Annotated in this window: 195 protein-coding genes, 2 pseudogenes, 2 riboswitches and 1 other annotated feature (2 of these 200 running past the window's edge); of the genes and pseudogenes, 93 read left to right on the top strand and 104 right to left on the bottom strand. The window is 50.3% G+C overall.

Going from position 1 to position 230,686, the window contains the following annotated elements; translation table 11 throughout:
* The 3 genes from ACS18Q_RS07775 to ACS18Q_RS07785 all read right to left on the bottom strand — a co-directional run.
* Positions 1-88: the start of a YcjX family protein gene (locus ACS18Q_RS07775; protein ID WP_441256881.1), read on the bottom strand. The gene continues 1,292 nt to the left of window position 1, outside the view; the window shows 88 of its 1,380 coding nt (coding positions 1-88); its start codon is at positions 86-88; the stop codon falls past the left edge of the window.
* A 130-nt stretch (positions 89-218) separates the two neighbouring features.
* Entirely contained in the window at positions 219-404 is a 186-nt protein-coding gene (locus ACS18Q_RS07780; RefSeq protein WP_004725736.1) for a hypothetical protein, read from the bottom strand.
* A 142-nt stretch (positions 405-546) separates the two neighbouring features.
* The gene (locus tag ACS18Q_RS07785) at positions 547-2,064 is read right to left on the bottom strand and encodes a fumarate hydratase (protein WP_004725734.1); all 1,518 of its coding nucleotides are present in this window, start codon (positions 2,062-2,064) and stop codon (positions 547-549) included.
* 198 nt (positions 2,065-2,262) lie between these two features.
* Between ACS18Q_RS07785 and pabB the strand changes: the two genes are divergently transcribed.
* Complete coding sequence (pabB, locus tag ACS18Q_RS07790) at positions 2,263-3,630, top strand: aminodeoxychorismate synthase component 1 (RefSeq protein ID WP_441256882.1); 1,368 nt, start codon at positions 2,263-2,265, stop codon at positions 3,628-3,630.
* Here the strand turns inward: pabB and ACS18Q_RS07795 are convergent.
* Together ACS18Q_RS07795 and ACS18Q_RS07800 are read right to left on the bottom strand one after the other, a co-directional pair.
* Positions 3,627-5,333, bottom strand: a complete 1,707-nt coding sequence (locus ACS18Q_RS07795) for an ATP-binding protein (RefSeq protein ID WP_238770345.1) — start codon at positions 5,331-5,333, stop codon at positions 3,627-3,629. The genes pabB and ACS18Q_RS07795 overlap by 4 nt on opposite strands.
* An 8-nt stretch (positions 5,334-5,341) precedes the next feature.
* A complete protein-coding gene (locus ACS18Q_RS07800) occupies positions 5,342-5,884 on the bottom strand; it encodes a heme NO-binding domain-containing protein (protein WP_014205013.1) in 543 nt (180 codons plus the stop codon).
* 84 nt (positions 5,885-5,968) lie between these two features.
* On the opposite strand from ACS18Q_RS07800, the gene ACS18Q_RS07805 reads away from it, so the two are divergent.
* From ACS18Q_RS07805 to ACS18Q_RS07835, 7 genes are all read left to right on the top strand, one after another.
* The gene (locus ACS18Q_RS07805) at positions 5,969-6,574 is read left to right on the top strand and encodes a CoA pyrophosphatase (RefSeq protein WP_206980262.1); all 606 of its coding nucleotides are present in this window, start codon (positions 5,969-5,971) and stop codon (positions 6,572-6,574) included.
* 296 nt (positions 6,575-6,870) lie between these two features.
* Entirely contained in the window at positions 6,871-8,124 is a 1,254-nt protein-coding gene (locus ACS18Q_RS07810; RefSeq protein ID WP_014205011.1) for an aromatic amino acid transport family protein, read from the top strand.
* A gap of 92 nt (positions 8,125-8,216) precedes the next feature.
* Positions 8,217-9,578, top strand: a complete 1,362-nt coding sequence (locus tag ACS18Q_RS07815; protein WP_038151083.1) for an L-serine ammonia-lyase — start codon at positions 8,217-8,219, stop codon at positions 9,576-9,578.
* Between the two features lie 167 nt (positions 9,579-9,745).
* Complete coding sequence (locus ACS18Q_RS07820) at positions 9,746-10,933, top strand: efflux RND transporter periplasmic adaptor subunit (RefSeq protein WP_014205010.1); 1,188 nt, start codon at positions 9,746-9,748, stop codon at positions 10,931-10,933.
* Positions 10,933-12,891, top strand: a complete 1,959-nt coding sequence (locus tag ACS18Q_RS07825) for a MacB family efflux pump subunit (protein ID WP_441256883.1) — start codon at positions 10,933-10,935, stop codon at positions 12,889-12,891. The genes ACS18Q_RS07820 and ACS18Q_RS07825 overlap by 1 nt, the downstream gene beginning before the upstream one ends.
* 6 nt (positions 12,892-12,897) lie before the next feature.
* The gene (locus tag ACS18Q_RS07830) at positions 12,898-14,268 is read left to right on the top strand and encodes an efflux transporter outer membrane subunit (protein ID WP_055466887.1); all 1,371 of its coding nucleotides are present in this window, start codon (positions 12,898-12,900) and stop codon (positions 14,266-14,268) included.
* Positions 14,269-14,682: 414 nt separating this feature from the next.
* Positions 14,683-18,084, top strand: a complete 3,402-nt coding sequence (locus tag ACS18Q_RS07835) for a thrombospondin type 3 repeat-containing protein (protein WP_441256884.1) — start codon at positions 14,683-14,685, stop codon at positions 18,082-18,084.
* A gap of 69 nt (positions 18,085-18,153) precedes the next feature.
* On the opposite strand, the gene ACS18Q_RS07840 is transcribed toward ACS18Q_RS07835, so the two are convergent.
* Positions 18,154-18,987 carry an alpha/beta fold hydrolase gene (locus tag ACS18Q_RS07840; protein ID WP_197278183.1) on the bottom strand — a complete coding sequence of 278 codons (834 nt, stop codon included), beginning with the start codon at positions 18,985-18,987 and terminating at the stop codon, positions 18,154-18,156.
* Positions 18,988-19,308: 321 nt separating this feature from the next.
* Entirely contained in the window at positions 19,309-19,674 is a 366-nt protein-coding gene (queD, locus tag ACS18Q_RS07845; protein ID WP_004725710.1) for a 6-carboxytetrahydropterin synthase QueD, read from the bottom strand.
* 282 nt (positions 19,675-19,956) lie between these two features.
* Here queD and ACS18Q_RS07850 point away from each other — a divergent pair, with 282 nt between their 5' ends.
* Positions 19,957-21,570, top strand: coding sequence for a methyl-accepting chemotaxis protein (locus ACS18Q_RS07850; RefSeq protein ID WP_441256885.1), 1,614 nt, complete (start codon positions 19,957-19,959; stop codon positions 21,568-21,570).
* 164 nt (positions 21,571-21,734) lie between these two features.
* A complete protein-coding gene (gene asnS / locus ACS18Q_RS07855; protein ID WP_014205004.1) occupies positions 21,735-23,135 on the top strand; it encodes an asparagine--tRNA ligase in 1,401 nt (466 codons plus the stop codon).
* 112 nt (positions 23,136-23,247) lie between these two features.
* On the opposite strand, the gene ACS18Q_RS07860 is transcribed toward asnS, so the two are convergent.
* Positions 23,248-23,457 carry a hypothetical protein gene (locus ACS18Q_RS07860; protein ID WP_004725704.1) on the bottom strand — a complete coding sequence of 70 codons (210 nt, stop codon included), beginning with the start codon at positions 23,455-23,457 and terminating at the stop codon, positions 23,248-23,250.
* 345 nt (positions 23,458-23,802) lie between these two features.
* Here ACS18Q_RS07860 and ACS18Q_RS07865 point away from each other — a divergent pair, with 345 nt between their 5' ends.
* Positions 23,803-24,102 carry a hypothetical protein gene (locus ACS18Q_RS07865; RefSeq protein WP_232657843.1) on the top strand — a complete coding sequence of 100 codons (300 nt, stop codon included), beginning with the start codon at positions 23,803-23,805 and terminating at the stop codon, positions 24,100-24,102.
* Positions 24,103-24,502: 400 nt separating this feature from the next.
* Positions 24,503-25,693 (top strand): amino acid aminotransferase, encoded by a 1,191-nt coding sequence (locus tag ACS18Q_RS07870; protein WP_014205002.1) that lies wholly within the window; start codon positions 24,503-24,505, stop codon positions 25,691-25,693.
* Positions 25,694-25,778: 85 nt separating this feature from the next.
* Here ACS18Q_RS07870 and ACS18Q_RS07875 read toward each other — a convergent pair whose 3' ends face one another.
* A complete protein-coding gene (locus ACS18Q_RS07875) occupies positions 25,779-26,396 on the bottom strand; it encodes an Ail and OmpX (RefSeq protein WP_412497955.1) in 618 nt (205 codons plus the stop codon).
* Between the two features lie 177 nt (positions 26,397-26,573).
* Between ACS18Q_RS07875 and ACS18Q_RS07880 the strand changes: the two genes are divergently transcribed.
* Together ACS18Q_RS07880 and ACS18Q_RS07885 are read left to right on the top strand one after the other, a co-directional pair.
* Positions 26,574-28,463 carry a DUF294 nucleotidyltransferase-like domain-containing protein gene (locus tag ACS18Q_RS07880; protein ID WP_441256886.1) on the top strand — a complete coding sequence of 630 codons (1,890 nt, stop codon included), beginning with the start codon at positions 26,574-26,576 and terminating at the stop codon, positions 28,461-28,463.
* 9 nt (positions 28,464-28,472) lie between these two features.
* A complete protein-coding gene (locus ACS18Q_RS07885) occupies positions 28,473-29,189 on the top strand; it encodes a 3'-5' exonuclease (protein WP_014204999.1) in 717 nt (238 codons plus the stop codon).
* Between the two features lie 117 nt (positions 29,190-29,306).
* On the opposite strand, the gene ACS18Q_RS07890 is transcribed toward ACS18Q_RS07885, so the two are convergent.
* Positions 29,307-31,190 (bottom strand): methyl-accepting chemotaxis protein, encoded by a 1,884-nt coding sequence (locus ACS18Q_RS07890; RefSeq protein ID WP_004725693.1) that lies wholly within the window; start codon positions 31,188-31,190, stop codon positions 29,307-29,309.
* Between the two features lie 202 nt (positions 31,191-31,392).
* Positions 31,393-32,970, bottom strand: coding sequence for a BCCT family transporter (locus ACS18Q_RS07895; RefSeq protein WP_004725692.1), 1,578 nt, complete (start codon positions 32,968-32,970; stop codon positions 31,393-31,395).
* A gap of 380 nt (positions 32,971-33,350) precedes the next feature.
* Between ACS18Q_RS07895 and ACS18Q_RS07900 the strand changes: the two genes are divergently transcribed.
* Positions 33,351-33,827 (top strand): MarR family winged helix-turn-helix transcriptional regulator, encoded by a 477-nt coding sequence (locus ACS18Q_RS07900; protein ID WP_014204998.1) that lies wholly within the window; start codon positions 33,351-33,353, stop codon positions 33,825-33,827.
* A 100-nt stretch (positions 33,828-33,927) separates the two neighbouring features.
* Here ACS18Q_RS07900 and ACS18Q_RS07905 read toward each other — a convergent pair whose 3' ends face one another.
* The 6 genes from ACS18Q_RS07905 to ACS18Q_RS07930 all read right to left on the bottom strand — a co-directional run bounded on the left by ACS18Q_RS07905 (position 33,928) and on the right by ACS18Q_RS07930 (position 39,811).
* On the bottom strand, positions 33,928-34,566 hold the full coding sequence (locus tag ACS18Q_RS07905; RefSeq protein WP_014204997.1) for a response regulator: 639 nt from the start codon (positions 34,564-34,566) through the stop codon (positions 33,928-33,930).
* A complete protein-coding gene (locus ACS18Q_RS07910; RefSeq protein WP_004725687.1) occupies positions 34,550-35,917 on the bottom strand; it encodes a cache domain-containing protein in 1,368 nt (455 codons plus the stop codon). Before ACS18Q_RS07910 ends, ACS18Q_RS07905 begins: the two co-directional genes overlap by 17 nt.
* Positions 35,918-36,020: 103 nt before the next feature.
* A complete protein-coding gene (locus ACS18Q_RS07915) occupies positions 36,021-37,304 on the bottom strand; it encodes a TRAP transporter large permease (protein WP_014204996.1) in 1,284 nt (427 codons plus the stop codon).
* 12 nt (positions 37,305-37,316) lie between these two features.
* A complete protein-coding gene (locus ACS18Q_RS07920; protein WP_038151068.1) occupies positions 37,317-37,856 on the bottom strand; it encodes a TRAP transporter small permease subunit in 540 nt (179 codons plus the stop codon).
* A 104-nt stretch (positions 37,857-37,960) separates the two neighbouring features.
* A complete protein-coding gene (locus ACS18Q_RS07925; protein ID WP_014204994.1) occupies positions 37,961-39,049 on the bottom strand; it encodes a TRAP transporter substrate-binding protein in 1,089 nt (362 codons plus the stop codon).
* A gap of 372 nt (positions 39,050-39,421) precedes the next feature.
* A complete protein-coding gene (locus ACS18Q_RS07930; protein WP_004725680.1) occupies positions 39,422-39,811 on the bottom strand; it encodes a hypothetical protein in 390 nt (129 codons plus the stop codon).
* Between the two features lie 221 nt (positions 39,812-40,032).
* On the opposite strand from ACS18Q_RS07930, the gene ACS18Q_RS07935 reads away from it, so the two are divergent.
* Positions 40,033-40,710: a DUF2982 domain-containing protein gene (locus ACS18Q_RS07935; RefSeq protein WP_172562263.1), complete on the top strand. Its 678-nt coding sequence runs from the start codon at positions 40,033-40,035 to the stop codon at positions 40,708-40,710.
* Here ACS18Q_RS07935 and ACS18Q_RS07940 read toward each other — a convergent pair.
* The 10 genes from ACS18Q_RS07940 to gyrA all read right to left on the bottom strand — a co-directional run bounded on the left by ACS18Q_RS07940 (position 40,704) and on the right by gyrA (position 52,981).
* On the bottom strand, positions 40,704-41,360 hold the full coding sequence (locus ACS18Q_RS07940) for an MBL fold metallo-hydrolase (protein ID WP_394624532.1): 657 nt from the start codon (positions 41,358-41,360) through the stop codon (positions 40,704-40,706). The two genes, ACS18Q_RS07935 and ACS18Q_RS07940, sit on opposite strands and share 7 nt — an antisense overlap.
* A gap of 63 nt (positions 41,361-41,423) precedes the next feature.
* Positions 41,424-41,972 (bottom strand): DUF882 domain-containing protein, encoded by a 549-nt coding sequence (locus ACS18Q_RS07945; protein ID WP_014204992.1) that lies wholly within the window; start codon positions 41,970-41,972, stop codon positions 41,424-41,426.
* Positions 41,973-42,150: 178 nt separating this feature from the next.
* Positions 42,151-43,704, bottom strand: a complete 1,554-nt coding sequence (locus ACS18Q_RS07950) for a L,D-transpeptidase family protein (protein ID WP_441256887.1) — start codon at positions 43,702-43,704, stop codon at positions 42,151-42,153.
* 114 nt (positions 43,705-43,818) lie between these two features.
* Positions 43,819-44,895 (bottom strand): DUF1513 domain-containing protein, encoded by a 1,077-nt coding sequence (locus ACS18Q_RS07955; protein ID WP_441256888.1) that lies wholly within the window; start codon positions 44,893-44,895, stop codon positions 43,819-43,821.
* Complete coding sequence (locus ACS18Q_RS07960; RefSeq protein ID WP_055466901.1) at positions 44,885-45,910, bottom strand: imelysin family protein; 1,026 nt, start codon at positions 45,908-45,910, stop codon at positions 44,885-44,887. The genes ACS18Q_RS07955 and ACS18Q_RS07960 overlap by 11 nt, the downstream gene beginning before the upstream one ends.
* An 8-nt stretch (positions 45,911-45,918) precedes the next feature.
* Positions 45,919-47,301, bottom strand: a complete 1,383-nt coding sequence (locus tag ACS18Q_RS07965) for a di-heme oxidoreductase family protein (protein ID WP_441256889.1) — start codon at positions 47,299-47,301, stop codon at positions 45,919-45,921.
* Between the two features lie 123 nt (positions 47,302-47,424).
* Entirely contained in the window at positions 47,425-48,684 is a 1,260-nt protein-coding gene (locus ACS18Q_RS07970; protein ID WP_441256890.1) for an imelysin family protein, read from the bottom strand.
* A 154-nt stretch (positions 48,685-48,838) separates the two neighbouring features.
* Positions 48,839-49,486 carry a GTP cyclohydrolase II gene (gene ribA, locus ACS18Q_RS07975; protein ID WP_004725665.1) on the bottom strand — a complete coding sequence of 216 codons (648 nt, stop codon included), beginning with the start codon at positions 49,484-49,486 and terminating at the stop codon, positions 48,839-48,841.
* A 171-nt stretch (positions 49,487-49,657) separates the two neighbouring features.
* Positions 49,658-49,837 carry a hypothetical protein gene (locus ACS18Q_RS07980; protein WP_004725663.1) on the bottom strand — a complete coding sequence of 60 codons (180 nt, stop codon included), beginning with the start codon at positions 49,835-49,837 and terminating at the stop codon, positions 49,658-49,660.
* A gap of 516 nt (positions 49,838-50,353) precedes the next feature.
* Complete coding sequence (gene gyrA, locus ACS18Q_RS07985; RefSeq protein WP_154181223.1) at positions 50,354-52,981, bottom strand: DNA topoisomerase (ATP-hydrolyzing) subunit A; 2,628 nt, start codon at positions 52,979-52,981, stop codon at positions 50,354-50,356.
* Between the two features lie 353 nt (positions 52,982-53,334).
* Here gyrA and ubiG point away from each other — a divergent pair, with 353 nt between their 5' ends.
* From ubiG to yfaE, 4 genes are all read left to right on the top strand, one after another.
* The gene (gene ubiG / locus ACS18Q_RS07990) at positions 53,335-54,042 is read left to right on the top strand and encodes a bifunctional 2-polyprenyl-6-hydroxyphenol methylase/3-demethylubiquinol 3-O-methyltransferase UbiG (RefSeq protein WP_004725659.1); all 708 of its coding nucleotides are present in this window, start codon (positions 53,335-53,337) and stop codon (positions 54,040-54,042) included.
* Positions 54,043-54,491: 449 nt separating this feature from the next.
* Entirely contained in the window at positions 54,492-56,774 is a 2,283-nt protein-coding gene (gene nrdA / locus ACS18Q_RS07995; protein ID WP_004725657.1) for a class 1a ribonucleoside-diphosphate reductase subunit alpha, read from the top strand.
* A gap of 72 nt (positions 56,775-56,846) precedes the next feature.
* Positions 56,847-57,980, top strand: a complete 1,134-nt coding sequence (nrdB, locus tag ACS18Q_RS08000) for a class Ia ribonucleoside-diphosphate reductase subunit beta (protein ID WP_004725656.1) — start codon at positions 56,847-56,849, stop codon at positions 57,978-57,980.
* Complete coding sequence (yfaE, locus tag ACS18Q_RS08005; RefSeq protein ID WP_004725654.1) at positions 57,980-58,258, top strand: class I ribonucleotide reductase maintenance protein YfaE; 279 nt, start codon at positions 57,980-57,982, stop codon at positions 58,256-58,258. Before nrdB ends, yfaE begins: the two co-directional genes overlap by 1 nt.
* 72 nt (positions 58,259-58,330) lie before the next feature.
* Here the strand turns inward: yfaE and ACS18Q_RS08010 are convergent, their stop codons facing one another.
* The gene (locus ACS18Q_RS08010; protein WP_004725650.1) at positions 58,331-58,579 is read right to left on the bottom strand and encodes a hypothetical protein; all 249 of its coding nucleotides are present in this window, start codon (positions 58,577-58,579) and stop codon (positions 58,331-58,333) included.
* A gap of 247 nt (positions 58,580-58,826) precedes the next feature.
* On the bottom strand, positions 58,827-60,068 hold the full coding sequence (locus ACS18Q_RS08015; protein ID WP_441256891.1) for a CinA family nicotinamide mononucleotide deamidase-related protein: 1,242 nt from the start codon (positions 60,066-60,068) through the stop codon (positions 58,827-58,829).
* A 136-nt stretch (positions 60,069-60,204) separates the two neighbouring features.
* Between ACS18Q_RS08015 and ACS18Q_RS08020 the strand changes: the two genes are divergently transcribed.
* Positions 60,205-61,143 (top strand): DUF3943 domain-containing protein, encoded by a 939-nt coding sequence (locus tag ACS18Q_RS08020; RefSeq protein ID WP_370447161.1) that lies wholly within the window; start codon positions 60,205-60,207, stop codon positions 61,141-61,143.
* Positions 61,144-61,306: 163 nt separating this feature from the next.
* Here ACS18Q_RS08020 and gndA read toward each other — a convergent pair whose 3' ends face one another.
* The 5 genes from gndA to ACS18Q_RS08045 all read right to left on the bottom strand — a co-directional run bounded on the left by gndA (position 61,307) and on the right by ACS18Q_RS08045 (position 66,296).
* Positions 61,307-62,794, bottom strand: a complete 1,488-nt coding sequence (gene gndA, locus ACS18Q_RS08025) for an NADP-dependent phosphogluconate dehydrogenase (protein WP_441256892.1) — start codon at positions 62,792-62,794, stop codon at positions 61,307-61,309.
* A complete protein-coding gene (locus tag ACS18Q_RS08030; RefSeq protein ID WP_154181225.1) occupies positions 62,791-63,288 on the bottom strand; it encodes a gluconokinase in 498 nt (165 codons plus the stop codon). The genes gndA and ACS18Q_RS08030 overlap by 4 nt, the downstream gene beginning before the upstream one ends.
* A gap of 61 nt (positions 63,289-63,349) precedes the next feature.
* Entirely contained in the window at positions 63,350-64,666 is a 1,317-nt protein-coding gene (locus ACS18Q_RS08035; RefSeq protein WP_014204981.1) for a TRAP transporter large permease, read from the bottom strand.
* Entirely contained in the window at positions 64,659-65,216 is a 558-nt protein-coding gene (locus ACS18Q_RS08040) for a TRAP transporter small permease subunit (RefSeq protein WP_441256893.1), read from the bottom strand. The genes ACS18Q_RS08035 and ACS18Q_RS08040 overlap by 8 nt, the downstream gene beginning before the upstream one ends.
* Positions 65,217-65,279: 63 nt before the next feature.
* Positions 65,280-66,296 carry a TRAP transporter substrate-binding protein gene (locus ACS18Q_RS08045; protein WP_004725636.1) on the bottom strand — a complete coding sequence of 339 codons (1,017 nt, stop codon included), beginning with the start codon at positions 66,294-66,296 and terminating at the stop codon, positions 65,280-65,282.
* Positions 66,297-66,629: 333 nt separating this feature from the next.
* Here ACS18Q_RS08045 and ACS18Q_RS08050 point away from each other — a divergent pair, with 333 nt between their 5' ends.
* Together ACS18Q_RS08050 and ACS18Q_RS08055 are read left to right on the top strand one after the other, a co-directional pair.
* Positions 66,630-67,142 (top strand): glycine cleavage system protein R, encoded by a 513-nt coding sequence (locus tag ACS18Q_RS08050; RefSeq protein ID WP_004725634.1) that lies wholly within the window; start codon positions 66,630-66,632, stop codon positions 67,140-67,142.
* 220 nt (positions 67,143-67,362) lie between these two features.
* Positions 67,363-68,970 (top strand): methyl-accepting chemotaxis protein, encoded by a 1,608-nt coding sequence (locus tag ACS18Q_RS08055; protein ID WP_441256894.1) that lies wholly within the window; start codon positions 67,363-67,365, stop codon positions 68,968-68,970.
* Between the two features lie 55 nt (positions 68,971-69,025).
* On the opposite strand, the gene nspC is transcribed toward ACS18Q_RS08055, so the two are convergent.
* The 4 genes from nspC to ACS18Q_RS08075 all read right to left on the bottom strand — a co-directional run bounded on the left by nspC (position 69,026) and on the right by ACS18Q_RS08075 (position 79,621).
* Complete coding sequence (gene nspC / locus ACS18Q_RS08060; protein ID WP_038151416.1) at positions 69,026-70,159, bottom strand: carboxynorspermidine decarboxylase; 1,134 nt, start codon at positions 70,157-70,159, stop codon at positions 69,026-69,028.
* Positions 70,160-70,289: 130 nt separating this feature from the next.
* A complete protein-coding gene (locus ACS18Q_RS08065; protein WP_004725628.1) occupies positions 70,290-71,534 on the bottom strand; it encodes a carboxynorspermidine synthase in 1,245 nt (414 codons plus the stop codon).
* Positions 71,535-71,549: 15 nt separating this feature from the next.
* A complete protein-coding gene (locus ACS18Q_RS08070; RefSeq protein WP_158140718.1) occupies positions 71,550-74,435 on the bottom strand; it encodes a pyridoxal phosphate-dependent class III aminotransferase in 2,886 nt (961 codons plus the stop codon).
* A 554-nt stretch (positions 74,436-74,989) separates the two neighbouring features.
* Entirely contained in the window at positions 74,990-79,621 is a 4,632-nt protein-coding gene (locus ACS18Q_RS08075; protein WP_441256895.1) for a cadherin repeat domain-containing protein, read from the bottom strand.
* Positions 79,622-79,984: 363 nt separating this feature from the next.
* On the opposite strand from ACS18Q_RS08075, the gene ACS18Q_RS08080 reads away from it, so the two are divergent.
* Together ACS18Q_RS08080 and ACS18Q_RS08085 are read left to right on the top strand one after the other, a co-directional pair.
* Positions 79,985-81,262: a TolC family outer membrane protein gene (locus ACS18Q_RS08080; protein WP_004725623.1), complete on the top strand. Its 1,278-nt coding sequence runs from the start codon at positions 79,985-79,987 to the stop codon at positions 81,260-81,262.
* Between the two features lies 1 nt (position 81,263).
* Positions 81,264-81,875, top strand: coding sequence for an OmpA family protein (locus ACS18Q_RS08085; RefSeq protein ID WP_038151059.1), 612 nt, complete (start codon positions 81,264-81,266; stop codon positions 81,873-81,875).
* Between the two features lie 82 nt (positions 81,876-81,957).
* Here ACS18Q_RS08085 and nhaA read toward each other — a convergent pair whose 3' ends face one another.
* The 5 genes from nhaA to ACS18Q_RS08110 all read right to left on the bottom strand — a co-directional run bounded on the left by nhaA (position 81,958) and on the right by ACS18Q_RS08110 (position 89,129).
* The gene (gene nhaA / locus ACS18Q_RS08090; protein WP_004725618.1) at positions 81,958-83,109 is read right to left on the bottom strand and encodes a Na+/H+ antiporter NhaA; all 1,152 of its coding nucleotides are present in this window, start codon (positions 83,107-83,109) and stop codon (positions 81,958-81,960) included.
* 284 nt (positions 83,110-83,393) lie between these two features.
* Complete coding sequence (locus ACS18Q_RS08095; RefSeq protein WP_441256896.1) at positions 83,394-84,524, bottom strand: lipocalin-like domain-containing protein; 1,131 nt, start codon at positions 84,522-84,524, stop codon at positions 83,394-83,396.
* On the bottom strand, positions 84,524-86,977 hold the full coding sequence (locus ACS18Q_RS08100; protein ID WP_154181228.1) for an ABC transporter permease: 2,454 nt from the start codon (positions 86,975-86,977) through the stop codon (positions 84,524-84,526). The genes ACS18Q_RS08095 and ACS18Q_RS08100 overlap by 1 nt, the downstream gene beginning before the upstream one ends.
* Positions 86,958-87,629: an ABC transporter ATP-binding protein gene (locus ACS18Q_RS08105; protein WP_004725612.1), complete on the bottom strand. Its 672-nt coding sequence runs from the start codon at positions 87,627-87,629 to the stop codon at positions 86,958-86,960. Before ACS18Q_RS08105 ends, ACS18Q_RS08100 begins: the two co-directional genes overlap by 20 nt.
* Positions 87,630-87,752: 123 nt before the next feature.
* On the bottom strand, positions 87,753-89,129 hold the full coding sequence (locus ACS18Q_RS08110) for an MATE family efflux transporter (protein WP_394624607.1): 1,377 nt from the start codon (positions 89,127-89,129) through the stop codon (positions 87,753-87,755).
* A 100-nt stretch (positions 89,130-89,229) separates the two neighbouring features.
* Here ACS18Q_RS08110 and ACS18Q_RS08115 point away from each other — a divergent pair, with 100 nt between their 5' ends.
* Positions 89,230-90,666 carry a DUF2867 domain-containing protein gene (locus ACS18Q_RS08115; RefSeq protein ID WP_441256897.1) on the top strand — a complete coding sequence of 479 codons (1,437 nt, stop codon included), beginning with the start codon at positions 89,230-89,232 and terminating at the stop codon, positions 90,664-90,666.
* Between the two features lie 135 nt (positions 90,667-90,801).
* Here ACS18Q_RS08115 and ACS18Q_RS08120 read toward each other — a convergent pair whose 3' ends face one another.
* The 3 genes from ACS18Q_RS08120 to rsuA all read right to left on the bottom strand — a co-directional run bounded on the left by ACS18Q_RS08120 (position 90,802) and on the right by rsuA (position 93,534).
* The gene (locus ACS18Q_RS08120) at positions 90,802-91,461 is read right to left on the bottom strand and encodes a DUF2913 family protein (RefSeq protein ID WP_206980287.1); all 660 of its coding nucleotides are present in this window, start codon (positions 91,459-91,461) and stop codon (positions 90,802-90,804) included.
* Positions 91,461-92,669: a Bcr/CflA family multidrug efflux MFS transporter gene (locus tag ACS18Q_RS08125; protein ID WP_004725604.1), complete on the bottom strand. Its 1,209-nt coding sequence runs from the start codon at positions 92,667-92,669 to the stop codon at positions 91,461-91,463. Before ACS18Q_RS08125 ends, ACS18Q_RS08120 begins: the two co-directional genes overlap by 1 nt.
* A gap of 163 nt (positions 92,670-92,832) precedes the next feature.
* Positions 92,833-93,534, bottom strand: a complete 702-nt coding sequence (gene rsuA, locus ACS18Q_RS08130) for a 16S rRNA pseudouridine(516) synthase RsuA (protein WP_441256898.1) — start codon at positions 93,532-93,534, stop codon at positions 92,833-92,835.
* Between the two features lie 86 nt (positions 93,535-93,620).
* Between rsuA and ACS18Q_RS08135 the strand changes: the two genes are divergently transcribed.
* The 5 genes from ACS18Q_RS08135 to rplY all read left to right on the top strand — a co-directional run bounded on the left by ACS18Q_RS08135 (position 93,621) and on the right by rplY (position 98,402).
* Positions 93,621-95,357: a DEAD/DEAH box helicase gene (locus ACS18Q_RS08135; protein WP_143678925.1), complete on the top strand. Its 1,737-nt coding sequence runs from the start codon at positions 93,621-93,623 to the stop codon at positions 95,355-95,357.
* Between the two features lie 80 nt (positions 95,358-95,437).
* On the top strand, positions 95,438-95,827 hold the full coding sequence (locus ACS18Q_RS08140) for a PepSY domain-containing protein (protein WP_004725598.1): 390 nt from the start codon (positions 95,438-95,440) through the stop codon (positions 95,825-95,827).
* 9 nt (positions 95,828-95,836) lie between these two features.
* Complete coding sequence (locus ACS18Q_RS08145) at positions 95,837-96,496, top strand: response regulator transcription factor (protein WP_014204965.1); 660 nt, start codon at positions 95,837-95,839, stop codon at positions 96,494-96,496.
* On the top strand, positions 96,486-97,832 hold the full coding sequence (locus ACS18Q_RS08150; protein WP_441256899.1) for an ATP-binding protein: 1,347 nt from the start codon (positions 96,486-96,488) through the stop codon (positions 97,830-97,832). The genes ACS18Q_RS08145 and ACS18Q_RS08150 overlap by 11 nt, the downstream gene beginning before the upstream one ends.
* Positions 97,833-98,123: 291 nt before the next feature.
* Entirely contained in the window at positions 98,124-98,402 is a 279-nt protein-coding gene (gene rplY / locus ACS18Q_RS08155) for a 50S ribosomal protein L25 (protein WP_004725590.1), read from the top strand.
* A 195-nt stretch (positions 98,403-98,597) separates the two neighbouring features.
* Here rplY and ACS18Q_RS08160 read toward each other — a convergent pair.
* Positions 98,598-98,753: pseudogene (locus tag ACS18Q_RS08160) on the bottom strand (helix-turn-helix domain-containing protein); the annotation flags it as partial.
* 108 nt (positions 98,754-98,861) lie between these two features.
* Between ACS18Q_RS08160 and ACS18Q_RS08165 the strand changes: the two are divergent.
* Together ACS18Q_RS08165 and ACS18Q_RS08170 are read left to right on the top strand one after the other, a co-directional pair.
* Positions 98,862-100,034, top strand: a complete 1,173-nt coding sequence (locus ACS18Q_RS08165; protein ID WP_206980290.1) for a MerR family transcriptional regulator — start codon at positions 98,862-98,864, stop codon at positions 100,032-100,034.
* A 2-nt stretch (positions 100,035-100,036) separates the two neighbouring features.
* Positions 100,037-100,546, top strand: coding sequence for a GNAT family N-acetyltransferase (locus ACS18Q_RS08170; protein ID WP_014204960.1), 510 nt, complete (start codon positions 100,037-100,039; stop codon positions 100,544-100,546).
* Between the two features lie 134 nt (positions 100,547-100,680).
* Here the strand turns inward: ACS18Q_RS08170 and ACS18Q_RS08175 are convergent, their stop codons facing one another.
* The 3 genes from ACS18Q_RS08175 to dcuC are packed head-to-tail and all read right to left on the bottom strand — an operon-like array spanning position 100,681 to position 105,089.
* Positions 100,681-102,360 (bottom strand): NAD-dependent malic enzyme, encoded by a 1,680-nt coding sequence (locus ACS18Q_RS08175; protein WP_206980291.1) that lies wholly within the window; start codon positions 102,358-102,360, stop codon positions 100,681-100,683.
* Positions 102,353-103,717, bottom strand: coding sequence for a class-II fumarase/aspartase family protein (locus ACS18Q_RS08180; protein ID WP_208549903.1), 1,365 nt, complete (start codon positions 103,715-103,717; stop codon positions 102,353-102,355). Before ACS18Q_RS08180 ends, ACS18Q_RS08175 begins: the two co-directional genes overlap by 8 nt.
* A gap of 10 nt (positions 103,718-103,727) precedes the next feature.
* Positions 103,728-105,089, bottom strand: coding sequence for a C4-dicarboxylate transporter DcuC (dcuC, locus tag ACS18Q_RS08185; RefSeq protein ID WP_441256900.1), 1,362 nt, complete (start codon positions 105,087-105,089; stop codon positions 103,728-103,730).
* 649 nt (positions 105,090-105,738) lie between these two features.
* Here dcuC and ACS18Q_RS08190 point away from each other — a divergent pair.
* The 3 genes from ACS18Q_RS08190 (at position 105,739) to ACS18Q_RS08200 (ending at position 108,668) form a co-directional block, all read left to right on the top strand.
* Entirely contained in the window at positions 105,739-106,782 is a 1,044-nt protein-coding gene (locus ACS18Q_RS08190) for a porin (RefSeq protein ID WP_208549905.1), read from the top strand.
* A 9-nt stretch (positions 106,783-106,791) separates the two neighbouring features.
* Positions 106,792-107,571: a DUF4886 domain-containing protein gene (locus tag ACS18Q_RS08195; protein ID WP_158107431.1), complete on the top strand. Its 780-nt coding sequence runs from the start codon at positions 106,792-106,794 to the stop codon at positions 107,569-107,571.
* 212 nt (positions 107,572-107,783) lie between these two features.
* The gene (locus tag ACS18Q_RS08200) at positions 107,784-108,668 is read left to right on the top strand and encodes a MurR/RpiR family transcriptional regulator (protein ID WP_014204954.1); all 885 of its coding nucleotides are present in this window, start codon (positions 107,784-107,786) and stop codon (positions 108,666-108,668) included.
* A 73-nt stretch (positions 108,669-108,741) separates the two neighbouring features.
* Here ACS18Q_RS08200 and ACS18Q_RS08205 read toward each other — a convergent pair whose 3' ends face one another.
* Positions 108,742-109,248, bottom strand: coding sequence for a hypothetical protein (locus tag ACS18Q_RS08205; protein ID WP_014204953.1), 507 nt, complete (start codon positions 109,246-109,248; stop codon positions 108,742-108,744).
* A gap of 192 nt (positions 109,249-109,440) precedes the next feature.
* Here ACS18Q_RS08205 and ACS18Q_RS08210 point away from each other — a divergent pair, with 192 nt between their 5' ends.
* From ACS18Q_RS08210 to ACS18Q_RS08235, 6 genes are all read left to right on the top strand, one after another.
* Entirely contained in the window at positions 109,441-110,373 is a 933-nt protein-coding gene (locus ACS18Q_RS08210; protein WP_441256901.1) for an NAD-dependent epimerase/dehydratase family protein, read from the top strand.
* Positions 110,374-110,437: 64 nt separating this feature from the next.
* Complete coding sequence (locus tag ACS18Q_RS08215) at positions 110,438-111,508, top strand: saccharopine dehydrogenase family protein (protein ID WP_441256902.1); 1,071 nt, start codon at positions 110,438-110,440, stop codon at positions 111,506-111,508.
* A 191-nt stretch (positions 111,509-111,699) separates the two neighbouring features.
* Positions 111,700-112,032 carry a hypothetical protein gene (locus tag ACS18Q_RS08220; RefSeq protein WP_125894547.1) on the top strand — a complete coding sequence of 111 codons (333 nt, stop codon included), beginning with the start codon at positions 111,700-111,702 and terminating at the stop codon, positions 112,030-112,032.
* A gap of 432 nt (positions 112,033-112,464) precedes the next feature.
* A complete protein-coding gene (gene cspE / locus ACS18Q_RS08225) occupies positions 112,465-112,677 on the top strand; it encodes a transcription antiterminator/RNA stability regulator CspE (protein WP_441256903.1) in 213 nt (70 codons plus the stop codon).
* Between the two features lie 459 nt (positions 112,678-113,136).
* Positions 113,137-113,277, top strand: a complete 141-nt coding sequence (locus tag ACS18Q_RS08230; RefSeq protein WP_004725570.1) for a hypothetical protein — start codon at positions 113,137-113,139, stop codon at positions 113,275-113,277.
* 977 nt (positions 113,278-114,254) lie between these two features.
* Positions 114,255-115,388 carry a 5-methyltetrahydropteroyltriglutamate--homocysteine S-methyltransferase gene (locus tag ACS18Q_RS08235; RefSeq protein ID WP_441256904.1) on the top strand — a complete coding sequence of 378 codons (1,134 nt, stop codon included), beginning with the start codon at positions 114,255-114,257 and terminating at the stop codon, positions 115,386-115,388.
* 54 nt (positions 115,389-115,442) lie between these two features.
* On the opposite strand, the gene ACS18Q_RS08240 is transcribed toward ACS18Q_RS08235, so the two are convergent.
* Complete coding sequence (locus ACS18Q_RS08240; protein WP_441256905.1) at positions 115,443-116,303, bottom strand: DMT family transporter; 861 nt, start codon at positions 116,301-116,303, stop codon at positions 115,443-115,445.
* A gap of 363 nt (positions 116,304-116,666) precedes the next feature.
* Between ACS18Q_RS08240 and ACS18Q_RS08245 the strand changes: the two genes are divergently transcribed.
* The 5 genes from ACS18Q_RS08245 (at position 116,667) to ACS18Q_RS08265 (ending at position 121,585) form a co-directional block, all read left to right on the top strand.
* On the top strand, positions 116,667-117,923 hold the full coding sequence (locus tag ACS18Q_RS08245; RefSeq protein WP_055466251.1) for an aromatic amino acid transport family protein: 1,257 nt from the start codon (positions 116,667-116,669) through the stop codon (positions 117,921-117,923).
* 262 nt (positions 117,924-118,185) lie between these two features.
* Positions 118,186-119,130 (top strand): HlyD family secretion protein, encoded by a 945-nt coding sequence (locus tag ACS18Q_RS08250; RefSeq protein ID WP_392440416.1) that lies wholly within the window; start codon positions 118,186-118,188, stop codon positions 119,128-119,130.
* A gap of 8 nt (positions 119,131-119,138) precedes the next feature.
* Positions 119,139-120,065, top strand: coding sequence for an ABC transporter ATP-binding protein (locus ACS18Q_RS08255; RefSeq protein WP_004725560.1), 927 nt, complete (start codon positions 119,139-119,141; stop codon positions 120,063-120,065).
* Positions 120,062-121,159: an ABC transporter permease gene (locus ACS18Q_RS08260; RefSeq protein WP_004725559.1), complete on the top strand. Its 1,098-nt coding sequence runs from the start codon at positions 120,062-120,064 to the stop codon at positions 121,157-121,159. The genes ACS18Q_RS08255 and ACS18Q_RS08260 overlap by 4 nt, the downstream gene beginning before the upstream one ends.
* A gap of 204 nt (positions 121,160-121,363) precedes the next feature.
* On the top strand, positions 121,364-121,585 hold the full coding sequence (locus tag ACS18Q_RS08265; RefSeq protein ID WP_038151051.1) for a hypothetical protein: 222 nt from the start codon (positions 121,364-121,366) through the stop codon (positions 121,583-121,585).
* Between the two features lie 51 nt (positions 121,586-121,636).
* On the opposite strand, the gene ACS18Q_RS08270 is transcribed toward ACS18Q_RS08265, so the two are convergent.
* Positions 121,637-121,885 (bottom strand): DUF1289 domain-containing protein, encoded by a 249-nt coding sequence (locus tag ACS18Q_RS08270; RefSeq protein WP_004725555.1) that lies wholly within the window; start codon positions 121,883-121,885, stop codon positions 121,637-121,639.
* A gap of 201 nt (positions 121,886-122,086) precedes the next feature.
* Between ACS18Q_RS08270 and ACS18Q_RS08275 the strand changes: the two genes are divergently transcribed.
* The 6 genes from ACS18Q_RS08275 (at position 122,087) to ACS18Q_RS08300 (ending at position 127,729) form a co-directional block, all read left to right on the top strand.
* A complete protein-coding gene (locus tag ACS18Q_RS08275) occupies positions 122,087-122,530 on the top strand; it encodes an META domain-containing protein (RefSeq protein ID WP_014204943.1) in 444 nt (147 codons plus the stop codon).
* 182 nt (positions 122,531-122,712) lie between these two features.
* Positions 122,713-123,858 (top strand): ABC transporter substrate-binding protein, encoded by a 1,146-nt coding sequence (locus tag ACS18Q_RS08280; RefSeq protein WP_441256906.1) that lies wholly within the window; start codon positions 122,713-122,715, stop codon positions 123,856-123,858.
* Positions 123,859-123,873: 15 nt separating this feature from the next.
* Positions 123,874-125,574, top strand: a complete 1,701-nt coding sequence (locus ACS18Q_RS08285; RefSeq protein ID WP_441256907.1) for an ABC transporter permease — start codon at positions 123,874-123,876, stop codon at positions 125,572-125,574.
* Positions 125,540-126,187, top strand: coding sequence for an ATP-binding cassette domain-containing protein (locus tag ACS18Q_RS08290; RefSeq protein WP_441256908.1), 648 nt, complete (start codon positions 125,540-125,542; stop codon positions 126,185-126,187). The genes ACS18Q_RS08285 and ACS18Q_RS08290 overlap by 35 nt, the downstream gene beginning before the upstream one ends.
* Positions 126,180-126,806, top strand: a complete 627-nt coding sequence (locus tag ACS18Q_RS08295) for a CDP-alcohol phosphatidyltransferase family protein (RefSeq protein ID WP_441256909.1) — start codon at positions 126,180-126,182, stop codon at positions 126,804-126,806. The genes ACS18Q_RS08290 and ACS18Q_RS08295 overlap by 8 nt, the downstream gene beginning before the upstream one ends.
* A gap of 29 nt (positions 126,807-126,835) precedes the next feature.
* Positions 126,836-127,729 (top strand): dihydrodipicolinate synthase family protein, encoded by an 894-nt coding sequence (locus tag ACS18Q_RS08300; RefSeq protein ID WP_441256910.1) that lies wholly within the window; start codon positions 126,836-126,838, stop codon positions 127,727-127,729.
* 103 nt (positions 127,730-127,832) lie between these two features.
* On the opposite strand, the gene ACS18Q_RS08305 is transcribed toward ACS18Q_RS08300, so the two are convergent.
* The 4 genes from ACS18Q_RS08305 to ACS18Q_RS08320 all read right to left on the bottom strand — a co-directional run bounded on the left by ACS18Q_RS08305 (position 127,833) and on the right by ACS18Q_RS08320 (position 132,642).
* The gene (locus ACS18Q_RS08305) at positions 127,833-128,765 is read right to left on the bottom strand and encodes a class I SAM-dependent methyltransferase (protein ID WP_154181256.1); all 933 of its coding nucleotides are present in this window, start codon (positions 128,763-128,765) and stop codon (positions 127,833-127,835) included.
* Positions 128,766-128,773: 8 nt separating this feature from the next.
* Positions 128,774-129,469: a TIGR01621 family pseudouridine synthase gene (locus ACS18Q_RS08310; protein ID WP_441256911.1), complete on the bottom strand. Its 696-nt coding sequence runs from the start codon at positions 129,467-129,469 to the stop codon at positions 128,774-128,776.
* Positions 129,470-129,719: 250 nt separating this feature from the next.
* Positions 129,720-131,105: a class II fumarate hydratase gene (locus tag ACS18Q_RS08315; RefSeq protein ID WP_441256912.1), complete on the bottom strand. Its 1,386-nt coding sequence runs from the start codon at positions 131,103-131,105 to the stop codon at positions 129,720-129,722.
* A 202-nt stretch (positions 131,106-131,307) separates the two neighbouring features.
* A complete protein-coding gene (locus ACS18Q_RS08320) occupies positions 131,308-132,642 on the bottom strand; it encodes a sodium-dependent transporter (protein WP_014204934.1) in 1,335 nt (444 codons plus the stop codon).
* A gap of 341 nt (positions 132,643-132,983) precedes the next feature.
* Between ACS18Q_RS08320 and cls the strand changes: the two genes are divergently transcribed.
* The gene (gene cls / locus ACS18Q_RS08325) at positions 132,984-134,438 is read left to right on the top strand and encodes a cardiolipin synthase (RefSeq protein ID WP_014204933.1); all 1,455 of its coding nucleotides are present in this window, start codon (positions 132,984-132,986) and stop codon (positions 134,436-134,438) included.
* Positions 134,439-134,519: 81 nt separating this feature from the next.
* Positions 134,520-135,725 (top strand): cystathionine beta-lyase, encoded by a 1,206-nt coding sequence (locus tag ACS18Q_RS08330; protein ID WP_154181258.1) that lies wholly within the window; start codon positions 134,520-134,522, stop codon positions 135,723-135,725.
* 102 nt (positions 135,726-135,827) lie between these two features.
* Here the strand turns inward: ACS18Q_RS08330 and ACS18Q_RS08335 are convergent, their stop codons facing one another.
* From ACS18Q_RS08335 to pspA, 7 genes are all read right to left on the bottom strand, one after another.
* On the bottom strand, positions 135,828-136,388 hold the full coding sequence (locus ACS18Q_RS08335) for a DNA-3-methyladenine glycosylase I (RefSeq protein ID WP_004725529.1): 561 nt from the start codon (positions 136,386-136,388) through the stop codon (positions 135,828-135,830).
* A 62-nt stretch (positions 136,389-136,450) separates the two neighbouring features.
* A complete protein-coding gene (locus ACS18Q_RS08340) occupies positions 136,451-139,549 on the bottom strand; it encodes an efflux RND transporter permease subunit (RefSeq protein WP_275722296.1) in 3,099 nt (1,032 codons plus the stop codon).
* Positions 139,542-140,618 carry an efflux RND transporter periplasmic adaptor subunit gene (locus tag ACS18Q_RS08345; protein WP_441256913.1) on the bottom strand — a complete coding sequence of 359 codons (1,077 nt, stop codon included), beginning with the start codon at positions 140,616-140,618 and terminating at the stop codon, positions 139,542-139,544. The genes ACS18Q_RS08340 and ACS18Q_RS08345 overlap by 8 nt, the downstream gene beginning before the upstream one ends.
* Position 140,619: 1 nt before the next feature.
* Entirely contained in the window at positions 140,620-141,660 is a 1,041-nt protein-coding gene (locus ACS18Q_RS08350; protein WP_038151046.1) for an efflux RND transporter periplasmic adaptor subunit, read from the bottom strand.
* A 126-nt stretch (positions 141,661-141,786) separates the two neighbouring features.
* The gene (gene pspC, locus ACS18Q_RS08355; protein WP_004725522.1) at positions 141,787-142,176 is read right to left on the bottom strand and encodes an envelope stress response membrane protein PspC; all 390 of its coding nucleotides are present in this window, start codon (positions 142,174-142,176) and stop codon (positions 141,787-141,789) included.
* A complete protein-coding gene (pspB, locus tag ACS18Q_RS08360; protein ID WP_004725520.1) occupies positions 142,169-142,402 on the bottom strand; it encodes an envelope stress response membrane protein PspB in 234 nt (77 codons plus the stop codon). Before pspB ends, pspC begins: the two co-directional genes overlap by 8 nt.
* 32 nt (positions 142,403-142,434) lie before the next feature.
* Positions 142,435-143,100: a phage shock protein PspA gene (pspA, locus tag ACS18Q_RS08365; protein WP_004725518.1), complete on the bottom strand. Its 666-nt coding sequence runs from the start codon at positions 143,098-143,100 to the stop codon at positions 142,435-142,437.
* A gap of 288 nt (positions 143,101-143,388) precedes the next feature.
* Between pspA and pspF the strand changes: the two genes are divergently transcribed.
* The 7 genes and pseudogenes from pspF (at position 143,389) to ACS18Q_RS08400 (ending at position 150,558) form a co-directional block, all read left to right on the top strand.
* Positions 143,389-144,417 (top strand): phage shock protein operon transcriptional activator, encoded by a 1,029-nt coding sequence (gene pspF, locus ACS18Q_RS08370; RefSeq protein ID WP_441256914.1) that lies wholly within the window; start codon positions 143,389-143,391, stop codon positions 144,415-144,417.
* Between the two features lie 136 nt (positions 144,418-144,553).
* Complete coding sequence (gene sapA / locus ACS18Q_RS08375; protein WP_014204927.1) at positions 144,554-146,176, top strand: ABC transporter substrate-binding protein SapA; 1,623 nt, start codon at positions 144,554-144,556, stop codon at positions 146,174-146,176.
* Positions 146,176-147,138 carry an ABC transporter permease gene (locus tag ACS18Q_RS08380; protein ID WP_004725511.1) on the top strand — a complete coding sequence of 321 codons (963 nt, stop codon included), beginning with the start codon at positions 146,176-146,178 and terminating at the stop codon, positions 147,136-147,138. Before sapA ends, ACS18Q_RS08380 begins: the two co-directional genes overlap by 1 nt.
* A complete protein-coding gene (locus tag ACS18Q_RS08385; protein WP_441256915.1) occupies positions 147,125-148,012 on the top strand; it encodes an ABC transporter permease subunit in 888 nt (295 codons plus the stop codon). The genes ACS18Q_RS08380 and ACS18Q_RS08385 overlap by 14 nt, the downstream gene beginning before the upstream one ends.
* A pseudogene (locus ACS18Q_RS08390) lies at positions 148,012-149,000 on the top strand (peptide ABC transporter ATP-binding protein). The gene ACS18Q_RS08385 and the pseudogene ACS18Q_RS08390 overlap by 1 nt, the downstream one beginning before the upstream one ends.
* A 2-nt stretch (positions 149,001-149,002) precedes the next feature.
* Positions 149,003-149,791: a peptide ABC transporter ATP-binding protein gene (locus tag ACS18Q_RS08395; protein WP_004725505.1), complete on the top strand. Its 789-nt coding sequence runs from the start codon at positions 149,003-149,005 to the stop codon at positions 149,789-149,791.
* Entirely contained in the window at positions 149,791-150,558 is a 768-nt protein-coding gene (locus ACS18Q_RS08400) for a DUF2927 domain-containing protein (RefSeq protein ID WP_441256916.1), read from the top strand. The genes ACS18Q_RS08395 and ACS18Q_RS08400 overlap by 1 nt, the downstream gene beginning before the upstream one ends.
* On the opposite strand, the gene ACS18Q_RS08405 is transcribed toward ACS18Q_RS08400, so the two are convergent.
* Complete coding sequence (locus ACS18Q_RS08405) at positions 150,559-150,948, bottom strand: DUF2750 domain-containing protein (protein ID WP_004725503.1); 390 nt, start codon at positions 150,946-150,948, stop codon at positions 150,559-150,561. It lies immediately after the preceding gene.
* An 88-nt stretch (positions 150,949-151,036) separates the two neighbouring features.
* Positions 151,037-151,942, bottom strand: a complete 906-nt coding sequence (locus ACS18Q_RS08410; RefSeq protein ID WP_004725500.1) for a manganese-dependent inorganic pyrophosphatase — start codon at positions 151,940-151,942, stop codon at positions 151,037-151,039.
* 182 nt (positions 151,943-152,124) lie between these two features.
* Between ACS18Q_RS08410 and ACS18Q_RS08415 the strand changes: the two genes are divergently transcribed.
* Positions 152,125-153,324: a putative manganese transporter gene (locus ACS18Q_RS08415; RefSeq protein ID WP_441256917.1), complete on the top strand. Its 1,200-nt coding sequence runs from the start codon at positions 152,125-152,127 to the stop codon at positions 153,322-153,324.
* A gap of 116 nt (positions 153,325-153,440) precedes the next feature.
* On the opposite strand, the gene ACS18Q_RS08420 is transcribed toward ACS18Q_RS08415, so the two are convergent.
* The gene (locus ACS18Q_RS08420) at positions 153,441-155,180 is read right to left on the bottom strand and encodes a glycoside hydrolase family 36 protein (protein ID WP_441256918.1); all 1,740 of its coding nucleotides are present in this window, start codon (positions 155,178-155,180) and stop codon (positions 153,441-153,443) included.
* Positions 155,181-155,387: 207 nt separating this feature from the next.
* Here ACS18Q_RS08420 and ACS18Q_RS08425 point away from each other — a divergent pair, with 207 nt between their 5' ends.
* Positions 155,388-156,152: a substrate-binding periplasmic protein gene (locus ACS18Q_RS08425; protein WP_441256919.1), complete on the top strand. Its 765-nt coding sequence runs from the start codon at positions 155,388-155,390 to the stop codon at positions 156,150-156,152.
* A 31-nt stretch (positions 156,153-156,183) separates the two neighbouring features.
* On the opposite strand, the gene torA is transcribed toward ACS18Q_RS08425, so the two are convergent.
* From torA to torE, 3 genes are read right to left on the bottom strand one after another with little or no spacing between them, the layout of a single operon-like run.
* Positions 156,184-158,646 carry a trimethylamine-N-oxide reductase TorA gene (gene torA, locus ACS18Q_RS08430; protein WP_441256920.1) on the bottom strand — a complete coding sequence of 821 codons (2,463 nt, stop codon included), beginning with the start codon at positions 158,644-158,646 and terminating at the stop codon, positions 156,184-156,186.
* A gap of 23 nt (positions 158,647-158,669) precedes the next feature.
* Positions 158,670-159,854 (bottom strand): pentaheme c-type cytochrome TorC, encoded by a 1,185-nt coding sequence (gene torC, locus ACS18Q_RS08435; protein WP_038151039.1) that lies wholly within the window; start codon positions 159,852-159,854, stop codon positions 158,670-158,672.
* A 49-nt stretch (positions 159,855-159,903) separates the two neighbouring features.
* On the bottom strand, positions 159,904-160,080 hold the full coding sequence (gene torE, locus ACS18Q_RS08440) for a trimethylamine N-oxide reductase system protein TorE (protein WP_004725488.1): 177 nt from the start codon (positions 160,078-160,080) through the stop codon (positions 159,904-159,906).
* A gap of 418 nt (positions 160,081-160,498) precedes the next feature.
* Between torE and ACS18Q_RS08445 the strand changes: the two genes are divergently transcribed.
* Entirely contained in the window at positions 160,499-161,299 is an 801-nt protein-coding gene (locus tag ACS18Q_RS08445) for an ABC transporter permease (protein ID WP_004725486.1), read from the top strand.
* Between the two features lie 212 nt (positions 161,300-161,511).
* Here ACS18Q_RS08445 and focA read toward each other — a convergent pair whose 3' ends face one another.
* Positions 161,512-162,354 carry a formate transporter FocA gene (gene focA / locus ACS18Q_RS08450; RefSeq protein ID WP_004725484.1) on the bottom strand — a complete coding sequence of 281 codons (843 nt, stop codon included), beginning with the start codon at positions 162,352-162,354 and terminating at the stop codon, positions 161,512-161,514.
* A 405-nt stretch (positions 162,355-162,759) separates the two neighbouring features.
* Between focA and ACS18Q_RS08455 the strand changes: the two genes are divergently transcribed.
* On the top strand, positions 162,760-162,993 hold the full coding sequence (locus ACS18Q_RS08455) for a TIGR02647 family protein (RefSeq protein ID WP_004725482.1): 234 nt from the start codon (positions 162,760-162,762) through the stop codon (positions 162,991-162,993).
* 58 nt (positions 162,994-163,051) lie between these two features.
* Here the strand turns inward: ACS18Q_RS08455 and ACS18Q_RS08460 are convergent, their stop codons facing one another.
* Positions 163,052-163,480: a PACE efflux transporter gene (locus tag ACS18Q_RS08460; protein ID WP_441256921.1), complete on the bottom strand. Its 429-nt coding sequence runs from the start codon at positions 163,478-163,480 to the stop codon at positions 163,052-163,054.
* Positions 163,481-163,565: 85 nt separating this feature from the next.
* On the opposite strand from ACS18Q_RS08460, the gene ACS18Q_RS08465 reads away from it, so the two are divergent.
* Genes ACS18Q_RS08465 through ACS18Q_RS08475 form a run of 3 tightly spaced genes read left to right on the top strand, consistent with a single transcriptional unit; the run spans position 163,566 to position 165,908 of the window.
* Complete coding sequence (locus tag ACS18Q_RS08465; RefSeq protein WP_055466194.1) at positions 163,566-164,456, top strand: LysR family transcriptional regulator; 891 nt, start codon at positions 163,566-163,568, stop codon at positions 164,454-164,456.
* Positions 164,453-165,283 (top strand): NAD(P)H-binding protein, encoded by an 831-nt coding sequence (locus ACS18Q_RS08470; protein ID WP_441256922.1) that lies wholly within the window; start codon positions 164,453-164,455, stop codon positions 165,281-165,283. Before ACS18Q_RS08465 ends, ACS18Q_RS08470 begins: the two co-directional genes overlap by 4 nt.
* Positions 165,276-165,908, top strand: coding sequence for a YdcF family protein (locus ACS18Q_RS08475; RefSeq protein ID WP_038151407.1), 633 nt, complete (start codon positions 165,276-165,278; stop codon positions 165,906-165,908). Before ACS18Q_RS08470 ends, ACS18Q_RS08475 begins: the two co-directional genes overlap by 8 nt.
* Positions 165,909-166,018: 110 nt before the next feature.
* Here ACS18Q_RS08475 and ACS18Q_RS08480 read toward each other — a convergent pair whose 3' ends face one another.
* Together ACS18Q_RS08480 and aspS are read right to left on the bottom strand one after the other, a co-directional pair.
* Entirely contained in the window at positions 166,019-166,597 is a 579-nt protein-coding gene (locus tag ACS18Q_RS08480) for a thymidine kinase (protein ID WP_004725473.1), read from the bottom strand.
* Positions 166,598-166,727: 130 nt separating this feature from the next.
* Positions 166,728-168,503, bottom strand: a complete 1,776-nt coding sequence (gene aspS, locus ACS18Q_RS08485; RefSeq protein ID WP_143678888.1) for an aspartate--tRNA ligase — start codon at positions 168,501-168,503, stop codon at positions 166,728-166,730.
* Positions 168,504-168,824: 321 nt separating this feature from the next.
* Here aspS and ACS18Q_RS08490 point away from each other — a divergent pair, with 321 nt between their 5' ends.
* The 6 genes from ACS18Q_RS08490 to ACS18Q_RS08515 all read left to right on the top strand — a co-directional run bounded on the left by ACS18Q_RS08490 (position 168,825) and on the right by ACS18Q_RS08515 (position 174,980).
* On the top strand, positions 168,825-169,691 hold the full coding sequence (locus ACS18Q_RS08490; protein WP_172561443.1) for a DUF72 domain-containing protein: 867 nt from the start codon (positions 168,825-168,827) through the stop codon (positions 169,689-169,691).
* 151 nt (positions 169,692-169,842) lie between these two features.
* The gene (cmoA, locus tag ACS18Q_RS08495; RefSeq protein ID WP_014204914.1) at positions 169,843-170,571 is read left to right on the top strand and encodes a carboxy-S-adenosyl-L-methionine synthase CmoA; all 729 of its coding nucleotides are present in this window, start codon (positions 169,843-169,845) and stop codon (positions 170,569-170,571) included.
* A 90-nt stretch (positions 170,572-170,661) separates the two neighbouring features.
* Positions 170,662-171,633, top strand: a complete 972-nt coding sequence (gene cmoB, locus ACS18Q_RS08500) for a tRNA 5-methoxyuridine(34)/uridine 5-oxyacetic acid(34) synthase CmoB (protein WP_014204913.1) — start codon at positions 170,662-170,664, stop codon at positions 171,631-171,633.
* A gap of 110 nt (positions 171,634-171,743) precedes the next feature.
* Complete coding sequence (locus ACS18Q_RS08505; RefSeq protein WP_014204912.1) at positions 171,744-172,487, top strand: ATP-dependent zinc protease family protein; 744 nt, start codon at positions 171,744-171,746, stop codon at positions 172,485-172,487.
* Positions 172,488-172,503: 16 nt separating this feature from the next.
* The gene (locus ACS18Q_RS08510; protein ID WP_014204911.1) at positions 172,504-174,012 is read left to right on the top strand and encodes an inactive transglutaminase family protein; all 1,509 of its coding nucleotides are present in this window, start codon (positions 172,504-172,506) and stop codon (positions 174,010-174,012) included.
* Positions 174,013-174,014: 2 nt separating this feature from the next.
* Complete coding sequence (locus tag ACS18Q_RS08515) at positions 174,015-174,980, top strand: alpha-L-glutamate ligase-like protein (protein ID WP_041942528.1); 966 nt, start codon at positions 174,015-174,017, stop codon at positions 174,978-174,980.
* Positions 174,981-175,331: 351 nt separating this feature from the next.
* Here ACS18Q_RS08515 and mukB read toward each other — a convergent pair whose 3' ends face one another.
* From mukB to cmoM, 4 genes are read right to left on the bottom strand one after another with little or no spacing between them, the layout of a single operon-like run.
* Entirely contained in the window at positions 175,332-179,792 is a 4,461-nt protein-coding gene (gene mukB, locus ACS18Q_RS08520; protein ID WP_441256923.1) for a chromosome partition protein MukB, read from the bottom strand.
* Positions 179,789-180,520: a chromosome partition protein MukE gene (gene mukE, locus ACS18Q_RS08525; protein ID WP_004725451.1), complete on the bottom strand. Its 732-nt coding sequence runs from the start codon at positions 180,518-180,520 to the stop codon at positions 179,789-179,791. The genes mukB and mukE overlap by 4 nt, the downstream gene beginning before the upstream one ends.
* Positions 180,501-181,838, bottom strand: a complete 1,338-nt coding sequence (mukF, locus tag ACS18Q_RS08530) for a chromosome partition protein MukF (protein WP_014204908.1) — start codon at positions 181,836-181,838, stop codon at positions 180,501-180,503. Before mukF ends, mukE begins: the two co-directional genes overlap by 20 nt.
* A gap of 2 nt (positions 181,839-181,840) precedes the next feature.
* Entirely contained in the window at positions 181,841-182,632 is a 792-nt protein-coding gene (gene cmoM, locus ACS18Q_RS08535; RefSeq protein WP_004725447.1) for a tRNA uridine 5-oxyacetic acid(34) methyltransferase CmoM, read from the bottom strand.
* 114 nt (positions 182,633-182,746) lie between these two features.
* Here cmoM and elyC point away from each other — a divergent pair, with 114 nt between their 5' ends.
* The gene (elyC, locus tag ACS18Q_RS08540; RefSeq protein ID WP_004725445.1) at positions 182,747-183,556 is read left to right on the top strand and encodes an envelope biogenesis factor ElyC; all 810 of its coding nucleotides are present in this window, start codon (positions 182,747-182,749) and stop codon (positions 183,554-183,556) included.
* Between the two features lie 97 nt (positions 183,557-183,653).
* Here elyC and torR read toward each other — a convergent pair whose 3' ends face one another.
* Positions 183,654-184,361 carry a two-component system response regulator TorR gene (torR, locus tag ACS18Q_RS08545; RefSeq protein ID WP_055466188.1) on the bottom strand — a complete coding sequence of 236 codons (708 nt, stop codon included), beginning with the start codon at positions 184,359-184,361 and terminating at the stop codon, positions 183,654-183,656.
* Positions 184,362-184,582: 221 nt separating this feature from the next.
* Between torR and torD the strand changes: the two genes are divergently transcribed.
* The 5 genes from torD (at position 184,583) to ACS18Q_RS08570 (ending at position 188,601) form a co-directional block, all read left to right on the top strand.
* On the top strand, positions 184,583-185,230 hold the full coding sequence (gene torD, locus ACS18Q_RS08550; RefSeq protein WP_441256924.1) for a molecular chaperone TorD: 648 nt from the start codon (positions 184,583-184,585) through the stop codon (positions 185,228-185,230).
* A gap of 273 nt (positions 185,231-185,503) precedes the next feature.
* Positions 185,504-186,514: an HTH-type transcriptional repressor PurR gene (gene purR / locus ACS18Q_RS08555; RefSeq protein WP_004725437.1), complete on the top strand. Its 1,011-nt coding sequence runs from the start codon at positions 185,504-185,506 to the stop codon at positions 186,512-186,514.
* A 159-nt stretch (positions 186,515-186,673) separates the two neighbouring features.
* Positions 186,674-186,759, top strand: a riboswitch (cyclic di-GMP riboswitch).
* A 117-nt stretch (positions 186,760-186,876) separates the two neighbouring features.
* Complete coding sequence (locus tag ACS18Q_RS08560; protein WP_004725436.1) at positions 186,877-187,467, top strand: TfoX/Sxy family DNA transformation protein; 591 nt, start codon at positions 186,877-186,879, stop codon at positions 187,465-187,467.
* A 122-nt stretch (positions 187,468-187,589) separates the two neighbouring features.
* Positions 187,590-188,276, top strand: coding sequence for a TVP38/TMEM64 family protein (locus ACS18Q_RS08565; protein WP_441256925.1), 687 nt, complete (start codon positions 187,590-187,592; stop codon positions 188,274-188,276).
* A 1-nt stretch (position 188,277) separates the two neighbouring features.
* Complete coding sequence (locus tag ACS18Q_RS08570) at positions 188,278-188,601, top strand: putative signal transducing protein (protein WP_004725431.1); 324 nt, start codon at positions 188,278-188,280, stop codon at positions 188,599-188,601.
* 41 nt (positions 188,602-188,642) lie between these two features.
* Here the strand turns inward: ACS18Q_RS08570 and ACS18Q_RS08575 are convergent, their stop codons facing one another.
* The 5 genes from ACS18Q_RS08575 to topA all read right to left on the bottom strand — a co-directional run bounded on the left by ACS18Q_RS08575 (position 188,643) and on the right by topA (position 197,096).
* On the bottom strand, positions 188,643-189,452 hold the full coding sequence (locus ACS18Q_RS08575) for an alpha/beta fold hydrolase (protein ID WP_014204903.1): 810 nt from the start codon (positions 189,450-189,452) through the stop codon (positions 188,643-188,645).
* A gap of 145 nt (positions 189,453-189,597) precedes the next feature.
* Positions 189,598-191,052, bottom strand: coding sequence for a glycogen synthase GlgA (gene glgA, locus ACS18Q_RS08580; protein WP_158141415.1), 1,455 nt, complete (start codon positions 191,050-191,052; stop codon positions 189,598-189,600).
* A gap of 1 nt (position 191,053) precedes the next feature.
* On the bottom strand, positions 191,054-192,271 hold the full coding sequence (gene glgC, locus ACS18Q_RS08585; protein ID WP_441256926.1) for a glucose-1-phosphate adenylyltransferase: 1,218 nt from the start codon (positions 192,269-192,271) through the stop codon (positions 191,054-191,056).
* A gap of 350 nt (positions 192,272-192,621) precedes the next feature.
* Complete coding sequence (locus ACS18Q_RS08590) at positions 192,622-194,289, bottom strand: GGDEF domain-containing protein (RefSeq protein ID WP_441256927.1); 1,668 nt, start codon at positions 194,287-194,289, stop codon at positions 192,622-192,624.
* A gap of 176 nt (positions 194,290-194,465) precedes the next feature.
* Complete coding sequence (gene topA / locus ACS18Q_RS08595) at positions 194,466-197,096, bottom strand: type I DNA topoisomerase (RefSeq protein ID WP_038151022.1); 2,631 nt, start codon at positions 197,094-197,096, stop codon at positions 194,466-194,468.
* A gap of 339 nt (positions 197,097-197,435) precedes the next feature.
* Between topA and ACS18Q_RS08600 the strand changes: the two genes are divergently transcribed.
* Positions 197,436-197,684, top strand: coding sequence for a YciN family protein (locus tag ACS18Q_RS08600; protein ID WP_154181277.1), 249 nt, complete (start codon positions 197,436-197,438; stop codon positions 197,682-197,684).
* A 36-nt stretch (positions 197,685-197,720) separates the two neighbouring features.
* Here ACS18Q_RS08600 and aroA read toward each other — a convergent pair whose 3' ends face one another.
* A complete protein-coding gene (gene aroA / locus ACS18Q_RS08605; RefSeq protein ID WP_441256928.1) occupies positions 197,721-199,001 on the bottom strand; it encodes a 3-phosphoshikimate 1-carboxyvinyltransferase in 1,281 nt (426 codons plus the stop codon).
* A 170-nt stretch (positions 199,002-199,171) separates the two neighbouring features.
* Positions 199,172-199,627, bottom strand: coding sequence for a glycine zipper 2TM domain-containing protein (locus ACS18Q_RS08610; RefSeq protein WP_004725417.1), 456 nt, complete (start codon positions 199,625-199,627; stop codon positions 199,172-199,174).
* Positions 199,628-199,693: 66 nt separating this feature from the next.
* Between ACS18Q_RS08610 and aat the strand changes: the two genes are divergently transcribed.
* The 3 genes from aat to infA all read left to right on the top strand — a co-directional run bounded on the left by aat (position 199,694) and on the right by infA (position 201,426).
* Positions 199,694-200,422: a leucyl/phenylalanyl-tRNA--protein transferase gene (gene aat, locus ACS18Q_RS08615; protein ID WP_441256929.1), complete on the top strand. Its 729-nt coding sequence runs from the start codon at positions 199,694-199,696 to the stop codon at positions 200,420-200,422.
* A 2-nt stretch (positions 200,423-200,424) separates the two neighbouring features.
* Entirely contained in the window at positions 200,425-201,126 is a 702-nt protein-coding gene (locus ACS18Q_RS08620) for an arginyltransferase (RefSeq protein WP_004725413.1), read from the top strand.
* Positions 201,127-201,207: 81 nt separating this feature from the next.
* Complete coding sequence (gene infA / locus ACS18Q_RS08625; protein ID WP_004725411.1) at positions 201,208-201,426, top strand: translation initiation factor IF-1; 219 nt, start codon at positions 201,208-201,210, stop codon at positions 201,424-201,426.
* Positions 201,427-201,571: 145 nt separating this feature from the next.
* Here infA and clpA read toward each other — a convergent pair whose 3' ends face one another.
* The gene (gene clpA / locus ACS18Q_RS08630; RefSeq protein ID WP_014204897.1) at positions 201,572-203,839 is read right to left on the bottom strand and encodes an ATP-dependent Clp protease ATP-binding subunit ClpA; all 2,268 of its coding nucleotides are present in this window, start codon (positions 203,837-203,839) and stop codon (positions 201,572-201,574) included.
* Positions 203,840-203,879: 40 nt separating this feature from the next.
* On the bottom strand, positions 203,880-204,200 hold the full coding sequence (gene clpS / locus ACS18Q_RS08635) for an ATP-dependent Clp protease adapter ClpS (RefSeq protein WP_038151016.1): 321 nt from the start codon (positions 204,198-204,200) through the stop codon (positions 203,880-203,882).
* Between the two features lie 531 nt (positions 204,201-204,731).
* Between clpS and cspD the strand changes: the two genes are divergently transcribed.
* Positions 204,732-204,953 (top strand): cold shock domain-containing protein CspD, encoded by a 222-nt coding sequence (gene cspD, locus ACS18Q_RS08640; RefSeq protein ID WP_004725408.1) that lies wholly within the window; start codon positions 204,732-204,734, stop codon positions 204,951-204,953.
* 137 nt (positions 204,954-205,090) lie between these two features.
* Here the strand turns inward: cspD and ACS18Q_RS08645 are convergent, their stop codons facing one another.
* Both ACS18Q_RS08645 and ACS18Q_RS08650 read right to left on the bottom strand, forming a co-directional pair.
* Complete coding sequence (locus tag ACS18Q_RS08645) at positions 205,091-207,037, bottom strand: FAD-dependent oxidoreductase (RefSeq protein ID WP_004725406.1); 1,947 nt, start codon at positions 207,035-207,037, stop codon at positions 205,091-205,093.
* Between the two features lie 13 nt (positions 207,038-207,050).
* Positions 207,051-208,325 carry an L-lactate MFS transporter gene (locus ACS18Q_RS08650; RefSeq protein ID WP_441256930.1) on the bottom strand — a complete coding sequence of 425 codons (1,275 nt, stop codon included), beginning with the start codon at positions 208,323-208,325 and terminating at the stop codon, positions 207,051-207,053.
* A 198-nt stretch (positions 208,326-208,523) separates the two neighbouring features.
* On the opposite strand from ACS18Q_RS08650, the gene ACS18Q_RS08655 reads away from it, so the two are divergent.
* Complete coding sequence (locus ACS18Q_RS08655; protein WP_154180139.1) at positions 208,524-209,090, top strand: PadR family transcriptional regulator; 567 nt, start codon at positions 208,524-208,526, stop codon at positions 209,088-209,090.
* A 153-nt stretch (positions 209,091-209,243) separates the two neighbouring features.
* Here the strand turns inward: ACS18Q_RS08655 and ACS18Q_RS08660 are convergent, their stop codons facing one another.
* Complete coding sequence (locus ACS18Q_RS08660; RefSeq protein WP_441256931.1) at positions 209,244-211,472, bottom strand: NADP-dependent isocitrate dehydrogenase; 2,229 nt, start codon at positions 211,470-211,472, stop codon at positions 209,244-209,246.
* Positions 211,473-211,780: 308 nt separating this feature from the next.
* Here ACS18Q_RS08660 and ACS18Q_RS08665 point away from each other — a divergent pair, with 308 nt between their 5' ends.
* Positions 211,781-212,473, top strand: a complete 693-nt coding sequence (locus ACS18Q_RS08665) for a pseudouridine synthase (protein WP_441256932.1) — start codon at positions 211,781-211,783, stop codon at positions 212,471-212,473.
* Between the two features lie 50 nt (positions 212,474-212,523).
* Here the strand turns inward: ACS18Q_RS08665 and hisIE are convergent, their stop codons facing one another.
* The 8 genes from hisIE to hisG are packed head-to-tail and all read right to left on the bottom strand — an operon-like array spanning position 212,524 to position 219,668.
* The gene (hisIE, locus tag ACS18Q_RS08670; protein WP_004725396.1) at positions 212,524-213,153 is read right to left on the bottom strand and encodes a bifunctional phosphoribosyl-AMP cyclohydrolase/phosphoribosyl-ATP diphosphatase HisIE; all 630 of its coding nucleotides are present in this window, start codon (positions 213,151-213,153) and stop codon (positions 212,524-212,526) included.
* Positions 213,150-213,923, bottom strand: coding sequence for an imidazole glycerol phosphate synthase subunit HisF (hisF, locus tag ACS18Q_RS08675; protein ID WP_004725394.1), 774 nt, complete (start codon positions 213,921-213,923; stop codon positions 213,150-213,152). The genes hisIE and hisF overlap by 4 nt, the downstream gene beginning before the upstream one ends.
* Positions 213,905-214,642: a 1-(5-phosphoribosyl)-5-[(5-phosphoribosylamino)methylideneamino]imidazole-4-carboxamide isomerase gene (gene hisA, locus ACS18Q_RS08680; protein ID WP_004725392.1), complete on the bottom strand. Its 738-nt coding sequence runs from the start codon at positions 214,640-214,642 to the stop codon at positions 213,905-213,907. The genes hisF and hisA overlap by 19 nt, the downstream gene beginning before the upstream one ends.
* A 48-nt stretch (positions 214,643-214,690) precedes the next feature.
* Complete coding sequence (gene hisH, locus ACS18Q_RS08685; protein ID WP_143678873.1) at positions 214,691-215,302, bottom strand: imidazole glycerol phosphate synthase subunit HisH; 612 nt, start codon at positions 215,300-215,302, stop codon at positions 214,691-214,693.
* Complete coding sequence (gene hisB, locus ACS18Q_RS08690) at positions 215,302-216,375, bottom strand: bifunctional histidinol-phosphatase/imidazoleglycerol-phosphate dehydratase HisB (protein WP_441256933.1); 1,074 nt, start codon at positions 216,373-216,375, stop codon at positions 215,302-215,304. The genes hisH and hisB overlap by 1 nt, the downstream gene beginning before the upstream one ends.
* A gap of 52 nt (positions 216,376-216,427) precedes the next feature.
* The gene (gene hisC, locus ACS18Q_RS08695; protein WP_004725387.1) at positions 216,428-217,468 is read right to left on the bottom strand and encodes a histidinol-phosphate transaminase; all 1,041 of its coding nucleotides are present in this window, start codon (positions 217,466-217,468) and stop codon (positions 216,428-216,430) included.
* A 5-nt stretch (positions 217,469-217,473) separates the two neighbouring features.
* Positions 217,474-218,766, bottom strand: a complete 1,293-nt coding sequence (hisD, locus tag ACS18Q_RS08700; protein WP_441256934.1) for a histidinol dehydrogenase — start codon at positions 218,764-218,766, stop codon at positions 217,474-217,476.
* Between the two features lie 5 nt (positions 218,767-218,771).
* Positions 218,772-219,668 carry an ATP phosphoribosyltransferase gene (hisG, locus tag ACS18Q_RS08705; RefSeq protein ID WP_004725383.1) on the bottom strand — a complete coding sequence of 299 codons (897 nt, stop codon included), beginning with the start codon at positions 219,666-219,668 and terminating at the stop codon, positions 218,772-218,774.
* A gap of 54 nt (positions 219,669-219,722) precedes the next feature.
* Positions 219,723-219,860, bottom strand: a sequence feature (His leader region).
* Positions 219,861-220,244: 384 nt separating this feature from the next.
* On the opposite strand from hisG, the gene ACS18Q_RS08710 reads away from it, so the two are divergent.
* Positions 220,245-221,186 carry a sigma-54 interaction domain-containing protein gene (locus ACS18Q_RS08710; RefSeq protein ID WP_441256935.1) on the top strand — a complete coding sequence of 314 codons (942 nt, stop codon included), beginning with the start codon at positions 220,245-220,247 and terminating at the stop codon, positions 221,184-221,186.
* Between the two features lie 43 nt (positions 221,187-221,229).
* Here ACS18Q_RS08710 and ACS18Q_RS08715 read toward each other — a convergent pair whose 3' ends face one another.
* On the bottom strand, positions 221,230-222,825 hold the full coding sequence (locus tag ACS18Q_RS08715) for a Na+/H+ antiporter NhaC family protein (RefSeq protein ID WP_038151011.1): 1,596 nt from the start codon (positions 222,823-222,825) through the stop codon (positions 221,230-221,232).
* A 111-nt stretch (positions 222,826-222,936) separates the two neighbouring features.
* Positions 222,937-223,119, bottom strand: a riboswitch (Lysine riboswitch).
* A gap of 410 nt (positions 223,120-223,529) precedes the next feature.
* Between ACS18Q_RS08715 and ACS18Q_RS08720 the strand changes: the two genes are divergently transcribed.
* Positions 223,530-223,934, top strand: coding sequence for an H-NS family histone-like protein (locus ACS18Q_RS08720; protein ID WP_004725377.1), 405 nt, complete (start codon positions 223,530-223,532; stop codon positions 223,932-223,934).
* A gap of 284 nt (positions 223,935-224,218) precedes the next feature.
* Here the strand turns inward: ACS18Q_RS08720 and ACS18Q_RS08725 are convergent, their stop codons facing one another.
* A complete protein-coding gene (locus ACS18Q_RS08725; RefSeq protein ID WP_004725375.1) occupies positions 224,219-225,523 on the bottom strand; it encodes an inosine/guanosine kinase in 1,305 nt (434 codons plus the stop codon).
* A gap of 384 nt (positions 225,524-225,907) precedes the next feature.
* Between ACS18Q_RS08725 and mnmA the strand changes: the two genes are divergently transcribed.
* The 3 genes from mnmA to purB all read left to right on the top strand — a co-directional run bounded on the left by mnmA (position 225,908) and on the right by purB (position 229,217).
* Complete coding sequence (gene mnmA / locus ACS18Q_RS08730; protein ID WP_014204884.1) at positions 225,908-227,026, top strand: tRNA 2-thiouridine(34) synthase MnmA; 1,119 nt, start codon at positions 225,908-225,910, stop codon at positions 227,024-227,026.
* 34 nt (positions 227,027-227,060) lie between these two features.
* Positions 227,061-227,678, top strand: coding sequence for a high frequency lysogenization protein HflD (gene hflD, locus ACS18Q_RS08735; protein ID WP_004725371.1), 618 nt, complete (start codon positions 227,061-227,063; stop codon positions 227,676-227,678).
* A gap of 168 nt (positions 227,679-227,846) precedes the next feature.
* Positions 227,847-229,217, top strand: coding sequence for an adenylosuccinate lyase (gene purB / locus ACS18Q_RS08740; RefSeq protein WP_014204882.1), 1,371 nt, complete (start codon positions 227,847-227,849; stop codon positions 229,215-229,217).
* Between the two features lie 136 nt (positions 229,218-229,353).
* On the opposite strand, the gene ACS18Q_RS08745 is transcribed toward purB, so the two are convergent.
* The 3 genes in view from ACS18Q_RS08745 to ACS18Q_RS08755 are tightly spaced (each overlapping or abutting the next) and all read right to left on the bottom strand, a layout consistent with a single transcriptional unit that may run on beyond the window.
* A complete protein-coding gene (locus tag ACS18Q_RS08745; RefSeq protein ID WP_441256936.1) occupies positions 229,354-229,881 on the bottom strand; it encodes a DUF3833 domain-containing protein in 528 nt (175 codons plus the stop codon).
* On the bottom strand, positions 229,878-230,438 hold the full coding sequence (locus ACS18Q_RS08750) for a chalcone isomerase family protein (RefSeq protein ID WP_195723471.1): 561 nt from the start codon (positions 230,436-230,438) through the stop codon (positions 229,878-229,880). Before ACS18Q_RS08750 ends, ACS18Q_RS08745 begins: the two co-directional genes overlap by 4 nt.
* Positions 230,371-230,686, bottom strand: the 3' portion of a protein-coding gene (locus ACS18Q_RS08755; protein ID WP_238825969.1) for a DUF2878 domain-containing protein. 230 nt of this gene lie beyond the right edge of the window; 316 of the gene's 546 nt are visible here — the last part of the coding sequence; the start codon falls outside the window, past its right edge; its stop codon occupies positions 230,371-230,373. The genes ACS18Q_RS08750 and ACS18Q_RS08755 overlap by 68 nt, the downstream gene beginning before the upstream one ends.

Raw genomic sequence — 230,686 nt, forward strand, 5'->3', positions numbered from 1 at the left:
CGCGAGATAGCCCCGTCACCGCCAAACGTACGTGAGAATCTAAACCGCGATGGATCAGGTCCGATACTTCTTGGCCAATTCGCTTCATTCAAGGTCTCCACTGGAATTCAATCACTGATATCGAGCATGGTAGCTGCTGTAATCTTAATACGAGATGAATAAAAAAGCCCCTGAATAAAATCAGAGGCTTAGTATTCGTTTGTTGCGATTGATTCGGACTAATCTTCTTCAATCAGCTTGTAGATCACAAACAACGAAATTTGCAGCAAGACAAACAGAACACAGGTGATCGTGACGTAGTTATTATCAAAGATGCTGATCCCGTGCAAAATCAGGTCGTAACCAAGAAAAGCTCCCACCACAACCGCAATCGCGATTTGCAGGATTCGAATAAAGCGAGGCATGTTGCTCTCCTGACGTTTTTAATAAGTGACTTAAGTATGATAGAGAAAGAGTATATAGAAAAAAGGTGCTGCGGACGCTGCACCTTTGTCATTTATTTGCTAAGAGTTGCATTACTCGGATCACAGACCCGAGCTGCAACGCTTATTTTGCTGCTTCAGCAATTTTGACTTTCCACGTATCTGGGCCCACTTGGTGTGCGTTGACCCCTTGCGAGTCGACCGCGACCGTCACAGGCATGTCTTCAACTTCAAATTCGTAAATCGCTTCCATCCCCAGATCTTCAAACGCAACCACGCGCGCTTTCTTGATGGCTTTCGACACGAGATACGCTGCGCCGCCCACGGCCATCAGGTAAACCGCTTTGTGGTTTTTGATGGATTCAACCGTTGCTGGGCCACGCTCTGCTTTACCAATCATGCCCATGATGCCGGTTTTATCGAGCATCATGTCAGTGAATTTATCCATACGAGTCGAGGTCGTTGGGCCAGCAGGACCCACCGCTTCGTCACCCACCGCGTCAACGGGGCCCACGTAGTAAATAAATTTACCTTTGAAGTCGACGCCTTCTGGCAAGCCTTCACCGTTATCGAGCATGGTTTGAATGCGTTTGTGCGCCGCATCGCGACCCGTCAGCAATTTACCAGACAGCAGCAACGTTTCGCCGGTCTTCCATTGTTGCGCTTCTTCAGCCGTTACCGTATCCAGGTTGACGCGGCGTGTGTTTGCGCCCGCTTCCCACGTAATTTGTGGCCACTCTTCCAGTTTGGGTGGCTGCAGATCCGCAGGACCCGTGCCGTCGAGCGTGAAGTGTACGTGACGCGTTGCCGCACAGTTCGGAATCAAGCACACCGGCTTCGATGCCGCGTGCGTTGGTGCGGTTTTGATCTTCACATCAACGACTGTCGTTAAGCCGCCCAGACCTTGCGCGCCGATACCCAGCTTGTTCACACGGTTGAAGATATCCAGACGCAGCTCTTCTTCTGCGTTTTGTGGACCGCGTTCAATCAGTTCTTGAATATCGATGTGTTCCATCAATGATTCTTTTGCCAGTACCGCCGCTTTCTCAGCCGTACCGCCGATACCAATACCCAACATGCCCGGCGGACACCAACCTGCGCCCATGGCTGGCAGCGTTTTCTCCACCCATTCAGCAATGTCATCAGACGGGTTCAACATCACCATCTTGGTTTTGTTTTCACTACCGCCGCCTTTCGCTGCGATCTGAATTTCCACGGTGTTGCCCGGTACCATGTTGATGTGTACCACGGCTGGTGTGTTGTCTTTGGTGTTGATGCGTTTGCCAGCAGGATCCATCAGTACCGATGCACGCAACGGGTTATCTGGATTGGTGTAAGCCTGACGAACCCCTTCATCCACCATCTGCTGAACCGTCATGTCGGTCGAGTCCCACTGAACACCCATACCGATGTTGACGAAACAGGTCACGATACCGGTATCCTGACAGATAGGACGATGGCCTTCTGCAGACATACGAGAGTTAATCAGAATTTGGGCAATCGCATCTTTCGCGGCCTGACTTTCTTCACGGTGGTAGGCTTTTTCAAGGGCTTGGACAAAGTCCAGAGGGTGGTAGTAAGAAATGTACTGAAGTGCATCAGCGACACTGCTGATCACATCCTGCTTGCGTATTACCGTCATTGCATGCCTCGTTATCATTATGCTTCCATGGGCTGAGGCTTGAGAGAATTGCGCGGCATGTCCGCGGAGCCAGAAGGCGAAATTCGACCGAACATGAGCACGTCTATCAAGTAGCAGCTTTTCGTTGGAGTTTTATGATACTCTTGCTTTCCTCAACACGCTACGCAGTGAACTGTCTCTTTGTCACAATTTACACAAATGAATAACAACGAAAAATCCCCGATTCAAGCCAAGCCGCTCACTTATCAACCGGATCTTGCCAATCAGCTGTTTTCTAAGGTCGAACATGAGCCTTGGGCGATGTTACTCCGTTCTGCATCCGAGACGCATATCGACAGTCGCTTCGACATTTTGGTCGCGCGCCCGCTCGTCACTCTGACCACATTTGGCGAAGAGACCGAAGTGCGTGAACCTAGTGGCGTGACATTGTCACAAGACGATCCGTTCGACCTCATCGCAACGCTGCAACAGCATTACTTGCCAGCACTCCCCTACGACGACGATCTGCCATTTATTGGCGGCGCATTAGGTTACTTTGCTTATGATTTAGGCCGTCGTGTTGAGCGCATTCCCACCTTGGCAGAGCACGATCTGACCGTGCCGGATATGGCCATCGGTTTGTATGAATGGGCGGTGGTCGTCGACCACCACACCCAAACCGCACGGGTGATTGGTCAAAACATTGCGAGCGCGGATGCGCTGCTTGAAGCCCCCACGCCAACCCAAGCCAATCCCTTTGCATTGACGTCACCGTGGCGCTCTAACATGACGCCGAATAGCTATCGAGAAAAATTCATTCAGGTGCAAGAGTATCTGCGCTCGGGTGACTGTTACCAAATCAACCTAGCGCAGCGTTTTCAAGCCCATTACCAAGGCAGCGAATGGCACGCCTATTTGAAGCTTGAACAGTTTAACTTGGCGCCATTTTCGGCCTTCATTCGTATCGAACAAGGCGCGATTTTAAGCGTGTCGCCAGAGCGCTTTCTTCAGGCGCACGAGCGCGCAATCGAAACCAAGCCAATCAAAGGCACTCGTCCACGCAGCGATGACCCCATCATCGACGCTGAGTATGCGAAAGCGCTGGCAGCGGCAGAAAAAGATCAGGCCGAAAACCTGATGATTGTCGATTTGCTACGCAATGACATTGGCCGCGTGGCCAAACCGGGGTCTGTGCATGTGCCAAAACTGTTCGACATCGAAACCTTCCCGGCGGTGCATCATTTGGTGAGCACCATTCGTGCCGAGCTGGACGCACAATACAATTACGCCGACCTGCTACGCGCAGGCTTTCCGGGTGGCTCCATCACCGGCGCCCCTAAAGTGCGAGCCATGGCCATCATTGAGGAATTAGAACCGCATCGCCGCAGCGCCTATTGCGGTTCGATTGGTTACATCAGCCGTCATGGCCGCATGGACACCAGCATCACCATTCGTACGCTGGTCGCGCAACAACAACAGTTATATGCATGGGCTGGCGGTGGCCTCGTCGCCGACAGCCAATGGGAAGCTGAATATCAGGAAACGCTGGATAAACTCAGCCGCATCCTTCCGGTATTGGCCGATTAACTTAACCATTTATCGAGAATGGCATCCAGCTCGGTCGCGGTATACGGCTTGGTCAGGATGTCATTCATGCCACACGCCATACAACGGGCGCGCTCTTCTAGTGTGGTGGCCGCCGTTAACGCGATGATGGGCATCGCAAAGCCGCTTTCCCTCAACCTTTCAGTGGCATCAAAACCATCCATCCCGGGCATACGACAATCCATAAAAATCAGATCGTACGGCTTGCTTTCCACCGCTTTGATTGCCTCAATGCCATTTTCGCAGTTGTCCGGTGTTAGATTCACCTTTTTGAGCATCTGATTAATCACCAACTGATTCATGCGGATATCATCGACCACCAAAATGGCGCGCTCAGGTAGCGGCGGCTTTTGCGAGCGCGATGGGCGGCCTTCGTATACCGGCACGCGAGCATCTTGCGTGCCGACTTGCAGTGGAATGGAGACAAAAAACTCGGTACCTTCCCCTTCGACGCTGGAAAAATCGATGCTCCCGTTCATCAGCTCTACCAGATTTTTGCAAATGGCCAGCCCCAATCCCGTACCTTCGTATTGACGGCTTGATGAACGATCAACTTGGGTAAACGGGTCAAACAAGGTGTCATGAGCCGCCAGCGGAATGCCAATGCCGGTATCGCTGATGCGCAGCAGCAGTCGCTCATCCACCCAGCGCGCTGCCACTGTCACCGCGCCTCGATGGGTAAACTTGATCGCATTACCGACCAGATTGACCAAAATCTGATTAATCCGTTCAACATCGCCAATCCAATAGGTTGGAAACTCACCACGCGTGTTGACCACAAACTCGATCTTTTTCTCACGCGCTTTGGGGGAAAAGATGCCGTTGAGGGTATGTTCCAAATCTTGCCAGCGAAACTGAGTTAGGATGAGTTGCATCATGCCAGCGTTCATTTTGCTGAAATCCAGCAAATCGTTGATGATGACGCGCAGCATGTCGCCCGAATGCTGAAGGTTGGTCAAATAGCTGAGTTGCTCTGGATCGAGCGGCGTATCCGATAGCAGCTCGGCGCTGCCAAGCAATCCGTTCAGTGGCGTGCGTAGCTCGTGGTTGATCATCGCGACAAACTCTTTGGTTGCCTTTTCAGACTCCTCCGCCCGTTTACGCGACTCATCTTGGCGTTTCATGATCAACTGGCGGCTCAATGCACTGCATAGCAACTCACCCACCAGCGACAACTGCTTCACAATGAAATCTCGCTCGATGTTGTCGGGATGAGTGGCAAACACCAAATGTCCCGCAGCAAGGCGTTCGACCATCAATGGCAGGCACAAATGATCGTGCTGCCAGTGCGGCACTTCCACATAAGGTTGAATGGTCGCAAGTTCCGAGACGCCCAATTGATTGCCCACTAAGCCATCGACTTGATCGGGAGACAACTGCAGGAACACATGCTCAATCACTGGGCTTTGCGTCAAGCGATCAAGCAACGTCGTCAACAGCGCGCTGTCTAACGTTCGTGACAAGAACGCCCGCCCAAAATAAATCAGCGTGGAGTCGATGTGCTCTTCAAACTCAAACTTATGCAAATCCTGCGATGTCTGTTTCTGCAACTGCTTCAGAGCCAGGTTCAACTGTTGGTTGGCGTGGTAGAGTTCATAACTCTTCTGTTCGAGCAACTTCTCAGCTTCTTTTCGCGCAGCAATTTCCCGTTTGAGTTTCCTTTCCATCGGAGACTCAGGACTCATGCGTTCACCTATTCCATTTGCGTGACCGTAAACCTGACACAGCGGTTGTCGTCGGTTTGGGGTTCCATCACCACATCGATTTTTTCACCGAAGTAATCCGCGCAGCCTTGCAAAAGCCCAAGGCAAACATGGGACATACACCGTGCGCTCTGGTAATCGAACGTCACTGCGGTGGATGATTCATCGATAAATTCAAACTTAGGTGGTTTGGCATCGGGGTAGAGCTTTTTCACTTCCACGTGTATGTAGTCCTCCACGTGGCGAATGAACGCAAAGCATCCGTTGACCTGGGACAGATTGGCCGACGCGGGTACCGTGCGATACAGCGACTGAAAAACACTGGCGCCGAACACGCGTTGCAGCTCATTGGCATCGATCCCCGTCACCTGACTGAGCTCAACAATGAGTTTCACTAACGCTTGATGATCGTAACTGCCTACCGACGTATACACACCCGAATCTTTTGCTTGTTCAAGAACTTGGTCTAATACCGCTAAGCCAAATTTATCTTCAACCAGCTCGAGAAACTCAGTAAAAATAATTCCTTTCATATTATTGAGCTATCCTTAAACTAGGCTCATAAAAGCATGATTCATAAAGTTTAGATTTTCAAATCACCGAGGGAGAGAATCATTTTGCGTCGTCTTAGCAAAGCCGAATTAATTCAGGGTTTCCAGTTGAAAACGCCTGTAGGTTATCACGCAGAATCGCTCCATCGCGTCGCTCACCTCGCCTCACGTTCCTTAAGAAAAGCATCCGTTCTGATTGGTTTTGTGGAACGTCCGACCGGGTTAAACGTCGTGCTGACCAAACGCGCCGCGCATTTGAAACATCACCCCGGTCAAATCAGTTTTCCCGGCGGGAAATATGAAGAAGGCGACGGCACGCTGTATCAAACCGCCATGCGCGAAGCGCGCGAAGAAATTGGCATTTCGGAAGATCAGATCCAGATTCTGGGGCAATTGCCTGAACTGGTCACCGTCAGTAAATTCGCTGTAACGCCGGTGTTAGCATTCATTTCGCCAGATTATAGAAGCCGCATCGATAAGAACGAAGTGGAAGAAGTATTCGAGGTACCGGCCGACTTCCTACTGGATCGTCGACAACTGTTCAGTAACACCTTTCAAATAAAAAACACCCCGCACAGGGTGTTCGCCATCCCATATAAACATCATTTTATATGGGGTATGACAGCACAAATCATCCAATCCCTACAAAAACATATAAATGGTGGTCAGTAACCCCAAACAACCTAGTGGTATTAGCCTTTTGCTAACAGGTTGCCTACATTTTGCACCCCTTGCGCAATCGTTTGCTCTGAGTTTTTCTCATCCTTCGACATACTCGGACAACTTTATCTAATCCATTCCGTTAACATTTTTTACATGTAGCACAGTTTTTTCGTGATCCACGATGTGTTTTTGACATATCATTCAATAAGCGCAGATAATTCATGATTTAGATCTATTTTTCGTAGGAGAAAATTCTGCAAAATTGCGCTCGACTTATTTCCTGTTCCCAAAATGAGTAAAACAACATGAATACAACAACTACGGTTTCGTCTACCACACAATCTGCTGGTAAATGGACCTATAAAGATTTCGTATGGTCTCTGTCGCTATTCGGCACCGCCGTTGGTGCAGGCGTGCTGTTCCTACCTATCAAAGCAGGTGCGGGCGGTTTTTGGCCATTAGTTATTTTAGCCCTTATCGCTGCTCCAATGACGTGGTTCGCTCACAAAAGCTTGGCCCGTTTTGTTTTGTCTGCGAAAAACCCTGAATCGGACATCACCGACACAGTAGAAGAGCACTTTGGTAAAACTGGCGCTAACCTTATTACCTTTGCTTACTTTTTTGCGATTTACCCTATCGTGCTGATCTACGGTGTTGGTATCACGAATACGGTGGATTCGTTCTTGGTTAACCAAATCGGCATGGAATCTATTCCACGCTGGCTACTGTCTGCTGCGCTGATTTCAGCCATGACAGCGGGCGTTGTGTTTGGTAAGGAATTGATGCTGAAAGCAACCTCTGCAATGGTTTACCCACTGGTATTCATCCTGTTGGCGCTGTCTGTCTTCCTGATCCCAGAATGGAACACATCCATGATGCAAGTGGCACCTGATTGGTCTGCTATGCCAGCAGTCATTTGGCTTGCGATTCCAATCATCGTGTTCTCATTCAACCACAGCCCAATCATCAGCCAGTTCACCAAAGAACAGCGCATGCAACATGGTGAAAATGCCGTTGTTAAAACGGACATGATCACTGGTGGCGCAGCGATGATGCTGATGGGTTTTGTGATGTTCTTCGTTTTCTCTGTGGTTCTGTCTCTGTCACCAGAAGAGCTAGCGATGGCACAAGCGCAAAACATCAGCGTTCTGTCTTACTTGGCCAACATCCACGCATCACCACTGATCTCTTACTTAGGTCCAATCGTGGCATTTGCGGCAATCACATCAAGCTACTTTGGTCACTTCTTGGGTGCACACGAAGGTCTGGTTGGTCTGGTGAAATCTCGCAGTGCAATGCCAATTAGCAAAATCGAGAAAATCTCTCTGGCATTCATCGTCGTCACCACTTGGATCGTCGCGATTGTTAACCCAAGTATCCTTGGCATGATTGAAACCATGGGCGCACCAATGATTGCTGCAATCTTGTTCCTACTGCCTGTATTCGCAATGCAAAAAGTGCCTGCGATGGCGAAGTACAAGACTTCAACACCAGTGCAAATTTTCACAGTTATTTGTGGTCTTGCTGCCATTACTTCTGTAATCTACGGCGCTCTTTAATCTCGGCCTCACGCATGAGTTTAAAGCACAGAATATAACGATAATAAAGAGCCTCCCTTTTCTAAGGGGGGCTTACTTTTGAGGTAATCAATATGATTAGTGTATTTGATATCTATAAAATCGGTGTCGGTCCTTCGAGCTCACATACAGTCGGACCGATGAAAGCGGGTAAGCAGTTTATTGATGACCTGCGTGCAATGGGAAAATTGCGCGACATCACTAAAATCACCGTGGACGTTTATGGATCATTATCACTGACAGGGAAAGGTCACCACACTGATATCGCAATCATCATGGGCCTGGCAGGCAACTCGCCAGAGAAAGTGGATATCGACGCAATTCCGGGCTTCATGGCTCGCGTTGAAGAAACTGAACGCCTTCCTGTTGGCATGCACTGTCATACGGTCTCCTTCCCTCGCGAAGGCGGCATGAATTTCCACAAATCGAATCTGTCACTGCACGAAAACGGCATGCAGATCCACGCGTGGATTGACGATGAAGTTGCTTACTCGAAAACTTACTACTCGATCGGTGGTGGTTTCATTGTTGACGAAGAGAACTTTGGTAAAGCGATTGAATCTCCGGTTCAAGTGCCTTACCCATTCAGTTCTGCTGAAGAACTGGTTCATCAGTGTAAAGAAAGTGGCCTGTCGATGAGTACACTGGTCATGGCAAACGAAAAAGCGCTACATTCGGATGAAGAAGTACGCACTTATTTTGCCAACATCTGGCGCACCATGCGTGAGTGTATGGAACGCGGCATGAGCACTGAAGGCATTCTGCCTGGGCCACTGCGCGTGCCTCGCCGTGCGGCAGCACTGCGTCAACAACTGCTGACGTCTGAAAAAATCACCAACGACCCAATGGCTGTGGTTGACTGGGTGAACATGTACGCTTTTGCCGTGAACGAAGAAAACGCTGCCGGTGGCCGCGTGGTGACAGCACCAACGAACGGCGCTTGTGGCATCATTCCTGCGGTTTTGGCGTACTACGACAAGTTCATCCAAACCGTAACCGAAAAAGATTACATCCGTTACTTTGCGGCTTCTGGCGCAATCGGTGGTCTGTACAAGCAAAACGCATCCATCTCTGGCGCAGAAGTGGGCTGTCAGGGTGAAGTGGGCGTTGCCTGTTCAATGGCGGCTGCGGGTCTGGCTGAACTACTGGGTGGTAGCCCTGAGCAAGTGTGTATGGCGGCTGAAATCGCGATGGAACACAACCTTGGCCTGACGTGTGACCCGGTTGCCGGTCAAGTGCAAGTGCCATGTATCGAACGTAACGGTATTGCAGCAGTGAAAGCAATCAACTCGACCCGTATGGCACTGCGTCGCTCTTCTGCGCCGCGCGTCTCTCTGGATAAAGTGATTGAGACCATGCTGGAAACCGGTAAAGACATGAACGCGAAGTACCGCGAAACGTCCACAGGCGGCCTAGCGGTGAAAGTGATTTGCTAATCACCCACCGGAACAAAATTAAGCCCGATGCCCTGTCATCGGGCTTTTTTGTGCCTGCTTGACGAATCTTTACTTAGTTTTACTCACTAACGACTTGTTTCAAATCGTGATCCGCTTATAAATAGTCATCATTATCACCATGCCAAAATGGGTTTGTTTTTAGTCTCATGTCAAAACGTCTTATGAAGAAAAAAGTCATTGCCATCGCGTTAGTTGGCCTTTTCGCAGCCGGAGCTGGCTACTATTTCTATCCAAAAGAAACGCCACCGAGTTTTGCAACCGAAACGGTCTATCGTGGCAAGATTGAAAATACTGTGCTGGCCACCGGGATGCTGCAAGCGTCCAAATTAGTTGCTGTGGGTGCGCAGGTCTCCGGTCAAATTGAGAAACTGGCCGTTTCGCTGGGCGATGAAGTCAAACAAGGCGATTTGGTGGCTCAAATTGACAGCCTGACCCAACAAAACTCGCTCAAAGAAGCCAATGCGTCGCTCAATAGCATCAACGCACAAATTCGCGCCAAACAGGCACAAATTCGCCAAGCGCAAGCCGAATACAATCGTCAAAAAGGCATGTTGGCAGACAAAGCCAGCTCCAAAGCCGACTATGAATCCGCGGAAGCATCGCTTGAAGTTTACAAAGCAGAGCTGGAACAACTAAAAGCCAATTTGGAGCAAGCCAAAATTACCGTGGACAGCGCCAAAGTGGATTTGGGTTACACCACCATTCAAGCGCCGTTTAATGGCACCGTGGTTTACAGCGCCGTCGAAGAAGGCCAAACCGTGAACGCCAATCAAACCACCCCCACCATCATCGAACTGGCTCAGCTCGACAAGATGACCATCAAGGCGCAAATTTCAGAAGCCGACGTGGTCAATGTGAAGCCGGGTCTGCCCGTCTATTTCACCATTTTGGGGAAACCGAATAAGCGTTATCACGGCACATTACGCGCCATTGAACCGGGGCCAACCCTGATGGATGGGGATGATAAAGATCTATCCGTGAGTGATTCAGAAGCAATTTACTACCACGGCCTGTTTGAAGTGGATAACCCAGATCGCGTGCTGCGTATTGGCATGACGGCGCAAGTCTCCGTGATTTTAGATAAAGCCGATGACGCGCTCTTGGTCCCTGCGCAAGTCTTGATTCGTCAACCGGGGCGTGAACAGAGCTATCAAGTACCCGTGCTAGTCAATGGCAAGGAAGAGATACGTGATGTGACCGTTGGCATTAATAACAAGGTCAACGCCGAAATCACGTCTGGCTTGAATGAAGGCGATCAAATCATTTTGGGCATGCCGGGTCAAAATGCCACCTCATCAAATCGTCGCATGGGCCCACCGGGGATGCGTTTCTGATGACACAAGCGTTACTTCAAATTAATCACGTTCACCGCCACTTTGCGGCAGGCGACGAGACGCTGACCGTACTCAAAGACGTCAACTTGACGATTGAGCGCGGTGAGATGGTCGCGATCGTCGGCGCATCCGGCTCCGGTAAATCGACTCTCATGAATATTTTGGGTTGCCTTGATCAGCCCAGTACGGGCGAGTACTGGATCAACGGTCAAGATACATCGACGCTCGATTCCGACGAACTGGCACGCCTACGCCGTGAATACTTCGGCTTTATCTTTCAGCGCTATCACCTGCTCAGCGATTTGACGGCTCTTGGCAACGTAGAAATTCCTGCCATTTACGCTGGTTACGACAAAACATCGCGCCAAGAACGCGCCACGTCCCTACTCGGCCGTTTGGGATTGTCTGATCGCTTAGATCACAAACCGAACCAACTCAGTGGCGGCCAACAGCAACGGGTGTCCGTTGCACGGGCATTGGTCAACGGTGGCGATGTCATTTTGGCTGATGAACCCACCGGCGCGCTCGACAGTAAAAGCGGCTCAGAAATGATGCAGCTCCTGCAAGAGCTGCATCAAATGGGTCACACCATCATCATCGTGACGCACGATATGAAGGTGGCCGAGTACGCCGACCGCATCATCGAAATTAAAGATGGTGAGATCCTCAGCGACACCGTAAACAAACCAGCTCAAGCTGCGACAAACTTCGACGCCGTCAAAGACCCCAAAGCCAACACGGCGTTTTCTCGCAGCCGTAAACTGCTGGATGATTTTTGGGAAGCGCTCAAAATGGCGCTGCTCGCCATGTCGAACCACAGATTACGCACCTTCTTAACCATGTTGGGCATCATCATCGGTATCGCCTCCGTGGTGTCGGTGGTGGCGCTTGGGAACGGCTCACAGAAATCCATTCTCGACAGTATCTCCTCCATGGGGACCAACACCATCGACATCATGCCCGGGACCGGATTTGGTGACCGGCGCTCAGGGCGAGTCCGCACCTTAACGGCGGCGGATGCGAATGCGCTATCCAATCTCTCGTTTGTCGACAGCGTGACGCCCACGCTGAGTACGTCCGTGACGATCAAATACGGTAACCAAGCCGTCACCGCCACCGTGCAAGGGGTTGGCCCAGACTTTTTCCGCGTGCGCGGCTATGAGCTAAGCGATGGTCAATACTGGGATCAATCGAGCGTGCAAGCCATGGCGCAAGAAGCCGTGATTGACAACAACACTCTGAAATCCTTGTTCCCGAATCAAGACCCGATTGGCGAAGTGATTTTCGCAGGCAATCTGCCGGTGCGCATTATTGGTGTCACGAAGGCCAAAGAAAGTGCGTTCGGCAATAGCGACTCGCTCAACATCTGGGTGCCCTACACCACCGTCAGTGCGCGCATGATGGGTCAGAACTATTTGAACCGTATTTCGGTTCGCGTGAATGACCATACGCCGAGCGATGCCGCTGAACAGGCGATCATCTCCTTGCTGAAAATGCGCCACGGCACGCAGGATTTCTTTACCATCAACACCGATACCATTCAGCAAAACATTCAGAAAACCACCGCGACCATGACGCTGCTGATCTCTGCCATTGCGGTCATCTCCCTGATTGTTGGCGGCATTGGAGTGATGAACATCATGCTGGTGTCGGTCACAGAACGGACGCGTGAAATTGGGGTGCGTATGGCGGTGGGCGCTAGACAAAGCGACATATTGCGCCAGTTCCTGATTGAAGCGGTTTTGGTTTGTTTGTGTGGCGGGACGATCGGTATCGGGGTCGCCTATTTAATTGGTGCGCTGTTTGCCACCTTTGGTAGTAGTTTTTCTATGATTTATTCAACCACATCCATTGTGTCTGCGTTCTTGTGTTCCACCCTGATCGGCGTTTTGTTTGGTTATTTGCCTGCGAAAAATGCAGCGCAACTGAACCCAATTGACGCCTTGGCACGGGAGTAACCCTTCATGAAACGCTATCAATATTCGACCATCGCTTTGTGCGTCTTGTTGGCAACAGGCTGCGTGGCACGCTCCGAACTACCCGAGCAACAGCTGGATGTGCCAGCGCAATGGCAAAACGGCCAGTCACAGCCTCAAGAACAAGCCATAAGCCATTGGTGGACCAGCTTTGGCGATCCACAACTCGATGGTTGGATCGACCAAGTGCTCGCATCCAACAGTGATTTAGCGCTGGCCACCCTCACACTGCGCCAAGCACGCTTAGAAGCCGGTTTAGCCACCAGCGATACGTATCCGGATGTCTCCGGCACCGTGTCGGCAGATCGCTCCAAGCCACTCGATGGTGGCGACAGTTCGAAGAGTTATCAAGCCAGTCTGAGTGTCAGTTATGAGTTGGATCTATGGGGCAAATTGTCAGCCGCCAAAGACGAGGCGATGTGGACAGCGCTAGCAACACAACAAGAACGTGAAGCCACAGCACAAAGCTTGGTCGCAACCACTGCGCAGCTGTATTGGCAGATTGGTTACCTCAATCAACGGGTCGAACTGAGCAACAATGACATCAACGATGCCCAAGAGACGCTCGCACTGACCGAAAGTCAGTATCGTCACGGGTCGGTGACGCGCCTGAACGTGCTTGAAGCGCAGCGCACACTGGCCGGGCTTGAAGCAACACATCGCGACTACCTGCAACAACGCACGGAAGCAGTGAACGCGTTTGCGATTTTGTTTGATCAGCCGCCGCAAGACTTGGCATCACGCATTCCTGCCCTACCCGATTACGCCGTTCCTGCGGTGGAAGCAGGTGTGCCTGCCGATGTCTTGAGCCGTCGTCCCGATGTCAAACAAGCCTTGTTCGAACTGAAATCAACACTTGCCGCCAAAGATTACAGCGACACCAACTACTTCCCATCGCTCACGTTGACGGGCGCGTTGGGCGGTTCGTCGACCGAACTGCGTAAGTTGCTGAGCGATCCCATTGGCTCACTGGGCGCTGACCTGACCATGCCGTTTCTGAATTGGAATGAAATGCAGCTCAATCGCGACATTGCACAAGTGAAATATGAATCAGCCATCATCACTTATCGCAAAACACTGTATGCCGCTTTCCAAGATGTCGACAATGCGCTGTCCGCCAAAGAAAACTACGCGTTTCAGGCCGAGAAACTGCAAAAACAGTACGACGCCGCAGCAGAGGCCGCCCGCATTTATCAAAGTCAGTATGAATACGGCGCGATTGAGATCACCACCTTGCTCGATGCACAGGAAAATGAACGCAGCGCTAAAGCCTCGTTATTGGAAAACCGTTACAACCAATTGGTGAATATGGCAACGGTCTATCAGAGCTTGGGGGGTGAGGATATTATTCAGGAATAATTCATTCTTTCGTTGAGTTATTGATTGATAAAAACTCACCTAACGTATGAGTACCAACGCTTTTGTCCGATCATGATGATCATTTCAAAAGCTTGGTACTCAACACATGTTTAAGAGAGATCCGTCACAGTGTTCCCAATTATTATTATTATCTCTGTATTTTACGCCTCTTCGCTGTAGCCACTTGTTTTATGGCGTGATTACATCCACCTATCGTTTTCCCCCTCCCCCTTATTGACATATAACCTGAATATATCCTGTTCATTTTATTTACACTCAACGACCATCGTCATTGATTCGTCAACGATTCGTCATTTGACAAATACAGTTCATAAATTATTTTTCGATTTGATATTCACCCAATAAATATCAAAAATAACGATTCACATCAGAACTAAGGAATTGTCTATGCGAATGAAAACGTCAGTAATCGCATTGGGGCTGTTCAGTAGCCTCACACTGTACGGTTGTGGAAGTGATGATTCAGAGGAATCCACCACCAGTTACAGTGTCAAAGCGATCGATGGTTACTTAAACGGCGCTCTGGTCTGGCTTGACCTAAATGAAAACTTCCAACTGGATGAAGGTGAGCCAAGTGCAACCTCCCAAGCTGGCGGGGTTGCAACACTCGATGTTGACGGCATTGAAGATCCCTCGATTTATCCGGTCGTCGTGCAAGCGATCGCCAACGAAACCATTGATGAAGACACGGGCAACGCCATTATCACTGGCTTTACCATGTCGGCCCCCGCCGGTGTCGCTCAAGTCACCCCCTTGTCGACCTTGGTGCATCTTGAAGTGAAATCCGGCGGCTCGGCCGACATTGCCGCCGCAACCACCAAAATCGCCAATCAACTTGGCATTAACGAAGCCGACGTCCTGTCTGATTATGGAACCGACAGCGGCAGTAAAACGGCGGCTTTCGCTGCGCGTAACTTGGTGTCATCGCAATCCATTCCAGAATCACCCAGCGAACTCAATGATGCCGCCAATGACACCGATGGCACCAATGAAGTCCTCGACAACGCGGCAGAAAAATCAGCCACGATTAAGACCACCGTCGAGTCAAGCAGTGAAGAAGAGTTGGAGAACATTTACCTCAACAGTGCCGGTAATCTCGACGAAGACTCCGACGGTGATGGATTTCCAAACGCCGACGACGATTTCGATGACGATCCACTGGAATGGCGCGACACCGATCAGGATGGTACGGGCGACAATGCCGATACCGATGATGACGACGATGGCGTACTCGATGCAGACGATGCTTTCCCACGCAACGGGGACGAAACCACAGACACTGATGGTGATGGTATTGGTGACAACGCAGACTCCGATATTGATGGCGACGGCTACCTCAACGAAGACGATGATTTCCAAACGAACCCACTTGAGTGGTTAGACACCGACGACGATGGCACCGGAAACAACGCTGACACCGACGATGATGGCGATGGCGTGCTCGATACGGAAGACGACTTCCCACTAGATAGCAGCGAAACCACCGATACCGATGGTGATGGCATTGGTAACGAAGCCGATACCGATGACGACGGTGATGGCGTGCCTGACGTGATCGACGGCGACGCCTTGGATCCTGACGTTGGCGCCAGTGATATTGGCCAGATCATTGCCTACATGGCTGAGCAAACCACGCTCTACGCCGTGTATGCAGACGAAGACGACAACGACGTGATGCGCGTTTATAGTGAGCAACTCGATGTCAACGGCACCATGGCGACCATGACCACACAGACGGTTGTGAAAGCCAACAAAACCGAAGTCGACGTCGATATTGGCAACTCTGATTGGTTGCTGACATCGTCAGGCTGGGCGACGCAAAGTGGTGAATACACCATCGACTTTTCCAACAATCTGTTAGTCGCTTATCCCACCGATTTTCCTGACATGAGTTATTCGCTCAGCGGCAGTATTACGTCACTGGTCGATGAGGTGATTGCAGAGAGTGACTTTGATTGGGATGAGTATACCGATGAGAGCGCCACCTTCCCGGCCGATTCTTATCTGATCAAACTGGGGTTAACGCCAACACAAGATACTTACTACTTGTGGGATTGGACCCCGTATTTGCATGACAACCTCAATAGTGATAGTCGCAATGACATCACAGCACTGAGCGAGTTGATATTTGACACGCTGGGGGCCAGCTCGGTATCCACCGGAGAGTTCCAAGGCATGAGTATCGGCGAGGACATTGCGGTGAAATTCGTCGATGATAACAGCAGCAAAACCGCGCAATACTACACCATCGATTGGGATTCAGGCTTTGCCACACTCGTTGCGACCGGCACCTGGTCTTTGGAAACGGTCAACACCGAATCCTTGTTGCTGTTTAGCGTTCCGAGCGCTGCGCTCACCGCGTTTGGCGATGATTTCGATGAACCAACGGCGGACATGTTGGTCAGCGTGTATGATGGCGCCGTTTACATCGGGAATCACGAAACAGCGGATGTTTTGCTTGAGAAAGAAGACATCGTGCTGATCAGCGCAGCAGCGAAAGAAGCATTGATTAACGCCGCCGACATTCCACTCACACAATGCAACGAAGGCGATTCGGACGGTACCACCACTGTGGGAATGACCGAATTTGAAGCCGCGATCGAAAGCTGTTTGGGGGCGAGCCCGATCACCAGTGAGATGGTCAGCGGCCAGAACTTCCATCGCATCCGTGGTGACGGGAGTACGCGTGATTACACCTTCAATGCCGATGGTTCGCTGACGGTTTACAAAGACAGTGTTGAGTCGTACACCGCCTTGTGGACCATCGAAAACAACTACGTCAAGATCACGTATGAAGGCAATACCGAGGAGAGCTGGTATTGGGCGCTGGTCGATTACAACGACACCAACTGGTCACTGAAATTCCTTGAGACTTATCTCGAAGACACCACACCCATCACTGAAATTTGGGCGGACACGGTGAGCTTGGTGGATGTGGGAAGCTGCGTGATTGAAGAGGGTTTGGAGAAAACCTACAGCGACTTTGTTGCGACCTTGAGTGCCTATGAACAGTGTCACGAAGGGCTGCCAAGTATTTCGACAGCCGACCTTGGTGGTGCTGAGTTGTATCGCGTGAAGTCCAATGGCGAAACGCGACTCTATACCTTCGCTTCAGATGGCACCGCAACGTACTACAAAAATGGCGTCGCACGTTCGCGAACCTGGTCGATCAATGACGAGGGATTCATCGAAATTCGGTATTCCGACACTGGTATCGATCAATACCTGGCACTGCTGGATGAACCAGAAAACGATGAACTCCAATTTGCCGTGTTTGCTCCGGACGACAGCGAAATCTGGCTCACCCAATACACCAGTATTGATGGCTATCCCGACATTGAAGAGTGCACAACGGGTAACTCTGACTACGATGAGAATGATGATCCAATCACCACCTCGACCTATGCAGAATACACCCAGTACGTGGACGATTGCTTGGCAACAACAGGCTCTGGTGCCGCATTCAGCAGCGACTTCATGGAACAGTTGCCACGCAGCATGAACACCACTTATGACGGCGAAGTTGAGTCCTATACCTTCAACGCGGATGGCGCAACAGGCACCTACAGTGAAGGCACTGAATCCTTCAACTTTAGCTGGAGCGTTGACGATGAGTTGGGCGAGTTGATTATCACGTTGAACGTCAATGGGCAAACTTACATTGATAATATCCGTATCGTCGATTCCGACGGCGTTCAGTTCTCAATGAAAGTGCTCTCGCGCTCAACCGAGTTGGATGGCACCGATGAAACCAGTGGCGGCGATCTGTGGACGGGAATTTATACATTTGAATAATTCACCCCACACGCCAACATAAACGATAAAACGCAAAAGCCGCCCGATTGGGCGGCTTTCTTCATCAACTTATTGTTGGATGAAACGCAACAGGTCTTGATTGATTTGGTGTTTATGGGTAGTACAAATGCCGTGTGAGCCACCTTGGTAAACTTTCAACTCTGCATGAGGCAGCTGCGCCGCGGCCGCTTGACCACAAGTTTCAAACGGGACGATTTGGTCGTCGTCGCCATGAATCACCAAAGTAGGAATGGTCATCGCTTTCAAATCTTCACGCAAATCCGTTTCAGAAAATGCTTTCACACAGTCATACAAGGCTTTGATTGACCCTTGCATGCCCTGACGCCAGAAGCTATCTCTCACCCCTTGAGACGGTTTAGAACCCGGGCGATTGTAACCGAAAAACGCTTCAGACAGGTCGCTGAAGAACTGCGAGCGATCCTCTTCGACACCGCGGCGAATGCCATCAAACACTTCAAGTGGCACGCCATTTGGATTGAATTCGGTTTTCAGCATGATGGGGGTAATCGCACCAATTAAGACCGCTTTAGCCACACGCGCAGTGCCATGGCGTCCAATGTATCGCGCCACTTCGCCGCCGCCAGTGGAGTGACCCACATGGATGGCATTTTTAATGTCCAGATGCGCCATCAATTCAGCGAGATCATCTGCATATTGGTCGAGATTGTGACCTTCCCAAGGTTGTGACGAGCGGCCGTGGCCACGACGGTCATGCGCAATCACGCGGTAACCCTGTTGTGCAAGAAACAGCATTTGATCTTCAAATGCATCCGAGCTCAACGGCCAACCATGACTAAACACAATCGGTTGACCTTCACCCCAATCTTTGTAGTAAAGCGATGTGCCATCTTTTAAAACCAAGTAGCCTGAGTTGTTCATCATAAATCTCCACTTAAATCGTAATACATCTGTTTTTGTTGTCGTTGTTGTTTTGACAGGGCTTATGCTGCGCCGAAAGCCCCTATGTGTATAACGGAATTAATCGATGGGATTGATGAAAAAAATTCTCAGACCTTGTGCCATGGATGTGAGTATACTCTTTCCCCGTATGCCTGCTTTTAAGGGCATCACCTCATTCGTGAAGCCCGCTTTTGCCGTCACTGAATGCCACGTGATAGTCACTTGATGCCAGTAGGGTAAGAAATGCAGACACAAAAAAAGCCAGTCGTTAAAAGACTGGCTTCGTCGCAATTTGCTCAGGGCTTAGGCGTCGCCGCTGTAGATACAACCTGCGGTGCAGGTTTCTTTAATTTCGACTTTGCTCAGCAACGGCAAGCTTGGCTTGAGCTGTTGCCAAATCCATTTCGCCAGCACTTCGCTGGTTGGGTTTTCCAAACCGTCAATGTCATTCAGGTAGTAATGGTCGAGACGATCATAAATCGGCTTAAACGCAGCCTTGATTTCAGCAAAGTCGACCAACCAACCCGTATGAGGATCCACGTCACCTGCAACATACAGGCGAACCAAAAAAGAGTGTCCGTGCAAGCGACCACATTTATGGCCTTCCGGCACGTGTGGTAAATGGTGAGCTGCTTCAAACATGAACTCTTTGTAAATCTCGGTTTTCATCTTGGTTCTCGGGCTTTCAAAAGAGACGCAATACTACGGAATCTCGCTCTGTGAGACAAGTCACTCCATCAGTAATTCCACACTTTCGAGTACGCATCGCGCTCTTATCAGCGTCGTAAATATGGCACCGATGTCAAATTTTTGAGCGCAATGTTGCTGCGTCACATTTCTAAAAACCATATTTTGTTTGTGGTCACAGTAACTTAAGTTTCATTTTTGCACTACTTTACTTTAACGCTATATTCACATCGTCAACCCTACATTAAAAACTATAAGCGAATCATGAGCTCAACCATTACAACTAAGCTTTTGTTGACCCTAATTTCCGTTTTCGCCATGGTGTTGGCTGGCTCAACCGCCTACCAATATTGGCAACAGCGCGATCTGATCAACTCCGTCCTCAGTGAACAGTTGCACGATAAAGCGAGCAACTATTTTGACAGCCTCAATATGATGATGCTCACCGGCACCATGGCGCAAAAAGAAACATTGCGCCAAAAGGCGTTAGCGCAAGATGGCATTGAACAAGTGCGTGTGTTGCGTGCTGACGCTGTCAGCAAGTTGTATGGCCCCGGACAGGAAAACCAAAAACCAGTCGACGACATCGATCGCCGCGCGCTAGGCGGCGAATTCATCCTTGAGCCCTATGAGGCCGACTGGGGCAAAGGCATTGTGGTTGCCCTGCCGATGAAATCGAGCGAAAGCTATCGCGGCACCAACTGTGTCGCCTGCCACATGGCGCCAGAAGGTGAAGTCCTCGGTGTGATTCGTCTGGAATACAATCTCAACCACCTCAACAAACTCATCAGCCACCGCACACTCATTGGTGTCGGCATCATGGCCGTCATCGCATTGGTGGGCTTTTTGGTCACCATGATGCTGATTCGCCGCATCATCGTCCGCCCGCTACAGCGTACATCCAGCTTCATGAGCCGCGTCAGCGAGAGCAAAAACTTGTCACAACGCCTTGAGCACAGCAAGAAGGATGAATTGGGACAACTCGCCACCGCCATCAACTCGCTCATGGATACGGTGTCTCACAGCTTGGAACAAGTCCAGAAAACGTCTCATTCGCTCGCCAGTTCGGCAAACCGACTCACGGGTGTGGCGCAGGTCACTGACCAAGCGGCCAATAACCAGCAACGTGAAACCGCCGAAGTTCAGATCAACATCGAAGAGATGCAAGCCAAACAGAGTGATGTCGAACGAGCCACCGTCGATGCATCTTCGCTCATCAATCACACCACATCGGTCGCGCAACAAAGTGCACAACAAGCACATGTGGCCAGTCAAGACATCAAGCATTTGGTCGGCGACATCGAATCGGTGAAAGATAAAATTTCCCAGCTCAATGATCAAACGGGTGAAGTATCGTCCATTTTGGAAGTGATCAAAGGTATTGCTGAACAGACCAATCTGCTGGCGCTGAATGCCGCCATTGAAGCAGCCCGCGCGGGCGAACAAGGACGCGGATTCGCTGTCGTGGCAGATGAGGTACGCAACCTCGCCTCGCGCACAGCCGAAGCCACCGGCAACATCGAAAAAATCATCGCTCAATTCCAGCAAGACAGTGAACAATCGCTTTCGTCGGTCGACACGGTGTGCGCGCAAGCCCATCAACGTTCGGGCGAGGTGGAAGAGTTGTCTTCAGCCATGACCAACGCGGTGTCGGAAATGCAACAAGTGCTGGCCCACGCGCACAGTATTCAAGAGCAAACGCGCCTCACCACGCGCGTCAGCCAAGATGTGCAGGGCAAGATCGAAGTCATCACCCGTCATGCCGATGACACCTCACAATCGGCCACACAAACACGTGAAATCAGCTTGGATCTCGAACAGTTGTCGCAACGCCTGGAATCTTTGCTCAATCAATTTACGCTTTCGCATAAGAAATGAGCGTTCAGAGCACATTAATGGTTGATGCCAGCGAATTGACAGGTAATATGTCCCGTTGAATCTGTAGAATTCAATCCAACCCAATGTTTCGCTTATTTTTTAAACATTAAGCACATTTTAGAACCGTGGGTGGAGTTTTTACCTCAATGGAGACTATATCAAACATGACTTACGCGCCTGTAAAAGACGTACTTAGCGGTAAGCTGGCAGTAGACAGTGAAGTCACTGTCCGTGGCTGGATCCGTTCGCGTCGCGATTCCAAAGCTGGAATTTCATTCCTTGCCATCTATGACGGCTCTTGTTTCGACCCGATTCAGGCCGTGGTCCCTAATAATCTGAATAATTACAACGACGAAGTATTAAAGCTGACAACCGGCTGCTCTGTCGAAGTAACAGGTAAAGTGGTTGAATCTCCTGCGAGCGGTCAAGCATTCGAATTGGCAGCCACCGACGTGAAAGTGGTTGGCTGGGTCGAAGATGCAGACACTTACCCAATGGCGAAAACCCGTCACTCAATCGAATACCTTCGTGAAGTGGCGCACCTGCGTCCACGTACCAATGTGATCGGCGCTGTGGCCCGTGTGCGTAACTGCCTGTCACAAGCGATTCACCGTTTCTACCACGAGCAAGGCTACTTCTGGGTCTCTGCGCCACTGATCACCGCTTCTGACGCTGAAGGTGCAGGCGAAATGTTCCGCGTATCAACGCTAGACATGGAAAACCTCCCTCGCACAGACGCAGGCAAAGTAGACTACAACGAAGACTTCTTTGGTAAAGAAACGTTCCTGACTGTATCGGGTCAGCTCAACGCAGAAACTTACGCGTGTGCACTGAGCAAAGTCTACACCTTCGGTCCGACGTTCCGTGCTGAAAACTCAAACACTAGTCGCCACCTTGCGGAATTCTGGATGGTTGAGCCTGAAGTGGCATTTGCTGAACTAGACGACGTGGCGAAACTGGCAGAAGACATGTTGAAGTACGTCTTCAAAGCTGTTCTGGAAGAGCGTCGTGATGACCTTGAGTTCTTCGCTCAACGCATCGATAAAGAAGCGATCACTCGTCTGGAGCAATTCGTTGCTTCCGATTTTGCACAAGTGGACTACACCGACGCGATCCAAATCCTGCTTGATTCTGGTCGTGAGTTCGAATTCCCAGTTGAATGGGGCATCGATATGTCTTCTGAGCACGAGCGTTTCCTTGCTGAAGAGCACTTCAAAGCGCCGGTTATCGTGAAGAACTACCCGAAAGACATCAAAGCGTTTTACATGCGTCTGAACGACGACGGCAAAACCGTTGCAGCGATGGACGTACTTGCCCCTGGCATCGGTGAAATCATCGGTGGCTCTCAACGTGAAGAGCGTCTAGACGTTTTGGATGCACGTATGATTGAAATGGGCATCGATCCTGAGCACATGAGCTGGTACCGCGACCTGCGTCGTTACGGCACCGTACCGCACGCAGGCTTTGGTCTCGGCTTTGAGCGTTTGGTGTCTTACGTGACTGGTATGGGCAACGTCCGTGACGTGATTCCATTCCCACGTACACCACGTAGCGCAAACTTCTAATTTGGTTCTAACCAAGATCTAAGTTTGTTCTAACCGAGATCGAAGTCGGCTCAAATTAAGAAAAGCCTCCGCATGCGGAGGCTTTTTTGTATCTGCGTTTGGCTTGGTTTGGCTATGAGTCGATGTCCATTTTGGCCGCGTAGCGCACGCTCAGTACGCAAATCGCCAACATCACAAATGGGATCGCCGCGGCGGTGTATTCGGTCCAAAACAATCCCGCAAACGACTTGGCTAAAATCAGGTGTGCGAAAATCAGGATCAGCGCACTGAGAATTGCCACGCCAATCAACTTCACTTCGGGTCGAATCGATCTGTTTTTCATCTTTGCTCCTAAGCTAGCAACTGCCCTAACCCATTGAAGCACAGCCGCTTCTCAACTGCCTAGAACAGATCCCAACGATAAAAGCGATACAGTTGATGCCATCTCAATACCTGCTCCACATCGCGCCCCAAACCGAACGAATCGCCCGCACATTCAACACCTGAATGACCATCCGTCATGGTCACTCCGGAATGAGCCACCGCGTTGCGATGAAAGCCCCCAGCCTTAATGTGATTTAAGTCACATATATCATGTGTCGTTTTGCTACATTATGACTCCGATTGCAAAGCGCATCGCCTTGATGCGCTCAGACGACTGAGTACATGCCACTGAAGAGAAGCGACCATGAAAACGATCGATGAAAACAAATTGGATTATCGCGGCGAAACAAACGGGATTCATCAATGGAATGCCCCAAGCGGCCAACCTTACTATTGGCATCCCGACTGGCTGCACATTGCTGAAGACACCACCGGACAAAAAGCGCCAACCCCACTCGACATCAAACCCGGACAAACCGCGACCAAACAGCACGCGGTTGCTGCGATTCTCAAACACATCAATCAATGGGCAGCGGATCAGTTCACCAAACATGGCGACATTGAAACGCAAGCACACGAATCTGAATTCAATCTCAAGCGATAGTGCACAATTTAATCAGGGCGGCACTTATACCCACTAAAGTGCGCCCGTTTCTGGCCCATGAATGTGTAAAAATCACGCACAGTGGCCGCCCAACGCCAACGATAACGATTGCATAACAATTTCTTTACGCATCTTTCGACACAACACCTGTATTTCTGAGCATTTCCGTCATTTGCACGCTGCGCACTTTTTCATCATCACATCAATAAAATTTAAAAATCCCTGCTTTTTATCGCAGATTTTTCATCGAAAACGATCGCTTTTTCTGACCTTCAACGCCAAATGAAAATTTTTTGAATTTTTCTGTTACGCGCAGTTGTCACAGGTATTTCAGAAAGGTATAAATACGATAAATTTCGATGAAATTTCCCACCCTCCTTAACTAACATGGATGAGCATTATGTTTGAAAAAGTTGTCGCGGCCCCGGCTGACCCCATTCTTGGCCTCACTGAAGAGTTTAAAAAAGATCCTCGTGCAGAAAAAATCAACCTAGGCGTTGGTATTTACAAGAATGAAGCCGGTGAAACACCAGTTCTTGCGACAGTGAAAAAAGCAGAAGCAGCACTGCTTGAGTCAGAAAAGACCAAATCTTACCTCACAATTGAAGGGACTGCAGAATACGGCCTAGCGGTTCAAAAACTGCTCTTTGGTGCCGACTCTGACATCGTGACCCAAAAGCTGGCAAAAACAGCTCAAGCGCCTGGTGGTACCGGTGCACTGCGTGTTGCGGGCGAGTTCATCAAACGCCAAATCGGCGATGTTAAGGTGTGGATCAGTAACCCGACATGGGCAAACCACCACGGTGTGTTCAACGCAGCGGGTCTAGAAACCGTACAATACGCTTACTACAATGCAGCAGCGAAAGACAAAGACTTCGCAGCCATGGTTGCAGATCTAGAAAACGCCTCAGCAGGCGATGTGGTTCTCCTGCACGGATGCTGCCATAACCCAACCGGTATCGATCCAACCGCAGAAGAGTGGGAAGTTCTGGCGAAGTTGGTGGCAGACAAAGGCTTGCTGCCGATGTTTGACTTTGCGTACCAAGGCTTCGCAAAAGGTGTGGAAGAAGACGCGGCTGGCCTGCGTACATTTGCGAAATACAACAAAGAAATTCTCGTTGCGAGCTCATTCTCGAAAAACTTCGGTCTGTACAACGAGCGCGTTGGTGCATTCACCATCGTTGCAGAATCTGAAGGCGTGGCGACGACTGCATTCTCTCAAGTGAAAGCAATCATCCGTTCAATCTACTCAAACCCACCTGCACACGGTGCTGCAGTGGTCACTCACATTCTGAACAACGCAGCACTGCGCGCAGAATGGGAAGCAGAAGTCACTGAAATGCGTGAGCGCATTCAAGAGATGCGTGAGCTGTTCGTAACCACACTAAAAGACATCGGTGTCACCGCAGACTTTAGCTTCATCGAGCGTCAAAACGGCATGTTCTCTTTCTCTGGCCTGAGCAAAGAGCAAGTGGCTCGCCTGAAAGATGAATTTGCGATTTACATCGTCGGCTCTGGCCGTATCAGCGTTGCAGGCATGACGAAGTCAAATATGGCACCGCTGTGTGAAGGCATCAAAGCCGTCTTATAAGCACCGCGATGGTCATCTGTAAAAGCCGGCAAATGCCGGCTTTTTGTTTTTGTATCATCGGTTCTACGGCGTGTTACAGCGTGGCTTAGTAATTGAAGCGCAGTGTCAGCGCCATTTCATTGATGTAATGCCCTTTCCCATCGCGGTAGGCAATGAACCCGCCCAAGGCCACACGGCGAAACAGAGCGTAATCTGCGCGCAACGTCGCGATGTTTTCATCTTGCCACTGATTGCGAATGGCTTCCCCCGTCAAGCTCATCTCAAACTTAGGCGTGACGGCATAACGTAAACCGATATCCGCGCTGTACACAAAATCAGTTTCGTTGTCACCCTGTTCGACTCGAATGCGTACCCCGCCAACTTTCACATGCGTCACCAAGTCCAGTTGCTTCGCCAATGACCAGCGATAACCGCCCCCAAAACGCAATTGATAGCGTTCAATGGTGTCGTCATCCGGGTGATAAAACCGAGCGCTATAATCACCAACCAGCAACCCATTGGACTCTTGCCATTTATAGCTGACGCCAAGCCCCACACTCGTCACGTTGTCGCTTTCACCCTTCGCATATAAGCCCGTGACACTCCCAGAACTGAGGTGTGCATCCAGATAATCGTATTGCAATGGCAATTGTTCATTAAGGCGATGGGCAGACACGGTCGATGCAACAGCGAATAGCATCATGATTCCCCAACGTTTTCTCATCACAGGCTCCTTGTGTCGAACGTCTTCGATCAATCTTAGTCCAAACCGTGCTATGCGACTGCGATATCTTGAGCAATTCTGCGGGAAGACAAAATTTCGTGTAGAATTAATGCTTTCCAACACCGCCAAGCTGTGTCTGTTTGAGAAACATGCACGACGTAACGACAGGAGCCCAAGATGGAAGCCGAACTTTTAGAAATAAAAAACTTCCTCAGCCAATACCCGCCTTTTAGCGATCTCCCCGAGGAGACGCTGGAAGCGATCGCCCACAGCGTCGAAATTGCCTATTACCGTCAAGACACCCCCATCATTCGCTTTGGTGATCACATCGAAGACTTGTTCATGGTGCGCAGCGGTGTGGTGGAAGTCTACCGACGCAAAGGTGAGCTGTATAACCGCCTGACCGAAGGTGGGTTGTTTGGACAAATGGGACTGCTGACCAACAACAAAGTCCGCTTTCCAGTGACGGCCATTGAAGATACCTTGGTGTACTGCATTCCCGAAGCGATGTTCCAATCGCTGTATGAAGAGCACGATGCCTTTGCCGATTATGTTGAAGTGCAAGACAACGCTCGCCTGCGTCAAACCGTGTCCAATACCGCTGAGCAAAACGACCTTACCACGGTGAAGGTCAAACGCTTGATTACCGGCGATGCGCCCTATGTGCATAACACAGCAACGATCCAAGAAGTGGCGGTGAAAATGGCGGAAGAAAACGTCTCGTCCGTCTTGGTCATCGACCCGGAAATTTTGCAAGACGAAGAAGATGACAGTCGCCCGCTGATGGGCATTTTGACTGATCGTGACCTATGCCGCCGCGTCATTGCAACCGGCATCGACCACAATGAGCCGGTGACCACCGTGATGACCACGGAAGTGATCTCGCTCGATCACAATGCGTACGTGTACGAAGCCATGCTCACCATGTTGCGTTATAACGTTCACCACCTACCCGTGCTAAAAGAACAGACCCCGATTGGGATCATCGATTTGACCGATATCGTACGTTACGAATCGCAAAACTCTCTGCTACTGGTGAGCAGCATTTTCCAACAAAACACCATCGCTGACTTGGCGCAAATTTCAAAGCAGGTGAAAGACAGCTTCGTGCGCATGGTCAACGAAGACGCGAACTCCCACATGGTTGGCACCGCAATGTCGGTGATTGGTCGAAGCTTCAAGCAACGCATTATTGAACTCGCCGAGGAGCATTTAGGCGCCGCGCCGATTCCTTACTGCTTCCTTGCGCTAGGCTCAATGGGGCGCGATGAGCAATTGATCGTGACCGACCAAGACAACGCCATTATTCTCGATGACAGCTACGATGAAAGCGAACACGGCGACTATTTCGCAGAGTTAGCTAAGTTCGTTTGCGATGGCCTTGATCAATGCGGGTATAGCTACTGCACCGGCGACATCATGGCCACCAACCCAATGTGGCGAATGACCCGCCAAGAGTGGGAAGCATGCTTTGCAGATTGGATTGATGACCCTAATCCAAAGGCGCTGCTCAACGCCTCCATCTTCTTTGATTTAGATGGCGTCTATGGCCGCTTGAAATGGGCAGAGCAACTCAACGGATTCATCGTCCGCCGCGCCCGTCGCAACAATCGATTCTTGGCGTGTCTGGCTCGAAACGCACTCAATCGTACGCCGCCGCTGGGCTTTTTCAAAGACTTCGTGATGGAAAAAGATGGCCGCCACAACAACTCTATCAACCTCAAACGTCGTGGGACCGCGCCACTCGCTGACTTGATTCGTGTACATTCACTCGCCGTCGGTTCGCGCGCGAAAAACTCGTTTGAACGACTGGATGACATTATTGACGCAGGAATACTGCCCAAAGGTCGTGGACAAGATCTGCGGGATGCCTTGGAGTTCATCTCCATGGTGCGTATTCGTCACCAAGCCATCGATGTGGAAAACGGCATTGACCCAGACAACAACATCGAACCCGAAAACTTGTCGGAATTTGAACGTCGAAATTTGAAAGATGCGTTTCAGATCCTCAGTAACGCGCAAAACTTCCTGAAGTACCGCTATCAGGCAAGCAACAGTTTCAAATAGGCAGCGACCATGAAAAGACTTTTTCAAGCGCCCAGCATCGACTGGCCGTACAAATACCGGGCCAAGCAGAATGTGGTCAGTCACCCGTGTCTGCAACGGTTTTATGCAGCCACCCTCCCCGATGGTAACACGCCACTGAGCGAGGTGGAATTCGTGGCGATGGATTTTGAAACAACCGGCCTGAGTGTCGACAAAGACGAAATCATCACGATTGGCTTGGTGCCTTTCACTTTGGAGCGCATTTACCTCAATCGCGCCAAACACTGGACCGTGCGCCCACGTCAAAAGCTAGATGAACATTCCATCGTCATTCATGGGATTACACACAATGACATTATGGATGCTCCCGATCTGAGCGACATTTTTGAAGAAGTGTTGGAACACTTGGCGGGGCGTGTATTGGTGGTGCATTACCACCGCATCGAACGTGAGTTTCTTGACCGAGCGCTCAAGCGCCGTATCGGCGAAGGGATTGAATTTCCGGTGATTGATACGATGGAAATCGAGACGTTAATTCAAAAGCGCCTAACGGCGGGGCTGTGGAACCGACTGCGCGGCAAGAAACCGGAATCAGTACGGCTGGGACAATCACGCATGCGCTACGGGCTGCCCGCTTATACGCCGCACCACGCGTTGACCGATGCCATTGCCACCGCAGAACTGTTGCAGGCTCAAATCGCGCATCACTATTCCCCTGACCAGCTCATTCGCAACTTTTGGCTCTAAACGCGACAACGCATCCGTTCGCATCCCCCCAATGCGATAGACAAAGTGCAGATAGACAAAGTGCAAATACACAAAAAGGAGCCAAATGGCTCCTTTTTCTTTATTCGCGTTTCAACCTTACAGCTTGAAGCGACGAATTTCTTGTTCAAGTTCAAACGACAGCTGAGACAATTCAGCCGCTTGAGAAGCCGCTTCGTGCGCTTCTTGAGCCAGATCGTTTGACACATCACGGATGCCTTCAGTGTTACGCGTGATCTCAGAAGTGACCGATGCTTGTTCTTCAGCCGCCGATGCAATCTGAGTCGCCATATCACTGATGTTTTCAACGGCATTGTGAATCTGCGTCAGGCTTGCCGCTGCAGAGTTTGAATCATCCACACTGGTATCCGCTAGCATGCGGCTATCATTCATGATCCCGACAGCTTTAGACGTTGTGCCTTGCAGCGTCTCAATCATGGTTTGAATCTCTTTGGTTGAGGCATGCGTTCGTTGGCTCAGCACGCGAACTTCATCTGCAACCACCGCAAAGCCACGACCTTGATCGCCCGCACGCGCCGCTTCGATCGCCGCGTTCAGTGCCAACAAGTTGGTCTGCTCTGCGATATCCTGAATGGTCGATAAGATGGTGCTGATTTGATTGCCGTGCACTTCAAGCTCTTGAATCACACCCGTTGCAACTTGAACTTCTTGCGCCAAGGAGTGAATCGAGTTTTGAGTTTGAGAAACCTGCTTCGCGCCATGAACACAGGCGCTGACCGCTTCAGAAGAATTCTGCGCGGTGTTCTCTGAGTTGTTTGCAATCTCTTGCGTCGCCGCAGCCATTTCATTGATGGCGGTCGCCACCATGTTGATTTCGTCCTGCTGCATGCGAATCCGTGCGCTACGCTCTTCTGCGTGCGCCGCGGTCATTTGCGACTGAGACGATAGTGATTGAGAGACGTGGCTCAACTTCATCACCATGGCGTGCATGTTACCAACAAAGGTGTTGAAGTTGGTCGCCAGTTGGCCCACTTCGTCATCGCTACGTGGTTCAAGACGTTGCGTCAAATCACCCTCGCCCGATGCAATCTCAGCCAGTGCTTTCGACACGCGGCCCAAGTCGCGGAACAGGAAGCTCACCAACCAAGAAACAATCAGCACCACAATGATGGTGATGATGACCGCTGTCACCAACAGACCGGTCAACAATTGCATGTGCGATGCAAACTCAGTGTCTTTGTCCATCTGCACTGCAAATACCCAAGGGGTGTTCGGTACTTTCGTGAAGTAGAAAAACTCGTCATTGCCTTTACGCGTCAGCGTGATCAGTTGATGCGCAGCCGCGGCGTTTTCAATCGTGCCCATGGTCAGCGATTTAGAAAAACTGTTCACGGGTTTCAGCAGCAAATCCTTGTTGGGATGCGCCAGGAACGTGCCGTCTTGCGTGTCAATCAGCATCGCGTACGCGTTATCACCCGCATCGATACTCAACACGTCGTTGATCAACTGGTCGATCAAGACGTCTGCACCCACAACGCCCGCAAACTGGCCGTTTTGACGAACTGGTTCAGCAATAGTCACCAACAACGCATTGGTGATGGCATCTTTGTAAGCCGTGGTGATGATTTGTTTGCCCGCGCTGTTGGCATCTTTATACCAAGGACGCGTGCGAGGATCGTAGTCCGCGCGATTACGTTCAGGGTGTGAACGATACATCTCACCCTTTGGCGTACCAAAGAAGATGTCGTCAAAGCCGCCCGCTTTACGTGCTTGTTGGAGGAACGGAACAACATCGGATTGGTTCGTGTAATCATTGAACGCAGAGGAAATTTCTTTACGGATGCTAATCCAGTCAGAAATCCCTTTGGACGCTGTTTCAGAGATGGCCACAGCGCGGTCTAGGACACCACGACTGGTTTGTTCTTTCAATTGATCGGCAGACAACCACGTCAATGCACCAGCCATTACGACCACTGCAGACAGACTTGCGCCGATGAGTTTTTGTTTTAATGTCAGTTTCATCGCAATTTCTTGTAAGAATTCGGAACAATTCGTGTCAGATATTAGCTACATTTTGTTGTCGTTGCACGCATTAAGTAAAAATCCGTTCACAATCGATTAAGTGTTTGCTTTCACAGATATTTAACCCGTCAAAAGGCTGACAGACGTCAATTTATAAACCAAAAAAAAGCCGGCCTAAGCCGACTTTTGATTCATTCGATGATTAACGTTCAAACCGCTCGGTTCGCATTCCCAAGATGAGGCTGACACACATCAGCAGCAGTACGATGGTAAACGGTAACGCGGTTGAAATGGCGCCAGCTTGCAGCGCTTGAACCGCTTCTGTTCCCCCGATCCACAAGAGCGCAATCGCAATCGCACCTTCCATCAATGCCCAGAAGATACGTTGTAGAACAGGCGCATCCAACTTACCCCCTGCGGTAATGCTGTCGATCACCAATGAACCCGAGTCTGATGAGGTAATAAAGAACACCAGAACCAGTACCACGGCAATCACAGACAAAATGGTGCCGTAAGGCAGCACATCAAACATTTGGAACATCGCCAGCGAAACATCCGTTAGGCCTTTCGTGCCCAGCTCACCCACTTGATTCACTACTTGATCCACAGCCAAGCCACCAAAGACTGACATCCAGATCAGTGTCACAGCGGTGGGGACCAGTAGCACTGCGGTAATGAATTCACGCACTGTACGGCCTTTCGAAACACGCGCAATGAACATGCCCACAAATGGCGACCATGAAATCCACCAAGCCCAGTAGAATACCGTCCAACCTTGGAACCACGCTTCGTCGGTACGACCATGTGGGTTACTCAATGGAATGATATTTTCAATGTAAGCCATCAGTGTGGTTGGAATTGAAGCGAACGTGACTGCATAACCAATCAACGCCACCAGAATCAGCAGTAAGAATGCCACCACCATGTTGATGTTAGAGATCACTTTGACCCCGCCATCAATGCCGCGAATAACCGAAAACGTCGCCAACAGTGTAACGCCGATGATAACGATCACTTGAAGGCCAATGCCCGCATCAATACCAAAGACGTGATGAATACCACTCGCCGCTTGCTGAGCCCCTAAGCCCAACGATGTCGCAAGGCCAAACAAGGTCGCCAGCACGGCTAAAATATCCACAATGTGCCCCGCCCAACCCCATGCGCGATCACCTAGGATTGGATAGAAAATCGAACGAATCGATAGTGGCAAGCCTTTGTTGTAGCAGAAAAATGCCAACGACAAAGCCACGACGCCGTAAATGGCCCAAGGGTGAAGCCCCCAGTGGAACATGGTCGCGCCCAGCGCTAATTTTGCCGCTTCTGGCGAATTGGCTTCCACGCCCAATGGCGTTTCATACCAACCGGTAAAGTAAGCGACCGGTTCTGCCACACTCCAAAACATCAAGCCGATACCCATACCGGCAGCAAACAACATCGACAGCCATGAAATGAATGAGTGATCGGCCACTGCGTCTTGGCCACCTAAGCGAATCTTACCGTAGGGTGACACCACCAGCGCCAAACAGAAAATCACAAAAATGTTACCGGACCAGATAAACAGCCAGTCAAACGAGCCAATGATTTTCCACTTAATGCCATCCAGCGCAGTTTTCGCCGTGTCTGCATCGACCACCAAAGTGGCGAGCAAAAACAGCATAATCAAACCTGCACTGATACCGAATACAGGGTTGTGAACGTCAAACCCCCACTTTTGGACATTGTCCTGCCCGACGGTGTAATCGGTACTGTCGATACTGTACTTATCGATACCTTTCGTCATTTGTCCTCTCTTTTATTGATTCCAGATTGAACTCTATAGCCATGACAACGAAATAAATTCAGTTTCAAACCAGTAAATATATTTCGTACTCATAACTATCAAGCACGCTCAAAGTTGACCTACATTTTACATATCAAGTGGTAAAGATCTACTCAAAGGCGAATTTATGTCCTAATTTTCATTAAAAACACTAACGAACGTTTATATATTAAACAAATATAGTATCTAATTAATTCGTACACAAAACATTTCACATCATCCAACATGCCACAAAATAGCGTCAAATCGTCGATAAAAAAGTATGAAGTCAACACTTTTCATCCGTCTTCAAGTGATGTATCGTCGCGCCTAAATTCTCCTCTACGTTGTGGATGACCATTGTGGAAAAACATGAAGAAGTACTGGTCGCAATTCGCCAGATCATCCGAGCCATTGACCTACACTCTAAGAAGCTTAGCAAAAGCGCCGGATTAACCGGGCCTCAATTAATTCTGATGCGTTCAATTCAGGATTTGGGGGAAGTGACGATCCGTGAGCTCTCAAAGCACACGAACATGAGTCAGGCGACTGCAACAACGATTCTTGATCGCCTTGAGCGCAACGGCTACGTCCAACGTATTCGTAGCAGTACTGACAAACGCAAAGTGCACGCACACCTGACTGAGCCGGGCCGCAAGTTGCTGGCTGAAGCACCTCAGCCTCTGCAAGAAGATTTCGTCGAACGTTTCCATCAGTTGGAAGATTGGGAACAGTCACTGCTCCTCTCTTCGGTGCAGCGATTATCAGCCATGATGAATGCCGAGAAGATTGATGTGGCACCGATGCTGGAAATTGGCAGCATCACCAAGCCTGAATAAACGGCGCAGCAACACCATTCCCTTGCGGACATAGAAAAGGTTGGGCTATCCCAACCTTTTTTCGTTTCGGCTCACGACCAGCGCATTCACAATCAGCGGCTTATTCCAACAAGCCTCGCTGACTCGCATAGTGTGCAAGCTCAGCAGTCGAATGAATATCGAGCTTGTGTTTAATATTTTGGCGATGCGTTTCCACCGTGCGATAACTGATGTTCAGCAAGGAAGCGATTTTCTTACTGCTGTGACCTTGTGCGACCAGCTTCAGCACGGCTTCTTCGCGGCGACTGAGCGGGTTTGGTTTCTGCGCCGAGGGGATCACCTCCTGCGTAAACAGCGTTTGCGTGACGGACTCGCAAAAATAGGTCGAGCCTAAATTGACCGTTTTGATGGCCTGCACCATGTTTTCGGCTGAAATTTCCTTGAGCATGTACCCCACCGCCCCCGCCTGCATGACTTTCATGATGTATTCCCGATTGTCATGCATGGTCAGCATCAACACTTTGGCATTGGGTACCTCTTCTTTGATCAACCGCGTCGCATCAATGCCATTCATAATGGGCATGCTGACGTCCATCAAAATGACATCCGGACGATGCTGCTTGACCACGTCAATCGCTTCCAAGCCATTGCTGGCTGTCGCAATGACCTCGATTTCCGGCTCCATTTCCAACCGGGCCATAAACCCTTCCAGGACCACTCGGTGATCGTCGACGATCACCACACTAATTGGCTTTTCCATACACTAATCCATCCAGATTCAACAGCACGGTGATTTCAGTCCCAAATCCTGGTTCGCTCATCAGCTCCAGTTCACCGCCTAAAAATTCGACTCGCTCTCTCATATTGCGCAGCCCGATACCGCGTTTGACGCGTGCGTCTTTGATTGAAAAGCCCACACCGTCGTCACGAATCATCAATTGCAGCAGACCGCCCATTTGTTGAATCATCACACTGACTTGCTTGGCATGCGCGTGTTTCTCAATATTGTTCAGCGACTCTTGTACGACCCGATACAGCGTCGTCGCCACATCAGACTGCAGCCGCGTGCTTGGCAGTGTGTCAAAATGGGTGTCGGCCAAAATGCCGGAGTGCGACTGAAAATCCTCCAGTAGCGTGACGATTGCCGCTTGTAAACCAATGTCATCCAGCGCACTGGGGCGCAAATTGTGGGAAATTCGTCTCACCTCGTTGATCGCCGTGATCAGCGACTGCTGCGCTTTGTCCACGTGCCCCGAGAGCGTGTCGTCTTTCAGCTTATGACCTAACAGCTCCAAATGACATTTACTCGACACCAACAACTGATTGATGCCATCGTGCAGCTCTCGCGCCAGATGTTTCTTCTCATCTTCCTGAAACATCACCGTTTTATGGGCTAATTCTTTGAGGTTTTTATCCGCAAGGCGGTGCTCATGCAGATTAATCGCCAGCGTTAGGACGATGATCACCGCAACGGTCACCGCCAGAATCACCATCACTGAAAAGAAGGTCGTGTCGATGTTTTTGTTGATCGTCGCCTGCATTGCCGCGACTTCCTGACTGACATCTTCGATATACAAGCCGGTGCCAACCATCCAGCCCCATTTGTCTAACCATTCCACGTAACTGAGTTTCGGCACCACTTCACCAGAAGAGGGTTTCTGCCACAAATATTGATGGAAACCACCACCGGATTGCGCCTGAAACAGTAACGCTTCAATCAGATAATCACCTTCGCGATCTTGCAGTTTCAGCAAGTCTCGGCCAATGAGTTCAGGTTGTGTGGGGTGAACCAAATTGATGCCTTTCGCATCATAGGCAAAGAAATAACCGTCAGAGCCGTAACGCAGCTTGGTGAGGACTTTTTTGACTTTTGATTTCGCTTCATCATCGGAAAGGTTGGGATCGTTATAGACGAGTGCAATGGCATCCAACGCCATATCCACACTGTCTTTGAGTGCCGTTTCGCGAGCTTTGATCAGATTGGCGCGAAAGATTTCCACTTCGCGTTCCCCCAAGCTTTTGGCTTGATGGATGGATATCCAGCTGATACTGGCCGTCACCAACAGCAGCGGCAACAAGGTCAGCAGGATCAATTTGACTTTAAGAGGCATTCCTTTCCCCATAAAAAACAGCTTACTGAACATCAGTAAGCTGTTTTACTGTAGCAAGTTGTCAGCAGACTAAGAAACGCGAAGTCAACAACCTCGAATTCGATCACATTCCATAGAAACCCGGGAATACCAAGAGTGACGCCAGCACCAGAATCTGAATGGTGATGAATGGCATCACGCCGCGATACACGTCCATCGTGGTCACCGATTTCGGCGCAACCCCTTTGAGATAGAACAAGCTAAACCCAAAAGGCGGCGTCAGGAACGACGTTTGTAAGTTCATCGCCACCAAAATCGCAAACCACGTCATGTCGATGTCCAACAAACTGGCGACTGGCGCAATGATGGGCACAATGATGAAACAGATTTCAACGAAATCGATGAAGAAGCCCAAGATCAGAATCACAACCATGGTGACGATTAAAAAGCCCCATTTATCGCCCGGAATGCTGAGCATCCACTCTTCCACCAGCAAATCACCCCCGGTGTAGGTGAACGCCATGGAAAACGCCGTCGCACCCAGCAAAATCGCAAACACCATCGCCGTGACTTTCACGGTTTCTTTCGATGCATCGTACACCATTCGCCAACTGAACTGACGATAGGCGATTGCCAGCAGCAACGCGCCTGCGCCGCCCAGCGCCGCCGATTCAGTGGGCGTCGCCACACCAGCAAAAATCGAACCCAACACCACGATGATCAGCGCCAAGGGTGGAATCACCGCTTTCAAAGCCTGCACCACTTCTTGAGAGCGGCTCATACTGTCATCGCGTTCAATCGGCTGCGCCGCCATCGGGTTGAGTTTGGCATAAATCAGAATGTAGAGAATGTACGCGCCAACCAAGACTAATCCCGGCCACAGGGCGGCTTGGAATAAGTCGCCCACGGGCACGCCGAGTACATCCCCCAACAAAATCAACACGATGGACGGCGGAATAATTTGTCCTAAGGTGCCTGAAGCACAAATGGTGCCGCATGCTAACCCTTTGTCGTAGTTGTATTTAAGCATCACCGGCAGCGAAATCAGCCCCATTGCCACCACCGAGGCACCAACCACGCCTGTCGACGCCGCTAAGAGCGCGCCTACTAAGACGGTCGAAATCGCAATACCGCCACGCACGCCGCCAAACAAACGTCCCATGGATTCGAGTAGTTGCTCCGCCAGTTTGGTCTTTTGTAGCACCAAGCCCATGAACACAAACAGCGGCACGGCCATCATGACCGTATTTTCCATAATGGATTGAATGCGATATGGCATGAAGGCAAACATCTCGATCCCTTCCGCCCACACACCAAAAATTAACGCAATGCCGCCAAACGTAAAGGCGACAGGAAACCCTAATAGCAGCGCAAACAACGCCACAAAAAACATCACAATACCGATCATCGCGTCATCCTTTTACTTCGAATCATGGAGGTCTGAATGCATCAGACGTGGATTCACTACTTTGTTGACGGAATGCAGCAACAGCCCCAATCCACTCACCGCCATAAAGAAAAATGACAACGAAATCACCGATTTGATCAGCCAGCGATGCGGCAAGCCGCCCGGATCGCCCGACATCTCGCCCAGTTCAAAACTCTCTTTGGCGAAATCAATCCCGAAATACATCACGAGCAGACAAAACGGCAGGAGGAAAATCAACGTGCCGACGACATCGACCATCGCTTGCGCTTTATAAGACAGACGTTCATAAATGATGTCGACGCGCACATGGCCGCCCGCTTTAATGGTGTATGGAATGCCCAACAAAAACACCGCTGCAAACAGGTGCCATTCAAGCTCCTGAAAAGCAATCGACACATCGTTGAAGACATAACGCATGACGACGTCATAAACCACGTTGGCCACCAGCAAAATAAACAGCACACTGGCGACCCAACCCCAGAAATCACTGATGCGATTGATCAACCTTTCGATATAAATGAGACTTCTCATTCCTCACTCCCTGGAAAACGGAAAAGTGCTCCGCGTAACGCACGCGTTCGCGGAGCTTGTCGTTATAGTTTTTAATCTGTGCGCGGGATTGGCTCCCAGCGGTCTTACTGTTCGCTATTGAGATAAGCGCGCGTTGAAATATCCGTCCACGCACGAACCTGTTTCATGTAGCTCGCTTGAGATTCCTGAATCTCTTTGGCTTGTGGGTCTGCCGCTGCATGTTCTGCCAGCAGACGATCATTTGCAGCACGGAGCGCGTCAATCACTGCCGGTGGGAAAGTTTTCACTTTCACGTTTGGATATTCAGTGGTGATCGATGCCCAGTTCTTGCCACTTTCATGAACTGACTGGGTATACATGTCGTATGCAGCCGTGCGCATTGCCACACGCAGAATCTCTTGTAGATCCGCTGGCAGACGCTCCCAAGTACGCTTATTCACCAAAAATTGCAGCTCGGTCGCTGGCTCATGCCAACCGGTGTAGTAATACGGTGCGATTTTGTGGAAGCCCATACGCAGGTCAAGTGACGGGCCAACCCATTCCAGCGCATCAATGGTGCGACGTTCCAGCGAGGTATACAGTTCACCTGGTGCGATGTTGGTCGGTTTAGCGCCCACTTCAGCCAGCACTTCTCCCGCAAACCCCGGAATACGCATCTTCAGCCCTTTCAGGTCGTCGACGGTGTTGATCTCTTTTTGGAACCAGCCGCCCATCTGCACGTCTGTGTTCCCGCCGGGGAAAGACAGCATATTGTGCGGCTCATACACTTTCTCCATCAGTTCCATACCACCACCGTAGTAGAACCATGCGTACTGTTCTGGCGGCGTCATCCCGAAAGGCATCGAAGTGAAGTAAAGTGTGTTTGGAACTTTGCCTTTCCAGTAATAAGAGGCCGAATGGCCCATGTCGTACTGACCCGATTTCACCATGTCAAACACGCCCAGCGGCGCTTTGTGTTTGTTGGCAGAATCAATGCGGATTTGCAGGCGGCCGTTTGACATTTTTTCCGCCATTTCAGCCATGTTTTTTGTTGCGTCGCCGAAAATGGGAAAGTTTGGCCCCCACGTTTCCGCCAGTTTCAAACGGTAGACTTTCTCCGCAGCGCTTGCAGAGGCAGAAAACAGAGCGAAGCATGTCGCAACCGCCGCGAGGCCGGTGACAACACGTTTTACAGATTGATGAATCAGACTCATTATTCACGTCCTTTTGTTATTGTTCCTCAGCTCATGCGAGCCAATGGGTTCGTTGTCACTGTGGAAGAACTTAACGCAAGAGGAAATGAGCGTGATTACGCATTCCGATAACATCGAAAACAGCGCATACCACCAAGGTCGTAGGTAGAACTACGTAGCTAGTTCGCTAAAACTAATGATAATTAGTTGATTAAATAAGATTTAATGAAGAGAAGGTTGAATTGAATAGGATAGAAATACGTAGTTGTTTTTCACCACGTACTTGATACAGAAAGTGATCAAAACTGTGATGAACGACGAATCGCGCCCAACAAAAAGCCTCGGCTAAACCGAGGCTTTTTGCGTACAAACTGTCGTTATCGGCAAGGACACTTAGTTCGCTTTGTAGATAACTTTGTTGCCTGCCAGTTGCTCTTTCACCACAAGATTTTCATCCAGCAGTTTTTTCAGAGCGCCGGTGGCCCAAGAAGCAGCTTTTGCATCTTCTTGACCAGCAGCCAGACCAATCGACTTAGGATTGATGCCTTCTGCATTCGCAACAACGATATCCAGTACCTGTTGCTGCTTTGGAGTTAACGCTACGTCTACTTTTGTCGCTGCTGCAACTTTTTCTGCGACAGGTTTCACGGCCGCTTTCTTTTCAACAACAGGCTTCGCAGTTACAGGCTTTGCTGTTTTAGGCGCTTGAGCCAGATTCGCTACAATCGCTTTAATGCGTTTTTGCAGTTTAGCCTGCACGTTACGCTTATGAGCAAGTCTCATCGAGTATGTCTCCATTTCACTGCACAAGGCGCAGTGGTGAAAATTTGAAGCGCGTTTTATAACAAAATTCGAGTGCCTTTTGTAGGGTGTTGGTCAAGATCGAGGGCAAAAACACGCTTTTCTGTTATGGATGACTACAATTTAACCATGAGGTAAAGTGATCACTTGCCGCACCACTGGGTATAAATACAGAGAAATTTCAGACCATTGTAGCGAGCTGTATGCAAACTGTTCATTTATCAAATCATCACTTCGACCTGAACTCCCCTTACGCCAAAGTCGTGGGTTTTGTCGCGATCGTCGCCACGCTGTTTCTGGTCATTTTGTCACCAAGCTGGCCGCAAGCGCTGATTTCCCTCTTGGCGATGACAACGTTATGCGGTTTGGGGTATTGGCTCATTCGCAAAAGCTGGGTGGGTTACACACTCACGCCGACCCATTTTCAGCAACATCTGTTTCATGGCGGTTGGGTGGTGAAATGGAATAATATCAGCCGCATCGGCATTTGCAGTTATGAGCAGGAAGGCTGGTATCAGCCCTTGCCTTGGATTGGGATCAAGCTAAAGCAATACGAACCTTATCTCGATGGCATTTGTCCGCGCATCGCAACCGAAATTCTGCTGAGTCAACGCGCGCTGCTTTATCTCGGCGCACGGCAGAAAAATCAAGAATCCGCATTTGAAGACATGGTGTTAGACGCTGAGCCTTATTGCGAACGCCACCAAGGCAAAGTGTATAAAGGGTTGATGGCCATGCTGGCCAACCGAATGCGTTATCAGCGCCAATACTATGATTATGATGTGTTTATTTCGGCCAGCGATCTCGACCGCAGTCCTGAGGAGTTTGTTGGATTGGCTCGGCGCTATCTTGCCGCGGCCGAGCCGGAACTGAATCAGTAAAGCGGCATTTCATCCGCAACAAACGGATTGCTTGCACGCTCTCGACCAAAGGTCGACGTTGGGCCGTGACCCGGAATGAACGTCACATCGTTCCCCAACGGCCATAGTTTGGTTTTAATCGACGTAACTAGGGTATTGAAGTCACCCCGAGGGAAATCGGTACGACCAATGGCACCATTAAACAGCACGTCACCCACAAAGGCTAAGCGCGCTTCGTCGCTAAACAGTACCACGTGACCCGGTGTGTGCCCTGGTGTGTGCAACACATTCAGCGTCTGATGACCAAACGTGATGGTATCGCCCTCGTCTAGCCACGCCGTCGGTTCAAACGCCTCGGTCAACGGAAACCCAAACATCTGGCTCTGGCCTTCCAAACCTTGCAACCAGAAGTTATCGTCTTTATGGGGGCCAATGATATCAATGCCACCAAGCAACGCGGCCAGCGGTTCTGTGCCACCGACGTGATCCAAGTGACCATGTGTGAGCACCAGTTTGACCACGTTCACACCCAGCTCATCAATCATCATTTTCAGTTGTTTCACGTCACCGCCCGGATCCACCACGATACCGTCCATGGTTTCATCACACCAGACGATCGAGCAGTTTTGCGCAAACGGCGTTACGGGAACAATTTGATATTTTAAAGACATGCTAAACCTTGTTCGAACAACGAATTTGCTCGAACTATGACACTCTCATTCTGATTTGACAAGCTAGGCACCACGCCACTGGCGAACGGGGCCAGTATCGATGTGAACAAACTGACTCTTGGGATAGTAACCCACGCCGCCCGCTTTTAAGCTCAACGCCGCTTCATGAATTTGTTTGAGCGACACACCATCCAAACGGAAATCGATGGCCTGCCCTAACATGTGAAAGCTCTTCTTTGCCACGCCAGATGACTTCCCGCGTAGCATTTCGTTCGTGGCCGGTGAACGGTAACCGGAAATGATCTGCACTTCAGCTTCGGTGCCCAACACCGCCTGAATGCGCGAAATCTGATCAAACAGCTTTTTATCCATTTGATGGACTTCATTCTGACGAAAGTCACGACAGATATGATTCAAACGTTGTAATTCAGAACGTACATAACGCTGACCATTAAAATAACAGGTTTCTAATGTTTCACCGGTATGGAGGTTGTTCATGGCTAAAACACGAGGTTTATCGGGATACGAGGCATGGGCAATCCCCGGGACACAAGTCGCAACCACCAAACCAGAACCAGCAAACTTTAGAAAATCTCGACGTGACAGACTCAAAACAGCACCTTTAACTACGGAATTCGATCTTAACAATCCGGCAAACTACCGGACTCCTCCGCGAAGATCAAATGCATAATTTGTGCTAATTCGGTCACATTTTACCGGCTAAATAGCTTACTATTTGACCAGTAAAGGAATTTTCCTTGTGTAATATTTTAGTAAATTTTGAACTACATCACCCACGGTTGGATTTGATTCGGTCCAAGCGATAAATGTCGTCCCGATAATGCACTTCCCCCCCTTCGTACCATACCGTTTGATAAATGATGTGCACGGGAATGCGCTTCTTCAGCGGAATGGCGCGATTGGCTGCGTCAGGGTTGGGAATCAATTCACTGTGCTTGATACCCTGCGTCTCCAACAACGTGGTGGCAAACTGATCAGCGTGCTCCACCCGAATACAACCGGAGCTGAACGCGCGTGTTGGGTGATTAAACAGATGTTTACTGGGTGTATCGTGTAAATAAATCGCCCGTTTATTCGGCGTGTTGAATTTATACAGACCCAATGCATTTTGATTGCCAGCCTGTTGCCGCATGCGGTAAGGAAAGGTTTTCGGATTGACGTTTTGCCAATCAATCAACGCGGGATCAAGCGTTTGGTCTGATTTCCAGCTCTCGATGATATCGATGTGATGACGGCTTAAGTAGGAAGCATCACGCTTGGTCATCGGCAGAATATCTTCCACCATGATTTTGTGCGGTACATTCCACGTCGGGTTCAGAATCAAAGAATCCAACTTGGTCGACATAACGGGTGTCGGGCGTGTGACACGTCCAACGACGACTTTGGATTCAAACACAGGCTTGCCCGAGTACCAATATTTGAGATTATACCCTGGGACATTAACGACAATCACCGTGTCATCCTGAGTGCTCCAAAGCCGCATCCGCTCCGCGTTTAACGCCAAGAGAGCCAAACGCTCAGGAACTTTCATATTGAGCCACTTCAGCGTATCAGGGCCGATGATGCCATCCACCTTCAAGCCATGCATTTTTTGAAACTGTTTGACCGGTTCCACCAGCGAGTTGTCATACCACGTGACATTGTCACTGATTCCAGCCACATCAATGTTGACCAAAGAGAGTCGCTGGATCAGCGTGCGCCGATCTTCCAATTTATCGCCCGGTCTCTTCAAGCGAGCCTGAACGTGCACTGGCAGCATTTGTGGCTCAATCTGACTCAAATAGCGATAGGCGCTCACCAACTGACGATAGGCCGCATCTTGCGGTGTATACTCATCAATTAAATCCGTGATGCCATGAATTCCCACCGCGATATGCAGCGCCAGCCTCGCCTGTTCACTGGGCAAGGGTAACGGATGGTTGAGATTGCCTTCAAAAAACCAAGTCATCCCCTCTTGCGGCGCTCGCTCGGCATAACTGAGATAGAGCAATAACGTGTCGGTGGCGAGCAAGTCATATTCAAACCATTCGCCCGCTTCTCGATACTGAACCAAGGCGTGGTATTGGCGTTCAAACAAAGGGCTGATGTTGGCGCGACGAATCATATCCAGCTGTTGCTCGAAATGCTGCATCGTGAGCATATCCGTCCAGATGAGTTGGTCATTATTTTCGTGGTAAAGGCGTTCAAGTTGTTGCGGGTATTGCAGTAAAGGCGTGACCGACGAGCGGCTGTCGACCCAGCCAAGATTGGCAAAGTAAGGTGAGGAAGCCGAAGGAAAACTAAAGAAAATCAATAATAAAACAACAAATGAACAACGCTTCATATCACAATGCCCAAATCACTCGCCAATACATCAAGTATGGCAAAAGAAATGGGCATATGTTAGTTCATCAATGTGTCAGAAATGTGCTTTCGCTTGAGGCGATCACGAATTGCGTTAGAGAATCGCCGACCAGTGGTTGTCCCACTGCACATTGGTCACCGTTTGTTGGGCTGGTTGCGGATATTCACTGGTCACGACCAAGGCCGAACCGGAGCTGACCTGAAAACGGTCGCCATGAACCACGACACCGGACGCATCTGGCAATGCCGACAGCTCAACCAATTCACGCGTCTCTTTTGACCAAATGCCGTAACAGTTGCCCACAGGCGACGTTGCCAGAATCCATTGGTCCGTCGCCGCAATGCTCGCGATGTAATGGTTAAACCGCGCCCACTGTTCCGGCTCCGCCAACAGCGGAATCATGTCACCGCCTCGAGTATGCATCGCGACCAACGATGGGTAATCATCGGGTTGACCGCGATATTGCTGACCACACAGCACCGTCTCGCTCCCATCATGCGCCAAATGACGAATGCTGAGATGATGGTCCGGCAAGGATACCTGATCAAGAATCACGCCTTCCGCAGACAAATAAGTCAGGCTTGGTTTCATGGTGGCAATGTTAAGCGGTTCACGACCGTTGGTATGAACACCGCCCACACCAATCACCAAGGTATCATCCGGCATCACAATCACTTCATGTGGGCCAATACCAAAACCGGTCAATTCTGCCACTTTCTGATAGTGATGCGCGACATCATACACACCAATGATGCCTCGGCTGGTGCCTCGCTCCCCTTCGGTCGCAAACAACCATTGTCCATCGTTTGAGTACACGCCGTGACCATAATAGTGACGATTGTCATCTGCTGGGCGTAGTTGCATCATCGCTTGGGTCTGATAATCAAACACCATCAAGAACTCACCCGGCCGGCGACCAAACGCCACGGCTTGAGTCAGTGTCGGGTGAATCGCCACACCATGACCGCGCCCAGGCAGCGGCAATTGCTGAATGGCTTGACCTTGGCTGTTGGCAATGACCGCACTGAACTGATTGCGATTTTTAATCGCGCAACCAATCAGCGCAGGCGTTTGGTTAGGCTGGCTCGCGCAGCCAAAGGGCATCATCGGCGCACAGGCGCCAAACAATGCCGCTTTCAATAGCGAGCGACGCGTTTGATCAGTCACCATCGCTAGAGTTAAACCCGATTACCACACCCAACGCCACAGCCACTTCTTCATGCAGCAGGTATTTCAGTTGATCCAACTTGTTGTACTGGGACAACGCGTCGCGGTAGCCTTCTTTGGTTTGCAGCATATCAAACAAGCTTGGTTCCGCAGGCCAAGTGTCAACCAGATTGGCGTATTGAGTTTTCACGCGATCAGCCAGTTCAACCAGATTCCGCTCACGAAGTTGCCCATCCAGACTTGCCAAATAAAGCGCCTGCATCGCTTCTACGTTTGCTTTCAGGTTCAGCATGGACGTTTTCGAACGCCAAGATTCCGAGAAATAGGGACGCGGTTTGCCAACATTGGCCAGTGGGCGTGTCATTTTCGACATCGCATGTTCCAACTGATTCGATAGCAGCGCTATGTATTCCGATTCCCACGTTGCGACGTCCATCGATTTCCAAGGGTTCTGCTGCCACGCTTGCGCAATCACATCGGCTTTATTGGCCAAGTTTTGGCTAATCCCCAGCGCCGATTGGCACGCCGATTTCGGTGCCGATGTCAGCGGAGATGTCGCATCGTACAGCAACCATTCCAACGCACCCAACCCTTGCACGGTCACACTCTGCTGCGCAATTTGCTCAGCACTCCATGCGCGGTCTTGATGCACTAACGCAGCCATCTTGCGACCGGTGGTGTTCTTTTTATCTGGCCAGAATTGTACATTCCAGCTCTGTTCCAGTGCCGCAGCCGGGCCACGCTCCTGCCCTTGCAGCGCCATCCATGCCGTCATGGTTTGATGCCACTGCGTTTTCAACGTATCCGTATCCAGATCGGCCTGTTCACAATAACGGCCAAACGCCTGAGCCAATTGGTCCGCCTCTGTTTTAAAGCGTTCCGCGGATTGATATTCCAGCACGTACACCGGCTGGCTGACATGTTGCGTCTGCTCGGCTTTGGAATCTGGCATCCCTGTACTTTGACAAGCAGACAAAACCAGCGCGAGTGCCACTGGTGTCATTGATTTAAACGTCATTCTCACACCTATAAAGAATTCAAAAATGCGATCAGCGCTTCACGCTGTTGTTGATCAAATTGCAGCACACGATCACGCGACACTTTCGCTTCGCCGCCATGCCACAACACCGCTTCCATTACATTTCGCGCACGTCCGTCATGCAGATAATAGGTATGTCCGTTGACTTCCTGCGTATACCCGATGCCCCACAGCGGTGGCGTTCGCCACTCTTGTGCACTTGCCAATGCTTCTGGTCGGCCATCGCTCAGCCCTTCGCCCATATCATGCAACAGTAGATCCGTATAGGGATGGATCGTCTGCTCTGACAGCGCGGGAAGGTGCGCGCGTTTGGCCGTCACCACCTGCGTTTTGTGGCATGCCACACAGCCGCTGTCATGAAACAACTGTTCACCTTTCATGACTTGTGGATCATCAAGATTCCGTCGTACCGGCACCGCCAAATGTTGCGAGTAAAACTCAACGAAATCGAGAATATTATCGCTCACTTCCGGCGTACCGCCGTTGGGCAAACTGTCGCACAGTGTTTGCTTCGTTGTACAGTTTTCGTGTGGAAACAACCGACTGGTTAAACCAATGTCACCATTAAATGCCGCCGCATTTTGTTGCATCAACGAAGGTTGACCGGCTTTCCAGCCAAATCGACCGATGACGGTTTTCTCGGCTTGAACGTCCCATACGCGGTTCAGTTTGCCAGAAATCCCATCGCGGTTGAGATCGTGTTCGTCTGCCCACTCAAGCAGTGTCGATTCCGGAATACTTTCAAGCAATCCCAAACCAATCATGGGTGGCGCCACACGCGCAGACAACTGCGTATCTGCATGCAGCGGACCATACGCTAATTCAACAATAGACACATTCGGCTTTCTAAGCATCACCGGCGTTCCATCAGCAAAGTGCACCGCCACGTCATCGTAGGTGATGTGGATCTGCCCTTCCGGCTTTTTACCCGGCAAGGCAAAATCTTGCAGTTGAGCGCCATACGTTGGCTCGGGCACCACGCCCTCTTTTTCATACAGCGCGTGGTCTTCAGGTGATGTGGCGGGAATGCTCATGCGCACCAGCATAGAGACCGCTTGCGTGTCGTTTTCTTCTGGAGGATGACCCCGACCATCTTTGATGTGGCAGTTTTGACACCCGTTGGTATTAAACAGCGGGCCAAGGCCATCACGGGCTTCCGTTGACGACGGCGCTGCGACCCAAGGATTGCGAAAGAAACTGTTGCCGACACTGAAATCGAGGCGCTTTGACAGCGGTAAGTTGGAGGCAGGCATTGAATACGCATTCTGCCCTGATTTGGTGGTGCTAGTACCACCGCCAGATTTGGGTTCACCCGCCAGCGCGGATGCCGACATCAATCCAAGAAGGAGCGCGGAGTAATACAACTTCATTCCATTCTTCTCGTGTAATAAAAAGCAAGAAACCCAATCGCCATACATGACAAAAATACGCTCTTTGACACGCTGAGGATTGGGTAAAAAGAGCCCTGCGACGAGGGCTCCTACGATCGATTTTTAGAATTCGTGATCCGCAGTATCTGGGTTCAGGTTATCGATACCAATCACGTTTGCAGCACGTTCAATTGAAGCCGTCTGCACCACCAAAGCCATGATAGCTTTGTTCACCAGCGCGTTACCCGCTTTGTTGTCTGCCGCAATCAGTTGGTCGAAATGCTGATTGTTTTTCTCTGCCGAATTCACCAGCTCACCCACTTGAGCGCGCGCCGCATCGAATTGCTTCATGATTTCTTTCGCAGCGACGTCATCTTTCTGTGCAACCAAATCGTAAATCGAAGCACCCGTTAGCGTTGAGCCATCTGCACGCGTGTACGTACCGGTGTAGATGTTGTAGATGCCTTGCTCGTCATAGAAGTGAGAGTTGTGCGTGTTGTCTGAGAAACAATCGTGCTCATCTTCAGTAGAGTTCGCTTCCAGAGCCACTTTCATGCGCTCACCAGCCAGTTCACCCAATGACAGCGACCCCATGCCAAACAGCATTTTACGCAAGCCATTCGTTGATGAATCCGCCAACAGCGCTTCACGGTAATTGCCTTTCTCTTTTTCAGACCACTGCTTTTCCATCCACTCAAGATCTTGCACCAACAGTTGTGCAGATGCTTTCAGGTATTGAGCGCGGCGATCACAATTGCCATGCGTACAAGCATCACCTTGAGCATAGTCGGTGTATGGGCGTTCACCCGCACCCGCTTGAGTGCCGTGCAAATCTTGGCCCCAAAGCAGGAATTCAATGGCGTGATATCCGGACGCAACGTTAGCCTCAGAACCACCGACCTCATTCAGGCTTGCAATCAGCTCCGGTGTAATTTTAGAAGCATCGATGGTGGTCGCACCAATGGTGATCGACGCGTTGCCGACGATGTTTGCGCTCGCGCCTTCATTACCCAATTCATATTGGTAATCGTCGGACACGTAATCAATCAGGCCTTCATCGAGTGGCCATGCATTCAATTGGCCTTCCCAATCATCAACGACCACGTTACCAAAACGGAAAACTTCAGACTGTTGGTAAGGAACGCGTGCAGCAATCCATGCTTGTTTCACTTGCTGAAGTTTGGCTTCAGAAGGTGCAGCAAGGAACGAATCGATTGATTTCTCAAGATTCTTTGCCGTGGTGAGCGAGTCAGAAAAGACAGCGTGCGCGATATCGGCGTAATGAGCGACCACCTGATCCTGGGTGACAGCGGCAAAACTAGCACTGCTGGCCAGTGCCAGAGATGCTGCGATAGATTGGACTAAAAGTGACTTAACTTTCATTTAAGCATCCTTGTTGAGCATGATTCATTGCTAGTGCTAATTATTATCATTTGCACTTTTAGCCGCGATAATACAAATTTACATTTTTTTTGCAAGCTGTAACGAAAAAAACCTCACCGAAGTGAGGCTTTTATCAACGATTAGCGAAAATTGCTCAGAGTTTGAGCTGATGTTTACCGTGCGCCACTTTAGCTTTCAAGTAGTTCTCGTTGCCTGACTTGATGTGTGCGGCAGTGTGGACGACTTCCACGATCTCGATCCCATACTCTTTCAGTTCACGAATTTTTTTCGGGTTATTCGTCACTAAGCGAATTTTATTGACGTTCAGTGCGTTCAGCATCTGAGCGGCTTCAGCAAAATCGCGAAGATCATCGCTAAAACCAAGATGATTGTTGGCTTGATACGTATCCATGCCCTGACTTTGTAGTCGGTAAGCATCAATCTTATTGTAAAGGCCAATACCACGACCTTCTTGACGCAGATACAAAATGATCCCGCCATGTTCGCCCATTTTCGCGATCGTTTCTTCGAGTTGCTCACCACAATCACAACGCGATGAATGGAATACATCGCCAGTGAGACATTCAGAGTGCATGCGCACGAGTGGAACTTCTTGGGTTTTATCTGCTGACTTGAAAATGACGGCAACGTGCTCTTTATCGGTCTTCAATCCTCTGAAAGACAGGATTTCTGCATCAATATTACTTTTCGCACCTACTTTTAAATCAACTCTGGCTCTTACTTCCGCCATATCTGCACTCACCTGATTCATTACTGGATGCATGCTGGTTATTGTATGCATTCTTATACCTTACTTGTGACTTTACTATGGGGTCTGATACCCCACTTTTCAACGAAAAGATCACAAAACTACTATAAATGTTATATTATAACAATTTGAAATTTGCGCAACAAAAAACCCAGCCTCTTTACGAGTAAACTGGGTTTGCAAAAATTCAGCGTGTTCAGAGCATTAGTGACTTTGGGTTTTCTTCCATACGGCCAATTCAACCCACAATTGTTCTAGCTCTTTCAACTCTTCTGGCGTGAGGATAGACAACGTTGGTTTCGACTGCGGCAGCGTGCACGACTGCAGCGCGCTAATTTGCGCGTAAAAGTCTTTTTTCAACTGTGTAATCACTGAATAGTCCACTGCCTTTTCCTGCTGATTATTATTTGCACTGAGGAAATAATAACATTTTCTCTTTGTCAGTGTTGTGTAAATTTAAATATTGGAATAATCGTCACATTATTTCCGCTAAAGTTAAAAAGAACGCAAATAAAACTCGCCGATCCGTTCACTTATATTTGATCAACAATTCAACGATCGTTTTATTATATATCGACGTAGCATTGCCGTTATTTTATGCACCTAACGTGGAAACCGACAGGCCAAAAAATGATGATAACCTACTCTTTATAAAGGAAAATTGTCACTAAAATAGAACAACATCACCCAACGTTTATTCTCAAATTAAAGCGGCATAGCGGTGTGATCGAAGAACAAAATTGATGATCGTCAATTTTAACAGCGGCATTTTTAAATAATGTTCACCAGCTATATTAAAACCGTTTTATTAACCCAGTGTGCGACTCAACTATTTAATTGCCTTTCTTGAGGATACAAAAAAGCCGGGCTAATTTGCCCGGCTTTTTAATTTGTGAAGCGTTACGCTTCAGAATCACCTTCTGTTGGCGCTTCTGGTGCTTCCGCCGCGTCAACGTTTTCCGTCATCTCTGAACCTTCTTCTCCTTCAAGAAGTTCGGACTCTTCAATTTCTTCAATACGTTGCAGACCAACCACTTGTTCGTCTTCAGAGGTACGAATGAGCGTCACACCCTGGGTGTTACGACCCACTTGACTCACCTCTGCCACACGAGTACGTACCAGTGTGCCCGCATTGGTGATCATCATGAATTCGTCGCCTTCGTCCGCTTGAACGGCACCGACAACTCGGCCATTACGCTCAGAGACTTTAATCGAGACTACACCCTGTGTTGCACGGCTCTTCGCTGGGTATTCCGCCAGAACAGTACGTTTACCGTAACCATTTTCAGTCACAGTCAGGATATCGCCATCAGTCTTCGGTACGATCAGTGAAACCACTTGGTCGCCTTCCATTAGCTTCATACCGCGAACACCTGACGCAGTACGGCCCATGGCACGAACTTGATCTTCGTTGAAGCGAACCACTTTACCTGATTTCGAGAACAGCATGATTTCGCTGTCGCCGTTGGTGATATCGACACCAATCAGAGAATCGTCGTCACGCAGGTTCACGGCGATAAGGCCGTTCGAACGTACGTTGGAGAACTGATCCAAAGAAGTTTTCTTCACTGTACCATCGCCCGTTGCCATGAAGATGAACTTATCATCGCTAAATTCTGTCACTGGCAGAATTGCAGTGATGCGTTCGTTATCTTCCAACGGCAGCAAGTTGACGATTGGCTTACCACGCGCGGTGCGGCTTGCCAGCGGCAATTGATACACTTTCATGCGGTAGGTCTTACCGCGAGTCGAGAAGCACAGGATGTTGTCGTGCGTATTCGCAACCAGAAGACGTTCAATGTAGTCTTCATCTTTCATGCGAGTCGCACTCTTACCCTTACCACCACGACGCTGAGCTTCGTAGTCGCTCAGTAACTGGTATTTCACGTAACCTTCGTGAGACAACGTGACCACCACGTCTTCACGCGCGATCAGTTCTTCCAGATCAATGTCATGGCTTGCTGCGGTGATTTCAGTGCGACGCGCGTCACCGTAACCATCACGCACAGCTTGCAGTTCTTCGCGGATCACTTCCATCAGACGTTCTGTGCTAGCCAGAATGTGCATCAGTTCAGCGATCTCTTCCAGAAGCTGTTTGTATTCGTCAAGAATCTTCTCGTGTTCCAGACCGGTCAGTTTGTGTAGACGCAGATCCAGAATCGCTTGCGCTTGCTGTTCAGTCAGGAAGTACTGGCCGTCACGAATACCGTATTGCGGCTCAAGCCACTCAGGACGTGCTGCATCGGTACCCGCGCGCTCAAGCATCGCCGCAACGTTACCCAAAGCCCAACCACGTGCAACCAAACCTGCTTTCGCTTCAGCAGGCGTCGATGCTTTACGGATCAAGTCGATGATGTCGTCGATGTTGGCCAGCGCCAGTGCCAAACCTTCAAGGATATGTGCACGTTCACGCGCTTTACGCAGTTCAAAAATGGTACGACGTGTCACCACTTCACGGCGGTGATCGACGAAACATTTCAGCATATCTTTCAGGTTAAACAGTTTCGGCTGACCATTGTCCAGCGCGACCATGTTGATACCGAAAGTGGTTTGTAGCTGAGTGTTCGCGTAGAGGTTGTTCAGAACCACTTCGCCAACCGCGTCACGCTTACATTCAATCACAATACGCATACCGTCTTTATCTGACTCGTCGCGCAGTGCACTGATGCCTTCTACTTTCTTGTCTTTCACCAGTTCCGCGATTTTCTCGATCAGGCGAGCTTTGTTCACCTGATAAGGAATTTCGGTCACGATGATGGTTTCTTTACCGTGCTTATCCGCCTCAATTTCAGCTTTTGAGCGCATGTAAATTTTGCCGCGGCCGGTTTTGTATGCATCAACGATGCCTTTGCGGCCACTGATCAATGCTGCCGTTGGGAAATCCGGGCCCGGAATGTAATCCATCAACTCATCAATGGTGATGCTTTCGTTGTCAATGAATGCCAAGCAACCATCAATCACTTCCGTCAAGTTATGCGGTGGGATGTTGGTTGCCATACCTACTGCGATACCAGAGGCACCGTTAACCAGCAAGTTAGGAATTTTGGTCGGAAGAACCGCAGGGATCTGTTCAGTACCATCATAGTTTGGTACGTAATCCACGGTTTCTTTATCAAGGTCTGCCAGCAACTCATGGGCAATTTTTGCCATACGTACTTCGGTGTAACGCATTGCCGCCGCTGAGTCACCATCGATCGAGCCGAAGTTACCTTGGCCATCGACCAACATGTAGCGAAGTGAGAACGGCTGCGCCATACGTACAATTGTATCGTATACCGCGCTATCACCGTGCGGGTGATATTTACCGATAACGTCACCAACCACACGGGCAGATTTTTTATATGCTTTGTTCCAATCGTTCCCCAGAACGTTCATCGCGAACAAAACGCGACGGTGAACTGGTTTTAGGCCATCACGCACATCTGGAAGAGCACGACCGACGATAACTGACATCGCGTAGTCTAGGTATGAACCTCGAAGCTCATCTTCAATGTTTACGGGCGTGATCTCTTTAGCTAGATCGCTCATAGAGCCATTATCCCTCTATAGTTTGATCGGTATATCCAGACAACATTCAGCGCATGCCAATCTCAGCATGAAACATTGAATGCAGAAAGACCTGAATATTATTGATACTTATAAGGTGAAAAAATATAACACAAGTTCCTAAGCTTCGGCATCACTTTCCCTCCCCTTTTATCAGGTTGTGACCTTTGTTGTGAATCAACTGCTGAGAATTTACACATTCCTCCCATATCCAACTGATAAGCGGTTATTTTTTGTCCATCCATTTGGGAATCAAAGATAACAAGTGGTGCGAAATGACAACGGCGCTATAATGCCCCCTTATTCATGGATGCATAACACAGGCAACGAGTAGCATGAGCAAACCGCAAAACGTCGACCCCAATGAAATCAAGAAATTTGAAGAGATGGCCTCACGTTGGTGGGATCTTGAAGGCGAATTCAAACCCCTTCATCAGATTAACCCACTGCGTCTGAACTATGTGCTAGAACGCGCCGACGGGCTGTTTGGTAAAACGGTGCTCGATGTGGGCTGTGGTGGTGGTATTCTTGCGGAGAGTATGGCCCGCGAAGGTGCCCACGTGACGGGTTTGGATATGGGCAAAGAGCCATTAGAAGTTGCTCGTCTACACGCTCTTGAAACGGGCACGAAGCTAACTTACATCCAAAGTACCATTGAAGATCACGCGCAAGAGAACCCACAGACTTATGACGTCGTGACTTGCATGGAAATGCTTGAGCACGTGCCCGACCCACTGTCCGTGATTCAATCATGCGCAGCGTTGGTCAAACCCGGTGGCCATGTGTTCTTCTCTACACTCAATCGCAACTTTAAGTCATACTTGTTCGCTATTGTCGGCGCGGAAAAGCTACTCAAGATTGTACCGGAAGGTACGCACGACCATGAGAAATTCATTCGTCCTTCTGAGCTGCTCAAGATGATCGATGCAACACCTTTACAAGAGCAAGGCATCACCGGATTACTCTATAACCCGCTGACCGACACGTACCGTTTAGGCGCAAACGTTGACGTCAACTACATCATCCATACACGCCTGATTTAAGGGGTGTTATACGCTAAAAGTCGATGGTCAAATAGCACACTCTACGATCGATTTTTAGCGTGTTTTTTGTGCTCTATATTCCACTTTAATCAATCCGGAACACACTAGAGTTTTTACCTAAAGATCAAGATATTTTTTTTCGATCATGGTTATGAAAAAACCAATCTTGAAATGACGATTTTCTACAATCAATTCTGCTCTTTGATCATCGGTGAGTGGCTACTAACTGTTTTTTTTCAATTTACTAGTTATCCACAAACTGTCCCCGATCTGTAACTTGCAATACCCCCTCAATAGCACTATCTTGTAATGCGAACACTGATGCACCCCTACATATAGTGTTTATGACACTATATGTAGGGCGAGCTTGATCACAAAGCCGGGATTCACTTTACAAGAATTACACTAAAACACGGCTTTTATCAGTTTTGTTAGGGAAATAAAGCAGAATGAACCAACAACTTACTGTCACCAAGCGTGATGGCCGCAAAGAAAACATCGATTTAGACAAGATACACCGCGTAATCACATGGGCTGCAGAAGGCCTCGATAACGTCTCTGTATCGCAAGTAGAACTTCGCGCTCACATCCAGTTCTACGATGGCATTACCACGTCAGATATTCACGAAACCATTATCAAGTCTGCCGCGGATCTGATCTCCGAAGAGACCCCTGATTACCAATACCTGGCTGCGCGCCTTGCGGTGTTCCACCTGCGCAAAAAGGCTTATGGTCAATATGAACCGCCAACGCTGCTCGACCACGTGTCAGCGATGGTGGAAAAAGGCAAGTACGACAAACACCTGCTAGAAGATTACACTCGCGAAGAGTTTGAACTGCTGAATGGCTTTATCGACCACCGCCGCGATCTGGACTTCTCCTACGCCGCCGTGAAACAGCTGGAAGGTAAATACTTCGTACAAAACCGTGTCACCGGTCAAATCTACGAGAGTGCACAGTTCCTGTACATTCTGGTTGCGGCGTGCCTGTTTGCGAAATATCCGAAAGCGACACGTCTAGATTACGTGAAGCGTTTCTACGATGCGACGTCCACATTCAAGATCTCGCTGCCAACGCCAATCATGTCTGGCGTGCGTACGCCGACTCGTCAGTTCAGCTCTTGTGTACTGATTGAATGTGGTGACAGCCTAGATTCTATCAACGCGACCGCTAGCTCGATCGTTCGTTACGTGTCACAACGTGCGGGTATCGGTATTAACGCGGGTCGTATTCGTGCGCTGGGTTCAGAAATCCGTGGTGGCGAAGCATTCCACACCGGTTGTATCCCATTCTACAAGTACTTCCAGACTGCCGTTAAATGTTGCTCACAAGGCGGCGTTCGTGGCGGCGCAGCCACGGTATTCTACCCATTGTGGCACGGCGAAGCCGAATCGCTGCTGGTGCTGAAAAACAACCGCGGCGTTGAAGAAAACCGTGTTCGCCACATGGACTACGGTGTTCAGCTGAACAAGCTGATGTACAAACGCTTGGTTGAAGGTGGCAACATCACACTGTTCTCGCCTTCGGATGTTCCTGGACTGTACGACGCGTTCTTCCAAGACCAAGACGAATTTGAACGTCTGTACGTGAAATACGAAAACGATCCTTCAATCAAGAAACGCACAGTGAAAGCGGTCGAGATCTTCTCCCTGCTGATGCAAGAACGCGCGTCGACGGGTCGTATCTATATTCAGAACGTTGACCACTGTAATACGCACAGCCCGTTTGATGCGAGTGTTGCGCCAGTCCGTCAGTCGAACCTGTGTCTGGAAATCGCACTGCCAACCAAACCACTGGTGAACGTCGAAGACGACAGCGGCGAAATCGCGCTGTGTACGCTGTCTGCATTCAACTTGGGTGCCATCGAAAAACTGGATGATTTCGAAGAGCTGGCTGAGCTGGTTGTTCGCGCTCTGGATGCGCTATTGGATTACCAAGATTACCCGCTACCAGCAGCACGTAAATCAACCATGAACCGTCGTACTCTGGGTGTGGGCGTCATCAACTACGCATACTACCTCGCTCGTCATGGCGTGAAATACTCAGATGGCAGCGCAAACGGCCTGACGCACCGCACATTTGAAGCGATGCAGTACTACCTGTTGAAAGCGTCTGTGAATCTGGCGAAAGAACAAGGCAAGTGCCCTGCGTTTGATGAAACCAACTACGCGAAAGGCCTTCTGCCAATTGATACGTATAAGAAAGACCTTGATCTATTGTGCGACGAACCACTGCATTACGATTGGAATGCACTGCGCGAAGAGATCATGGAACATGGTTTGCGTAACTCAACACTGACCGCGCTGATGCCTTCTGAGACATCCTCTCAGATCTCTAACGCGACCAACGGTATTGAGCCACCTCGCGGCTACGTATCAGTTAAAGCGTCTAAAGACGGTATTTTGAAGCAGGTTGTGCCTGAGTTCACTCGTCTGAAAGAGAACTACGAACTGCTGTGGAACATCGGGTCTAACGATGGTTATCTACACTTAGTGGGTATCATGCAGAAATTTGTCGATCAGGCTATTTCCGCCAATACCAACTATGACCCAAGCCAATACGATTCAGGCAAAGTCCCAATGAAGAAACTGCTTCAAGACTTGCTGACCGCGTACAAGTTTGGTGTGAAAACACTGTACTACCATAACACTCGTGATGGTGCGAAAGACGATCAGAAAGATGCGGTGCAACCTGCCGATGACGATTGTGCAGGCGGCGCTTGTAAGATCTAATCAGATTCGAACTTTCCCTTAATGATTTGCATGCCCTTCGCTAAGGCGAAGGGCCAAACGGATGAAGGCACAATGGCTTACAGTACTTTTACTCAGAAAAAGAATAACCAACTTAAAGAACCGATGTTTCTTGGTCAGCCCGTCAACGTGGCACGTTATGACCAACAAAAATACGAAATTTTCGAAAAGCTGATCGAAAAACAGCTGTCGTTCTTCTGGCGTCCGGAAGAAGTGGACGTGTCCAGCGACCGCATCGATTACGCGAAACTACCCGAGCATGAAAAGCACATTTTCATCTCAAACCTAAAATACCAAACGCTGCTGGATTCAATCCAAGGCCGTAGCCCGAACGTGGCGCTGCTGCCATTGGTGTCTCTACCAGAAGTCGAAACTTGGATTGAAACATGGTCGTTCTCTGAAACGATTCACTCACGTTCGTACACACACATCATTCGTAACATCGTGAATGACCCAGCGATCGTGTTTGACGACATCGTTGAAAACGAACACATCATTAAGCGCGCGAAAGATATCGCTCACTTCTATGATGACCTGATTCAGATGACGAACGATTACCATCGCTTCGGTGAAGGCACACACGAACTGAATGGTGAAACTGTTCATGTCAGCCTGAAAGGCCTGAAAAAGAAACTGTACCTTTGCTTGATGTCCGTGAACGCACTGGAAGCGATCCGTTTCTACGTGAGCTTTGCGTGTTCATTTGCGTTCGCAGAACGTGAGCTGATGGAAGGTAACGCGAAAATCATCAAACTGATTGCACGTGATGAAGCGCTGCACCTGACCGGTACCCAGCACATGATCAACCTGCTGCGCAACGGCATGGATGATTTTGAGTTCCTGCAAATCGCTGAAGAGTGCAAGCAAGAGTGTTTTGACCTGTTTAAGCAAGCTGCTGAGCAGGAAAAAGAGTGGGCAGAATACCTGTTCAAGGATGGCTCAATGATCGGCCTGAACAAAGACATTCTGTGCCAGTACGTGGAATACATCACCAATATCCGCATGCAAGCGGTCGGTCTTGATGCTGCGTACCCAAGCGCAACGACGAACCCAATTCCATGGATCAATGCTTGGTTGTCGTCAGACAACGTACAGGTTGCGCCACAAGAAGCGGAAATCAGTTCATACCTTGTCGGCCAAATCGACAACGAAGTTCGTGCAGACGACTTCGAAGGTTTCGAACTGTAATGGCAACGATCAAAATCAACAAAGTCGTCAACATTGAGTCGAACCCGTCCAATACGCTACTGGAAACCATGGAGCAGGCCGGATTAGAACCTGAGTACAACTGCCGAGATGGCCATTGTGGCGCGTGCCGTTGTACCCTCGCCTCTGGCGAAGTCGAATATGTTGGTTTTGCCATGGCATTTACACAACGTGATGAAATATTACCGTGTATCTGTAAAGCCAAAACGGCACTGGAGCTGACGAACGTCAACTACCGAGTGAAAGCCAAACGCGCTTGATCAGCCATGACGTCAAAAGCCAGAGCATTGCTCTGGCTTTTCTGTTTTGCACGCAGGGTCAACACAGTTAATTCATTCGGCGACGCCGCCAAATAAGATTTGGTCTGCCGTCCCCATGGAGACGGACTTATTGGCGATCTCGCGGCCATCATCATCATACAACGCCAAGCGGTATCCCGGATAACTGATGTTGTTATTGTCTACAGGGGCATGCAGCCACAACGACACCACGTCACGATGAACGCTGCCAAGTGCTTCTCCCAAAACCACTTTTTGACTTGCCACCTCATACCAAACCAAAATTCTTGATTGATGGAACATACCAGCCTCCTGCCGACGTAATGGTTCAAACGAGATTTCAGTGTACAAATAAAAAAGTCCTAAAGTCGGCTCATTTTTAAGACAAAATCGGGACCACTTCAGAAATCAGGCGCTTATCATTTAGACAATTTACGAATAGAAAAGAAGGCAGAAAAGAGGTTTGGTAATAAGCAACGAAATCATTTGCTTATTACCTTTTACCGTATGCAGTTTTTATTTATATGCAATTCAGCGATAACAACGCCGATTAACCGTTCAATACATTGGCGGGCAAATAGAGCTCTTTCACCGTAGAGACCGAGCCGTATTTGGCCAGCACCGGTTTCCCAGCAAGGTAACGACGTAGCATATCCGCAGCCACGGTACCAATTAGCTCTTTTTGCTCTTGCGCGCTATACGCACGGTTAAATTTGAGCAGTTGCCCCCACTCGCCTTGTGGCGCAGATAACGCCACGCTGAAGGTCTCATCACTCAACGCACCGGTGACAATCGCCAAATCAGTACTGCATTTATCTTTGGTCGCCCCCGCTAACGCAAACACGGCCGCGAGAGGATCTTTCTCTCCCAGCCCCGCATCGGTGCGATGGCTCAAAATCCAGCTGTGCCCACTCAGGCGTTCGATCTGTTCATTGCTCAACAACCAATTGGACAGCCAACCTTTGGTCGCTTGCTCGGCAATCGACAGCGACAACCCTTTCTCGGCCATCAAATGCCCAATATGAGCTAACATTGGCTCATCAACGCTGACCACATGTTGCTCAAGGTGAGAATAAATCAGTTGTAGCAGTTTCACCCGTGTCTCTAAATCCTTGCGCGGGCCAAACAACTTCACTTCAATGAATGGCAAATATGAGCGATAGCCCAACACGTACCCTTTCGGCAACTGCAACTTATCCAACTTGTCCGAAATACCCGATTCAGAGGTCCCAAACGTGTATAAGCGGCTACATTCTAATCCAGCCTGATTGGGAAACAGCGCATGCAAATCGGGCAGAATCTGTTCCGTGACCATGCGTTTGAACTCTTTGGGTACGCCCGGTGTGAAATAGAACCAACACTCATTGATCTGCATTTTGAAACCGCACGCGGTGCCGATCGGGTTATCCAAAATCGTCGCCTGTTCGGGCAACATCGCTTGTTTGATGTTGCTTTCTGGCATATTCATCTTGCGCTGAGCAAAGAATGCCTCCAGCACTTTCAGCCATTCGGGAAACAGCACCAATGGCTGCTCGGCTGCCTGAGCCGCCGCTGCAGCACTCAAATCGTCCGTTGTTGGCCCCAAACCGCCATTGACGACCACCACATCGCTGTTAAAACTTAACATCATCAGCTCTTCAACCAGCGCTGATTGTTCATCACCCACGGTAGAGCGTTTCGTCAACGAGAATCCATGTTCGAAAAATTCTCGCGCTAACCAAGCGGCGTTGGTATCGGTAATATCACCGTGTAGTACTTCCTCACCAGTACTGAGCATTGCGATTTTCAGCATAACTATGACCTTATCTCCGGGCCTTCTTTGAGGCTATTATCAAGCCACTATATCGTTGATTGGCCTGCTATCTCCATCAGTTTTATGTCAATAAGCGATTTGCTTATTTTCATCCTTAGGACTTTACTAGATAATTGTGATTCTGATCATTATAAAACAACGTCTTGGAGCTACTGTGTCAATTAAAAGCATCACTGCGCTGATGTTATCGCTCCCCGCTTGCGCCAGTGCTGCGCCATACGGGATAAGCCCTCACATCGAACTCTCTTACTCAGCAAACTGTCAGAGCATCAATTGCAGTGATGCCTCTCCGTTGGCATACCGTGCGCGTTCTCCCCTTGCGGTGAATCTTGCTGGCGAGCCAGAACTTCATTTGGATGAACCCGCCTTACCGCGTTACTTGACCATTTCTGACACCAAAGACTGGGATTACCTGAAAGATCAAACGTACACCATTTTGGGTTTAAGTATTGCGACAGTGGGCTTGATGACCTTATTGCCCGAGTCGGTAACGCAATGGGATGAAGAAGACCGCAACCTCAGTGGTCTGGGTAAGAAATGGAAAGACAACGTCTCTTCCGGCCCAACGTGGGATCGCGACGAACATTACCTCAACTACGTCATGCACCCATATTTTGGCGGTGTTTACTACACGGCGGCACGTCATGCTGGGTTTAACGAGTTTGAATCTTTCCTTTACTCCGCCGCGATGTCTGGCCTGTTTTGGGAATACGGCGTAGAAGCCTTTGCCGAAGTCCCCTCCTGGCAAGATCTGTTTATTACACCATTTTTCGGGGCGGTGGTGGGCGAAATGATGTTTGAAGCCGAACAGAACATTGTCGATAACGGGGGTGAAGTTTGGGGCTCTGAACGCATGGGGAGCTTCACGCTGTTTTTCTTAAACCCCGTGGGCCACATTCATGGCTGGGTGAGCAATGCTTGGGGCGGTTCTGCCGAATTTCAATTTGAAAGTCACCCGTGGTTTGGCAATCAAGACGCGGCGAAATTTGCGCTCGACTCCGGCGCCACGTACGACACCCAGTTTGTGGGAGCAACCTTTAAAGTGACATTCTGACCCGCCTGCCACGACTCGATTTATTGCTTCAACAATTCCACGATTGAACGTAAAAAAGCGCCCTTCGGCGCTTTTTGTTTTTTACTTTTTACTTTTTACTTTTTATCGCGATCTTCCGTCACGGCCTTCCTGTCACATTGTCGCTTCGTCACCTCTTGACGACTTAACGCGCAACCTGCTGACGCTGTGATTTTTCCCATAATACATGGAATTTCTTATCCGCTGGATGATCCAATCGTGCGTAGGTATGCGCGCCGAAATAATCACGCTGTGCTTGGAGCAGATTGGCAGGCAACACTTCGCAACGTAGCGCATCGTAGTAACTCAGCGCCGACGTCAGGCATGGCATCGGCACACCACTTTGCATCGATTGCGCAGCAATGTGCCGCCAACCTAACAGTCGTTTCGAGAGTTCCGACACAAATTCAGGCGCGAGCAGCAGATGATCCAACAGCGGCTGATGCTGATACGCCTGCGCAATTTGGTGTAAGAAGCCCGCACGGATAATGCAGCCCGAACGCCAAATGCGAGCGATGTCAGTGAAATTCAGTTGCCAATCTTCGGAATCCGACGTGGTTTTCATCAGGTCAAAGCCCTGCGCATACACCACCAACTTGGCGCAATACAAAGCCGATTCCAAATCGCGCAATGTCGAATCCAAGCATGGCTCTGCAATCAACGTCTGCGCGGGCAACTGTATACTGGCCGTCACGCGACGCGCCTTGTTTGCGCTGAGTGAGCGCGCAAATACCGCCTGCGCCAAACTCGGGGCCGGACTGCCACTTTGCAGGCTGTTGACCGCCGTCCACAATCCGGTTCCTTTTTGTTCCGCGGTGTCGAGGATTATCTCCACCAACGCCGCGCCGGTTTCAGGGTCGTGCTGCTGCAAAATATCGGCGCTGATTTCCATCAAATAACTATTAAGCACGCCTTGGTTCCAACGCTCGAACACCTGACCAATCTCGGGCGCGGAGAGCGTCATCACATCACGCAAGTATTGATAGGCTTCGCAAATCAGCTGCATATCCGCGTATTCAATGCCGTTGTGCACCATTTTCACGTAATGGCCCGCACCCGCAGGGCCAAGATACGCCGCACACGATTCACCTTGTTGATGGGAATCAATCGGCTGACCCGACACATCCACTTTTGCAGCAATCGCTTGCCACAGCGGTTGCACGAATGTCCAGGCTTCCGGATCCCCACTGGCCATGAGAGACGGGCCGTGACGCGCACCTTGTTCTCCCCCAGAGACGGCAGTGCTGAAGAAACGTAAACGGCCCGTGTATTCTTTTTCGCGACGCTCGGAGTCGGTCCACAAGCTGTTACCAGTATCGATAACAATATCTTGCGGTGACAAACCCGCGTCGAGCAATTGTGCAATCACCTCATCCACCACATCGCCGGCGGGAACCGACAACGCAATCACGCGCGGCGTGTTCAGCAAGCGCAGCAGATGAGTCAAATCATCAGCGGCGGCAAACGTGCCTTTACCCGCAATGGTGCTCAACGAGGCGGCTTCTTGTAAGGTTCGCAGTCGGTTGGCTTGGTTGAGATCATATCCCGCGACCGAGAAACCGTGATCCACCAAATTCAGTGCCAAGCTTTTGCCCATCACACCCAGCCCAATCATCGCAATCTGACAACTCATGATTGCGCCTCCAAAGCTTGCAGCGCTTGCGCTAACACCCCATCCAATGATTGAGAGATATCGACAAAAATGGCTTCATTGGCGTCGGGCTCGACCAGCGTGTCGAACTGACTTTTCAGCATCGCTTCCCCTTGGAAGTAATGATCCGAACGCTGCTGCAAACGCGACCAAATGGTCTCGTAATCGCCCTGCAAATACACAATCACCAAGTCGTCGTTGTTGGCGCGCAAGATGTCGCGGTACGCCGGTTTCAACGCGGAGCAGGCAATCACTGCCCCCGCTTGTTCGATGAACAAACGATTGAGCGTTTGCAGCCAACCCAAGCGGTCATCGTCGGTCAGTGGAATACCCTGACGCATTTTGTCGACATTATCTTGTGGATGGTAATCATCCCCATCAAAGAATTTCAGGCCCAGCGCATCGGCAATTTTGCTGCCAATCGAGCTCTTTCCGCAGCCAGAAACCCCCATCACTAATATTTTTTTCGGTTTCATAGGACACATCTTCCCTAAGGCTCCACATCATGGAGCCACTCTAAACTCGTTATCGGTTGGTTTATTGCCACCACATCGCCAATTGCGGGAACGCAATGACCAGCGCCAGGACGAAAATCTGCATGAAAATAAATGGGATCAGCGAGGTGAAAATCAGGCCCAAGCTGATGTCTTTCGGTGCCACAGACTTGAGGTAAAACGCCGCAGGGCCGAATGGCGGTGACAAGAATGACACCTGCATGTTCAAACAGAACACCACACCAAACCAAATCGGGTCAAAGCCCAAGTTACTGATAATTGGAACAAAGATTGGCATGGTCAACAACGCAACCCCAACCCAGTCGAGGAACATCCCCAGCACCAACAAAATCACCATCATGATAAGCAGTGTGGCCATGGCGCTCCCGCCAGACAGGGCCAAAATGGTTTCTTCAACGAAATCGATACCGCCCATCAGGTTATAAACCCCAACCAACGCGCTCGCACCAATGCCAATCCAGATGATCATCCCACAAGTCCGCATGGTCGCGACGGCACTCTCTTTGAGCATATTCCAGCTCATTTCACGGCGGATGATGGCGCTGATCATGATCCCCACCACGCCCAGTGCTGAGGCTTCGGTCACCGAGGCCACACCGGTATAGATACTGCCCAGCACTACCGCCACCGAAAGTAAGGGGAAGAACAACGCTTTGAAGTAATTCGGTCGTTGGGTCTCATCTTCCAACTCGTCTTCAAAACTTGGTGCCAGCGCCGGATTCATATAACAACGAATCAGAACATACGCGATGTAACACGCCGCCAAAATAAAGGCCGGAATAAACGCAGCTTTAAACAGATCGCCAATCGACACGCTCGCCGTCATACCGTAGATAATGAGGACAATGCTTGGCGGCAGCATGGTGCCCAACGCACCACCGGCACACGTGGTACCAATCGCCAGTTTACGGTCGTAGCCCAAGCGCAGCATTTGTGGCAACGCCAGAATACCCAGCAGCACGGTTTCGCCACCGATCACGCCCGACATCGATGCAAGCAGCACCGCCACCAACAGCGTTTGTACCGCAACGCCGCCGCGCACTCTACGGCCAACTGATTTCATCGCATCGAACAAATCACGAGCAATACCCGAGTGATCGAGCATTGCCGCCATCAACACAAACATCGGAATCGCGAGGAAGATATAATCCGACGCAAAGCTGTACATGCGGCTGGTCACCAGAGGAATCGCGTCCACCCCAAACCAACCTAGCGTGAAGAAAATCGCGACAAAACCGGTCACGAACGCCAGTTGCATCCCCGTGAGCAGCAGGCCGATCATCATCGCCAGCATCAATACGCTGCCCCACTCAATACCTATCGAAGACAGATCAAACATCGTGTTTATTCCTCAGGGCTTGAATCTCTTGAATCAGATGCAGCACGAACTGCACGACCAGAATCACTAAAGTGATGAAAATAACCGCTTTCAGCAGCGCCGGATAAGGCGGGTTAAATGCAGACCCCGAGGTTTCCAAACGAAACTCCCCCCAAGGGGCGAACCATGCGGCTTCCACCGTCACGTAAGAGGCATAAGCCATCATGCCCGCAAACGCGAGGCCAACTATGTGATGGACGATGTTGAGGTAATGTTTGATGCGCTGCGAAACGTGATCGTAAATCAACACCACACGCACGTGTTTGTCGGCCGCCATGGCATAAACGCCACCAAACACAAACAGTGTGCCGCCGACAAACGCGGCCGTTTCATGAACCCAAGTGGTCGGCGCATTGAACACATAACGCATCACCACTTCGTAAAAGGAAATCGCAACCGTAAACAGAAACAGCAAGCTTAGCGCGTTGCCCAGACGCAGAATCCAGCGATCCAGCGCATTTTTCGGCTGCCCGTCATAGATAGACGCAGCAGGAAGCTTATTCTCGCTCATAACGAACTCTTGTTTAAAATGAGAGGGCAAAACGCCCTCTCGGAAAGAAAGGAATAACCGTGATTACAGTAGATCGTTTTGTTCTAGGAAGGTGGTCACTGAGTCATACACTTTTTGCGCATTGGGTGAGCGTTCAGCAAACACTTTCCATTGGCTGCGTGCAATTTCACGGAATTTCTTGCGCTCTTCATCAGACCAGTTGTGAATGGTAATTTTCGGATTCGCGCTGGCTTCTTTCACCGCCGCTTGGTCCGCAATCTTCAATTGCGTGGTGATGTCGTATGAGAAATCACGAACCGAGGTTTCGAGAATCTGCTGCAGATCCGCAGGCATCTTGTCCCATTTTTTCTGGCTGATAGAGATATCGATCAGCGGCAGCGAGTGGAACCCTGGTTGAACTGGATGCACCGCGACGTCGTTCATGCCCGCTTTTTGGTTGGTGGAGAAAACGGTGTAGTCGGCAGCGTCAATCACCCCTTTGCTTAGCCCCGTAAACACTTCAGAACCCGGCAAGTTCACAGGCGTAGCTCCCGCAGCAGCAAAGACTTGTTGAACCAAACCTTCTGGCGCACGTAGTTTCAGACCTTTCAGATCCGCGACCCCATCCAGCGGTTTTTTCGATACCAAAGATTCAACGCCAGTGGTTGAAGCGCCAACAAAATGTACGCCGTATGGTTTGTAAAGTTCGGTTAAAAGTTCGTTCCCACCGCCGTAGTTCATGTATTGAAGTAATTGAGTGGTGTCAGACCATGCACCAACCATGTTACCCAACAGGCCAAATGCAGGATCTTGACCCGAGAAAAACTCCGTCGCAGTGACATGACCGTCCAGAATCCCCATCTTAATCGCGCTCAGGGTTTCAGTGTGTTTCACCACCGCGCCAACAGGCAGCAAGTCAATGTCGATGCGGCCACCTGACATTTTCTCGACGCGATCCACCCAGCTTTGCTGAATTTGGAAGTTGCGGTCACCAGAGGGATCAGAAGACTGAATCTTGAGTTTGAAATCTGCCGCCATGGCAGACATGGATACCAAACCCGTGACCGCCGCAGCGATCAGTGTTCTTGTCATTGTTTTCATTGAATCGTCCTTAAGAGTTTCACGTAACAAACCGGTTTATATTTTTATGTTACCGGTAACTTGCATCGCGAATGTTACTGGTAACTACCATTCATTGTCCATGAGATCGATCACAGCTTTTAAACAATTATTAACAACAATCTCAACATTGCATAATTTCTGGTAACCGACATGACATAACCCTTTGTCTCTCAAGGTCAAATTTGTGCAGAGGATTGAAGTATTGAAAGTTGCCCATCGTTGTCGTCCAAAAAATTGACTTTCGTCAATCCTTATCGACGCATAACACCTAAACTCAAAGATAGAGTGACCAAGTGAAGTTCGGAGGCCATTATGACTTGTACATTTATTGTAAACTTTGTGGGAACTGCCACGCCGTCCACGATTAAACAACTGGCTGCCATTACGCATGAGAACGATGGTAAGTGGTTAATCAGCAAAGTAAATTTCATTGAAGATCAAGTGGCAGCCGTGATTAAGGTTGAAATGCCGCTTGCCAAAGCAAACGTTGTTAAACACGCATTCCAGTCCTACCCTGATTTGATGGTGAATATCGTCGACTGCGATACGCGACCACTCAAAGAAGATACGATTTACCAATTACGCCTCGATGCCAATGACCGTTACGGCATTGTCAACGACATCACTCATGTGCTGGATGGCCAAGGCATCAGCATTTTAGACATGGACTGCCAACGTGTCTTTATTGCGGGTGGTGGTGGTGTCAGCTCCAGCCTATTTACCGCCAACATGGCGATTCGCTTACCACCAGAAATTGACATCGAAGATGTCGCCAAAGAGCTAGAAGCGTTGAGTGAAGACACCCGAGTCATCCTCGAAGCCTAACAACACACACGAATGTATCGTTTCGACGGGAGGCCTTTGGCCTCCCTTTTTCATCAGTGACACCTAATTTTCTTGAACCAGATAACACTCTCGTCCGATTCGTTTGAATTCTCGCACTTTTCTACCACGCTTAATTCGGGATCTCGATTCCAACATTATTCTAATAAACAGCACGCTATCACGAGAAAGCACATACAACTTTGGCTAGGTAGAAAACATCATGTTGAAGCTCAAAAACATCAAGGTCAGCTATAAGCTGGCAATTATTCTGTTGGTCAGCATCATTGGGTTTATCAGTCTGCTATTCATTGCAGCCACCGCCCTCAAACACAATTTGATCGCAGAACGAGAAGCTCGGCTATACGCGGTCATCAATAGCACCTTGTCCCAAGTGAGTTTTCTAGAACAATCCCTGCCCAAAGACGACGCGCAAAAACAAGCCAAGGCATTGATCAATGCCATTCGTTTCGATGGTAACAACTATCTGTTTGTGCTGGATGAAACGCGAAAAATGCTTGTACATCCACTACGCCAAGACTTGGTTGGGCAGCAGATGGGCGAACAACGCAGCGGTGAAGATGGGTTCTGGTACACCATGGTGGATTTGGCGAAAGGCGGTCAACACGGCGTGCTCACCTACCCTTGGCAGACCGCGGCCGGTAAAGAGGCCGACAAACTCTCCGCGGTGCATGGATTTGCGCCTTGGGGCTGGGTGCTCGGTTCCGGCATGTTGTTGGATGATATTGAGCACGCGGTAGAACGCCAGTTTTGGACCATGGCGATTGCGACCTTCGTGGCGATTATCGTGATGGCAGCGTTCGGCGTGGTCATCAGCCGCGCCATTGTACGCCCGTTGGAGCTGATCAAAGATTCGATGAAAAAAGTGGCTCAAGGCGATTTAACCGCCACCATTCCCGTGCAAGGCAAAGATGAGATTGGTATCGTCGCCACACGCATTAACGAAAGTGTGGCCGCCATGCGCGGGGCATTGTTGGAGTCGGTGAACTCGGCCAATGAAGTTGCTGAAGCGGCGATTCGCATTTCCTCATCCGCGGAAGAGACCAGCCAAGCCGTCGTCAGCCAACGTGATCAGCTCAGCCAACTCGCCACCGCCATGAATGAAATGAGCGCCACCGTGGCCGATGTCGCCGGACACGCCGAAGAAACAGCACGTGATACGCTCGATGCCAGTAACGAAGCGGGTCTTGGCGACAAAGATGTGCATTCCAGTGTCGACAGCATCAAATCGCTGTCTAATGAATTGGAAATTGCTGCCGAACAGGTCAACAAACTGAAAGAAGGCGTCATGCAGGTCAGCGAAGTGACCGCGGTCATCAGCGGCATTTCCGAACAAACGAACCTATTGGCCTTAAACGCGGCAATTGAAGCTGCGCGAGCTGGCGAGCAAGGCCGTGGCTTTGCCGTCGTCGCAGACGAAGTGCGCAATTTGGCAAGCCGCACTCACCATTCGACCGATGAAATTCAAACCACCATCAATCGCCTACAACAATTGGCGGTCACCACCGCGAGTGCGATGCAAACCAGTCAAGATTTGGCCTACAGCAGTGTAGAACGCGCTGAAAATGCGGGCAGCGATTTGTCGTTGATTGTGAATCACATTCAGCACGTCAGCGATAAAGCGACCCAAATTGCGACCGCAGCAGAAGAACAAAGCGCAGTGGCAGAAGAGATGAATCGCAACGTCAGTGGCATTAACGACGCCGCATTAGAAATGTCACAAGCCGCCAATTACTTAGCCGAAGAGAGTGAAAAACTCGCCGACCTGTCACGCCAGCTCGATGAGAAGTTGTTGCACTTTAAGCTTTAGATGCCCAAACAAAAAATCCACCGCATGCGGTGGATTTTTTCATCAGCGAACGATTTTATTTAACTGACCACAACGAGAGTGAGCGTTTAAAATCGTCGTAACCAAATTCGTTCAGTTTCTGAATGTCACCATTGGTGCGTTCACAGTAAACCGATGGCATTTTCAGGCCGTTGAACCAGTTCAGTTTCACCATGGTGTAACCTGCGCTGTCGAGAATATGCAGTTTTTGACCGACCTTGAGCGGCTCATCAAACTTCGCAACGCAGAATTGGTCGCCCGCCAAACACGAACAAGAGCCAATCACGTACTCGTGCTCGCCACTCTCGCTTGCTTCTAATACTGATGCTGGCTCTTTGTAGATCAGCGTATCCAAACGGTGCGCTTCGGTTGCTGAGTCAACAATGGCGGTTTTCATGCCGTTTTCAACGATGTCCACCACCGTCACAACCAGGTCAGTCGTTTTGGTGATCACCGCTTCACCCGGTTCTAGGTAAAGCTGCACGCCGTGCTTTTCAGCAAAGGCTTTCAGAGCGAGGCCCAGTTTCTCCACATCGTAACCCGGCCAAGTGAAGAAGACACCGCCGCCGAGGCTCACCCAATCCAATGTGTTGAGGTACGCGCCAAAACGCTCTGAAATAGAATCGAGCAAGTTGATAAACGCATCCACATCTTTGTTCTCACAGTTCATGTGGAACATGACGCCATTGATGGTTTCAAAGACCGCAGGATCAATGTGATCGGCTTGTACGCCCAAACGCGAAAACTGACGCGCTGGGTTCGCCAAGTCTTGACCCGCATAGCTAACGCCCGGGTTCAAGCGTAGGCCCAATGACGCTTTGCCTTCCACCAAGTGGCGGTACGCACTCAGTTGAGACTGTGAGTTGAAAATCATTTTGTCGCAGATGTCGGCAACTTCTTTGACGTCGTCTTCGCTGTAACCCACGCTGTAGGCGTGTGTTTCGCCGCCGAAGGTGTCGTGGCCAAGTTTGACTTCAAATGGGCCAGAGCTGGTTGTACCGTCCAGGTACGGTTTGATGATGTCAAAAACACCCCAAGTCGAGAAGCACTTCAGTGCCAGTACCAGTTTTACACCGGAAATGTCTTTCAAGCGTTTCGCAATTTCGAGGTTCGCAATCAGCTTGCCTTCGTCAATCATGAAATATGGGGTTTTGAGTTCGTTTTTTTGCATCGTGTCGGTTCCTAAATGCTGCGCATTAATCGCAACAGTTTCTGAATCTTTAAAATGGAAAAAACAGCCATCACGAATGACGGCTGTTTGTTTCAGAACCAAAAGGTGTTATGCCTTTTAGTCGCTTCGATCAATCAAGAATGTTGATCACCGGTTGGCTCGGTTGTAATTCCTGCACGTTCCAGCTCAAGCCGATCGACGGCATGGTTTCGAGGAACGGGTCTGGGTTGAGCTGCTCCATGTTAAACACGCCAGCGTCAGCCCATTCGCCACGGAAGAATTGCAGCGCAGCCGTGATTGCTGGCACACCCGTGGTGTATGCAATCGCCTGATGCTCAACATCTTTGTAAGCGACTTCGTGATCAGCGTTGTTGTAAATGAATACGCTACGCTGTTCACCATTTTTCTTGCCTTGAACCCAAGTACCGATACAGGTTAAACCGCTGTATCCTGGAGCCAAAGAGGTCGGATCCGGTAACAGTGCTTTCAGAACGTGCAGTGGTTGAACCACGGTGCCATCCTGAAGTGCAATCGGATCCGGACTGAGCAGACCAATGTCACGCATGCAGTTGAAGTAGTTCAGATAACGGTCACCGAAGCCCATCCAGAACTCAATACGTTTTGCAGGAATAAATTCCTTCAGTGAGCGAACTTCATCGTGTGCCATTGAGTACACTTTGAAAGGACCACATTGAGGAAAATCAAATTCCATCATACGAGAGTGGCATGGTACGCGCTTCCATTCTCCCTCTTCCCAGAAGAAAGAGTCGCCCTGAATTTCCAACATGTTGGTTTCAGGATCGAAGTTCGTCGCGAATTTCTTGCCGTGGTCGCCCGCGTTGATGTCCATCACGTCGATGGAATCAATCTCATCAAACAGGTGTTTTGCGGCATACGCTGCAAACACACTCACCACACCGGGATCAAAACCAGCGCCCAAAATTGCGGTGATGCCTGCTTGTTTGAATTTTTCGCGGAATGCCCACTGAGGATCGTACGCTTCAGGTACTTGCTGGCCTTCAGAGCATAGATCCACCGCAACAGAAGTGTCCAAATAGGACACTTTTGCACGGTAACAGGCTTCCATGATTGGTACGTTAACCCAAGGCGGGCCAGCGTTGATCACCAGATCAGGCTGGACCGCTTCGATTAACGTTACTAGTGCGTCAACATCGTCAGCATTTACTGCTCGCGCTTCTAGCTTCTTAGTAGAATCTTTCAAGTTTTGTTTGCCCTTGATTGATTCAATGATCTTCTCACACTTCTCAACTGAACGAGAAGCAATGGTAATATCACCCAGCACGTCGTTGTTTTGTGCCGCTTTATGTGCGACAACCCAGCCAACGCCGCCCGCCCCAATCTGTAGAATTGACATAGTATCCGTTTACCTTTATTTCGCTAGCTCTTCCGCTAGAGTTTCAATTTTAGCCAGTAAAGATTCGAAGTCCGAAATCTTCAAGCATGGGTTCAAGATTGTGAATTTCAAGGCAGTTTTGCCATCCACAATGGTTTCGCCAAGTACAGCGACACCACGTACCAATGCCTGCATACGAACGACTTTATTCAATTCATCCATATCAGACGCTTGGCTGTTTACTGCGCGGAACAACACAGTAGACAAAGATGGTTCAGCCAAAAGCTCGAAGGCTTTATGCTGACGAACCAATTCGGCCACTTGTTGAGTTTGGTCAAGCAAGTGATCGTACATTGCGCCCATTTGTTTAGGACCCACGTTTTGCATGGTCATAAACACTTTCAGAGCGTCAAAGCGTTTTGTGGTCGCGATCGACTTGTCTACCAGGTTTGGCAGTGTATCGTGTTCGCGGTTCAAGTAATCTGCATGGTGCAGCAGGAACTTGAAGTTACTTTTGTCTTTCAGCAGCAATGCGCCACAGCTGATGGTTTGGAAGAACAGCTTGTGGAAGTCCACGCTCACTGATTGCGCACGTTCGATGCCGCTCAGACGAGCTTTATGACTGCTCAGAATCAGCGCGCCGCCGTAAGCACTGTCAACGTGCATCCACATCTCGTGCTGCTCTGCAACATCAGCGATGGTTACCAAGTCGTCGATTGCACCGTGGTCCGTTGTACCTGCCGTACCAACGATCGCAAATGGGATCAGACCTTCCGCTTTCGCTTGTTCAACAACAGCGTTCAGCTTCGTCACATCCATTGTACCGTTTGGTAGCGCGTCAACCGCCAAGATGGCTTTCTCACCAAGTCCCATCCAAGAAGCAGACTTCTGAACAGTGAAGTGAGATTTCTTCGAGCACACAATACGCAGTTTGTCCGCGTACTCTGGCAGACCCAGTTTCTGAATCGAGTGACCGCTCAGTTTATTCGCAATCCAGTCGCGAGCCAACATCAGGCCCATTTGGTTGCTCTGCGTACCACCGCTGGTGAAGATACCGTCCGCTTGCGCGCCCAGTTCGTACTTCTCACACATCCAGTCAATCACTTTCTGCTCAACAAACGTTGCCGCAGACGACTGATCCCATGAATCCATCGATTGGTTCAGCGATGCGATGATCGCTTCAGCAACAACGGAAGGCATCAGGGGTGGTGTGTGCAGGTGCGCAATGCAGTCTGGGTGCTGAACGATGATTGAGTGCTTCGCAACCAGTTCCGCAGTGTCAGAGATCACGTCTTTCAGCGATGCGTTTTTGTTATCCAGATCAACCGCGTAAATCGCTTCTTCTAGCGCTTTCGGGTCGATGCCTGAATACGGCGCGTTCACTTCTTCAAATACGGCTTTCATTGCAGCAGTGGTGTGGTTCATCACTTGTGAGAACTCTTGGCTGCCCATGTGACCAGTGTGAATGAAGTGTTTTTTCCACTCTTGGTTTGCTTGTTCTGGATCTTTCTGACCGCCACCAGCGGCAAGAATCGCTTCTTCCAGTGTGCGCAGGGCAAAGTCGATCTGCTCAAAAGAGATGATCAACGGTGGAAGGAAACGAATCACAGAACCTTCGCGGCCACCTTTTTCAACCATCAAACCACGCTCCAGCGCTGCACGCTGAATGCCCAGAGTCAGTTGAGGTGCCGATTTTGGCTCACCAAATTTGTTCAGTTCGCCACTTGGATCTTGAATTTCCAGACCCAGCATCAAACCTTTACCACGTACTTCTGCAATGCAGTTCACGCGGCTTTGAATTTTTTCCAGACCCATACGTAGGTATTGGCCTTTGATGTTTGCCTGCTCTACCAGGTTATCGCGCTCAATGATTTCCAGTGCTTTGGCACCCGAGACCATTGCCAGCTGGTTACCACGGAATGTACCCGTGTGTTCACCTGGACGCCATGTGTCATGCTGCTTGTTGATCACAAGAAGAGACATTGGCATACCGCCGCCGATCGCTTTCGACAAACACAGTACATCCGGTACGATACCCGCTTCTTCGAAAGCGAAGTTGTAGCCTGATTTACCCACACCACACTGGATTTCATCAAAAATCAGCAGGATGCCGTATTCGTCACAGATGCGGCGAAGTTCGCGCAGGAAGAATGCTGGCGCAGGAATAACGCCGCCTTCACCTTGTACCGGTTCAACGATGATCGCCGCTGGCTTCATGATGCCCGCTTCGTCGTCGTTCAGTAGACGCTCGATGTAACGGATGCTGGCTTTCGCGCCTTCATCACCACCTAGGCCAAACGGACAACGTAGGTTGTATGGGAATGGCATAAAGTGAACGTCTGACATCAGGCCAGTACGACGTGCTTTGGTATTCAGGTTACCCATCATCCCCATCGTACCGTTGGTCATACCGTGGTATGCACCGCGGAACGCAAACATGGTATTGCGGCCGGTGGTTTGTTTTGCCAGTTTGATTGCGGCTTCTACGGCGTCAGCGCCGGATGGACCACAAAACTGAATCACACAGTTATTACCCAGCTCTTCCGGCAGGAATGCTTTTACTGCTTTGATAAAGTTGGTTTTTGCTTTGGTTGCAATATCCAGCGTTTGGTAAGGCAGACCTGAATCCAGTTGATCTTTCAGAGCTTGGTTGATTTCTGGGTGGTTGTAACCCAGTGCCAAAGTACCTGCGCCCGCCAGACAGTCTAGGAAGATCTGACCGCGCGTGTCTTCAACCAAACAGCCAAACGCTTGTTTGATGGCGATAGGTATACGGCGTGGGTATGAACGTACTTCAGATTCGTGCTCTGCTTGTTCAATCAAAACTTCATCTGGAGTAAGGTCATAAGTACCTTCTAGAACTGGTACTTGGTTGGTAAACATGGTTGCGATAGTGTTATCGACTTCAAAGGCTGTACTCATCTTCGTCCCCTTGAATGGTTAAACCGCTGTTCATTTCTCGGCTGTTCGTTGTTTTTGAGAAATGACAAATAGCAAAACGTTCCGACTGAGTCCTCAGACAAATTCGGAAATACTGCAGGTCATCAGCTTGATGACAAATCACAAAAAAACAGGAATCAAGGTTCGGTTATGCTGCTGTCCTGACGAACAGGGCATAGAGGAAGTACAAAGCTGATTAATGTGTGTAAGTTAAGTGAGTTCAATGTTGGGTATCCCATTCACATGCTGTTCCCACAGCAAGAGTATCCCGTCTATCAGTAAAAGGACTTACTGATACCTACCCTACGTAATGTCCCAATCAGCCTGAATGGTCACTACGCGTATCCCTCGGAAGCACTGTCCGAGATTGCTGCGGAAGTTAACACAAAACGTGTCTCATCCGCAATCATTTTTCTCCACCAAATAACAACTAACTCAACAGGAAATATCACAGTTATCTATTATTCAGAACGTTATAAAATCCAACCAATAGCAAGCCCTTATCTCATGAATAAGGGCTTAATGATTTGCATCCGTTAAACGGTTTCGTTTTTAACTATTTGACTCAGTAATGTATCCGCAGCAGCGTCAGATAACGCCCCAGTGATGTCAAAGATTTCGACCCCATTATCGATCACAATCGACTGCGTTTGTCCCGAATCGTAGGACACCTGTAAGGTGACATCTTCATCACCGACCACCACTTCAATTTGGTCGAGTAAATCTTCGAAAGTGCCCCCATCCAGTACGGCCGACAAATCAAGTTTGTCTGTGCCCAACTCAAAGTTTTTCACCACATCAATGCTGTTATCCAATGCGTCATCCAACCAAGTGAAAACGTTGGCTTGCGCATCACCAATCAGCACATCATTGCCCGCTGTGGCATTCAGCACAGGTTCGCCATCTTGCGCAGAGAACACATGGTATGACGGCGTCGAACTGTCAGCCTCAAGTGTCACTGTCGCTTCATTACTGAACTCACCGTCCGAGTCAACGGCTTGATACGTGAAGCTGGTGCTATCCACCACGGTTTCTGTGCCTGACAAATGCGTCACCACATAGTTTGAACCGGATGAACCGTCGTTATCCGAAGCGGTGAAGTCCAACCCAACGACGGGGCTATTTGACGGCGCCGAATAAGTGTATTCGCCATCGCCCAGATAGGTCTCCGTATAGGTGTCTCCATTGGCGAGATAATAGGTTACCGTGGCCGCATGATTGGTATTCAAACCATCTACACCAAACGTAATGGTATACAACGGGTTTTCATTCAAATCGACATGCAACGTATCTTGCGTGTTGATCCCGTTACCCGATGCCACCGACAGCCCGGTCCCTTGTTGCACTGTGTCGATCAACGTCACTTGTTGCGAGACTTGTTCGTCATTCCCTATCGTTTTGTATGCAGAGATATAGATAACATTGCCGTTATCAAGAACAAATTGATAATCGTCATCAACCTTAACCAATTCGCCATCTTCTGTTGAACCAATGACAACTTCATTGCCTTCTGGAACGAAAGTTATGTTGTCAGGATTGAACAGCACTGGGTCGCCGACTTGATTTGCCACATAAACATCTGCAGCCGTTAATTCTCGAGTCACGCCGTTTTCATCGGTATACAACAAGGTCCCACTGTCTGGTAGTGAGGTAATCACGATGCTCAATTGCGTGTCGGTAAAGTCATCATCGACGTCGGAAATGTGGTCGTCCGCTTCCACGTCAGAATCAAACACAATCGTTGTTTCAGAACTCTCTCCCAGCAATACAGTGAAGTCTTCTGCAACCGGTGGCTCGTTCAGGTTCAGCTCTTTAAGCACGACATCTACATCGGTGGATTTCACATCACCCAACCCAGCCACTTCAGTCGCGGTCACGACCAGATTGTGAATATTGGATTCTAGTTCATAGTCATTGGTAAAAGCGTTCACGCCATCTAAGGTCAGATAGATAGCGCCCGTCGTTGAATTAATCTGAAACAGCGCTCTATTTTCGCTATCGTAAACATTAGTTTTAATGCTGTAAGATACATTTTCACCGTCAGCATCCGTTGCTGACACGGTGCCAATCACATGTGTCTCGTCACTGTCTTCTTGATACGTAAATACATAGGCATCATCAAAAATTGGCGCGTTATCATCAAGATTCAACTCATTGAGCTGTACAGGAATGTCGGTGGATTTTTGTTCGCCCAATCCTGCCACTTCCGTGGCCGTCACCACGAGGTCGTGCATGTTCGGCGTAGTCTCGTAATCATTGGAGAACGCCGTCACGCCTGCGGCCGTTAAACTGATCGCCCCGCTGTTGGTATCAATTTCAAACAGTGCTTCATCGGCGTCGTTATAGACGTTGGTGCTGATCGAATAGGTCACCGCTTCGCCATCGCCGTCAGTCGCGGAAACAGTCCCAATCACATCCGCATCACTGCTGTTTTCATCATACGAGAACACATAACGTGGACCATCTGGGTTGTCCGGATCGTTCGGGTCAAACTCCGGCGCAAACTCATCCAAGTTCAGTTCGTTGAGCTGTACAGGAATGTCAGTAGATTTTTGATCGCCCAACCCCGCCACTTCTGTGGCGGTCACCACGAGGTCATGCATGTTCGGCGTGGTCTCGTAATCATTGGAGAACGCCGTCACACCTGCGGCCGTTAAACTGATCGCCCCGCTGTTGGCATCAATTTCAAACAGTGCTTCATCAGCGTCGTTATACACGTTGGTGGTGATCGAATAGGTCACCGCTTCGCCATCGCCGTCGGTCGCGGAAACGGTGCCAATCACATCCGCATCGCTGCTGTTTTCATCATACGAGAACACATAACGTGGACCATCTGGGTTGTCCGGATCGTTCGGGTCGAACTCAGGCGCAAACTCATCCAAGTTCAACTCATTGAGCTGTACAGGAATGTCGGTGGATTTCTGATCGCCCAGCCCCGCCACTTCCGTCGCGGTCACCACGAGGTCATGCATGTTCGGCGTGGTCTCGTAATCATTGGAGAACGCCGTCACGCCAGCGGCCGTTAAACTGATTGCCCCGCTGTTGGCATCAATTTCAAACAGTGCTTCATCGGCATCGTTATACACGTTGGTGGTGATTGAATAGGTCACCGCTTCGCCATCGCCGTCGGTCGCGGAAACGGTGCCAATCACATCCGCATCGCTGCTGTTTTCATCATACGAGAACACGTAACGTGGGCCATCTGGGTTGTCCGGATCGTTCGGGTCGAACTCTGGCGCAAACTCATCCAAGTTCAGCTCATTGAGCTGTACAGGAATGTCGGTAGATTTTTGATCGCCCAACCCTGCCACTTCCGTCGCGGTCACCACGAGGTCATGCATGTTCGGCGTGGTCTCGTAATCATTGGAGAACGCCGTCACGCCAGCGGCCGTTAAACTGATCGCCCCGCTGTTGGCATCAATTTCAAACAGCGCTTCATCAGCATCGTTATACACGTTGGTGGTGATCGAATAGGTCACCGCTTCACCATCGCCGTCAGTTGCCGAAACGATCCCAATCACATCCGCATCACTGCTGTTTTCATCATACGAGAACACGTAACGTGGGCCATCTGGATTATCCGGATCGTTCGGGTCGAACTCTGGCGCAAACTCATCCAAGTTCAGCTCATTGAGCTGCACGGGAATGTCGGTGGATTTCTGATCGCCCAACCCCGCCACTTCCGTCGCGGTCACCACGAGGTCATGCATGTTCGGCGTGGTCTCGTAATCATTGGAGAACGCCGTCACGCCAGCGGCCGTTAAACTGATTGCCCCGCTGTTGACATCAACTTCAAACAGCGCTTCATCGGCATCGTTATACACGTTGGTGGTGATTGAATAGGTCACCGCTTCGCCATCGCCGTCGGTCGCCGAAACAGTCCCAATCACATACGCATCACTGCTGTTTTCATCATACGAAAAGACGTAACGGGGACCATCTGGGTTGTCCGGATCGTTCGGGTCAAACTCCGGCGCAAACTCATCCAAGTTCAGCTCATTGAGCTGTACAGGAATGTCAGTAGATTTTTGATCGCCCAACCCCGCCACTTCCGTCGCGGTCACCACGAGGTCATGCATGTTCGGCGTGGTCTCGTAATCATTAGAGAACGCCGTCACGCCAGCGGCCGTTAAACTGATCGCCCCGCTGTTGGCATCAATTTCAAACAGCGCTTCATCGGCGTCGTTATACACGTTGGTGCTGATCGAATAGGTCACCGCTTCGCCATCGCCGTCAGTCGCGGAAACAGTCCCAATCACATCCGCATCGCTACTGTTTTCATCATACGAAAAGACGTAACGTGGACCATCTGGATTGTCCGGATCGTTCGGGTCGAACTCAGGGGCAAACTCATCCAGATTTCGTTCACTCAGTTCCACAAGGACACTGGTTGTGTTCTGCTCACCTAATCCGTCAACTTCTGTCGCGGTGACAATAATGTCATGCACGTTAGGCGTTTCTTCATAATCATTAGCAAACGCAGCAACACCGGCAGCGGTCAGACTGATTTCACCACTCTCTGCATCAATCTCAAACAGCGCATTATTGTCGGAATCAAACACATTGGTGGTAATGGCGTAGGTCACGCTTTCCCCCTCTGCATCGGTGGCTTGCACCGTCCCGATCACGTCGCTATCCGAGCGATTTTCATCGTAACTGAAGCTATAACGCGGTCCTGCGTCATTGTCGGGATCATTGGGGTCAAATGTTGGTGGCGTATCAATCACGGCAGTAACGGTATCACTCACCAGATCAACCAGCGCAATACTTTGGGTTGATGACAGACCCAAGCTTTCTAATCCTTGGGTTTCAAAACTGGTAGACGCCAACACTTCATCGCCAGTCCGGTTTACCGTACCCGATGCGGTAGGACTCGACCCATTTTGTCCCCCGGCAGCAGTTGCCAAATCAGGGTTTTGGGTCGGGTCGACACCCAGTTCAATTTGTTGAAGGATCTGGGCAATTTCACCATCCAAATTGGTCGGCGCGGCATTGCCAGGATTGACTAATTCTGCGGTGACGGTCGGTGATGGATCGTCGCTCACTTGCACGACGACATCGCCCGGTCTCAAAGGTTCACCAGCCGCTTGCTCCCGAAACTGACCCTGACGATCAATGATTAAGGTTACGTTAGCCAACATAAATGGAGTTAGGGTTCGAGTACTCATGAGCGTATGTCCTTTATACATGCGATGAGGCGTCCGGCCCCACTGACCCAACACCCGGTTCACAATTTCTCATGATTTAAAGTTAGTGAGACCGATATTGACACGCAACTCAATAAGTAGAGCTTAAACTCAAAAATTCACTAAGGTGTCAATAACTAAGGGAATTAATCATTGGTACTTTTTTGAACTAATATCTCATATTGATAATTTATCTACTAAGCTTCCAGTAAACTTATGTTTGCCTGTGAACGCTCCGACGCTGACCTTTCGCATGATGATCGGAAACGCGAGAAGCAACAGACCCATAAAAACCATAGGAGCACCCCTGTGAAACGGAACATTCCACTTCTCTCAGGATGTTTGTTGTTTTTGCCGCTTCAAGCTTCAGCCCAAACGTTAGAACAGGCTGTTGCGCTTGCTTTAGCAAACAATCCTGAAATCAAAGCCAGTTACAACCAGTTCGTCAGTAGCGTGAAAGAAAGCGATGCTTCTGGTGGCGCCTACTTACCGACGATCGATTTAGATGCCGGGATCGGATACGAAGGCATTCGACCTGCTTATACGGTGGGCCGAGACGATACGGATCTGACTCGAAAGGAAGCCAGCATCATCCTCAACCAACTTTTGTGGGACGGTAACGCCACGCTCAACGACATGGATCGCACAGCAGCGGAAGCTGAATCCGTTCGTCTACAACTTCTTGATGATGCGTCCAACATGGCGTTGGAAGTCACCAAAGTCTACCTCAATGCCGTGAAAGCGACGGAAGTCTTGGCTCTGTCAGAGAGTAATCTGGCGGTGCATAAACGAATTTATCGTGACATCAAAAAACGGGTTGATTCGGGTGTCGGCTCGACGGCGGACTTAACGCAAGTCGAAGCGCGGATCGCCAAAGCGCAAGGCAACTTACTTGCAGCGCAAAACAACTTGTTCGACACACACACGCAGTTTCGCCGTTTAGTGGGACAGGAGCCGCTGGGCTTGCTCTATCCGCGCGCCGATGTGTCTAAAATTCCATTGTCTTTGTCTGATGCACTGGTGGAAGCGTTTGATAGCCACCCGGTCATTCAGATTGCAGCCGCAGACGTCGACTCAGCACGCTTTCAATACAAGCAGTCGAAAGGCACCAACTACCCAACGCTCTCTATTGAAGCTCGTCAAACATGGCGAGACGATGCGGGCGGCTATGAAGGTGGAGCCAGTGAAACGGTGGCCATGCTGCGTCTGAAATACAACCTGTATAACGGTGGCAGCGATAGCGACCGCAGTGAAAGTGCTGCATACCAACTCAACAAAGCAAAAGATTTACGTGATAACGCCTATCGCGAAATCGAAGAGAGCTTGCGTCTCTCTTGGAGTGCGCTCGACTTAACACTGCAACAGAAAAACTTCCTCGCAGACCATGTCGATTCTGCCTCGCAGACGGTCATTGCCTACGAGAAACAGTATCGAATCGGCCAACGTACGTTGCTGGATTTGCTCAACACCGAAAACGAACTGTTTGAAGCTCGTAAAGACTATCTCGACGCAAACTACGCCGAGCAATACGCCAAGTATCGCGTGATGAACGCCATCGGTGTGTTGATCGATGCCCTGTTGGTGGATGTTCCGGAAGAATGGACACAGAAAGTGGAGTACTGATATGACGACTAAACTCTTTTCAATCTCCATACTGGCGAGTCTGTTGACCTTTCCGGCGTATGCCAACGATGAGTATGACTACATGGAGGCGCCGCAAGCGAATCAGATTGCTGATTTGCAAGATGATGACAGCGATGGTGTCGTCAATGCGCGTGATATTTGCCCAGGTACACCGTCTGGTGCAGAGATCGATAACGACGGCTGCGGCGAAGTGATTCGAAACTCGGCGAAGCGTCAATTGCACATCCTGTTCGCCAATGACTCGTATGAGATAAACCCCGTGTTTGCCGATCAAATTCAGGCCATGGCTGAATTTTTGAAAACCTATCAGAGTGCTTCCATTGAGATTCAGGGTTACACCAGTAAAGTGGGGACCAATGAATACAATCAAGAACTTTCACAAAAACGTGCTGAAGCGGTGGAAAGGAAACTACTCTCTTATGGCATCTCGCCCAAACGCGTGCGCATCATCGGTTTTGGTGAAACACGTCTGCTGGATGACGGAGATACCAACTCTGCGCACGCCGTAAACCGACGTGTGACAGCCACCGTGGTTGGCCTGAAAGAGAAAGTGGTCGAAGAGTGGACGATTTTCTCGACCTTGAAAAAGTAGACTTTCCAACATCCGACAATGGTTCTAAAAAGAAAAGGCCCCGAACATCGGGGCCTTTGTTGATTCAATGCATCCGGTCGAATTACTGAGCGGCTGTCTTTGGCAGAGACATTCTCAGCAGGACGTAACCAAGAATGGCGGCAGTCGTCGAGCCCATCAGAATACCCAAACGTGCGTAGGTATCGTAGTCGGCATGTGCACTACCAAATGCCAGTGATGAGATAAAGATCGACATCGTAAAACCAATACCACACAGGATAGACACCGCAAAGATATGCTTGAAGTTAATGCCTTCTGGCAACTTCGCCACACCCAATTTCACGGCAGCCACACTGAAGCTGAAGATACCCAGAGGCTTACCAACCAACAGACCCAACGCCACGCCCAGAGGCAATGTTGACGCAAGACCAGACATCGACACACCGTCCAGTGAGATCCCTGCGTTTGCAAAGGCAAACAGAGGCAGGATAGCGAATGCAACGTACGGATGCAGCGCATGTTCCATATGTTTCAGTGGTGAATGCTCACCGGCTTTGCCTTTCAGTGGAATCGCGAAACCGATAACCACACCCGCAAGTGTTGCGTGGACGCCAGATTTCAGTACGGCTACCCACAGAATCAGACCCACAACGGTGTATAAGCTGATCTTCGTTACGTGTTTTGCGTTCATCACAAACAGCACAGCTGTCATGATAAATCCAACCACAAGCGCCATGGTTGACAGGTCGCTGGTGTAGAACAGCGCGATGATGACAACCACACCCAAGTCATCAATGATGGCCAATGCCAGCAGGAAGACTTTGAGGCTCACAGGGACGCGCTTACCCAGCAATGCCATAATACCAAGCGCGAATGCGATATCCGTCGCCGCTGGGATTGCCCAACCTTGGATTGCTTCTGGATCGCCTGCGTTAAATAGAACGTAGATCAGTGCCGGTGCCAGCATACCGCCCACTGCAGCAATCGCTGGGAAAATCGCCGTTTCACGGGATTTTAATGCACCTTCCAATAATTCACGTTTGACTTCGAGGCCGATCAACAGGAAGAACACCGCCATCAGGCCGTCGTTGATCCAGTGAGATACCGACATACCCATCACGTAACTGTGCAGTACGCCTTGGTAAACGTCATTTAAAGGAGAGTTGGCAATTGTCATAGCGACCACTGCGGCAATCACTAGGATAATTCCCCCGGCGGACTCCAATTTAAAGAAGTCACGAATCATATCAGTCATTTCATCGTCCTTATTGTTATGTTAATAAACGATACTTAAGAATAGGCAAATAGTGTAGCCACTCGCAGATTGGTTGAAAAATCGCTTGTAATGAAGCTTAGCATCGGAAAAACCGAACAATTAAAGCCAATGGTACGTATATTCCGTCAATAAAGACCGAAATATAAGTATAGGAAATAAAACGCTACATTTTCGAACGCGTACATAACAAAACGGGAACCACTGAGTGGTTCCCGATAAAATATAACCCATGTTTGATGGCGACTCACGTTCGCAAACATGGCTCAGTAACCGGTTAACTGCATGAAACCTTTGGCGCGATGTGACCCCACGGCGTAAATCGGGCCTTCCCAATATGGCAGTGCAAACGGCAACCACAAATGTTGATTGAGCACGCTGGTAGAGATGTTGATGTTCTGGCTTGGAATTGAAATATGCCATTGCAGCGGCACCGATTTCCCATTCGCCAGTGACGTTAAGTGCACAGGCTTGATCTGAATGTCAGACTCTTTCAGCGCAATCACCTTGCCATCCTTGGTCGACAACGTGCCAAACACGTAAGGCAGTTGCAATGAATGGCGGTAACGGCTGACGGTCAACGTGGTCCTGTCATCAAGTTCCAACACAAACCAATCCCAACCTTGTTGCCCTTCAGCCAACAGGCCACTGCCCCACTCTTTACTCACCCACGCCGTACCTTCAACCGTCACAGGCGGCGTGTTTTTACTCAGTTGAAGCTTGCCACGCACTTGAATGAAAGGCGCTTGAATGTTGTAAGATGCCACTGGTAATAAATCGTGTTTGGTTTGATACCCTTTATCGCCCGGCAGCACATAAGGACCTGACGCGGTCATTTGTAGCAACAGCGCAAAGGAATCGGTATTAACACTCAATAGCCCCGGTAGCGGCCCATTGCCCAGCGAGCGCCAGTTCCAGTTATCGATCCACAAACGAAACGGCTGACTATTCATGCCCGCTTGGCCAATACCACCACGCGCGATCCGCTGTTCGCGCCAAACGTGGTCACGCGTCGAAATCACGGTGTGTGATAAATAAAGCTGAGGACTTTGCCAACCGATGGTGTTTCTGTCGTCATTGGCGATGCGGAAATAGTTCCATTGCACACCGTAATGTTGGCCATTTTCGTCCGTCACGTTGGCGAAGAAATGCCACCATTCATGTTGAAACTGGGGATGAAATGCAAAATCGCCAGGCAGCGTCACCGGATGATTCGGTAAAACCGGTTCGTAGACCTGATGGCGCTGCGAAGTGAGCGTCGAATGAAGGTCATCGCCGTGACTTTCCTGTTTCTGAGTAAAAAACAGCAAGTACGTCAGATAGCCGATCAACGCAATGATGCCCACACACACCAGCGTTGCCGCCGCTAACTTCATGTTTTTCTTCAGCGTCTTCATTACAGCGCATCCCTTAACGACTTCATCGCTGACTGTCTCACCAAGCGAATCACGGGCAGTGCGCCTGCGACAATCAAGGCCAACATCGACCACAAGGCCGTGCGCGCATACGCGCCTTGGATCAGTTGCAGTTCCATGGTCCATCCAAACGACTGACGAATAACCACATCAACCACCAATTTCGCTAGCGCGATCCCAAGCGGCATCGCAATCAGCAACGCAATTGCGCCGAATACAAACAGTTGCAACGCGCCGATGATCACCAACTCTTTGCCGGATACGCCCAAACAACGCAGCAGCGAAATATGACGCTGACGAGACACTTCTCCTGCCAAGGTAGCAAAGAAGATACCGCACACAGCGATCAAGAGCGTGATGTTACCCAGTGTTCCGGCAATGGCAAACGTGCGGTCAAACACGCGCATCGCCTGTTGATGGATGCCGGTGTTATCAAAAATACGTTCCGAGTCGAGGCGGAAGACGGTATCCAAACGTTTCTTCAGTCCTTCGCCGTGAATGCCTTCGTGCAATTTAACCGCCAAAGCGACATTCCCTGTGCCCGCAAAGGCGTACAGCCAGTTGCGATGCGACATCAGCACCTGATTGTACGGGTTGCCGTAATCGTAATAGACGCCGACAACCAGCCAGCCCTGCCCCAACGGCATCGACAAATCGATGTAATCGCCCGGGCGAATGCCCAGTTTGATCGCCATCGATTCACTGATCATCACGCCCCGCGAATTGTGTAGATGATACCAATAGTTTGGCACGCCCAACTTCACCGTCAGTGAATCCAGCTCACCGTCGGACGCACCGGTACTGACCACCTGCAACACCCCTTTGTCGGTGGAGAAGTCTTTTTCCCAGCGCCACCACACATCTTGCACTTCAGGTTGCTTGATCAGCCAATCACTCATGCGCGATGCCGAGCTGTTGGTTGGATAAAGATATACATCCGCCGCCAAACGTTGTGTCAGCCATTTTTCGGTGGTGTCGCGGAAACTGCCGACCATGGTTTCGACGCCAATATTCGCCGCCATCGCCAACATGAATGCCATGGTTGCCACACCGCGGTAGCTCATACTCGCCGCTGCATCAGCAAAGAACCAACGCACTTTGACCCAACGTAACGTGTAGGAAAAACTAAGGAACACTTTCCAGATCAAGAATGGCGTGACCAGCGCGGCACTGAGCAGCATCAAGGCGATGATCGCAAAACCCGAAGATTGGGTTTTCGGCGCTTGGTAGACTGCGAACGCAGCAATTCCCAAGCCGCACGCCACCAAAGCCTGCAACGTAAACTCTGAGCCAGCAAAACGCACCAGAGAAAGACGCGTCGTCAAACGCACCGGCTGTGAGCGCAACAAGCGAATCAACGGCCAAGCGCACGAAGCAAATGCACCGAAAATTGCCATGAACAGACTGTAACTGCTCCACGACCAATCCCAACGAATCGATAACCCAACGTTCGCTTCATACAGGTTCGCCAAACTCGCCGATACGGATGGAATGAGTTGATTGGCCAGAATCAGCCCAAACACGTTCCCGCACACCCAGCTCAAAATAACGAGGCCAAATAGCTCAATCGACAAGGCTTTCGCTAATTGCCAACCTGACACACCGGTTTGGCGCAAAATCCCCACCAGCGGCTGACGTTGAATCAACGAAAGTGACATCGCTTGATAGAAGATAAACAACCCCACCAAGAAGGAGAGCATGCCCATCGCGGTCAGGTTCATGTGAAACGCGCGAGTGAGTGATTCCAGCTCTGAGCGCGTGCTGCGCACCAATGTCATGCCGTTGGGCAGCGAATTTTTCAGCGCTTCTAGTTTTTCTGGCGGCATGTCGCTACACGCAATCACCGATAGACCTGCGCTTTTCTTCAGCATCCGCACCAGCGACAAGTCGGCGATCACGCGCGTGCCGTTGATCAGGTTGTTGCTGTCAATCAACACGGGGCCGAGTTTCGAGCCGTCATCCAACTTGATAAAGTCACCATTCGCCCAACCTTGGATGGAGGCAAAATCTTTGCTGACCATGATCGGATACGGCGGCGTCATCAACGCCAGTGTGTGCATTTCACTCAGGGTTTTGCCATTGCCAAGCGGCAACATGGCCACCGGGTCGATGCCGATTAGGGTCATGTCCACGCCAGATTTGGTGGTCAAACGATAGTTATCAAACGGGGCGCATTGAATAAAGCCATCACGGCGTAATTGAACGTAGAAACCTTGCGGGATTTTATTGGCCGCGTGTTTGGTACGAACGCGATAAGGTAATGGATTGGAGAATAATTTTTCGCCATGCTCGTAGCTTTGACGTGCATGTTGGTTAATAGCGGTCACGCCCACCAATAGCGAAACGCTGAGCGTCAAGCCCAGCCAAACAAGAAAGATCTGCAGTGGGTAGCGACGGTAATGCCCAAGTAGTGCTTTAACTACGGGCCATAACATGAAGTTGTCCTCCCTGGAGACGAATGCAACCTTCCATGTGTTGCGCTACTTTTTCACTGTGGGTCACCAACAGTAATGTGCACTCCAGTTGCCTTGCCAACGAGGTTAACAGACGCATCACCGCTTCTGCATTACGCTCATCTAAACTTCCGGTCGGTTCATCGGCAAGCAAGAGCGTCGGTTCCATATACAGCGCACGCGCAATTGCTGCACGCTGTTGTTGTCCACCAGACACTTCTTCAGGATAACGTCCCAGCAGCGGCATGAGATCGAGCGCGGACAGGATTTGACGCCATAACCCCTGATCTTCCGGCAAGCCTTTGAGCTGACGACAGAATCGGATGTTGTCGGCAATGTTCAGGGTGGGAAGCAGGTTAAACTGCTGAAAAACATGACCGATGTTATTACGACGAAAGGCGGTACGTTTGTGTTCGGCATTATTATGCATGCCAAATCCGGGAAACCAAATTTCACCAGAATCTGCGGTATCCAGCCCGGCAATCAGGTTGAGTAGCGTGCTCTTGCCCGAGCCGCTCTCGCCCATTAATGCCAACTGATCGCCTTGATTTAACGTCAACTGCGCTCCCTGCAATACAGGGTGGAATTCATCGCCATCCACATAGCCTTTGGACAGGTCTATCAGCTGTAACATTAAATCGCTCGTCGTCATTGGAAAGTGGACTGAGAATCTACACTAAATCCCTTTCAACAGGAAGTAATTTGGATATCAGATCACAAAATATGCACTTAAATGCATTACAAAATGGTTTTACGTCTAGTTTTCAATCAAATTGCGCATCCACTTCTTGCTTTTCATGCGCCATATTGACCCAAACCATTTCACCACTTCTTCTGTTAAAAACAGTAAATAGATCCATTCTGGTTTCGCATGGAGATAAATTGCTGCAAACGCCGCCAAAGGAATGCCGATCACCCATTGTGCGATCATGTCTTGGCCGAGGCAGAATTTTACATCCCCACCCGCGCGCAGTACCCCCACAATAATCGTCATCGGAATTGAGCGCAGCACAATGCCCAAACTCAAGATCATGATGAATTCTTCAGCCAACTCACGAGTTTCAACCGTTAGAGCACTAAACGAGTTGAGGATCGGAATTTGTACAACAAACAGCAGCATTGCCACCACAATTCCCACGCCCAAACTGAGGAAGGTGATCCCCAGCGCTTGATAATAGACAGCCTCAAAATTCTTCGCGCCAAGTTGGTTCCCCACCAGCACCGCCGCCGCATTCGACATGCCTATCAGCAAACTCAAAGAAATAGACTCAACGGGCGTCATCACCGACAGCGCTGCCAAGCCTTGCACGCCGGTTTGGCCCATGATGGCGTGATAAGCGAACAAGCCCCCGGCCCAGCCGAGGAAATTAAAGGTGGTCGGCAGCGAGAGCTTAAGAAAACGCGCAATGGTTTTCCACACCATCACGGCGCGAATGTCGCCAAGGTGGAAGGCCAACAAGTGATGTTTACCGTAGAGGTAACCATACAAGGTTGCGACTTCAATCAAACCACTGAGTAGCGTCGCAATCGCCGCACCCTGAATGCCCATTGCCGGCAAACCGAACTTCCCGAAAATCAAAATCCAGTTCAGGAAGACGTTGGATAAAATCCCAATGCCGCTGAAGAAGGTGCTGATGCCCGGTTTGTGCATTGCGCGTAGACCAACGGCCATACTACTGACACACGCCACCGCAAACATACTAAATGACGTGATCACCAAGTATTGCGTACCCAGCTCGTTGACTCGCGCCGAATCAGTTGTCAATCCCATGATCTGAGTGGGGAAGATTAAAAACAGCGCCACGGTAAACAGGGCAAAGAACATCGAGACCAACCAAGTCAACGCGGTACTTTCACGTACACCTTGCTTGTTCGCTGCGCCCCAATACTGCGCCGTCAATAAGGCGCCGCCGGTGGTCACGCCCACCAACATAATGGTGGTGACAAACGTCGCGCGCGCAGCCACGCCCACGGCGGCAATCTCTGCTTCTCCCAATTGGCCCAGCATTAATACGTCGACCAGACCACGACTCGAAAACATGATGCTTTGCAGGCTGATGGGCAGCGCAATCGCCACTAAACGGCGGAAAAAATCACCCCGAGTGTGATGTAAAACTTGAGAGATAACAGACAACAGAACACCTCAAAGGCAAGAGTTTGATAGCAAGGGGAAAAATGAGCAGCTATTATACGCGTATGCTCATAATCACACCACTCCATTCAAAGGATGACGAATGAAGAAAGTTCTCGTGCTGGGTGCGTCCGGCTATGTTGGCTCTCAACTGCTGCCCCTGCTACTGGCAGAAGGGTACCAAGTCACTGCAGCGTCACGCCACACCGACTATCTCACCATGCGCATTGCGCCCCATCCTCAGCTCACCATCACCCCATTGGATCTTGCCGATGAAGCAGCCACGCTGGCGCTGGTGCCACAATTTGATTTGGTGTTTTTTCTGGTTCATGGCATGGCACAAGGCCATGACTTTGTCGATTACGAACTTTCACTCGCGCATCACTTTAAACACGCGCTCGATCAAAGCGAGGTTCAGCACGTCATCTACTTGAGTGCCTTGCAACCACACACGGGTCACTCCGAGCACTTGCAAGCACGGCGTGAAACCGGCGATATTTTGCGCCAAAGTCAAGTGCCTGTGACCGAGCTGCGCGCCGGCGTGATCATCGGCCCCGGTTCGGCGGCGTTCGAGATCATGCGCGATTTTGTCTATAACTTACCGATTTTGATTGCGCCCAAATGGGTGGATTCCAAAGCCAACCCAATTGCGCTGGCAAACCTCAATCATTACCTTCTTAATCTGGCGAAAGAGACGCCAACCACACATCAGCTATTTGAAGCAGGTGGCCCGGATACCCTCACCTACCGCGAACAATTTCGCGTGATTTGCGAATTGGCGAAAAAGCCGTTTCGCCTGTGGTCGACCTCACTCCTCACGCCGCGCATGGCGTCGTACTGGCTTGGGTTGGTTACCTCAGTGCCATCGAGTATCGGTCGTGCCTTGCTTGACGGCTTATCGCACGACTATGTCGCCCATGCAGAAGAGATTCAGCAGCGTTATCCGCAACCGTTGATCAGTTATTACGACGCGGCCAAACACACCATTGATCAGGAAGGGGTCTTTGTGCGAACCGAAGTGTGGGGCTTTGATCCCAATGCCCTCAACCGTTGGCAACCGGGTTTTGGCTACTACCCCAAACAAGCGGGGGCCACCATCACCACCGACGTGAGTGCGCAGCAATTATGGGCGGTGATTCGTACCATCGGTAGCCGTGAAGAAGGATATTTCTTTGCCAACGTATTGTGGCGCACGCGCGAGTGGCTCGATCTGTTCTTCGGCGGTGGCAAGCCAGTGCGCCGCAGTCCGCCGGGGCCAGAGTTGCAGGTGGGAGATTTTCTCGACTCATGGAAAGTCATTCGCAGCGAGCCCAATCGCTTTTTATCGCTGTTTTTTGGCATGAAAGGCCCGGGGCTGGGGCGCCTTGAATTTACGATCAAAGAGGTGAACGGCAAACGCGAGCTCAACGTCACCGCGTGGTGGCATCCACAAGGTTTTCTGGGCTTGTTGTATTGGTTTGCCATGATGCCCGCGCATCTGTTTATTTTTAACGGCATGGTGAAAGCCATCGTGAAAAAAGCGCAACAAAAAAGGCGCTGAATCTCAGCACCTTTTTCTCCGATGTTGCTTTTTATCTGATGTTACTTTTTACCTGATGTTAGAGGAATGCCGCAAAGCGTTCCTTCAATCGACCCCGTTCATGTCAATCCGTGTCGAACATCAGCTTGCTGAGCATCAATCCGCTTTGAATGACAGCGGAATTTCCGCCACCTGCAGTCCCATATTGCCCGGGTAAACAAGGTATTCACCGTGATATTTCACGTTGGATTTATAATCGGTGCGCTTGTGCAGCATGAATCCGGCCGCTGCCGCTTTCTCAACAAACCCAGCATGATGACCACGGACAAACCAACTCATTGGTTTGGTCAGCAGTTCCCCTTCAAAACAGGACTCACATTGCGTAGCGCACAGCGCCAGTGAGTTTTGTCCATCCGTGAAAATCTGCACTTTGCCACAGTTCACCAGCGGCTCAGAGGTCGAAACTTCCCAACCGTCCTGCTCCATCGTGTCGAGGAACTGCTCGATTTTCTTGTCGGTGATGGTGTTGTCGCGCGCGTCATTAAAAAACGACGCGTAATATGCGGAAATACGTTTGAAGGTAAACAGCAATTCAGATTGATTGCCTTTAGAACGCCCTGCTTTCTGCCAGCGCGAGAGATCATCCACCACACAACGATGGAAACGTTGGCCTTTCAGCGCCTTGGTTACCCAATGCACCAAAAAATGATTATTGGCCACTGGTGCATTCACCAGCTTGCCTGAACGATGTTCAGCATCTAACTCTGCCAATGCCGTATTCACGACATTCTGAATTTCCAAGTAGTAATCTGCCACTACGCTTTTCTTCCTAAGATCCAATAAAAACTTGCTGATAATACCGAACATCCGGCCATCACGAAAACCATTGGCCACGTCACGTCACCGGGCATCGCGGCCACTAGCGCGCCCACCAGCGACCCCGTACCAAAGCGCAACGTTCCAGCCAAAGAGGATGCCGTTCCCGCCATGCGCGGGTAACCACTTAATAATAGCCCCATGGAGTTACTACCAATGGTAGAAATGGAGCCGACAAACAGCACCACAAACGGCACCGTGCCCCATAATCCTACGCCCATGAGCCAACCGACGAACAAGCCAATCCCCGCCAGCAACTGTACGAACAAGCCAAAGCGCAGCATGGCATGTGAACCCACTTTCTTCACCACACGGCCATTGAGGCTGGTCATCGCAATCATGGCGACAATGTTCAGGCCAAACAAGTAACCAAACTCATTCGGCGTGACGCCATAAATATCGATGTACACAAACGAACCGGCAGTTAAGAAGGCAAACATACCGGAGAACGAAAACGCGCCAGCGAAAATCAGCCCCATCGCTTCGCTATTGCGACACAGTTGAACGTAGTTTTTGATGGTGCTTTTAAAATGCAGCGGCTGACGATTTTCGGCCGACAGCGTCTCCGGAATTTTCCAGAACACCATCGCGATCACCACCGCAGAAAAAATCGCCAATGCCCAGAAAATTGAACGCCAGCCAAACCAAACCGCTAAGTGCCCGCCGATCATTGGCGCCAACAGCGGCGCTAACGTCACCACCAGCGTCACAAACGACATCGCACGCGCAAAGTCTTCGCGGTCGAACATATCACGCACCACCGCCTGAATCACCACTGCCGCCGCCGCGCCAGCAAACCCTTGCGCTGCGCGAATCATGGTTAACGCATCAATGCCATCGGTGGTCGCACTCACCATGGATGCGATGGCAAACAGAAGAATGCCGCACAGCATCACCGGACGACGGCCGTAACTATCGGCAAGGGGGCCATGCAAAAGTTGGCCGATAGCAAACCCGGCCGTATAGGCCGTTAACGTAATTTGAACCGCGCCGGCACTGGCACCGAGATCGCGAGCAATCGCCGGCATCGCGGGTAGATACATGTCGATCGCCAATGGGGTTAACGCGCCAATCGCGCCAAGCACCACAAACAACAGAAAACCGAGCTTCGAAGCATCATGCTGAGGGGAAGCAGTATTCGAGGTCATAAATCTCCACTTTGATAAAAATACGAAGTGCGACAACAAGGTGCCGCACTTCGATCATTGAGTAAACGCGTCACAGATTAGGGAAATACGCGTAAACTTCTAGTTCTTATTAGGAAACAAACTATTTCCTAATTTACCTTTTGTTTCCTGACAGAGTCATCAGTTACTTCCAAATGGACGCCACTTCCGCTTCCGAGAGGTAACGGTATTCGCCCGGTTCCAAGGACTCATCCAGCACGATCTCGCCCACGCGCTCGCGGTGCAGCGCTTCGACTTTGTTTCCGAGCGCCGCAAACATGCGTTTCACCTGATGATACTTGCCTTCATGAATGGTCAGCAGCACTTCGTTTTCGTCAGCGTTGACCAATTCCATGTGCGCAGGCAGCGTCAGTTCACGCTCGTTACGCAGCTCAATCCCGTGAGCCAATTTCTCAGCGTAATCCGCTTGAACCGCATCGGCCAACCACACGCGGTACGTTTTGTCGCACTTGTGCTTCGGCGACGTAATCCGGTGAGACCACTGGCCATCATCGGTGATCAGCACCAAGCCCGTGGTATCCACATCCAAACGGCCCGCAAAATGCAGGCCGCGCATATTCACTTCATCGAGCAGAACAAATGCCGTTTGATTAAAGCCATCTTCATGCGAGCAAACAAACCCTTCTGGCTTATACAACATAATGTAACGTGGCCCCGTCAGAGACAGTTGGCGCTCTTGCCATGCCACCACGGATGCTTCCGTCACTTGGACTGAACCGCTTTTTTGAATTTTACCATCAACGGTTACATCGCCACTTTTTAGAATCTGAGTGGCTTCTTTTCGTGTGCTGCCCAGCGCATCACACAAGAATTTATCTAAACGCATGAATACCTCATCTGCTTGAAGTCGGGTATTATAGCGGGCTGACACCAAATAGTTGAACTATTTCACCGATATTATCGCTGGCCCGCATGTACACACTTCGCCCCTATCAAACCGATTCCGTGAAAGCAGTGATCCACTACTTTCGTCAACACGCAACCCCCGCTGTGATTGTGCTACCAACCGGCGCTGGTAAAAGTTTGGTGATCGCCGAATTGGCGCGCTTAGCCAAAGGTCGCGTGTTGGTGCTAGCACACGTGAAAGAGTTGGTGGAACAAAACCACGCCAAGTACGAAGGCTATGGCCTCAAAGGCGCCATCTTCTCAGCAGGCCTTGGCCGCAAAGAGACCGATCAACAAGTGGTGTTTGCCTCAGTACAATCGGTGGTACGCAACCTCGACGCGTTCAAAAACCAGTTTTCGCTGTTGGTGATCGACGAATGCCACCGCGTGCCAGACGAAAAAAGCAGCAGCTATCAAAAAGTCATCACCCACCTGCTGGAACTCAATGCGGGCATGAAGGTGTTGGGCCTGACCGCCACGCCGTATCGTTTGGGCATGGGTTGGATTTATCAGTACCACACGCGCGGTTTGGTGCGCAGCGAAGAGCCACGCTTTTTCCGCGACTGCATTTTTGAATTACCGATTCGTTATCTGTTGGATGAAGGATTTCTTACCCCAGCGCGACTGATTGACGCGCCCGTACTGAGCTATGATTTCTCGCAATTGAAACCCGCCAACACCGGGCGCTACAAAGAATCCGACATGGATTTGGTGATCGAGCAGTCAAAACGCGCCACACCGCAAATTGTCGCGCAAATCATTCAACTCGCCGCCGACAAACAAGGCGTGATGGTCTTCGCCGCCACCGTGCGTCACGCGCAGGAAATTCTCAGCTTGCTGCCAGAGTCGGAATCCGACATTGTGATTGGCGATACGCCCTCGCCCGAGCGTGATGCGATCATTCAACGCTTCAAGCAACGGGAGTTAAAGTTTCTCGTCAATGTGTCGGTGCTGACCACCGGTTTCGATGCGCCGCACGTGGATCTGATTGCCATTTTGCGCCCCACCGAATCGGTCAGCTTGTATCAACAAATCGTCGGGCGGGGTTTGCGCCTTTCGCCGGGGAAAACCGAATGTCTGGTGCTTGATTATGCGGGCAACACCTACGATTTATATCAGCCGGAAGTTGGCGATCCCAAACCCGATTCCGACAGTGAAATCATCACCATTCCCTGCCCGGCTTGCGGTTTTAACAACAACTTTTGGGGCAAACTCGACAGCAACGGTTTTTTGATTGAACACTACGGCCGCCGCTGCCAAGGGTATTTCACCGATGAAGAAACCGGCGAGCGCGAACACTGCGGCTATCGCTTTCGCGCCAAATACTGCGGCGAATGCGGAGCAGACAACGACATCGCAGCGCGCATTTGCCACGAGTGCGATGCGACGTTGGTGGATCCCGACAAAAAACTCAAAGAAGCGCTGAATCTGAAAGATGCGTTGGTATTTGAGTGCCTTGAAATGGATTTGTCGGTGTTGAAAGACGACAAAGGCAAGTCCCAACTCAAAGTGACCTACCGCGGAGACAACAACGCGCAGGTGCATGAGTTTTGGTCGCTCACGACCGCCAAACAAAAAGCCACGTTCAAAGAACGCTTTGTGCGTCCGCATTTGGCCGACAAGCACCGCCCGTTCGAGGAAGCGTCGCCCAGCAAAGTGGTCAACAATCAACACCGCTTTCGCCCGCCCCAATTTGTGATTGCCCGTAAATCGGGGCGCTTCTGGAAAATGCGCGACAAAATCTTCGCAGATGAGCTGAGTTAATCGCCGCAACACGGTTGATTCACTTTCTATTCATTTTCATTTTTATATACTGACGGCATGTGACTGAACAGGTAGCTAATATGTTGAATCGACACATGAAAGCGTTCGCATGCCTTGCTCTTTGCAGCAGCCTTTCTCTGCCAGCTTTCGCGGGCGACGATGTATCGCATGAATTTATCCAAGACGCCTACAAAGAAGGGGCGCGCGTCAAAATCGACGAAGACCAAGACGAAGTGTTTGAAGCCGTTCGCCAAGGCAAAATTCGCCCGTTTTCCGAGTTGTATGCCGCCATCGACCAACAGTTAAATGGACGCGTCATTAAGGTAGAACTAGATGAAGACGATGATGAATGGGTTTATGAACTGAAACTGGTTTATGACAATAAAGTGATTCGTGTGGAATACAACGCCGCCACCCTTGAGCTAATGTCTATTCGTGGACGTAACGTCCTCGACGTCATCAAAAAATAGAGAAACATCATGAAAATATTGGTAGTGGAAGACGACGCTCGCCTGGGTGAACAAATCATTGCATCGCTTGAACAGACCGGCTGGGTGCCCGAATTGTCGCAAGACGGCATTGATGCGCTTTACCGCGCCACGTCTGAAGAATGGGATGTGATTGTCCTCGACCTTGGCCTGCCCAAACTTGATGGGTTGACCGTCTTGAAAGGCATTCGTGATGAGAACATTAACACGCCGGTGGTCATTCTCAGCGCGCGCGATACCTTAACCCAGCGAGTGGAAGGGTTGAACGCAGGGGCCGACGATTACCTCACCAAACCATTTGAAATGGTGGAACTCATCGCGCGCATTCGTGCGCAACTGCGCCGAGCGTCAGGCAACGCCTCACCGGTGATGCAAATTGGCGATTTGAGCCTCGACACGCGCAGCTCCAAAGTGATGTGGCGTGGACAAGCCATCAACCTCACCGCGTTGGAATACAAGGTGGTCGCCTACTTTATGCATAACCCCGAAAAAGTCATTTCTCGCACTGAGTTGGTGGAACACATTTACAAGCAAGATTTTGATCGCGACTCCAACACCATCGAAGTGTTTATCGGCCGAATCCGCAAAAAGATCGCGCCGAACATCATCAAAACTGTACGCGGTTTAGGGTATCAACTGCATGCCGAATAGAACGTCGCCGTTCAAGCGTCTCAGCCTCAAAAGCCGCTTATTGTTAGCGGCCACCTTGTGGCTGAGCGCGATGATCCTATCTGCCGGTTACATCATTCCCAGCTTGGTGAAAGACTATCTAGTGTCGGATGTCAAAACCCAGTTGCGCCTGTCGATGGACGAAATCACCGCCAACCTCGAGGCCAACAATCGCGGCAGTTTGAGCCTGGCGATTCGTTTGTCTGACCCACGATTTTATCAACCCTACAGCGGCCTGTATTGGACCGCCAGTGTCGGCAGCCAAGAGTTGCGCTCTCGCTCGTTATGGGATAAAGCGCTGACCAAGCACGACCATGGTTTGAAAACCACCTATCTGGGCGCAAAAGATGAACCGCTGGTCATTTTAACGCGCACGGTGTACTTGCCCGAATTTTCCAACCCGATTTCGATTGTGATCGGTGTCGATGAAGCTCCCATCATGGCAACCCTGAATCAAGTCGTGAGCCAGCTATGGGTGATTTTGGGCATGCTGTTTATCGGCGTTTTGGTGTTGATTTCGGCGCAAATCTCTTGGTCGTTATGGCCATTAGGTAAAATGCAAAAAGAACTGGTGGCGCTGCGTAAAGGGGAACAATCGGGGCTGGATGAAACCTATCCGAAAGAAATTTCGCCGTTGGTGAACGATCTCAACGCCCTGCTGTTTCATTATCAGGAGCTGCTTGAACGCGCTCGCAATCATGCAGGCAACCTCTCACACGCACTGAAAACGCCGCTGTCGGTGTTAAAGAACGAGGTGGCGTCATTGCCGCCAGAGCAACGCGACACCTTGCTACAGCCGATGACGCAGATTCAAAACCAGATTGATTACCACCTTGGCCGCGCCCGCATGGCCGGTTCAGCGAATATTCTGGCGGTGAAAACTTGCCCCGGCGAGCGGGTCGATCGGATTGCCATGGCCTTCGATAAAGTCTACGCAGAACGAGAGATTGTGTTGGTCAACGAACTCGACTCTGACGTCGAAGTCGCCGTCGACACCACCGACTTTGATGAGATGGCGGGGAACCTGTTGGAAAACAGCTATAAATGGGCGCATTCGCTGATTCGCGTGCATAGCCGCGTCGTCGATAAAAAATGGGTTGAGATCTGTATCGAGGACGATGGCCCCGGCATTGACGACAGCAAACTTCATGACGCGGTCAAACGCGGCGTGCGCCTCGACGAAACACAGCCCGGCACCGGATTGGGCTTGAACATTGTGAGTGAAATGGCGCACAGCTATCAGGGCGCGCTCACCCTTTCACGCAGCAAACTGGGCGGATTGTCCGCCGTTTTAAGGCTCAAACAACCGACTTTGTGACGCCCTTGCACCCCATATCCTCGTGATTGTTTGAGGCAACGGGCGCGGCGTGATTGTCGCCCCCAAAAGCCGCCTTGAAACAGAGCGAGATGGTGAAAGCAGCAAACATTGGTTAAATCCACGCCCAACAGCGTGTTTGCCCATGTTTTTCTATTGCCGGAAGCGCATTTGAATGGTAGTATCCGCGCTCGTTTTGGTGCTAACGCTTTGTTGACATCGAAACTTTACCACGGTGACAAGGTCGCATTGTCGCTGTGACATGACTAATTTACTAATTTGAGAGTAAATACTATGAAATTTGAAGCAGTAGTACGTACTGAGCTAGGTAAAGGTGCGAGCCGCCGCCTACGTAACACTGGCAACTTCCCTGCTATCGTTTACGGTGGTGAAGCTGCGCCAGTATCAATCACTCTGAACCACGATGACATCGTGAACCAGATGGACAAACCTGAATTCTACGAAGCAATCGTTCTTGTGATCGATGGCGCTGAAGTTAAGGTTAAGCCACAAGACGTTCAACGTCACGCGTTCAAGCCAAAAGTTGAGCACATGGACTTCATCCGTATCTAATTCCCTACCAAGGAATTAGTTGGATTAAATCCAACCTTTTGCATATATAAGACGACCGGCCTTACCATCCGAGAATCTAGAAATTCGAAAGCCCGATGCTACCAACATCGGGCTTTCACCGTTTCTGGACTCTCAAAATAGGCACGGCCCACCTCACCAATCCCATCGCTTTTCTCACTACCCTTTCTTTTTTCTCTAACGATAGCGCTTCATGGCCGACCGGTATTCACTGGGGCTGACGCGTTTATACGCTTTAAACTGGCGATTGAAATTGGCTTGGTTTGTATACCCCACCTTATCGCGAATCACATTCACCGGAACGTCGGTATGAGTAAGAACAGCGTGTATTCGACACGTGACGCGCTCATTTTCTTTTCACTTTTTGTTGAAAAGTAGGTTGACCTGTCTAAAGCTTCATAGTTTATCGTTCACTTCATCAACGCAGAGGATCCCAAGTTCATGTATCAAATTTCAGAGTTAGCGCAGCACGTCGGCTTGAGCCGTTCCACGTTACTCTATTACGAGAAACTGGGATTAATTACTGGCCGGCGACAAAGCAATGGTTACCGAATCTATTCGGAGCACGATCGACAACGCATCAAACTGTTGCAGCAGTTGCAGGCCGGTGGGCTTTCGCTCAAAGAGTGTCAAGCATGTTTAGAAGGCAACATCGATAAACCAACGCTAGAAGCAAGGCTTGCGATCCTCGATGCGGCGATCACCGAAAAGCAGTCCGCAAGAGATCTTCTCGCCGCCTTACTTGGCAAGAGTTCAATGCGGCCATGGCATCAAAGCGTTGAACAAAGTGCGCCAGCGGCGCATTTAGAGTGGCTCATGAAACAAGGATTTAGCGAAAAAAATGCCTTGAGATTGAAATGGTTGTCCAAAGACATGAATGAACACGAACAGTACATGATTGATTTTGACTCGATTTTCCAAGGCCTCGACAGACTGGGCCCCGGCGATGACGCTGACAGTTTACGCGCTTTGCAAGCACTGCCCCGTCATGACGGTAACTTATTGGAGATTGGCTGCGGTAAAGGGCCCACAACGCGCTTACTGGCACAGCACACCGCTTTCGACATTACGGCACTGGATAACGATGAGTACAGCCTCAGTTGTTTGAAAGAAACCGTGGCAGGCCATCCATGGGGCCATCGAATCGAAACTTGCTGCGCCAGCATGACCGACATGCCCTTTGCTTCGGCACAATTTGATGTGCTTTGGGCAGAAGGCAGTGCGTACATCATGGGGGTTCCGCATGCTCTGAAAGCTTGGAAACGCTTTCTAAAACCTGAAGGCTACTTGGTTCTCAGTGATTTAGTGTGGCTGACCCACACGCCTGATGCCCAAGCCGAGCAGTTTTGGCAGGTTAATTATCCGGGGATGGTCACCGAGAACCAGCGGCTTGAAGAGGCAAAAGCGGCGGGTTACGAGGTGGTGGAAAGCTTTCCTCAAAGCGCGCAGGCATGGCGCAACTACTTGGAGCCGCTCAACGCAAAACTGGCGCAACTCAGCGAGGCAACGTTGACCTCTCAAGCGCTCAACGATTTACGCCAAGAGCTGCACATTCACCAACACTATTTAGGCCAATATGGCTACCACATTTGGGTATTAAAAAATAAAGGTTAATCATGAACATCAGACCAGAAACACCTGCTGACATCACCTCGATTGAACAGGTCACTTATCGCGCATTTGAAAACCACCCGCACCACGAACCGGGCGCGAAACCGACGGAACATCGCATCGTCGCGACACTGCGTGAGGCAGGCGCGCTGTCGCTGTCGCTTATCTGCGAAGACGACACTGGCATCATTGGGCACATCGCGTTCTCTCCGATTCACATTGATGGTGCCGCATGTGATTGGTACGGATTAGGCCCGGTCTCGGTGGTGCCAGAGCGACAAGGGGAAGGCATCGGTGGCGCGCTGATTCGTGAATCACTGTCCGTGTTGAAAGCCCAAGGCGCTCAGGGTGTCGTATTGCTTGGCGAACCGCAGTACTACCAACGCTTTGGTTTTCAATCTCAGCCCAACCTGACCTACCCTGGCGTGCCTGCGGAATACTTTATGGCGCTGTCGCTGGCAGACGCCATACCCAGTGGTGAGGTAACTTATCACGCCGCATTCTTTACACATTAATCGTTCGCTGTAAGCGTCAACGAAGGCATGTAATCAGGCCGCTCAGTGAACCACGGAGCGGCCTGTTTCAGAGCATGTACAAAATTTCAGGGCATCTAACAAATGTCAGGACATACCCCACATATCAAACTCGGTTACGACGCTACGCGGCGGTACTCACTGTATTGTGCCTGCCAAAACGCCTCATCAATACGTTCCAACAATCGCTCTTCCGTTCTGTCGGGTGCTTTGCCCTGCGCCACCGCTTGTTTCGCGACCGCCAATGCAATGTGGCGCGACACCGCCTGAATGTCGCTCAATGGTGGCAGCAATCGGTCTCCCCCCGAGCGCATCGGCGACATCGACGCCAGCGCGATGCTGGCTTGTTGAAGCATCTCATTGGTGACGCGATTGGCGTTGGCGCTGATGACCCCAAGCCCCACACCGGGAAAGATGTAGCTGTTATTACACTGCACAATCGGATAGCGCTGGCCGTCATAAACCACATCATCAAACGGACTGCCGGTGGCTATGATCGCCTTGCCTTGTGTCCAAGTGACAATATCGGCGGGTGTGGCTTCCACCCGGCTGGTGGGATTAGACAGCGGCATCACCACCGGACGCTCACACCCCTGTGCCATGGCTTCAATCACCGTTTGGCTAAACAAACCGGGCACGCCCGTCACGCCAATCAGCACATCCGGTTTCGCTTGCTGCACCACGTCCAGTAAGCTGATCGCTTGGTGGTCATCCAGCTGCCACTGCGCTCTCAACGAAGATGGCTGCGCCAAATTTTTCTGAAACGGCAGTAAGCTGGTCATACTTTGCTCCAGCAGTCCCCAGCGATCCACCATATAAATCTGGCTGCGCGCCTGCGCTTCAGGCAACCCTTCCGACACCATTTGTGCGATCACCGCTTCGGCAATCCCGCACCCCGCAGAGCCCGCACCAGCAAACACGATACGCTGCTTGGAGAGTGACGTCCCCGTCACATGCGCCGCCGACAACAAGGTGCCCACCGTCACCGACGCCGTACCTTGAATGTCATCGTTAAAACAGCAGCACTGATCGTGATAACGGTTCAGCAGTGGCATCGCATTGGTTTGCGCAAAATCTTCAAACTGGATCAGTGCATCCGGCCAACGTTGGCGAATGGCGTTCAGACAATCGTCGACAAACTCATCATACAGCTCACCCGTCACGCGTGGATGACGCCACCCCATGTACATCGGATCAGACAGCAGCGCTGAGTTGTTGGTGCCAACATCCAAGACAATCGGCAAAGTGTGCTCTGGGTTGATCCCGCCACACGCGGTATACAACGCCAACTTACCAATGGGAATGCCCATCCCGCCAATGCCCTGATCGCCTAAACCGAGAATGCGTTCGCCGTCAGTAACCACGATCACCTTCACCTCGGTGTTAGGCGCGTTGTTGAGCAGCTCGTCCAAATTATCGCGATCGGCGAGACTCAAAAACAAACCGCGATTGCGACGATAGATCTGCGAGAATTTCTGACACGCATCCCCCACCGTCGGCGTGTAAATGATTGGCATCATCTCTTCAATGTGCTGATTGAGCAGCCGGTAGTAGAGCGTTTCGTTGGTGTCTTGAATGTTGCGCAGATAAATGTGTTGATCCATGGGCGACGCAAATACCGAAAACTGGTCGTACGCACGACTAGCCTGATCGTCGATGGATTCAATATTGGCTGGCAACAACCCCATCAAATTAAAGCTTTTGCGCTCTTCCAGAGTGAACGCGCTGCCCTTGTTCAGCAGCGGCGTATTCAACAACGTGTTGCCCGCTTGGCGAATGAACATCTTCTTAGCCATGCGTGACCTCCTCGCGATACAGCGCGATCGCTTCGTCGATGAGTGCGTCGTTGCATCCCAAATAATGCTTAGGTTCGCACGCGTCCTCAATCTCCTGCGCCGACAAAATCGCCGCCACGCCTTGGTCTTGTTTTAATACGGCCACTAAGTCGCCTGATGCCGGGGCATTGGCAAGCGCCGCTTTCACTTTGGCATAGCCTTCTCCGCGCCCCACTTTTTCTGCCGCTTTCATCATCACCGCCTCCGACATAATGAAACTGCGCGATGCAGAAAAATTCGCTCGCATCTTGGGCGCATCAACAATGAGGTTGGCGATCAGGCGTTCGGCACGTTCAAGGGACGTGGCCACTGCCAACGACGCTTCAGGCACCAAGCTCCAGTTCAACACGCGCATCGAAGCAGAACGCACATCGTGCTGGTCCATCAAGTTTGGCGCGCCGCTGGCATACATCCACCCCATGCGTGACAGCGTTTGAATCATGTTCGCCGCCCGCGGGTTGGCTTTGTGCGGCATGGTGCTAGAGCCACCGCCCGCTTCGCCTTCACGCACTTCACCCAACGAAGCGCGCCCCATGGTTTCGGTATCGTTGGCGATGCGGCATAACGTGCCATGAATGAGGGCGAAAAACTGAATCAACTCGGCAATGTGATCCAAACTGGCGTTGTTGAACCCTTTCGGCTCTTGCAGTGCGAGCCGATGAAACAGACGCTCACGAACCACTAACCCTTGTTCACCAATCGACGACAAATTCCCCACCGCGCCGCCATACATGCCGACGGTCACACGCGGATACAGCGCATCCAAACGCGCCACATGACGCGTGATTTCTTGCAGGTAACCGCTGACGTGCAGCCCCCACGTGGTGGGCAAGGCATCCATCGCATTGGTGCGAGCGACCATCACGGTGTGCTTGTGATCCAACGCCATCTGCGCCAATTGGTCGCCCAGCGAAATCAACTGGCCGCGCACAATATCGAGTGTCTGCTTAATGCGCATCGCCAAGCTGGTATCAAGCAGATCCTGCGTGGTGCATCCCCAATGGAGATATTTCTTCACCGCATCATCGCCCCGATCGGCCAATTGTTCCACCAGCGGTTTGATCGCCATGCCGACGATTTGTGTCTCTTGCGCCAAACGGGGCCAATCGATGTTCTCCACTTGGCACACCTGTTCAATGGCCGCCACCGCAGAGCGGGGAATGATCCCCAGTTCCGCCTGTACGTTGGCAATCGCAACTTCAAACGTTAACCACGTGCGAATTAAGTTTTCATCAGACCACACCTGCTTCATTTCTGCCTGCGTAAACAGCGGTGAATAAAGCATGGAGTCGAAAACGGAAGTATTTGAACCTTGCATATCAACTGTCCTACGCGCCGATGAATGTGATGAGAAGTACTGTGGCTAAGCCGCCCAACATAGGAATGGTGGTGCGTTTCACCAACTCAATCGGCGGAATACCGGCCACGCCTGCACACGCGATCACCACCCCGGCCACTGGAGAGAATGAGCGGAAAATCCCTGCAGAAAGCTGCATCGGCATCGCAATCGCCGCAGTGGCAACACCAACGTTGGCCGCGACGTCTGGCGCGAGGTTGGAGAAGCTAAAGAACGCAGCGTTGCCCGAACCCGACATCAGCGCGGTCACACCAATAATCGCCACCAGCATCACCACCATCATGGTGTAACCAAAGCCCAAATGGTCAGCCACGCCGAGCATGCCGGAGATAAAGCCAATCGCGCCCAAGCCCACTACAAAGGTTTGCGCCGCAATGATCAGCGACACCACACTGGCAAACACATCGCCCATTCCCTGCAAATAGACTTTGAGTGACGCCGCCACCGACTTGGCATTTCTCGAATACAGGTAATCACACAACATGGCCACCGCGAGGCTGAAGAACATCGCGGTCACCACGTCGATTTTGATCGATGTGATGGCAAATTTACTAAAGGTCAGCAGCAGCACCAACGGCAGTACAGGCAAAATAGCAAACCACAATGGTGCGTCGCGCGAGGTGTCTTCTTTAGCTTGAAGTTCATAAGAAACACCATTGACTTCATCACGCTTATCAAACCATTTCTGACAAACAAAATGCAGCAGTGCAATCACCAGCGCCGAACAAATCCCAACGAACAGTTGGTGCTCCACAAAGTACGAGGCCGCATCAATGCCAATCACTTCCGCCGCTTTGTTCGATGCACCAGATGCGGGGCCTAAATCGAGGCATGCCGTGGTCGCAAGCACCGCCGCAACCGATGCAGGCGTGCAACCAATGCCAACCAACACGGGATAAAGCGCGACCAAAAGGAGCATCGCCAAACCGACCGCGCTGGGGATAAACACGTTCAAGAACTGGCCGAGAATGTAGGCTAACGCGAGAATGATGTAAGGGTTGTGAATCGCCGACAGCGGTTTGGTAGCGACTTTAACCAGTGCGTTTGCCGCACCGATATGCCCCATGTATTTGGAGAAGCCACCCACGGCCATGATGATCAACCCCAATTTCGCCAACGTTGACGATGAGATGCTTTTAATCACAAGGAAGAAATCGACGACCGTGGCACCGGATGTGCTGACGCCTTTCGGCAAAAATTCAGCGCCACCAGCAAGAACGCCGACCAGCATCATCAAGATACCCGAACCAAACAAGATGGCTTGTGTATTGTATTTTTTTACGATTAGAAAACCTGCCCCAAATACAATTGGCAGAGCGAGCAGAGCGACCATAAGTTTCACCTTTTTTATAGTATTACGTCGCTTACATCTTGTTCCGCCCATGGCCTAGACAATATGGGAATTAATTATTCTCTAAAAAAAGTGTGAAGCGATGGGTATATCATCGCCTCACGAGCCCATCACTTTTTTATTTACCCAAAATCCTGCGTTTATTTTGAATCAAGAGGTTCATGTATCACATACGATAGCGACATCGATCACACACCAAAGGAAAAAATCAGTGCTCCATCAGGCATTGAGGCTCGAAAAACAGGGGCAATGGGAATCGTTCTTTCCCAGTCCCACCGTTTAAAAACCTCTGCAATCCATTGAAAAACAAACAACATAAAAACTACTCAATTCGAACCCAACCCGTACTCATGGCGGGAAATGACATTTCTCATCGCAGCGAAAAACAGGGGCTGTTCGCCGCCAAATATTTATGTGGGTCACATTATTAAACTTCTATTTCTCATTCATATTGGTATTTATTCTCAACACTCATTTAAAAATGCCGCCTGCAATAAATTAACCCATCAAATCCAATTCAATTTTCGACCTTCATCAATATTTCGTTAGGGAAGATTTAATTCCCTTATTCATTCATGACGCGCGTTATTACGATGCATTTGTTTCTTATAACAAGCATGGAATACGCATAATGATAAAAAATAAACATCTATTGACTCTGCTACCTACCCTCTGCATCGCTTCGTTTGTTCAGGCACAAACCGTCTATGACGATGAAACCAATAAGCTGGATATTTATGGTCGACTCGAAGGTCAGGTGGCCAAAGGTGACGCGAGCTTCGCCGGTGAAAACGACTGGCTGGGGCGCATGAATGGCCGCTTGGGCTTCAACATGAGTCGCGAACTGGATGCGATCGACAACAGCCGCGTAGTCGGCAAAATTGAGTGGCAAATTCGCACTGAAGTGAACGATTCACGCTTGGATGAAGGCGACGATCTGGAAGCGCGATACAGCTATTTAGGGATCGAACACGATGATTGGGGCATGGTGATCTTTGGCCGGACGAAGAACCCGCTCTATCAAGTCATGAAAATGACCGACAAATATAAAAACTACACGCCGGGCATTTATAACTTCGGCGTCTCGTCTATCGACACATCTTATAAATACAATCGCCAAGATGCCACGCTGCAATACAACGCCGAGTTTGGCATGCATGAAATTCAAGCCGCTTATGTGATGGGCAATGGTGAGAATGATCGCCTCGACCACGCCATGATGGCCAGTTATCGCCTCAACTATAAAGGCGACGGCTTTAAACTGTCACCCGCTATTGCGGTGAGCCAATTTAAGCGCCATGACGACAATACCGACACCAAACGCAAACAGCACGACCAAATCATGGCCGGGGTTGAGTTGTCGCTCAAAGGGTTCGCATTCGGTGTGACTGCCGACTACGTCAAAATCGATCTCGACAGCGGTGACGAAGACAAATACTTCGGCATGGACACCATCGCGTCCTATCAATGGAAACGCTTCAAAGTGCTGGCTGGTTACAGCTTCCTCGATCAAAAAGATGAAGCCATTTACGAGAAAGAAGATTGGCGCGTGGAAGGCCAATGGACGTTATCTCGCGGAACGTACTTGTCGCTCACCTACGCACGTGAACTCGCGGCGAAGAACGAAGACAGCGATGACGATGCAATCACCCTCGGCCTACGTTACGACTTCTAAGGAGTACACATGAACCATCTCATTCAAACGTCGCTACTCGCAGCCTCGCTGGCACTGGGCAGCCTCGCCGCTCATGCCGATACATTAATCGCGCCGTCACCCACCGCAAAAATGGATGGCGACAACAAGGTGGTGGCGATGTATGGCAACTCCTACACCCATTACAACAACAACTTAAATACCCGTTTGCGCGATTTAACCCGTTCATTACTGCCCAATCAGGCCGAAGGATACAGCTACCGCGGCATCACCATTTCCAGTGGTCAGCTCGGGTGGCATGAACCCAACCTGCGGTTCCAAAACGGCTTAAAATCGTGGGATGTTGTGGTGTTCCAAGGCAACTCCATGGAACCCATTTCGAAGAAGAAATCATCACGAGACAACTTCGAACAGGCAGCCAAATCGATGGCCAAGATCGCGCATGATGCTGGGTCTAAAGTGGTGTACTTCATGACATGGGCGCAAAAAGCACGTCCGGAGCAAACCGCAGCGCTGTCTAAAGCGTACAAAAAAGTCGCCAAAGAGACCGGTGGGTACGTGGCGCCGGTGGGGTTGGCATTTCAGCGCAGTTTGAAACAGCACCCAGACATCAACCTCTACCACAGCGACGGAAAACACCCATCTCTGGAAGGCACTTATCTTGCGGCATGTGTGTTCTTCGCCACACTCTATAATCAATCCCCCGTCGGCGGCGCGCTGCCAGTGGATTCGAACATGACCCCAGCAACCGCTCAGCAGTTGCAAACCGTTGCGTGGGAAACGGTGCAGGCGTTTCACGCGGACCACTAACGCAACCGACAGCGATGGTTTCGTCTAATCAATGGCGTCATCTGGTTAATGGTTTCGTCTAACCCATAGCGCCGCCCAAATGGTCTTCTTGTGTCCCACCACACCAGAAGACCATTTGTTTTAGGGCGATCACCTTTCGGGTAAGCAAACACAACACAGAGCACACGCTGTGTTAATCTGCGGCGACATGAGGCAAGCGGTGACTGAGTTTTATGAAAGATCCTCTCGATTTAACCACCTACAAACGGTTGGCAGAACAGCTCAAACCGTTTACCGAATCTGAAACGTTACTTCATTCATTTATTGTCGAACATTTCGAAGAGCTCTCTTACTACGGCATTATCGATTTGGCGCAAAAGGCGAAAGTGAGTAAAGCCACCATCGGGCGCTATCTCAATAAGCTTGGATACACCGGCTACGCCGCGTTTAAAAGCGCCCTGACGCAAGATCAGATCGCCCAAACCTTCGTCGCCCCTATCGAAGCCAATAAAGCACGCGCGATGGTTCAAGGCACCGATACCAAAGAAGAAGCGTCGCGCTATATTGGTAACGTGAGTCTGCTGATCGATCAATTTGCCGCAGAATTGAAAATTGATGAGTTGGAAGCGCTCGCCAAACGGATTGCCGACAAACGCCGCACCATTTACGTGGTCGGGCCCGCGTCATCGCGAGCGCTGGCCATCCATTTCTCCACCCTCTTGAAATACAATCGCTCGGAAGTGGTGTTGCTGCCGTTGGATAAAGGTGAGCTGCCCAAGGCGTTGCTGGGTATTAAAGAAAATGACGTGTTACTGGCGTTCTCGTATTACCGATTCAACCCAGTGGTGCTGGATATCACCAAATACTTTCACAGTAAAAAAGCCTACGTCACGGTGGTGACCAACACCTATTCCAACCCGTACGCCATCTACAGCGACGCGCAATATGTGTTGCCGAGTGACGTCGATTCGATCTTCCACAGTCGAACCATTGGCTTTTTGTTCGTTGAATTGCTGCTGTTTTTGATTCAGCGTGAGTCGCGCAACGATGATAACTTCGAAGAGCTGGAAAGCTTGTTCAAGTTCTTCGGTACCTTTTCATCGCTTGAGTTTAAATAGCGCTTCCCCTCACACCGCATGATGACGCCATGAGCAGGTCCCGCGCCTGTCTCATGGCCTTGATTGCCGGTCTTTATGACTCGTCGGCGGCTTGCTCGGCAAGGGCGTGCGCCCGCTGAATTTTCATCGTAATCGCATCAATCAGCACTTCGGCTTTGCGTTGGTCACGCACGTAAAAGCGCTTCACCACTTGCCCTGAATCATTGTTGAGCTGCACGATGTACCACTCGTTTTGGCGATACAGCATTGGCGTCTGCAATGCATTGAAATAGAGATGCACGTTTAAGCTTCTCTCTTTGGCGCGAATCGCAACGCCCCCAACGGCCACACTGCCGGAAAACGTCGAGTGGGATGTTGTGATCGTTTCGCGCACTACACCGTCATCCAGCATCAGGTACTCTTCCGTCACGACGATAGTTTCTGGGCGAAGGTTGACTGGCTGCGCCATGATGACCTCTTCAATGATCACATCCGGCGACTCCGTCAATGCGCCGGGCTCTGGCGTATAAGGAATTACGTGAGTACTGCAGCCGCTCAGCACTAGCAGGGTAAAACTGACCAGCCAATGTTTGATGGACATCCCGTGCTCCTTTCTCGTAGTCGGCAATGACTCGACTATAAAGCACTCACAAGCAAAATACTGCTTCTTATGCTGCGGAATTTATCTAATCTTGCTTTAGTGACAAGAGCGTTTAAACATTGCCGCTTGACCTTCAACTTCACTTTAACCTTAGGATAAGCATCACACCCAGCGTAATTGAGGACATCCTGTATGCAAACCATCTTAGGCGCCAACGGTCAGATTGGCCGCGAGTTAGCACTGAGCCTGAAACGCGACTTTACCAGCGAGATTCGTTTGGTCAGCCGCCACCCACAAAAAGTGAATGATTCAGACCAACTGATGGCTGCCGACCTGCTGGATCGCGCACAAACTTCGCAAGCAGTAGCGGGCTCTGAAATTGTCTATCTCACCGCTGGTCTCCCCATGGATACACAGTTGTGGGTGGAACAATGGCCGGTACTGATGCGCAACGTCATTGATGGGTGCATCGAACACGGCGCGAAGTTGGTCTACTTCGACAACACATACATGTACCCACAAACGGCCGCGCCGCAACGAGAAGATGCACCGTTTGAACCTTATGGTGCCAAAGGCAAAGTGCGGGCGCAGATTACCACCCTCTTACTCGATGCCATGCAGCAAGGCCAACTTGACGCCATGATTTGTCGCGCGCCGGAGTTTTATGGCCCGGGGAAAACCCAAAGCATCACCAACAGTACCGTCATCGATAACCTGTTGGCAGGCAAAGCCGCCAAGCTATTTATTCGCGATGATGTCAAACGCAGCCTGATCTACACGCCAGATGCCAGCCGAGCGATGGCTCTACTGGGCAACACGCCCGATGCGTATGGTCAAACGTGGCATCTACCTTGCGATGATGAACGCCTGACGTATAAAGAATTCGTCCAGTTGGCAGCGAAAACCTTTGGCGTCAAACCAAACTATCGTGTCCTCAAGCCTTGGCTGCTCTGGATCGCGGGGAAATTCAACCCAACCGTGCGCGACGCGGCTGAGCTGCTGCCTCGCTATCACGTCGACAACGTGTTTATTTCCGACAAGTTTAAGCGCCGCTTCCCCGAATTTACCGTGACACGTTTTGAACAAGGATTGGCAACCATTGCGCAAGAGCGCCAAGCGTCCTAAACATCAAACCCAAACCTCCCCCGAACTCACACGGGAGCGAGCAAGGCCGATTGGAGAAGATTCGATGACCACCCAAACACCCACTAAGCGCTGGATGATTTACGGCGCCTACGGCTATACCGGAGAGCTCATTGCCCGCGAAGCCGTCAAACGTGGCCTAACGCCCATCTTGGCTGGGCGAGATGCAGAAAAAACTGAGCGGTTGGCACAAGCACTTCACTTGGAAGCAAGAGCATTCGCCTTGGATGACGACGCACTTGTTGTGGAACAACTACAAGATTGTGCATTGGTTCTCAACTGTGCGGGGCCATTTTCGTCCACCGCCCATAAAATGATGTCTGCATGCTTAAGCGCCTCGACCCATTATCTGGATATCACCGGCGAGATTGACGTGTTTGAATGGGCGCAATCACATCATTCACACGCCCAAGCGGCCAACGTCATTTTATGTCCTGGTGTCGGGTTTGATGTCATTCCGACCGACTGCGTGGCAGCGGCCTTGAAAGCGGCACTACCAGACGCCACACACTTAAGCCTTGGGTTTGACTCTCGATCCAGCTTTTCTCCAGGCACCGCAAAGACGTCCGTCGAAGGCTTGGCACAAGGAGGGAAAGTTCGTCGTGACGGTCACATCATCAACGTACCGCTCGCCTACGAGGTACGAACCATAGATTTCGGCGATGGCGAAAAACCCGCCATGACCATTCCTTGGGGCGATGTTTCAACCGCTTATCACACCACGGGGATTGAAAACATTGACGTGTTTATTCCCGGCTCGCGCGCCATGATCGCCAATGCCAAACGCGCCAACTATCTGCGTCCATTCCTTGGCTTGCGTTGGGTTCAGAATGTGATCAAAGCTCACATCGCACGAACGGTTCAAGGCCCCAATGAACAAACGCGCTCATCCATGCCAACGTATGTGTGGGGGGAAGCGACGAATGCCCGTGGGGAACACAAAACTGCGCGAATACAAACGGCCAACGGCTACAGCTTAACCATCACTGGCTCACTTGCGGTGGTCGACTTCGTATTACAACAAGCGCCAGACGGCGGCAGTTATACGCCAGCGCGTTTGATGGGAGCAGAACTGGTCACACAACTGCCCGAGTCCGGACCACTTGTCATCTGTTGAAGACCAACCGTAACAGGTCAAGTGGCAAACCTTGGCGCATCGTCAGAACGCATTTCTGCCTGTATTCAGCCCAAAGGAAGCGCTGCAAAATGTGGTGTATATTAAGTAATGAATCACCGGTCTCCGTTAAACGTATCCGCGCGCGTCAATTTGCGCTACGTTCAAAGAACCCCCTCGCTTGGAGAAGAGCTATGGCTGATATCATCGATTACTCACTCAATGAAATTCGTCTTGAACTTAGAGAGCGCTTGACCACATTGCTGGCGGCTTCCTCACTCGCACAACAAGCTTGCCTTCCTCGACTCACCACACTCATCACCTATTATTTGGTGTACGAAGAAGGAGAATTGAGTTTTGAGCACTTCATTGCCCAGCTCAGCAAACCGGAAAATCAGTGGCGCTGCTTTATGATTTTTGGATCGTCCTTACCCGAACACGAACTGCACGAATTGCTCGAGACCTCAGTTCAGCATCAAGAAGAGCTGGACGACATGATGGTGTCTCTGGGCATGTACCTGCCCTAACTAACCGTATCATCATCCCAACATGTCAACATCCGCGCCGTCCAGACGGCGCTTTTTGTTTCGAATCACAAGGGCACGCAGAATGATGCTGCCACAGCATTGGCGCCCTTTTGCTTCACTGTTGCATCTGTTGAACCTTGAGATTGCACTGGTTTTATCGGAGTTTTATCTGCTTTTAAAGCCCACCCTTACATCCGAGTAACAAATATTTACCTAACGATTGAAAATAATGCTGTTCATTATGCGTTTAACCTGTATAGTAGCGCTCAGCTCTTACCACTGAGCTATTAGTGATACATTTAAAGTTCTCTCAGTCATCTTTCGATACCCTTCGTATAGCTCCTGCGACAGCTCCAATAGATAGTCCATTTAATAGCTTTTGTTATCAGCGCATATAAACTTTGTAACAATTTAAAATATATAGAGGTATCTATGTCTAACAAAATGACTGGTTCTGTAAAATGGTTCAACGAAACTAAAGGTTTCGGTTTCATCACTCAAGACAACGGTGGCAATGATGTATTCGTACACTTCGCTTCTATCGTTTCTGAAGGTTTCAAAACTCTGGCTGAAGACCAGCGTGTAAGCTTTGACGTTGAACAGGGCAAAAAAGGCCCTCAAGCGGCAAACGTAGTAGCACTATAAGTGCCAGTAGCGTGGCGCCTGTCGCCACGCTATCTACCCAAAAGCGATTCACGTTTACACCTTCCCCGGCTCTACCTGTCCAACGATAATTCCGTTCTAACCCCGTTTTATTCGATCGTACATTCCAAAGCCCACTTGTCGTCTTGCCTTTTTTAGGTTCGAAGAGCGAACAAGCGATCTGGTGATTGATTCATCTGAATGTCATCTCGATAAAATAATATTTCGTGGAACTTTGAAAGCATTCAATTCAATTGAAAGTCTTCAATTAAACAATTGTCGCGGAACTTTTTCGTGTCTGAAAAACTCTAAAGACCGGACATAAAAATAGAATGTTGATTTTTGTTGGCGATCAGAATTGAAAAATACTTGTCGAACAAAGGTCACAAATTAGGCGAGTTTTCTGTCCTTTAGAATTTAACCGTCTAGAATCGATTTATTCAACAAGACAGAAATTAACTTATGCCGAAGAAAGAAAAAAAGAAAGCGGAAGATAAAGTGATACTTCCGGAAGATAAAAAAACGCTCACGGAACATCAAACTCGAAAACGTATCGAGGATATTCTAGAGCAACGTAAATTCGATGATTTGTTCGAGCTATAAACGCGAAAACGATTATCACACGTCAACGTTCGTCGTCGTGACCTCGCGTGTCACTGCACCGTATTGGTGAACAGCAAGCGGCAATTCTGTGCCCTTTTTTGCGCGGCGAACGGTGATATAGACGCGAGAACGCGTTTTCACTGAAGTGAACGTTAACAATCGGTAGCAAGCATGTTAGGCGTAACTACCCGCCATGAAACAACTTCTTGCTTTTTGTACGCACTTTGGTGTAAGAATATGAATATTCGGTGACAAGTAGGCACGGAACTTGATTGACATTTTTCTGTCATACGACATGGGTAACGTAAACCCGAATGAAGACAAACGTCATCGAAACAAAATTTGGTGAGTCAAAATAAACTCACTCAAGCCGTTATGGATATTCCATAACATGTAAGCCGCTCCCAGAAAAAAGAAACGGGGGCAAATCAGTAAACCTTAAACAATAAGCTCAAAAAGAGCGTTACTTATAAAGGAGATTACTATGAAAAAAATGAGACGTGCTCAGCTGCATCGTGTTCGCATCCAGTACTGGAAAGACACCAAAGCAGAGAAAAAATCATAGTTAAACGCCGTTAGGCACTCGAGAACTGGTAATACCGAAACCTCACATCATTACCAGTTCAAATCACCCTCCTTCATTTCGAACTCACGCCACTCTGGCTCCTCACATCGCTCTGATTCCGTCATATCAGACAGCAGCCCAAAGGGTGTATGAGAGCTCGAAATGAAGGTACATACCTCACCAACATTTCTTTTATTTTCCCCAACGAGTTCCACCGCCAATTTCAGACTTCGTCATTAAATGGCATGACATTCATCTCTTTAGAAACACACTACCATTTTCCAAATATGCATCCCCTTCGTGCCGCAAGGTGAATTTATTTCATGGTGCGCATGAACAAAAACGGATTAACAAGACGTCTAGCCATCCATTAATCTAGTCTCATTGATACGACACACTAGAGGTAACCATCATGGCTTCACGTCCCCCTTTTCGCACTGACACCGTCGGCAGTTATCTGCGCCCGGCTTTTCTCCATCAGGCACGCCGTGATTTCGCTCAAGGGAAGATCGACCGCACACAACTCACCCAAATTGAAGATCGAGCAATTCTAGACCTAGTTGAACAACAAAAAGCGGCGGGCATTCAGGCGATCACCGATGGCGAATTCCGCCGAGGTTTCTGGCACATCGATTTTCTAGAAAACTTGCATGGGATTGAAGGCTACACGCCTGATGCTGGTTACAACCAAACCTTTCATGGCAAAGCCGCGCCCGCTTATAACATTCGCGCGACCTCACGAATCGCGTTCAATCCTGAGCATCCCTTTCTCGCACATTTCGACTTTCTGCTCAAAGCCGTTGGTGACGATGAAGGCAACTTGGCCAAAGCGACAATTCCAAGCCCAACGATGATTTTGCGCCAAGAGATTCTGGCCAACGATGGGTCGTCACGCATTCATGACATCTACCCTGATCTGGCATTGTTTTATCAAGACCTCGCACAAACCTACCGTGATGCGATTCAAGCGTTCTACGCGCATGGCTGCCGTTACTTACAGTTCGACGATACCAACTGGGCATTTCTGATTGATACCGACAAGCGTAAGAGCCTAGAAGCAAAAGGTATCAATCCCGATGAGATAGCGCAGATCTGCACGCGCATCATTAATGATGCCCTGCGCGATAAACCAAACGATCTGATTGTAACGACGCACATTTGCCGCGGAAACCATGCCTCGTCTTGGCTGTTTTCCGGTGGCTATGAACCGGTCGCCGAAGCCCTGTTCGCCACGCACTATGATGGTTTCTTTTTGGAATACGACTCTGAACGTTCAGGCGATTTCGCCCCGCTGCGCCATTGGTCAAACACCAACAGCCAGATTGTCCTTGGCTTAATCACCTCGAAGTTTCCTGAATTAGAACAGGCCGAGCAGATCAAAGCTCGCATCCACGAAGCCACACGCTACGTGCCGCTGGAGAACCTGTGCATCAGCCCGCAATGTGGATTTGCCTCGACTGAAGAGGGCAACAAACTAACCGCCGAGGAACAATGGGCGAAGATTCGCTTCCTCAAAGAAATTGAACATCAAGTGTGGGGATCATAAGCCCATCGGATGTGACAGCGGCGTCATACCGTTATGGGCAATACCTTTCAGCCATTAGCGTCGCAAGTTGCTGATGCGATACAGCAACAGCGAGCTCAGCAGCAGTACACAACCCACGATTTTGTTCAGCGGCATGGATTCACTGTAAATCCAAACGCTGAGCAACATCGTCCACACCGGTTCAAGCAGCATCAAGATTGCGGCGTTGGTTGGGTTCGCGTGCTTTTGTCCGACGGTTTGCATCAGATAACGCAAACTGGTCGCCAGCAGCACGCTCAGGCCAAACCATTTCCAGGTTTCGCCGCTCACCACCTGCGGCCAATCTTCAACCGCGTAAGAGAGCAGCAACCCCAAGCAACCTGTGGTAAACAGCTGCAACGTGGTCAGCAACATCGGTGGCAGCTTGGCTGAATATTGACTGTTGAAATTGAAATGCATCGCCAAACCAACTGCAGCAAGCAAAAACCACAACTGACTAGCGGCAATACGCCATTCACCGTTCCATGCCAACAAAAATAGCCCCACAATCGCGATAGGCAAGGATGTCCAGAACGCGCGGCTCGGTTTATTGCCAAACAGTGGCCAAGCCACCAGCGGCACAAACAGCATCGACAAGCTCATGATGAAGGCCCCTTCGCCGAGTGTGTCACTGATGGCGATGGCGTAAATCCAACAGAAGATCGAACCGCCGAGAAAAACGCCGACCCCCATTGAACGCAGAATATCGCCCAGTGACGCCCTGCGCAGCGCTGGCAGGCAGAACGGCAAAAGAATAAGTGACGCGGTCACGAATCGTAACCCGATAAAGCCAAATGGAGGCAGCCCCTGAATGGCTTGTTTAGAGAATACCCACCCAGCTGCGGCAAGCAGTGTGGTCAAGACGAGAATGATTTCGGCGCGCAGGTTAGCAAACATGGTGAATTGTTATAATTGTAAATGAGGCAGAACACGATTGTGCGGCAAATTGCACAACAACTCCATAGGTAAAATTGCTTTTATTTCTGCACGTTAGAAAAGCGTGGCGACAGAACAATCAACTTCTCACGACACAACGCGTTAACATCTCAGACAATCTGAAAAATAGTTATTTTTTAGATTTAAATTCTAGTTTAGACTTCAAAAATCAGAACTATATGCTGGTTTTATAAAAAATTCATAGTTTCAAACATTAGCACATCGCCTTTGCGCCAGTAGATATGACCAGCATCACAATATGATCACATCAACTAAAAGGAGTAGGATTCTCAACATTATTATTCTTATATGGACTTCCATTCAGTGAAAGAATCTCAAGACGTTTTGGATTTTAGTGTTTCTAAAACGACATCCTCCTGGAATAAACACGACACACACTGGCTACTGAGCCTGTTCGGAACCGCCGTCGGCGCCGGCATTCTTTTCCTTCCAATCAACATTGGTCTCGGTGGTTTTTGGCCGTTGGTGCTCATGGCCGTGCTGGCTTTTCCTATGACCTTTCTGGCACACCGCGGACTGGCGCGTTTCGTTCTCTCTTCTGAGCGGGCCGATGCCGATTTTACCGACGTTGTAGAAGAACACTTTGGCGCCAAAGCGGGCCGTTTAATCTCCCTACTCTACTTCTTGTCGATTTTTCCGATTTTGCTGATTTATGGTGTCGGGCTCACCAACACCGTGGATAGTTTTCTCGTCAACCAAGCGCAGATGAGTCCGCCACCGCGCGAACTCCTGTCGGGCGTGTTGGTGTTTAGCCTGATCGCCATTATGCTGGGCGGCGAAAAGATCATGCTGCGCGCGTTTGCGGCGATGGTGTATCCACTGGCGGCCATTCTTGCGGCGCTGTCGTTTTATCTCGTGCCTTACTGGACCATGCCCTCGTTGGCACTGCCACCGCTGAGCGATTTCACACAAACCGTGTGGCTTGCGGTGCCAGTGGTGGTGTTTTCCTTTAGCCATGCCGCGGCCATTTCCAGTTTTGCCAACATTCAACGTCGTCACTACAAAGCAGACGCGGTGAGCAAATCAGAGCAAATTCTCAAACGCACCAGCATCATGTTGATTGCGTTCGTGCTGCTGTTTGTCTTCTCATGCGTGCTGGCCTTGTCCCCACAGCAGTTGATTGAAGCCAAAGCACAAAACGTATCGGTGTTGTCTTACCTGGCGAACGCGACGCACAACCCATTCATTGCCACCTTGGGGCCTTTGGTGGCGTTTGTGGCGATCACCTCCTCATTCCTCGGTCATTTCTTGGGTGCGCGTGAAAGCCTCAATGGTCTAATCACCAAGCACACACGCTTATCCGCTCGCACCGCCGATAAAGTAGGCATCGCGTTTATGTTTGTCGCCATCTGGTTTGCTGCCGTCATGAACCCAAGCATTCTTGGTATGATGGAGGCGCTCTCTGGCCCCGTGATTGCGATGATTCTGTTTATCATGCCGATGATTGCGGTGTACCGCGTGAAAGCCCTGCACCCCTACAAGCAACGGTTGAGCACTTACTTTGTGCTATTCGTCGGTGTATTGGCCGTCTCCGCGCTGGTGTTCAGCCTGACGCGCTAATCCCCTGCTCAAACGGCTCACTCGGTGGGCCGTTTCACGTTTTAACACGCCGAAACCGCTCCCTCTCTTCGCTTCATCCTTCGCTCCCGCTTCTCGCTATTCCACAACAACACGTTTTTGATGAATAAATCTGGTTTGGTAATTCACAGAGTTCGCCAATAATGAATGCGACAAATGGCTTATCTAACATAAACTTGTTGTAACGATGAAACGAATCCCTTTGCACTTTGTGCCCCATAACTATTTTTCTAAGGAGCAGATCATGAAACGAGGTTTAACGCTGTCGCTTTTCATTCTGCTGCTCTCCGGTTGCAGCCCAGACAACGACAATCAAGCGTTGGGAACGCTGGAACGCGACCGCGTGACGCTCTCAGCGACCAGTAACGAAATCATTCGCCAACTGCCCGTCAAAGAAGGCAGCGAAGTCCAAGTGGGCGATGTATTGGTTCAATTGGATGACGCCACGCAGCAAGCTATGCTCGCACAAGCCATTGCGCAGCGAGCCAAAGCCGCCGCGTCGCTGGCCAAACTCACCAATGGTGAACGCCCGGAAGACATTGCTGTGGCACAAGCTCGCGTCTCACGAGCAACTGCGCAACTCACTGAAGCGGAGAAGAACTTTCGCCGCATCTCGGAACTGGTCTCCAAACGCTTGATCAGTCAGTCGGAAAAAGACAGCGCCGTCTCAGTGCGTGATTCTGCACGCGCTGAACTCGATTCCGCCAAAGAGGAGTTTGCCAAACTCACCGCAGGTGCGCGTGTTGAAGAGATCGAACAAGCCAAAGCTGAACTTGCGGCGGCCGAAGCCAATGTGACGTTGCAGCAACAGAAATTGAGTGAGCTGACCGTGGTCGCCACCCGCAACGGTATTCTCGACAACCTGCCGTATAACTTGGGCGAACGGGTTTCCGTCGGCAGCATCGTGGCCGTGGTACAGGCCGACAGCGTGCCTTACGCGCGCGTGTACGTTCCAGAGCGTTTTCGCGCACAATGGACCGCCGGCAAAAACGTGACCGTGCATGTCGATGGCGTTGCCGAAGACTTTCAAGGCAGCGTACGCTGGGTCGCGAATGAACCCTCGTTCACGCCCTATTACGCCCTCACCGAAAACGAACGCGCGCGCCTGATGTACCTTGCGGAAGTCGATTTACCCGTGTCGGCTCAATCGTTGCCATCGGGCATTCCAGCCCAAGTGGATTTACCGTAGGAGTGGGTATGAGCGATCTTGCCATTCACGCTCAAGACGTGATGAAAAAATTCGGTGATTTCACCGCCATTGAAGGCATTAATCTTCGTGTGCCCAAAGGCAGCATTTACGGTTTTCTTGGCCCAAACGGCTGTGGCAAATCCACCACCATTCGCGTCCTCACTGGGCTGTTGAGCCCCACCGAAGGCCACGTCAACGTGTTGGGGCTCGACATTCCACGTCAATCGGAAGCATTGCGGCTGAAGATTGGTTACATGACGCAAAAATTTTCGCTCTATGACGACCTGAGCGTTCAGGAGAACCTGCAATTCATCGGCCAGATTTTTGGCATGAACCGCAAAGCACTCAGTGCCAGAACCAACGAACAACTGAAAACCTACGGGCTGGATGAACGCCGCAAACAACGCGTGGGCGGTATGAGCGGCGGCCAAAAGCAGCGTTTAGGCTTAGCGGCGGCCACCATGCACCGTCCTGAATTGCTGTTTTTGGATGAACCCACCTCCGCAGTCGATCCGGAAAATCGGCGCGAATTTTGGGAACAGCTGTTCGATCTCTCTTCGCAAGGCACCACCATTTTGGTTACCACGCACTACATGGACGAAGCCGAGCGCTGCCATCGACTTGCGATCATGGAAGCGGGCGAGATTCGCGCCGACGATGAACCCGAAAAACTGATGCAACAGATGGGCGTGACGGTGGTAGAAGTAAAAGCGCCTCATCTGCGCAAGCTCAAAGAAATGTTGCTCACCAAACCGGAAGTTCGCTCCGCCGCGCAACTGGGCATTCGCCTGCGTGTGTTGATCCATCGTCAGGTGCAAGACCCGATTGCGTGGCTGCGCCAAACCGTGCCCGAATTAGCGCATGCGGAAATGGCGATTGCACGCCCCAGTTTGGAAGATGTGTTCGTGACCGTGACAGGAAAAGGCCGCCAATGAATTCTCTCTATCGTATCAAAGCGGTGATGGTGAAAGAGTTTCGTCAGCTGTCCCGCGACCGTATTACCTTCGGCATGGTGGTGATGATTCCACTCATTCAGCTCATTCTGTTTGGGTTTGCCATCAACACCGATGTGCGCAACATTCCGGTTGCCGTGGTTGATCAAAGCCAGTCGACGTTTGGCCGCTTGCTGACAGAATCGATCAAAGTCAGCCAAGTGGTTGACTTGACTCATGCTTACACCACACCCGCCGAGGCGGAACAAGCCATTGCCAAAGGCGAGGTGCGCGCGGCGTTGATTCTGCCCAAAGACCTCACCCGACGTGTGCAAGATGGGCGCGAATTGGGTCAGTGGATTGTGGACGGCTCCGACACCATGATCACCAGCGCGATTTCGGGGCTAAAAAATATGCCGCTGCAAGACTTCGATTTCGACATCAAACCCGCCGCGACACCAACGTTTGAAGTCACTCTGTTCTACAACCCGAGCCGACGAGCGGCCGTCAATATTGTGCCCGGTTTGCTGGGCGTGATTCTGACCATGACGATGATCTTGTTTACCAGCGCGGCCATCGTTCGCGAACGGGAACGGGGAAACCTTGAACTGCTGATCACCACGCCAGTGCATTCGATTGAGTTGATGATCGCCAAAATCGTGCCTTATATCTTTGTCGGGCTGATTCAAGTGTTCATAATTCTCGGATTGGGGCACGCCATTTTCGATGTGCCGATTAACGGTTCACTGAGTCAGATTCTGTTTGGCACCTTGTTGTTTATTTCTGCCAGTTTGACGCTGGGTTTGATGATCTCCACCGTTGCGTCAACCCAACTGCAAGCGATGCAGATGACGGTGTTTATTCTGTTGCCTTCAATTCTGCTGTCGGGTTTTATGTTTCCGTATGAAGGCATGCCCGTGGTGGCGCAGTGGATTGCCGAAGTGTTGCCAGCCACGCACTTCATGCGCTTGATTCGCGGGATTGTGCTGCGCGGCGCTGATTTGATGGATCTCTGGAAAGACACGCTGTGGCTTGGTGTTTTCACCCTCTTTGGTCTGTTTTTTGCTTCGATGCGCTTTAAAAAGTCCCTCGACTGACACCAGTGTGCGATGCAATTTTGTCCTTTTATCGCGGCAAACGAATCATCGCCATCTAATACATCATCCCAGTCAATGGCTGGGATTGCTGTTTAATTGAGCACCAAAATGCATTAGAAAATATATGGCAAGCCTCCTATTGACGAATTAGTGACCAAGATCTAACTTTTTAAACTAGTCGTCATAATAAAGTGGAGGTCCCCAATGAAACGCGCTAGCCCTAGTTTTCGTCTTCAAATGATCAAAGAGGTTGCTACTCGAAAGCAATCGGACTGTATTGACCCAATGGCGAACTACATTCGAACGATGCTCTCGGACACCAAGAAAGCTAAACCTCAATCAGAAGCGAAACGGAATTTCAGCGGTGTGCACTTTGATGAGCACGCAGGCGGCTGGGTCGATGACAACTGGGGTTTAAAGTCATAAGCCGCGATGAATGATGTTTAGGCTAGTGCATCCAGAGTCCTAGCCTAAGCGTTAAAACAGCTCTTGTTGCGGGCTGCTTGGTTCCGCAGCAGGTTCAGCACCTTTTCGCTCGGCCATGCGTTTTCGGTAATAGCGCTGGCGACATAACTTAATCACATGCAACTGCTCCGCCGGCGTCATCTCTAACCAGCGAAAGCGCTCTTCCCTCTTACGCATACAGCCACGGCAGTAACCTTTTTCATCCACCGTGCAAATGCCAACACATGGGCTTGGGACTTGAAAAAACTCGAGTTGTTCCATGAATACGCGATTGTCCTTCCATCCGACTTGGGGCACGACTGCGAATCACTCTCCGCGCACCATGAAATATAAGCCACTGTTATCAATAACAATTCCATTTATTTTTACATCATGTTGCATATTAAACTATGACCTTATGCTGACATGATGCTGGGTTTATTGACTATACTGAGCGCGTTTTCCACATTTGGAGTGAATCCTATGAAGCTTAGTTCAAAATCATTACTTGCCGCAATGGCTATGCCTGTTCTGTTAGCGGCTTGTGCAAGCAATGGTGACGATGTGCAAATTACCGCAGCGGATCTGCAACATCATAACTGGCAGTTGACTCAAATTGATGGCCAAGACATCGTAAAAAATGAACACTACGATGCACCTCGCCTTGAGATTGGTGAAAAAATGATGGCAAGCGGTAACGCTGGCTGCAACAACTTCTTTGGTCAAGCAGAGCTGAAAGACAACCGCCTGCGCATTGAAAAAATGGGCATGACCATGAAGATGTGTATTGGCGACGTGATGGATACGGAACAAGCGGTATCTCAATCTTTGATGGATTGGAACGACGTAACGCTCACCAAAGACGCGTTGACGCTGAAAAACGATGTTCACACGCTCACATTTACGTTGCGTGACTGGGTAAACTAATCCCCACCAAGTAATCGATTCTATTCAAAGGCAGCCCATCGGCTGCCTTTTGCGTATTTCTGCCAATCATTTTCCTTATGAATCAGATCTTTTGGCTTTTTTCATACATAATGAATGAAACCGCTACCTGTTCCGGTCTCTAGCCTTATACGAACCGATATCAGCGATCTCAAAGGACAATTATGAAAAAGCTGCTTACCCTTTTTAGTGCCTGCGTACTTTCTCTGTCGGCATCTGCTCAATCTTGGCAAGACATCAGTGACAAAGCCCGTGGGCAAACAGTCTATTTTCACGCTTGGGGCGGAAGCCAAGAGATCAATCAGTACATCCGTTGGGCGGGTGAGCAGTTGAAAACGCAATACGGTGTCGAGCTCAAGCAAGTCAAAATCACCGACACCGCAGAAACCGTGACGCGACTGATTGCCGAAAAGGCCGCAGGCAAAGAGAGCGGGGGCAGCGTCGATCTAATGTGGATCAACGGTGAAAACTTTAAATCGATGAAAAACAACGACCTACTATACGGGCCGTTTGTCGAGACTTTACCCAACTGGCAATACATCAACGCATCGTTGCCCATCGACAGTGACTTTTCAGAGCCTACCGATGGGCTAGAAGCGCCGTGGGGTGTCGGCCAGTTGGTGTTTATTTATGATCATCAAAAGCTCAACAATCCCCCACAATCGTTTGCTGAACTGCTGAGTTACGCCAAAGCATTTCCCAATCGGATCACCTACCCTCGCCCACCTGAGTTTCACGGCACCAGCTTTTTAAAGGCGCTGTTGATTGAGCTGACTAACAACGATGCGGCATTGTCCAAACCGGTTGACGCCCAATCCTTTGCACTGATTACAGCGCCGTTGTGGCACTACCTCGACGAATTGCATGCAGTCGCATGGCGCGCGGGAAAACAGTTTCCATCTGGCTCGTCTGAAATGATTCAATTATTGGATGATGACCAAATCGATTTGGCGCTAACGTTTAACCCGAACGCGGTCTATTCTGCACAAGCGTCTGGCAAGCTGGCCAAAACCACGCGTAGTCACGCGATGCAAGCAGGCGCGCTGTCGAATATTCACTTCCTGGCGATTCCATGGAACGCCACCGCCAAAGAAGGCGCGCTGGTTGCCATTAATTTCCTAATGAGTCCTGAGGCGCAATCACGCAAGGGCGACATGAATGTGTGGGGCGATCCATCGGTGCTGAGAAACGACGTCTTAACCGGTTCTGCGGCGAACACCAAACTGTTCAAATCAATTGCCGAACCGCATCCAAGCTGGCAAACCGCGCTCGAAGCGGCATGGCAAACACGTTATGGCGCGGCCAAATAACCCGTTGAGTTTGCCATGATTCGTTTCGGTTATTGCTTCCTGCTGCTCATTGGCATTACGCCCATCCTGCCGGGCATGATGGGCGTGATGCTCTCGTCACTGGGTTACATTCCTGCGGTGGGTTTGCACGAGTTTTCGATTGCAGGATTTGCGGACGTGTGGCGCTGGACAGGCGTTGGTCAGTCGCTGCTACTTTCAGCCGGGTCCGCGCTGCTCAGCACGTATGGCGCCCTGCTGCTCAGCTTCGCGGTGTTGATGTCGCTCTGGAGTCGTCAACGCTGGCATTGGGTCGAGCACTGTTTGTCGGGGTTATTGGCGCTGCCGCACGTTGCGTTTGCAATTGGGTTTGCGTTTCTCTTTGCACCCACCGGCATGATGGCACGCGCATTTGTTGCGCTGTTTGATTATCAAGTCTCAACCCAAGATTCAGCCTGGCTGGTGCACGATCCCCATGCATTCGGCCTAACACTTGCTCTGGCATTGAAAGAAACCCCATTTTTGCTGCTGATGAGTATTCCCGTTTTACAACAACTCCATGTGCAAACCCTACTCACCAGTGGTGCGTCACTCGGCTATTCGCCAATGCAGAGTTGGTGGAAACTCGTGCTGCCTCAATGGCTACGCAAAATGCGCTTTGCCTTGTTTGCTGTCATCGCCTATTCCGTGTCGGTGGTCGACGTCAGTTTGATCCTCGGCCCGACAACACCACCGACCTTTGCCGTTCTGGTCTGGCAATGGTTTAGCGATCCGGATTTAAACCAGTTGCCCCGTGCTGCTGCCGGTGCCGTCGTCTTATTGGGTTTGGCGGGTCTAATGTTATTGTTGGTCGTGCTTATCGAAGCGCTCATTCTGCGCGTTTTCCGTGGCTGGCTCTCCAGCGGTCGGCATGGCATGTCACTGCCGGGGAAATCGGTGATGACGCTTGTGCTGAGCTGCGCGGCGATCATCTTTCCGCTCATGCTGGTGTGGAGTGTTGCCCAGCGGTGGCGGTTTCCAAGCCTATGGCCACGCCAATTCAGCGACCGGTTTTGGCTCAGCGAATGGCCGAACATGCTGCCCACACTGTCGCAGAGTTTGTGGATTGCACTTCTCAGCGGCACATTGGCGCTACTTCTGGGCGTGATTGCTCACGAGTTTCGCACCCGCTCCCGCCTCGCACTGCCTGCGTGGGTGATCGTATTGCCGATGTTGCTGCCGCAAATCTCGCTGCTATTTGGGTTGCAAATCGCAACGCTCTTTATCGCAGCCGAACATTACACGTTGTGGGTGATCTGGTCGCATGTCTTTTTTGCCTTCCCATTGGTTTATTTGGCGTTGGATGGGCCGTGGAAAAGTTACAACCCGAATTACACTCGCGTCGCCCTCAGCCTGGGTAAAACGCCTTGGCAGTTGTTCTGGCAGATCAAAGTACCGATGTTACTGCCGGGCTTACTGTATGCGTGGGCAGTTGGCATCAGCGTCAGTTTGGCGCAGTACCTGCCGACCTTGATGCTGGGCGGCGGGCGCATTGCGACCATCACCACCGAAGCGGTTGCATTATCCAGTGGGTATGACCGCCGCGTGATGGCCATTTATGCCCTTTGGCAAGCCTTGTTGCCGTTTATTTTCTTCTCCCTTGCGGTCGTGATAAGTCGAGTTCAAATTCGACGCCACCGCAGCGTTCAACCACAAGTGATTTTGCATGACCTTCTGCCTCGAAAACCTCACCATCCGTAAAACCAACGGCGATTCATTATTGACGGGATTTAACCTAGCCATCCATGCTGGGGAAATCGTCACGTTAATGGGGCCGAGTGGGTGTGGGAAATCCACGCTGCTCAGCGCCATCGCCGGGCATCTTCATGCGGAATTTACTCACAGCGGCGAGATGAGATTAGAAGGCAATGCACTGAGTAGCATCGCAGCGCATCAACGCCATGTTGGCATGCTGTTTCAAGATGACTTGTTGTTTCCACATTTGACCGTGTGGGAAAACCTCGCGTTTGCCCTTCCCAACACGGTCAAAGGTGCGGCGCGAAAAACCGCAGCGCTGACGGCACTCAAGCAAATCACGCTGACTGAACTGGCCGATTCGTTTCCCGATCAAATTTCTGGTGGGCAACGGGCGCGCATCAGTTTGATCCGCATGCTTCTTGCGCGCCCCAAACTGGCCTTATTGGATGAACCCTTCAATAAGCTCGATAAATCGCTGCGCAGCCAGTTTCGTGACTGGGTGTTCAGCCAACTGGCTCAGGCGGGTGTCCCCACGTTAATGGTCACCCACGATGAAGACGACGCGCCACCAGGCGGACGTATTATTCACTGGCCTACGGAGGTTTCTCATGCTTGACCGTTACGTGATTCCCGTCATTCGCTGGCCGCTGTCAAAATCGGCCGACGTGCTTGATGCCATTGGCGTCAGCGCCAACCAAGTGACGCTGTTTGGGTTTGCCATGGGCTGCCTGGCGTTTCCAGCACTGGCATTGGAGCAATACCTACTCGCCTTACTGCTGATTGCGATCAACCGCCTATGTGATGGCCTCGATGGCGCGCTGGCGCGCATTCAAGGCTTAACCGACGCTGGCGGCTTTCTCGACATCAGCCTCGATTTTCTGTTTTACTCGCTGATCCCGTTCGGTTTTGTGGTTGCTAACCCAGAAACGAACGCCGTGGCCGGTGCATTTCTCATCTTTTCGTTCATCGGCACCGGTAGTAGCTTTCTCGCATTCGCGGTCATGGCGAGCAAACGCGGCATTCAAAATCCGATCTATCAACATAAATCGCTGTATTACATGAGCGGGCTGACCGAAGGGAGTGAAACCATCGGCTGCTTCGTGCTCATTTGCTTGCTACCGCAGCACTTTAGCCTAATTGCGTATCTGTTTGGCGCAGCCTGTTGGTTTACCACGCTGACCCGCATCTATTCGGGCTATCACACGCTGCATCAGGCAGAAAGCCAGCCTTCATAAACAATGACCATACGACAAGGAGTTCCTTTATGTTCTCAGGATTGAGCGCGTTCCCGCTCACCCCCATGAATGAAACGCGCATTGATGAGGCCGCGTTCGTCGGCCTGATTGAGCGTCTGACCACCGCAGGTGTCGATTCAATTGGCGCCCTCGGGTCAACCGGCAGTTATGCCTATCTGACGCGTGAAGAACGCACGCGTGTGGCCAAGATTGCTGTTGAGCATGCGGGAAACACGCCAGTCATCATCGGCATTGGCGCACTGAGAACCAAAGATGTATTGAACCTTGCAGACGACGCACAAAAAGCTGGCGCCAGCGGGCTGTTACTGGCACCGATGTCTTATCAGAAACTGAGCGATGCGGAAGTGTTCGCACATTTTAAAGCTGTGGCCGAAGCGATTTCGGTTCCCCTATGCGTCTATGACAATCCGGGAACCACTCACTTTCACTTCAGTGATGAACTGCATGGTCAGATTGCCGAGCTGCCTAACATCGCCTCGATTAAGATTCCCGGCGTGCCCAGCGCCCCAGAAGAGGCCAAAGCGCGCGTCGAACGTTTGCGCGCGCTGATTCCAAGCCATGTATCCATCGGCGTCAGTGGCGATGCCTTTGCGGCAACAGGCCTGAGTGCGGGCTGCGATGTGTGGTATTCCGTCATGGGCGGCCTGTTTCCCAACACCGCGCTGGAACTGACCCGCGCTGCGCAATCTGGAAATCATGCCCAGGCGCAACAGCTCTCCCGCCGTTTGCAGGATTTGTGGGCGATGTTTGGCCGTCACAATGGCAGCCTGCGCTGCATCGCGGCAGGTGCCGAGCTGTTAAATTTGGTCGACACGCCTTGCCTGCCATTGCCGCTCATGTCGGTTCAAGGCGAGGATCGCACGCGACTGGCAACACTGATTGAGCAGTTGCATCTGTCCTAAACATCTGCCTTCAGCATCTGTTTTCAGCAGACAAAAAAAGCCACGTGACTACGTGGCTTTTTTGCGTCTTCAATCCTAGCGATGAATTCGAAACGTCGATGATTTAACTGAACACCAACGCTTTCAATGCTGATTCGTTGTCGATATCGGCAAATTCTGGCGGATTGTCCAAACGATATTGGAAGTTCAGCGCTGGCGCTTCCGCTTTCATGCCATCAATCAAAAATTCACTGGTGACCATGGGTGAGTTCACACACGCCAACACCTCACCTTGCGGCGCCAACAAATCCGGCAAACGACGTAAAATTCTGGCGTAATCTTTGGTCAGTGCAAAACTGCCTTTTTGGAACGATGGTGGGTCGATGATGATCAAATCGTATGGGCCCGCTTTCTTGATTTTGCCCCAAGATTTAAAGATGTCATGTCCCAGAAAACTCACTTGGTTGACGTTGTGATCGTTCAGAAGATGGTTCTCACGCCCTTTCGACAACGAGGCTTTGGCCATGTCGACGTTCACCACGTGGTCTGCGCCACCGGCAATCGCAGCCACTGAAAAGCCGCACGTGTAAGCAAACAAGTTCAGCACATTTTTGTGCGCCGCGTGTTCACGCACCCAGTCACGTCCCAAACGCATGTCCAGAAACAGACCAAAGTTCTGGTTTCGGCCGATATCGAGTTGGAACTTCAAACCGTTCTCTTCTACCACCGGGCGCGCGTTGAGCTCGCCCACCAGCACTTCTGATGGTGCACCATCGGCATAGCGGTGTTGCAATACGATGCACTGACCGTTTTTCTCAGCCCACAACGGGGAAACCGCCAATTGCTGTAAACCGTCGGTCAGTTGGGTCAAAAAGGCCTCGTCGACCTCTTTGAACACGCTGACAATCAGTTGCCCTTGCAACCAATCACATGTCAGGTGCTCTAAACCTTCCCAGCGTTGGCCGCGACCATGAAACAGGCGACGCACTTCATTGGGCGCTTGCGCCAGTTGTGCCGTCATTTCAGAAAAGAATTGAGATAAAGCAGATGCTTGCATAGCTATGTTTACTTTTTCACTGAGGGCCAACTAAGTGACCAGGGTTCTAGCCAGGATTCAATGCCCTGACTGACAATATCACTATTCCATTTTTCACCCAACGCCGGTTGATGGCGCGGATCGCATACCCACTGGTACGTGTCACCTGCATACGAAAAGCGCAGCGCAAACGCGTGCAAATAACCACGGTCGGCCTGATTTCCCGCATTGTAGATCGGATCACCGACAATACCGGAGCCAACAGATTTAAGCGCTACACGGATCTGATGTGTTTTACCCGTGCACGGTTTACACAGAAACAGACGCTCGCCCGGCTCGGCAGCCAAAGAGAAAAACTGCGTGACTGCCGGATTGGTTTGTGAGGTCAACAGCTTCCACGACGCACGACGTGAACGTTCCATATCGCCGCTAATCAGGCCCTGCTTCTTTTTCGGCTTTTTGCTGCCCAGCGCCAAATAGAACTTTTCAACCTGACGCTCAGCAAAGCCTTTCGACAACTCTCTGGCGGCTTTGGCATTGCGCGCGAGCAGCAAAATGCCCGACGTCATTTTGTCTAATCGGTGCACCAAATACAGCTGTGCATCACCGCTTTGTTTCGCCACTTCCTGCAGCAACATGGTGTCGCCATCGTCTTTATGGACGGACACATTGGGGTGCTTGTTGATCAGCAGAAAATCAGGGTGGGTTAAGAGTATATCGAACATACGACCTCGCAAAAATGGACGCTCATTATACTCAATTGGCGTGAAAGGTCAGCCATGCATCCACCGCTGGGCGCTGAAAGCGTGTTCAAACCGTTTCGGTTGCTGGTCAATTCGCCATTTTGTAGCGTAACGCATTGATAGCGTGAAATGGCTCGCGTGAAAGCGGTGAAGATCAGTCGCGTCAAACGTGGCTCGATTCGGGGGGCGCTTTTCGCTGCCCATCGTCAGAGCCACATTTGAGCCGCTGCGGTTACTCGACAATGCCACCTTTGGCGAGCGTCGCCGGGTCAAGCAAGTGTTCGAGCTCTTGGCGAGTCAGCGACGTTTTCTCCGCTGCAACATCGATAATTGGCCGACCTTCTTTGTAGGCTTGTTTGGCAATTTCTGCCGCTTTGAGATAACCAATCACCGGATTGAGCGCAGTGACCAGAATCGGATTCTTGCCCAGCGCAATATTGATATGATCCTCGCGGACGATGAATCCCGCGATCGCTTTATCCGCCAACGCAATAGCGCTGTTGGCGAGCAGCTCAATGCTCTCCAGAATGTTATGCGCAATCACGGGTAACATCACGTTGAGCTGGAAATTCCCCGCCTGCCCAGCCACGGTGATGGTGGTGTCATTGCCGATGACCTGTGCGCACGCCATCGCGGCCGCTTCCGGGATCACCGGGTTGACTTTCCCCGGCATGATGGAGCTACCCGGTTGCAATGCTGGCAATTCAATGTCGCCAATACCCGCTAGCGGGCCTGAATTCATCCAGCGCAGATCGTTGGCGATTTTCATCATCGCCACCGCCGTGGTTTTCAATTGGCCAGACAACGCGACAATCGCATCCTGACTGCTGAGGTTAAAAAAGAAGTTCTCACTTGGCACAAACGATAGACGCGTGGCCTGCGATAAATTATCCGCAAACGCTGCAGCGAAACGTGGATCAGCATTGATCCCCGTCCCCACGGCTGTGCCGCCTTGCGCGAGCGCTTTCACAGCGGTCATGGCGTGGATGATGTTGTGTCTCGCATGGTCGATCTGCGCCTGCCATCCCCCCAGCTCTTGCTCAAAGGTCATCGGCATGGCATCCATCAAGTGTGTACGTCCGGTTTTCACCACGTTCGCTAAACTCTGTTTTTTTGCGGCCAGTTGCGTACTGAGATGTGCCAGTGCAGGCAATAAGCGCTGCTCCACTTCCAGCGTGCAGCTCACCTGAATGGCGGTGGGCACCACATCGTTGCTGCTTTGCCCCATGTTAACGTGATCGTTTGGACTCACCGTACTACGCAAATGTTGAGAGGCCAGCGTCGCAATCACTTCATTGGCGTTCATATTCGAGCTGGTGCCAGAACCCGTTTGGAACACATCGATGGGAAACTGGTCGAGATACTGACCATCAATGATACTTTGCGCCGCTTCATCGATCGCCGCTGCAATGTCCCCTTCCAGCAGTCCTAACTGCGCATTGGTCACCGCCGCAGCTTGCTTAATGTACGCCAGCGCCTGAACAAACGGCTGCGGCATGGTGTAACGGCTGATGGCAAAGTTATCCACCGCGCGCTGCGTTTGCGCCTGATACAGGGCATCTTGGGGAACTCGTACTTCGCCCATACTGTCTTTTTCGATCCGAAATTCTCGTGTCATGTCAGACTCCTTAACGTCTCATGAAAGCCTTATTACTATTTAATGATAATAGCTATCATTTAATAAAAAGAAGCGCAAGCACTTCGAATCGGCGCGCATTCGGTGTGTAAAACCAAGTTCGGTCTATAAAACAAGATTCGGAATAGAAAACAAAAAAGCCACTGGGTTTCCCCGAGTGGCTTTCATTTCAATCTTGTCGTGTTTACGCGAAGAACACCAACAGCATCAGTACTGGACAAACAAGGCGTACGTAGATTGGCCAAACTTTCCAGAACCAGCTGTTTTCAATCTCTGGGTAGCCCTGTTTCAGTTCATTCAGAATCTGGTTACGGTTCCAAATCCAACCCACCAGCAGGGTAATCAACAGTGCAATAATTGGCTGTGAGTAAACGGTGGTGAACTGAATCACCAAGCCAAACAAGCTTGAAAAGTTCATCACGATGACCGCAGACACGATGGTCACCAGACCACCGATCCAGAGCACCGCGGTCGTACGACTCTGCTTCAATTCTTCCGTCGCACACGCCACCGGCACTTCCAGCATCGAGATAGATGAAGTTAACGCAGCAATGATCATCAACAGGAAGAACACCAAGCCAATCACCGCGCCCATCACACCCATGGTATCAAACATGGCCGGCAGAACCGTAAATACCAAGGTATCAGAGTTCAGCAGCTCACCCGTGTCCGAGAAAATCTGCACGCCGTTGTGTTTCGCCACAAACATCGCTGGCAACACCATCAGACCCGCAATGAACGCAACGCCGGTATCAATCAGCGCCACTTGCGCTGCTGTTTTTGGCAAGTTGGTGTCTTTCTTCAGGTAAGAACCGTACGTGGTCATCACACACACACCCAGAGACAGCGAGAAGAAAGCCTGACCCATCGCGCTCACCACCAGTTTTGGCGTGAAGTGAGAGATGTCTGGAACCAGATACATTTTCAGACCTTCCCATGCGCCGTCCTGCGTGAAGATATAAATCGTCAGCAGACCAAACAGTACGAACAGCAAAGGCATCAAACGTGTTGACCACTTCTCAATCCCGTTCGCCACACCGTTGCGCACCACGAACATGGTGAGTGCCATAAAGGCAATCATCAGCACAAGGTTACGTTCCGTGCCAAAAGTGGTCAGCCAGTGACCTGCGCTATCGAGGCCAAACAGATCCAAACCGCTGTTAAAGAATGAGCCGACCAACCAGCCGGCCACGATCGCGTAAAAGCTGAGAATGAGCGACACGACAATCATGCCAATCACGCCGAGCAGAATTGCGCCCGCTTTGCCTTTTGGCCATGCCGCATTAAACGAACGAATTGGGTTGGATTGACCGTAACGACCAATGGTCAGTTCCGCAACCAGCATGGGAAATGCCAACAGGAACACCATCAAAAGGTACACAATCAAAAAGACCGCGCCGCCGTTACTTGCTGCCTGTGTTGGGAATCCCCAAACGTTACCAAGACCTACAGCGGAACCCGCTGCTGCCATAATGAAGCCAAATCGTGAAGTGAATTGACCGCGTGAACTACTCGCCATGCTACTTACTACCAATCTAATTTGTTGTGCTGAGTGTGGCCAAATACGGGTGTAAAATAAAATGTACAACCACAAAAAATCCGACTCACATCAGAGGTGTAGCAAGTAGACCAGTTTAAGAATAAAATTGGAAGCCCGAACAGTCTATTTTGCGTCTATACCTGCCCTTTTATAGATTATCTGTTGTTTTTTTAAGCTCTCCACCATTACTTCTCTCTGCCTTGATACACAATTAGCAACTAATCTGTGGCATTTGTTTCATATTATTTTCGGTCGTTTCCTTTCTTCCCTTATGCTTTCGCTTTACTATCCCAGAAGACGTTTTTCACAAAAGTTGACGCATGGATAAGATTTATCACTTCTTAACGCTCGCGGGCATCGCGATATATTGGTTCTTGGTCGCAGGGGTCACGCTTCGTGTCGTATTAAAACGACGCGCGGTGAGTGTTTCCCTGGCCTGGTTGATGGTGATCTACATCCTGCCCATTGTCGGCGTGATTTGTTATTTCCTCATTGGCGAACTCAATTTAGGCCGCAAGCGCGCTGAACGTGCCAAGGAAATGTTTAAGCCGTTTGGAACATGGTTCCGTTCACTGAACGATTGCCAAGCCCACACACTGGAAGGCGTGGGCGCGCACATCTATAAAATTGATGAACTGTGTAACCATCGCATGGGCATTCCCGCACTAAGCGGCAACACGCTGTCACTGCAAAACTCGCCCAACGAAATTCTGCATTCCATTATTGAAGACATAGAACAAGCGCAGCACAGCATCCGCATGGTGTTTTACATCTGGCACCCGGGCGGCCTTGCCGATTCCGTGGCTTCTGCGCTGATCCAAGCGTCGAAGCGCGGCGTCGACGTCAAACTGCTGCTCGATTCAGCAGGCAGCCCGAGGTTCTTTCGTAGCCACTGGTACAGCATGATGCAAGATGCGGGCATTCAGGTGATTCAAGCCTTGGAAGTGAGCCCGTGGCGTATTTTCCTGCGTCGTCTCGACCTTCGCCAACATCGCAAAATTATCGTCATCGACGACACCATTGCCTACACCGGCTCAATGAACTTGGTCGATCCGGCATACTTCAAACAAGATTCCGGTGTTGGTCAGTGGATTGATATTATGGTGCGCATTACCGGCCCGTCGGTGAACGTGTTATCTGCCATCCATTGTTGGGATTGGGAGTTTGAAACTGGTGAGCGGCAAATGCCAAACGTGCCGGAATGCCGTTTGGATCCACGCATGCCCAAGCACCCTGTGCAAGTTGTGCCTTCCGGCCCTGGCATGCCAGAGAATCTGATTTCTCAGGTGCTGACCCTTGCCATCAATCAGGCCAATGCCTCAGTACGCATCACCACGCCATATTTCGTCCCGAGTGCCGACTTGCTGGCCACACTAAAAATGACCGCACAACGCGGCATCAATGTTGAACTGATCATTCCGCAAAAGAACGATTCATTTATGGTGCAATGGGCGTCGCGCGCCTTCTATGGCGAACTGCTGGAAGCGGGCGTGAAAATTTATGAATTTCATGGCGGCCTGCTGCACACCAAATCGGTGGTCATTGATCGCCAATTCTGTCTGGTTGGTACGGTCAACCTCGACATGCGCAGTTTATGGCTCAACTTTGAAGTGACGTTGGCCGTGGATGACGAAGAGTTCACGCAACAACTTTACTGGCAACAGCAAAACTATATCGAGCAATCCCGCGCCATTGATCACGAGACGTGGGAGACGCGCTCGCTGGGACATCGCTTCTTAGAACGTCTGTTCTACCTTTTCAACCCGCTTCTTTAATCTTTTTGTGCCATGGGGTTGCATTTAAATGCAGCTCCATGTTTTAAATAGGACATTCGTAATTCCAGACAAGGATCGCAAATGTCAGAAGGCAAAAAGACCAAACTCATCACCGCCGGCCGCAATAAAAAATGGACGAACGGCGTGGTCAACCCGCCCGTACAACGGGCTTCAACCGTCGTATTTAATACCGTCGCAGAGAAAAACCACGCGACCATTAACCGCGCCAACAAAACTCTATTCTACGGACGTCGCGGCACCACGACTCATTTTGCCTTTCAAGATGCGATGGTCGACATCGAAGGCGGCGCAGGGTGCGCGCTTTACCCTTGCGGCACAGCAGCCATCAGCAACGCGATTCTTTCGTTTGTAGAATCCGGCGATCATCTATTGATGGTAGACACCTGTTATGAACCCACCCGCGATTTTTGTGACAAAATTCTGAAGAAATTCGGCGTTGAGACCACCTATTACGATCCGATGATTGGCGAAGAGATTCGTGCTTTGATCCAGCCGAACACCAAAGTGTTGTTCACCGAATCACCCGGCTCGATCACCATGGAAGTGCAAGATGTTCCGACGCTGGCACGCATCGCTCACGAACACGACATCATTGTGATGCTCGATAACACGTGGGGCGCTGGCGTGAACTTCTCCCCCTTTGAACATGGCGTGGACATTTCAATTCAAGCGGCAACCAAATACATCGTGGGTCACTCAGATGTGATGTTGGGCACCGCAGTCGCCAGTGAGAAATACTGGGACCAACTGCGTGAGCAGAGCTACCTGATGGGCCAATGCGTTTCACCCGATGACGCTTATTTGGGGCTGCGTGGCATTCGCACGCTGGACGTCCGCCTGCGTCAGCACGCTGAAAACAGTTTGAAAGTGGCGCAGTGGCTGGCAGAACGTCCAGAAGTAGATCATGTGCGCCACCCCGCGCTGCCCAGTTGTCCGGGGCACGACATCTTCAAACGTGATTTCACCGGCGGCAATGGCTTGTTCTCATTTGTGCTAAAAAGCAGTTATCCCAAAGCGACCACGGCGCTCTTGGATGGCATGCAGCACTTTAGCATGGGCTATTCATGGGGCGGTTTCGAAAGCCTGATTCTGGCCAACGAACCCAAGAGCTTCAACAGCTTACGTACTATCGCTAATCCAAACTTTGAAGGCACCTTGATTCGCCTACACATTGGGCTGGAAGATGTGAACGATTTGATTGCGGATCTAGAAGCGGGTCTGGCGCGTTACAACGCCGTAATTCTCGAACATGAAGCGACGGCATAAGCCGCTTCAGAAACAGGCGCAGAGATAACAAGCGCCGATGAAGGCAAAAAAGGGAGCAATGCTCCCTTTTTCAATGTCGATTCTCAATGCCGATCGTTCACACTATTTCTTCGGACAATTGTCCAAGTGATCGTTCACCAATCCCATCGCTTGCATAAACGAATAACAGATCGTTTCGCCCACAAATTTAAAGCCACGTTTTTTCAGAAATTTGCTCATGGCTTTGGACGCTTCGGTCGACACCGGTACTTGACTCATCTCCGTCCAGTGGTTCACTTGCGGCTGCCCGTTCACAAACTGCCAGAGCGCGGCATCTAACGAACCGAACTCCGCTTGCAGTGCTAACGTGGCTCGCGCATTGGAAAAAACCGAAGCGATTTTGCCACGGTGTTTCACCACATCGTAACCCGCAATAATCGCTTCGACATGCGATTCATCGTATTGCGCTAACTTGGCAATGTCGTAATTTTCAAACGCCTGTCGATAACCTTCTCGTTTACGCAAAATGGTGATCCAACTCAGCCCGGCTTGCGCGCCTTCCAAAGTCAGAAATTCAAACAGCGTTTGATCGTCGTGTACTGGCTTTCCCCATTCTGCATCGTGATATTCACGTTCCAACGGATGGTTCATCGCCCACGCGCAAGTCGTATCGTGTGTTGTCATTGTTGTCCTTTCGCCACTGACACAAACGGCCTTCAAAGAGGCCGCTTGAAATACCTGTTCATTTAATCAGGTACTTTGACATGGTGGAACAATCTATACAACACCGGCACCACAATTAAGGTCAACACTGTCGCGAAACCGAGACCAAACATGATGGTGACCGCCATCGGACGAAAGAAAATATCCGGCAACAAAGGAATCATCCCCAAAATGGTGGTGATGGCCGCCATACACACAGGGCGTACACGACTGAGCGATGCATCAACGACCGCCAAATACGGGTCTTTGCCTGAATGCATTTCGATCTCGATTTGATCCAGCAGCACAATGCCGTTTTTCAGCAGCATGCCCGACAAACTCAGAAACCCGAGCAGCGCCATGAAACCAAACGGCGTGTTGAGTGCCAATAAGCCCGTCGTCACCCCAATCACCGCCAGCGGGACCGTCAACCAAACAATCAGCGGTTCTTTCACGGAATTGAACAAGAAAACCGTGATGAGGAACATGAACAGGTAACCCATCGGCATGGTCTGGAATAGCGATTCCTGCGCGTCGTGAGACGATTCATATTCCCCGCCCCACTCCAACGAATAGCCCGGCGGCAGTTGAATCGCTTCGATTTGGGGTTGAAGGCGTTTTTGCAACGTTGCCGCCGTCTCTTCCCCCAGCAGATCCGGATCCGCCATGACCGTCAAAATACGCTTGCGATTTTTACGCACCACCAGCGGATCTTCCCACAACATCTCATACCCGAGTGTCACTTGTTGCAGCGGAATGTATTCACTTAGCGCTGGGCTCCAAATTTTCATCCCTTCGATGTTGCGAATATCTACCCGTTCGGCTTCTGGCAGCCGCGCCACAATCGGCATTAAGGTGGTGCCGTCACGATACACGCCAATGGTTTTGCCCGAAAACGACATGGCCAAGAATTCATCCACATCCGATTTTGTGATGCCGTAACGTCGTGCTTGGCTTTCGTTGAATTGCGGCTCCAATACTTTGGTGCGTTCACGCCAGTCATGACGAATGTTGTAGGCTCCCGAATCGGCGTACATGATGTCCATCACTTGTGCGGCAATGCCACGAAGGATGGTGGGATCCGAGCCAACCAAACGCGCTTCAATCTTCGCGCCGCCCCCTGGCCCCAATTCAATCTGTTTCAGCTTGTAGTTAATTTCCGGATAATTGGCATCGAGGTGAGCGCGAAACCGCTGCATCAGCGGTGCCAAGCTGTCGTAGCTGGTTGCACGCGTGGTGATTTCACCGTAGGCGGCGTAACTTTTTTCCGGCGAGTAAGTCAACATGAAACGCTGCAAGCCTTTGCCCGCCGTGGTGGTCACCGCTTCCGCTTCATCTTGTTCGGCCAACCAATGTTCCAGTTTCTGCAACGTGTCGTTGGTGGCACGAATGTCGGTGCCTTCCGGCATCCATACATCCACCATAAACATCGGTGTGGTTGACGATGGAAAGAACGCCTGCTTCACCAAAGTAAACCCGTACAAGCTGACAAGCATGCCCGCAACCAACACAATCATCGTCATCCACGCGCGCTTCATACAGAACTCGAGAAACGATTTGTACAGCACAAAAATCATCCCTTGGTACGGGTCGTTTTCCTCATCGCTTGGCGGGACTTTCTGACCACGGAAAAAGATATCGGCAAAAAATGGGGTCAGGGAGATCGCGGTAAACCAGCTCAACATCAGCGAAATCAGCAAAACAGTAAACAACGTGCCACAATATTCACCGGTGGAATCTTCCGACAAACCAATTGGGGCAAACGCGGTGACCGCAATGACCGTCGCGCCCAGCAGTGGCCATTTGGTTTGCGTGACAATGTCAGTCGCAGCTTGCAATCGCGTTCGCCCTTTCTGCGTACCAATCAAAATCCCTTCGACCACCACAATCGCGTTGTCCACCAACATCCCAAGTGCAATAACCAGCGCCCCCAACGAAATGCGTTGCAAGTCGATTTTGAAATACTGCATGAAGATGAACGTGCCCAGCACCGTCAGCAGCAAGATCAACCCAATCAAGAGGCCAGAACGCAGCCCCATGAAAAACAGCAAGACGATAATCACGATGGCGACCGCTTGGCCTAAGCTGACCACAAAGCCGCTCACGGATTTATCCACTTCTTTCGGTTGGCTGTAGATTTCGGAAATATCGATGCCCACGGGTTGTTGATATTTCAACTCAGCCAAGCGGCGGTCAAACCGCTCGCCCACTTCAACCACGTTGACCCCTTGAGCAAACGACACCCCGACGTTGAGCGCCAGTTTGCCATTGAAGTTCACGATGTTGCTTGGCACTTCCACGTAGCCACGCTTCACTTCCGCCACGTCGCGTAAATAAATCAGCCCTGTGGAGCCGCCTTCGTTGAGGATCAAGTCACCGAGTTTATCTACGTCGTCAAATTCCCCGGTCGGGTGAATGCGAATGTACTCGCTGCCAATGCGAATGGCCCCGGCATCCGACACCACGTTCTGTGTCGACAGCAAATTAAAGACGGTTTGGGGCGAAATCCCGAGCGCACTGATACGTTTCATGGAGATTTCGATGAACACCTGCTGTTGCTGCTGACCGGACACCGAAACTTTGCTCACCCCGTCAATCAGTTCCAATTCACGGCGCAGGTAATCGACGTAGTCCAGCAGCTCCTTGTAACTGTAACCATCACCGGTCACCGCCAACAAAATACCGTACACATCGCCAAAATCGTCAATGACTTGCGGCGAATTCACTCCTGGCGGAAACGTTCCATTGAGGTCATTGACCTTGCGGCGCAGCTCATCCCAAATCTGGGGTAAATCGTCTGGACCATATTTGTTTTTCATGGTCACCGTAATTTGCGACAACCCGCGACTGGAGATCGAATTCACCTCATCCACATAGGTCAGTTGCTGAATCGCTTTTTCCAGCGGATAAGTGACCTCTTCTTCAACTTGCTGTGGCGTCGCCCCCGGATACGATGTCACCACCATCGCATCTTTGATGGTGAATGCCGGGTCTTCGAGTCTGCCAAGATTGAAGAATGCAGCCGTGCCGCCAATCAGAAAAATCAGCGACACCATCCAACTGATCACTCGATTGCGAATGAAGTAAGCAGCCACCCCTTGAATCTCGTCGTCGGTCTGCGGCTGATTGTTTTGCTCACTCATGGGCCATCTCCTTCACCACACTCACTGTCATGCCGTCACGTAATCGGGAAAGCCCCGCCACCACCACCGAATCCTCGGCCGTAATCCCTTCAACAATCTGCACCCGTGTTTTCGAGGCGTTACCCAAGCGTACTAAATGCTTCGACACACTGTTGTCTGCATTCAGCACCCAGACAAATTTTTGCGTTCGATCGAGCGCATCCCCATCCCCATTAAAAATGGCTTCCACCGGCACCACCGCAGTGCTGGTTGGGTTCAAATGTTCCACGCCCTGTTTGGCGGTCACTTCCACTGCCATGCCATCGAGAATCAACTCTTTTTCCGGCATCGTTAGCGTGAGTGTCACAGTAAACGTGCCCGTGGCCGGATCAGGCTCGGTGGTGAACTCTTTGACCCGCGCGTCATACTCATTGCCACTCGGGACTCTGACCAGCGCCTGCACTTTGGAGAGTTCCTGTGTGGTAGGTTGCGTGGCATGGAAACGATCCGGCAATTGAATCAGTACTTCGATGTCGTCGAGGCTGTGAATATTGACCACACGCTGACCCACTTGCACATTTTCGAATTGGTCGACATTCACCCGTGAGATGATCCCATCGACAGGCGCTTTGAGTTGAGTAAACGACAAACGCAACTTCGCCAAATCCAGCTCCGCCATGGCAATTTGACGTTGCGCGGCAATTTCATCGAACTGCGATTTCGCCAATAAGCCTTTTTCCACCAAAGGGCTGGAACGGCGATACTGGCTATCGATCACCGAATAGCGTGCTTGCGCGTTATCCACATCGAGTCGGTAATCGGTCGGATCCAGCTCGGCAATCACGTCGCCCGCATTCACTCGGTCCCCCTCTTTCACATTGATTTTGCGAACTTCGCCATTGACCCGAAAACTCAGGTGCGAACGCTCGGCAGCATTGGCGACCGCAGGGAAATAGAGGCTGTCTTTGCTACTGTTACCTAAATTCGCCACTTTGACTTTTGGCGTCATATCACGCGGCGTTGAGTCGGGATGACCACAACCGGCGAGCACCACCAGCGAGGCCAATAGATAGGTTTGCCACTGCATCATGTTATAGCCCCCGTTCCTTCACCCATTCGCGGACTTTGATGCCCGCTTCAATGCTGCTGACACCCGAAATCACGATTTGGTCGCCATCGTTCAACCCGTTCAAGACCTGACGTTGCTCATTCAGTTCGACGGGCACTTGGCTGACCACGCCATCACTGTCGACGCGCCAAACAAATTGTTGGCCGTCTTGCTCAAACAGCGCCGTCACGGGTACGGTGGACGCACTGCCTTTGGCGACCGATGCTTTGACGCTGCCCGCCATGCCGGGCAAAATGCCCACATCGGTCGGTCGTTCCATGACCATGGTGACTTTATAAGAGCCGGTTTGTGGATCCGCTTCGGTATCGATTTCCTGAAACTGGAGCGGAAAGGTCATGTCAGGAAAAGAATCGAAGACCATGCTGGCTTGCACGTCGCTGCCATCGCCGCTGGCAAAGCGATTAAGCAGACGATCCGGCAGTAAGAAAATCACTTTGAGAATTTGGTTGGTCTGAATATTCATGACCCCTTGCTTGGCGGCAACGTATTCAAAGTTTTCAGCGGGAATGATTGAAATGGTGCCGTCATATGGCGCGAGCAGTTGGGTGTAACTGAGATTGGCTTTTGCCTGTTCCCACGTTGCTCTGGCTGAATTGTGATTGGCTTGCGCCTGATCGAAATCTTGTTCGGAAACCACTTTGTCCTGACGCAGTTTTTGATACCGCTTGTACTGCACATCCGCCAAAACGAAGTTCGCTTTGGCCTGTTTCTCCAACAAGGCGTATTCGTCAGGATTCACGGTTGCCAGAACATCACCTTTTTTCACCGCCTGCCCGGCATTCACATCGATCGACTGCAACTGACCGGGCACACGAAACGCCAACACGGCGCGATCACCCGCTTCACTGGTCGCGGGAAATTGACGGGTAAATTCATTATTGCCCACCGAGACGGTGGTTAACTTGGCGGGACGAGATTCCGGTTCTGGAACGGGCGGAAGTTCTCTGCTGCATCCGTGGAGGAACGCAGAAGAAACCATTAGGAAAGTTATCGTTTTACGCATATTCATCACCCATGATGATTGATAGATCAAACATAGGTGAATCAGCGAGTTATCGCTACGTCAAACACACAGAAAATTCAGGGAAATGAGAGCGGCATCCAATACCGCTCACATGGAGCCGATGACTTATAGTTTGCTGAACTCACGGTTCACTTTAAACGCTTCCGATGTCACATACGCTTCCATATGACGCACGCGGTTTTCCACTTGGTTCAAGTCTTGTTCGAGCGTTTGCAGCAGCGCTTGTGCGGTTTGTCCTTGCTCCCAAGGTTTACTCTTTAACGTGTGCGATTGCTGACTGCGCAGCGAATCACGATATTGTTCAGGCTGTTTTTCCAGCATCAATGACAACGCCAGATACGCAATGATCACCAGCGCGAAACCGCCCAGCAACGCAACTGTAATCACCAAAATTCGCACCAGCCACACTTCCAAACCGAAATAGTTGGCAATGCCCGCGCACACGCCCGTCAACTTGCCGTTAAACGGGTCGCGATACAGTTCACGACTACTCATAATGTCGCCTCCAGCTCGGTGCTTCCGCATCCAAAATGCGTTCGAGCGTGTCGATGCGCGCTTCCAGCCCTTTGGCTTTTTGCGACAGCGCTTGCAGCGCATCGAAATCATCCTGTGACAAGCCGTTTTCCATTTTACGTTTGTTGCGGTAATGCAGCAGCAGCCAAAGTGGCGCTACAAATATCAAAAAAACAACCAAAGGTCCTGCAATGAAAAATGAGGCCATAGCTCGCTCCTAAATTCGTGAACTGGTGTTGATTAGTCTTGTTTCATCTGTTCTTTGAGCTTTGCCAACTCGTGTTCAATTTCATCTTGTGCTTGCAGCTCAGCAAACTCTTGCTCAAGTGACTTGCCCTGGCCTGACTGCGCGTACAGATCGGCTTCGGCTTCCAGTTCATCCACCTTGCGAGAATACTGTTCAAACTTCGCCATCGCTTCGTCGGTGCGATTGGTGTGCAAATGGCGCTGCACATCACGGCGATTGCTTGCGGCTTGGCTGCGAATCGCCAACGCTTGCTGTTTCGCGCGCGTTTCCGTGATCTTGCTTTCCAGTTTGGCAATTTCGCCCGTTAGCTTATCAATGGTTTCCTCAACCAATGTTTGTTCAGTATGCAAACCTTTGAGTACCTTTTGCAATTTTTGTTTCTCAATCAACGCCGCGCGCGCCAAGTCCTCGCGCTGTTTGTTGAGTGCCAACGTGGCTTTGGCTTGCCAATCTTCAATTTGCTGATCGATGCTGTCGACTTTACGCGCCAACTCTTTCTTATCGGCAATCGCTTTGGCGGAGTTGGTGCGGACTTCCACCAGCGTGTCTTCCATCTCCTGAATGATGAGACGAATCATTTTTTCCGGATCTTCCGCTTTATCGAGTAGCGCGCTGATGTTGGAATTCACAATGTCGGCAAAACGAGAAAAAATACCCATGATAGTGCTCCTTAATCTTGTGGGGTCACGCCCAAGGCCTAACTCCGAGAAATCGTGGTAAGTGGTCGCGGCAGCTTCACCGCCTCTTTTGCTAATCTTTCCCATCTATCTTCATAGCGTTTCCTATCTCCATTCCAATATCCATGCCAAGTTTTCAATCTTTATTTTTCAGTCACTTAAGTTGATTCATATCGGCGGCTCCACTATGCTGATAAAAATTTGGCTAACTATTGGTAAATTTCGCCAACCCGATCAACCAACCCGACGAATCGATGCGAGGAATGAAGCATGCAGCATAACTTGATTGGTGAATCCCCTGCGTTTCTGGCTGTTTTAGATAAAGTGTCGCGCCTCGCGCCCATTGAGCGTCCGGTGCTGGTGATGGGTGAACGGGGCACCGGCAAAGAGTTGATTGCCCAACGGCTGCACTATTTATCCAAGCGCTGGGACCAACCGCTGGTCGCGTTGAACTGCTCAACATTGAGCGAAGGGTTGATTGATTCTGAACTCTTTGGTCACGAGTCTGGCGCATTTACTGGCTCAAGAGGTCGCCATCAAGGGCGTTTTGAACGTGCTGAAGGCGGCACCTTGTTTCTGGATGAGCTGGCGACCGCGCCATTCGCCGTGCAGGAAAAATTATTGCGGGTGATCGAATATGGTCAATACGAGCGCGTGGGCGGATCGCAGGTGCTAAGCGCCAACGTACGCTTGGTGTGTGCCACCAACGCCGATCTTCCCCAACTGGCGCAGCGCGGTGAGTTCCGTGCCGATTTGCTCGATCGCTTGGCGTTTGATGTCATTCATTTACCGCCGCTACGTGAACGCCGCGACGACATTGTGCTGCTGGCCGAGTACTTTGCCATTCGCATGTGCCGCGAATTGTCGCTGCCCATGTTTGTGGGATTCACCGACCACGCGGTTCAATCCCTGCTCGACTACCCATGGCCGGGGAATGTGCGTGAGCTGAAAAATGTCATTGAACGTGCGGTGTACCAACATGGCGCAAGCGACGATCCCATTGAACAACTGGTGTTTGACCCTTTTGGTCACCCCACACTTTCGGAATCAACAATGCGCCCTCAAACCCAAGATGCTCTTGATTCGAGCACCGAGCCTAGCGCAAATCGTTCGGCAGAATTCACTTTACCGATGGACTACAAACAGTGGCAGGAAGATCAAGATAAGGCGCTGTTGAATCATGCGCTTAAATGCGCCAAGTTTAATCAAAGGCAAGCCGCACAGCTGCTGGGATTGAGCTATCATCAATTTCGAGGCATGGTCAGAAAATATGACTTGCTGAGCGATCTGTCGGAGTAAGCGCAGCTTCCTTGGCGATTTAGCTAGACAGATCAACCTTTTCACTTGGTTTCAAACGTCAAAGAATGGTAAATTAGCGGGATTTTGAGGCACAAATGCGCTGAATTTTGCCTCGTTTCTCACACTCATTTTCAATATGAAAACTTTATTACGACTCACGCTGGGATTATGCGGCCTCAGCCTGCTTGCAGGTTGTGGAGAGAAAATCGACCATAGCAAAATTCGCCAGAGCGGATTCGTCTACTGCGGTCAGGGAAGCCCGAGTACATTCAACCCGCAACTCGTTGATAGCGGTATCACTTCTGAAGCCCTCAGCCCACAGATTTACGACACGCTGCTTAAACTCGACCCTGAAACCCATTTGCCGATCGCCAATCTGGCCACCGAATGGACCGTCAACAGTAGCGGCACCGAATACGTTTTCAAACTGCGTCCGGGTGTTCAGTTCCAAACCACGCAATGGTTTACCCCAACACGAACGCTGAACGCCGAAGATGTGGTGTTTAGTTTCCGCCGCATCATTGATACCACCAATCCTTATCATTACGTCAGCCACGGCACCTACCCTTGGTTTGTGGGCATCGATTTCTCCAATCTGTTGATTGATGTGATTGCGCTAGACGATCACACCGTAAAATTTACGCTCAGTCGCGCCGACAACAGTTTCTTATCCAATATTTCCACCACGCATGCCGTCATCCTGTCCGCTGAATACGCACAGCAACTCGCCCTGCGTGATGAAAAATCGTTGATCGATAGTCACCCGGTTGGCACTGGCCCATTTTATCTAGACGAATATCAGATTCACGATTTAGTGCGCCTGCGTCGCCATAACGGATACTGGAATGGCCCGGCCAAAATGGAACAGGTGGTGTTTGATATTTCTCAACGCGGCACCGGCACCTTGGCCAAATTGCTGCGCAATGAGTGTGACGTGCTGAGTTCACCGATTTCGAGCCAAATTCCAATCATCGAAAAGCAATCCAACATTGTGTTGAATTCAAAACCGGCCATGAACGTGGCCTTTATTGCGGTCAACACCTCTCATCCGGCCTTGAACGATGTGCGCGTGCGCAAAGCGCTAAACTTTGCGATCAACCGCCAAAACATCCTTGATTCGGTGTACTACGGAACGGGCAGCATGGCGTACAACATTCTTCCTCCGACGTCGTGGGCCTATCAAAAAGACAACGTGCAAGTCCGTTATGATCGCAATTACGCCATTGCGCTGCTGCGTGATGCTGGGTTTGAGTCTGGGCTGGAGCTGACCATGTCGGTACCACTGGAGCCGCGCGCCTACAATCCAAGCCCACGCAAAACCGCCGAACTGATTCAATCCAACTTGGCCGATATTGGTGTGACGCTGCATCTCATTCCGGAAGATCGTCTCGACCGTACCGAGCTCTCTGAGCGCTCGTATGTCGACCTGTTCCTGACGGGCTGGACTGGCGTCACAGGCGACCCTGACAACTTCCTGCGCCCCTTGCTGTCGTGTGATGCCAATCGCGCTGGGCTGAATGTGGCCATGTGGTGCAACAGCGACTTTGACTTCCTACTCGATTTGGCGCTGGAAGTGGAACGACCGCGCTATCGCCTCAACCTCTACAAACAGGCGCAAAATATTCTGAATCAGGAGTTTCCTGTGATTCCTTTGGCTCACGGTATGCAGTTTAAAGCGTACAACAAAACGCTCACGGGCTTTCGTCTCAGCCCTTTCAACGTCGAACCATTCAATCATGTTGAGAGGGTTACGGAATAATGTTCAACTACACAGTCCGCCGCTTTAACCTCTTTGTCATTACCCTGCTGATCCTGACGCTGGTTGGCTACAGCTTGCTGCGGCTTGATCCCCAATCGCCGTGGGCCATTGCCGATTTCTGGTCGGGTTGGTCAGAATACATCTCTGAATTGCTGCAACTGAACTTTGGCGTCAACAAAAGTGGTGTGCCGATTATAGAAGAACTGGCATTGGTGTTTCCTGCCACATTGGAACTCTGTTTAATCGCCTTCATTCTGTCGCTGTTGGTGGGGATTCCTATCGGCACGATTGCTGGCATGAAGCAAGGGAAATGGCTCGACACCCTCATCTCGTTCACATCGATGTCTGGGTATTCTGCGCCGCTGTTTTGGGTCGCCCTGATGCTCATCATGGTGTTCTCGCTGCAATATGAAATGCTGCCGGTTGCAGGGCGTTATGACCTACTTTACCAAGTCGAACACGTGACGGGTTTTGCGGTAATCGATGCGTTTTTGGCCAAAGGCGCCTATCGCAACTACGCGCTGCAAAGCGTGATTGAACATATGATTCTGCCATGTTTGGTGCTGGCACTGGCCCCGACGACACAGGTCATTCGACTGATGCGCTCGTCCGTTGCCGACATCATGAGCCAAAACTACATTCGCGCAGCGCGGATCAAAGGTTTGTCTTACTACCAGATCGTGATTCAGCATGTGCTGCGCAACGCGATTCCTCCCATCATTCCCAAATTCGGCGTTCAGCTATCGAGCATGCTCACGCTGGCGATCATCACCGAGTCGATTTTTAACTGGCCGGGCATCGGCCGCTGGTTGTTGGATGCCTTGTCAAACCGCGATTATGTTTCGATTCAAGCTGGCGTGATTGCCGTCGGCGCTTTGGTGCTCACCGCAAATATTCTCTCAGATCTGATTGGCGCGATGATCAACCCGCTGGTAAGGAAGGAATGGTATGCTAACAAATAGCGTGTATCAGGAAGAGCATATCCCGACTCAGTTCGAGCGCTTCTGGCGCAGCTATAAAGCGAACAACTTGGCGATGTTTGGCCTGTGGTGCTTGGTGTTGATTGTCATCGTCACCCTGACGTCGTACTGGATTACGCCGCACGATCCACACATGCAATCGGGCGAGTTACTGATCCCGCCCTCATGGGATCCTGCCGGCACCGTTGAATACTTCCTCGGCACCGATGATTTAGGCCGCGATATTTTGTCGCGCCTGATTGATGGCTCGCGCCTTACCTTTGGTGCGGCGATCATCATTACCCTCATCGCCACCGTGATTGGCTGTGGCATCGGCATTTTGGCAGGCATGACGCGCGGTTTGCTGTCGAGCACCTTGAACCACCTGCTGGATACCGTGATGTCGATTCCGTCGCTGCTGCTGGCGATCATCTTCGTCGCTTTCCTTGGCTTCGGTGAATTCAATATTCTGCTCGCCATTTGCTTGGCCTTGATCCCGCGATTCATCCGTTCGCTCTACATTGCCGTACATAATGAAGTAGAGAAAGATTACGTGATGGCCGCACGCCTCGATGGTGCCAATGATTCGTACCTGTTGTGGCACTCCATTTTGCCCAATGTGTTGCCCGTGATTGCCGCAGACATCACCATGGCATTGTCGATTGCGATTTTAGACATCACGGCGCTGGGCTTTTTGGGTTTGGGCGCGCAAGCACCGAGCACCGAATGGGGCGCGATTCTGGGTGATTCCGTCGAGCTGATTTATCTGGCCCCTTGGACGGTCACACTGCCGGGGATTGCGATTATGTACACCGTGGTCATGATTAACTTGGTGGGCGAAGGCGTCCGTCAAGCACTGAATGCAGGAGTCGAATGATGCCGTTACTTGATATTCGTCACCTCACGATTGAGATAGATACACCGCAAGGTCTTGTGAAAGCGGTTGACCGCATGAGCATGACCATGAACGAAGGGGAAATCCGTGGCTTGGTGGGTGAATCCGGCTCGGGTAAAAGTTTGGTGGCCAAAGCCATCGTTGGCGTGGGCAAAGAGAACTGGCGCATCACCGCCGACCGCATGCGCCTTGGCAATATTGATTTGCTGCAACTCACCCCTCGGGAACGTCGCCGCGTGATTGCGCGCGACATTGCCATGATTTTCCAAGAACCATCCACCTGTCTTGACCCGTCAGAAGAGGTGGGCAAACAGCTCATCGAGTCGATTCCATCTCGTACCTTTGAAGGCCGTTGGTGGGAGCGATTTACTTGGCGTAAACGTCAAGCCATCGCCCTGCTGCATAAAGTCGGCATTAAAGATCACCGCCGAGTGATGGGCAGTTATCCGTACGAACTGACGGATGGTGAGTGTCAAAAAATCATGATTGCGATGGCCATTGCGGCTAAGCCAAAACTCTTGATTGCCGATGAACCAACCAACGACCTTGATCCCATCACGCAGTCGCAGATTCTGCGTTTGCTGAGCCGCATGAATCAGGTCAACAATACCTCGATTCTGCTGATCGGGCATGACTTAACCACCATTACGCAGTGGGCGAACCGCATCACCGTGATGTATTGCGGTCAATCAGTGGAATCAGCCGACACGCAAAAAATCATGGCCGAACCCAAACACCCGTATACGGTTGCGCTGCTGCGCGCCATGCCCGACTTCAGCGACTGGATTCCCCACAAAGAGAAATTGCAATCGCTGCCCGGCTCCATTCCCCCGCTGCAACACTTACCCATTGGTTGCCGTTTGGGCCACGTTGCCCGTACGCACAGCGTCAATGTGTTGAAGTGCCACACACGCGCTGGGTGAAAAACCACAAGTTTGCTTGCCACTTTCCGTTAAACATGGAGCCGTAGTCATGAGTGATTCACTGTTAGAAGTCAGTAATTTATCCAAAGACTTCGTTACCCGCTCCGGCATCTTCCGCAAGAGAGTGCATCACGCCGTCAAACCGGTGAGCTTCACGTTGGATGCGGGGCAAACCATCGGCTTTATCGGCCAGAACGGTTCCGGGAAATCGACACTGGCGCGCATGTTGGCTGGCGTGGTGGAACCGTCCAGCGGCGAAATCCGCGTGAACGGCGAGCTGTTAGAGCACGAAGATTACTCAACGCGCTGTAAATTGATTCGCATGATTTTCCAAGATCCCAACACCTCGCTGAATCCGCGCATTCAGATCGGTCGAATTCTGGAAGGTCCGTTGAAGCGAAACACCAACATGACACCGGAAGCGCGCATGAAGCGAGTCAAAGATACGCTGCTACGTGTCGGCTTGCTGCCGGAGCATGCGTATTTCTACCCACAAATGCTGGCAACTGGCCAAAAGCAGCGTGTCTGCTTGGCGCGCGCACTGATCCTGCAACCGTCCATCATCGTCGCGGATGAAGCGCTCAATGGTTTGGACATGGCGATGCGCTCGCAAATCATCAACCTGTTTCTAGAACTGCAAGAAGAGATGGGCGTGTCGTTTATCTATGTGTCGCAACACATTGGAGTCATCAAGCACATTACCGACAAAGTGATGGTGATGCATGAAGGCGAAGTGGTGGAATTTGGTGACACACTTGAAGTCCTTTCCGAGCCGCAGCACCCCATCACACAACGAATGGTGGAAAGCCACTTCAACAAGGCGCCGTGCTTTAAGTAATGCGTATTTGGCCGCTTGTGACTGCCCTGCTCTTTTCGCCGCTGGCCTGGAGTGCCAATACGTGGGAAGACACGGCATTCATTGAACAGGCGTTTGTTCAGGTCGCGCTGCGTAACGAATACGCAGCGGGCGCTAAACCGCTGGTGAAATGGCATCAACCCATCAAAGTCTGGTTCGAACACAAAGTGGCCGATCGCGATCTGCATGAAGCGTTGGCCCTAGCGCAGCTCAAACATTTGGCTCGGGTGACGGGTCATTCCATCACCCAAGTCGCCCATCGTCGGGACGCCAATCTGATTTGGGTCTTCACTCAGCAATCCCATTGGAAAAATGATGTGCAGCGTGAAATGGGCGCTGCCGCGGCCAAACACATCTATGGCGCCGTGTGCTTAGGAAATTATCGGACGCGCAACGACACACATGAGATTGTTTCGGCGGCGGTTGTGATTCCGGCCGACCAAGCGCGTAGCCACGGTAAATTGCTGGCGTGCGTAGTGGAAGAAGTCACTCAAGTGATGGGGCTGCCGAACGATTCAGAGCAAGCTTACCCCTCGATTTTTAACGATAAAACTCCGGACTCTCTGCTGTCGCCACTCGACGTGATTCTACTCAAACTGTTGTATGAACCGGCACTCAAACCCGGCATGAGCGAGCAGCAAGTTCGCCCGATTCTTCGAACGCTGATTCAACGCTATAAAAAAGACGGCGTGCTTGCGCAGGCCGTCCAGATATCACATTCGTCAGATTTGTATGACTGGCTGCCGTAATTAACGGCGAGCGTTTTGCTTGTTCAGTTCAAAATCAAACTCATCAGGGAACAGCACCACGCCTTCTTCATTGTCGTTTGGAAACACCACCACCGACAGATCGTCTTGCTCCAGACCACTGGTCCAGCGGCTGCGCCATTTGTTGAGTGAAATCGCTTCCGCTTCGCACTCCGCCCAGTCACCGGTCGCCCACGCTTCGGCAAACTCACGGTTTGGCCATACGGGGACGCAGTCATCATCTTCGGTGTTAAGCATCACACAACCGTGTTCATCTTTCAGAATCCACACCTGTTGATTGGCAACGATTTCTTTGATGCAGTACGTAAAGCGCTGCTCTTGGTCGTACTGATTAATGGTCGCGATTTGTTCCGCGCTCAATGCATTGGCCATGTTGGTCTCCAAATAAAAACGCTCACAGCAACAGGCTGCGAGCGTTCAAACCGTCAATTTACGTGGGCATGATACCCGAATTGAACAATTAAGCCAGTTCGCCCTGTAGCCAAGGCCAACCTTGTTTCTTACGGCTGAGGGTGTTTTCCATCATCAGCACACCATCGACACAGTGTTTTTCCAGTTTTTCAGCCCACTCGCCTTTAAACAATAGACGAGTTTGTGCCGTGGTGATGTCGGTCAGCATCAACGCCGCGAGCGCCAGTTGGTCAGCGTCGCAACGACGTTGCAGATCTGCGTCCAGCGCATCGATCATGTCGCTAACTTGATCCAGCGTGGCCAATTCAACTTGACCCACAACCAGCTCACGACCGTTAAACGGATAAGCTTTCAGGTCTTTCTCGACCAGTTCAGCCGCACTCAAGCCTGCGATGTCAGTTTTTGCAATCAGCAGCGCGCGAATGAAACCATCCAGATCCGTCACACCCGCCAGCGGTGCCAACGCCGCCACGGCATCTTTATCTTTTTGGGTGCATGTTGGGGATGCAAAACCGACCGTGTCAGACAAAATCGCCGACATCATTAGGGTCGCCATTGGCTGGCTGATGGTGGCATTTTCCATCTTAAACAGGTTAAACAAAATGGTGCTGGTACAGCCAACAGGCCAGATCCACGCTTCCAATGGGTTCACCGTCATCACATCACCCAAACGGTGGTGATCGACAATGCCCAGAATTTCAGCGTCATTTAAGTCATCCGGTGCTTGCGCTAAATCGGTGTAATCCACCAACCACACTTGCTCACCCGCCACGCTGGTGCGTAGCTCTGGCTGTTCCACACCCGCCGCCGCTAGAATGTGTTGGGTTTCGCGGTTGATTTCACCTTGGCGAATCGCTTTTGCTTCCAAACCACGTGCTTTTAATAATTCAGCGGCAACCAACGCACTGCAAATACTGTCACTGTCCGGGTTTTTATGACCTACTACTAAAATCATTGTCTTTCCTATTCTTTTCCCGTTTTGAGGGCATCACTCACAAAGGCTGTCACTGTACGCAACTGAATGATTTGTGCATGGAGCTAAATCAAAAAAAGTCGATATTGGACGCAACTTACGCTATTGCGAATTAAACACATTTGCATATAATGAGAATTATTCGCATTCTCGTGGTGGCCATTATGTTCTCAATCAAACTGCCTAACTTCTCCGCGCTCTCCCAGCAGTTCATTCCGCTCCATTTGGGATACAAACGCTTGTTGCTGCCCGTTGCGTTGATGATGCTGTTACTCAGCCAAAACACACGCGAACTCGCGGTGCAGACTTTATCCGATTCGTTCTGGGCCGTGTCCACTTATGTGGCCCTGACATTAGCCATTTATCACTATGTATCCCGTTGGGTGAATGGAACCAACCGCTTTGTGGTTGCCTTTCATCAATCACGTCAGGTGCAAGTGCTCATCGCATCATTGCTCGGCGCTCTGCCCGGGTGTGGCGGTGCCATTGTCGTCACCACACAGTTTGTCAGCGGCAAAGTGGGCTTTGGGTCACTGGTGGCAGTGCTCACTGCCACCATGGGCGATGCGGCGTTTCTGCTGCTCGCCAGTCAGCCCTTAACCGGGCTGGGCGTTATCGGCGTCGGCATTGTGACCGGTTGCGTCACGGGGTTGGTTGTCAACGCGCTGCATCGTGATGATTTCATGCGACCCAAGCAAGAGAAGCTGCCGGATTCAGTGTCGCATGCCCCCGAAACACCGCTGGCGCAAACCGCGCTCAATCTGCAAGGCACGTTCTGGAAATGGTTGCTTGTGCCCGCTTCTCTGGTCGCCTTTGCACAATCGTTCCAAATCGATATCAATGCGCAGCTGGATTTCCCTGAGTTGACCATCGAATGGCTGGGCGCACTGCTGGCCGTGGTGAGTATACTGCTGTGGGCGCTGACACGCGAACTCGACACCTACCAAGATGCCGTGAGTGAAGATTGCAAAACCCGCCAAGCGCATCCCCTACAAAAGGCCGCGCAAGACACCAACTTCGTCAGTGCTTGGGTCATTCTGGCATTTCTTGCGTTTGAATTGGCCCACCATTTCACCGGCTGGGAAGTGAGCCAAGAGTGGCAACATTGGGGCGTTTGGATGCCGGCAGTCGGCATTTTAGTGGGCATGTTGCCTGGCTGCGGCCCTCAAATTCTGATCACCAGTTTGTATCTGGCGGGCAGTGTGCCGCTGTCGACCCAGTTGTCGAATGCGATTTCCAACGACGGCGATGCACTCTTTCCCGCCATCGCACTCGCGCCCAAAGCTGCGCTTTTTGCCACGCTTTACACCGCCATTCCCGCCATTGTTGTCGGCTACGGCTATTACTGGTTATTTGAACTCTGAAACCGCCCCCAGCCAAGCTGGGGGATTTTCTCGCGCCTTAATTTTATCTATATCTGATTTTCTCTAAACCTGATGTTCTCTAAACAAAGAAAAAGGGAGCCACGCTCCCTTTGCATTCAGCATGCGGTGACAATGGCTCGGCTGTGTAGTCCACTTGGCAGCGTCACCAGCAGGACTTGCGTCGCCTCATCACTCAGCGATTCGCCACTCCAAAAGTCATACCAACGCACGGGTTGACTGGCAATCAGCGTAAACTCACACGCATCCCCGCCAAAGTTAAACAAGCAATGCAGATCGTTCACTTCATTGAGTTTTAAGAACGTGCGATTGAGTGAGAGCGACGTCACTTTGGCCGTTTCCTGCGTCTGCCTATGGCGTGCAATCAGCTTTTGCAGGCTGGTTTTGGCAAATGCGGTGAGCTCTGGCAGTGGGTCGCCGGACAACAGCAGACCGCCGGCGGAGAGTATGACGTTCCGATGAAACTCATAGGCGTTCCGATCGGTCGCCTGATTAGGTAGAGACGTGAGCGTTAAGCAATCGGGATCAATTTGCCACAACTGGCGATGCTGCCAACTGCGGTAAAACGTTTCGCGGGCGATTTGATGGAACCGATGCGGATGACGCTCAACATCATCCGAGACGCGCATCGCATCCACCAGCCCCAGCGACGGCCACATGGGGGCGTTACACCCCAAAATCCACGCCGTTTGCGCGCCGTCAATGATCGCCTGCATCCCCATACGATAGGCTTCTACGCCTGTGACGCCTGCCTGATACCGTTTGCCTTTCAACGTTCCCCAGTAGTTGGCATCCAGCTTGAACAGCTCAATGCCCCACTCTTCTCGCATCGTGCGCACCACCTGCGTCAGGTGTTCTTGTACGTGTGGGTTGGAACCATCGAGAATATACCAAGGTGTGCAGCGCCAGCCGCCATAGGTCACGTCTTCAGCCTTCAACAGCGTGCCATCGGCATGACGCACAAACCATTCCGGATGATCGCGAAAGACCGTTGAATTCGGTTCAGCAATAAAAGGCGCCATCCAGATCGCGGGCTTTTTCCCACGTTGGCGAATAGACGCCACCACTTGTTTCACACCGGCGCTGAATTTAGTCGATGGCGTGAGCCAATCGCCCATAAACGCTTGATAGCCATCATCCAGCAGCACCCATTTCAATGCGTCCAACTCGCCTTGCATGGCGTCAACGTTGTCTCGAATGTGCTGCTCATTCACATCCGCATAATAGGCATACCACGAACACCATCCGACAGGCGCATCAGACTGACAATTCGGCCGCGGCGGATGATGCGCATGAATATAACGCACATAGTCACGGTAAAGCTGCGGCAGTGACTCGCCTTCCAACATGACGACCGATTCCAACCGATTCGATGCCCAGGATTGCGGTTCACTGCCTTCGCCATCAAGATAAGCCGTCACGCCGTACTGCCCTTGGTGCGGTTCAATCTCAAAATACCCAGCAAAACGCTGACACGAAGTAAAGCCAAACAGCAGGTAACCATTGGCGTGTTCAATCACCAAATAGTTGTAAAAGCGTTTCGGCGCATCGGCGGCATAAATACGGTAACTGAGGTTGTTGTCTGGGCAGCGGCCAACATCTTCGACTTGGCTCACTGTGCCAGCCGTTTGCGCCAGCATTTGGAATCCGTCGCCCAAAATCTTGGCGTCCGATTCCACATCAAGCACCGTTTTACACAGTGGGTAGCGAGCACTCAGCGGTGTGTTATGCAGGCCGATATATTCAAAGTGAAGCTCATTGCGATGCAGATGAACGCCCACATCCAGCGGCTGCAAAATCGCGACCTCACGTAAATTATCGAGTGTGAGTCGAGTCATATCATCCTCAAAATTCATGGTCTTTACTGATTGAGTATCGTGTGATTGGTCCACGCTATAAGTTATCAACGTCACGAAACACAAAAACGTTGGTTCGTTTGGCGAAAAAGCCAGCGGTGATTCTAGTCACAATCGACGCTGCAAACTCGTCGAGGACTGAACAAATGAACTACACTCAGCGTCATATTCTCAGGCTAGGAATGTGTTTTGCGACCCCGATTTTGTTTTCTGCTCAGTGCGCTACTCTCATGTTCATCGTCTGCATGGTCAGCCCCCATCATTCATGCGGTGCAAGATGCATGGCCACCGTATATCATTGATACATCAGATTATCCGGGCATTTCGGTTGAAATTGCTCAACAAGCTTATGCCAGCCAAGGTTATCAGTTAGAACTCGACATCAAGCCTTGGTCACGCGCATTAAAAGAGATTCAACATGGTCGCGACCAAATTGTCATCGCGGCATGGTATTCAGCGCAACGCGAGCCTCAATTGCGCTTTTCCGATCCTTACCTCTACACAGAAATCCATTTGATCGCACGCAAAGACCAACAAGTCTATTTCGGCAACTTTGAAGATTTGAAAGACAAAACCGTCGGGATTATCGAAAACTACGCGTATGACGATGATTTTATGGCCAGTCCATGGTTTAAGCGGGTGCCGTCGAGCGATCTTCTCTCCAGCATTCGCAAAGTTCACACCGGGCGGGTCGATCTTTTTATTGAAGATGAACGTGTGGCGCGCTGGACCATGGCCGAAAATAATATTCCCTCCGAGGATTTCAACTATATTCAGCCTCCAGTGTCTTTGAGCCCGTTGTACATCATGGTGGCCCGAGACAACCCCAACGCCCAAACGTATCTGGATGCGTTCAACCGCGGGCTGAAAACCATTCAAGCCAGCGGGGCCTATTTGGCCATCTTGCATAAGTACGACACTGACGTGCCGAACAAGAAAAAGCCAGCTCACTGAGCTGGCTTTTATCATCAAGAATACGGCAACGCTAGGCGACTTCGATCGGGCCACCGAAAGAGGTCACAGGCGGCACCTTACCAGTGAACTTCTCAAAATCCACGATACAAGTATTGGCTGAGGTGGCCTGCGCCAACTCTGAGGTACCCAGATCAAGCGTCAACGTATTCGGGTCACCGTAAGTACAGATCGCGCCCTCTTTCTCAGATAGCGGGCCGTACCACGCGCCCTCTTCAATGCGAATCACGCCGCGTGGGTAGCTGTCTGACAACACCGCGCCCGCCAGTAGCTGACCACGACCATTGAACACGCGCACCAAGTCACCGGCTTTGATGCCTTTGGCTTTGGCATCCATCGGGTTGATGTAAACCGGCTCACGACCTTGTACCGCATAAGTGGCACGGAACGCTTCGGATTCGCACATCTGTGAGTGCAGACGTTTATCCGGGTGGCAAGATTGCAGCCAGAACGGATATTTGTCTGATCCCGGGCCACCGTGTGAACGTTCAGTTTTCTCAAACCACATCGGGTGTTCCTGACAATGTTCGTAGCCGTAGCGACCAATCTTGCGAGAGGTGATTTCGATAAAGCCAGACGGCGTACCCAAGGCGTTGATCTCTGGGTCTTTACGGAAGTCGGCATGACGAACCCACGGTTTGCCTTCGCCAAACTCCAGCACGCTCTGTTCCCAGAACTCATCGAATTCTGGCATCTCAAACTTGCCTTCGTTGGCTTTTTTACAGTCATTGTAGAGCGAGCGTACCCACTCCATTTCGTCCATACCGCGTGTAAATTCTTCATGGCGGCCGAAACGACGTGTCAGCTCAGTCATGATTTCAAAGTCGGTTCGCGACTGAAACATCGGGTCCACCAAGCGGTGCATCGCAATCAGACCTTTGCCGGAATACGACCCATACGAGTCAATGTCGTTTCGCTCCCACTGCGTACAGGCTGGCAGTACGATGTCGGAGAAGCGACAAGTCGCCGTCCAGTTGAAATCAATCGTGACCACGGTTTCCAGTTTCTGGAACGCACGTTTCATCTTGTTGCGATCTTGGTGGTGATGCCACGGGTTGTTGCCCGAAATCACCATCATTTTGAAGCCAGGTAGCGTCACGGTGTTACCGTTGTGATTGATTTTCTTACCCGGTTCGAGAATCGCATCAATCCAGCGCGCGACCGGAATCGTGCGGCTGTAACCGTTGAAATTGGTGTTGTCCCATTTCGGTTTGGCGCCTTGATCCAAGTTGCGCGGGAAACCGCCCGGGCCTGCAAAACCGGTCGAAGGCACACCGATGCCCGAGTAATGGTGACCGTACGAAATGCCGCCGCCCGGCAGGCCGATCTGACCGATCATCGCCGCCAACACTGCCCCCATCCAATACGGCTGTTCACCATGTTCCTGACGCTGAATACACCAGCCGAACAGCAACTGCGTGCGACCTTTCACTAACATCCGGGCGAAATCGCGAATGGATTCTGGCGTCACGCCACAAATCTTCGCCGCCCATTCTGGCGTGCGTTCAATCTTGTCTTTGGTATTCCCCAACACGTATTGAATGAAGTCATCAAAACCCAAACAGTAAGTGCTGATGAACTTCTTGTCGTAAAGATCTTCGGTGTACAGCACATGCGCGACCGCCAACATAAACGCCACATCAGTTTGTGGGTTGATGTACAGGTGATCGTTTTGCAGGAAACGCTGCGTTTTGTTCTTCACCGGATCGACAGAAACCACATTCACTTCGCCCTTGGCGATTTTCTCTTTCAGTTGATCGAGATAGCCAAAGGATTGGTGCGTTTCGCAGTTCCAACCCACTTGCAGGTTTTTCACCGGATCGTTCGCCCACAAAATGATGTTATCGGAATGCTCCAGGATTTCCGTCCATGAGGTGCCTTGTGCGTACACTTCGGTCGAACCCAACACGTACGGCATGATGGTTTGGCCAGCACCGGTCGAGTAGTCACCCACTTTGGTGATGTAGTTGCCGTGCATGCCTACCGCGCGCTGCATCATCGCCGTACAGTTGTGGAATGCGCCGGTTTGGTTCCAGCCGGTTTGACCCGCGTGCAGTGCCCAAGGGCCGTATTGCTTCTGTACGCGTTCCAATTCGCGGTAGAACAAGTCAATCGCTTCATCCCAAGTGACACGGATAAAACGGTTATTGCCGCGGGTTTCAGCGCTGTATTTATGCTTTTTCAGCCAATCAAGGCGCACCATGGGGTAACGCACGCGCGATGGGCTGTAAATAATGCCTTTGATGCCGTTGAGCATCTCGGTCGGGTGTTTGTCGGTTTCCAGCGGTTGAATGGCCTGAACCTTGCCACCGTAGATCTGGGCGCGAAACGCGCCCCAGTGTGAACCCGACACTTTCCAGGTACCGGTGGTTTCAGCGGCCTGAGCCGTGATTGGTGTCAGCAAGCTTGGGCCAATAATCGACGCCGCACTGGTGGTTGCCACACCTTTTAGAAAACTTCTTCGTGTAATCGCCATGGGTTGACTCCGTAAGACGCAGATTAATGGTGACCTTCAGCAAAATCTGAAGAGTGTTTTTGCAAGTACTTCAAAACCAGCGCTTCACTGTCGGTATCGAAGTTCACGAATGCCAGCATGCCGTCGAACATGCCCGGCCAAGTGTTGGCATCGAAGTGCGCTTCATCCGGTTGGGTGTGACATACCGAACAGTTGGTTTTGTATGCTTCACGCGCTTTTTCCCACACCGGTTGCACATCATTGAGCATCGCTTCTTTCTTCATCCACACTTTGGCGGTCACTTCTTCCCAAGGCAGTCCGGTCAGATCATCGACTTTCTTCTCGCCCACAGTCACAATCGCATCGGATTGCGCGGCGTCTTTCAGTAGTGAACCCACCGCGATGTTCATACCGAAATCTTCCTGAATCACGCGGCCAAAGCCTTTCGCTTTACGCCAGCCCGAGATTTCGACTTGCATCATGTCGCCCTTCTCAGACAACACTTTGACTTGCGATGCTGGGTTGAGCAGCCCCGCTTCAACTTGGGCTTGCGCATCTTCATACAGTGGCAGATGACGCACGCTGACCAGCGTCTCGCCGCCAGCATAATCGGTGTTCGAGGCCATGCCTTCCAGTTCACCAATCAGGCCACCAGAGCTGTCCATATTTTTCGGCAGGTTGTGCGCGATGCCTTTGTGACAATCGATACAGCTTTGATCCCGCTCTGCCGCTTGCTTCATCTGAATGCGCGCGGTTGGCGACATTTGTTCAAAGTCCATCGAGTCGTAGTTGTGACAGTTTTTACATTCGAGGGATTTATTCGCCGAGAAGCGATCCCATTCATGCTTGGCTAACTCAATGCGACGCTCTTCGAATTTCTCAGGCGTACCCAGATCGCCAAAGACTTGGGCAAACACCTCTTTCGAAGCCTGCATCTTGCGGGCGATTTTAGAGGTCCAGTCGTGCGGTACGTGACAATCCGGACAAGTGGCTCGCACGCCGGAATGGTTCTTCCAGTGCACGGTTTCTTGCAGCTCAACATACACGTTGTCGCGCATGGTATGGCAGCTAATGCAAAACTCTTCGGTGTTGGTGGCTTCCAGCGCGGTATTGAACCCACCCCAGAAAATCACCCCAGCAATAAAACCACCCATGGTCAGTACACCCAAACTGATGTGTACTGCTGGTCGCGTCATGGTACGCCACATTTTTACGATTAAAGATTTCATGTTTCGTTCTCTTAAAATGTCGTTGAGCAGAGGGAAAAGTGAACGACCATTAGCCGTGCACGCCCGGAGGTCCGAAGACGAACATTTGAAGCATCCAAACGATGAATCCATATCCGCCGACAAACGCGACACTCAAAATCGGAAACAGAACGACAGTGATGAAGAGGAATGACTTCCACTCCAGAGAGCGTTTTTCACCGCCCTCAATTTTATTAACATCACGCATACAATTGCCCATTTAAATTGAAGGTATTTTGAACAACTGACGAATTGAGTCATCACTTGTTCGTTATTTATTGGGCAAAATGCTAAACCATAAAATTAGTAAGGTTCAATCGAATTACTGCGTTCAACCCTTGTTATTCAATAGTTTTTTGAGTTTGAACGGAGATGTGTTGAATTAAAAAATCGTGTTAAAGAATATGAACAGATATGAAAAAATAATATTGTTATTAGCGCAAGAAAATACATCATGTTTTTTAACTTTCCGTATTTCAGAGCGATGTAAAATCATCAAGACCATTCTCTTTTCGAGTTCAATTTTATCGAATTTGTTATTATTTTGTTTCAGTGATGTTTTAAAAACTTTCTGATAAACGTCCTCATTTCCTGCTAAATTAAGCAGAAAAACAGAGGAGAACAAAATGAACGGTGTGGTCGATATTTCGTGGTGGCAATTGGCGCTATTTAGCACCCTGCTCGCGATTCCGCTCGCGGTGAACGCCTACCACCAACTGGATATCGGCAAAGAGATGTTGTGGTCGATTGGACGCATGGCATTACAACTGCTTCTGGTGGGGATCTATCTGGAATACCTGTTCGAGCACAATAGCCTGTGGGTTAATTTGGCGTGGTTAATGGTCATGATTGGGGTGGGCGCCAGTTCAATTGTCTCCAAAGCCAAACTGCCCGTGACCATGCTCATTGGGCCGATTGTCATCGGGCTGGCGGTCGGGTTGTTTCCTCTGATTATTTTGCTGTGTGTGGCGGTGGTACAACCCACGCCTTGGTACAGCGCGCAATACATGATTCCGCTGGCAGGCATGCTGCTGGGCAACAGTCTCAGTGGCAACATCGTTGCGCTGCAAAATCTATTTACCGCATATCAAGAGCGGCGCGCGGAATACGAAGGCGCGTTATCATTAGGCGCATCACCGATTTATGCATCACGCGGTTTTGTACGCAGCGCGCTGCGCAAAGCCAGTGCGCCACTGCTGGCGTCGATGGCCGCAACCGGGTTGGTCACCCTCCCCGGCATGATGACTGGTCAAATTTTAGGCGGCACATCCCCCCTCATCGCCATCAAGTACCAATTACTGATCATGATCGCCATTTTCGTGATGCTGAATATTTCGCTCACTTTATCCGTGCATCTCACGCTACGCGTTGCATTGAGCAAAGAAGGACGAGTAAAAGTGCGCTTTACCGATGAAAACAGTGAATAAAATGCAAGGGGGACAGTTGCCACGACACGCGCCAACCCAGTGCAGATCACGCACAATCCTTGTGCAGCTTTTGCAACATAAATCATCCATTTAAGGTTACGCACCTGCTTTAAAACAAGTTATCCACAGAAAATGTGGATAACCGTGAAAAACAAAAAACGCCACAAAGTGGCGTTTTTCATTCATTTGATCATCAACTCGCGATTATCGCATCAGTCTTTTAAGTAGATCAGCCAGTACCACATACCGACAAACACCCCACCGCCGACGATGTTACCCAACGTCACCGGAATCAGGTTGTTGACGAAGAACGTCATAAAGTTGAGGTCGGCATACTGTGCAATGTCAGCACCCGTCATTTGCCAGAACGCTTCCGGCGCAAAGTATTTAATGCCGATTGCCATAGGCACTTGGAACATGTTCGCAATGCAGTGCTCAAAGCCGGACGACACAAACATCGCCACAGGCAGAATCATCACCATCACTTTGTCGGTCAGGGAACGCGCACTGAACGTCATCCATACCGCCAGACACACCAGAATGTTACACATCAGGCCCAAAGAAAACGCCTGAATAAAGGTGTGATGCAGTTTATGTTGGGAAATCGCCATCGCGTTCAGACCCAGCAAACCGCCATCTTCCATGTATTGTTTGGTTGCCAGCATGATAATCACCAGCAGAATGGAGCCCGCCATGTTACCGAAGTAAACCACGATCCAGTTCTTGACCAACTGCATCCACGAGATTTTACCACTCGCTTTGGCCACCAGCGTTAACACGCTACTGGTAAACAGTTCACCACCGGTGATCACAACCAGAATCAGGCCTAAACTGAAAGCCAGTCCGCCCAGCAGCTTGGTCACGCCGTAAGGCATGTCCTGCGCGCCTGTGGTCACGACTGTATAGAAGACAAAAGCAATACCGATATGAATACCTGCGGAGATAGCGAGAAGGAACGATTTGTAGGCCGCTTTAGTCGCTTTGCCCACCCCCGTATCTGCAGCACGTTCAGCCATTTGCGGCGGCAATAAAGAGTCGAATTGGTTGAGGTTCATAGTTGTTACATTTTGATACATTCAGAAGAGTGGCGGATAATCGCCCGATTTCCTCTTTTATTCAAGGGCTATTTTGCATGTTTACTCAATTTGTTTTTATCGTGAGACCAATTAAATTTTTTCATAGCACCTCAGTTTCTTATTCACTCAAACTAACTTTGATAGAAATCAATTTATTACACTGATAAACAAGACAATTTAATTCACATTTTGCCAAACCCATTGCCATATATTTCGATATGACGATGATTCATATCATTGAGCAGACTGATTACAAAACTGACGAAATACCTGACGAAAAAAGCATCATAACAGTTCGATATAACACTTCTGTTTCGGAGTGATTGCGCGATCGAAATGACACGACTATCGTGAACCTAATTCAATCATTAAGAAGGGCTCACGATGAAATTTTCTCAACAGCATCTCGACGAACTGAACCTGTTACTTCAGTTTGATATCGGCAGTGCCGCGACAGGAATCAAAGTTCACACCGACGCCTCCGATGCGGCGCAAAGTGCCGCTCAGCGCTTGTTCGAGAAGCAGCTTTGTACTCAACCCGATGGTGGCTACCTCACCAACGAAGGAATTGCCATGGCCGAACAGGCCGATCGATTGTTGCGCGTGCTGAGCGCCTAACGATCTCATGACCTCACGAACGAACTGAAAAGAGCGCCAATCGGCGCTCTTTTTGTGTCTACTGCATTTTGGTGGCAATCACCCAACGTTGATAAGGTTGAAGTTTGTCGTAGCCCCAGTTGAACGCAATCGTATAGAAGAAGAAAAACGTCAGGAATCCGGCTTCCAGCAGCAGCGCGGTCGACCACGACACTTGCAAGAACCACGCAATCACAGGCACCGTGACAAACACCAAGCTACCTTCAAAGCCCACCGCATGCCACACTCGAATCTTTGCTTTGCGCTGCGTGCGATCAGCCCCAAACAGGCGATCAAACCCCACGTTATAAACGTAGTTCCAAACCACGGTAAAAAGACTCAACCCAATCCCAATCGCGGCCATGCTGCCGCCACTTTTCCCCGATAACAACGCGCCTAATGGCACGACAAATAGTAAAGCCATCAACTCAAAGCTGATGGCGTGAAATAAACGCTCTTGGTTAGACATGATTCGTCGCTCCGACTGTGGACATGGCGTCATTTTCATCTAGTATTGCGATAGATATAAGTTAGATACCATCGGTAAAAGCGATATGTTTAGTATTGAGCAGCTTGAAGCGTTCATCGCCACCGCAGCGTGTGGCTCCTTTTCCAGCGCTGCACGTAAACTGGGCAAAGTGCAATCGGCCATCAGTCAACATGTGATGAATTTGGAGATCGATTGCAACAGCCAACTGTTTGAACGCCAAGGACGTTATCCGGTACTCACCCCTGCTGGGCATAAGCTACTGCCCTACGCCCAAGCGACGGTGCAGCAGCACAAGCGTCTGATCCAACAAGCCACGGGGTTGTCTATGCAAGGCAGCCAGCAACTGACGCTGGCGCTCGATGAAGGCATTTTGCTGTCAGGGCTTACCTCACTGCTGACTGCACTCGAAACCGAATTTCCCTTGATAGAACTGGAATGCTTAAGTGCTTCGAGCAAAGACGTGATTGAAATGATTGAAAGCGGCCGCGCCACGTGCGGGTTAATTTTCAGTGAGTTAGCACTGCCTGAGACGATCGATTTTGAATCCATCGGTTCGATTAAGTTTGATGTCTACGTTTCGAGTCAACACGCCCTCGCCCAATCCGTCGCCCCACACATCGACACACTGCGCCTGCACCGGCAATTGGCGGTTCGTTCGCGCAACTACACCGCCAGCAGTTTTCATCAGCCGCACAGTCCCGATGTATGGTACGCTGACAACTACTATTTGTTGCTGGACTTAGCGATTCATGGTTTTGGTTGGTGCCTACTTCCAACGCACCTCGCACAAGCGGAAATCGAGGCCGGTCGGCTGGTGCGTGTGCCGGTCGCTTTTGAGCAACTGGCTTGGTACACCAACGTCGATGTCATTCAACATCATCAATACGCTCAAGATTCCATTCATCAGCGCACTCGTGAACTGCTGCGCCAACTGTTTAAAGGACAATCACAATGACGCATATCGCCATCATCGGTGCTGGCTGGCTGGGTTTGCCACTGGCGAAACATCTTCAATCGCTTGGGTATCAGGTCAGTGCGAGCCGCACATCTCAACAAGGCGTTGACGAACTGACACAACACGGCATCCACGGGTTTATTTGCGATCTCAGTCAATCGGATCATTTAGCTGACATAATCGCGTCATTGGGTTGCGATACTGTGGTGGGTAGTTTCCCTCCGGGATTTCGACGCGGACAAGGGGCAGAATACGCCAAGCAGTGGCAAGACCTGGCCAATGCAGCCCAAGTCGCGCAGTGCAAAAAGTTGGTGATGGTCAGCTCCACCACCGTCTATCCAGACCGAGCAGAACCGATGAATGAAGCAAAAGCAACGCTTGCGCTGGCACTCTCTGAGCCAGATTTCTCAGCCAACGCAAAAGTGATGTTGCAAGCCGAGCAAAGCATCATAGACTCAGGGCTAGATTATGCGATTGTCCGCTGTAGCGGCCTGATTGGCCCAAGCCGTCACCCGGCTCGCTTTGCCGCCCGGTTAAAGCAAGTCAGTGCATTAGCACCAGCGAACATGTTGCATTTGACCGACGCTGTCGGTGCCGTGACCTTTGCCGTTGAACACCTGTCTCGAGAGGTGGTCAATGCCACGACGCCCAATACCGTGAGCAAAGCAGAATTCTATCAAGCCGCGTTGCAAGCCGCCGCTTCCAACGAGGCACTGCCGCCAGTGGTCCAGATTGCCGATAAACAAATTGTCAGCGACAAATTGGTTCAGGCGGGATATCAGTTTCACTATTCACACACTCTGGAGGCCTTCAATGGCGATGAGTAAACATCTATATCAGCATCTCGAAACGCTTTGGCAATACATGCAAATGGGACATCAGCTGACCGCTGCCGATGTCATTTTCGTCCCGGGCAGCAACGATACCCGAGTCGCTGAAATCGCAGCCGCCGCCTATCACAAAGGCTTGGCGCCGCTGATTGTGTTCTCCGGCGGCCACGGTCGTTTTACCGATGGCATTTTTAAACACAGCGAAGCCGTCACCTTTGCCCAAGTGGCGAAAGATTGCGGCGTGCCTTCTGACGCTTTGTTACTCGAACCGCGTTCCACCAACAGCGGCGAGAACGTGCGCTTCACGCATGAACTGCTGCAGAAAAAAGGCATTCACCCTCGTAAAATCATTCTGGTGCAAAAACCGTACATGGAACGCCGCGCTTACGCGACCTTCATGAAGCAATGGCCTGACGCGATTGATTCGTTACAAGTCACTTCCATGGGCGGCACCTTCTTTGACTACCTGACTGAAGATTTGACGCTCGATTTCGTGCTCTACGCCATGATTGGCGATTTCGAACGCATTCAGCACTACCCCGAAAAAGGCTATCAAATTGAGCAGCCGATCCCGGAAGCGGTGATGCAAGCCTATCAGGCACTCAAACCGCTGGTTGCGTAAACCAAGTCACCCGCCATCGGTTCACTGGTTCAGGGATTCAGTGGTTCGGGGACCAAACGCAAAAAAGGATGGGTCACCCCATCCTTTTTATCGAGAAAGACAATGGCAGCTTAGCGCCCCAACGCTTCTTTATAATGCTGACGACACACCGACACGTATTTGTCGTTGCCACCAATCGCCACTTGGTCACCTTCGGAAATCGCATTGCCATGCTCATCCGTGCGGATCACCATGTTGGCTTTGCGCCCACAATGACAAATGGTTTTCAGCTCAATCAGTTTATCTGCCCACGACAACAGGTATTTACTGCCTTCAAACAGCTCCCCCAAAAAGTCAGTGCGCAAACCGTAGCAGAGTACGGGAATATCCAGTTTATCCACCACTTCAGTCAGTTGATAAACTTGTTCTTTGGTCAGAAACTGACACTCATCCACCAACACACAATGACGTTTTTCGTTTTGATGCAGTTGCTTGATGGCATCAAACAGATTGGTGTCCGAGGTAAAGAGATGTGCATCCGCTTCTAAGCCGATTCGAGAACTCACTTTACCCACGCCAAAACGATCATCGATCGCCGCGGTGAAGATCACGGGCGTCATGCCGCGTTCTTGATAGTTAAACGATGATTGAAGCAGTGTGGTCGACTTACCCGCGTTCATTGCCGAGTAATAAAAATACATCTGAGCCAAAGTGCTGTTTCCTGTCTAAAACTAAAATTCGCGCAATGATAAGCAAACAGGCAGCATCACGGCCATCACTCGCTTCACATTTGCGCGATCATCAATAAAAAAAGGGTGGCTAAGCCACCCTATCAAATGCTTATTCTGCTTTTTCTTTCGCCGCAGTCACGGCAATCGCCAGCTCATCCAGCGCGGCTGGGTTTGCAAGGCTCGGTGCATCAGTCAGGAGACACGCCGCTGCGGTTGTTTTAGGGAACGCGATCACATCACGGATGTTTTCGGTACCACACAGCAGCATCACCAAACGGTCCAAACCGAACGCCAGACCCGCATGTGGTGGCGTACCGAATTTCAGTGCATCCAACAGGAAGCCGAATTTCAGTTGTTGCTCTGCCGCATCAATGCCCAGCAGGTCGAATACCGCCGCTTGCATGGTTGCATCGTGAATACGTACCGAACCGCCGCCGACTTCGTAGCCGTTCAGAACCATGTCGTATGCGTTTGATAGCGCACCTTCTGGATTCGCTTTCAGCTCTTCCGGTGTCATGTTCAGTGGTGACGTGAATGGGTGGTGCATTGCAGCCACATTGCCTTCGTCGTCCGATTCAAACATTGGGAAATCAACCACCCACAGTGGTGCCCAAGTGGATTCGTTGGTGATGTTCAGCTCTTTACCCACTTTCAGACGCAGCGCGCCCAGTGCTTCAGAAACCACGTTGGCTTTGTCGGCACCGAATAGGATGATGTCGCCAGTTTGTGCGCCAGTACGCTCAAGGATGGCCGACACGATCGTTTCGTTCAGGAATTTCGCTACTGGCGATTGAATACCTTCCATGCCTGCAGCTAGGTCGTTCACTTTCAACCATGCCAGACCTTTCGCGCCATAAATCGCAACAAACGCCGTGTATTCATCAATTTGTTTACGAGACAGCGCCGCACCACCTGGTACGCGCAGTGCCGCAACACGGCCTTTTTCATCGTTCGCAGGGCCAGAGAAGACTTTGAAATCGACCTCTTTCAGCAGATCAGCCACATCCACCAGTTCCATCGGGTTACGAAGGTCTGGTTTGTCGCTACCGAAACGACGCATCGCTTCGCTGTATGGCATAACAGGGAAATCGCCCAGATCCACGTTCAGCAGCTCAAGCCACATTTCGCGAATCATTTTTTCAGTCACAGCACGCACTTGATCCGCCGTCATGAATGACGTTTCGATATCGATCTGAGTGAATTCTGGTTGACGGTCAGCACGCAAATCTTCGTCGCGGAAACATTTAACGATTTGGTAGTAACGGTCAAAGCCTGACATCATCAGCAGCTGTTTAAAGAGCTGAGGAGATTGTGGCAGCGCGTAGAATTTACCTTTGTGAACACGGCTTGGTACCAAGTAGTCACGTGCACCTTCTGGCGTTGCTTTAGTCAAAACTGGGGTTTCTATGTCGAGGAAACCGTTGGTATCTAGGAAACGACGAACGAAGCTTGATGCTTTCGCGCGCAGTTTGATGCGATCGCTCATTTCAGGACGACGCAGGTCTAGGTAACGGTATTTCAGACGTTGCTCTTCCGAGTTCTTCTGGTTGAAGTCGAGTGGCAGAACATCAGAACGGTTAATGATCTGTAGGCCTTTCGCCAAGACTTCGATTTCGCCTGTCGCCATGTCTTTGTTCACTTGGCTGTCAGGACGAGCGTGTACTTCGCCAGTCAGTTTGATACAGAATTCATTACGAAGCTGGTTTGCCACTTCAAAAACGTCTGCCATATCGGGATCAACAACCACCTGAACGACGCCTTCACGATCTCGCATATCAATGAAGATCAGTCCGCCTAAATCACGACGGCGGTTAACCCAACCGCAAAGCTCAACAGTTTGTCCTGCGAGGGACTTGTTCAGGTGACCACAATAATGGCTACGCATAATGAAATTCCCAATCTCTAATTAATCATCAAATTCTAAGCTGTGGATTCCTCGTTGAAGCCACAGCGCAAAGTTCCATTTATACGCTGAAAGGCGATCAAGATCGACCTTCCAGAATACAATTTGTTGTGTTTTATCAAGCGCCGCTGTTTTTTAGTACAATAATCCGCCAAATCAGCGATTAAAGCATCGACGCCCTGTAAAATTGGCGCTGATTATATACCCAAGTGTCGACGAAATGCGAGGTCACTTGGGTCAAGACGCAATCTGTCGTATCCTGCCCCGTACCAGCCCAACCGCAACGGAATTTGAGCCATTACCATGAATGACCTTCCTCTTCGACTCGGACTGACGATGTGGTCGCACCCTGCTTGGCAGAGCGGCTTTTATGGCAGCGGCACGCAAGCGGCTGAACGTTTGGCGAAATACGCGCAGGTTTTTCATACTGTCGAAGGCAACACCACGTTTTATGCGTCCCCATCGCCGGCCACGGTACAGAACTGGAAAGCGGCCACCCACGATGCATTCCGCTTTACCTTTAAACTGCCCAAAAGCATTACGCATCAGCACCTGCTGCAGGGGTGTCAGGATGAACTGAAAACCTTCATGACACTGATGGAACCGCTGCACGACCGAGTCGGAATGTGGACGATTCAATTGCCCGCAGCATTTGGCCCCGAGCACCTTGACCATCTGAAAAAGTTTCGCCGTTATTTCCCGCGTGAATTTCCACTGGGCGTCGAAGTCCGTCATATGGCGTATTTTGCCAAAGGCGACGCTGAACGCGCGCTCAATCAATGGCTGATGGAAGAGCAAATTGACCGCATTATCATGGACAGTCGCCCCGTTTTTGCCGCCCCGCCATCTAACGAAGTCATCATCGATGCGCAAATGAAGAAGCCCAAAGTGCCCGTACATGCCATCGCGACCGCCAGCAAACCGATGATCCGATTCATCGGCCACCCGGAGCATGACGCAAACCTGCCCTTCTTTGCACCGTGGTTGCATAAGTTACCACAGTGGATCCGCGACGGAAAACAACCTTATGTGATGATTCACACGCCGGACAATCATTTTGCGCCAGAGCTTGCAGCAACACTTTATCATTCATTGCAGGCAGCCCTGACGCTGCCTGACTTGGCACCGTTTCCAGCCCAAGATGGCAACAACCAACTGGCGATGTTCTAACCCGTCACTTGCACTTGAATTCATGGCGGGACATTTGCTGATGAGAAACACCGCCCGCTTAATGACAGCAGGCAAAATTTTTCATAAAATACGCGCCTTTTCTTGAGCCTGAAGCGATCTTCAGGCTGACGCGAGCTGCCGTGAGGTTACCATGAGCAACAAAGACACTATCTTTTCAGCCCCTATCGATAAGATCGGAGACTTTACGTTCGATGAACGTGTGGTTGAAGTCTTTCCAGATATGATTCAGCGATCGGTCCCCGGCTACGCCAATATTATTTCGGCGATTGGCATGCTGGCCGAACGCTTTGCCAAGCCTCACAGCAACCTGTATGACTTGGGTTGTTCACTCGGCGCAGCCACGCTCTCCATGCGTCGCAACATCAAACAGGAAGGCTGCAAGATCATTGGCGTCGACAATTCGGCCGCCATGGTGGAACGCTGTAAACTACACGTCAACGCGTACCGCTCGGACACCCCCGTCGAGGTGATTGAAGCGGATATTCGCAACATTGATATCACCAACGCCTCAGTGGTGGTACTCAACTTCACCTTGCAATTCTTGTCGCCAGAAGACCGCTACACGCTGCTAGAGAAAATCTACGCAGGCTTACGCCCGGGCGGCATTTTGATCCTGTCGGAAAAATTCATCTTCGAAAATCAGGCGGCTCACGAACTGTTGATTGACCTACACCACGACTTCAAACGCGCAAACGGCTACAGCGAGCTGGAAATCAGCCAAAAACGCAGTGCGATTGAAAACGTGATGCGTCCGGATTCTGTCGAAACGCATAAAGCACGCTTCGAACAGCTGGGCTTTTCGAGCTACGAAGTGTGGTTCCAATGCTTTAACTTCGGCTCCATGTTCGCCATTAAATAAATCAATTCGCAAGCGTTCCTCGCCCTGACGGAACCGGTTTGCTTTTTGTTGATCATGTCAGGGCATGATGTCGCTATTTAGGAACTCACCATGTTTGACTTTGGTAACGTTTATTCACTGCTGGCGCAAGACACGCGTCTACAGCCTTGGCTCAAAGTATTGCCACAGCAATTGGCTGATTGGGAAGAAAAAGGCCACGGGGATATTGATCGCTGGTTGCGTGCTTTGAAGAAGATTCCCGACTTCACACCAGACACAATTGACCTGAAAGACTCGGTGAGTGTCTGCAATCAAGAACCGTTGCCCATCGGTGAACAGAAGAAGCTAGAAAGCTTGCTGAAAATGTTCCACCCGTGGCGCAAAGGCCCATACCATCTGCATGGCATCCACATTGATACCGAATGGCGCTCAGATTGGAAATGGGATCGTCTGTTGCCGCACATTTCGCCTTTGAAAGGCCGCAGCGTATTGGATGTGGGTTGTGGTAATGGCTATCACATGTGGCGCATGCTGGGTGAAGGCGCGCATCAAGTGATTGGCATCGACCCTTCTGAGCTATTTTTGATCCAGTTCGAAGCGGTGCGCAAATTAATGGGCAACAATCAGCACATTCACTTGCTCCCACTGGGTATTGAACAGTTGCCTGAATTGGAAGCCTTTGACACTGTCTTCAGTATGGGCGTACTGTATCACCGTCGTTCCCCACTCGATCATCTGATCCAATTGAAAAACCAGCTGATTTCCGGCGGTGAACTGATTTTGGAAACCTTGGTCATTGAAGGGGACGAAAACGCAGTGTTGGTTCCGTTCGACCGCTACGCACAGATGCGCAATGTGTACTTTTTCCCATCAGCACCGGCACTGAAAGTGTGGCTGGAAAAAGTCGGTTTTGAAGATGTGCGCATCGTGGACGAGAACGTCACGTCGCTGGGTGAACAGCGCACAACGGAATGGATGACACACAATTCGCTACCGGATTACATCGATCCGAACGATCCAAGTAAAACGGTCGAAGGCTACCCTGCGCCACGTCGCGCGATTTTGGTGGCGAAGAAACCATAATTGACACAGTTTTAACTCGTCAATTCATGGATAAGACTAACCTAGCACGGGATGCGCGATGCATCCTCTGCTATAAATACATCAACCGATAATCAAGAATAAGGTCGCAAATGTTTAAGCGAATAGCACCCGTCGTTGCACTTACCATGCTTTCTGGCTGCACATTATTAAAGGGCGACGAGTACCACCAAGCTACGCTGGACGCGATTCAACAGTCCGAATCCACGCTTTCCAACAAAATGACCAACCTCGAGCTGCACATCAGCAATCAAATGGACTACATCGATAGCCTCGAAAGTCAGGTCGTTTCCCTCAAGTCCGAAGTGAAAGAACTCAAATCGGTTGCCGAACAAACTCATACGGTGATTGAGACCCCACCGGCCGAAGTTCAGGCCATGGCCGTGCAAACCAAACCGCGTCACGAAGTGGTGTTGGGTGAAATTGAAAAAGTCACCATTGATACGCTGAAGAAAAACTTCGACGCACGCATCGATACAGGCGCCGCCACGTCGTCTCTGAATGCTGTGGATGTGGAAGAGTTTGAGCGAAATGGCAAAAATTGGGTTCGTTTCCATCTTTCTGATGAAACCGGTGCCAAAGATGACAGTGGTTGGATTGAAGCGCCTATCTTACGTTATGTCCGTATTCGTCAATCCACCAGCGACCAAAGTGAACGCCGTGCAGTGGTTGAACTGTGGGTCAAACTGGGTGATATCCATGAAAAAACACAGTTCACACTGGCCGACCGTTCTCAGATGAGCCATCCTATCCTTCTTGGTCGCGAGTTCATTCGCGATATCGCAGTAGTGGATGTAAGTCGTAAATATATTCAGACAGAAACCAAAATAAAATAAATAAGGTCACTCACTTATGACGTCACGAGTTCCGTTTTATCTCTCCATACTTTTGTTGGTTGCGGTCGGCATTACGTTAAGTGTCATTCGTCATCAGAGCTACGGTGTGCCGTGGACCCCAGGCGAAACCCGTCAAGTATGGGATATTGAAGCCCGCGTTGAGTTTGTAGCTCAGGGCAAAGAAGCCAAAGTGTCACTTGCCGCACCGCACACGCAAGACGGCTACACACTGGTTGGCGAGAACGCATCTTCACCCGGTTACGGCATTTCATATGTCAGCACCGATTCCGGCCGCCGCGCTGAGTGGTCGATTCGCCAAGCAACCGGCCCTCAAACCATCTATTACAAGACGCAATTTCTGGTCGACCCACAAGCGAAAACGATTCCGGTGCCCCCTACAGGCGAAATCGTGAAGCCAACGTTTGATGGCCCAGAAGAAGCAGCGGCGATTGCCGTGATTGACCAAGCCACGCGCCTGTCTGCCGATCATGTCACCTTCACTCGTGAACTCATCAAAACGCTAAACGATAGCGAAAGCCAGAACGCAGCCCTACTGCTGAACAAAATGAGCAAGGTGGATACCGCGCAGAAACTGTTGTCGTACGCGCAAGTGCCAAACAAAGTGGTTGGCGTCATTCAGTTGGAAGATGGTCGCCGTCGCCAAGCGATTCAACACATGAACGAAGTGTGGAATGGCAAAAAATGGGTGCTGTTTAATCCAGAAACCGGTACGCAACCGACTCACCCGAATCTCTTGGTGTGGGACGAATCAAACATCTCATTGCTGGATGTGATGGGCGGTCAAAACAGCCAAGTGCTATTTAGCATGATTGCGCAAGACGTGTCACCGCAACAGGCCACAGACAGCAAAGTGCAGTCTGACGGCTTGCTGAACCTGTCGATTCACAGCCTGCCGCTGGAAGAACAGGCGATGTTCAAAACCATCATGTTGATTCCAATCGGGGCGTTGATTGTGGTCTTCCTGCGCGTGATCATCGGATTGAAAACTTCCGGTACGTTCATGCCGGTTCTGATTGCCGTCGCTTTCGTACAAACGCAACTGACCACCGGTATCGTCGGCTTCCTGTTGATTGTCGGCACCGGCCTCATCATTCGAAGTTACCTCTCCAAATTGAACTTGCTGTTGGTTGCACGGATCTCCGCGGTCATTATTTCGGTCATCCTGATTATTTCCGTCTTTACCGTGGTCGCATTTAAAGTCGGTTTGACGGAAGGCCTGACCATTACGTTCTTCCCGATGATCATCTTGTCGTGGACCATCGAACGGATGTCGATTCTGTGGGAAGAAGAAGGCGCGAAAGAAGTCATCATGCAAGGTGGCGGTTCGCTGCTGACTGCTGTGCTGATTTATCTGGCGATGACCAACTCATACGTGCAGCACCTGACCTTTAACTTCATCGGACTTCAGTTGATTGTTCTAGCGGCTATTTTGCTGTTGGGAACATACACTGGTTACCGAATTACTGAGCTGCGCCGCTTTAAACCCCTCGCAGACGGAGATTAATTATGTTTTTCTCTCTTTCTGAATACACCTCCCCTTTCAAGTTACGTCGGAAGGGGATCATGGGAATGAACAAGCGTAACCACAGCTACATTGGGCGCTACAATGATCGTTCCAAATACCCGTTGGTAGATGACAAGCTCAAAACCAAACTGATTGCGCAGCGCGCTGGTTGTACGGTGCCTAAACTGATTGGCGTGATCAGCAACCAAGGGGATGTGAAACGCATTCACGACATGGTGAAAGAGTGGCCTGGCTTTGTGATTAAGCCAGCTCGCGGCAGTGGCGGTAAAGGTATTCTGGTCATCGTGTCTCACAAAGATGGCGTGTACACCAAGCCGTCCGGTTCAACCATCAGTAAAGAGGACGTCGAGCGCCACATCAGTAATGCGCTGGCGGGGTTGTTCTCTCTTGGTGGGAAAAACGACGTGGCGGTAGTAGAAAACTTGATCAAGTTTGACGACTGCTTTGACGGTTTCAGTTATGAAGGTGTGCCTGATGTTCGAATCATCGTCTTTAAAGGCTACCCGGTCATGGCGATGATGCGTCTTTCCACGTCTGCTTCAGACGGTAAGGCCAACCTGCACCAAGGTGCGGTCGGTGTGGGCGTCGACATCGCCACCGGCAAAGCGGTCCGTGCCGTGCAGTTTAACCGCCCGGTCACCCATCATCCGGATACCGGCAAAGAGCTTCATACATTGCAAGTGCCACAATGGGAGCGCTTGTTAACGCTCGCGGCCAGTGCGTGGGAAATGACCGGACTCGGCTACATCGGTACCGACATGGTGCTGGACAAAGAAGAAGGCCCGATGGTGCTGGAGCTGAATGCGCGCCCCGGCTTGGCAATTCAAATTGCCAACGGCGCCGGATTGTTGCCCCGTCTGCATCACATTGAGAGTTTAGGTTCACCATTGATTGCGCCAACGCCCGCTGAGCGCGTTGCCTACGCGGTCAAACAATTTGGTATCTGAGACTTCAACTTGGTATCTGAGACTTCAACGGGGCGCGCAAGTGCCCCGTTTTTTTACCTTGAATCACATGCCTGATGGCCGTGTCAACGCATGAGCGCCTGCCCAGAACTCCCCTTCCCTTGCCATATCCCCCTTCGCCCACGCTGCATTCCACAATCGCAAATAAACCACATTCAACAGCATCAGTTCGAAAACAAAGCACCACCATTGCGAGCCAATGCGCAACGTGTGGCGCCCGATGTTATCGACCAACCAGTGACCTGCCAATGACCGGCATAAAAAAACGCCTTCACAAGGAAGGCGTTTGATCATGGATTTAAATGACCTTATTCAAGGTCAAGCGCGTCGACGTTAGCTTAATTCTTCCGCCAGTAGCTGCTCATCGGTTTTGGGTTTCTCCGTCTGGCCAAAGCCACGCAGACCCACCACGTGCACGTGTTCGTGGTCTTTGAACACTTTACGCACCAGTTTATAAGTGGTGCCTTTTTCTGGGCTGATGTTCTCTGGTGCTGCGATCAAAAGCTGCATATCCAGACGCTCACACAGCTCAAACAGCGTGGCGATAGATTTCGCATCCAGACGCGCCGCTTCATCAAGGAATAGCAGACGACATGGCATGATGTCTTTACTGCGCAGACGACGAGACTCTTCTTCCCAGCTCTGTACCACCATCAGCAGAATTGACTGACCCGTACCAATCGCTTCACCCGTTGACAACGCGCCCGATTCCGCTTGCAACCAACCGTCTGAGCCACGGTTTACTTCCACGCTCAGTTCCAGGTAGTTACGGTAATCCAACAGCTCTTCACCAAGGACTTGCGGTGAACGTTGCCCCATATCGATATGCGGGTTCACGCGTTGGAACAGCTTCGCCATCGCTTCGGAGAAGGTGTAGCGCGCGCTTTCAAACAGATCTTTGTGCTGCGCTTGATGCTCCGACAGCCCCGCCAGCAAAATTTCGTGGCTTTCACGCACTTTCACGTTCAGACGCACGCCTTTCACCTGACCAAAGGCGATGTTCGACAAGCCTTGGTTCAACATGCGAATGCGGTTTTGCTCGCGCTGAATAGTTTTGCGAATGATGCTTGCCACTGAATCAGAACTGATCGCCAAGCGGTTTTCACGTTGTGTCAGCTCTTCCGTCAGACGCGCCAGTTCCACTTCCATCTCTTCAATTGCTTCGACCGGATCGTCGGTACGAATGATGTCCTGACGAATGCGTTCACGCAGGTGCTGATACACCGCAATGTAGAACAACACTTTGCGCTCAGGGCGTGCGTTGTCTTCCGACTGACGCAGTGAATCACGCAAGTCTTCGTTGTTGGCGACCGCAAGACGCAATGCACCCAACGATTTGTCCGACATAGAACGCAGTTCATCGGCCGACAAATACGCCAGTTCACGTTTGTGCAGGCGACGTTCAACATCGTTTTCACGCGCCAAACGCAGCACCGAGCACCAACCCGCTTTCGCATTCACCACGAATGTACGCAGATCTTTGTAGTCTTTCTCGACTTTCTTCATGCGTTTCGCCAGCGCTTTCATCTCCAGCTCTGTCGAGGTGATGGTGCGCTCGTATTCGCTCTTCCGGCCACGAGAGGTATGCAAACGCTCTTGCAGCTCATCACGGCGGCGTTGGGCACGCTCCAGCGCGCCTTCATCGGCGTGAACACCAAAGTCTTGCAGCTCTTGCTTGAATTCTTGAACCGTTTCCAGCTTCGCTTGGTGTGAACTCTTCAGCGACGCCAACACTTGGTTGTATTGGTTCATCTGCGCCTGAGCTTGTTTGAGCTCTTCACGGCTGCGGTTACGCAGGTTTTCCGCCTGCACCAGCTTCGCTTTGAGCTGTTCGCTCAGTTCACTGCTCTTGCTCAGCAGATCGACAGAATCGGCATAGGCGAAGTGATGACGACGCTCAACCAGATCCGACAAGGCAAAAATCTGTTTCTTGAGTTGTTGCAGCGCGGTATCCGCTTGTTGGTATTGCGCTTCCAGTGCATCAAACTGCTCTGGGTCGGCATCCAAGGCGGAGGCGATTTTTTCCAACTGTGCAATGGCTTTACCGTGCGCCGCGACGAACGATTTGGCTTCTGACAGTTGGGCAATCTTGGTTTCAATTTCTTCAAAGCGCGCTTGAAGCGAATCGTCTTCCAGCAGCAACATGTTTGGCGCAATCTTCGCTAAAGCAGCAATCGCCTGTTTGCTCAATTGCAATTGGCTGCGTTGTTGCTGCTCTTGACCATCCAGCTCCGCCAACGTGCGGCTCAGTTGATTGCGTTTGTCACGCGCTTGCATCAGCGCTTGTTCTGGATCAGCGTCAAACGCGACTTGCAGATGCTGCGCCACAAACTGGTTGAAGTTGCTGTACAGACGTTGCAGTTTCTGTGAATCAAACGCCGCTTTTGCATGCGCTTCCACCACATCGTCACGCTCTTCACGTAACAGCTCCAAACGTTGTTCACGCGCCGCGCGGCCAAACAGTGGGATTTTCGGGAAACGGGAGTAACGCATTTGGCGATCGTTGAGTTGAACGCACACCGCCCCTTCCAGCTCTTCGGCATTGATGGAGCTGTCGTCGAACGCATCGATGTCGCCTTCGATCAGGTACAAGTCTTCCGGACAGTCGTCCAGTTCAACCAGCTTCTCTTTGATGCCAGACAGATCCGACACGACAATCGCATGACGAGCCGGGCCGTACATCGCACTGAAGTACGGCGCATCGTCGATGGTGATGTCATCGTAGATTTCCGACAGCAGCACACCGCCTAGCGTATCTGCCAAGCCTTTGAGGCGCGGATCATTCGAACCGCCCGGAGACGCCAGACGCTCAATCTCGCTTTCCAGTGTTGCGCGGCGTTCCGCCAATTTATCTTTTGCAATCGACTGTGCTTTTTCTTCTTCCAGCACCTGCTGCATGTGCGCCATGATCGATTGGCTGTCTGCCAATTCGGCACCACTTTGCTCACGCAACGTTTCCAGTGCATCGTTGGCTTTGATCCACGCAGGCGCAATCGCTTCTAAACGCGAAATCTGCGCTTGGTAATCTTGCTCACTGCGGCGCTGCTGACTGCGTTTCTCACGCAGCTCTTCCTGGCTAAATTCCAAGCTTTCAATCAACGCTTCGTGGCGCTCACGCTCTTGTTCCAGCGTGATTTCATCAGCTAAGGTGACCTGATGCTGTTTCTGGTAGCTGTCAGCCAGTTGGCGCACGTTGCGTTGCTGCTCGATGCGACGTTCCAGATCGCGCTGCTGCGCGTACCATTGGTGTTCGTTTTGCGTGATTTGTTCGGCATCGCGCGCTTGACGAATCAGTTGCTGCGCTTTGCTGGCAGCATCGCTGCGCGCAACATCACCCAGCACGCTTTTTACCAACGCAAAGGCGTTGTCGAATTGCTCAGCCGCCGCAGAGGACATATCCAGCTTGTGTTTGAGTGCCAGCAGTTCTGATGTGCGTTCGTCTTGCTGATCCTTCAGTTGCGCCACTAACGCTTGCGCGCTGTCGGCACTGAGGGTGTCGTCGCCCAGCAGTTGCTGCGCTTTTTCAAGCGCATTTAGCGCCTGTTGGTATTGCAGCGCACGGGTTTGTTGCACATCCAACGCTTGCTGATAATCGGCCAACTGCGTCTTCAGGCTGTCGACTTCATCTTCTGCGACCGTGGCCTGCTCTTCGACCATCATCACGCGCTCTTGCGCTTCCTCGACGACCATCAGCTGCTCTTCGAGACGAACACTCAGCTCTTCCAAGTCATCTTGGTAACGCGCAATTTTCTCCTGCTGACGCAGTGCATTTTGCACCAATTGCAGGTGATCCGACGCGCCTTGGTAATCTTGTTCCAGTACCGATTCAGTCTCGACCAGCACTTCCAGCTCTTCGTGAACCCGATTGAGCAGACTGTTTTGTTCGATCAAGGTTTCGCGCGCGTTGAACAACTCGCTGCGTAGTGCCAGCGTTTGATCCATTTTATTGCGGCGATCGTTGGCGTGACGCATGTAATCCGCCGCCACGTAGTTGGTCGATTCGGTGATCAGATGTTTAAACAGATCCCGATCCGCCTGCGTGGTTTTGATCGCTTCAAGCGTCATGCGGTTTTCACGCAGCGCTGATTCCATATCTTGGAACGCTTTCTTCACGCCGCCATTTTGTGGCAGCAGGTAGTCACGCAATGAACGGGTGATGGCACTGGAGATACCGCCGTACAGCGACGCTTCGATCAGACGGTAGAATTTTGAACGGTCACTGCTGTTGCGCAGTTTCTTCGGAATCACACCGAATTCAAACATTTGGCTGTGGTAATCCACAATCGACGGGAACGCTTTAAAATGCGCGCCTTCAATGGTGGCCACGGAATCTTTCACTTCGTTGATTTGGCGCACACGGGCATGTTTGTCCGAAACGCTTTCAATCAATACATCTGTTGGTTTGATGTGGCTTGGCAAGCCTTGAATCACAAAGGGTTTGATGTCGACTTTTTTGTCACGACCTGCGACCTGTTGCAACTTCACCACAAACAGCAAGCGCTGCTTACGGGAGTTGACCACATCAAGTGCTGCGTAACACGCACCCGGTTGCAATTTACCGTATAAACCTTTGTCGCGAGACGATTGCGAACTGCCCGCTTCAGTGGTGTTACGGAAATGCAGTAAGGTTTGGTCTGGGATCAGCGCAGTAATAAACGCCGCCATCGTGGTCGATTTACCGGCACCGTTCCCGCCAGACAGGGTGGTCACCAAATTATCAATGTCAAAAGTACGCGCAAAGAAGCCGTTCCAATTGATCATGGTCAGCGATTGATATTTACCTCGTTCAATCATGCTTCACCTTCCAACTCTGTTTGCTCGTCATCATCATGTTGTTCTGCTTCTTCATCGTTATCGAGCAGGCTTTGTTGGCTTGGCTCTTGCGCGTGCACCACGGCTTCACCGTCGCGGATCAAACGCAATTGCGCTTCGCGTACGTCATCACCCACACGCACATCGGCGCCAAAGCGGAACACCGCTTCTGTAATGCGGAATTTGGCCGTTTCACCAATGTTGATCACCATGCCAAGACGGCGCAGGCGACGCAGGGACGTCCGTACTTTTTCAAACAATTTCTCTTTGTCGAGGTCTGATCCACTGGCTCGGTTGGTCACCAGCTTCATCAGTTTTTTCTCGTCCGACAAGGTCAGCAGTTCGTCGTACAACTCCTGATTGGTAAAGATGCCTTCATGCGCCAGACGTTCTGGGCTCAGGTAAAGGAAACACAGCACTTTGCCCACCAACATGTCGAGTTCTGACAAGACACTGCGGTGGATGAGCGAGGTTGAACGCGGACGCAGGTAGAAAAACCCTTCCGGCGCGCGTACCAATTCGGTGTTGTAACGTTGATAAAACAGCGCCAATTCCGGCTCAAAATCAGACAAAAATGCATGATTGTCCATGTCGTCACTGGAGATATGACGGCCTGCACGCAACAGGCTATCGAGCGCCGGGAAAAGCGGGTTGGCAATCGCTTTGGCCAGATTCTCTGGCATGTATTCATTAATATCGGTCGATGACATTTGCTTGTACCTTTGCACCAAAATCGTTAATTGCTTGCCAATCTGGCTGAATGGCTCGGTAATCTGAGTCGGAGTAACCCAGACGTACGGCCTGGTCGACAACGATTCGGGCTAAATCGAAATGATGAGTTCGTGGATGGATGGCGAGGTAATCACGCAGCACAACGCCAAGGTCAATCGCTTGTCCTTGCTCTTTATGCTGTTTAAGCATGTCACCAATGCGCTCGGCCAGCTCATCATTGACCTGTTGAAACTCTTCGTACTCGACTTCGGCTGGCACATGGCCCGTCACTTCGTCATCACGCAGCACCAAGGCTTCGTCGCGCAAATCGCTCAGGCGTTCTGCATCGGCAAAGGTCAGGTACCAAGGTTGCTCGAAGTAATCGTTCACCGATTGACGCAGGCGCTGACTGAACGCGCGGTTCTGGTCCATGTCGATGGCGGTACGAATAAATTTGTGCACGTGGCGGTCGTAGCCAATCCACAGGTCAATCGCCTGTTGGCCCCAACTGGTAATGCGGTCGAGCTTCATCTGCAACGCAAACAGCGTCTCTTCGATGAAGTCCAGTTCGGCATCGCCATACACAATTTCTTGAATATCGAGGATCTGTGTTTGCAGCTCATCCCCTGCCGCTTGCAAGGTGTCTTGTAGCTCACGCAAGGTCGATGACGTTTCAGACAACAAATCTTCACAGTTGTGAATTGCATCGCGCCAGTCTTTGTTCAGCAGATCCGCGATCTGTTGTTTCACCGACTGTTGCTGCTCATCCATCACCCGCTGGTTGAGGTCGATGCGATCAAAGATCTCGCCCACGGAATATTTCAAAACGCCATAGACGTTTTTCTTCCAATGGCCTGGGGTGCCACCCTGCTGCGCAGATTCCACGGCTTTGGCCATTTCATCGGCGACCATCGAGAGCTGAATAGAAAGCTTGAGCTTAGAAAATTCGCGATGACGCACGTAGTAATCGGTAATACCGACTGCCAACGGCGACATGCGGTAAATGCTGGCGCCGTCGGTCACTTCACTGGTAAAGCGGCTAATCAAGCGCTGTTTCACCAGTTCATTAATCGCGTTATTGGCACGGAATGCAGACGCGTCACCCGTGTCTTCAAACATACGAGTCACGATGATAAATGCATCGTGCAACTCTCCTTCACCTAGCTCTTCATCGAACCGTTCGTTGCTCAGCACTGCGATAGCGATAAGAAACGCAAGTCGCTCAGGCGTCAGGTTCAATGAGAAATCATGCTGCTTGACCCAGCTGACCAATTCATCGATTGGCTGCTCTGCAGCGTTCTGAGTTAACTCACTCATTGTTATTCCTGTTCTTGTTTCTTCTTGGCCCATACATGAATGTAGCGACCTAATGAGCGGTACGGCTCTTGGCGACAGAACTTGCGTTCTAAAGCCAGTACATCTTCATATTGGTATTCGCCCATGTTTTTCATGTTACCGATGTAATCACTGAAACAACGAATACCGGACTTACCGCAAATTTCAAAACCGGCGTCTTCTATCCATTGATAGACGTCCGTCGGGATTAAGCCTTTCTGCGGTTGAAGTTTAAAACGTTTGCGGTGAGGCATGCCTTCCAAAACGTGAGGAATGTTACCGCAAACCGCATTCTTATAAACCAGACCGTGATAGTTATAGAACATCACCGACACCATGCCGCCCGGTCGGACTTGCGTCAGCAAATTCTCCAGCGCGGGTTTTGGCTCCGCTAACCATTCCATCACGGCGTGGAACATGACAATATCCACCGGGTCGGATAGGTGGTCCTGAATGGACTGAACCGGTGAATGAACCAAGCGATACTGCGCAAGCAGTCCGTGATTTGCAATATCCTTCTCTGCCAGTTGCAGCATTTCAGAAGACAGATCACACAAGGTGACCCGGTGGCCTAGCTTGGCGAGTTTTTGTGACATTTGCGCAAGCCCCCCGCCTGCATCTAATACGTGCAAAGGGGCGCTAGCTTTGTCAAAATGCGATAGCAATTGCAGTAAATCTTCCCAAACAATGACTTGGCGGATCTCGCCTTTGTCAGAGCCGTATATATTTTTTGCAAATTTGTGGGCAATATCGTCGAAATTGCGATCTTCTGTCACAGTGGCTTGAGTTATGATAATCAATCGTGCTGCTATTCTGTCATAGGAATGGCAGGAATAAAGAGGCTTTAGCCCTTTTTATTATCAAGTGCTGTTTTTTCGGACTATTTGTTTATGTTTGAGCTGAAAAAAATTGTTTCTTCTTTACTGATGCCTCTTCCGGCGTTGTTGATTATTGGTTTTGTGGGCCTGATGCTGATCATGTTCACGGCCAAACGCAAAACCGGATGCCTTGTTGTTTTGTTTTCCCTGTTTGGCATCTTCCTTATTTCATTCCAACCCGTCTCAAGTCGTTTGCTGATGCCGTTAGAACGTCAGTATTCCGCCTTTTTGCCGGTTGACGGCACAATTGATTACGTCATGGTGCTGGGCAATGGTCATGTCGTCGATGACCAGATCCCCCCCACGTCAGAGTTAAGTCGTGCCGCGTTAATGCGCCTTGCCGAAGGCATTCGTGTCATGCGCATGTATCCAGGTTCCAAACTGATTCTCTCAGGCTACGCCGGTGGCAGTGAGTTCAGTCATGCTCGCATGTTAGCGCGTGTCGCATTGGCGCTGGGCGTTGCCAAATCCGATATCATCTTGCTGGAAACAGCCAAAGATACGTGGGAAGAAGCGCGTCAAGCGGCAGCGTTTGTACAACAACGTCGTTTGGTGCTCGTGACGTCAGCAAGTCACATGCAGCGCGCACTGAATGAATTCCATTCCGCCGGTTTACAGCCGATCCCAGCGCCAACCAACTACTTGGCGCAAGCCAGCATTAGCCAGCCGTGGGATAAGTACACGCCAAAAGCGCTGTACTTAGAACAGACGGAACATTACTGGTACGAAAGCATGGGCATGCTATGGCAATCGCTGCGTGATTGGGTTGCCGGTCATGAACAAACCGCACCAATCAACAACGCAGAAACCACACTGCCCTAACTTTGGCATGCTGCGCAAGCGACAAAAAAAACACCAGCAATTGCTGGTCTTTTTTATGTACATCTTTACGCGCATCGGTGGCGACTTTTCGCTGGTATTAATCACCAGCGAACATGTAACCTTCACCGTGAACTGTCACAAAGATCTGTGGGTTCTTCGGATCAAATTCCATCTTCGCACGCATGCGACGGATCAACACATCAATAGTGCGATCATTCGGCGCATCCACTCGATGACTGATCATATTCAAAATGCGCTCGCGACTGAGCACCTGATTGGGATACGCCGACAACGCAACCAATAGCTCATATTCGGCTTTGGTGAGTCGAACCGGCTCGCCATTGCGCGTTAATGAGCGGCGCTGAATATCAAACGTCCACTCCCCGAAACGCACCAATTTATCGTTGTCCGGTTCCGGTTCTGGCAATGTGCGACCCGCGATGGCGATGCGCCACAGCAAATTTTTTACGCGAACCAATAGTTCACGCAGTTCAAGAGGTTTGGTGACGTAATCATCGGCGCCCATTTCGAGGCCAATGATTCGATCAATGCTATCCGTGCGTCCAGTGACCAGAATAATTCCTATATCTGATTGACTGCGAAGTTCTCGCGTCAGCAGCAATCCATCTTCACCCGGTAAGTTGATGTCTAACATCACTAGGTCGATGTCATGCTCACTGAGCGCCTGACGCATCGCCACCCCATTCTCAGCTTCTGTCACTTGATACCCTTCTTTTTGAAAGTATCCAGCCAGTTTGCTGCGGGTCACGATGTCGTCTTCAACAACTAAAATGTGATAGCTCATTGACACCACTTTATGTCCACTATGAATACCCGTCATTCTATTCATAAACAGTCATAATTCTAGCATCTCAACCAAAAACATCAGAGTTTATTGATTCAAAGCAATCTCCTGACAAACCGTTAATTTACCGACTTATTTGTTCATATTTTTTCACGCATTGCGTTATTGCTATTCACAATTATTGTTTAGACTTAGAGGAAGAGAGTATTCGGAGTCAACCCATGCAGGAAATCAAAGTCTTTAACGAAAAGCGTGCCGAAATTTATTGGTGGCTGTCGAGCTTATTTAGTAAAGAGCTCAGTGACAAAGAGATTGAACAATATCATTCCCCTCAAATTCGCGCCTTCCTCGGCGGGCTGGGCGAAAACGCCGGGCTGCACGCTGCCGTCACACATTTGGTGGATGCCCTCAACCGATTGATGGACCGTGAGGATGCACGCCTCGAACTTGCCGCTGACTTTTGCGATCTGTTTTTAAAATCAGATAAAGATTCCGCGCTGCCTTACGCCTCGGTGTACATCGGCCAAACCGGATTACTCAACGACACGCCAGCGCAAGCAATGGCTGAACTGCTGAAAAAACACGGCGTCACCACGCATGAAACATTGAATGAGCCTGCCGACCATTTGGCGATTGAACTCGACTTTTTAGGCCACCTCATCATTCGCAGTAATGAGCTGGAAAAAGAGGCGCATATGGAGCGCGCATTCGCCGAACAAGCTGCATTCATTCAAACCCATTTAATGCGGTGGGCGCCCCAATTTGCCACGCGCTGCCAGTCACTGGATCAATTCGGTTTCTATGCCGCGGTGACCGAACTGTTGGTGGCATTCCTCGAACTCGACTTGGCTTATTTAGCCGACGAATAGTTCGCTATCGTGCTCACAAATTGACGAATATACCGTGAACTTTGTGATGATCATTTGATCTCATCCGATGAATTTCATTGCGAGTTCACGCGTAGCAGTCTAGAATCTTGACCGCAAACGATAAAAATATGAATTGAAGATGCAAACCGCTGTTTAAAAGCGGTTTTTGTGTTTTTACTACTTATAGGCTTCACTTTGTGTACCGCCTAATCGCTGCTGGACTTGATCGCGCGAAGTTTTTTCGCATTCAGCAGTCATCGACAGGACTAACCTATGGCTACGATTAAAGACGTTGCACGCCTTGCTGGCGTATCAACAACAACCGTATCTCACGTAATCAACAAGACTCGTTTTGTTGCAGAAACCACACAAGAAAAAGTGATGGAAGCGGTAAAAGAGCTGAACTACGCGCCAAGCGCGGTCGCTCGCAGCTTAAAATGCAACACCACTCGCACCATCGGCATGCTCGTGACGCAATCGACCAACCTCTTCTTCTCTGAAGTAATCGATGGAGTGGAAAGCTACTGCTACCGTCAGGGCTACACCTTGATTCTATGTAACACCGGCGGCATTTACGAAAAGCAACGCGACTATATCCGCATGCTGGCAGAAAAGCGTGTGGACGGCATTCTAGTGATGTGTTCTGACCTGACCGAAGAACTGTTGGAAATGCTGGAAAGTCACTCAGACATTCCCAAAGTGATCATGGACTGGGGCCCAGAAACCTCACAAGCCGACAAAATCATTGATAACTCCGAAGAAGGGGGTTACCTGGCGACGAAATACCTGACTGATCGAGGTCATACGGATATCGCCTGCCTAAGCGGCCACTTCGTGAAAGCTGCGTGTCAGGAACGCATTGCTGGTTTCCGCCGTGCCATGGCAGAAGCAAATCTGCCCGTGCGTGAAGACTGGATTTTGGAAGGCAACTTTGAATGTGATACCGCTGTCCTGGCAGCTGATAAAATCATCGCGATGGACAAACGTCCGACCGCAGTATTCTGTTTCAATGACACCATGGCACTGGGCCTAATCAGCCGCTTACAACAACGTGGCATTCGCGTTCCGGATGACATGTCGGTGATTGGTTACGACAACATTGAACTGGCCGAATACTTCTCACCACCGCTGACCACCATCCACCAACCGAAACGCCGTGTGGGTAAAAACGCCTTCGAAATTTTGCTGGAACGCATCAAGGATAAAGAGCACGAGCGCCGTATATTCGAGATGCACCCTGAGATTGTTGAACGCGACACCGTAAAAGACTTGACAAAACAATAACTTTGCCGAAAATCTGTCTATCTAATGTTGCATACTCATACAAAAAACGTGTGAATTCAGTTGCAATAGTTAGAGACATATATTTGAATGACATCACATTTACATCAAGTAAATGTGATGCTTATTCAAACTTTTGATTATCCTTTTCTAAAGGAAATGTCACGCACAGGGCAAACCATCTGAAAAGGTGGGACGCAAAGCCTCCGGCCTAAACCCAATTTTGGGTAGGTAGCGGGGTTACCGATGGCAAAAATGCATATATTAAGAAGTTGACTCCTAACTGACACACTCATTGCATTCTTTTGCTACTTTCTCGGACCTGACTTTGGTGGCGTATTAATTAATACACCGAGACTTACAGCATGGATAAACCAATACTAAAAGATTCGATGCGGCTCTTTGAGCAACTTGGACGCGTTAAATCTCGTTCAATGTTTGGTGGCTTTGGGATTTTTGTCGATGACACAATGTTCGCATTGGTGGTCAATGACAGACTCCACATTCGCGCCGACGACGCTTCAACCGCAAAATTCAAGCAACAAGGCTACGAGCCTTATGTTTACAAAAAACGCGGATTCCCCGTAGTGACTAAGTATTTCGCTTTGCCGGAAGACTGCTGGTCAGACACGGGCCGTATTCTCGATGACGCTAAATCGGCACTCACTGTGGCAAAATCTGAGCGAGAGACTCAAGCCCAGGCGAAACCCGATCGTTTGAAAGATCTCCCTAACCTGCGCCTTGCGACCGAACGGATGCTGAAAAAAGCCGGTATCGAAACGGTGGAAGCGCTGCAGGAGAAAGGTGCCGTAGAAGCATACAAAGCCGTTCGACAATCACATTCTTCAGATGTCGGCTTAGAACTGCTATGGGCACTGGAAGGCGCAATTGAGGGGAAACACTGGTCGGTGATCCCTCAAACTCGCCGCGACGAGTTGTTACAACGTTTGTCGTAAACCTTTTTGAGAGCAACTTCACTAAAAGCATCCGTTCGCGGGTGCTTTTTCTTTGAAAGAAAAGATCGCTTTTCCCTGTCTGGTTACGTATACCTATTACCATCATCTCGTGGGAATCTTCAATGAGTAAAAAGCTGATTTTGGGCCTCATCTTAATCGCCGTGATCGTCGCGCTGGCGACCACGTTTGGCCAATACCTGACACTCGACAATGCCAAAGCCCAGCAAGCACTACTGGCCGACTATATTGATCAGCATGTGGTCACTGCCGCGCTGATCTACTTTCTCAGTTACGTCTTCATCACTGCGTTCTCCATTCCCGGTGCAGCCGTTGTGACCTTGCTTGGCGCAGCATTATTCGGCTTCTGGCTCAGCCTGTTACTGGTCTCATTTGCCAGCACCATCGGTGCCACACTGGCGTTTCTGAGCAGCCGCTATCTGTTAAAAGAGTGGGTACAGACTCGATTTGGCGACAAACTCCATGCCGTCAATCAAGGCATGGCTCGAGACGGCGCCTTTTATTTGCTCTCCCTGCGCCTTATCCCGGTGTTTCCATTTTTCCTGATCAACCTGCTGATGGGATTAAGCCCGATTGCGCTAACGCGCTACTATTGGGTCAGTCAGTTGGGCATGTTGCCGGGCACGGCGGTCTACATCAATGCTGGCACACAACTAGCGCAGATCGACTCACTTTCTGGCATCATTTCACCAGCCGTTTTGCTCTCATTTGCGTTGCTCGGGTTGTTTCCATTGCTCATGAAATGGGTGATGAACCGCATCACGCGCTACTCAACAAATGACGCTGCCTGAGATGAAGATTTACATTGCTCACAATCCCACTGACGCGCATCTGTTGTGTGAACTGCTCAAACAGGCGCACATTCAGTGTGAAGTGCGGGGTGAAGGATTATTTGGTCTGCGGGGAGAATTGCCCCTGAGTGAGGATACCGAGCCATATATCTGGCTGCTGGATGAAGCCCAATATGCCAAAGCGCAAGCCATCATTGCGGATTATCAACGTCCACTCAGTGCGCAAGACACGCAGCCTTGGCGCTGCACGTACTGCGGAGAGGTCAACGAAGGCCAGTTTGCCATCTGCTGGCAATGTGGCCACATCGACGACCCCGCGGAATGAGCAATCACGACGCGGTATGAAAAACTCGCGGCACAGCCGTGTCAATGCGCTGACGGGCGAGCTTGTTGCTGAATGAACTGAATCGACACCTGATTAAATAGCTCTGGCTGTTCCACATTGCACACGTGGCCGCAGTTCGGAATTTCATGTAGTTCACTTTGGCGATGCGCCGCGACCATCTCTTTGACCGGTTGAATAAACATGTAGTCCCGCTCCCCCATCAAATACAACGTTGGGATCGCTAGCTCGCGGTCTTTGAAATAGCGCATCAACGGGTTTACTTCAGCCGTGAGTGTGAACCAGCGTTTAAATTCTTTCTGACACAGGTTCTTCGCTTCACGAATAAACAGATGTCGAGATTCTTTTTGGCTACGTTGTGGCATCACAATGTAAGCGAATAGCCGGTAGAGCCACATATAAGGAATGATGTGTTTACTCAGATGGCCGAGTTTCACCAGCACCTGAGAGCGCACATTGAGCCGAGTCACTGCCCCACCCAAAACCATAGAACGCACGCGCCCTGCCGCCATTTCGGCCACATTGCGCACGATGATGGTGCCCAGCGACATGCCGACAAAATGCGCCGATTGAATCTTAAGATGATCCAGCACGCGCAACACATCAAGAGTGACCGTTTGGAAGGTATAGCGATTGGCCATCAGATCTTTGAATAACTCACCCGAACGTCCGTGCCCGCGCAGGTCAATCAACAGCAAATTAAAATGCTGACGATACGCTTTGATCTGCTTGAACCAGATGGAGGAACTCCCTCCGGCGCCATGCACAAACACCACCCATTCCGGGCTGGTCGGATGCAAGAACGTTTTGTGAAACAGCAAACTGTGAGTCATGAACACCACTGAAGATGCGAGTTGTTAACGGCGCAAAGACTACCACAAAGCGCCTCCTCAATTGCACAGGAGATGTAAAAATCTGTTTGGTGGATCGTTTACGTCGCTAAAAAAACAGAGCGCCGAGGCGCTCTGTTGTGTGTCGTTAGTCAAAAATCGCCAGCCGATACATCTTGATATAATCAAGGGCCGATTCTTTCCAACTGAAATCTTTCTGCATCGCGCGCTGCTGCACTTTTACCATTTCATCGGGATGTTGCAGATAAAACAGCAAAGCGCGTTGCATGGTGATAAGCAGCGCTTCAGGGGATGGTTCTTGGAAACCGAATCCAGTGGCTTCGTTGGGATACTTATCGTAATCCAGCACCGTATCTTTTAATCCCCCCACTTCACGCACAATCGGCAACGTGCCATAGGCCATGCTATAGATCTGATTCAAACCACACGCTTCAAACTCGGAAGGCATGAGGAAGAAATCAGAACCCGCTTCGACTAAGTGTGCAAAGCGATTGCTGTATGCTTCAACGAAAGCAAACTTGTCAGCATGCGCCGCAGCGATCTTGTGCAGTTTCGCTGCCACTTCTGGCTCGCCAGTGCCGACGATCACCAGTTGCACGTCGTTGCGCAAGAAGTGTTCTAAAATCGGCAGAATGTAATGGAAGCCTTTTTGATGGGTCAGGCGACACACCATGCCAAACAGCGGGACATCGCGTTTAGGCAGTTGTAACTCGTCTTGCAAGGCCGTTTTGCTCGCCATCTTTCCCTGCTTGAGCGACGTTGCATCGTCAGAGTAAGTTGCCGGCAAGTAACGGTCCGTTTTCGGATTCCACTCGGTGTAGTCACATCCATTAATGATGCCGTGCAGATCGCGCGCTCGTCGAACAAAATCGTCCACCAACCCATGAGAGCCCAATGGCGTTAATAGTTCTGAGGCATAGTTCGGGCTCACCGCATTGATTTTATCGGCGAACGCGATACCGGCGCGCAGCATGCTAATGTGATCGTGGCCATACTGTAGAAACTCCATCCCAGACAAGTTGAGTTCTGGGATCACGTCCAACTGGTGGTACGAGAAAATCCCTTTGAACATGGCATTATGGATAGTGATAACGCTCTTCACACCATCAAAGTAAGGATCTTCGCGGTAACGTGTTTTGAGCAGAAATGGGACTAAGCCCGTGTGCCAGTCGTTGGCATGAATGATGTCCGGCTTGATGTTTAATTTTGGCAACACATCAAGGCAAGCGGCCGAGAAGAAACCAAAACGTTCACCGTTGTCTGGGTACGCTTGGTTACTTTCTGCGTACAGTTCGGGACGATCAAAATACGGATCACAGTCAATCAAATAGACTGGAACGCCATCTAAGTCGCGCTGGCGAACTTGATAACGAATATGGGGCCAGTGAGTCAGTTCCGTTTCCAGAATCACAGGAGCAGCATCTTTATCTGCAATGGAACGATAACCAGGTAGCACAAGGGCTACCTGATGACCAAGTTCAACTAGCGCTTTTGGCAGAGCCTTGGCGACATCCGCCAAGCCCCCGCTTTTTACTAGTCCTTCAGCTTCTGAAACGACAAACCAAACATTAAGATGTTCAATGTTAGAATCCAACTTTTGTTCCTTTTGCTATGACAACGATGCCTTCGTCGGACACATGGAATCGTTGTCTGTCTAGTTCTAGATCTTCGCCGATGATGGTACCCGCGGCGATTTCAACATTCTTGTCGATAATAGCGCGTTTAATTGTGCATCCTGCACCAATTTTCACATCACCCAAGATAACAGATTCACTAATGTAAGTGCCAGCAGCAATGTTACTGCGGTATCCGAGAACAGACTTATAAATTTTTGCGCCCTGAATGTAGCTACCACCCGAGATCAGGCTATCTGTCACCGTGACTTTTTTGTCTTCGACATCGATAAATGTCGCGGGTGGCAATGGTGAGTAGTAGGTGTGCAGCGGCCAACTGCGGTTATACAAAGAAAATGGCGGCTCTTTTTCCAACAAGTCCATGTGCGCGGACCAGTACGATTCAATCGTACCGACATCACGCCAGTAGCAAGAGTCTTTCTCTCCCTTGATCTTGTTGGTCGAAAAGTCATAAACGTACACGCCACCTTCGGGGAACATCTTTGGAATGATGTCCTTACCGAAATCGTGGCTGGAACCTTCTTTGGCCGCATCCGCGCGCAGTTCATCACACAGGGTCTCGGTTTCAAAGATGTAGTTCCCCATCGAGACCAACGCCCATTCTGGGTCGCCTGGAATTGATTTCGGGTTCTTCGGTTTCTCTTCAAAGCCGATCATACGACCTTCATCGTCCACTTCGATGACGCCGAATTGAGATGCCTGTGACAAAGGCATACGCAATGCAGATACGGTTAAACGCGCCTCTTTCTGACGGTGATAATCAAGCATCTGACGAATATCCATCTTGTAGATATGATCCGAACCAAAAATACACACTTGGTCCGATTCAGACGTCTCGATAAATCTCAGGTTCTGGTAGATGGCATCTGCGGTGCCTTCATACCAACGTTTACCGTCACGCATTTGAGCAGGAATAGAATCAATGAAACGGTCACGAATGCCAGAGACATTCCAACCTTTTTTCATGTGGATATATAGGGACTGGGATTTAAACTGAGTCAACACATAGATACGCATTAGATCAGCATTCACAAAGTTATTCAGCGCGAAATCGATCAGTCGATAGCTTCCGCCAAAAGGAACAGCCGGCTTGGTTCTGGATGCTGTCAGTGGCATCAGTCTAGAGCCTTCGCCGCCAGCCAAAATCATTCCTAATACACCAGTCATTATTGTTCTCCATTATGTGTTATTTCATTCGCCACAGTGAGGGTTGGGGGGAGTGGCAATACTTATCCTAAGTCGCTGGTTGCAGCATGCATGCAGCAAGCACAAAGTTCGTACCGAAAGTGCAACCAGTTGGCTATTACTTTATCCAAACCGTGTAGGAATACAATTTCAGAATCAGCATTCTCTAATGGAATTGCGCATTACCTTTCCAACTCCTAATCCCGCTCACAAAACAAGGATTTCGTTGCACATAAATCCCAACAATTCCTTCACGGTTTTTGCTCAAAAAATTGAGAAAACCATCAACATAGTAGTAACTGAATGTGACAAAAAATGGCTGATGTTGCATTTTATGCGGCGCCTGTACTTTCCGAGCGCCAAATGTGAATATTTTGTCGTGCGTCTTGCTTGGCAAAATAGAGTGCACCGTCAGCTTTCGCGAGTACGTCATTGATGTCGTTTTCATTCGAAACCAATGTGCCACCAACCGATAGCGGTACAACGAGGGATGTGTTGATCGCGGGAATATGCACCGGAACCTCACACTGCTTGCACAGCCGTTCCGCGAGCGATTGCAAACTTTGCGCACTGTCGTTTCGCACCAAAATTTGAAATTCGTTGTCTCCCCACCGGCACGCGGCGTCATATTCCCGAATATTGAGTTGAATGATGTTAACCACATGATGCAGAACAGACTCTGCGGCTTCGTGCCCGAGCGAACTTTGGATGGATTGAAACTGGCCAACTTCCACCCACAACAAGCCAAATACGCGACACTCTCGCCGACAACGAGCCAATTCCGCCCGCAATTCGGTATCCATGCCTCGTCGGTTCAACAGTTGTGTGAGCGGATCCACGGTGGACAATCGGTTCAAGGCTAACGTCCGCTCCGCAACCTGCGTTTCCACCTGTTGCTTCGCTTCAAACACCATGCGTTGACAATGCTCCGTCATGGTCATGATTTGCCTAATTTCGCTAGTCGACTGGCGGGAAACCAGCGGCAACTGGCTGGAAGCTTGTGATTGGACAAAGCCGAACATTTTTCGATGAATACGCCGAATGGGATGTATAAACACCGTATCCATGGTGAACGCCCACAGGAAACTCATGCCCCAAATGATGGCCATCAATAACCAATAAAACGCATTCAAGTGCTGAAGAACGGGCATGTGCTTCGCCTGCAGAATATTGAGTTCGAACCAATCCAGCTCAGGCAGGTAATTGAGTGCAACCAACGATGATGCGTCGTCATGATGCATCAAAATAGATAACGGCTCCTGCCCTGCTCGCTGCCGCTGCATCATCATGTTGACCTGATTCCAGTCCAATTCACTCGGCTGTGACATCTTCAGTGAGGCTGGTGAAGATGCGTCATCTGCATGCGGCGTCAGCAACGGTTGTCCATCGGCATTCAGCAGCAACGTCAACACGCCTTGTGTCTGTGACTCAGCGGGCGGCAAAGGCAAATCACGAAGATTCGTCTCGGTTTCGACAAACCCTAAGATTTGCTGATTGGCGATCATGAGCGTACGCACTTGTAACCAAGCTTCACGGCCATCATCGGGGTGCAGAATAGAGACCGAGGTTGTCTCATCAAGTTGGCGCTGTCCATTAATCGTGGGTGCCAAGGCCGCGTACTGAAAGTCGATCACATCGCTGACGGATGCGGTCTCAATGGGGGCGTTCACATCCAGGACCAAATGCAGGCGCGTTTCGCCCATCGTCGTGCGGTAGCGACGCAAGATGTCTGAGACACGGTGCTGCAACGACATATCGGCACTGTTCTGTATCCACATGTGCAACGTAGGTTCGTTTGACAAGCGCCGCGTCAACATGACTTGGTGCAAAATGGGCTGAAGCGCTTTCTGGCTGTCGTAACGAGCCAGCATGCCCGCCGCTTGTCCGAGCCATTCACTTTCAACTTGATGCAGAAGATAACGCGCGGCGCACGTTCCCACCACGCTGATACACAACGCCAACATGAGGTTGATGGAATAAATGCGCATCCTTAGTTTCATACCCAGCCATTCATGCTTATTGATGATTCAGAAAGACAGCTGTTGGTACTTTCTCAAAAAATTAAAATGAGAAATATCACTTAAAAGTTGCGTTTTGATCAGAGAGAGAGCTGGATCATGGTTTTAGAGCGATAAAAAAGGCAGCCCTTCGGCTGCCTTTGATGCGAAAATGAGGTTTACTTCGCTTTTTTGCGTTTGTCTGTGATGTCCCAGTGACCGTCGTTGTAAAGCGCCGTCCAACCGGATGGTTTGCCATCCGTTTCCGTACGAACGTAGTGCTCTTTACTCTTACGGCTAAAGCGAACCACCGCTTTCAGACCATCGGGATCTTGCGCAGGCGCATCGGCCAGATATTGGTATTTTTCTGGCAGGCGATCTTTGTATTTCGCCAACTCTTCCACCAATGGCGCGCGAGTTTCACGCGATTTAGGGAAGTTGCTCGCAGCAAGGAACAAACCCGAAGCACCGTCACGCAGTACAAAGTACGCATCTGAGTTTTCACACGGCAGTTCAGGGAAATGCACGGGATCTTCTTTTGGTGGCGCAACTTCGCCGTTACGAAGAATCTTACGTGTGTTCTTACAGGTTTCGCTAGTACAGTCCATGTATTTACCGAAGCGACCGTTTTTCAGTACCATGTCTGAACCACATTTGTCACACTCGACAACCGGACCATCGTAGCCTTTTACTTTGAACTCGCCTTGCTCAACGATGTAGCCTTCACAGTTCGGGTTGTTACCACAAACGTGCAGTTTACGCTTATCGTCAATCAGGTACGCGTCCATTGCTGTTTCACAGATTGGACAACGTTTCTTCGCGCGCAGCGCTGCGGTTTCAACGTCCTCTTCCAGCACGTTGATAATGCCATCTTCATCACCCAAGTTGATGGTGGTTTTACAACGCTCTTTCGGTGGCAACGCATAGCCTGAACAGCCAAGGAACACACCGGTTGAAGCCGTGCGAATTCCCATTGGGCGTGAACACGTCGGACACAAAATATTGGTCATCACGATATGGTTCGGTTTCATACCGCCGTGATCTTCATCTTGCTCAGCTGTTTCAAGGTTGTGGCTGAAGTCTTCAAAGAAGTTATCCAGCACGCCTTTCCAGCTGGTTTCACCTTCGGCAATTTGGTCCAGTTTCTGTTCCATACGCGCGGTGAAGTCGTAGTTCATGAGATCTTCGAAGCTGTCATCAAGACGGTCTGTCACGATCTCGCCCATCTTTTCAGCGTAGAAACGACGCTGATCCACTTTCACATAACCGCGGTCTTGAATGGTGGAAATGATGGATGCGTAAGTCGACGGACGACCGATACCGCGTTTTTCCAGTTCTTTAACCAGTGCCGCTTCCGTATAACGTGCGGGCGGCTTGGTAAAGTGCTGTTTTGGATCCAACTTCTCAAGTGACAGTGTCTCACCCACTTCAACCGCTGGCAGGATCTGATCTTCGTTCTTACCCAGTGGGCGCTGAACACGTGTCCAACCATCAAACTTCAGGATACGACCTTTCGCTTTCAGGGTGTATTCCGCAGCTTTCACGCTCACCGTGGTTGAATCGTATTTTGCAGGCGTCATTTGACACGACACAAATTGATTCCAAATCAGGGCATACAGTTTGTGCGCGTCAGCTTCCATACCTTCCAAGGCATCGGCTTTCACCGCCACATCAGATGGACGAATCGCTTCGTGCGCCTCTTGCGCCCCTTCTTTGCTGCCGTACACATTTGGCTTACCTGGCAGGTAAGCCTCACCGAATTCGCTCGTAATGTACTGACGAACCGCATCAACGGCTTCAGAACTGAGGTTGGTCGAGTCGGTACGCATGTAGGTAATGTAACCGGCTTCGTACAGACGTTGCGCCAACATCATGGTTTTCTTCACACCGTAACCTAAGCGAGTACTTGCCGCTTGTTGCAGTGTCGAGGTAATAAATGGGGCCGAAGGCTTGCTGCTGGTTGGCTTATCTTCGCGTTTGCACACTTCATAAGCCGCTTTTTGCAGCACAGACATGGCAGCCATTGCTTCTGCTTCATTCGAAGGTTTGAATGCAACGCCATCTTTCTGTGCCACCAGCAGGCGGAAATCTTCTTTGCTCGGTGTTTTGGTGTCTGCGTGAATATCCCAGAATTCTTCCGGCACAAACGCTTTGATTTCGCGCTCACGTTCCACCAGCAGTTTCACGGCAACCGACTGAACACGGCCAGCCGACAGACCACGAGCCACTTTTTTCCACAACAGTGGCGACACCATAAAGCCCACCACGCGGTCCATGAAACGACGCGCTTGCTGAGCATTCACGCCATCCATGTTCAGCTCACCAGGTTGTTGGAAAGCTTGTTGGATCGCGTTTTTGGTAATTTCGTTAAACACAACACGTTTATATCGCTCTTCATCGCCGCCGATGATCTCACGAAGGTGCCAAGCGATGGCTTCTCCCTCGCGGTCCAAGTCGGTTGCGAGATAAACGCTGTCTGCGTCTTTCGCTAGTTTCTGTAGTTCGGCAACGACCTTTTCTTTCCCCGGTAGGATTTGATAATTCGCTTCCCAACCGTGATAAGGGTCGACACCCATTTTTTTGATCAGTGCAGCCTTGTCTTTCTCTTTCTTTAAGCGCGCTTTTTCTTCCACACTTAAATTCTTAGTTGACGTAGGTGCTGCTTTTTTCGTAGTCGTACTGCTCTGACCGGCAGTAGGCAGATCGCGGACGTGACCGACACTAGACTTCACAATAAAGTCTTTGCCAAGATATTTGTTGATTGTTTTGGCCTTGGCTGGCGACTCCACTATAACGAGTGATTTACCCATAATTTGACTCAAATGTCCTTAATCACTATGCGAACAGTCGTCGCATTGACGTTCTAAAATATTGCTTCTTTTTTTACTATCGAGCCGAACAAAGAGAAGATCAACTTGTTTTTTTAAAAAACCATTTATTTGCTCGACAATTGGACGAAAGCGTATTGGTGCATCGAAAACCCGCACATACTAAAGTGACATTGCGGAAGGCGCGACTGCAAACGAGTGAAATATGGAACAAATCACAGTTTGATCATCAACAAGAATGTGACTTTATCTGTTTTTGATCATGGTTTTTGCGTGTCACAGTCCTAAACTGTGGGCAGTTCAACCCTGAGGAGATCTACTATGAGCGATAAGACAAGCATCAGCGAATTTGATTTACTGCTGATCGCCAACCAACTGATTCAGGAGCATGAAAACTACATGGACGGCATGCGTGCAGACAGTGTGGAAGAGAAAGACGGCGTCCTGGTGTTTAAAGGCAACTACTTTCTCGATGATAAAGGGCTGCCAACACCAAAAACCACGGCGGTGTTCAATATGTTCAAATATCTCGCCCATCAGCTTTCAAAAGAGTTTACGCTGCAAAAATAATAAAAGCCTCTTTATGAGGCTTTTATTTCAATCACTTTAATGACTCAGTTGTGCAAACTTATCAAAGTAATCTGGGAACGTTTTTGACGTACACTTCGGATCATTGATGGTCACTGGGATATCGCTCAACGCAACGAGCGAGAAGCACATGGCCATGCGGTGATCGTCATACGTGTCAATCGCTGCGTGAATCAACTTTTGAGGTGGCGTGATGATGATGTAATCCTCACCCTCTTCTACCGTCGCACCCACTTTACGTAGCTCAGTTGCCATCGCCGCCAAACGATCCGTCTCTTTCACACGCCAGTTATACACATTGCGAATGGCGGTGGTGCCGTTGGCAAACAACGCGGCCGTGGCAATGGTCATCGCCGCATCCGGAATGTGGTTGAAATCCAAATCAACCGCATTGAGTTCGCCGCGGCGAGCAATGACGTAATCTTCCCCCCACTCAATGTGCGCGCCCATTTTTTCCAGCGCTTCTGCAAACTGAATGTCACCTTGAATGCTGTTTTTCCCAATACCGGTCACTTTCACCTGACCGCCCTTGATGGCCGCTGCCGCGAGGAAATAAGACGCCGAAGAGGCATCCCCTTCAACCAGAAAGTTGCCAGGCGATACATAAGACTGACCCGCCGGAATCACAAATTCTTGGTAATCGTTGTTGATCACCTGAACGCCGAACTGTTCCATGATGTGCAATGTGATATCAATGTACGGTTTGGAAACCAATTCACCATCAATTTGAATGGTCACTTTACCTTTGGCCAGTGGCGCCGACATCAAAAATGCCGTTAAGAATTGGCTAGAAATCGACCCATCGATCGTCACGGTGCCTGATTCAAGCCCAGTCCCGGTAATGCGTAATGGTGGGTAGTTTTCATTTTCGAGATATTCGATTTGCGCGCCAGCTTGACGCAGCGCATCGACCAAATGGCCAATCGGACGCTCTTTCATACGTGGTTCACCGGTTAAGATGAACTCGCCTTCGCCTAAACAGAGCGCCGCCGCCAGTGGGCGCATCGCGGTGCCTGCATTGCCGAGGAACAGCTCTTGAAGTTCAGACACGGTAAACGGCTTACCCAGTCCTTCCACTTCACATTCAGTTTTATCTTCTGACAGGCGATACACCACGCCCAGCTTGCTCAGCGCATTCAACATGTGGCGAATATCGTCACTGTCGAGTAGATTGGTCAGACGAGTCGTACCTTTGGCGAGTGCCGCAAGTAATAAAGCGCGGTTTGATACACTTTTAGAACCCGGAAGGTTCACTTCTCCGTCAATTTTTGAAATGGGTTGTAACGTGAGGCTTTCCATTAAAGTTGTGTTCCTTGCACCGCCACTATTCCTGTTTTTATTTAGGGCAGTGAAAATTCTTCGTAACCGCAGACTAACCAAATTCCCAAAGGAGCGCCAGTGCTAATCTGCGGTTTAAAATGAAATTCTTGCCAGGCCCACGCAGCCAGCAAAATTGCATGTTGTAAGGGTTATAATTCCTTATCAACGCGAACGCCATCATTAAAATAGAGAATACGAACGCGATCGCCTGGGCTAAATAACATATGACGATCGACATCTTGAATCACATCGATTAACTTGCCGTCGGCGGTTTTAATCAGAACTTCCACCAAGCGATATTCGACCTGATAACTTTGATTGGCGTTGGCACGCGCCACACCTGCGCCAGCCACAGCGCCAATGGCAGTGGCCACCTCTCTGCCATGACCATCACCAAACTGGTTGCCAATCAAGCCGCCGACAACGGCACCAAGTAAAGTTTCCCAGCCGTTTGCTTTGGAGTGCACCATGTCTTGCTGAGAGATGTAGCGAACGGTTTCAATTTGACCAAACACCACGTCGTTCACCGGGCGTGCTTGATTTCGCTGATAGGCAGCATTGGCAAACAGAGGAAAAATCAATAAGATCCATAACCAGCGTTTCATGTTTATCTCCTTTGAGGGATGACTGTTATTGGGACAATGTTGAGCGACTAGGAAACCGATCACGCAATGGCGATATATCTCACCGAACTGGCGTTGGAACATTTTGATTTTCCGTCGCCCTATTCCGCACTCAAAGAGCCCAATGGTTTACTGGCCTTTGGCGGGGACCTGAATCCAACGCGTATTTACCAGGGTTACCAGCAGGGCATCTTCCCGTGGTTTGGCCCCGGTGAACCCATTTTATGGTGGAGCCCGTCGCCAAGAGCCGTGTTTGATCCTAAGACCTTCATACCGGCAAAAAGTGTGAAAAAATTTCAGCGCAAGCATCAATATACCGTCAGTATTAATCATGCCACGACGGATGTCATCGAAATGTGCGCCGCGGTGCGCTCCCCACAAGAGACATGGTTGAATGAGCCGATGCGCCAGGCTTACGGGCAATTGGCTCGCGAAGGCAAATGTCATTCCGTGGAGGTGTGGCAGCACGACACCTTGGTGGGCGGGCTGTACGGCATTGAAGTGGGTCAATTATTTTGTGGCGAATCGATGTTTAGCACCGCGACCAACGCCTCTAAAATCGCCCTGTGGTATTTTTGCCACCATTTCAGCCCCCATCAGGGCAAACTGATTGACTGCCAAGTGATGAACCCACACCTTAAATCATTGGGCGCTAAGGAATTATCCCGCGACAACTTTATGCAATCGTTGCTATCTTTAAAAGAACAGCATGTCACAGAACGTTGTTTTCAACCCCAGTGGCTCTCGTGCCCCGTTGAAACATCTGCTGAGGAGTAATTATGAGTTCCGATCTGCAACAGATTCGTATTGGTCTCACCAACAACCACCCGTGCAGCTACCTTAAAGACCGCATGGAGCGCGTGGCAGTGGCCATCGACACTCAGATGCAAACCCCCGAGAACTATGAAATTTTGCTGGCGAACGGGTTTCGTCGTAGCGGCGACACCATCTATAAGCCCCATTGCGATACGTGCAGCGCATGCGAAGCGCTCCGCGTTTCCGTGGCCGACTTTACGCCCTCAAAAAGCCAAAAACGCTTGCTGAATAAGACGCGGGACGATGTGCGTTGGGAGCTCAAAGAGACCATGGATAGCGAGTGGTTCGCACTCTACGCCCGTTATATCAAAGCCCGTCATCGCGATGGCAGCATGTACCCGCCTCGTAAAGATGAGTTTGATAAATTTGCCCATTCGCTGTGGTTAGAGACCCGTTATCTTCATATTTATCAGAACGATAAGTTAATTGCCGTTGCCATTACTGACTTCATGCCCCATTGCGCCAGCGCGTTCTATACTTTCTTTGATCCTGATCTGACCTTGTCCATCGGGACCTTGGGGGTCCTCATTCAGTTGGAACTGTGTCGCCAGATGAACAAACAGTGGCTTTATTTGGGATATCAAATCGATGAATGCCCTGCCATGAACTACAAAGTGCGCTTCCAACCTCATCAAAGGCTAGTAAATCAGCGTTGGCAAGGGTAGAATACGCCCCAACTTTACTTATTGATCGATTAACGGCAGAATGCGACCGTTAATTTTTGCCTAATTTCTAAAGAGGATTAAATGGCTAAAGAAGACGTAATTGAGATGCAAGGTACTGTCCTTGATACTCTTCCAAACACAATGTTCCGTGTTGAGCTAGAAAACGGTCACACAGTGACAGCTCACATCTCTGGTAAAATGCGTAAGAACTACATCCGTATCCTTACTGGTGACAAAGTGACTGTTGAGATGACTCCGTACGACCTGACTAAAGGCCGCATCGTCTTCCGTGCTCGTTAATCACTGATTTTCGAATGCAACAAAAACGGAGCTATAAGCTCCGTTTTTGTTGCCTAAGAGACAGAACGACAAAGAAAAAGCGCACTACAAAGAGTGCGCTTTTTTATGGATGATAATTGGACCTAAGCGAAATGCTTTCGCACCATCAGTGAACCACTTCTTCTTTGGTTCCCATGTACTCAAAGGTCAGTTGGTCATCGTTCAGATTCACCTTCACCGTGCCCCCATCAACCAGTGAGCCAAACAGCAGCTCATTCGCCAACGGTTTCTTCAGTTGTTCCTGAATCACACGTCCCATTGGACGGGCACCCATGTCACGGTCATAACCTCTGACCGCCAACCAGTGACGAGCGTCTTCCGAGACCTCCAGAGACACACCGCGTGCATCCAACTGAACCTGAAGCTCGACGATGAACTTGTCGACCACCTGATGAATCACACGTTCGTCCAGCGCGTTAAACCAGATGATGTGGTCAAGGCGGTTACGGAACTCAGGTGTGAACACTTTCTTGATTTCCGCCATCGCATCATGGCTGTGGTCCTGCTGAATCATACCAATGGACTTCTTCACAGTTTCCGCCACACCCGCGTTGGTGGTCATCACCAAAATGACATTACGGAAGTCGGCTTTACGACCGTTGTTATCCGTTAGCGTGCCGTTATCCATGACCTGCAATAGCAAGTTGAAGATATCCGGGTGCGCTTTCTCAATCTCATCTAGCAATACCACCGAATGAGGATGCTTAATCACCGCATCGGTCAACAGGCCGCCTTGGTCGAAACCTACGTAGCCCGGAGGCGCACCAATCAAACGGCTGACCGAATGACGTTCACCGTATTCCGACATGTCAAAGCGCAGCAGTTCGATGCCCAGCAGTTTCGACAGTTGCACAGTGACTTCGGTTTTACCCACACCCGTTGGACCAGCAAACAAGAATGACCCCACCGGACGATTATCCGAGCCCAATCCTGCACGAGTCAGTTTGATGGATTCAGACAGCACATCAATGGCATTGTCTTGTCCGAACACCAGCATCTTCATTTTCTGATCAAGATTTTTCAGAATATCTTTATCCGAAGAAGAGACTGATTTTTCGGGAATACGCGCCATTTTAGCCACCATGGCTTCGATATCCGCCACACCGACGGTTTTCTTACGGCGACTCGCTGGCAGCAAGCGAACTCGCGCGCCCGCTTCGTCAATCACGTCAATCGCTTTATCAGGCAGATGACGTTCGTTGATGTATTTCGCCGACAGTTCCACCGCAGCACGCAGTGCTTCTTTGGTGTAACGCACATCATGGTGCGCTTCATATTTCGGTTTCAGCCCCATCAGAATCTTCGTGGTGTCATCAAGTGATGGTTCCACAATGTCGATTTTTTGGAAGCGGCGAGATAGCGCACGCTCTTTTTCAAAAATATTGCTGTATTCCTGATACGTGGTCGACCCAATACAGCGCAACTTACCACTGCTCAGCAACGGTTTGATGAGGTTCGCCGCATCGACTTGCCCGCCAGAAGCGGCACCCGCACCAATGATGGTGTGGATTTCATCAATGAACAGAATGGCGTCTTTTTCTTTCTCAAGCTGTTTCAAAATCGATTTGAAACGTTTTTCAAAATCACCACGGTACTTGGTGCCTGCCAGCAGCGAACCGATGTCCAGCGAGTAAATCACGCTGTCTTGAATCACTTCCGGTACTTGGCCTTCCACGATTCGCCATGCAAGGCCTTCCGCGATGGCCGTTTTACCGACACCCGCCTCACCCACTAACAGCGGGTTATTTTTACGGCGGCGACACAGCACTTGAATGGTTCGTTCCAGCTCTTTATCACGACCAATCAGCGGGTCGATCTGACCTTGTTTCGCCAAATTGTTCAAGTTGGTCGCAAAGCTTTCCAAACGTTCGTCAGCGCTGATCTCTTCACCGCTCTCCGTACCGAATGAATCCGGTGATGATTCATCGCCAGAGCTCGATGCTTTGGTGATGCCGTGTGAAATGTAGTTCACGATATCCAAACGACTGATGTCGTTTTTCTTCAGCAAGTATGCTGCGTGAGATTCCTGTTCACTGAAAATCGCCACCAGCACGTTTGCACCAGTCACTTCACTGCGGCCAGAAGACTGAACATGGAACACCGCACGCTGAAGCACACGCTGGAAACTCAACGTTGGTTGGGTTTCACGTGTTTCATCGTTTTCAGGAATCAGGGGGGTTGTTTGATCGATAAACGTGTCAAGTTCACGACGTAGTATGTCGATGTCTGCCTGACAGGCCAGTAATGCTTCCTTCGCTGCATCGTTTTCCAGCAATGCAAGTAGGAGGTGCTCGACGGTCATAAATTCATGTCTTTTGTCTCGCGCTCGAGCGAACGCGCCGTTTAGACTCGACTCTAGTTCTTTGTTAAGCATAAGGCCTCCTTAAGGAACAACCACATTGTCGTCGCAAGTATTAAGCTCGCTCCATGGTACACAGAAGTGGATGCTCATTTTCCCTTGAGTACATTGTCACCTGTGCGACTTTCGTCTCTGCAACCTCTGCAGTAAATGTGCCACAAATTGCTTTCCCTTCGTAATGCACCTTCAGCATCACTTGAGTCGCTCGTTCTATATCCATCGAGAAAAAACGCTCCAGGATTTCGATAACAAAGTCCATCGGTGTGTAATCATCGTTGTTTAACACTACGTTATACATCGCCGGTGGCTTAATTGCTGTTTCTTCTCGCTCCAGTAAATCTGAGCCTGGAGTCACCCATTCAAAGTTTCTACTCATGACGGCCGTGTTTCAGACTGTTTCTCATACAAATTAGACATTTCAGTCTCTTCTATCAGCACGGTTTCATAACCTAACATGCTGTCAGTTCAGGTGAAAAACAACCCTTACTAAGAGACTAATGCAGCAATTGTATCGCTGCAAATAAAACATTGCTATCCGGGCTCATCACACAAGCGAACGTTTAAAAATCCGCCATCATTATGCAAACCCATTCACAATATGCATCGCTATTTGCAAATGTCATCTTTATCAAAATGCGACGATAGCAACGCGAAAGTTAACGAAGTTGCAATTAAACGATGGGAACGTCAGTTAGAGAGACAACAATAGTGATTTACTTATAAAACTCCGTACCTTTATACGTTTTTCCTATTGACTGTGTTCAATCATTGACTACATTGGTCAATTAGTGACTAAAAATTTGGCAGCGGCTGAATGGCTATTCACGATTGAGAAAACGCCAAGATGGAAAATAGTGAGGGTTTTCTTCAACAACATCAGTAAATAAATGCATGAGGGATGTATAGCATGGCTACAGGTACAGTAAAATGGTTCAACAACGCCAAAGGATTTGGGTTTATTTGTCCGGAAGGTGAAGATGGAGACATTTTTGCGCACTACTCAACGATCAAAATGGATGGCTACCGCACGTTGAAGGCGGGTCAGCAAGTGTCGTATGAGGTTGAACAAGGACCGAAAGGCTACCACGCAAGCAGCGTCGTACCGATTGAAGGTCAATTAGCAAAATAATCGCTGCCAATTGTTGTAAATAAAAAACGGTATTTGTACCGGAGTAACATGAGCCAACCCCCATTCGTCAAGTGGTCACTTTTCGTCAATTGGGTGTTGGCTCTTTGTTTTTGAATGAAACGTGAGGCGATCGTGCGTTAAATATCTAACGCAGCATGATGCCCTTGGTAAATCGCGGTTGTAATGGTTGAGACTTTCACGCAGTCGCCCACTTGCGCTACCAGCGGTGCGCAATCCCACAATTCATCCACACTCGCACGGCGAGAACGCTGACCTAGCGCGCAGATCACGCTGGACCCATCGATATGCACGGTTTCGCCATCCGCATTTTCACACACCACACCATCAGCACGCACTTCAACGGCTTTGTGATTTTTCAACACAGTAATGCCAGATTTTTCAATTTCAGCCAGCAACAACGGACGATGACGGATATTCGCATCAGGTGACAACTCGCTGTTCATTTCAATCAATGTCACGTTTTTGTGTTCACGCGCTAAGTGAATTGCAGCTTCACACCCCGCCAAGCCACCACCGAGCACGATCACGTCGTGACTGATGTCGTTGACGTGATGATGGTAGTCATTAATCAGCACAGCGTTCTCTTTCAATCCACTGATCGGTGGCATAAACGGTGCGGAACCGACCGCCAGAATAATGTGATCGGGTTGAATCGCATCAGCATAGGCTTTATCCACCATGGTGTTCAAACGAATGTCGACGCCGGCGTCTTCACACAGTTTGCCCAACGTAACACCCAGTTGGTACATCTCGTATTTGAAAGAAATGGCCTGTTCACCAATCAAGATGCCGCCCACTTCATCGCCCTTTTCACACAAAATAACGTCATGACCGCGTTTCGCAGCGGTTAGCGCGGCTTGCAGACCCGCAGGACCACCACCAACCACCAGCACTTTTTTCTTCGTTGCCGCTGGAACAATTTCCAATCCATCCAACTCACGACCGATAATTGGGTTCACGGTACAACGACGCGTCGCGGTTTGTGCGCGCTCGGCCATGCAAGTGAAACAACGCAGACAGCGCACAATGCGGTCATCTTGGTTAGTGATCACTTTCTTCGGCAATTCTGGGTCCGCCAACAGCGCTCGCGCCATTTCCACGATATCCGCTTTGCCGGAAGCGATGATCTCTTCCATTTGTGCTGGATCGTTCAAACCACCAATCGTTGCCACAGGCACAGACACCTGTTGTTTGATGGCTTCCGCCAGATACACGTTGCTGCCGTGTGGCAAGAACATGGATGGGTGAGTCACGCCAAAGCCACGTTGATACGTGCCTGCAGACACGTGTAGCAAATCGATACGACTTTCAATCAGCTTGGCAATTTCGATCCCTTCCGCTAAGTCGTAGCCCCCCTCAAATAGCTCTGAACCACTTAAGCGAAACTCAATAGGGAAACCCGGACCAACCGCCTTACGCACGCTGTCTAACACTTCTTGTGCAAAACGCACGCGGTTTTCGATGCTACCGCCGTATTTGTCGGTACGTTTGTTAAAGTAAGGCGACAGGAACTGGTTGATCAACCAACCATGGCCACCATGCACCATCACCATTTCAAAACCTGCGCGTTTGGCGAGTGCAGCTTTTTCGCCGTAGGCCGCAACGATGTCGTCAATCAGCGCTTGTGTCAGCTCTCGCACTTCACGACCATCAGGACGTGTGGTGTTACTTGGTCCCCATTGGCACAAGCCTTCTTTTTTGCTCTTGTCGGTGAGGTACGTCCCTGCGTATTGGCCGGAGTGAGACAGCTCCACGCTGGCAATCGCGCCATGGCGACGAATCGCATCCGCTGTGTATGTAAAGCTGGCAAGCGATCCCGGTGTTTGTAAATCTAGGTGGTACATGTGCGAGCCTTCGGTCTCTGGGTGAACCACCAATTCACTCACGGTGACACTCGACACGCCACCTTTGGCTCGGTTTTCATAAAACTTGGTTGATGCCGGGCCAATGGTGCAATCTGCAGTGATGTCGGTGCCGCCCATTGGCGCACCAAACATGCGGTTTCTAAAGTACACGTTACCAATTTTGATGGGTTTGCTGAGGTGTGGAAATTTTCTTTTCATAGCGATATGCCCGTTACAAATTTTTTGGATGCGCTTGCACAGTAAGCTTTTGATTTGAAGCTTGGTTCACCATGCGAAACACGAAAGATAGAATCAGACCAAGAACACTAAATGCGATACCAATTAAGAAGGCGTGGTCAAAGCTGCGGGTGGCGTTAAAGACGCTACGCATAATGGTTGGGCCACAGAAACCTGCGACAGCAAACCCGGTAAACATAATCCCAAAGTTCACGCTGTTGTTTTTGGGCCCAAATTGATCGGCAGTCAGGCCAGGGAAAACGCCCATAAAAGAGCCAAAACAGATTCCCACGATCGATAATCCGATGTAGAACTCTGTCACATCACCTTGGCCGGCAATGTACAGCAGATACAGGCCAATGATGGAGAGTAAACAGGTCAACGCTAAGGTATTGAGTCGGCCAATGCGGTCAGACAACACGCCAGCCAGCACGCGACCAGACACATTGAAGAACGCCAAGGTCGAGACCGCGCCAGTCGCTGCTGCGACATCCATCCCAATCATGTTTTGTGCCATGGGGTAAGCCAGTGGTATGCACATCAATCCGGCAACTGCGCCAGACATCAATAAGCAGATCAGCACGTAGAAAGTTGGCGAGGCCAGCATCTCTTTCCAATCTTTGTTGACAATCGCAGGGGCACCCGCTGTGTGTTTTGGCTCCCAACCCGCCGGTTTGAATCCATCGGGACATTTGGTAATCACTAACCCGCTGGCGCAGACAATCACCGTAAATACGGCACCAATGATTTTGAATGCGGCAATGACGCCGAACGAAGAAATGATGACCGCGGCAATGGGTGGAATGATGACGGAACTGACGCCAAACAACGCGGTGGTTAAACCACCCACAAGGCCACGATGATCAGGGAAGAATTTGATGCTGGTGCTGATGGTTGCCCCGTACACCATGCCGAGTCCTAACCCGGTGACAATGCCATAACTCCACACCAAATGATTGAGTTGTGTGGCATAACCCGACAGGAACATGCCGCCGCCAAACAACAACCCACCGATGAAAATCACCAGTTTCGGGCCAAATGTGTCGTTAATTTTGCCGCCAGAAATCATGGTAATGGGGCCGACAGAGTTACACACAATAAACACAATGGCTAAGTCTGTCCCGGTTAACGTGATGCCATTGAGCGCCCCCAAGTATTGCGCCATGGGCGTTGAAAACACGCTCCATGCGTACATCGATCCAACGCATAAATTAATAAAACAGCAGGCCACTAAAATAGCCCAACGTTTTTGAGTATAGGCTTCGGTCATAACGCCTTCCCCTGAATCCTGTCGCATCGGTACATGTTCATTCACCCCTCCAATCTCTCTTCAAATTCATATTTATTCGAAAACATGTAAATATTGACATGTTTGCATTGACTCATTCTTTGTTCGAAATCAGGTTTATTGTTCGATTTTGGGCGCTTTGATATGATTTGATGAAAATTGATCGACGAGAACGTACGAATGAGACTACTCAAATATGCCATTCTGGGGTTATTAAACCGTCATTCGATGACCGGATATGACATAGCAAAAGAGTTCAATTACGAATTAGCGGAGTTTTGGCACGCCAACCACAGCCAGATTTATACCGAGCTGAAGAAGCTGCATCAGGAAAAATTGGTGACGTTTGATATTGAGATCAGCGGCGATATTTTAGAGAAAAAGTCCTACACCATTACTGAAGAAGGTCGGGATCAGCTCATTCGCTGGTTGCACAAAGATGAAATGATGGGGAAAACCGCGAAGGATGTGTTTCGCGTCCGGATGTATTTTTCCAATAACATCGATTTGACTAGCCGCGTTAAATTGCTCGAAAGCCAAAAGATGCAACACACCAAGCGCCTCAATGCGTTGAAAAAAACCTTGGAGCAATACCCGGATGTTCCGGCTCTTGACAGCGATCGATTTGGTGACTTCATCATTCTGGAAAACGCCATTATGCGAGAAGAGATGACCCTCGAATGGCTTAATAAAGTCATCGGGTATTGCGACTCATCCCCAGTGCCGCAATCCGTCGATGAAAACTAAGATGGAGACGATGAGGGTGATGAAGATGATGAAGATGAAATAGCGCCGAAAACACGCGCTTCCGCGCCCTCTCCTTTGCGCAAAAACTGACATAAAAAACGGCCCATCTCAGGGCCGTTTTTATTGCTCGCTCGAGTCGACGAGAAACGAGACTTACGCGCGATCCACGATGTGGTTTAGCGTCGCACTCGGGCGCATCAGTGGCGCCACTTTCTCAAAGACTGGCAGGTAGTAACCGCCCAAATCACCCGCAACGCCTTGCGCGCTATTCAATTCAGCAACGATTGTCGCTTCGTTGGCTTTCAGCTGTTGCGCGATTGGGGCAAATTCCGCAGCCAGATCCGCATCTGCCGTCTGCTCTGCCAGAGCTTCCGCCCAATACATCGCGAGATAGAAGTGACTACCACGGTTATCCAGTTCACCCACTTTACGTGATGGTGACTTGTTGGTATCAAGGAATTTGCCCGTTGCTTTGTCCAATGCGTCCGCCAGAACCTGTGCTTTCGCATTGCCAGTCACCACGCTCAGGTGCTCCAGAGAAGCAGCCAGAGCCAGGAATTCACCCAGTGAGTCCCAACGCAGGTGGTTTTCTTTCTGTACTTGTTGAACGTGTTTTGGAGCCGAGCCGCCTGCGCCAGTCTCAAACAGACCACCACCATTCATCAGTGGCACGATAGACAGCATTTTCGCTGACGTACCCAGTTCCAGAATTGGGAACAAGTCAGTCAGGTAGTCACGCAGTACGTTACCCGTTACGGAGATCGTGTCCAGACCTTGCTTGATACGAACCAGTGAGAACTTCGTCGCTTCAACCGGAGACAGGATCTTGATGTCCAGACCAGCTGTGTCGTGCTCAGGCAGGTACTGGTTCACTTTCTTGATCAGCTCTGCATCGTGCGCACGCGCTTCGTCCAGCCAGAATACCGCTGGTGCGCCAGATGCGCGAGCGCGAGTTACCGCCAGTTTCACCCAATCTTGGATTGGCGCATCTTTCACCTGACACATACGGAAGATGTCGCCTGCTTCCACAGCTTGCTCAAGCAGAACATTGCCTTCAGCATCGACAACACGCACAGCGCCGTCTGCATCAAGGATGAACGTTTTATCGTGTGAGCCGTACTCTTCCGCTTTCTGAGCCATTAGACCCACGTTCGGTACGCTGCCCATGGTGGTTGGGTCAAACGCGCCGTTCTCTTTGCAGAACTCGATCACCGCTTGGTAAACGCCTGAGTAACAACGGTCGGGGATCATCGCTTTCGTATCTTTCTGTTTACCGTCTGGGCCCCACATTTGACCAGAAGAACGAATCATCGCAGGCATAGACGCATCAACGATAATGTCACTTGGGACATGCAGGTTGGTGATGCCACGGTCAGAATCAACCATCGCCAGTGGTGGTTGAGTGTTGTAAACCGCTTGAATCGCCGCTTCAATTTCAGTGCGCTGCGCTTCTGGCAGAGTCTGAATTTTCGCGTACACATCGCCCAAGCCGTTGTTCACGTCAACGCCCAGCTCTTCAAATACTTTACCGTATTTCGCAAACACGTCTTTGTAGTACACCTTCACCGCGTGACCAAAAATCACGGGGTCAGACACTTTCATCATGGTCGCTTTCATGTGCAGCGACAGCAGAACGTTCTGCGCTTTCGCATCCGCAATTTCTTTTTCAAAGAATTCAACCAGTGCTTTTTTGCTGAGCACGCTGGTGTCGATGATTTCTTTGTCTTGCAGGGCAAATGGTTTCTTCAGCACTTTGGTTGAGCCATCGTCGCCAACAAACTCAATTGAAACTTGCGTTGCACCGCTCAGCGTCACCGATTTCTCGCTGCCAAAGAAGTCTTTATCTTCCATGCTTGAAACGTGTGATTGAGAGTCTTTGGACCATGCGCCCATTGAGTGTGGGTTTTTCTTCGCATAGTTCTTCACTGATGCTGGCGCGCGACGGTCAGAGTTTCCTTCACGCAGCACTGGGTTTACGGCGCTACCTTTAATTTTGTCGTACGTTGCTTTGATCGCTTCTTCTTCGTACGTGCTTGGCTCTTCAGGGTAATTTGGTAGCGCGTAGCCTTTCTCTTGCAGCTCTTTGATCGCAGCTTTCAGCTGAGGAATCGAGGCAGAAATGTTTGGCAGTTTGATGATGTTTGCTTCTGGCGTCTGAGCCAATTCGCCCAGTTCAGCCAGTGCGTCACCAATGCGTTGTTCTTCTTTCAAATGCTCAGGGAAGTTGGCCAGAATGCGGCCTGCTAGTGAAATGTCACGCGTGTCAACGTTGATGCCTGACGATGCCGTGAAAGACTGAATGATTGGCAGCAATGAATACGTAGCCAGTGCCGGTGCTTCGTCAGTAATAGTGTAGATAATTGTAGGTTTTTCTGTAGGCATGAACTTTCCCTATGTGTTCTAACAGCACCATTGGATGAAACGGCACTGTGTGAATGTCCGTACTCAAGTAAGTATTACATCCTCAAACTTGCGCACGATAATCCCACTCTTTCAAGTCTCAGGTCGAACGACATTCATTGTGTTCGGTTTAGTCCGTGAGTGAAGGTAGTTATAATTAAACAAAAGCAAGATAATAGTCTATCATCTTGTTCGTTAATCCTGTTTTCGGGCGCGCAAATGATAGCCCAAAATCGTTCGCCAGAAAACTTTCAAACACAACTCATTCACATTTTTGCAAGGTACTTAACATGTCATCCCGCTCACCGCGAGCTGCATCCTCTTCTCCTCGTCCAGCAGGCAAACCTCATTTTAAACGGGCAAAACGCCCAAGTTCTGCACGCTCAACTCAGCCGACATCCACGTCGCGTTCACGGACTGACAAACCGAGAGTGTCACCTCAAGAACGTCAAGTGGTGATTTTTAACAAGCCGTTCGACACGCTGAGTCAGTTTACCGACGGGGATGGGCGTAAAACGCTGGCCGACTTCATTCCAGTCAAAGATGTGTATGCCGCCGGCCGCCTCGATCGCGACAGTGAAGGCCTGATGGTGTTGACCAACGATGGCATTTTGCAAGCCAAGCTGACCCAGCCGCAATCCAAATCACCCAAAACCTATTGGGTGCAAGTGGAAGGCGCGCCTCAGGAAGCCGATCTCGACAAGCTCAGAAACGGCGTGGAATTGAAAGATGGCCTGACCCTGCCTGCCATCGTTGAAATCATACCGGAACCCGAGGTGTGGGAACGTCATCCACCGGTGCGCTTTCGCGCCGCCATTCCGACCACCTGGCTCGCCATTACCATTATTGAAGGGCGCAACCGCCAAGTACGCCGTATGACGGCCAATATTGGCTTCCCGACCTTGCGTCTGATTCGTTATTCAATGGGTGACATTGTTTTGGGCGATCTACAGCCCGGAGAATGGAAACACATTGAGATTTAATGTGCCGACATCCCATAAAAAAACGCCCCAATTCGGGGCGTTTTTTGTGTTTACTTGTGACGTTCTTTGAGCTTATCAATCACATCGCTCATCGATAACCCTTGGTCTTGTAATAAAACCAACAGGTGATAGATCAAATCCGCCGATTCGCAAATCAGCTCCGCCTTATCGCCCGACGTCGCCGCAAGCGCGACTTCAACGCCTTCTTCGCCCACTTTCTGCGAAATGCGTTTGGTACCACGCGCATAAAGGCTAGCGGTGTAAGAGGATTCTGGGTCGGCACTCTTGCGGGCAGCCAGTAGCTGCTCAAGTTGATGAAGCCACACCATTTGCGACTCCTCTTGTGCGTCACCATCCCAGCACGTCGTTGTCCCCGTGTGACACGTTGGGCCAATTGGATTCACTTTGACCAGCAACGTATCTTGGTCGCAATCAAGCGCGATGTTTTTTAGTTCAAGTACATTGCCCGATGTCTCGCCTTTGGTCCAAAGACGTTGCTTAGTGCGCGAGAAAAACGTCACTTGATTGGTTGCTATCGTTTTCGCCAGCGCATCTTGGTTCATGTAGCCCATCATCAACACTTGGCTGGATGAGAAATCTTGAACGATCGCCGGCACCAGACCATCGACCTTGTCCCAATTAATGCGGTCTGAGAGCGCTGTCATTACTGCTTGGCTCATCCTCTTACCTCGATCTGTTGTTGTTTTAGATAGTGTTTGAGTTCACCGATATTGATGATTTGCTTGTGAAATACCGATGCCGCTAGCGCGCCGTCGACATTCGCCAACTTAAACGCGTCAGCAAAGTGTTCCATCGCGCCCGCGCCGCCCGAAGCAATCAGCGGCACTTTACAGACTGCACGTACCATATTGAGCTGCTCTAAATCGTAGCCATTTCGCACGCCATCTTGGTTCATCATATTCAGCACGATTTCACCTGCACCACGCTTTTGCACTTCTTGCACCCAATCTTTGGTTTCCCATTGGGTGGCTTTGGTGCGCGCTTCATCACCGGTAAATTGGTAAACCTGATATTTGCCCGTCTCTTTGTCGTAATAGGAATCGATGCCGACGACAATACATTGAACACCAAATTTATCCGCTAAATCAGTGATGAGCTGCGGATTGGCCAACGCGGGTGAGTTGATGGAGACTTTGTCAGCACCAAACTCCAGAATGCGCGCCGCGTCATCTGCGGATTTAATGCCACCCGCCACGCAGAACGGAATATCGATCACTTCTGCAACGCGAGCCACCCAGCTCTTATCCACCACTCGGCCATCGCTTGATGCGGTGATATCGTAAAACACCAGCTCATCAGCACCTTCTTCTGCGTAACGTTTTGCCAGCGGTACGATGTCACCGATGATTTCGTGGTTACGAAACTGAACGCCCTTCACCACCTGTCCATCACGGACATCAAGACACGGAATTATGCGTTTTGCCAACATGCGAATGCCTCCTCAGCGGTGAATTTACCATCCAGCAACGCGCGGCCAACAATCACGCCTGCCACGCCAGTGTCTTTCAGCGCTTCGATATCCGCTAAGCTGCCAATGCCACCAGATGACTGGAATTGCACTTGCGGGTACTGCTTGCACAAGTCGACATACAAGTCCACGTTGGAACCGGCCAACGTGCCGTCGCGTGAAATATCGGTACACAGAACGTGTTTGAGCCCAACGGTCAGGTAGTCCTCAATCAGCGCTTCAATGGTCACGCCTGAATCTTCCTGCCAACCGGAGATAGCGACTCTGCGCACACCGCTGTCATCGATGTTGATGTCGAGTGCGAGCACGATTTTCTCCGCGCCATATTTGCTCATCCAGCCTTTCACCAGCTCCGGCTGCTTGACCGCTGTGGAGCCGACAACCACCCGTTGCGCGCCTGCTTCCAGCAGGTCAATCACATCTTGTTCGCTGCGTACGCCGCCACCAATTTGAATATTGGCTGGCGTACTCGCCAAGAGCTTGGCAATTAAGTCCAGCTGGCGCGCAGAGGTGTCTTTCGCACCCGTTAAATCCACCAAGTGCAGCCAGTTCGCCCCCGCTTGGTGATACAGGTTGAACTGCGCTGCCGGGTCTACTTTGTATTCGGTCACTTGGCCGTAATCGCCTTGATAAAGGCGGACGACCTGACCTTCAATTAAATCTAATGCGGGAATGATCATTCTAAATCCTTATGCCAGCCTGACGACAGGGTCGTCAGGCGCCAATCCTTACAGTTCCAAAAAGTTTCGAATCAGTTGAGAGCCAGCTTTTGATGAACGTTCTGGGTGAAACTGCACCCCGTAGTAGTTGCCGTTTTGAATCGCAGCGCTGAAGGGCTGACCGTATTCACATTGCGCAATGGTGTAATCGCCAACCGGCATGGCAAAGCTGTGAACAAAGTAAAAATACTCGCCCGCTTCGATGCCTTTGAACAGCGGATTGCCAGCGTTGGCCGACACGGTATTCCACCCCATGTGCGGCAGCGGCAAGTCACCAGTTTGCATCAGGCGCACTTCGCCACTGACAAGACCAAGACAGTCGACAATCTCATCGGCTTTCTGGCCTTTTTCTTCCGACAGTTTGCCCATCAGCTGCATGCCAAGGCAAATCCCAAGCATCGGTTTTTCCACTTTCTTGACCAGCTCAATCAGGTTGCGCTGCTCTAGGTTTTTCATCGCTTCGCTGGCCGTACCGACGCCGGGAAGGAACAGCTTGTCTGCCGCGAGTACCACTTCTGGGTCTTTCGAAATCGACACGTCGTAGCCCAAACGTTCAATGGCAAACTTCACTGAAGAGACATTGGCACAACCGGTATCAATAATGACAACTTTCTGGTTCATTACAGCACCCCTTTACTGCTCGGCAGTTCATTGCCCTGCACCTGAATCGCTTGGCGCAGCGTGCGGCCAAAGGCTTTAAACAAGCTTTCGATGATGTGGTGATCGTTCTCACCCGCCGACGACAGGTGCAGCGTACACGCCAGCGTGTCGGTTAAAGAGCGGAAGAAGTGATACACCATTTCCGTCGACAGATCGCCCACTTGCGGGCGGCTGAAATCTGCGTCGAACTTCAGGTATGGGCGCCCCGATAAATCCAGCGCACATTGCGCCAAACATTCATCCATTGGCAGGGTGAAGCCAAAGCGACCGATGCCGCGTTTGTCACCCAGTGCTTCTTTCAGAGCCTGACCCAGCGCCAATGCAGTGTCTTCTACCGTGTGGTGGTCGTCGATGTGCAAATCGCCCACGACTTTCAGTTTGAGTTGGAAACCGCCATGGGTTGCGATTTGATCCAGCATGTGGTCAAAGAAGCCCAAACCTGTCTCGATTTGATTGCCACCAGTTTCATCCAAATTCACCGCGACCAGAATATCGGTCTCTTTGGTTTTACGAACTACTTCTGCTGTGCGCGCTTTGACGGTCAGGTCTTTCACAATCTCGCGCCAGCCCATGGTTTGCGGATGATATTGAATGCCGCGAATCGCCATGTTTTCTGCCAGTTGCAGATCGGTCATGCGATCGCCAATCACCACGGAGTGTTTGAAATCGACTTTGCCACCTTGCAGATACGCTTTCACCATGCCCAATTTAGGTTTGCGGCATGAACAGTTGTCTTTTTCAAAGTGTGGGCAGATCAGCACGTCATCAAATTTCACGCCCTGAGATTCGAAAATCTCCATCATCATGTTATGGGCCGCATCGAAGTCTTCTTGCGGGTAGCTGTCGGTCCCCAAACCGTCTTGATTGGTCACCATGACCAAACGGTAACCCGCATCCTGCAGCGTCAAAAGACTCGGAATCACATACGGTTCAAGTTTGAGTTTGTCTAAACGGTCAACTTGAAAATCGACTGGCGGCTCAACAATTAAGGTGCCATCACGGTCGATAAAAAGAATTTTCTGTTGGTTGCTCACGGGAATGTCCTTTTCTTAAGGCAGCGGCTCGCGCTGCCTGTCATCACAGTAATTACTGGTAATAGTTACGAATAAACGCGACGGTTTTCTCGCACTCTTCGCGGTTGCCCACAGAAACTCGTACGCAGTTTTCAATCGGTGAATTACGCAAAATAATGCCGTGTTCCCACGCCGCTTTGAACAACGCATCGCCATCAGGGAATTTCACCAGTAAGTAGTTGCCCCAACCTTCAAACACTTGCAGCCCTTCAATCATCTGCAAACCGACTTGCAGATAGGCGCGGTTGGCATTGAGATCCAACACTTGGAATTTCGCTCGCGCCAAACCGGCTTCAGACAACGCTTGTACCGCAATGTCTGCCACCGGCACCGGCACGGGATAAGGGGCAATCACTTTCAGCAAAACGTTGATGAGATCGTCGTTTGCCAGCGTGAAACCACAGCGTAATCCTGCCAGCGCAAACGCTTTCGACAGTGTGCGCAAAATCGCCAAGTTCGAATATTTTGCCAGTAAGTCAACGGTGGACGCCTCTGGGCAGAAGTCGATGTACGCTTCATCCATCACCACAATGGCGCGGTCTTTGGTCATCTCCAATAACGCGATGATATCTTCGCGTTTCACCAGATTTCCGGTGGGGTTGTTTGGGCTGCACACAAACACCAGCTTTACGTTGTCGAGATTGGCTTCGATGCTTGGTAGATCCAATTGCCAATCTTGGGTGAGTGGCACTTTTTTGCGTTCGACCCCAAAGGTTTCCGCACTGATGGCGTACATGCCATACGTCGGCGGGCAGAACAGAATCGCGTCTTCATTTGGCTCACAGAAGGCGCGAATTAAGAGTTCAATCCCTTCGTCCGCACCACGTGAAGTCAACACTTGCTCCGGTTGCACACCGGCATAGCTAGCATACGCTTGAATCAGCGCTTTGGGCTGGCAATCGCTGTAACGATTTAGGCGAGTAAAGTCCGTTTTGTATTCATTATCAAACGGTGATTCATTGGCATTCAACCACACATCACCACTGCCACCGATACGGCGGGCAGACAGATAAGGCGTCAGTCCTTGAACTTGTTTACGTGCGAGTTTTTCCATGATGATTAAGCCTTCTGTAACTTTTCAACCCGAATGGTCACCGCACGTTTGTGCGCATCCAGACCTTCGGCGTTCGCCATTGCCACAACGGTTGGCGCCAAGGTTTGTAGCCCTTCTGCGCTCAGCTCTTGCACCGTCATTCGCTTGCTAAAATCTGCTAATCCTAAGCTGGAATAGGTACGGGTGTACCCATACGTCGGCAGCACGTGGTTGGTGCCGGACGCGTAATCCCCCACCGATTCTGGCGACCAGTCGCCCAAAAAGATGGATCCTGCATTATCGAGCAGTGGCACTAATTCACGTGGATTTTTGGTTTGCACAATCAGGTGCTCAGGCCCGTAATAATTCGAAATCGCGACAGCCTGCGTTAACGACTCAGCAATGATGATTAAGCTTGATGCTAGCGCTTTCTCAGCGATACCGGAACGTGATAGCGCTTTCAGCTGTTTTTGCACTGCGTCGGTGACTTGGTCTGCAATCACCGGTGATGGTGTCACTAACACCACTTGAGAATCCGGGCCGTGCTCTGCTTGGCTGAGCAAATCTGCGGCAATAAAATCTGGGTCCGCAGTGTCGTCAGCAATGACCAGCACTTCTGACGGACCAGCTGGCATATCAATCGCTGCGCCACGGAAGTCGTTACTCACCTGACGTTTAGCCTCGGTGACGTAAGCGTTACCCGGGCCGAAAATTTTATCCACTTTGGCCACGGTTTCGGTGCCGTAAGCCATGGCCGCAATCGCCTGACCACCGCCAACGTTATACACTTCATCAATCTTACACAGCTTCGCCACATACAGAATTTCATCCGCAATCGGCGGCGGCGAGCACAACACCACTTGGCGACAGCCTGCAATTTGCGCAGGAACACCCAACATCAACACCGTCGATGGCAGTGGCGCACTGCCACCGGGAATATAAAGCCCCACTTTATTGATCGCGCGCGTGACTTGCTCACACACCACACCCGGCATCGTTTCAACTTTGATCGGCTGCGGTTTCTGCGCCTTGTGGAATTTTGCGATATTGGTGTAAGCCTGCTCTAACGCTTGCTTCATCTCGTCGCTCAGCCGTGCAGACGCCGCATCAATTTCGTCTGGAGTGACACGAATCGATTCTGGCGTCACGCGGTCAAACTTCGCCGTTAATGCCAATAACGCGGCATCGCCTTCAGCGCGGACTTTCGCAATCACTTCCGAGACCGCCGCAGTAATATTGGCACCCTCTGCAATCGCTGGACGCTCCAGAATGGAGTCCTGCTGTGTCTCACTCAATGATTGCCAAACAACAGTTCTCATGGCGATTACTCCATAATCTTTTCGATCGGTAGAACAAGAATAGAACTCGCGCCCAATGCTTTCAGTTGTTCCATGGTTTCCCAGAACAAGTTTTCTGAGCTCACCATGTGCACGGCCACTTTGGTCTTATCCGCAGAAAGCGGCAGAACCGTTGGGTCTTCAGCACCCGGCAGCAGTGATTTCACTTGTGCCAATTTATCCACTGGTGCGTGCAGCATGATATATTTAGATTCTTTTGCTTGTTGGACACCTTGCATACGTGCCAGCAGTTTGCCAATCAGGGCCACTTTATCCGCTGCAAAATCGCCGCCGCGTTGAATCAAAACCGCTTTTGATTGATAAATCACTTCAACTTCTTTCAGGCCATTGGCTTCCAGCGTTGCGCCGGTAGAAACCAAGTCAGCAATCGCATCCGCCAAGCCCGCGCGCGGCGCCACTTCTACTGAACCGGTGAGCATACAGGTGGTGAAATCAATGCCTTGTTCGTCCATGTAGGCTTTTAGCAGTTGGGGATACGTGGTTGCGATACGCTTACCGCGCAAATCTTGAGGGCCGTTGTAACGTTCTTCTTTATCGATCGCGATGGAGAGACGGCAGCCGCCAAAGTCCATACGACGCAGCGACACAAACTCACTGGCTTGATTCAGCGCCACACGGTCAAGACGTGCTTCTTCCAACACGTTCTCGCCGACAAAACCTAGATCAACAACGCCATCCATGATCAAACCTGGAATGTCATCATCACGAACCAGCAACAGATCAATTGGCATATTTAGTGAATGAACCACCAATCGTTCACCCATGATATTGAATTTCACACCACATTTTTTCAAAAGCTCCTGACACTCTTTACTCAGGCGACCTTTCTTTTGAACTGCGATTCTTAGGCGTTGTGTCTGCATTACATTCTTCCTTTGCAAATTATTGAATTTATTTCAGATTTATGAAAACCAAATAGTAAAAAACCCTCGAGAGATTGGTCTCCCGAGGGTCTGAAATCTTAAAATACTTTTCATGTAACCACCGGGAGAGTCCTGCCTCCCGGGTATGCGTACATCTCCCGAAAGACAACTTAGGGATGATGGTGATGATGAATGTTCATGACAAAATTACGCATACTTAACAACTTTTCGTTGGTTAACTGGATTGCTTTCAACACTAACGAAGCTGACGAAAATTTGCAACCGCTAATTTAATTTTTTTTCACCTTTTGTTTTCGTGGCCCAACGCCCGTGTATTCGGGCATTCACAATCATGACTCAGCGCACCAATCCGGCCTCTGTTTTGCCTGCTGATCTCCCCTCATACATCGTGTTGATATCCGCGGCGAACGCTAAAAAACCAACATGCACAGTGATGAATTTCACATAAAAATGCGCCATCCGCATGACGTTCTTAAAAATAAGACAACTCAATTCCCCCAACGGGTTTGTGAACCGCTACGGTTAAAGAGTCATTCTGTTGTCTTGGTATACCTTGTGAACCCTCAAGCCGATTCTGTTGACACCTCGGCCATCCACACGCTGGAGTTAATTGGCGAAAGTTCCAGCATGGCCGACGTCCGTCACAAGATAGTCAAATACGCAAGCAGCGACGCTGAAGTACTCATTCAAGGAGAAACCGGGGTCGGCAAAGGGCTATGCGCCAAACTGATTCATCAGCTCTCCTCACGACGAGAATCCCCCTTTATTGAAGTCAACTGTGGCTCGATTGCCAGCGGCCTGATTGCCTCGGAATTATTCGGCCACCAAAAAGGCGCCTTCACGGGTGCAATCACCGATCACGTTGGTTATATTCAGCGCTCGAATCAGGGGACGCTGTTTCTCGACGAAATTGGTGATATGCCCACCGACCTGCAAATTCATCTGTTGCACTTTCTCGAATCGAAAAAGATGCAGCGTTTGGGCTCCGACAGCAGCGTCAGCGTCAACTGCCGAATTATTGCAGCCAGCCACGTCGACTTAAAACAAGACATTATTCAGGGCGGATTTCGGGAAGATTTGTATTATCGCCTCAATATCTTACCGCTATTTATTTCCCCACTTCGCGAACGCAAAGCCGATATTCCGGGGTATGCTCACTACTTTCTCAACGTGTTGAGTGACGGTAAAAGGAAGCACTTAACCAAACCGGTGTTGGATTATCTCAGTCGCCACTCATGGCCCGGTAACGTACGTGAACTGCGTAACGTGATTCAGCGAGCCATCATTATGTGTGGCGACAAAAATATAGCCATTGCCGACCTCGGGTTGGATCTGGCGGATCGGCAAATGCTTCCCGCCTTTGACACCATCGATTCAGATTATTTGTTGCAGGTGATTGGCGAGCATAAACATAACATGAGTGCGGCAGCCCGTTATTTGGGTATTTCCCGTACCACTTTATATCGATTGCTCAAAAAGTACGATTTGCAGAAATAAAAAAAGCCCCGCCGAAGCGGAGCTTTGTCAATCAATCAAGGCGTTAAGCAGTTTCGCACTTTGACATCTTCGCTTTTGATAAGCTGATGAAAGCAAAACATACCGCAATAAAGGCTGCCGTAGCCGCTGCAAATGACAGCGCCAAAGAGTCCGTCATGCCTAGGACCACGAAACCTATCGCGGATACGCCCGCAACCGCCAAAGAGTATGGCAGCTGTGTCGATACGTGATCAATGTGGCAACAACGCGCACCAGTAGAAGACAGGATCGTTGTGTCTGAGATAGGTGAACAGTGGTCGCCAAATACAGAACCCGCCAGTACAGCACTCAGCATGGGTAACATCAGCGCGATATCGGTTGCACCGGCCATGTCACCGGCGATTGGCAGCATGATGCCGAAGGTGCCCCAAGAGGTACCGGTTGAGAACGCCATAATCCCTGACAGTGCAAAGAGGATGACAGGTAACCAGTGCGGGTTAATACTGCCCTGCACCAACGACGAAAGGTATGCGCCCGTTTTCATGTCACCAATCACGGCACCGATCGTCCACGCAAAGACCAGAATCAGAATCGCGCCAAACATGGATTTTGCGCCAACCCACAATGTTTTTGCAATTTCTGTCATCGCAATGCGTTGTTTCAGTACGGTATAAAGCGCCACCGCCAAGCCAACCAGACCACCGTAAATCAGGGATGTACCCACGTCGGTATTTTCAAATGCACCCAGCAGGTTAAACGCAATGCCGTCATCAGCCAGCGATTGACCACCGGTGTAGAGCATCGCGCCAATGGTTGCGACAATCAACAAGACGATCGGCAGGATCAAGTCCGACACTTTGCCGTGCTCGCTTTCGCGAATATCCAACTCTTCATTGAGATCGTGAGCCACTTCTGAATCGTTGTCGCCATCAAAGCCACGGCCTTGAGACGCGTTGATTTCATGTTGACGCATTGGACCAATGTCCATTTGGAACCACACAACCGCAAACACCATCAACAAAGCGAAAATAGCGTAGAAGTTCATCGGAACCAAACGCAGGTACGCGCCCAGTGGTGAGTAATCCGTAATACCGTGTGACACCAAAATGCCACCGATAATGGTCATAATGTAGGCACCCCAGCTAGACGCTGGCATCACCACGCACATTGGCGCAGCCGTTGAATCCAGAATGTAAGCCAGTTTCGCACGGGAGACATAGAAACGGTCCGTCACAGGACGGGCAATCGAACCCACGGCGAGACTGTTAAAGTAATCGTCAACAAAGATGAATACGCCAAGGAAAGCAGCCAGCAGCTTCGAGCCACGTTTGCTCTTCACGCGAACTTGCGCCCATTCAGCAAAAGCACGCGTACCGCCCGATAGCGTCAGCAGCGCGGTCATCATGCCCAAGAGCAACAGGAAGCCAACGATACTCATGTTCCACGTGTTCAGACCACCGTCTTCAATAAAGACATTCGACACTTTGGTGCCGACGTAGCTTAATGCGCCACCCACAGAGTAATCGGCAAGAAGTAATGCACCAAGTAAAATACCGACACCCAAGGATACCAATACTTTGCGGGTAATAATCGCTAGGCTAAGAGCCACCAACGGCGGCAAGATAGACAAAGGAGAGGAAGCAAAATCAATTAAATTCATGATCTTCAAAAACCAGTAATAAATGGCTAGAGATCTACTGCAGACAAACCACGCAACGCAGTACGCAATTTATGTTGAACTAAGCGAAAGGGAAGCGAACACTTCACCCAACCCTACAGTAGCGCTCCATAGTTTAACAAAATATAGACTATGGCAGTGTTGGCGCTATTCGCGAACAACCCCAGCCAGCCGCTTTGATGTGCAAACTGACTTCGGCGATATAGCCTTTCTTCATGGTTCATTGGCATCACCCCAACCATGAATACTATTCGATACCGCGCCTCTACATCGAAAGTAGGACAATACGCTACGGCTGACTGCAATCAGCTGATGCCCACGTCGTACTTCGCATTAGGTGCGAGCTATTGTACTTATCGAGATTGTCAATGCAACATATCCTGTTACTTTAATTCGCCGACACAAGGTCACACTGAAGAGGTAGGCATTGATACTCATTTCATATAACTATGCAATAAATATCACGAACACCATATATAAAGACACACCAAACATGCATCAATTTAACCAAACGACCAATAAAACCATAATTAACTTATGGATGAATTCGTCACACAATAATAACCAATGTCATTTAATTCGCTTATATTGAATATTTTCAATATTATTTCACTTTCAATGTTGCCAGAATAAATTACTGGGTTTAGTATTGAACTGTTAATTATTCTATTTTATAGGAAACGGTAATGTCGGAAGTTACGAAAACTCTGTTGAATATTCGCAGCCTACGTGCTTATGCTCGCGAATTGACTCTGGAGCAGCTAGAAGAAGCTCTGGATAAATTAACAATCGTTGTTCAAGAACGTAAAGAATCTGAAGAAGAAGAGCGCGCAGAACGCGAAGCGCAAGAAGCTAAATTAGCAGCGATCGCGGAACAAATTGCAAAAGACGGCATTGACGTTGATGCACTGATTACTGCCCTTGCTGGCGAAACAAAAACAAAAGTAAAAGGCAAACGCGCGCCTCGTCCTGCGAAATACAAATACATGGACAACGGTGTAGAGAAAACTTGGACTGGTCAAGGTCGTACACCTTCTGTTATCCAGAAAGCACTGGATGAAGGCAAATCTCTTGAAGAGTTCGCGCTATAACGCATGTTAAGCAAATGAAAGAAAGGCTCCGAAAGGAGCCTTTTTTATTAATCGCAGAAATAAATAACCGTGGATGTTGTAGCAAATCGATATACTCCCAATTGATGATCATCTCATTGTGTATACTGACTTACATGTTGCATTATTCTGACACATTTCTACATTTTCTATATGTAAATTTCTACATCAACAAATTTCAACGCATAGCATACGCTAATTATTACCAATCATTGGCCGATAAAAAAACGCCACCCTTTGGAGTGACGTTTTTAAATAACAACTGATTAGCGTTCCCAGTAGGCTTCTTCCAAGCTGTCTTCCCGCTCAGGCAAACCACGCGACAAACGTGGTGAATGTTGAACCAATACCTCATAACTCACGCGGTTTGAATATTTACAAACCTGAGAAAATGAAGAATAAGTTAGAAACTCGTGCTGGTGTTTACTGGAATTCGGTACGTTTTCTTTGTGGTATTTATTCGCTGCCATATCGTGCAACAGTGCCGACAAAGCCGCATCGCCCGCACCATTAGTATTTTTAATCTTCTCAGGGCCACCCATATAAGGCGCAATATGAGAATATACACGCACGGGGTTGATGCAGCTCGCTTTGCTCGCCGGACGGCTAAATTCAAAACGGTTGAATTCTGGAATCGAGCCCGGTAGCAGCGGCAGAGAGGTTTCACGTTTCACGGTATCTTCAGTATACCCGGCCATGAACAGCCCCACAGGACCTGCAGTACACAGCACCAAGTCCACCCAATCCAACGCTTTGTTCGAAGCCGCCAGTGGGTCGCGCTCGCCGGTTAACGCTTCCGCTTCATCTTCGTTCATTGCGACAACCGTGACATGGTCACGCAGGAATTCCTGCCAGAAGGTTGGATCGTCTTGAATCACGAACTTGGTGCCTAAAGTCAGCACCACAGGCACATCGTATTTCTTGGCAAATTCGATCGCGCGCATGGTGGCATCCGGCATTGGGTCGCCAGCTTTGCAGCGCACTAAATAAGCGGTGATCACCAAAGCCGAAGCACTTTGGAAAATCTTCTCAGGAATATTTTCCGGGCTTAGCTGGTTCATCTGACCTTCGCTAATCGCAAATGTCCGTTCGCCATCTTCAGTGATCAATGCAAAACAGCGGCCAATGGCGCCGTCCACACCTTGCAGATAATTCAGATCCATACGGCTGGAGGTATTACACAGATAACGGTAACCGTAGCTGCCGATTTTAATGTCCTGACTCATCACCCCTAATAAGGTCGAACGGTCATCTGCCAGAACCGAATAGTTGTGCAGCGTGTTTCCGATGGTGCCACCGGCATATTCATTGGTGATCAGTTTTTCAGACTTTAATTCGTTGTATAACGCTTCCGCGGCGTCATCATTAATGACCAGCGAATGTCCTTTACTCAAACCATAACGCTCAATCAAGTCGGTATCGACTTTCGCTTCAATATCCACCAAAGTTTGGTCGATACCAATAATATGAGTGCGCGACATCTTTTTGCTTTCTTGTGCTTGAATCACAAGAGGGTCACGCGCGTGTACAGGAAAATAGTGCTTTGATTTGCGTTGGCCAGGAAATTTCATAACGTCAATTTGGGCTTGGAATGAAAGGATGCGGGATTCTACCTTGCACCCTATACGGCGGCAACTCACACAATTATAGCAAACGATTGCAAAGCGGATATTTTTATCAGCGTGATAAATAAGAACGATTACATCATGCATCGTTATTAATATAACCTCATTTGCCTTCCAGTTTTCGCCGGTACAACATCGCATCATTTCAAGGTTCAGCATCCCCCCTCACCTGTTTCGGTAATTTCTGCTAAACGGTTGTCGATTATTTCACCGCTGACGTAAACTCCAGCAAATAACACGGCAAGGAAGTGTGATTGCGGTCGCGGATCTGTCCTCAAAAAAATCTTTCTGTTAGAATCTGCCTCCTAGTTAATCAAGTGGTGTTTAGTCATGTCAGAGAACCGCAACGCAAACAGCCAAAAGAAAGTCATAGTCGGTATGTCAGGTGGCGTTGATTCATCCGTTTCAGCTTATCTTCTTCAGCAACAGGGGTATCAGGTCGAAGGCCTGTTCATGAAGAACTGGGAAGAAGATGACAACGAAGAATACTGCACCGCGGCGGAAGATCTGGCCGATGCTCAGGCAGTCTGTGACAAACTGGGTATCCATCTGCATACCATCAACTTTGCCGCAGAATACTGGGACAACGTGTTCGAGTATTTCCTCGCAGAATACAAAGCCGGTCGTACGCCAAACCCAGACATCCTTTGTAACAAAGAAATTAAGTTCAAAGCCTTCCTCGAATTTGCTGATGAAGTGCTCGATGCTGACTACATTGCCATGGGTCACTATGTGCGTCGTACGTTCCCAGAACACGGTGAAAAACCGCAAATGCTACGTGGTCTGGATGGCAACAAAGATCAGAGTTACTTCCTTTATACACTGGGCCATGAGCAAGTTGCTCGCAGCCTGTTCCCTGTGGGTGAACTTGAGAAACCGGAAGTCCGCCGAATTGCGGAAGAACAAGGACTTATCACGGCGAAGAAAAAAGATTCGACCGGGATTTGTTTCATCGGTGAGCGCAAATTTACCGATTTCTTGTCTCGCTATTTGCCAGCGCAACCGGGTAAAATCGAAACACCTGAAGGGAAAGTCATTGGTGAGCATCAGGGTCTGATGTATCACACGCTGGGTCAACGTAAAGGTCTGCACATTGGTGGGATGAAAGACGGCTCGGAAGATCCGTGGTACGTGGCCGAGAAAGATCTGAAACGTAACGTGCTCATTGCCGTGCAAGGTGCCGATCACCCATTGCTGAAATCCAATGGCCTGATCGCATCTCAGTTGCACTGGGTTGACCGCCTGCCAATGACAGAACCGATGCGTTGCACGGTGAAAACACGTTATCGCCAAACGGACATCCAATGCACCGTGACGCCTGTGGATGAGAACACCATCAAAGTGATGTTTGACGAACCACAAGTGGCGGTGACCCCAGGTCAGTCAGCCGTATTCTATCAAGGCGAAGTATGTCTTGGTGGCGGCATCATCGAAGAACGACTTTCTTAAGTCGATTCAGCTCGTCAATTTTAGGAGTATATACGTGGCTAACACAAACTATGACCGTACCATCGCTTTCGCCGGGATCTGCCAAGCTGTTGCTTTGGTTCAGCAAGTGGCGAAAAACGGTTACTGTGATTCAGACGCGTTTGAAACTTCACTAAAAGCAATTCTGTCGACAAATCCATCGAATACGCTGAATGTATTCGGCAGCGAGGCCAACCTCAAAGTGGGCCTCGAATGCTTGGTCAATGGCATCGACAGTACCCCGGCTGGCAGCGAAGTGACTCGCTACATCATCAGCCTGATGGCTTTAGAACGTAAACTCACCGGCCGTCGCGACGCGATGTCGCAGCTTGGCGATCGCATTCAAATGATTGAACGCCAGGTCGAACATTTCGACCTGTTTGATGATCAGATGATCAGCAACCTCGCCAGTGTTTACCTCGATGTGATTAGCCCAATCGGCCCACGCATTCAGGTAACGGGCACGCCCGCAGTCCTGCAGCAAACCACCAACCAGCAAAAAGTGCGTGCACTGCTGCTGTCGGGTATTCGCTGCGCTGTGCTGTGGCGGCAGGTTGGCGGCAAACGACGCCACTTAATTTTTGGTCGCAAAAAGATGATTGAACAGGCGAAGATCCTGTTAGCCAGACTGTAATCAAGTCCTCGTTAGCTCGCGATCCGTCGCGAGCTACTTTTTTGCGCCCAATTCTGATTCTTTGACCCAAACAACGTTAGCGCAAACGTTTGCGCAATATTCGTGACAATTGCCACTGTTATTGGTATAAAGCACACGAAATTTAGAAACTCAATTCAGGAGAACACCATGGAACTGTCAGCATTGACTGCTGTTTCACCAGTAGACGGCCGTTACGGAAGTAAAACTATTGCACTACGCAGCATCTTTAGCGAGTTTGGCCTACTAAAGTACCGCTCTATCGTTGAAATCCGTTGGCTACAAAAATTAGCAGCCACCGATGCGATTAAGGAAGTACCAGCATTCAGTGCAGAAGCAAACCAGTTCCTGGACGACCTCGCCGCCAACTTCAGTGAAGAAGATGCGCTGCGCATCAAAGAGATTGAACGCACCACCAACCACGACGTGAAAGCGGTTGAATACTTCCTGAAAGAAAAAGTTGCGGGCGTTCCTGAACTACACGCTGTCAACGAATTCATTCACTTTGCGTGTACGTCTGAAGACATCAACAACACCTCTCACGCGCTGATGCTAAAAGAAGCACGCGAAACCGTAATTCTGCCAGAAATTCGTAACCTGATTGATGCGATCAAAGCACTGTCTGTGGAATACCGCGATATCCCACTACTGTCACGGACTCACGGTCAGCCAGCGTCACCATCCACCATGGGTAAAGAGATGGCGAACGTGGCGTACCGCATGGAACGTCAGTACAAGCAAATCGAAAACGTTGAGATTCTGGCGAAAATCAACGGCGCAGTCGGTAACTACAACGCTCACCTGTCTGCCTACCCAACCGTGGATTGGCACACATTCAGCGAAGAGTTTGTGACCGAATCTCTGGGCGTCACTTGGAACCCATACACCACGCAGATCGAACCGCACGATTACATCGCTGAGCTGTTTGATGCCGTGGCTCGTTTTAACACCATTCTGATCGACTTCGACCGTGACGTTTGGGGTTACATCGCACTGGGCCACTTCAAGCAAAAAACCATTGCTGGCGAAATCGGTTCTTCAACCATGCCGCACAAAGTAAACCCAATCGACTTCGAAAACTCAGAAGGTAACTTGGGCCTGGCAAACGCAGTCTTTGGTCACTTGGCGCAAAAACTGCCGATCTCTCGCTGGCAACGTGACCTGACGGATTCAACCGTGCTGCGTAACTTGGGTGTGGGCGTGGGCTATGCCATCATCGCTTATGCTTCAACCATGAAAGGTATCAGCAAGCTGGAAGTGAACCGCGACGCCCTGCTGGCTGAGCTAGACAAAAACTGGGAAGTTCTGGCTGAGCCAGTACAAACAGTGATGCGTCGTTACGGCATTGAGAAACCTTATGAGAAGCTGAAAGAGCTGACTCGTGGTAAACGTGTCGACGGCGAAGCGATGCGTCACTTCATCGATGGTCTGGAACTGCCTGAAGACGAGAAAGCTCGTCTGAAAGAGATGACGCCAGCAAGCTACATCGGTTACGCCATTGAGCTGACTGATCAGCTGTAATGCCTTCGCGGTGAAAGCGCTAAAAATTGAAAAGGGAGCCTCCGCTCCCTTTTTTGTTTACGACAAAGCTTAAACGCACAGCTGACATCGATTCTCTTCCAAAAACTCGCGTCTACTCTTTTTCAAAAACTCGTATTTAATCTTTTTCAAAAAACAGCGTCACTTTGCCCACTTCCAGACCAAATTTGCGAATGGTGGTGACATTAAATAAACGCTTGTCATCTTGACGGAACAACCAATCATCAAAGCTGACCGTCACTTCGCTGTCATCCGTCTTGAGCAGAAAATCGTATTGCCATTGCAGCGCATTGCCAATCTCTTGCCCGGTCGCAATGCCAATCACATCATCTGCCGTGCCTTGATAATGGCCGTCAGCGGTTCGCGTAATCGTCCAGACGCGTTGACTCTGCTCGCCATCATCAAACACAAAATCCTCAACCAACGTCAACGTATCATCGGCGACTTGGCCTTGAATCACCACCTGAAAACGCCGAGTCTGTTTGTTGCTGTAATCTTGCACCATGCCCCAAGCACGGGTTTCACCATGAAAATAACCAAACAGATCAAACGCTGGCTGAGTCGCCTGATACTCTTTTAGCTCTGCCGAACAACCCACAAGCAGCAGCACCGTCGCCAGCAACCACGTTTTCAACGTGTATTTCATCGATTCATTCCTATTAACTGATTCCGTAATTTGGGATATTCGGTTTTCGGCGACAACCAAATGGACAAAAACGCGTCATTCATCGCTTCATCTGCAACCGTACCGAGCAAACGCTGCTTCCCCTGCTGCGTGAAATAGTACATTTGCCCCGTGACGCCATCCGACACATAGACCAAGCGTTCACCAGCTTTGACATTCGGCATCATGCGAGTCAATGCATCCAACCATGCGTCACTGCGAGATGCGTCATACCCCAGCTTGTGCCATTGATCTTGCGTCGCTTCCAGCAATTGCTCACGGCTGATGTCGCGCAAATATCTGATTTCCAGTGCCACCGGATGCGGGGTCACATCGCTGTCTTGCTGATAGTGCCCATCGGGCGTGCGCAGTTGCGAGGCGTAGATATCGAGCCAAAACCAAGACAAGGTCGCCTGCCCGACCACGGGCCAATCCGTCCATTGCGCCGACGACTTGGCGTGAACTTCTGCACTATTCGCGGTCGCGGCCCAAAGGACGGCCATCAGGTAAAGTTGAGCGGTTACGAGTGATGTTTTCATTCCTAAATACCTTCATCAGTAACAAAGACAACAAAAACCATTCCAAGAACAGTGCCAACACTGACCAAAAAACAGACAATCCAAATTGCACTGCACCAAAACGATAACCCGCCCAATAACTTAGCGCGCCCCCCAATGCAGTACAGATGAGTACGAGCCATCGCGGCAAATGGTTCACTGCAGGAACGGCAAAACTGGCAAACCAGGCAAAGGCGAACCACAAACCCATCAACCAAATCGGAAGGTGC

The sequence above is a fragment of the Vibrio sp. Vf1514 genome (genome assembly GCF_052076135.1).
Lineage (GTDB): Bacteria > Pseudomonadota > Gammaproteobacteria > Enterobacterales > Vibrionaceae > Vibrio > Vibrio furnissii.

Bases quoted from the DNA above. Each gene is read 5' to 3' on its own strand.
- ACS18Q_RS08230 (WP_004725570.1), top strand. From the start codon at position 113,137: ATGCCGAAGAAAGAAAAAAAGAAAGCGGAAGATAAAGTGATACTTCCG.
- ACS18Q_RS07865 (WP_232657843.1), top strand. From the start codon at position 23,803: ATGAAAACGATCGATGAAAACAAATTGGATTATCGCGGCGAAACAAAC.
- queD (WP_004725710.1), bottom strand. From the start codon at position 19,674: ATGAAAACCGAGATTTACAAAGAGTTCATGTTTGAAGCAGCTCACCAT.
- ACS18Q_RS07910 (WP_004725687.1), bottom strand. From the start codon at position 35,917: ATGCCTCTTAAAGTCAAATTGATCCTGCTGACCTTGTTGCCGCTGCTG.
- ACS18Q_RS08445 (WP_004725486.1), top strand. From the start codon at position 160,499: ATGAACGGTGTGGTCGATATTTCGTGGTGGCAATTGGCGCTATTTAGC.
- ACS18Q_RS08645 (WP_004725406.1), bottom strand. From the start codon at position 207,037: ATGAAAAGAAAATTTCCACACCTCAGCAAACCCATCAAAATTGGTAAC.
- ACS18Q_RS08210 (WP_441256901.1), top strand. From the start codon at position 109,441: ATGCAAACCATCTTAGGCGCCAACGGTCAGATTGGCCGCGAGTTAGCA.
- ACS18Q_RS08505 (WP_014204912.1), top strand. From the start codon at position 171,744: ATGTTTAAGCGAATAGCACCCGTCGTTGCACTTACCATGCTTTCTGGC.
- ACS18Q_RS08115 (WP_441256897.1), top strand. From the start codon at position 89,230: ATGAAGAAAGTTCTCGTGCTGGGTGCGTCCGGCTATGTTGGCTCTCAA.
- ACS18Q_RS08205 (WP_014204953.1), bottom strand. From the start codon at position 109,248: ATGTCCATCAAACATTGGCTGGTCAGTTTTACCCTGCTAGTGCTGAGC.
- nhaA (WP_004725618.1), bottom strand. From the start codon at position 83,109: ATGACTGATATGATTCGTGACTTCTTTAAATTGGAGTCCGCCGGGGGA.
- ACS18Q_RS08660 (WP_441256931.1), bottom strand. From the start codon at position 211,472: ATGCCTACAGAAAAACCTACAATTATCTACACTATTACTGACGAAGCA.
- ACS18Q_RS08725 (WP_004725375.1), bottom strand. From the start codon at position 225,523: ATGAAATTTCCTGGCCAACGCAAATCAAAGCACTATTTTCCTGTACAC.
- mukE (WP_004725451.1), bottom strand. From the start codon at position 180,520: ATGTCATCGACCGATATTAATGAATACATGCCAGAGAATCTGGCCAAA.
- ACS18Q_RS07875 (WP_412497955.1), bottom strand. From the start codon at position 26,396: ATGAGAAAACGTTGGGGAATCATGATGCTATTCGCTGTTGCATCGACC.
- ACS18Q_RS08190 (WP_208549905.1), top strand. From the start codon at position 105,739: ATGATAAAAAATAAACATCTATTGACTCTGCTACCTACCCTCTGCATC.
- purB (WP_014204882.1), top strand. From the start codon at position 227,847: ATGGAACTGTCAGCATTGACTGCTGTTTCACCAGTAGACGGCCGTTAC.
- clpA (WP_014204897.1), bottom strand. From the start codon at position 203,839: ATGCTTAACAAAGAACTAGAGTCGAGTCTAAACGGCGCGTTCGCTCGA.
- hisH (WP_143678873.1), bottom strand. From the start codon at position 215,302: ATGAACCAGAAAGTTGTCATTATTGATACCGGTTGTGCCAATGTCTCT.
- ACS18Q_RS08265 (WP_038151051.1), top strand. From the start codon at position 121,364: ATGAAACGCGCTAGCCCTAGTTTTCGTCTTCAAATGATCAAAGAGGTT.
- ACS18Q_RS07815 (WP_038151083.1), top strand. From the start codon at position 8,217: ATGATTAGTGTATTTGATATCTATAAAATCGGTGTCGGTCCTTCGAGC.
- ACS18Q_RS08590 (WP_441256927.1), bottom strand. From the start codon at position 194,289: ATGAAACTAAGGATGCGCATTTATTCCATCAACCTCATGTTGGCGTTG.
- ACS18Q_RS08320 (WP_014204934.1), bottom strand. From the start codon at position 132,642: ATGGCGAGTAGTTCACGCGGTCAATTCACTTCACGATTTGGCTTCATT.
- ACS18Q_RS08455 (WP_004725482.1), top strand. From the start codon at position 162,760: ATGAAATTTTCTCAACAGCATCTCGACGAACTGAACCTGTTACTTCAG.
- ACS18Q_RS07850 (WP_441256885.1), top strand. From the start codon at position 19,957: ATGAGCTCAACCATTACAACTAAGCTTTTGTTGACCCTAATTTCCGTT.
- cspD (WP_004725408.1), top strand. From the start codon at position 204,732: ATGGCTACAGGTACAGTAAAATGGTTCAACAACGCCAAAGGATTTGGG.
- ACS18Q_RS07840 (WP_197278183.1), bottom strand. From the start codon at position 18,987: ATGATGAACAACTCAGGCTACTTGGTTTTAAAAGATGGCACATCGCTT.
- ACS18Q_RS08150 (WP_441256899.1), top strand. From the start codon at position 96,486: ATGCCGAATAGAACGTCGCCGTTCAAGCGTCTCAGCCTCAAAAGCCGC.
- ACS18Q_RS07915 (WP_014204996.1), bottom strand. From the start codon at position 37,304: ATGATCGGTATTGTGATGTTTTTTGTGGCGTTGTTTGCGCTGCTATTA.
- ACS18Q_RS08475 (WP_038151407.1), top strand. From the start codon at position 165,276: ATGAGTAAACATCTATATCAGCATCTCGAAACGCTTTGGCAATACATG.
- focA (WP_004725484.1), bottom strand. From the start codon at position 162,354: ATGAACCTCAACCAATTCGACTCTTTATTGCCGCCGCAAATGGCTGAA.
- ACS18Q_RS08565 (WP_441256925.1), top strand. From the start codon at position 187,590: ATGAGTAAAAAGCTGATTTTGGGCCTCATCTTAATCGCCGTGATCGTC.
- hisIE (WP_004725396.1), bottom strand. From the start codon at position 213,153: ATGAGCCAAGCAGTAATGACAGCGCTCTCAGACCGCATTAATTGGGAC.
- ACS18Q_RS08620 (WP_004725413.1), top strand. From the start codon at position 200,425: ATGAGTTCCGATCTGCAACAGATTCGTATTGGTCTCACCAACAACCAC.
- ACS18Q_RS08030 (WP_154181225.1), bottom strand. From the start codon at position 63,288: ATGAAACCGAAAAAAATATTAGTGATGGGGGTTTCTGGCTGCGGAAAG.
- ACS18Q_RS08715 (WP_038151011.1), bottom strand. From the start codon at position 222,825: ATGAATTTAATTGATTTTGCTTCCTCTCCTTTGTCTATCTTGCCGCCG.
- ACS18Q_RS07950 (WP_441256887.1), bottom strand. From the start codon at position 43,704: ATGAAGCGTTGTTCATTTGTTGTTTTATTATTGATTTTCTTTAGTTTT.
- ACS18Q_RS08010 (WP_004725650.1), bottom strand. From the start codon at position 58,579: ATGTTCCATCAATCAAGAATTTTGGTTTGGTATGAGGTGGCAAGTCAA.
- mukB (WP_441256923.1), bottom strand. From the start codon at position 179,792: ATGATTGAACGAGGTAAATATCAATCGCTGACCATGATCAATTGGAAC.
- rsuA (WP_441256898.1), bottom strand. From the start codon at position 93,534: ATGCGTTTAGATAAATTCTTGTGTGATGCGCTGGGCAGCACACGAAAA.
- topA (WP_038151022.1), bottom strand. From the start codon at position 197,096: ATGGGTAAATCACTCGTTATAGTGGAGTCGCCAGCCAAGGCCAAAACA.
- hisF (WP_004725394.1), bottom strand. From the start codon at position 213,923: ATGTTGGCAAAACGCATAATTCCGTGTCTTGATGTCCGTGATGGACAG.
- ACS18Q_RS08420 (WP_441256918.1), bottom strand. From the start codon at position 155,180: ATGACTCGACTCACACTCGATAATTTACGTGAGGTCGCGATTTTGCAG.
- ACS18Q_RS07870 (WP_014205002.1), top strand. From the start codon at position 24,503: ATGTTTGAAAAAGTTGTCGCGGCCCCGGCTGACCCCATTCTTGGCCTC.
- ACS18Q_RS08095 (WP_441256896.1), bottom strand. From the start codon at position 84,524: ATGAAGACGCTGAAGAAAAACATGAAGTTAGCGGCGGCAACGCTGGTG.
- gndA (WP_441256892.1), bottom strand. From the start codon at position 62,794: ATGAGTTGTCAGATTGCGATGATTGGGCTGGGTGTGATGGGCAAAAGC.
- nrdA (WP_004725657.1), top strand. From the start codon at position 54,492: ATGAACCAACAACTTACTGTCACCAAGCGTGATGGCCGCAAAGAAAAC.
- ACS18Q_RS07920 (WP_038151068.1), bottom strand. From the start codon at position 37,856: ATGAGAAGTCTCATTTATATCGAAAGGTTGATCAATCGCATCAGTGAT.
- ACS18Q_RS07825 (WP_441256883.1), top strand. From the start codon at position 10,933: ATGACACAAGCGTTACTTCAAATTAATCACGTTCACCGCCACTTTGCG.
- ACS18Q_RS08045 (WP_004725636.1), bottom strand. From the start codon at position 66,296: ATGAAAACAATGACAAGAACACTGATCGCTGCGGCGGTCACGGGTTTG.
- ACS18Q_RS08380 (WP_004725511.1), top strand. From the start codon at position 146,176: ATGTTCAACTACACAGTCCGCCGCTTTAACCTCTTTGTCATTACCCTG.
- ACS18Q_RS08295 (WP_441256909.1), top strand. From the start codon at position 126,180: ATGCTTGACCGTTACGTGATTCCCGTCATTCGCTGGCCGCTGTCAAAA.
- ACS18Q_RS07860 (WP_004725704.1), bottom strand. From the start codon at position 23,457: ATGAAAAACAGATCGATTCGACCCGAAGTGAAGTTGATTGGCGTGGCA.
- ribA (WP_004725665.1), bottom strand. From the start codon at position 49,486: ATGCATACAATAACCAGCATGCATCCAGTAATGAATCAGGTGAGTGCA.
- elyC (WP_004725445.1), top strand. From the start codon at position 182,747: ATGTTTGAGCTGAAAAAAATTGTTTCTTCTTTACTGATGCCTCTTCCG.
- ACS18Q_RS08610 (WP_004725417.1), bottom strand. From the start codon at position 199,627: ATGAAACGCTGGTTATGGATCTTATTGATTTTTCCTCTGTTTGCCAAT.
- torC (WP_038151039.1), bottom strand. From the start codon at position 159,854: ATGAAATCTTTAATCGTAAAAATGTGGCGTACCATGACGCGACCAGCA.
- ACS18Q_RS08515 (WP_041942528.1), top strand. From the start codon at position 174,015: ATGTTTTTCTCTCTTTCTGAATACACCTCCCCTTTCAAGTTACGTCGG.
- ACS18Q_RS07795 (WP_238770345.1), bottom strand. From the start codon at position 5,333: ATGAGTCCTGAGTCTCCGATGGAAAGGAAACTCAAACGGGAAATTGCT.
- ACS18Q_RS08415 (WP_441256917.1), top strand. From the start codon at position 152,125: ATGTTCTCAATCAAACTGCCTAACTTCTCCGCGCTCTCCCAGCAGTTC.
- ACS18Q_RS08015 (WP_441256891.1), bottom strand. From the start codon at position 60,068: ATGCTGAAAATCGCAATGCTCAGTACTGGTGAGGAAGTACTACACGGT.
- ACS18Q_RS08395 (WP_004725505.1), top strand. From the start codon at position 149,003: ATGAGTGATTCACTGTTAGAAGTCAGTAATTTATCCAAAGACTTCGTT.
- ACS18Q_RS07895 (WP_004725692.1), bottom strand. From the start codon at position 32,970: ATGACGAAAGGTATCGATAAGTACAGTATCGACAGTACCGATTACACC.
- infA (WP_004725411.1), top strand. From the start codon at position 201,208: ATGGCTAAAGAAGACGTAATTGAGATGCAAGGTACTGTCCTTGATACT.
- purR (WP_004725437.1), top strand. From the start codon at position 185,504: ATGGCTACGATTAAAGACGTTGCACGCCTTGCTGGCGTATCAACAACA.
- ACS18Q_RS08600 (WP_154181277.1), top strand. From the start codon at position 197,436: ATGAGCGATAAGACAAGCATCAGCGAATTTGATTTACTGCTGATCGCC.
- ACS18Q_RS08275 (WP_014204943.1), top strand. From the start codon at position 122,087: ATGAAGCTTAGTTCAAAATCATTACTTGCCGCAATGGCTATGCCTGTT.
- ACS18Q_RS08220 (WP_125894547.1), top strand. From the start codon at position 111,700: ATGGCTGATATCATCGATTACTCACTCAATGAAATTCGTCTTGAACTT.
- ACS18Q_RS07965 (WP_441256889.1), bottom strand. From the start codon at position 47,301: ATGAAGTTGTATTACTCCGCGCTCCTTCTTGGATTGATGTCGGCATCC.
- ACS18Q_RS08250 (WP_392440416.1), top strand. From the start codon at position 118,186: ATGAAACGAGGTTTAACGCTGTCGCTTTTCATTCTGCTGCTCTCCGGT.
- ACS18Q_RS08125 (WP_004725604.1), bottom strand. From the start codon at position 92,669: ATGACCTCGAATACTGCTTCCCCTCAGCATGATGCTTCGAAGCTCGGT.
- ACS18Q_RS08405 (WP_004725503.1), bottom strand. From the start codon at position 150,948: ATGGCCAATGCATTGAGCGCGGAACAAATCGCGACCATTAATCAGTAC.
- dcuC (WP_441256900.1), bottom strand. From the start codon at position 105,089: ATGGTCGCTCTGCTCGCTCTGCCAATTGTATTTGGGGCAGGTTTTCTA.
- aroA (WP_441256928.1), bottom strand. From the start codon at position 199,001: ATGGAAAGCCTCACGTTACAACCCATTTCAAAAATTGACGGAGAAGTG.
- cmoB (WP_014204913.1), top strand. From the start codon at position 170,662: ATGTTTGACTTTGGTAACGTTTATTCACTGCTGGCGCAAGACACGCGT.
- cmoA (WP_014204914.1), top strand. From the start codon at position 169,843: ATGAGCAACAAAGACACTATCTTTTCAGCCCCTATCGATAAGATCGGA.
- aspS (WP_143678888.1), bottom strand. From the start codon at position 168,503: ATGCGTAGCCATTATTGTGGTCACCTGAACAAGTCCCTCGCAGGACAA.
- hisC (WP_004725387.1), bottom strand. From the start codon at position 217,468: ATGGAAAAACTCGCACGTAAACAAGTTCAAGGACTGACGCCTTATCTG.
- ACS18Q_RS07905 (WP_014204997.1), bottom strand. From the start codon at position 34,566: ATGGAAAAGCCAATTAGTGTGGTGATCGTCGACGATCACCGAGTGGTC.
- ACS18Q_RS07960 (WP_055466901.1), bottom strand. From the start codon at position 45,910: ATGACGTTTAAATCAATGACACCAGTGGCACTCGCGCTGGTTTTGTCT.
- ACS18Q_RS07925 (WP_014204994.1), bottom strand. From the start codon at position 39,049: ATGAGTCTGATTCATCAATCTGTAAAACGTGTTGTCACCGGCCTCGCG.
- ACS18Q_RS07970 (WP_441256890.1), bottom strand. From the start codon at position 48,684: ATGAAAGTTAAGTCACTTTTAGTCCAATCTATCGCAGCATCTCTGGCA.
- ACS18Q_RS07955 (WP_441256888.1), bottom strand. From the start codon at position 44,895: ATGGTGACTGATCAAACGCGTCGCTCGCTATTGAAAGCGGCATTGTTT.
- ACS18Q_RS07890 (WP_004725693.1), bottom strand. From the start codon at position 31,190: ATGAAACTGACATTAAAACAAAAACTCATCGGCGCAAGTCTGTCTGCA.
- pabB (WP_441256882.1), top strand. From the start codon at position 2,263: ATGAATAACAACGAAAAATCCCCGATTCAAGCCAAGCCGCTCACTTAT.
- ACS18Q_RS08470 (WP_441256922.1), top strand. From the start codon at position 164,453: ATGACGCATATCGCCATCATCGGTGCTGGCTGGCTGGGTTTGCCACTG.
- ACS18Q_RS08035 (WP_014204981.1), bottom strand. From the start codon at position 64,666: ATGTTTGATCTGTCTTCGATAGGTATTGAGTGGGGCAGCGTATTGATG.
- ACS18Q_RS08260 (WP_004725559.1), top strand. From the start codon at position 120,062: ATGAATTCTCTCTATCGTATCAAAGCGGTGATGGTGAAAGAGTTTCGT.
- ACS18Q_RS08510 (WP_014204911.1), top strand. From the start codon at position 172,504: ATGACGTCACGAGTTCCGTTTTATCTCTCCATACTTTTGTTGGTTGCG.
- pspA (WP_004725518.1), bottom strand. From the start codon at position 143,100: ATGGGTATTTTTTCTCGTTTTGCCGACATTGTGAATTCCAACATCAGC.
- ACS18Q_RS08465 (WP_055466194.1), top strand. From the start codon at position 163,566: ATGTTTAGTATTGAGCAGCTTGAAGCGTTCATCGCCACCGCAGCGTGT.
- clpS (WP_038151016.1), bottom strand. From the start codon at position 204,200: ATGAGTAGAAACTTTGAATGGGTGACTCCAGGCTCAGATTTACTGGAG.
- mnmA (WP_014204884.1), top strand. From the start codon at position 225,908: ATGTCAGAGAACCGCAACGCAAACAGCCAAAAGAAAGTCATAGTCGGT.
- ACS18Q_RS08055 (WP_441256894.1), top strand. From the start codon at position 67,363: ATGTTGAAGCTCAAAAACATCAAGGTCAGCTATAAGCTGGCAATTATT.
- ACS18Q_RS07930 (WP_004725680.1), bottom strand. From the start codon at position 39,811: ATGAGACTTGCTCATAAGCGTAACGTGCAGGCTAAACTGCAAAAACGC.
- ACS18Q_RS08040 (WP_441256893.1), bottom strand. From the start codon at position 65,216: ATGAGCGAGAATAAGCTTCCTGCTGCGTCTATCTATGACGGGCAGCCG.
- ACS18Q_RS08345 (WP_441256913.1), bottom strand. From the start codon at position 140,618: ATGATGCAGTGGCAAACCTATCTATTGGCCTCGCTGGTGGTGCTCGCC.
- cls (WP_014204933.1), top strand. From the start codon at position 132,984: ATGGATAAGATTTATCACTTCTTAACGCTCGCGGGCATCGCGATATAT.
- ACS18Q_RS07835 (WP_441256884.1), top strand. From the start codon at position 14,683: ATGAAAACGTCAGTAATCGCATTGGGGCTGTTCAGTAGCCTCACACTG.
- mukF (WP_014204908.1), bottom strand. From the start codon at position 181,838: ATGAGTGAGTTAACTCAGAACGCTGCAGAGCAGCCAATCGATGAATTG.
- ACS18Q_RS07935 (WP_172562263.1), top strand. From the start codon at position 40,033: ATGCAAACTGTTCATTTATCAAATCATCACTTCGACCTGAACTCCCCT.
- ACS18Q_RS08285 (WP_441256907.1), top strand. From the start codon at position 123,874: ATGATTCGTTTCGGTTATTGCTTCCTGCTGCTCATTGGCATTACGCCC.
- torE (WP_004725488.1), bottom strand. From the start codon at position 160,080: ATGCGTGATGTTAATAAAATTGAGGGCGGTGAAAAACGCTCTCTGGAG.
- ACS18Q_RS08270 (WP_004725555.1), bottom strand. From the start codon at position 121,885: ATGGAACAACTCGAGTTTTTTCAAGTCCCAAGCCCATGTGTTGGCATT.
- ACS18Q_RS07780 (WP_004725736.1), bottom strand. From the start codon at position 404: ATGCCTCGCTTTATTCGAATCCTGCAAATCGCGATTGCGGTTGTGGTG.
- ACS18Q_RS08195 (WP_158107431.1), top strand. From the start codon at position 106,792: ATGAACCATCTCATTCAAACGTCGCTACTCGCAGCCTCGCTGGCACTG.
- ACS18Q_RS08385 (WP_441256915.1), top strand. From the start codon at position 147,125: ATGCTAACAAATAGCGTGTATCAGGAAGAGCATATCCCGACTCAGTTC.
- ACS18Q_RS08490 (WP_172561443.1), top strand. From the start codon at position 168,825: ATGAATGACCTTCCTCTTCGACTCGGACTGACGATGTGGTCGCACCCT.
- torA (WP_441256920.1), bottom strand. From the start codon at position 158,646: ATGGCGATTACACGAAGAAGTTTTCTAAAAGGTGTGGCAACCACCAGT.
- ACS18Q_RS08300 (WP_441256910.1), top strand. From the start codon at position 126,836: ATGTTCTCAGGATTGAGCGCGTTCCCGCTCACCCCCATGAATGAAACG.
- ACS18Q_RS08085 (WP_038151059.1), top strand. From the start codon at position 81,264: ATGACGACTAAACTCTTTTCAATCTCCATACTGGCGAGTCTGTTGACC.
- ACS18Q_RS08650 (WP_441256930.1), bottom strand. From the start codon at position 208,325: ATGACCGAAGCCTATACTCAAAAACGTTGGGCTATTTTAGTGGCCTGC.
- ACS18Q_RS08410 (WP_004725500.1), bottom strand. From the start codon at position 151,942: ATGATTTTAGTAGTAGGTCATAAAAACCCGGACAGTGACAGTATTTGC.
- ACS18Q_RS08105 (WP_004725612.1), bottom strand. From the start codon at position 87,629: ATGTTACAGCTGATAGACCTGTCCAAAGGCTATGTGGATGGCGATGAA.
- yfaE (WP_004725654.1), top strand. From the start codon at position 57,980: ATGGCAACGATCAAAATCAACAAAGTCGTCAACATTGAGTCGAACCCG.
- ACS18Q_RS08745 (WP_441256936.1), bottom strand. From the start codon at position 229,881: ATGAAATACACGTTGAAAACGTGGTTGCTGGCGACGGTGCTGCTGCTT.
- ACS18Q_RS07830 (WP_055466887.1), top strand. From the start codon at position 12,898: ATGAAACGCTATCAATATTCGACCATCGCTTTGTGCGTCTTGTTGGCA.
- torD (WP_441256924.1), top strand. From the start codon at position 184,583: ATGCAGGAAATCAAAGTCTTTAACGAAAAGCGTGCCGAAATTTATTGG.
- ACS18Q_RS08240 (WP_441256905.1), bottom strand. From the start codon at position 116,303: ATGTTTGCTAACCTGCGCGCCGAAATCATTCTCGTCTTGACCACACTG.
- ACS18Q_RS08400 (WP_441256916.1), top strand. From the start codon at position 149,791: ATGCGTATTTGGCCGCTTGTGACTGCCCTGCTCTTTTCGCCGCTGGCC.
- ACS18Q_RS08750 (WP_195723471.1), bottom strand. From the start codon at position 230,438: ATGAAAACATCACTCGTAACCGCTCAACTTTACCTGATGGCCGTCCTT.
- hisD (WP_441256934.1), bottom strand. From the start codon at position 218,766: ATGAGAACTGTTGTTTGGCAATCATTGAGTGAGACACAGCAGGACTCC.
- cspE (WP_441256903.1), top strand. From the start codon at position 112,465: ATGTCTAACAAAATGACTGGTTCTGTAAAATGGTTCAACGAAACTAAA.
- ACS18Q_RS08315 (WP_441256912.1), bottom strand. From the start codon at position 131,105: ATGACACGAGAATTTCGGATCGAAAAAGACAGTATGGGCGAAGTACGA.
- ACS18Q_RS08075 (WP_441256895.1), bottom strand. From the start codon at position 79,621: ATGAGTACTCGAACCCTAACTCCATTTATGTTGGCTAACGTAACCTTA.
- ACS18Q_RS07810 (WP_014205011.1), top strand. From the start codon at position 6,871: ATGAATACAACAACTACGGTTTCGTCTACCACACAATCTGCTGGTAAA.
- ACS18Q_RS08050 (WP_004725634.1), top strand. From the start codon at position 66,630: ATGACTTGTACATTTATTGTAAACTTTGTGGGAACTGCCACGCCGTCC.
- ACS18Q_RS08170 (WP_014204960.1), top strand. From the start codon at position 100,037: ATGAACATCAGACCAGAAACACCTGCTGACATCACCTCGATTGAACAG.
- ACS18Q_RS07785 (WP_004725734.1), bottom strand. From the start codon at position 2,064: ATGACGGTAATACGCAAGCAGGATGTGATCAGCAGTGTCGCTGATGCA.
- sapA (WP_014204927.1), top strand. From the start codon at position 144,554: ATGAAAACTTTATTACGACTCACGCTGGGATTATGCGGCCTCAGCCTG.
- ACS18Q_RS08165 (WP_206980290.1), top strand. From the start codon at position 98,862: ATGTATCAAATTTCAGAGTTAGCGCAGCACGTCGGCTTGAGCCGTTCC.
- pspB (WP_004725520.1), bottom strand. From the start codon at position 142,402: ATGGCCTCATTTTTCATTGCAGGACCTTTGGTTGTTTTTTTGATATTT.
- ACS18Q_RS08145 (WP_014204965.1), top strand. From the start codon at position 95,837: ATGAAAATATTGGTAGTGGAAGACGACGCTCGCCTGGGTGAACAAATC.
- torR (WP_055466188.1), bottom strand. From the start codon at position 184,361: ATGAGCTATCACATTTTAGTTGTTGAAGACGACATCGTGACCCGCAGC.
- ACS18Q_RS08350 (WP_038151046.1), bottom strand. From the start codon at position 141,660: ATGCGTAAAACGATAACTTTCCTAATGGTTTCTTCTGCGTTCCTCCAC.
- ACS18Q_RS08180 (WP_208549903.1), bottom strand. From the start codon at position 103,717: ATGCAAGGTTCAAATACTTCCGTTTTCGACTCCATGCTTTATTCACCG.
- ACS18Q_RS08200 (WP_014204954.1), top strand. From the start codon at position 107,784: ATGAAAGATCCTCTCGATTTAACCACCTACAAACGGTTGGCAGAACAG.
- ACS18Q_RS08135 (WP_143678925.1), top strand. From the start codon at position 93,621: ATGTACACACTTCGCCCCTATCAAACCGATTCCGTGAAAGCAGTGATC.
- ACS18Q_RS08070 (WP_158140718.1), bottom strand. From the start codon at position 74,435: ATGAGTACAGCCTTTGAAGTCGATAACACTATCGCAACCATGTTTACC.
- ACS18Q_RS08340 (WP_275722296.1), bottom strand. From the start codon at position 139,549: ATGAGTGAGCAAAACAATCAGCCGCAGACCGACGACGAGATTCAAGGG.
- ACS18Q_RS08575 (WP_014204903.1), bottom strand. From the start codon at position 189,452: ATGACTCACAGTTTGCTGTTTCACAAAACGTTCTTGCATCCGACCAGC.
- ACS18Q_RS07800 (WP_014205013.1), bottom strand. From the start codon at position 5,884: ATGAAAGGAATTATTTTTACTGAGTTTCTCGAGCTGGTTGAAGATAAA.
- ACS18Q_RS08280 (WP_441256906.1), top strand. From the start codon at position 122,713: ATGAAAAAGCTGCTTACCCTTTTTAGTGCCTGCGTACTTTCTCTGTCG.
- ACS18Q_RS08665 (WP_441256932.1), top strand. From the start codon at position 211,781: ATGTCATCCCGCTCACCGCGAGCTGCATCCTCTTCTCCTCGTCCAGCA.
- ACS18Q_RS08235 (WP_441256904.1), top strand. From the start codon at position 114,255: ATGGCTTCACGTCCCCCTTTTCGCACTGACACCGTCGGCAGTTATCTG.
- rplY (WP_004725590.1), top strand. From the start codon at position 98,124: ATGAAATTTGAAGCAGTAGTACGTACTGAGCTAGGTAAAGGTGCGAGC.
- ACS18Q_RS08655 (WP_154180139.1), top strand. From the start codon at position 208,524: ATGAGACTACTCAAATATGCCATTCTGGGGTTATTAAACCGTCATTCG.
- ACS18Q_RS08460 (WP_441256921.1), bottom strand. From the start codon at position 163,480: ATGTCTAACCAAGAGCGTTTATTTCACGCCATCAGCTTTGAGTTGATG.
- ACS18Q_RS08140 (WP_004725598.1), top strand. From the start codon at position 95,438: ATGTTGAATCGACACATGAAAGCGTTCGCATGCCTTGCTCTTTGCAGC.
- ACS18Q_RS08310 (WP_441256911.1), bottom strand. From the start codon at position 129,469: ATGTTCGATATACTCTTAACCCACCCTGATTTTCTGCTGATCAACAAG.
- ACS18Q_RS07885 (WP_014204999.1), top strand. From the start codon at position 28,473: ATGAAAAGACTTTTTCAAGCGCCCAGCATCGACTGGCCGTACAAATAC.
- ACS18Q_RS07820 (WP_014205010.1), top strand. From the start codon at position 9,746: ATGTCAAAACGTCTTATGAAGAAAAAAGTCATTGCCATCGCGTTAGTT.
- ACS18Q_RS08720 (WP_004725377.1), top strand. From the start codon at position 223,530: ATGTCGGAAGTTACGAAAACTCTGTTGAATATTCGCAGCCTACGTGCT.
- ubiG (WP_004725659.1), top strand. From the start codon at position 53,335: ATGAGCAAACCGCAAAACGTCGACCCCAATGAAATCAAGAAATTTGAA.
- aat (WP_441256929.1), top strand. From the start codon at position 199,694: ATGGCGATATATCTCACCGAACTGGCGTTGGAACATTTTGATTTTCCG.
- pspF (WP_441256914.1), top strand. From the start codon at position 143,389: ATGCAGCATAACTTGATTGGTGAATCCCCTGCGTTTCTGGCTGTTTTA.
- hisG (WP_004725383.1), bottom strand. From the start codon at position 219,668: ATGCAGACACAACGCCTAAGAATCGCAGTTCAAAAGAAAGGTCGCCTG.
- gyrA (WP_154181223.1), bottom strand. From the start codon at position 52,981: ATGAGCGATCTAGCTAAAGAGATCACGCCCGTAAACATTGAAGATGAG.
- ACS18Q_RS07880 (WP_441256886.1), top strand. From the start codon at position 26,574: ATGGAAGCCGAACTTTTAGAAATAAAAAACTTCCTCAGCCAATACCCG.
- ACS18Q_RS08560 (WP_004725436.1), top strand. From the start codon at position 186,877: ATGGATAAACCAATACTAAAAGATTCGATGCGGCTCTTTGAGCAACTT.
- ACS18Q_RS08215 (WP_441256902.1), top strand. From the start codon at position 110,438: ATGACCACCCAAACACCCACTAAGCGCTGGATGATTTACGGCGCCTAC.
- nrdB (WP_004725656.1), top strand. From the start codon at position 56,847: ATGGCTTACAGTACTTTTACTCAGAAAAAGAATAACCAACTTAAAGAA.
- ACS18Q_RS08570 (WP_004725431.1), top strand. From the start codon at position 188,278: ATGAAGATTTACATTGCTCACAATCCCACTGACGCGCATCTGTTGTGT.
- ACS18Q_RS08255 (WP_004725560.1), top strand. From the start codon at position 119,139: ATGAGCGATCTTGCCATTCACGCTCAAGACGTGATGAAAAAATTCGGT.
- ACS18Q_RS08175 (WP_206980291.1), bottom strand. From the start codon at position 102,360: ATGGCTAAGAAGATGTTCATTCGCCAAGCGGGCAACACGTTGTTGAAT.
- ACS18Q_RS08335 (WP_004725529.1), bottom strand. From the start codon at position 136,388: ATGACAACACACGATACGACTTGCGCGTGGGCGATGAACCATCCGTTG.
- ACS18Q_RS08330 (WP_154181258.1), top strand. From the start codon at position 134,520: ATGTCAGAAGGCAAAAAGACCAAACTCATCACCGCCGGCCGCAATAAA.
- ACS18Q_RS08065 (WP_004725628.1), bottom strand. From the start codon at position 71,534: ATGTCAATTCTACAGATTGGGGCGGGCGGCGTTGGCTGGGTTGTCGCA.
- asnS (WP_014205004.1), top strand. From the start codon at position 21,735: ATGACTTACGCGCCTGTAAAAGACGTACTTAGCGGTAAGCTGGCAGTA.
- nspC (WP_038151416.1), bottom strand. From the start codon at position 70,159: ATGCAAAAAAACGAACTCAAAACCCCATATTTCATGATTGACGAAGGC.
- hisA (WP_004725392.1), bottom strand. From the start codon at position 214,642: ATGATCATTCCCGCATTAGATTTAATTGAAGGTCAGGTCGTCCGCCTT.
- glgC (WP_441256926.1), bottom strand. From the start codon at position 192,271: ATGACTGGTGTATTAGGAATGATTTTGGCTGGCGGCGAAGGCTCTAGA.
- ACS18Q_RS08305 (WP_154181256.1), bottom strand. From the start codon at position 128,765: ATGCAAGCATCTGCTTTATCTCAATTCTTTTCTGAAATGACGGCACAA.
- pspC (WP_004725522.1), bottom strand. From the start codon at position 142,176: ATGAGTAGTCGTGAACTGTATCGCGACCCGTTTAACGGCAAGTTGACG.
- ACS18Q_RS08100 (WP_154181228.1), bottom strand. From the start codon at position 86,977: ATGTTATGGCCCGTAGTTAAAGCACTACTTGGGCATTACCGTCGCTAC.
- ACS18Q_RS08290 (WP_441256908.1), top strand. From the start codon at position 125,540: ATGACCTTCTGCCTCGAAAACCTCACCATCCGTAAAACCAACGGCGAT.
- ACS18Q_RS07940 (WP_394624532.1), bottom strand. From the start codon at position 41,360: ATGTCTTTAAAATATCAAATTGTTCCCGTAACGCCGTTTGCGCAAAAC.